The sequence below is a fragment of the Duganella hordei genome, from assembly GCF_040369125.1.
Classification (GTDB): domain Bacteria; phylum Pseudomonadota; class Gammaproteobacteria; order Burkholderiales; family Burkholderiaceae_D; genus Rugamonas; species Rugamonas hordei.
The window spans coordinates 278,424-507,640 of the sequence record NZ_BPWI01000002.1 but is presented as its reverse complement, the minus strand read 5'-3'; the positions used below and the strand labels follow the sequence as shown (position 1 = coordinate 507,640).

200 protein-coding genes, 1 tRNA gene and 1 other RNA gene (2 of these 202 cut by a window edge) are annotated in these 229,217 nt (G+C 63.9%); 75 read left to right on the top strand and 127 right to left on the bottom strand.

Translation table 11 applies throughout. The features are described from left to right. Positions 1 to 2,440, top strand: partial view of a TonB-dependent receptor plug domain-containing protein gene (locus ABWW33_RS06515; protein WP_176655549.1) — the 3' portion only. Its footprint begins 482 nt before the window's first position; only the last 2,440 of its 2,922 coding nucleotides appear in the window; the start codon falls outside the window, past its left edge; the stop codon is at positions 2,438 to 2,440. Between the two features lie 72 nt (positions 2,441 to 2,512). On the opposite strand, the gene gap is transcribed toward ABWW33_RS06515, so the two are convergent. Then, the gene (gap, locus tag ABWW33_RS06510; RefSeq protein WP_176655548.1) at positions 2,513 to 3,523 is read right to left on the bottom strand and encodes a type I glyceraldehyde-3-phosphate dehydrogenase; all 1,011 of its coding nucleotides are present in this window, start codon (positions 3,521 to 3,523) and stop codon (positions 2,513 to 2,515) included. Between the two features lie 42 nt (positions 3,524 to 3,565). Then, positions 3,566 to 5,560: a transketolase gene (gene tkt / locus ABWW33_RS06505; RefSeq protein ID WP_353400176.1), complete on the bottom strand. Its 1,995-nt coding sequence runs from the start codon at positions 5,558 to 5,560 to the stop codon at positions 3,566 to 3,568. Positions 5,561 to 5,680: 120 nt separating this feature from the next. Here tkt and ABWW33_RS06500 point away from each other — a divergent pair, with 120 nt between their 5' ends. Next, positions 5,681 to 6,406 (top strand): 16S rRNA (uracil(1498)-N(3))-methyltransferase, encoded by a 726-nt coding sequence (locus ABWW33_RS06500; protein ID WP_353400174.1) that lies wholly within the window; start codon positions 5,681 to 5,683, stop codon positions 6,404 to 6,406. Positions 6,407 to 6,480: 74 nt separating this feature from the next. Here the strand turns inward: ABWW33_RS06500 and ABWW33_RS06495 are convergent, their stop codons facing one another. Continuing rightward, entirely contained in the window at positions 6,481 to 9,408 is a 2,928-nt protein-coding gene (locus ABWW33_RS06495; protein ID WP_353400171.1) for a TonB-dependent receptor domain-containing protein, read from the bottom strand. Between the two features lie 872 nt (positions 9,409 to 10,280). On the opposite strand from ABWW33_RS06495, the gene ABWW33_RS06490 reads away from it, so the two are divergent. Together ABWW33_RS06490 and ABWW33_RS06485 are read left to right on the top strand one after the other, a co-directional pair. Further along, the gene (locus ABWW33_RS06490) at positions 10,281 to 11,930 is read left to right on the top strand and encodes an NAD(P)/FAD-dependent oxidoreductase (RefSeq protein WP_353400168.1); all 1,650 of its coding nucleotides are present in this window, start codon (positions 10,281 to 10,283) and stop codon (positions 11,928 to 11,930) included. A gap of 419 nt (positions 11,931 to 12,349) precedes the next feature. Next, complete coding sequence (locus tag ABWW33_RS06485; RefSeq protein WP_353400165.1) at positions 12,350 to 15,100, top strand: TonB-dependent receptor; 2,751 nt, start codon at positions 12,350 to 12,352, stop codon at positions 15,098 to 15,100. 63 nt (positions 15,101 to 15,163) lie between these two features. Here the strand turns inward: ABWW33_RS06485 and corA are convergent, their stop codons facing one another. Then, the gene (gene corA, locus ABWW33_RS06480) at positions 15,164 to 16,132 is read right to left on the bottom strand and encodes a magnesium/cobalt transporter CorA (RefSeq protein ID WP_176655542.1); all 969 of its coding nucleotides are present in this window, start codon (positions 16,130 to 16,132) and stop codon (positions 15,164 to 15,166) included. A 71-nt stretch (positions 16,133 to 16,203) separates the two neighbouring features. Next, positions 16,204 to 16,989, bottom strand: a complete 786-nt coding sequence (locus ABWW33_RS06475) for an SDR family NAD(P)-dependent oxidoreductase (protein WP_353400162.1) — start codon at positions 16,987 to 16,989, stop codon at positions 16,204 to 16,206. A gap of 89 nt (positions 16,990 to 17,078) precedes the next feature. Here ABWW33_RS06475 and ABWW33_RS06470 point away from each other — a divergent pair, with 89 nt between their 5' ends. Next, positions 17,079 to 18,023, top strand: a complete 945-nt coding sequence (locus ABWW33_RS06470) for a GlxA family transcriptional regulator (protein ID WP_176655540.1) — start codon at positions 17,079 to 17,081, stop codon at positions 18,021 to 18,023. Positions 18,024 to 18,128: 105 nt separating this feature from the next. Here ABWW33_RS06470 and ntrC read toward each other — a convergent pair whose 3' ends face one another. From ntrC to glnA, 4 genes are all read right to left on the bottom strand, one after another. Next, entirely contained in the window at positions 18,129 to 19,646 is a 1,518-nt protein-coding gene (gene ntrC, locus ABWW33_RS06465) for a nitrogen regulation protein NR(I) (protein ID WP_176655539.1), read from the bottom strand. Between the two features lie 69 nt (positions 19,647 to 19,715). Continuing rightward, a complete protein-coding gene (glnL, locus tag ABWW33_RS06460) occupies positions 19,716 to 20,828 on the bottom strand; it encodes a nitrogen regulation protein NR(II) (RefSeq protein ID WP_176655538.1) in 1,113 nt (370 codons plus the stop codon). A 24-nt stretch (positions 20,829 to 20,852) separates the two neighbouring features. Continuing rightward, positions 20,853 to 21,341 (bottom strand): DUF4124 domain-containing protein, encoded by a 489-nt coding sequence (locus ABWW33_RS06455; RefSeq protein WP_353400156.1) that lies wholly within the window; start codon positions 21,339 to 21,341, stop codon positions 20,853 to 20,855. 124 nt (positions 21,342 to 21,465) lie between these two features. Then, positions 21,466 to 22,881, bottom strand: a complete 1,416-nt coding sequence (gene glnA / locus ABWW33_RS06450; RefSeq protein ID WP_176655536.1) for a type I glutamate--ammonia ligase — start codon at positions 22,879 to 22,881, stop codon at positions 21,466 to 21,468. Between the two features lie 310 nt (positions 22,882 to 23,191). Here glnA and ABWW33_RS06445 point away from each other — a divergent pair, with 310 nt between their 5' ends. Next, the gene (locus tag ABWW33_RS06445; protein ID WP_176655535.1) at positions 23,192 to 23,650 is read left to right on the top strand and encodes a rhodanese-like domain-containing protein; all 459 of its coding nucleotides are present in this window, start codon (positions 23,192 to 23,194) and stop codon (positions 23,648 to 23,650) included. 100 nt (positions 23,651 to 23,750) lie between these two features. On the opposite strand, the gene ABWW33_RS06440 is transcribed toward ABWW33_RS06445, so the two are convergent. The 7 genes from ABWW33_RS06440 to ABWW33_RS06410 form a co-directional block, all read right to left on the bottom strand. Beyond that, entirely contained in the window at positions 23,751 to 25,115 is a 1,365-nt protein-coding gene (locus tag ABWW33_RS06440; protein WP_176655534.1) for a TAXI family TRAP transporter solute-binding subunit, read from the bottom strand. Between the two features lie 159 nt (positions 25,116 to 25,274). Continuing rightward, positions 25,275 to 28,391 carry a transglycosylase domain-containing protein gene (locus tag ABWW33_RS06435; protein WP_176655667.1) on the bottom strand — a complete coding sequence of 1,039 codons (3,117 nt, stop codon included), beginning with the start codon at positions 28,389 to 28,391 and terminating at the stop codon, positions 25,275 to 25,277. Between the two features lie 353 nt (positions 28,392 to 28,744). Continuing rightward, complete coding sequence (locus ABWW33_RS06430) at positions 28,745 to 29,530, bottom strand: competence/damage-inducible protein A (RefSeq protein ID WP_176655533.1); 786 nt, start codon at positions 29,528 to 29,530, stop codon at positions 28,745 to 28,747. Between the two features lie 9 nt (positions 29,531 to 29,539). After that, on the bottom strand, positions 29,540 to 30,361 hold the full coding sequence (locus tag ABWW33_RS06425; RefSeq protein WP_176655532.1) for an EI24 domain-containing protein: 822 nt from the start codon (positions 30,359 to 30,361) through the stop codon (positions 29,540 to 29,542). Next, positions 30,361 to 31,356 (bottom strand): sterol desaturase family protein, encoded by a 996-nt coding sequence (locus tag ABWW33_RS06420; protein ID WP_353400151.1) that lies wholly within the window; start codon positions 31,354 to 31,356, stop codon positions 30,361 to 30,363. The genes ABWW33_RS06425 and ABWW33_RS06420 overlap by 1 nt, the downstream gene beginning before the upstream one ends. Continuing rightward, on the bottom strand, positions 31,353 to 32,393 hold the full coding sequence (locus ABWW33_RS06415; RefSeq protein ID WP_353400148.1) for a polysaccharide deacetylase family protein: 1,041 nt from the start codon (positions 32,391 to 32,393) through the stop codon (positions 31,353 to 31,355). The genes ABWW33_RS06420 and ABWW33_RS06415 overlap by 4 nt, the downstream gene beginning before the upstream one ends. Continuing rightward, positions 32,393 to 33,364, bottom strand: a complete 972-nt coding sequence (locus tag ABWW33_RS06410; RefSeq protein WP_353400145.1) for a YVTN family beta-propeller repeat protein — start codon at positions 33,362 to 33,364, stop codon at positions 32,393 to 32,395. The genes ABWW33_RS06415 and ABWW33_RS06410 overlap by 1 nt, the downstream gene beginning before the upstream one ends. 151 nt (positions 33,365 to 33,515) lie before the next feature. On the opposite strand from ABWW33_RS06410, the gene ABWW33_RS06405 reads away from it, so the two are divergent. After that, the gene (locus tag ABWW33_RS06405) at positions 33,516 to 33,872 is read left to right on the top strand and encodes an FKBP-type peptidyl-prolyl cis-trans isomerase (RefSeq protein ID WP_176655529.1); all 357 of its coding nucleotides are present in this window, start codon (positions 33,516 to 33,518) and stop codon (positions 33,870 to 33,872) included. Between the two features lie 9 nt (positions 33,873 to 33,881). On the opposite strand, the gene ABWW33_RS06400 is transcribed toward ABWW33_RS06405, so the two are convergent. Next, positions 33,882 to 34,652, bottom strand: coding sequence for a hypothetical protein (locus ABWW33_RS06400; protein ID WP_176655528.1), 771 nt, complete (start codon positions 34,650 to 34,652; stop codon positions 33,882 to 33,884). A 203-nt stretch (positions 34,653 to 34,855) separates the two neighbouring features. On the opposite strand from ABWW33_RS06400, the gene ABWW33_RS06395 reads away from it, so the two are divergent. Both ABWW33_RS06395 and ABWW33_RS06390 read left to right on the top strand, forming a co-directional pair. After that, on the top strand, positions 34,856 to 35,143 hold the full coding sequence (locus ABWW33_RS06395) for an HU family DNA-binding protein (protein WP_090316135.1): 288 nt from the start codon (positions 34,856 to 34,858) through the stop codon (positions 35,141 to 35,143). Between the two features lie 189 nt (positions 35,144 to 35,332). Next, entirely contained in the window at positions 35,333 to 35,584 is a 252-nt protein-coding gene (locus tag ABWW33_RS06390) for an acyl-CoA-binding protein (protein WP_353400704.1), read from the top strand. A 95-nt stretch (positions 35,585 to 35,679) separates the two neighbouring features. Here the strand turns inward: ABWW33_RS06390 and ABWW33_RS06385 are convergent, their stop codons facing one another. Beyond that, entirely contained in the window at positions 35,680 to 35,955 is a 276-nt protein-coding gene (locus tag ABWW33_RS06385) for a polyhydroxyalkanoic acid system family protein (RefSeq protein WP_353400141.1), read from the bottom strand. A 49-nt stretch (positions 35,956 to 36,004) separates the two neighbouring features. After that, a complete protein-coding gene (locus tag ABWW33_RS06380) occupies positions 36,005 to 37,195 on the bottom strand; it encodes a citrate transporter (protein ID WP_353400138.1) in 1,191 nt (396 codons plus the stop codon). Between the two features lie 153 nt (positions 37,196 to 37,348). On the opposite strand from ABWW33_RS06380, the gene fdxA reads away from it, so the two are divergent. The 8 genes from fdxA to nth all read left to right on the top strand — a co-directional run bounded on the left by fdxA (position 37,349) and on the right by nth (position 46,031). Further along, the gene (gene fdxA, locus ABWW33_RS06375; RefSeq protein ID WP_008445669.1) at positions 37,349 to 37,672 is read left to right on the top strand and encodes a ferredoxin FdxA; all 324 of its coding nucleotides are present in this window, start codon (positions 37,349 to 37,351) and stop codon (positions 37,670 to 37,672) included. Between the two features lie 89 nt (positions 37,673 to 37,761). Continuing rightward, positions 37,762 to 38,829: an NAD(P)/FAD-dependent oxidoreductase gene (locus ABWW33_RS06370; protein ID WP_176654509.1), complete on the top strand. Its 1,068-nt coding sequence runs from the start codon at positions 37,762 to 37,764 to the stop codon at positions 38,827 to 38,829. A gap of 212 nt (positions 38,830 to 39,041) precedes the next feature. Further along, complete coding sequence (locus ABWW33_RS06365) at positions 39,042 to 40,277, top strand: polyhydroxyalkanoate depolymerase (protein WP_353400135.1); 1,236 nt, start codon at positions 39,042 to 39,044, stop codon at positions 40,275 to 40,277. Between the two features lie 180 nt (positions 40,278 to 40,457). Continuing rightward, positions 40,458 to 42,401 carry a phosphatase PAP2 family protein gene (locus ABWW33_RS06360; protein ID WP_353400133.1) on the top strand — a complete coding sequence of 648 codons (1,944 nt, stop codon included), beginning with the start codon at positions 40,458 to 40,460 and terminating at the stop codon, positions 42,399 to 42,401. Positions 42,402 to 42,459: 58 nt separating this feature from the next. Continuing rightward, positions 42,460 to 42,879 (top strand): MarR family winged helix-turn-helix transcriptional regulator, encoded by a 420-nt coding sequence (locus ABWW33_RS06355; RefSeq protein WP_176654512.1) that lies wholly within the window; start codon positions 42,460 to 42,462, stop codon positions 42,877 to 42,879. After that, on the top strand, positions 42,872 to 44,635 hold the full coding sequence (locus ABWW33_RS06350) for a chloride channel protein (protein ID WP_353400130.1): 1,764 nt from the start codon (positions 42,872 to 42,874) through the stop codon (positions 44,633 to 44,635). The genes ABWW33_RS06355 and ABWW33_RS06350 overlap by 8 nt, the downstream gene beginning before the upstream one ends. A gap of 77 nt (positions 44,636 to 44,712) precedes the next feature. Continuing rightward, positions 44,713 to 45,387, top strand: a complete 675-nt coding sequence (gene rsxB, locus ABWW33_RS06345; RefSeq protein WP_176654514.1) for an electron transport complex subunit RsxB — start codon at positions 44,713 to 44,715, stop codon at positions 45,385 to 45,387. After that, a complete protein-coding gene (nth, locus tag ABWW33_RS06340) occupies positions 45,384 to 46,031 on the top strand; it encodes an endonuclease III (RefSeq protein ID WP_353400127.1) in 648 nt (215 codons plus the stop codon). Before rsxB ends, nth begins: the two co-directional genes overlap by 4 nt. A 9-nt stretch (positions 46,032 to 46,040) precedes the next feature. On the opposite strand, the gene ABWW33_RS06335 is transcribed toward nth, so the two are convergent. The 7 genes from ABWW33_RS06335 to rplU all read right to left on the bottom strand — a co-directional run bounded on the left by ABWW33_RS06335 (position 46,041) and on the right by rplU (position 53,038). Further along, positions 46,041 to 47,462 (bottom strand): MBOAT family O-acyltransferase, encoded by a 1,422-nt coding sequence (locus ABWW33_RS06335; RefSeq protein ID WP_353400124.1) that lies wholly within the window; start codon positions 47,460 to 47,462, stop codon positions 46,041 to 46,043. 21 nt (positions 47,463 to 47,483) lie between these two features. Then, a complete protein-coding gene (locus tag ABWW33_RS06330; RefSeq protein ID WP_353400121.1) occupies positions 47,484 to 48,620 on the bottom strand; it encodes an alginate O-acetyltransferase AlgX-related protein in 1,137 nt (378 codons plus the stop codon). A 100-nt stretch (positions 48,621 to 48,720) separates the two neighbouring features. Further along, positions 48,721 to 49,866, bottom strand: a complete 1,146-nt coding sequence (locus ABWW33_RS06325; protein WP_353400119.1) for an alginate O-acetyltransferase AlgX-related protein — start codon at positions 49,864 to 49,866, stop codon at positions 48,721 to 48,723. Between the two features lie 13 nt (positions 49,867 to 49,879). Beyond that, entirely contained in the window at positions 49,880 to 50,998 is a 1,119-nt protein-coding gene (proB, locus tag ABWW33_RS06320; protein ID WP_353400116.1) for a glutamate 5-kinase, read from the bottom strand. A 191-nt stretch (positions 50,999 to 51,189) separates the two neighbouring features. Then, on the bottom strand, positions 51,190 to 52,299 hold the full coding sequence (gene obgE, locus ABWW33_RS06315; RefSeq protein ID WP_176654517.1) for a GTPase ObgE: 1,110 nt from the start codon (positions 52,297 to 52,299) through the stop codon (positions 51,190 to 51,192). Between the two features lie 130 nt (positions 52,300 to 52,429). Beyond that, positions 52,430 to 52,687, bottom strand: coding sequence for a 50S ribosomal protein L27 (gene rpmA / locus ABWW33_RS06310; RefSeq protein ID WP_008445659.1), 258 nt, complete (start codon positions 52,685 to 52,687; stop codon positions 52,430 to 52,432). Positions 52,688 to 52,726: 39 nt separating this feature from the next. After that, positions 52,727 to 53,038: a 50S ribosomal protein L21 gene (rplU, locus tag ABWW33_RS06305; protein WP_008445658.1), complete on the bottom strand. Its 312-nt coding sequence runs from the start codon at positions 53,036 to 53,038 to the stop codon at positions 52,727 to 52,729. Between the two features lie 272 nt (positions 53,039 to 53,310). Between rplU and ispB the strand changes: the two genes are divergently transcribed. Further along, on the top strand, positions 53,311 to 54,300 hold the full coding sequence (gene ispB / locus ABWW33_RS06300; protein ID WP_176654518.1) for an octaprenyl diphosphate synthase: 990 nt from the start codon (positions 53,311 to 53,313) through the stop codon (positions 54,298 to 54,300). 54 nt (positions 54,301 to 54,354) lie between these two features. Here ispB and ABWW33_RS06295 read toward each other — a convergent pair whose 3' ends face one another. From ABWW33_RS06295 to ABWW33_RS06285, 3 genes are read right to left on the bottom strand one after another with little or no spacing between them, the layout of a single operon-like run. Further along, entirely contained in the window at positions 54,355 to 55,092 is a 738-nt protein-coding gene (locus ABWW33_RS06295; RefSeq protein WP_353400110.1) for a DUF6445 family protein, read from the bottom strand. Beyond that, a complete protein-coding gene (arsC, locus tag ABWW33_RS06290; RefSeq protein WP_353400107.1) occupies positions 55,092 to 55,451 on the bottom strand; it encodes an arsenate reductase (glutaredoxin) in 360 nt (119 codons plus the stop codon). The genes ABWW33_RS06295 and arsC overlap by 1 nt, the downstream gene beginning before the upstream one ends. Positions 55,452 to 55,490: 39 nt before the next feature. Next, positions 55,491 to 57,833 carry a TonB-dependent receptor gene (locus ABWW33_RS06285; RefSeq protein ID WP_353400104.1) on the bottom strand — a complete coding sequence of 781 codons (2,343 nt, stop codon included), beginning with the start codon at positions 57,831 to 57,833 and terminating at the stop codon, positions 55,491 to 55,493. Between the two features lie 209 nt (positions 57,834 to 58,042). Between ABWW33_RS06285 and ABWW33_RS06280 the strand changes: the two genes are divergently transcribed. From ABWW33_RS06280 to ABWW33_RS06270, 3 genes are all read left to right on the top strand, one after another. Next, on the top strand, positions 58,043 to 59,197 hold the full coding sequence (locus ABWW33_RS06280; RefSeq protein WP_353400101.1) for a TonB family protein: 1,155 nt from the start codon (positions 58,043 to 58,045) through the stop codon (positions 59,195 to 59,197). A gap of 61 nt (positions 59,198 to 59,258) precedes the next feature. After that, positions 59,259 to 59,335, top strand: a tRNA-Pro gene (locus tag ABWW33_RS06275). Positions 59,336 to 59,429: 94 nt separating this feature from the next. Next, a complete protein-coding gene (locus ABWW33_RS06270) occupies positions 59,430 to 60,812 on the top strand; it encodes a sensor domain-containing protein (RefSeq protein ID WP_353400098.1) in 1,383 nt (460 codons plus the stop codon). Here the strand turns inward: ABWW33_RS06270 and ABWW33_RS06265 are convergent. The 5 genes from ABWW33_RS06265 to pal form a co-directional block, all read right to left on the bottom strand. Beyond that, positions 60,809 to 61,102: a hypothetical protein gene (locus tag ABWW33_RS06265; protein ID WP_353400095.1), complete on the bottom strand. Its 294-nt coding sequence runs from the start codon at positions 61,100 to 61,102 to the stop codon at positions 60,809 to 60,811. The genes ABWW33_RS06270 and ABWW33_RS06265 overlap by 4 nt on opposite strands. 7 nt (positions 61,103 to 61,109) lie before the next feature. Continuing rightward, on the bottom strand, positions 61,110 to 62,813 hold the full coding sequence (locus tag ABWW33_RS06260; RefSeq protein WP_353400092.1) for a ClcB-like voltage-gated chloride channel protein: 1,704 nt from the start codon (positions 62,811 to 62,813) through the stop codon (positions 61,110 to 61,112). Next, positions 62,810 to 64,117: an ATP-binding protein gene (locus ABWW33_RS06255; RefSeq protein WP_353400089.1), complete on the bottom strand. Its 1,308-nt coding sequence runs from the start codon at positions 64,115 to 64,117 to the stop codon at positions 62,810 to 62,812. Before ABWW33_RS06255 ends, ABWW33_RS06260 begins: the two co-directional genes overlap by 4 nt. Beyond that, the gene (locus ABWW33_RS06250) at positions 64,114 to 64,776 is read right to left on the bottom strand and encodes a response regulator (RefSeq protein WP_353400087.1); all 663 of its coding nucleotides are present in this window, start codon (positions 64,774 to 64,776) and stop codon (positions 64,114 to 64,116) included. The genes ABWW33_RS06255 and ABWW33_RS06250 overlap by 4 nt, the downstream gene beginning before the upstream one ends. Before the next feature lie 114 nt (positions 64,777 to 64,890). Next, a complete protein-coding gene (gene pal / locus ABWW33_RS06245; RefSeq protein WP_353400084.1) occupies positions 64,891 to 65,406 on the bottom strand; it encodes a peptidoglycan-associated lipoprotein Pal in 516 nt (171 codons plus the stop codon). Between the two features lie 220 nt (positions 65,407 to 65,626). Here pal and pstS point away from each other — a divergent pair, with 220 nt between their 5' ends. Continuing rightward, positions 65,627 to 66,667 (top strand): phosphate ABC transporter substrate-binding protein PstS, encoded by a 1,041-nt coding sequence (gene pstS, locus ABWW33_RS06240; protein ID WP_444550983.1) that lies wholly within the window; start codon positions 65,627 to 65,629, stop codon positions 66,665 to 66,667. On the opposite strand, the gene ABWW33_RS06235 is transcribed toward pstS, so the two are convergent. The 4 genes from ABWW33_RS06235 to ABWW33_RS06220 all read right to left on the bottom strand — a co-directional run bounded on the left by ABWW33_RS06235 (position 66,633) and on the right by ABWW33_RS06220 (position 69,265). Next, positions 66,633 to 67,091 (bottom strand): YeeE/YedE family protein, encoded by a 459-nt coding sequence (locus ABWW33_RS06235; protein ID WP_353400079.1) that lies wholly within the window; start codon positions 67,089 to 67,091, stop codon positions 66,633 to 66,635. The two genes, pstS and ABWW33_RS06235, sit on opposite strands and share 35 nt — an antisense overlap. 10 nt (positions 67,092 to 67,101) lie before the next feature. Further along, on the bottom strand, positions 67,102 to 67,533 hold the full coding sequence (locus ABWW33_RS06230) for a YeeE/YedE family protein (protein WP_353400076.1): 432 nt from the start codon (positions 67,531 to 67,533) through the stop codon (positions 67,102 to 67,104). Between the two features lie 24 nt (positions 67,534 to 67,557). Further along, a complete protein-coding gene (locus tag ABWW33_RS06225) occupies positions 67,558 to 67,749 on the bottom strand; it encodes a YgaP family membrane protein (RefSeq protein ID WP_353400073.1) in 192 nt (63 codons plus the stop codon). 196 nt (positions 67,750 to 67,945) lie between these two features. Next, the gene (locus ABWW33_RS06220) at positions 67,946 to 69,265 is read right to left on the bottom strand and encodes a sigma-54 interaction domain-containing protein (RefSeq protein ID WP_353400070.1); all 1,320 of its coding nucleotides are present in this window, start codon (positions 69,263 to 69,265) and stop codon (positions 67,946 to 67,948) included. A gap of 221 nt (positions 69,266 to 69,486) precedes the next feature. Between ABWW33_RS06220 and ABWW33_RS06215 the strand changes: the two genes are divergently transcribed. From ABWW33_RS06215 to ABWW33_RS06200, 4 genes are all read left to right on the top strand, one after another. Further along, on the top strand, positions 69,487 to 70,368 hold the full coding sequence (locus ABWW33_RS06215; RefSeq protein ID WP_353400067.1) for an MBL fold metallo-hydrolase: 882 nt from the start codon (positions 69,487 to 69,489) through the stop codon (positions 70,366 to 70,368). Positions 70,369 to 70,454: 86 nt separating this feature from the next. Further along, complete coding sequence (locus ABWW33_RS06210; protein ID WP_353400065.1) at positions 70,455 to 71,243, top strand: sulfite exporter TauE/SafE family protein; 789 nt, start codon at positions 70,455 to 70,457, stop codon at positions 71,241 to 71,243. A 25-nt stretch (positions 71,244 to 71,268) separates the two neighbouring features. Further along, positions 71,269 to 71,823, top strand: coding sequence for a cytochrome b (locus tag ABWW33_RS06205; RefSeq protein ID WP_353400062.1), 555 nt, complete (start codon positions 71,269 to 71,271; stop codon positions 71,821 to 71,823). Between the two features lie 85 nt (positions 71,824 to 71,908). Continuing rightward, the gene (locus ABWW33_RS06200) at positions 71,909 to 72,886 is read left to right on the top strand and encodes a GlxA family transcriptional regulator (RefSeq protein ID WP_353400059.1); all 978 of its coding nucleotides are present in this window, start codon (positions 71,909 to 71,911) and stop codon (positions 72,884 to 72,886) included. Here ABWW33_RS06200 and ABWW33_RS06195 read toward each other — a convergent pair. The 3 genes from ABWW33_RS06195 to ABWW33_RS06185 all read right to left on the bottom strand — a co-directional run bounded on the left by ABWW33_RS06195 (position 72,878) and on the right by ABWW33_RS06185 (position 75,304). Continuing rightward, complete coding sequence (locus ABWW33_RS06195; RefSeq protein ID WP_353400056.1) at positions 72,878 to 73,867, bottom strand: SLAC1 anion channel family protein; 990 nt, start codon at positions 73,865 to 73,867, stop codon at positions 72,878 to 72,880. The two genes, ABWW33_RS06200 and ABWW33_RS06195, sit on opposite strands and share 9 nt — an antisense overlap. A gap of 130 nt (positions 73,868 to 73,997) precedes the next feature. Then, entirely contained in the window at positions 73,998 to 74,297 is a 300-nt protein-coding gene (locus ABWW33_RS06190) for a hypothetical protein (protein ID WP_176654527.1), read from the bottom strand. A gap of 116 nt (positions 74,298 to 74,413) precedes the next feature. Continuing rightward, entirely contained in the window at positions 74,414 to 75,304 is an 891-nt protein-coding gene (locus ABWW33_RS06185) for a LysR family transcriptional regulator (protein ID WP_353400052.1), read from the bottom strand. 101 nt (positions 75,305 to 75,405) lie between these two features. Here ABWW33_RS06185 and ABWW33_RS06180 point away from each other — a divergent pair, with 101 nt between their 5' ends. Beyond that, positions 75,406 to 76,227, top strand: coding sequence for a pirin family protein (locus ABWW33_RS06180; protein WP_353400049.1), 822 nt, complete (start codon positions 75,406 to 75,408; stop codon positions 76,225 to 76,227). Positions 76,228 to 76,250: 23 nt separating this feature from the next. Then, entirely contained in the window at positions 76,251 to 76,667 is a 417-nt protein-coding gene (locus ABWW33_RS06175; protein ID WP_353400046.1) for a DoxX family protein, read from the top strand. 11 nt (positions 76,668 to 76,678) lie between these two features. Here ABWW33_RS06175 and ABWW33_RS06170 read toward each other — a convergent pair whose 3' ends face one another. Next, positions 76,679 to 77,587 (bottom strand): LysR family transcriptional regulator, encoded by a 909-nt coding sequence (locus ABWW33_RS06170; RefSeq protein WP_353400044.1) that lies wholly within the window; start codon positions 77,585 to 77,587, stop codon positions 76,679 to 76,681. A 101-nt stretch (positions 77,588 to 77,688) separates the two neighbouring features. On the opposite strand from ABWW33_RS06170, the gene ABWW33_RS06165 reads away from it, so the two are divergent. Both ABWW33_RS06165 and ABWW33_RS06160 read left to right on the top strand, forming a co-directional pair. Next, complete coding sequence (locus ABWW33_RS06165) at positions 77,689 to 78,903, top strand: MFS transporter (protein WP_353400041.1); 1,215 nt, start codon at positions 77,689 to 77,691, stop codon at positions 78,901 to 78,903. Then, positions 78,900 to 79,112, top strand: a complete 213-nt coding sequence (locus tag ABWW33_RS06160) for a DUF2783 domain-containing protein (RefSeq protein WP_353400038.1) — start codon at positions 78,900 to 78,902, stop codon at positions 79,110 to 79,112. Before ABWW33_RS06165 ends, ABWW33_RS06160 begins: the two co-directional genes overlap by 4 nt. A gap of 20 nt (positions 79,113 to 79,132) precedes the next feature. Here the strand turns inward: ABWW33_RS06160 and ABWW33_RS06155 are convergent, their stop codons facing one another. From ABWW33_RS06155 to ABWW33_RS06125, 7 genes are all read right to left on the bottom strand, one after another. Further along, the gene (locus ABWW33_RS06155) at positions 79,133 to 79,945 is read right to left on the bottom strand and encodes an isocitrate lyase/PEP mutase family protein (protein ID WP_176654534.1); all 813 of its coding nucleotides are present in this window, start codon (positions 79,943 to 79,945) and stop codon (positions 79,133 to 79,135) included. Positions 79,946 to 79,953: 8 nt separating this feature from the next. Continuing rightward, entirely contained in the window at positions 79,954 to 80,928 is a 975-nt protein-coding gene (locus ABWW33_RS06150; RefSeq protein WP_176654535.1) for a sensor domain-containing diguanylate cyclase, read from the bottom strand. 49 nt (positions 80,929 to 80,977) lie between these two features. Continuing rightward, a complete protein-coding gene (locus ABWW33_RS06145) occupies positions 80,978 to 83,350 on the bottom strand; it encodes a DNA polymerase II (protein WP_353400034.1) in 2,373 nt (790 codons plus the stop codon). A 106-nt stretch (positions 83,351 to 83,456) separates the two neighbouring features. Next, positions 83,457 to 85,919 carry a TonB-dependent receptor gene (locus tag ABWW33_RS06140; protein ID WP_353400031.1) on the bottom strand — a complete coding sequence of 821 codons (2,463 nt, stop codon included), beginning with the start codon at positions 85,917 to 85,919 and terminating at the stop codon, positions 83,457 to 83,459. A gap of 278 nt (positions 85,920 to 86,197) precedes the next feature. Further along, positions 86,198 to 87,271: a LacI family DNA-binding transcriptional regulator gene (locus tag ABWW33_RS06135; RefSeq protein WP_176654538.1), complete on the bottom strand. Its 1,074-nt coding sequence runs from the start codon at positions 87,269 to 87,271 to the stop codon at positions 86,198 to 86,200. Positions 87,272 to 87,302: 31 nt separating this feature from the next. Then, positions 87,303 to 88,529 (bottom strand): acyl-CoA dehydrogenase family protein, encoded by a 1,227-nt coding sequence (locus ABWW33_RS06130; protein ID WP_353400028.1) that lies wholly within the window; start codon positions 88,527 to 88,529, stop codon positions 87,303 to 87,305. Positions 88,530 to 88,539: 10 nt separating this feature from the next. Continuing rightward, a complete protein-coding gene (locus ABWW33_RS06125; protein ID WP_176654540.1) occupies positions 88,540 to 89,244 on the bottom strand; it encodes a histidine phosphatase family protein in 705 nt (234 codons plus the stop codon). 93 nt (positions 89,245 to 89,337) lie between these two features. On the opposite strand from ABWW33_RS06125, the gene ABWW33_RS06120 reads away from it, so the two are divergent. The 5 genes from ABWW33_RS06120 (at position 89,338) to ABWW33_RS06100 (ending at position 93,951) form a co-directional block, all read left to right on the top strand. Then, a complete protein-coding gene (locus ABWW33_RS06120) occupies positions 89,338 to 90,252 on the top strand; it encodes a LysR family transcriptional regulator (protein WP_353400025.1) in 915 nt (304 codons plus the stop codon). Positions 90,253 to 90,378: 126 nt separating this feature from the next. Beyond that, on the top strand, positions 90,379 to 90,834 hold the full coding sequence (locus ABWW33_RS06115) for an acyltransferase family protein (protein ID WP_353400023.1): 456 nt from the start codon (positions 90,379 to 90,381) through the stop codon (positions 90,832 to 90,834). After that, positions 90,810 to 92,426, top strand: a complete 1,617-nt coding sequence (locus ABWW33_RS06110; protein WP_353400020.1) for an acyltransferase family protein — start codon at positions 90,810 to 90,812, stop codon at positions 92,424 to 92,426. Before ABWW33_RS06115 ends, ABWW33_RS06110 begins: the two co-directional genes overlap by 25 nt. A gap of 263 nt (positions 92,427 to 92,689) precedes the next feature. Next, the gene (locus ABWW33_RS06105; protein ID WP_353400017.1) at positions 92,690 to 93,223 is read left to right on the top strand and encodes a hypothetical protein; all 534 of its coding nucleotides are present in this window, start codon (positions 92,690 to 92,692) and stop codon (positions 93,221 to 93,223) included. Next, entirely contained in the window at positions 93,172 to 93,951 is a 780-nt protein-coding gene (locus tag ABWW33_RS06100; protein WP_353400014.1) for a hypothetical protein, read from the top strand. The genes ABWW33_RS06105 and ABWW33_RS06100 overlap by 52 nt, the downstream gene beginning before the upstream one ends. A 6-nt stretch (positions 93,952 to 93,957) precedes the next feature. On the opposite strand, the gene ABWW33_RS06095 is transcribed toward ABWW33_RS06100, so the two are convergent. The 8 genes from ABWW33_RS06095 to ABWW33_RS06060 all read right to left on the bottom strand — a co-directional run bounded on the left by ABWW33_RS06095 (position 93,958) and on the right by ABWW33_RS06060 (position 102,943). After that, the gene (locus tag ABWW33_RS06095; RefSeq protein ID WP_353400011.1) at positions 93,958 to 94,515 is read right to left on the bottom strand and encodes a hypothetical protein; all 558 of its coding nucleotides are present in this window, start codon (positions 94,513 to 94,515) and stop codon (positions 93,958 to 93,960) included. A gap of 155 nt (positions 94,516 to 94,670) precedes the next feature. Beyond that, the gene (locus tag ABWW33_RS06090; RefSeq protein ID WP_353400008.1) at positions 94,671 to 96,464 is read right to left on the bottom strand and encodes an amidase; all 1,794 of its coding nucleotides are present in this window, start codon (positions 96,462 to 96,464) and stop codon (positions 94,671 to 94,673) included. Between the two features lie 19 nt (positions 96,465 to 96,483). Next, complete coding sequence (locus ABWW33_RS06085; RefSeq protein ID WP_353400005.1) at positions 96,484 to 97,086, bottom strand: PqiC family protein; 603 nt, start codon at positions 97,084 to 97,086, stop codon at positions 96,484 to 96,486. After that, positions 97,083 to 98,714 carry a PqiB family protein gene (locus ABWW33_RS06080; RefSeq protein ID WP_176654544.1) on the bottom strand — a complete coding sequence of 544 codons (1,632 nt, stop codon included), beginning with the start codon at positions 98,712 to 98,714 and terminating at the stop codon, positions 97,083 to 97,085. Before ABWW33_RS06080 ends, ABWW33_RS06085 begins: the two co-directional genes overlap by 4 nt. Beyond that, positions 98,707 to 99,969, bottom strand: a complete 1,263-nt coding sequence (locus ABWW33_RS06075; protein ID WP_353400002.1) for a paraquat-inducible protein A — start codon at positions 99,967 to 99,969, stop codon at positions 98,707 to 98,709. Before ABWW33_RS06075 ends, ABWW33_RS06080 begins: the two co-directional genes overlap by 8 nt. A gap of 67 nt (positions 99,970 to 100,036) precedes the next feature. Further along, entirely contained in the window at positions 100,037 to 100,480 is a 444-nt protein-coding gene (locus ABWW33_RS06070; protein WP_353399999.1) for a thioesterase family protein, read from the bottom strand. A 2-nt stretch (positions 100,481 to 100,482) separates the two neighbouring features. Further along, positions 100,483 to 101,715 (bottom strand): M20/M25/M40 family metallo-hydrolase, encoded by a 1,233-nt coding sequence (locus ABWW33_RS06065; protein WP_176654547.1) that lies wholly within the window; start codon positions 101,713 to 101,715, stop codon positions 100,483 to 100,485. 10 nt (positions 101,716 to 101,725) lie between these two features. Then, positions 101,726 to 102,943: a urate hydroxylase PuuD gene (locus tag ABWW33_RS06060; RefSeq protein ID WP_353399996.1), complete on the bottom strand. Its 1,218-nt coding sequence runs from the start codon at positions 102,941 to 102,943 to the stop codon at positions 101,726 to 101,728. Between the two features lie 126 nt (positions 102,944 to 103,069). On the opposite strand from ABWW33_RS06060, the gene ABWW33_RS06055 reads away from it, so the two are divergent. Together ABWW33_RS06055 and ABWW33_RS06050 are read left to right on the top strand one after the other, a co-directional pair. Then, positions 103,070 to 104,005, top strand: coding sequence for a LysR substrate-binding domain-containing protein (locus tag ABWW33_RS06055; RefSeq protein ID WP_176654549.1), 936 nt, complete (start codon positions 103,070 to 103,072; stop codon positions 104,003 to 104,005). Between the two features lie 36 nt (positions 104,006 to 104,041). Continuing rightward, positions 104,042 to 105,805, top strand: a complete 1,764-nt coding sequence (locus ABWW33_RS06050; protein ID WP_353399993.1) for an allantoate amidohydrolase — start codon at positions 104,042 to 104,044, stop codon at positions 105,803 to 105,805. On the opposite strand, the gene ABWW33_RS06045 is transcribed toward ABWW33_RS06050, so the two are convergent. The 11 genes from ABWW33_RS06045 to aptA all read right to left on the bottom strand — a co-directional run bounded on the left by ABWW33_RS06045 (position 105,796) and on the right by aptA (position 120,945). Then, the gene (locus ABWW33_RS06045) at positions 105,796 to 106,656 is read right to left on the bottom strand and encodes a PEP-CTERM sorting domain-containing protein (protein ID WP_353399991.1); all 861 of its coding nucleotides are present in this window, start codon (positions 106,654 to 106,656) and stop codon (positions 105,796 to 105,798) included. The genes ABWW33_RS06050 and ABWW33_RS06045 overlap by 10 nt on opposite strands. 88 nt (positions 106,657 to 106,744) lie before the next feature. Beyond that, complete coding sequence (locus tag ABWW33_RS06040) at positions 106,745 to 108,133, bottom strand: tetratricopeptide repeat-containing glycosyltransferase family protein (protein WP_353399988.1); 1,389 nt, start codon at positions 108,131 to 108,133, stop codon at positions 106,745 to 106,747. Further along, complete coding sequence (locus ABWW33_RS06035) at positions 108,133 to 109,812, bottom strand: putative bifunctional diguanylate cyclase/phosphodiesterase (protein WP_353399985.1); 1,680 nt, start codon at positions 109,810 to 109,812, stop codon at positions 108,133 to 108,135. The genes ABWW33_RS06040 and ABWW33_RS06035 overlap by 1 nt, the downstream gene beginning before the upstream one ends. Before the next feature lie 80 nt (positions 109,813 to 109,892). Then, positions 109,893 to 111,128: a Zn-dependent hydrolase gene (locus ABWW33_RS06030; protein ID WP_353399983.1), complete on the bottom strand. Its 1,236-nt coding sequence runs from the start codon at positions 111,126 to 111,128 to the stop codon at positions 109,893 to 109,895. A 110-nt stretch (positions 111,129 to 111,238) separates the two neighbouring features. Next, positions 111,239 to 112,633 (bottom strand): dihydropyrimidinase, encoded by a 1,395-nt coding sequence (gene hydA, locus ABWW33_RS06025; protein WP_176654554.1) that lies wholly within the window; start codon positions 112,631 to 112,633, stop codon positions 111,239 to 111,241. An 18-nt stretch (positions 112,634 to 112,651) separates the two neighbouring features. Then, on the bottom strand, positions 112,652 to 114,136 hold the full coding sequence (locus tag ABWW33_RS06020; RefSeq protein WP_176654555.1) for an NCS1 family nucleobase:cation symporter-1: 1,485 nt from the start codon (positions 114,134 to 114,136) through the stop codon (positions 112,652 to 112,654). Between the two features lie 60 nt (positions 114,137 to 114,196). Next, positions 114,197 to 115,492 carry an NAD-dependent dihydropyrimidine dehydrogenase subunit PreA gene (gene preA, locus ABWW33_RS06015; protein WP_353399979.1) on the bottom strand — a complete coding sequence of 432 codons (1,296 nt, stop codon included), beginning with the start codon at positions 115,490 to 115,492 and terminating at the stop codon, positions 114,197 to 114,199. Continuing rightward, on the bottom strand, positions 115,492 to 116,862 hold the full coding sequence (locus tag ABWW33_RS06010; RefSeq protein ID WP_353399976.1) for an NAD(P)-dependent oxidoreductase: 1,371 nt from the start codon (positions 116,860 to 116,862) through the stop codon (positions 115,492 to 115,494). The genes preA and ABWW33_RS06010 overlap by 1 nt, the downstream gene beginning before the upstream one ends. Positions 116,863 to 116,974: 112 nt before the next feature. After that, the gene (locus ABWW33_RS06005) at positions 116,975 to 118,477 is read right to left on the bottom strand and encodes a CoA-acylating methylmalonate-semialdehyde dehydrogenase (protein ID WP_353399973.1); all 1,503 of its coding nucleotides are present in this window, start codon (positions 118,475 to 118,477) and stop codon (positions 116,975 to 116,977) included. Between the two features lie 22 nt (positions 118,478 to 118,499). Beyond that, on the bottom strand, positions 118,500 to 119,615 hold the full coding sequence (gene ald / locus ABWW33_RS06000) for an alanine dehydrogenase (protein WP_353399970.1): 1,116 nt from the start codon (positions 119,613 to 119,615) through the stop codon (positions 118,500 to 118,502). 13 nt (positions 119,616 to 119,628) lie between these two features. Beyond that, on the bottom strand, positions 119,629 to 120,945 hold the full coding sequence (gene aptA / locus ABWW33_RS05995; RefSeq protein ID WP_353399967.1) for an omega-aminotransferase AptA: 1,317 nt from the start codon (positions 120,943 to 120,945) through the stop codon (positions 119,629 to 119,631). A gap of 219 nt (positions 120,946 to 121,164) precedes the next feature. On the opposite strand from aptA, the gene ABWW33_RS05990 reads away from it, so the two are divergent. Beyond that, positions 121,165 to 122,640 (top strand): aminotransferase-like domain-containing protein, encoded by a 1,476-nt coding sequence (locus tag ABWW33_RS05990; protein WP_353399964.1) that lies wholly within the window; start codon positions 121,165 to 121,167, stop codon positions 122,638 to 122,640. Beyond that, the gene (locus ABWW33_RS05985) at positions 122,622 to 123,302 is read left to right on the top strand and encodes a TetR family transcriptional regulator C-terminal domain-containing protein (RefSeq protein WP_353399962.1); all 681 of its coding nucleotides are present in this window, start codon (positions 122,622 to 122,624) and stop codon (positions 123,300 to 123,302) included. Before ABWW33_RS05990 ends, ABWW33_RS05985 begins: the two co-directional genes overlap by 19 nt. Here ABWW33_RS05985 and ABWW33_RS05980 read toward each other — a convergent pair. Both ABWW33_RS05980 and ABWW33_RS05975 read right to left on the bottom strand, forming a co-directional pair. Beyond that, positions 123,265 to 124,200: a choice-of-anchor A family protein gene (locus tag ABWW33_RS05980; protein ID WP_353399959.1), complete on the bottom strand. Its 936-nt coding sequence runs from the start codon at positions 124,198 to 124,200 to the stop codon at positions 123,265 to 123,267. The two genes, ABWW33_RS05985 and ABWW33_RS05980, sit on opposite strands and share 38 nt — an antisense overlap. 172 nt (positions 124,201 to 124,372) lie before the next feature. Next, positions 124,373 to 125,452 carry an FxDxF family PEP-CTERM protein gene (locus ABWW33_RS05975; RefSeq protein WP_353399956.1) on the bottom strand — a complete coding sequence of 360 codons (1,080 nt, stop codon included), beginning with the start codon at positions 125,450 to 125,452 and terminating at the stop codon, positions 124,373 to 124,375. A 172-nt stretch (positions 125,453 to 125,624) separates the two neighbouring features. Here ABWW33_RS05975 and ABWW33_RS05970 point away from each other — a divergent pair, with 172 nt between their 5' ends. From ABWW33_RS05970 to ABWW33_RS05945, 6 genes are all read left to right on the top strand, one after another. Next, positions 125,625 to 126,185, top strand: a complete 561-nt coding sequence (locus tag ABWW33_RS05970) for a GNAT family N-acetyltransferase (RefSeq protein WP_176654562.1) — start codon at positions 125,625 to 125,627, stop codon at positions 126,183 to 126,185. A 102-nt stretch (positions 126,186 to 126,287) separates the two neighbouring features. Further along, the gene (locus tag ABWW33_RS05965; RefSeq protein ID WP_353399953.1) at positions 126,288 to 126,554 is read left to right on the top strand and encodes a hypothetical protein; all 267 of its coding nucleotides are present in this window, start codon (positions 126,288 to 126,290) and stop codon (positions 126,552 to 126,554) included. Further along, positions 126,551 to 127,480 (top strand): sensor histidine kinase, encoded by a 930-nt coding sequence (locus ABWW33_RS05960; RefSeq protein ID WP_176654564.1) that lies wholly within the window; start codon positions 126,551 to 126,553, stop codon positions 127,478 to 127,480. Before ABWW33_RS05965 ends, ABWW33_RS05960 begins: the two co-directional genes overlap by 4 nt. After that, complete coding sequence (locus ABWW33_RS05955) at positions 127,477 to 128,262, top strand: LytR/AlgR family response regulator transcription factor (RefSeq protein ID WP_353399949.1); 786 nt, start codon at positions 127,477 to 127,479, stop codon at positions 128,260 to 128,262. The genes ABWW33_RS05960 and ABWW33_RS05955 overlap by 4 nt, the downstream gene beginning before the upstream one ends. A 120-nt stretch (positions 128,263 to 128,382) precedes the next feature. Beyond that, positions 128,383 to 128,808, top strand: a complete 426-nt coding sequence (locus ABWW33_RS05950) for a VOC family protein (RefSeq protein ID WP_176654566.1) — start codon at positions 128,383 to 128,385, stop codon at positions 128,806 to 128,808. 10 nt (positions 128,809 to 128,818) lie between these two features. Beyond that, positions 128,819 to 129,205, top strand: a complete 387-nt coding sequence (locus ABWW33_RS05945; RefSeq protein ID WP_353399945.1) for a VOC family protein — start codon at positions 128,819 to 128,821, stop codon at positions 129,203 to 129,205. On the opposite strand, the gene ABWW33_RS05940 is transcribed toward ABWW33_RS05945, so the two are convergent. The 3 genes from ABWW33_RS05940 to ABWW33_RS05930 are packed head-to-tail and all read right to left on the bottom strand — an operon-like array spanning position 129,202 to position 131,117. Next, on the bottom strand, positions 129,202 to 129,921 hold the full coding sequence (locus ABWW33_RS05940; protein ID WP_353399942.1) for a molybdopterin-dependent oxidoreductase: 720 nt from the start codon (positions 129,919 to 129,921) through the stop codon (positions 129,202 to 129,204). The genes ABWW33_RS05945 and ABWW33_RS05940 overlap by 4 nt on opposite strands. After that, positions 129,918 to 130,490, bottom strand: a complete 573-nt coding sequence (locus tag ABWW33_RS05935) for a cytochrome b/b6 domain-containing protein (protein WP_176654568.1) — start codon at positions 130,488 to 130,490, stop codon at positions 129,918 to 129,920. Before ABWW33_RS05935 ends, ABWW33_RS05940 begins: the two co-directional genes overlap by 4 nt. Before the next feature lie 24 nt (positions 130,491 to 130,514). Beyond that, positions 130,515 to 131,117, bottom strand: coding sequence for a hypothetical protein (locus ABWW33_RS05930; protein ID WP_176654569.1), 603 nt, complete (start codon positions 131,115 to 131,117; stop codon positions 130,515 to 130,517). A gap of 113 nt (positions 131,118 to 131,230) precedes the next feature. On the opposite strand from ABWW33_RS05930, the gene ABWW33_RS05925 reads away from it, so the two are divergent. Further along, positions 131,231 to 132,646: an HD domain-containing phosphohydrolase gene (locus ABWW33_RS05925; RefSeq protein WP_353399939.1), complete on the top strand. Its 1,416-nt coding sequence runs from the start codon at positions 131,231 to 131,233 to the stop codon at positions 132,644 to 132,646. Between the two features lies 1 nt (position 132,647). On the opposite strand, the gene ABWW33_RS05920 is transcribed toward ABWW33_RS05925, so the two are convergent. The 7 genes from ABWW33_RS05920 to xapA form a co-directional block, all read right to left on the bottom strand. Next, entirely contained in the window at positions 132,648 to 133,868 is a 1,221-nt protein-coding gene (locus ABWW33_RS05920; RefSeq protein WP_353399936.1) for a nucleoside deaminase, read from the bottom strand. A 6-nt stretch (positions 133,869 to 133,874) separates the two neighbouring features. Beyond that, positions 133,875 to 134,282 (bottom strand): cytidine deaminase, encoded by a 408-nt coding sequence (locus tag ABWW33_RS05915; RefSeq protein WP_353399933.1) that lies wholly within the window; start codon positions 134,280 to 134,282, stop codon positions 133,875 to 133,877. Positions 134,283 to 134,293: 11 nt separating this feature from the next. Then, positions 134,294 to 135,616: a thymidine phosphorylase gene (gene deoA, locus ABWW33_RS05910; protein WP_353399930.1), complete on the bottom strand. Its 1,323-nt coding sequence runs from the start codon at positions 135,614 to 135,616 to the stop codon at positions 134,294 to 134,296. Between the two features lie 80 nt (positions 135,617 to 135,696). Further along, on the bottom strand, positions 135,697 to 138,078 hold the full coding sequence (locus ABWW33_RS05905) for an aldehyde dehydrogenase family protein (RefSeq protein WP_444550982.1): 2,382 nt from the start codon (positions 138,076 to 138,078) through the stop codon (positions 135,697 to 135,699). A gap of 27 nt (positions 138,079 to 138,105) precedes the next feature. Further along, entirely contained in the window at positions 138,106 to 139,062 is a 957-nt protein-coding gene (gene deoC, locus ABWW33_RS05900; protein WP_176654574.1) for a deoxyribose-phosphate aldolase, read from the bottom strand. Then, positions 139,059 to 140,252: a phosphopentomutase gene (locus tag ABWW33_RS05895; RefSeq protein ID WP_176654575.1), complete on the bottom strand. Its 1,194-nt coding sequence runs from the start codon at positions 140,250 to 140,252 to the stop codon at positions 139,059 to 139,061. Before ABWW33_RS05895 ends, deoC begins: the two co-directional genes overlap by 4 nt. Before the next feature lie 96 nt (positions 140,253 to 140,348). Further along, complete coding sequence (xapA, locus tag ABWW33_RS05890) at positions 140,349 to 141,188, bottom strand: xanthosine phosphorylase (protein ID WP_176654576.1); 840 nt, start codon at positions 141,186 to 141,188, stop codon at positions 140,349 to 140,351. 223 nt (positions 141,189 to 141,411) lie between these two features. Here xapA and ABWW33_RS05885 point away from each other — a divergent pair, with 223 nt between their 5' ends. From ABWW33_RS05885 to ABWW33_RS05875, 3 genes are read left to right on the top strand one after another with little or no spacing between them, the layout of a single operon-like run. Then, a complete protein-coding gene (locus ABWW33_RS05885; RefSeq protein ID WP_353399926.1) occupies positions 141,412 to 142,542 on the top strand; it encodes a carbohydrate kinase in 1,131 nt (376 codons plus the stop codon). Positions 142,543 to 142,547: 5 nt separating this feature from the next. After that, the gene (locus tag ABWW33_RS05880; protein ID WP_353399923.1) at positions 142,548 to 143,459 is read left to right on the top strand and encodes a pseudouridine-5'-phosphate glycosidase; all 912 of its coding nucleotides are present in this window, start codon (positions 142,548 to 142,550) and stop codon (positions 143,457 to 143,459) included. Between the two features lie 29 nt (positions 143,460 to 143,488). Next, complete coding sequence (locus tag ABWW33_RS05875; protein WP_353399920.1) at positions 143,489 to 144,397, top strand: LysR family transcriptional regulator; 909 nt, start codon at positions 143,489 to 143,491, stop codon at positions 144,395 to 144,397. A 23-nt stretch (positions 144,398 to 144,420) separates the two neighbouring features. On the opposite strand, the gene pcp is transcribed toward ABWW33_RS05875, so the two are convergent. From pcp to ABWW33_RS05855, 4 genes are all read right to left on the bottom strand, one after another. After that, the gene (gene pcp / locus ABWW33_RS05870; RefSeq protein WP_176654580.1) at positions 144,421 to 145,071 is read right to left on the bottom strand and encodes a pyroglutamyl-peptidase I; all 651 of its coding nucleotides are present in this window, start codon (positions 145,069 to 145,071) and stop codon (positions 144,421 to 144,423) included. 58 nt (positions 145,072 to 145,129) lie between these two features. After that, positions 145,130 to 146,086 carry a DUF979 domain-containing protein gene (locus tag ABWW33_RS05865; protein ID WP_176654581.1) on the bottom strand — a complete coding sequence of 319 codons (957 nt, stop codon included), beginning with the start codon at positions 146,084 to 146,086 and terminating at the stop codon, positions 145,130 to 145,132. After that, positions 146,083 to 146,784: a DUF969 domain-containing protein gene (locus ABWW33_RS05860; protein ID WP_176654582.1), complete on the bottom strand. Its 702-nt coding sequence runs from the start codon at positions 146,782 to 146,784 to the stop codon at positions 146,083 to 146,085. Before ABWW33_RS05860 ends, ABWW33_RS05865 begins: the two co-directional genes overlap by 4 nt. Before the next feature lie 70 nt (positions 146,785 to 146,854). Continuing rightward, positions 146,855 to 149,203, bottom strand: a complete 2,349-nt coding sequence (locus ABWW33_RS05855; protein WP_176654583.1) for a TonB-dependent receptor — start codon at positions 149,201 to 149,203, stop codon at positions 146,855 to 146,857. 569 nt (positions 149,204 to 149,772) lie between these two features. On the opposite strand from ABWW33_RS05855, the gene tal reads away from it, so the two are divergent. The 5 genes from tal to ABWW33_RS05830 all read left to right on the top strand — a co-directional run bounded on the left by tal (position 149,773) and on the right by ABWW33_RS05830 (position 155,671). Further along, positions 149,773 to 150,861: a transaldolase gene (gene tal / locus ABWW33_RS05850; RefSeq protein ID WP_176654584.1), complete on the top strand. Its 1,089-nt coding sequence runs from the start codon at positions 149,773 to 149,775 to the stop codon at positions 150,859 to 150,861. A gap of 131 nt (positions 150,862 to 150,992) precedes the next feature. Next, the gene (locus tag ABWW33_RS05845; RefSeq protein WP_176654585.1) at positions 150,993 to 151,988 is read left to right on the top strand and encodes a BMP family lipoprotein; all 996 of its coding nucleotides are present in this window, start codon (positions 150,993 to 150,995) and stop codon (positions 151,986 to 151,988) included. Positions 151,989 to 152,086: 98 nt separating this feature from the next. Continuing rightward, a complete protein-coding gene (locus ABWW33_RS05840) occupies positions 152,087 to 153,616 on the top strand; it encodes an ABC transporter ATP-binding protein (RefSeq protein ID WP_353399913.1) in 1,530 nt (509 codons plus the stop codon). Then, positions 153,613 to 154,692: an ABC transporter permease gene (locus ABWW33_RS05835; RefSeq protein ID WP_353399911.1), complete on the top strand. Its 1,080-nt coding sequence runs from the start codon at positions 153,613 to 153,615 to the stop codon at positions 154,690 to 154,692. The genes ABWW33_RS05840 and ABWW33_RS05835 overlap by 4 nt, the downstream gene beginning before the upstream one ends. A 7-nt stretch (positions 154,693 to 154,699) precedes the next feature. Then, a complete protein-coding gene (locus ABWW33_RS05830; protein ID WP_353399908.1) occupies positions 154,700 to 155,671 on the top strand; it encodes an ABC transporter permease in 972 nt (323 codons plus the stop codon). Positions 155,672 to 155,684: 13 nt separating this feature from the next. Here ABWW33_RS05830 and ABWW33_RS05825 read toward each other — a convergent pair whose 3' ends face one another. The 3 genes from ABWW33_RS05825 to ABWW33_RS05815 all read right to left on the bottom strand — a co-directional run bounded on the left by ABWW33_RS05825 (position 155,685) and on the right by ABWW33_RS05815 (position 157,134). Beyond that, positions 155,685 to 156,044: a c-type cytochrome gene (locus ABWW33_RS05825; RefSeq protein ID WP_353399905.1), complete on the bottom strand. Its 360-nt coding sequence runs from the start codon at positions 156,042 to 156,044 to the stop codon at positions 155,685 to 155,687. A gap of 39 nt (positions 156,045 to 156,083) precedes the next feature. Continuing rightward, positions 156,084 to 156,323: a hypothetical protein gene (locus ABWW33_RS05820; protein WP_353399902.1), complete on the bottom strand. Its 240-nt coding sequence runs from the start codon at positions 156,321 to 156,323 to the stop codon at positions 156,084 to 156,086. 232 nt (positions 156,324 to 156,555) lie between these two features. After that, positions 156,556 to 157,134, bottom strand: a complete 579-nt coding sequence (locus ABWW33_RS05815; protein WP_353399899.1) for an NUDIX domain-containing protein — start codon at positions 157,132 to 157,134, stop codon at positions 156,556 to 156,558. Positions 157,135 to 157,207: 73 nt separating this feature from the next. Between ABWW33_RS05815 and ABWW33_RS05810 the strand changes: the two genes are divergently transcribed. The 3 genes from ABWW33_RS05810 to ABWW33_RS05800 all read left to right on the top strand — a co-directional run bounded on the left by ABWW33_RS05810 (position 157,208) and on the right by ABWW33_RS05800 (position 160,703). Then, positions 157,208 to 157,981 (top strand): DeoR/GlpR family DNA-binding transcription regulator, encoded by a 774-nt coding sequence (locus tag ABWW33_RS05810; protein ID WP_176654899.1) that lies wholly within the window; start codon positions 157,208 to 157,210, stop codon positions 157,979 to 157,981. A 42-nt stretch (positions 157,982 to 158,023) separates the two neighbouring features. Beyond that, positions 158,024 to 158,926, top strand: coding sequence for a substrate-binding periplasmic protein (locus ABWW33_RS05805; RefSeq protein ID WP_353399896.1), 903 nt, complete (start codon positions 158,024 to 158,026; stop codon positions 158,924 to 158,926). Between the two features lie 106 nt (positions 158,927 to 159,032). Next, on the top strand, positions 159,033 to 160,703 hold the full coding sequence (locus tag ABWW33_RS05800) for a GH39 family glycosyl hydrolase (protein WP_353399893.1): 1,671 nt from the start codon (positions 159,033 to 159,035) through the stop codon (positions 160,701 to 160,703). 7 nt (positions 160,704 to 160,710) lie between these two features. Here ABWW33_RS05800 and ABWW33_RS05795 read toward each other — a convergent pair whose 3' ends face one another. The 10 genes from ABWW33_RS05795 to puuE all read right to left on the bottom strand — a co-directional run bounded on the left by ABWW33_RS05795 (position 160,711) and on the right by puuE (position 176,488). Next, on the bottom strand, positions 160,711 to 161,796 hold the full coding sequence (locus ABWW33_RS05795) for a S1/P1 nuclease (RefSeq protein ID WP_353399891.1): 1,086 nt from the start codon (positions 161,794 to 161,796) through the stop codon (positions 160,711 to 160,713). Further along, positions 161,793 to 163,022 (bottom strand): phospholipase D-like domain-containing protein, encoded by a 1,230-nt coding sequence (locus tag ABWW33_RS05790; protein WP_353399888.1) that lies wholly within the window; start codon positions 163,020 to 163,022, stop codon positions 161,793 to 161,795. Before ABWW33_RS05790 ends, ABWW33_RS05795 begins: the two co-directional genes overlap by 4 nt. A gap of 8 nt (positions 163,023 to 163,030) precedes the next feature. Beyond that, positions 163,031 to 164,749 carry a bifunctional metallophosphatase/5'-nucleotidase gene (locus ABWW33_RS05785; RefSeq protein WP_353399885.1) on the bottom strand — a complete coding sequence of 573 codons (1,719 nt, stop codon included), beginning with the start codon at positions 164,747 to 164,749 and terminating at the stop codon, positions 163,031 to 163,033. A gap of 127 nt (positions 164,750 to 164,876) precedes the next feature. Beyond that, complete coding sequence (locus tag ABWW33_RS05780; RefSeq protein ID WP_353399882.1) at positions 164,877 to 167,258, bottom strand: TonB-dependent receptor; 2,382 nt, start codon at positions 167,256 to 167,258, stop codon at positions 164,877 to 164,879. 577 nt (positions 167,259 to 167,835) lie between these two features. Beyond that, on the bottom strand, positions 167,836 to 169,299 hold the full coding sequence (locus ABWW33_RS05775; protein WP_353399879.1) for an adenosine deaminase family protein: 1,464 nt from the start codon (positions 169,297 to 169,299) through the stop codon (positions 167,836 to 167,838). Between the two features lie 18 nt (positions 169,300 to 169,317). Continuing rightward, a complete protein-coding gene (gene guaD / locus ABWW33_RS05770) occupies positions 169,318 to 170,625 on the bottom strand; it encodes a guanine deaminase (RefSeq protein ID WP_353399877.1) in 1,308 nt (435 codons plus the stop codon). A gap of 30 nt (positions 170,626 to 170,655) precedes the next feature. After that, entirely contained in the window at positions 170,656 to 171,702 is a 1,047-nt protein-coding gene (gene xdhC, locus ABWW33_RS05765; protein WP_353399874.1) for a xanthine dehydrogenase accessory protein XdhC, read from the bottom strand. A 10-nt stretch (positions 171,703 to 171,712) separates the two neighbouring features. Next, entirely contained in the window at positions 171,713 to 174,046 is a 2,334-nt protein-coding gene (gene xdhB, locus ABWW33_RS05760; RefSeq protein WP_353399871.1) for a xanthine dehydrogenase molybdopterin binding subunit, read from the bottom strand. Positions 174,047 to 174,057: 11 nt separating this feature from the next. Continuing rightward, positions 174,058 to 175,527, bottom strand: a complete 1,470-nt coding sequence (xdhA, locus tag ABWW33_RS05755) for a xanthine dehydrogenase small subunit (RefSeq protein ID WP_353399868.1) — start codon at positions 175,525 to 175,527, stop codon at positions 174,058 to 174,060. Between the two features lie 7 nt (positions 175,528 to 175,534). Next, on the bottom strand, positions 175,535 to 176,488 hold the full coding sequence (gene puuE / locus ABWW33_RS05750) for an allantoinase PuuE (protein WP_353399865.1): 954 nt from the start codon (positions 176,486 to 176,488) through the stop codon (positions 175,535 to 175,537). 120 nt (positions 176,489 to 176,608) lie between these two features. Between puuE and uraH the strand changes: the two genes are divergently transcribed. Beyond that, positions 176,609 to 176,962, top strand: a complete 354-nt coding sequence (gene uraH, locus ABWW33_RS05745) for a hydroxyisourate hydrolase (protein WP_176654604.1) — start codon at positions 176,609 to 176,611, stop codon at positions 176,960 to 176,962. Here the strand turns inward: uraH and ABWW33_RS05740 are convergent, their stop codons facing one another. Next, a complete protein-coding gene (locus ABWW33_RS05740; protein WP_353399861.1) occupies positions 176,963 to 178,915 on the bottom strand; it encodes a S9 family peptidase in 1,953 nt (650 codons plus the stop codon). It abuts the gene before it with no gap. Between the two features lie 133 nt (positions 178,916 to 179,048). Here ABWW33_RS05740 and ABWW33_RS05735 point away from each other — a divergent pair, with 133 nt between their 5' ends. The 4 genes from ABWW33_RS05735 (at position 179,049) to ABWW33_RS05720 (ending at position 185,086) form a co-directional block, all read left to right on the top strand. Continuing rightward, a complete protein-coding gene (locus tag ABWW33_RS05735) occupies positions 179,049 to 180,557 on the top strand; it encodes a tetratricopeptide repeat protein (protein ID WP_353399858.1) in 1,509 nt (502 codons plus the stop codon). Between the two features lie 130 nt (positions 180,558 to 180,687). Beyond that, a complete protein-coding gene (locus tag ABWW33_RS05730; RefSeq protein ID WP_176654607.1) occupies positions 180,688 to 181,977 on the top strand; it encodes an HlyC/CorC family transporter in 1,290 nt (429 codons plus the stop codon). 134 nt (positions 181,978 to 182,111) lie between these two features. Beyond that, positions 182,112 to 183,851: a type IV-A pilus assembly ATPase PilB gene (pilB, locus tag ABWW33_RS05725; RefSeq protein WP_176654608.1), complete on the top strand. Its 1,740-nt coding sequence runs from the start codon at positions 182,112 to 182,114 to the stop codon at positions 183,849 to 183,851. 11 nt (positions 183,852 to 183,862) lie between these two features. Then, positions 183,863 to 185,086, top strand: a complete 1,224-nt coding sequence (locus ABWW33_RS05720; RefSeq protein ID WP_353399854.1) for a type II secretion system F family protein — start codon at positions 183,863 to 183,865, stop codon at positions 185,084 to 185,086. Here ABWW33_RS05720 and ABWW33_RS05715 read toward each other — a convergent pair. Next, on the bottom strand, positions 185,064 to 185,390 hold the full coding sequence (locus tag ABWW33_RS05715; protein ID WP_353399851.1) for a histidine kinase: 327 nt from the start codon (positions 185,388 to 185,390) through the stop codon (positions 185,064 to 185,066). The genes ABWW33_RS05720 and ABWW33_RS05715 overlap by 23 nt on opposite strands. A 125-nt stretch (positions 185,391 to 185,515) precedes the next feature. On the opposite strand from ABWW33_RS05715, the gene ABWW33_RS05710 reads away from it, so the two are divergent. The 5 genes from ABWW33_RS05710 (at position 185,516) to yacG (ending at position 188,719) form a co-directional block, all read left to right on the top strand. After that, positions 185,516 to 186,103, top strand: coding sequence for a TetR/AcrR family transcriptional regulator (locus ABWW33_RS05710; RefSeq protein WP_353399848.1), 588 nt, complete (start codon positions 185,516 to 185,518; stop codon positions 186,101 to 186,103). 75 nt (positions 186,104 to 186,178) lie between these two features. Then, positions 186,179 to 187,048: a prepilin peptidase gene (locus ABWW33_RS05705; RefSeq protein ID WP_353399845.1), complete on the top strand. Its 870-nt coding sequence runs from the start codon at positions 186,179 to 186,181 to the stop codon at positions 187,046 to 187,048. A 7-nt stretch (positions 187,049 to 187,055) separates the two neighbouring features. Beyond that, positions 187,056 to 187,691 carry a dephospho-CoA kinase gene (gene coaE, locus ABWW33_RS05700; protein WP_176654613.1) on the top strand — a complete coding sequence of 212 codons (636 nt, stop codon included), beginning with the start codon at positions 187,056 to 187,058 and terminating at the stop codon, positions 187,689 to 187,691. 89 nt (positions 187,692 to 187,780) lie between these two features. Then, positions 187,781 to 188,536 (top strand): cell division protein ZapD, encoded by a 756-nt coding sequence (zapD, locus tag ABWW33_RS05695; protein ID WP_176654614.1) that lies wholly within the window; start codon positions 187,781 to 187,783, stop codon positions 188,534 to 188,536. A 9-nt stretch (positions 188,537 to 188,545) separates the two neighbouring features. After that, complete coding sequence (gene yacG, locus ABWW33_RS05690; protein ID WP_176654615.1) at positions 188,546 to 188,719, top strand: DNA gyrase inhibitor YacG; 174 nt, start codon at positions 188,546 to 188,548, stop codon at positions 188,717 to 188,719. Between the two features lie 90 nt (positions 188,720 to 188,809). Here yacG and mutT read toward each other — a convergent pair whose 3' ends face one another. From mutT to argJ, 3 genes are read right to left on the bottom strand one after another with little or no spacing between them, the layout of a single operon-like run. Then, on the bottom strand, positions 188,810 to 189,223 hold the full coding sequence (mutT, locus tag ABWW33_RS05685) for an 8-oxo-dGTP diphosphatase MutT (protein WP_353399840.1): 414 nt from the start codon (positions 189,221 to 189,223) through the stop codon (positions 188,810 to 188,812). Next, positions 189,220 to 190,092, bottom strand: a complete 873-nt coding sequence (locus ABWW33_RS05680; RefSeq protein ID WP_353399837.1) for an ATP-binding protein — start codon at positions 190,090 to 190,092, stop codon at positions 189,220 to 189,222. Before ABWW33_RS05680 ends, mutT begins: the two co-directional genes overlap by 4 nt. A gap of 1 nt (position 190,093) precedes the next feature. Continuing rightward, positions 190,094 to 191,332, bottom strand: coding sequence for a bifunctional glutamate N-acetyltransferase/amino-acid acetyltransferase ArgJ (argJ, locus tag ABWW33_RS05675; RefSeq protein ID WP_176654618.1), 1,239 nt, complete (start codon positions 191,330 to 191,332; stop codon positions 190,094 to 190,096). Between the two features lie 326 nt (positions 191,333 to 191,658). On the opposite strand from argJ, the gene ABWW33_RS05670 reads away from it, so the two are divergent. The 3 genes from ABWW33_RS05670 (at position 191,659) to ABWW33_RS05660 (ending at position 195,357) form a co-directional block, all read left to right on the top strand. Beyond that, positions 191,659 to 192,876: a porin gene (locus tag ABWW33_RS05670; RefSeq protein ID WP_176654619.1), complete on the top strand. Its 1,218-nt coding sequence runs from the start codon at positions 191,659 to 191,661 to the stop codon at positions 192,874 to 192,876. Between the two features lie 13 nt (positions 192,877 to 192,889). Continuing rightward, the gene (locus ABWW33_RS05665) at positions 192,890 to 193,288 is read left to right on the top strand and encodes a type 2 periplasmic-binding domain-containing protein (protein ID WP_176654620.1); all 399 of its coding nucleotides are present in this window, start codon (positions 192,890 to 192,892) and stop codon (positions 193,286 to 193,288) included. 77 nt (positions 193,289 to 193,365) lie between these two features. Next, the gene (locus ABWW33_RS05660) at positions 193,366 to 195,357 is read left to right on the top strand and encodes an ATP-binding protein (RefSeq protein WP_176654621.1); all 1,992 of its coding nucleotides are present in this window, start codon (positions 193,366 to 193,368) and stop codon (positions 195,355 to 195,357) included. Between the two features lie 38 nt (positions 195,358 to 195,395). Here the strand turns inward: ABWW33_RS05660 and ABWW33_RS05655 are convergent, their stop codons facing one another. Further along, positions 195,396 to 198,011: a glycoside hydrolase family 3 C-terminal domain-containing protein gene (locus tag ABWW33_RS05655; RefSeq protein ID WP_353399832.1), complete on the bottom strand. Its 2,616-nt coding sequence runs from the start codon at positions 198,009 to 198,011 to the stop codon at positions 195,396 to 195,398. Between the two features lie 224 nt (positions 198,012 to 198,235). Further along, positions 198,236 to 201,019: a preprotein translocase subunit SecA gene (gene secA, locus ABWW33_RS05650; protein WP_176654623.1), complete on the bottom strand. Its 2,784-nt coding sequence runs from the start codon at positions 201,017 to 201,019 to the stop codon at positions 198,236 to 198,238. Between the two features lie 211 nt (positions 201,020 to 201,230). Here secA and ABWW33_RS05645 point away from each other — a divergent pair, with 211 nt between their 5' ends. After that, positions 201,231 to 201,725 carry a DciA family protein gene (locus ABWW33_RS05645; protein ID WP_353399828.1) on the top strand — a complete coding sequence of 165 codons (495 nt, stop codon included), beginning with the start codon at positions 201,231 to 201,233 and terminating at the stop codon, positions 201,723 to 201,725. On the opposite strand, the gene lpxC is transcribed toward ABWW33_RS05645, so the two are convergent. The 4 genes from lpxC to ABWW33_RS05625 all read right to left on the bottom strand — a co-directional run bounded on the left by lpxC (position 201,722) and on the right by ABWW33_RS05625 (position 205,119). Next, on the bottom strand, positions 201,722 to 202,657 hold the full coding sequence (lpxC, locus tag ABWW33_RS05640; RefSeq protein ID WP_176654625.1) for a UDP-3-O-acyl-N-acetylglucosamine deacetylase: 936 nt from the start codon (positions 202,655 to 202,657) through the stop codon (positions 201,722 to 201,724). The genes ABWW33_RS05645 and lpxC overlap by 4 nt on opposite strands. A 23-nt stretch (positions 202,658 to 202,680) precedes the next feature. Continuing rightward, the gene (locus ABWW33_RS05635; protein ID WP_176654626.1) at positions 202,681 to 203,523 is read right to left on the bottom strand and encodes a DMT family transporter; all 843 of its coding nucleotides are present in this window, start codon (positions 203,521 to 203,523) and stop codon (positions 202,681 to 202,683) included. A 204-nt stretch (positions 203,524 to 203,727) separates the two neighbouring features. Next, the gene (locus ABWW33_RS05630) at positions 203,728 to 204,273 is read right to left on the bottom strand and encodes a DUF2867 domain-containing protein (protein WP_176654627.1); all 546 of its coding nucleotides are present in this window, start codon (positions 204,271 to 204,273) and stop codon (positions 203,728 to 203,730) included. Between the two features lie 75 nt (positions 204,274 to 204,348). Then, on the bottom strand, positions 204,349 to 205,119 hold the full coding sequence (locus ABWW33_RS05625; protein WP_353399824.1) for a helix-turn-helix transcriptional regulator: 771 nt from the start codon (positions 205,117 to 205,119) through the stop codon (positions 204,349 to 204,351). A 91-nt stretch (positions 205,120 to 205,210) separates the two neighbouring features. Here ABWW33_RS05625 and ABWW33_RS05620 point away from each other — a divergent pair, with 91 nt between their 5' ends. Then, on the top strand, positions 205,211 to 205,987 hold the full coding sequence (locus ABWW33_RS05620) for a class I SAM-dependent methyltransferase (RefSeq protein ID WP_353399821.1): 777 nt from the start codon (positions 205,211 to 205,213) through the stop codon (positions 205,985 to 205,987). A 56-nt stretch (positions 205,988 to 206,043) separates the two neighbouring features. After that, the gene (locus ABWW33_RS05615) at positions 206,044 to 206,511 is read left to right on the top strand and encodes a DUF2244 domain-containing protein (protein WP_353399818.1); all 468 of its coding nucleotides are present in this window, start codon (positions 206,044 to 206,046) and stop codon (positions 206,509 to 206,511) included. Between the two features lie 50 nt (positions 206,512 to 206,561). On the opposite strand, the gene ABWW33_RS05610 is transcribed toward ABWW33_RS05615, so the two are convergent. From ABWW33_RS05610 to ABWW33_RS05530, 17 genes are all read right to left on the bottom strand, one after another. Continuing rightward, entirely contained in the window at positions 206,562 to 207,065 is a 504-nt protein-coding gene (locus ABWW33_RS05610; protein ID WP_176654631.1) for a peroxiredoxin, read from the bottom strand. A gap of 82 nt (positions 207,066 to 207,147) precedes the next feature. Beyond that, positions 207,148 to 208,374, bottom strand: coding sequence for a cell division protein FtsZ (ftsZ, locus tag ABWW33_RS05605; RefSeq protein ID WP_176654632.1), 1,227 nt, complete (start codon positions 208,372 to 208,374; stop codon positions 207,148 to 207,150). Positions 208,375 to 208,484: 110 nt separating this feature from the next. After that, positions 208,485 to 209,717 (bottom strand): cell division protein FtsA, encoded by a 1,233-nt coding sequence (gene ftsA, locus ABWW33_RS05600; RefSeq protein WP_008445439.1) that lies wholly within the window; start codon positions 209,715 to 209,717, stop codon positions 208,485 to 208,487. 10 nt (positions 209,718 to 209,727) lie between these two features. Then, the gene (locus tag ABWW33_RS05595; RefSeq protein WP_176654633.1) at positions 209,728 to 210,519 is read right to left on the bottom strand and encodes a cell division protein FtsQ/DivIB; all 792 of its coding nucleotides are present in this window, start codon (positions 210,517 to 210,519) and stop codon (positions 209,728 to 209,730) included. Between the two features lie 8 nt (positions 210,520 to 210,527). Continuing rightward, positions 210,528 to 211,487 (bottom strand): D-alanine--D-alanine ligase, encoded by a 960-nt coding sequence (locus ABWW33_RS05590; protein WP_176654634.1) that lies wholly within the window; start codon positions 211,485 to 211,487, stop codon positions 210,528 to 210,530. A 2-nt stretch (positions 211,488 to 211,489) separates the two neighbouring features. Beyond that, positions 211,490 to 212,881: a UDP-N-acetylmuramate--L-alanine ligase gene (gene murC / locus ABWW33_RS05585; protein ID WP_176654635.1), complete on the bottom strand. Its 1,392-nt coding sequence runs from the start codon at positions 212,879 to 212,881 to the stop codon at positions 211,490 to 211,492. A 10-nt stretch (positions 212,882 to 212,891) separates the two neighbouring features. Next, entirely contained in the window at positions 212,892 to 213,959 is a 1,068-nt protein-coding gene (murG, locus tag ABWW33_RS05580) for an undecaprenyldiphospho-muramoylpentapeptide beta-N-acetylglucosaminyltransferase (RefSeq protein WP_353399811.1), read from the bottom strand. Beyond that, on the bottom strand, positions 213,956 to 215,176 hold the full coding sequence (gene ftsW / locus ABWW33_RS05575) for a putative lipid II flippase FtsW (protein WP_176654636.1): 1,221 nt from the start codon (positions 215,174 to 215,176) through the stop codon (positions 213,956 to 213,958). Before ftsW ends, murG begins: the two co-directional genes overlap by 4 nt. Then, the gene (gene murD / locus ABWW33_RS05570) at positions 215,176 to 216,684 is read right to left on the bottom strand and encodes a UDP-N-acetylmuramoyl-L-alanine--D-glutamate ligase (RefSeq protein ID WP_353399808.1); all 1,509 of its coding nucleotides are present in this window, start codon (positions 216,682 to 216,684) and stop codon (positions 215,176 to 215,178) included. The genes ftsW and murD overlap by 1 nt, the downstream gene beginning before the upstream one ends. Next, positions 216,684 to 217,853 carry a phospho-N-acetylmuramoyl-pentapeptide-transferase gene (gene mraY, locus ABWW33_RS05565; protein WP_176654638.1) on the bottom strand — a complete coding sequence of 390 codons (1,170 nt, stop codon included), beginning with the start codon at positions 217,851 to 217,853 and terminating at the stop codon, positions 216,684 to 216,686. The genes murD and mraY overlap by 1 nt, the downstream gene beginning before the upstream one ends. Before the next feature lie 2 nt (positions 217,854 to 217,855). Then, positions 217,856 to 219,241, bottom strand: coding sequence for a UDP-N-acetylmuramoyl-tripeptide--D-alanyl-D-alanine ligase (locus ABWW33_RS05560; protein WP_353399805.1), 1,386 nt, complete (start codon positions 219,239 to 219,241; stop codon positions 217,856 to 217,858). Further along, positions 219,241 to 220,776 (bottom strand): UDP-N-acetylmuramoyl-L-alanyl-D-glutamate--2,6-diaminopimelate ligase, encoded by a 1,536-nt coding sequence (locus tag ABWW33_RS05555; RefSeq protein WP_353400698.1) that lies wholly within the window; start codon positions 220,774 to 220,776, stop codon positions 219,241 to 219,243. The genes ABWW33_RS05560 and ABWW33_RS05555 overlap by 1 nt, the downstream gene beginning before the upstream one ends. A 20-nt stretch (positions 220,777 to 220,796) precedes the next feature. Next, on the bottom strand, positions 220,797 to 222,572 hold the full coding sequence (locus ABWW33_RS05550) for a peptidoglycan D,D-transpeptidase FtsI family protein (protein WP_176654640.1): 1,776 nt from the start codon (positions 222,570 to 222,572) through the stop codon (positions 220,797 to 220,799). Continuing rightward, the gene (ftsL, locus tag ABWW33_RS05545) at positions 222,569 to 222,844 is read right to left on the bottom strand and encodes a cell division protein FtsL (protein WP_176654641.1); all 276 of its coding nucleotides are present in this window, start codon (positions 222,842 to 222,844) and stop codon (positions 222,569 to 222,571) included. Before ftsL ends, ABWW33_RS05550 begins: the two co-directional genes overlap by 4 nt. Continuing rightward, on the bottom strand, positions 222,841 to 223,815 hold the full coding sequence (gene rsmH / locus ABWW33_RS05540) for a 16S rRNA (cytosine(1402)-N(4))-methyltransferase RsmH (RefSeq protein WP_353399800.1): 975 nt from the start codon (positions 223,813 to 223,815) through the stop codon (positions 222,841 to 222,843). Before rsmH ends, ftsL begins: the two co-directional genes overlap by 4 nt. Before the next feature lie 9 nt (positions 223,816 to 223,824). Then, positions 223,825 to 224,253 carry a division/cell wall cluster transcriptional repressor MraZ gene (gene mraZ, locus ABWW33_RS05535; protein ID WP_176654643.1) on the bottom strand — a complete coding sequence of 143 codons (429 nt, stop codon included), beginning with the start codon at positions 224,251 to 224,253 and terminating at the stop codon, positions 223,825 to 223,827. Positions 224,254 to 224,972: 719 nt separating this feature from the next. Further along, positions 224,973 to 225,257: a type II toxin-antitoxin system prevent-host-death family antitoxin gene (locus ABWW33_RS05530; protein WP_353399797.1), complete on the bottom strand. Its 285-nt coding sequence runs from the start codon at positions 225,255 to 225,257 to the stop codon at positions 224,973 to 224,975. Positions 225,258 to 225,520: 263 nt separating this feature from the next. Here ABWW33_RS05530 and ABWW33_RS05525 point away from each other — a divergent pair, with 263 nt between their 5' ends. Beyond that, positions 225,521 to 226,135 (top strand): hypothetical protein, encoded by a 615-nt coding sequence (locus ABWW33_RS05525; protein WP_353399794.1) that lies wholly within the window; start codon positions 225,521 to 225,523, stop codon positions 226,133 to 226,135. A 5-nt stretch (positions 226,136 to 226,140) separates the two neighbouring features. Here the strand turns inward: ABWW33_RS05525 and glpK are convergent, their stop codons facing one another. Both glpK and rnpB read right to left on the bottom strand, forming a co-directional pair. Beyond that, positions 226,141 to 227,628 carry a glycerol kinase GlpK gene (gene glpK / locus ABWW33_RS05520; RefSeq protein WP_353399791.1) on the bottom strand — a complete coding sequence of 496 codons (1,488 nt, stop codon included), beginning with the start codon at positions 227,626 to 227,628 and terminating at the stop codon, positions 226,141 to 226,143. A gap of 63 nt (positions 227,629 to 227,691) precedes the next feature. Further along, an RNA gene (rnpB, locus tag ABWW33_RS05515) (RNase P RNA component class A) lies at positions 227,692 to 228,035 on the bottom strand. A 132-nt stretch (positions 228,036 to 228,167) separates the two neighbouring features. Here rnpB and ABWW33_RS05510 point away from each other — a divergent pair. Then, a protein-coding gene (locus ABWW33_RS05510) for a thiamine pyrophosphate-binding protein (protein WP_353399788.1) crosses the window boundary here: on the top strand, positions 228,168 to 229,217 show its 5' portion. 654 nt of this gene lie beyond the right edge of the window; only the first 1,050 of its 1,704 coding nucleotides appear in the window; the start codon lies at positions 228,168 to 228,170; the stop codon falls past the right edge of the window.

Below are 229,217 nucleotides of genomic sequence, written 5' to 3'. Positions count from 1 at the left end.
CATCTATGGCTCCGACGCGGTGGCCGGCGTGATCAACATCATCACCCGCAGCGACTTCCAGGGCGTGCAGGTGCGCGCCAACTACCAGCAATCGGTGGCCAACGAACAGTTCAACACCAAGACCGCCAGCATCACCGGCGGCTTCGGCGACTTCAACAAGGACGGCTACAACGTGCTGGCCAACGTCGAAGTGTTCAAGCGCGGCAGCGTGATCTGGCGCGACGTGCTCGACGATATCAATCCCGCCTACGGCGCCAAATTCTCCGCCGTGGCGCCCAAGAGCGGCCTGATGTTCGGCAACCGCGGCGCCCCGTCCACCTACTCCTACCCCGGCAACCTGATCGGCCAGGGCCCGGTCGACGGCTGCACCACCATCAGCGCGGCCGGCCTGTGCGTGTACGACCGCTTTGCCCGCTTCGAAGCCATACCGAAGGCCGACCGCGTCAACGCGCTGGTGTCCGGCAAGCTGAACCTGGGCAACGGCACCGAAGGCTATGCCGAGGTGCTGTACTCGAAAACCAAGACCGAGTACATCGGCGCCGCCGGCACTTATGGTTCGGCCAACCCGGACGTCATCTGGGGCAACCCCAGCAACGGTCAAGGCAAGCTGTTCGGCTACCGCTTCCTGTCGCCGGACTCGCCGCTCAACACCACCGGCGAGCCGCTGGAGCTGCGCTACCGCTGGGCCGACGCGCCGTCCAACAACCCCAACGACAGCGACCAGTACCGCGTGCTGGCCGGCCTGCGCGGCCAGCTGTGGAACAAGTACGACTGGGATACCGCGGTCGGCGTGATGGGCAGCAAGACCAAGTCGCGCAGCTACGGCTCGATCAGCGACAGCGGCTTCAAGGCCGTGGTCGGCGACTACACCAAGACGCTGGCCGGCAATCCCGATTGCGAAGCCAACTTCCCCGGCTATTGCGAATACACGGCCGCCGATCCGAACTTCTTCAACCACGGCTACAAGCTGGGCCAGAAGAACTCGGCCGAGGTGCTGCGCCAGCTGTTCCCGGAGCAAGGCTATGACGGCAAGATCACCCAGTACTTCATCGACGGCAAGATCACCGGCGAAGTGGGCAAGATCGGCGATCGCGCCATCGGCCTGGCGGTGGGCGGCGAAGTGCGTCACGAGAAATTCAAGATCACGCCGACCGACAACCTGCGCAATGGCGACATCATCGGCTACGGCGCGGCCATGGCGGACGCCAGCCGCTCCACCGAGGCGGTGTTCTCCGAGATCAACCTGCCGGTGACCAGCCAGCTGGAAGTGGTGGGCGCCGCCCGCGTCGACAAATTCCCCGGCTTCAAGACCCATGCGTCGCCGAAGATCGCGGCCCGCTTCGAAGCCACGCCGGCGCTGCTGTTCCGCGCCACCTATGAAGGCGGCTTCCGCGCGCCCAACCTGACCGAGAGCGCGCAGTCGAGCAAGTTCGCGTTCGACAACAGCGTCAACGATCCGAAGCGCTGCAGCCAGGCCCGCAGGCTGGCCGACGATCTGCGCGCGGCGGCCGCGGCGCTGCCGGACAGCGATCCGAACCAGGCGCTGCAACTGGCGCGCGCCGACACCGTGCAGTCGAACGAATGCTCCGGCGGCGTCGCCAGCATCGTGCGCAACAATCCGAACCTGAAGCCGGAAACCACGCACAGCGCCACCGTCGGCTTCGTGCTCGAGCCGGTCAAGGGCAGCAGCCTGTCGCTGGACTACTGGCGCATCGAGCGCAAGGATGAGATCGGCCTGAAATCGACCGCCGACCTGCTGGCGGCGGAAGCCGACCAGGCGCCGGGCGTGATCAACCGCCAGCCGCTGACGCAGGACAAGACCTTCACCGCCGCCGAGCAGGCCAAGTACGGCGTGACGGTCGGTCCGCTGGCCTCGACCTCGGGACAATTCGAAAACGTCTCGCGCACCAAGACCAGCGGCGTCGACCTGGGCGGCACGTCGCGCTTCAATACGCCATATGGCCGGCTGGACCTCGGCGCCAACGCGACCTACCTGCTGAGCCTGAAGAACTTCAGCTCGACGCTGAACAACTACGGCGACAACCTGGCGGGCCGCTACGGCTATTCGAAACTGGTGGCCAACATCAGCGCGACGCTGCAGACGGGCAAGCTCAGCAACAACCTGCGCCTGGTCTACAACAGCAAGACTTCGCTCAACACCGACTACTTCGACGACGTCTACACTTCGGCCGGCTGCACCGACCTGAAGTGGAGCGCCGACGAGTGCCAGGTGAAGGCCTACAAGCGCCTGGACTATAACGTGTCCTACAGCGGCATCAAGGACTTGACGCTGTCGCTGTACGTGCGCAACCTGACCAACCGCCGGCCGCCGCTGGATCTGCGCAACTTCGCCGACGTCGGCGGCGGCGTGATTCCGCAAAACACCGACGACGTCCAGGGCCGCATCGTGCGCGTGACGGCGGAATACAAGTTCCGTTAATCGTTAATCGTTAGCCCAAAAGAAAAGCCTCCCGGCGCAAACCGGGAGGCTTTTTTTATTGCAGCGCTTGAATTACTTGGCGGTCATCAGGGCCACGGTGGTGTCCAGCATGCGGTTCGAGAAGCCCCACTCGTTGTCGTACCACGACGACACCTTGACCAGGCGGCCCGACACTTTGGTCAGGGTCGAGTCGAAGTTCGACGACGCCGGGTTGTGGTTGAAGTCGATCGACACCAGCGGTTCGGTCTGGTAGGTCAGCACTTCCTTCAGCGCGCCTTCGGCGGCGGCCTTCATCAGCGCGTTGACTTCGTCCACCGTCGTGTCGCGCTTGGCGATGAACGACAGGTCGACCAGCGACACGTTGATGGTCGGCACGCGGATCGCGAAACCGTCCAGCTTGCCGTTCAGCTCAGGCAGCACCAGGCCGACCGCGGCGGCGGCGCCGGTCTTGGTCGGGATCATGCTCATGGTGGCCGAACGGGCGCGGCGCAGGTCTTCGTGCATCACGTCGCTCAGCACCTGGTCGTTGGTGTAGGCGTGGATGGTGGTCATCAGGCCGGTCTCGACGCCGATGGCGTCGTTCAGCGGCTTGACCAGCGGCGCCAGGCAGTTGGTGGTGCACGAGGCGTTCGAGATCACGGTGTCGCTGGCCTTCAGCACGTGCTGGTTGACGCCGTACACGATGGTGGCGTCGACGTCCTTGCCGCCCGGTGCCGAGATGATGACTTTCTTGGCGCCGCCCTTCAGGTGGGCCGACGCTTTTTCCTTGGTGGTGAAGAAGCCGGTGCATTCCAGCACGACGTCCACGCCCAGGTCGCCCCACGGGATTTCCGCAGGGTTGCGCTGTGCAAACACGCGGATCACGTCGCCGTTCACGATCATGTTGTCGCCGTCGACCGTGACGGTGCCGGGGAACTTGCCGTGGGCGGTGTCATAGCGGGTCAGGTGGGCGTTCGACTTGGCATCGCCCAGGTCGTTGATCGCAACGATCTGGATGTCTTGTTTCTTGCCGCCTTCGTAGAAAGCGCGCAGCACATTGCGGCCGATACGGCCGTAGCCGTTGATTGCAACTTTGATCGTCATACTTTGCTCCTAAATATAGTTAATGCAACAAGCAATTATAGATTATGCAATGACAGATTTGACTTTCGCCACGACGTTTTCCACCGTGAAGCCGAAGTGCTTGAACAGCACGCCTGCCGGGGCCGATTCACCGAAGGTATCGATGCCGACCACCGCGCCTTCCAGACCGACGTATTTGTACCAGAAATCGGTCACGCCGGCTTCGATTGCCACACGTGGCAAGCCTTTGGTCAATACGCTGGCCTTGTAGGCGGCGTCTTGACGGTCAAATACATCGGTCGACGGCATCGACACCACGCGCGCGGCGATGCCTTCGGCCGCCAGCGCGGACGCGGCGGCCTGGGCCAGTTCGATTTCCGAACCGGTGGCGATCAGCGTGACCTTGGCGTCGGCCGCGTCGGCCAGCACGTAGCCGCCGCGGGCGATGTCGGCGATCTGCTGGGCCGAACGCTCCTGGTAAGGCAGGTTCTGGCGCGAGAAGATCAAGGTCGACGGGCCGTTCTTGCGCTTGACCGCCTCGCCCCACGCCACCATCGATTCGGTGGTGTCGCATGGACGCCAGTTGTCCAGGTTGGGGATCAGGCGCATCGACGAGATGTGCTCGACCGATTGGTGGGTCGGGCCGTCTTCGCCCAGGCCGATCGAGTCGTGGGTGAACACGAAAATCGAGCGCAGCTTCATCAGCGCGGCCATGCGCAGCGCGTTGCGGCTGTAGTCGGAGAAGGTCAGGAAGGTGGCGCCGAACGGGATGTGGCCGCCGTGCAGCGTGATGCCGTTCATGATGGCCGACATGCCGAATTCGCGCACGCCGTAGTTGATGTGGTTGCCCGGCTTGCCGGAACGCAGCGCGACGCACTCTTTCCAGTTGGTCAGGTTGGAGCCGGTCAGGTCGGCCGAGCCGCCCAGGAATTCCGGCAGCACCGGGGCCAGCGCCTGGATCGCGTTCTGGCTGGCTTTGCGGGTGGCGATGTTTTCTTTTTTCTCGACGGTGGCGGCGATGCCGGCGGCCAGCGTGGCTTCAAACGAGGCCGGCAGGTCGCCTTGCATGCGGCGGGTCAGCTCGGCCGCTTCGGCCGGGAACTTGGCGCTGTATTCGGCGAACTTGGCGGCCCAGGCGGCTTCCTGCTTGGCGCCGGCGGCTTTCGCGTCCCACGCGCCGTACACGTCGGCAGGCACTTCGAACGGCGCGGCGCTCCAGCCGATGTATTCGCGCACGGCGGCGACTTCCTTGTCGCCCAGCGCGGCGCCGTGCACCTTGTCGCCACCCTGCAGGTTGGGCGAACCCTTGCCGATGACGGTCTTGCAGCAGATCAGCGTCGGCTTGGCCGAGGTCTTGGCGGCGGCGATGGCGGCCGAGACGGCGGCTACATCGTGGCCGTCGACGGCGCGGATCACGTTCCAGCCGTAGGCTTCGAAACGGGCCGGGGTGTCATCGGTGAACCAGCCTTCGACCTTGCCGTCGATCGAGATGCCGTTGTCGTCGTACAGCGCGATCAGCTTGTTCAGGCCCAGGGTGCCGGCCAGCGCGCACACTTCGTGCGAGATGCCTTCCATCAGGCAGCCGTCGCCGACGAAGGCGTAGGTGTAGTGGTTGACGACGTCAAAGCCCGGCTTGTTGAATTCGCTCGCCAGCAGGTACTCGGACAGCGCCATGCCGACCGCGTTGGCGATGCCCTGGCCCAACGGGCCGGTGGTCGTTTCCACGCCCGGCGTGACGTCCACTTCCGGGTGGCCCGGGGTCTTCGAATGCATCTGGCGGAAGGACTTGATGTCGTCCATCGTCACCGCGTAGCCGGACAGGTGCAGCAGCGCGTAGTGCAGCATCGAACCGTGGCCGTTGGACAGCAGGAAGCGGTCGCGGTTCACCCATTTCGGATTGGCCGGGTTGTGGCTGTAATGGCCGCTCCACAGCGCAACGGCGATCTCGGCCATGCCCATCGGCATGCCTGGGTGGCCGGAGTTGGCCTTCTGGACGGCGTCCATTGCCAGCGCGCGGATCGCGTTGGCCATTTGGGTGGTGGGAAGCGTAGAAGTCATCGTAGGTCTATCACGGAAGTATGGAAACTGGATGCAAGGGGGCCTGCTGAACCCATTATTTTACCAGACGGACGCGTGCACCATTTAAAATTGCGGAACTTAAACCGACCGGATCAGCGCATGCCCCGCTTTTACATACCCCAGCCCCTGGCCATCGGCCAGCTCGTCAACCTGCCGGAAGCGCTGGCCCACCATATCCAGGTGCTGCGGCTGGCCGAGGGCGACATCGTCACGCTGTTCAACGGCGACGGCGGCGAATACAGCGCCACGCTGGGCCGCGTGGAAAAGCGCAGCGCCGGCGTCGAGATCAAGGCCCACCACCCGCGCGAGGTCGAACTGCCGTTCGCCGTGACCCTGGCCCAGGCGTTGCCCGAAGGCACCAAAATGGACTGGATCATCGAGAAGGCGATCGAGCTGGGCGTGTCCGGCTTCCAGCCGCTGGCGGCGCAGCGCTGCGTGGTGCGGCTGTCGGCCGAGCGGGCGGAAAAGAAGATGGCGCACTGGCAGGGCATCATCGAATCGGCGTCCGAGCAGAGCGGGCGCAACCGCCTGGCCCAGTTGGCGCCGCTGCAGGAGTACAAGCAGTGGATCACGCAGCAGGACCTGCACCGGCGCATCATCCTGACGCCGCGCGCCGACCAGTCGCTGGCGGACTGGGCGCGCCACCAGGCGCCGCAGGCGGTGACCCTGGTGATCGGCCCCGAAGGCGGCCTCAGCGACGCAGAGGAAGAGGCGGCGATCCGCCACGGCGCGCTGCCTCTGGCGATGGGCCCGCGCATCCTGCGCACCGAGACGGCGGCGCTGGCGGCCGTCAGCGCCCTGAGCGCGGCCTGGGGCGGCATGTAAACGCCGCCGCGCCATAAAAAAAACCCCGCGCAGCCTTGCGGCCCGCGGGGTTTTTACCATCTGCAACTCAGCGATTAGAACTTCACGCTGGCGCCGAAGGTGATGTAACGACCGATCGCATCGTACGACTGCGGGAAGGTGTTACCGCTGTCCATCGCGGTGGTAGCGATGGTGCCGCCGACGATAGGTGGTTTCTTGTTAGCAGCATTGGTGATGCTGACGTTGAAACGCAGGTTCTTCGAGTAGTTGTACACACCCGACAGGTCGACATAGCTGTAGGCCGGGATGTGCGAGAACTGCGGCAGGAAGGTGCCGGCACCCGGTTCCACGTCCACAGCGCTGACATAGCGCCAGTTGTAGCCGACCGCGAAGTCACCCACGTTCCAGGTGCTACGCTGGCTGAACTTGCGCTTGTACACCGGCGCGTTGGCGACGTCGCCGCAAGCGACCGAGTAGTAGCCCAGGCAGTTACGGTTGATCGAAATCGGCGAAGGCTGGAACTCGAAGCTCTGCACCTGGGTGAAAGCGAAGCCCAGGTCGAAGTTACCATACTTCGGATCCAGGTTCATCTGCTTGGCCTGCAGCTTGTAGGCCACGTTCAGATCGAAACCGCTGGTTTTCTGCTTGCCCGAGTTGGTGCGCTCGGTGAACACGCCTTTCGAATCGACGCCGTTGAAGGTGCCGTTGGCTGGATTGCGGCCGATCAGCGCGCAATTGGCGTTCATCTCGAAGGTAGGATTGTTCTTGTAGCAAGCATCCAGGACGTCGGTGGTGCTAGGACGGGAGATCGCGTGATCGATGGTGATCTTGTAGTAATCCAGCGATACGGCCAGTTTCGGCAGCGGTTCCCAGACGAAGCCCAGGGTCTTGGTCTTGGCTTCCTCAGGTCCCAGGTTGGTGTTGCCGCCAGCCAAGTTGTTGATCTGGCCCGACGATGGCACCGGCAGCGAACCGATTTCGCTGACCGGCACGCCGGTCAGGCGGCACAGATTGGACAAGGTGCCGGCGGTGTTGGCCTGGGCCTTGTTGATCTTGGTGCCCTGGCATGGATCGACCGCCAGGTTCGACAGGCCGGTGACCAGCGGTGCGAACAGTTCGTTGACGTTAGGTGCGCGGGTAGCCTTCTGCACCATGCCGCGGAAGCGGATCGACTTGACCGGTTCCCACTCGCCGCCAACTTTCCAGCTGCTGTAGTTCTGGGAATCCTTGTCGCCCGACTTGAACTCGGTTTCGCGATAGCCGAGGTCGGCGTTCAGCGCGCGCATGAACGGCTTGTCCTTGACCAGCGGGATCTGCGATTCGATCGCCAGTTCGCGCAGGCGGAAGTGGCCCGAACGGTCAGGCGTCGGCGCGCCGGTGCCCAGCACCTCGCCCTGGATCTGCGATGCCGCGTCCGACTGCGTGCCGGCGACGACCTTGCGCTCTTCGCCGGTGATCGCCATCGAGATCGGCTGGCCAGCCAGCGGGCTGACGAACTTGTTGCCGAAGTCGCCCTGCAGCGAGATCGAGCCGACGTCCTGCTGCACGCTTTGCAGCAGGATCGCGCTTTCGTTGATGAAGCCCAGCATGGCCGGGGTGATGCTGCCGGCCGCGCCGAACACGTTCAGCGGTACGCAACCGTTGGCCTGGTTGGTGCAGGCGGTGGTGCTCAGCGCGTTCAGTGCCTGGCCCACTTTCGACAGCGAGCCCCAGTTGCCGCGCACCTGGGTCTGGTCGGCGTTGCCGCGGGTCCACGACGCGTCGTAGGTCCAGTCCATGATCGCATCGCCCTTCATGCCGATCGTGTACTGCAGCGTGCGGTTGCTGAAGTCGTTCAGGCGCGGACCCATTTCGACGAAGCGGCGGTTGACCGTCATCGGCACCAGCGTGGCGTTGCCGGCGACGCAATCGGTGGCGGCGATGCCGCGGCGTTCGCAAATCTGCTGGCGTGCCGCCGCAGGGATGAACGGGTTACCGATAGGCACCTGGAACACGTTGCCGAAAGTACCGGACTCGGCCAGCGTCGACGACACTTTGCTGCTGGTGTAGAACACCTCGGCATAGGCCTCGGCATGGTCGTTGATCTTGTAGTTGGCCAGCGAGGTCGCCTGGGTGCGATCCAGGCCGGTGGCATAGTAGTTCAGCGGGTTGGTGTTATAGGCCACCGAAGGCTGCACCAGCTTGCCGGTTGCGGGGTCGATCTGCCAGCTGCCCGACAGCGTGTCGGTGGCGGTCGGGCCGGTGCCCTTGCCGACGGCGAACGCGCTAGGAATGGTGGTGGCCGAGCCGCTCGGCAGGCCGGTGGTCGAGCTCAGGCTGGTGATGCCGTAGGAACGCGCGCCCTGGCGCAGCGGATCGGATACGGTTTTGCCGATGCTCAGCACAACGTTGCCGCGGCCGTCATCGAGGTTGGCGCCCATCGTGATGTCGGTGCGGCGGCGCTTGGCGTCGTGGTCGTTGGTGGTGCCGCCGTACGAGGTGGTGGCATCGAAACCGCTGAAGTTTTTCTTCAGGTTGAAGTTGATAACGCCGGCTACGGCGTCGGCGCCGTAGGCCACCGACGCGCCACCGGTCAGCAGGTCGACGCGGCTCAGCAGGGCGATAGGAATGGCGTTGGTGTCGACCGTGCCGTCCAGGCTGAACGGCACCATGCGGCGGCCGTTGATCAGCACCAGCGTGCGGTTGGCACCCAGGCCGCGCAGGTCGACCGTGGCGGCGCCCGAGGTGCCGTTATTGGTGCCCGGGCCGATCGACGGCACAGCGGCTGGCAAGCCTTTGATGAATTCTTCGACGGCGACCGGCTGGGAGGATTTGATCTCCTCGGCGGAAATCGACGAGATCGGGCTGGTCGAGGTCGTGCCTGGAGCGGTAATGCGGGTACCGGTGACCTGTACCGATTCGATCTTGCCGCCTTGCACAGCTTCCTGCGCCATGGCGTGGTGCATCATCGCACTCATGCCCACCAGCATGCTGCCGGCGAAGACGGTGCGCAGCGTGCGCGACATCATTTTTTCTTGAATCATTGTAAAACTCCCATTATTAGACTCCTGTAAAACAGGAGAAACCCAACCGCATCCTAGATATTCCAAAAAACAAATATCTATTCGAGGCCAGCCTGAAGGATTCTTATTACCTTTTTTGATTTTGCCTTGGAAACCTGGAGGTCTCCGGGTGCTTATCGGGTATTGAATCTCGCTATATACGCCTGTCAAATAGTGAATTGCAGGCGCACTGCATGAAACCACTTGCATGCCAAAACTGTCAACCGACGGTCTGAAATGTTTCGCAAAAACAACAACGCCCAAGGAAGCGAACAAAGCAAGCACTTTACGCAGGCATTTTTGCCGCACTGCAGCAATTTTCATTATGCATATGTTAATTTTCGATGTGACAACACTTTTGTTTTGTTATCGGATTGGATTATTGAATAAAATATCGATTGTAACGTCTTGTATCAGATAATATGCTGACATCAGCAGATTGATATTTCACCAATAATGCTGCAACGCAGCACGAAGAGTGTGTCTTTTTGTTCAATCCAGCTCACTTTTTGCAACTACTTGAGAGAAACCCACGCTACGGGGAAATATTGCCATTTTGAAATCACGTTGTTTTATCGCAACACCACCAATTGTTTCCATCTCGTCTATACAGGACTTTCACTCCGTCGTCATTATCTTTTGGACGCCTGTATTCAATCCTTTAAATCCGGGATTTAAATAAATGGAGAATAAGAAAAAGCATGGCGCATTAACCCGGGAATTAATCCGGCCGGAGGTCGCTCCAAGGTTGGCGCAGGACCGGGCGCTGCGGGTAAAATAGCGGCTGCGGCGGTCTGACGCCGCACCGCTCTCCGCTAGCTACGGAGCCCCGCAATTTTTTGGACACAGACATCATGCTGCGATTAAACGAAGTAAAACTGCCCCTCAACCACACCGAGGACCAGCTGCCGGCCGCCATCCTGGCGCGCCTCGACATCCCCGCCGCCGAGCTGCTCGGCTACACCGTCTTCAAGCGCAGCTACGATGCGCGCAAGAAGACCGCGATCGTGCTGATCTACGCGCTCGACGTGCAGGTCAGGGACGAGGCGGCGCTGCTCAAGCGCCTGTCGCACGATGTGCACCTGATGCCGTCGCCGGACACTTCGTATAAATTCGTCGCCAACGGCGAGCAGCTGCAGGGCCACGACCACAACCTGCGCCCGGTGGTCATCGGCACCGGCCCGTGCGGCCTGTTCGCGGCGCTGATCCTGGCGCAGATGGGCCTGCGCCCCATCATCCTCGAACGCGGCAAGCAGGTGCGCGAACGCACCGTCGACACCTTCGGCTTCTGGCGCAAGCGCGAGCTCAACCCGGAGTCGAACGTGCAATACGGCGAAGGCGGCGCCGGCACCTTCTCGGACGGCAAGCTGTACAGCCAGATCAAGGACCCGAAACACTACGGCCGCAAGGTGCTCACCGAGTTCGTCAAGGCCGGCGCGCCGGAGGAAATCATCTACGTCAGCAAGCCGCACATCGGCACCTTCCGCCTGGTCAAGATGGTCGAGCAGATGCGCGCCAACATCGAACAGATGGGCGGCGAATACCGTTTCGAGAGCAAGGTGGTCGACATCGAGATCGAACAGCTCAGTGGCAATAACGGCGACGGCGGCCAGGTGCGCGGCGTGACGCTGGCCAGCGGCGAGAAGATCGCCACCAACCATGTGGTGCTGGCGATCGGCCACAGCGCGCGCGACACCTTCCAGATGCTGTACGAGCGCGGCGTCTACATCGAGGCCAAGCCGTTCTCGGTCGGCTTCCGCGTCGAGCACCCGCAGTCGCTGATCGACGCCTGCCGCTTCGGCCCCAACGCCGGCCACCCCATCCTGGGCGCGGCCGACTACAAGCTGGTGCACCACGCCTCCAACGGCCGCGCCGTGTACAGCTTCTGCATGTGCCCGGGCGGCACGGTGGTGGCGGCGGCGTCCGAACCGGGCCGCGTGGTCACCAACGGCATGAGCCAGTATTCACGCAACGAGCGCAACGCCAACAGCGCCATCGTGGTCAGCATTTCGCCGGAAGTCGATTACCCGGGCCATCCGCTGGCCGGCATCGAATTCCAGCGCCGGCTGGAGGAAAAGGCGTTCGAGCTGGGCGGCGGCACCTACAACGCGCCGGGCCAGCTGATGGGCGATTTCGTCGCCGGCCGCGCCTCGACCGAATTCGGCAGCGTGGTCCCCTCGTACAAGCCCGGCGTGCACCTGACCGACCTGGCGCAGATCCTGCCGGAGTTCGCCGTCACCGCGCTGCGCGAAGCCTTCCCGGCGTTCGACAAGCAGATCAAGGGCTACTTCAAGCACGACGCCGTACTGACCGGGCTGGAGACGCGCACCTCGTCGCCGATCCGCATCAAGCGCCGCGACGACACGCTGCAAAGCCTGAACACGCGCGGCCTGTTCCCGGCCGGCGAAGGCGCCGGCTACGCGGGCGGCATCCTGTCTGCCGGCGTCGACGGCATCAAGGTGGCCGAAGCGGTGGCCCTGTCGATGGCCGCCGACAACGCGTAATCGCCCAAGCCCTCCTCCTCCCCGCAGCCGTACCCAGCCCCGTCATTTTGCCCTACCCGACCAGCAGCGCCTCGGCGCGCTGGGCGGCCCGCGCGCGGCCGTCCCTGCTCACAATACTAACTTTTCGTCACTCGCCGAGCCTCCCCAGCTCATATGAAAGTAGTGCAACGTTTAAATTGCGACTATCACAAATAAAGCATAAACGGCTAACAACTTTGTATTTTTGTGTAAAATAATCGTCTTTTTTTGAAAATACCGCCAAATGTGTTGTTTATTACACGCTTGTTACAGTCCAGCAATTGACCATGCCAGCCTCAGGTGGTCTGATGGCTGCCCTGAATAATCTATTGATGGATTATTCAAACTACGTGTCTTTAAATGACAAAGTAACAATTGGTACCCTCCTAGGAGTTCAAGCAATGATGATGGAAACTGTAATCTCGCGTTCGCTGCGCCTGATGTTTGCGGGCAGCGCCGCTCTGGTGCTGGCACAACCGGCATTTGCCCAAGACGCGCCTATCCAGCGCGTGGAAATCACCGGTTCGTCGGTCAAGCGCGTCGACGCTGAAACCTCGCTGCCAGTGCAAGTCGTAACCAAAGCTGACATCGCCCGTACCGGCGCCACCAGCACTGAAGAACTGCTGCAATCGATCTCGGCCTTCTCCTCGGCCGGCAGCACCAGCAACGCCACCGGCGCCGGCACCTCGACCGGCGGCCTGTCGTCGATCTCGCTGCGCGGCCTGGGCTCGACCCGCACCCTGGTGCTGGTCAACGGCCGCCGCCTGGCAGCCTTCGCCGGCAGCGACGGCGCCTCCGTCAACGTCAACGTCATTCCGCTGGCCGCCATCGAGCGCGTCGAAGTGCTGAAAGACGGCGCTTCCGGCGTCTACGGTAGCGATGCGGTGGCCGGCGTGGTCAACTTCATCCTGGCCAAGCAGACCGACGGCATCGAAATCACCGGCGGCTACGGTTCCCCATCGCAAAGCGGCGGCGGCCAGAACTCCAAGGCATCGATCACCGGCGGCTTCAACACCGACAAGCTGAATCTGGTTGTTTCGGGCTCCTACGAAAAAGAAAAAGCACTGTTCGGCCGCGACCGCGACTACGCGTCGACCTCGACCAAGCTGCCTTATTACAACGGCACCGCGACCGGCCTGGGCAATATCCAGGGTTCGTTCACGCCAGGCAAAGGCCCCGACGCTGGTTTCAGCTCGGGCGGCTCCGGCTACGGCAACCCGCTGGCCATCGGCGACAAGTGCAGCACCATCCGCATGGGCCTGCTGCCTAACGGCGCCAAAGGCGCACCGTACTGCTACTACGACAGCGGCCCGGACGTCGGTCTGACCCCTGATCGCGAGCTGTTCAACTTCACCAGTAACCTGACCTATCAGCTGAACGCGGATCACCAGCTGTTCGGCGACGTGCTGTACTCGCAGAGCAAAGTCACCCAGACCTACCAGGCTTCGCCGGCGCGCGCCAGCTTCTTCGAGACCGACGGCGAGTTCGCCAAGCAAGGCGTGGACGCGGCACTGCTGCTGTACCCAAGCAACCCTGCTTACCAGTCGATCGCCGTGCCTTACCTGCAAAGCCAGGGCTTCACCTCGCTGATCGGCAAGCCACTGTCGATCACCTCGCGCGTGTTTGACTTCGGCCCACGCCAGAACGTCGACACCGCCAAGCAGGCACGTGTTGTCGTCGGCGCCAAAGGCACCATCGGCGCGGTCGACTACGAAGTCGCCCTGACCCACAACGAGTCCAAGCTGAACAGCGCTGTGACCACCGGCTACTTCTCGCAAGTCGCGTACGCCAAGATCATCAACAGCAGCAACTGGAATCCATGGGCTGCAGGCGGCGTGCAAACCGGCGCCCTGGCCGACCAGCTGAAATCGGCAGCGTTCAGCGGCGACTTCCTGGCCGCCAAATCGACCAGCGATTCCTTCGACGCCAAGATCACCGGCGACTTCTGGACCATCGCCGGCATCACCCCGCAATACGCGGTGGGTACGCAATCGCGTAAAGAGAACTACACCACCAACCCTAGCGCAGCTTACCAGTCGGGCGACATCTCCGGCCTGGGCGGCTCGGTAGTGCCTATCGACCGCGACCGTACCGTGAACTCGGCCTTCGGCGAACTGAGTGTTCCGCTGACGAAGACCCTGGAAGCCAACCTGGCCGTGCGCGACGACCACTACGACGACGTCGGCAACTCGGCCAACTGGAAAGGCAATGTCCGTTGGCAGCCGACCAAGTCCTTCCTGCTGCGCGGATCGTACGGCACCGGCTTCCGCGCACCGTCGCTGGTTGACCTGTGGACGCCGCAGACCCTGGGCACCTCGGAAACCTTCAACGACCCAGCGACCAAGCAAACCGGCCTGCAGGTGAACTCGCTGACCGGCGGCAACCCTAACCTGAAGCCAGAGAAGTCGAAGCAGTACTCGTTCGGCGCCGTATGGCAGCCGGTTTCGACCGCGAGCATCGGTGTTGACTTCTTCAACATCAACATCCGCGACATCCTGGCCACCCCGTCGGCACAGGAAGTGGTATCGCGCTTCCGCGCCGGCGACCCAGCCTACGCTGGCCTGGTGACCCTGAACGGCAACGACATCGTCAGCATCAAGCAGACGCTGGCCAACACCGGCAACGCCAACGTGCAAGGCCTGGACCTGTTCGCCAACTGGAAGGACAACTTCAGCTTCGGTAAGCTGGACGTCAACCTGAACGGTACCTACATGGATACCTTCGACCAGACCAGCCCGGGCGGCGACATCTCGCACAAGGTCGGCACCATCGTTGACGCTGCTGGCAATCCAGTCATCGGCGCGCAAAACGGCGGCGTGGTCCTGCGCTGGAAGCACCAGCTGGCAGGTACCTGGAGCAAAGGCCCATGGTCGACCACCCTGGTCCAGAACTATCGCACCGGCTACCAGGTTGGCCACGATCTGAACGACAACAAAGTGTTCATTTCGTCGGAAGCAACCTACGATGCCAACGTCACGTTCCGCGGCATCAAGAACCTGACCCTGGCGCTGGGCGTGAAGAACCTGTTCGACAAGCAGCCTGACCCGATTGGCACCGCGGTGACCAACCAGTTCCAGTCCGGCTACGACATCAACCAGTACGATCCACGTGGCCGCTTCGTCTACGTGACCGCTGGCTACAAGTTCAAGTAATCAGTCGTTCATGAAAAAAGCCCGCACGGCTCAGGCCGCGCGGGCTTTTTTTTGTCCTTTTTTCTACAACCAACCGGCTTTCTTGAAGCGGTGGTGCAGGTACAGGCACACGCCCACCATCACGGATATCGCGAACGGATAGCCATACTTCCACTCCAGTTCCGGCATGAACTTGAAGTTCATCCCCCACACGCCGGCAAACGCGGTGCAGATCGCAAAGATCGCCGCCCAGGCCGCCAGCCGCTTGTTCACTTCGCTCTCCTCGATCGCCACCATCGACAGGTTGACCTGGATCGCCGTCGCGATCGTGTCGCGTATCGAATCCAGCGAGGCGCTGATCCGGTGCAAATGGTCGTGCACGTCGCGGAAGTATTCCTGCGTGTCCTGGCACATGGCCGGCACGCGGCCGCCGTGCAGCCGCCCCACCGCCTCCATCAACGGCGACACCACGTGGCGCACGATGGTCACCTTGCGCTTGAGTTCATACAGGCGCTGGATGTTGTCGCGCTGCTTGCCCTGGCTGAAGATCAGCTCCTCGATTTCCTCCAGCTCCGTTTCCAGCATGTCCAGCACCGGGAAGTAGCGGTCCACCACCGCGTCCATCAGCGCGTACAGCACGAAGGCCGGGCCCAGGCGCAGCATGTGCGGCTCCTTTTCCGCGCGCGCGCGCACGCCGAGGAAGCCCTGCTGGCTATGGCCGTCGCGCGCCGACAGCACGTAGTTGTCGCCGACGAAGATATCCACCTCGCCGACGGCCACCTCGCTGTCGCGGCATTCGATGGTCTTGACCACCACGAACAGCGAATCGCCGTATTCCTCGATCTTGGGACGCTGGTGCCCGCGCCGCGCGTCCTCCACCGCCAGCTCGTGCAGGCCGAACTCCTCCTGCATGATCGACAGTTCGTCCGGCTGCGCATCGCGCAAGGCCACCCAGACAAAGGTCTCCGGCTTTTCGACATAGTCGCTGATTTCCTCGACGGGGATGTCCGCCAGCTTTTGCCCGTCCTGATAGGCCACACAATTAATCAGCATACGCATTCCATAAAAAAAAAGCTCCTGGCTTCGTCAGCCAAGAGCTTACCTCAAACCGGTGCAGGGGCTGGTTAAGCCGCGGTTAAATACCGCGCGGCCGGCCTGGTGTGCGACAGGTTGGGCTTCAGCGCCTTGCGCGCCTCATCCATGCGCGCGAAGTCGGCGGCGTCCGGCAGCGAGGGCAAGGTCACCAGCTCGCCCTGGTCCAGGCCGGCCAGCGCGGCGTCGACCAGGTCTTCCGGCGTCATCACGATGTCGCTCGGCAGGTGGCCGATCGAGATGCCGGCGCGGTCCCAGAACGGCGTGCCGATGGCGCCCGGCAGCACCGCCTGCACCTGCACGCCCTTTTCGCCCAGTTCGTGATGCAGCGATTGCGTCAGCGCCAGCACGAAGGCCTTGCTGCCGCCGTAGGTGCCGTTCAGCAGTTCCGGCGCCAGCGCGGCGATCGACGAGATATTGACAATGGTGCCGCCGCCGCGCGCCACCAGGCCGGGCGCCACGGCGCGGGTCAGGCGGGTCAGCGCGGTGATGTTCAGGCTGATCAAGCCATCCAGCTCTTCCGGCGTGGAATCGATCAGCGGCTTGACGGCGCCGATGCCGGCGTTGTTGACCAGCATGGCGATGCTGCTGTCGGTGGCCAGGCGCTGTTCGACGGCGCGCAGGTCGGCCGTCACGTTGAGGTCGGCGCGCAGCACGTCGACCTTGCGGCTGGTGGATGCCTCCAGCCGGGCCGCCAGCGCGGACAACTTGGCGGCGTCGCGCGCCACCAGGATCAGGTCGTAGCCGCGGCGGGCCAGGCGGTCTGCGTAGACGGCGCCGATGCCGGTGGATGCGCCTGTGATCAATGCGGTTTTCATGTTGGGTCCTTTAGAGTTGAGTTGACAGGGCACAGTGTAGGGGCGCAAACTAAGGCCCATGTGACGTAGATACCTCTTTTTGGGACATCATGAAAAAATCCATAGGTTTGCTGCTGTTCCCCGGTTTCCAGATCGTCGACATGGTGGCGGTCACCGTGTTCGAAGTCGCCAACCTGATGCCGGGCGGCCCGTTCTACGAGATGACCATGCTGTCCGAGCACGGCGGGCCGGTGCTCAGTTCGGCCGGCGTGCCGGTCGGCACCGAGCGCTTCGGCGATCCCGGCTACGACACCGTCATGGTGGCCGGCACGCTGGAGCCGGCCGCGGCGTCGTCGCCGGCGCTGATCGCCTTCCTGCAGGCGGCCAGCAAGGCGTCGCGCCGCACGGCCAGCATCTGCACCGGCGCCTTCATCCTGGGCGAGGCGGGGCTGCTGGAAGGGCGGCGCGTGACCACGCACTGGGCCGGCGCGCGCGAGCTGCAGCGGCGCTACCCCAAGGCCAAGGTCGACGAGGACCGCATCTACATCGAGCACGACCACGTGTGGAGTTCGGCCGGCATGACGGCCTGCATCGACCTGGCGCTGGCGCTGGTCGAGCAGGACCTGGGCGTCGAGGTGGCGCGCGCGGTGGCGCGCAAGATGGTGGTGTATCACCGGCGCACCGGCGGGCAGTCGCAGTTCTCGGCCCTGCTGGAACTGGAGCCGAAGTCGGACCGCATCCAGAACGCGCTGACCTATGCCAAGCGCAATCTGCGCAAGGCCTTGTCGGTGGACGAGCTGGCCGATGCGGCCAACCTGAGCCGCCGCCAGTTCAGCCGCGCGTTCCGGCTGGAGACCGGGCAATCGCCGGCCAAGGCGGTCGAGACACTAAGAGTGGAAGCGGCGCGGGCGATGATAGAGGACGGCAATCACGCGCTGGACGTGGTGGCGAGGGAGAGCGGCTTCGACGACCCCGAGCGGATGCGCCGGGCGTTCATCAGGACTTACGGCGTGCCGCCGCAGGCGATCAAAAGGGCATCGCGCGCGGCGGCGTAATTTTGAAGTTGCGTCAAAATGAGCGCAGCTAGGCGCGGGTGGCGAAGACAGTGCGTTAGCACGGCGAGACGCCCGCAACGACGCTGCGGTCTTTTTGACGCGACTTCAGTCGTCCTTGGCGCCGTCGATGCCCAGTTCCGCGATCTTGCGGGTGATGGTGTTGCGGCCTATGCCCAGCCGCACCGCTGCGTCGTTCTTGCGGCCATGCGTGTGCTTGAGCGCGGTGCGTATCAGCGCCGATTCGAACTGCCGACCCAGCACCGCCATCACCTCCTGCTGACCGCCGCTGAGCATGGTGGCGGCCTGCACTTCCAGCAGACCCAGCCATGCATCAGGCGAACCGGACAGCGCATGCATGCTGCCCATGTCCGGCGCCGGGATCGCCGTCACCGTGCCGTGGTGCTGGATCGTGCTGTAGGTTTCCGCCGGCGCCGACGCCAGTGCCGGCAAGGCGTGTCCGCCGCCGCCCTGCTCCTGCGTCAACTCCAGCGGCAAGTCCTTGACCTCGACCGTCTGCCCCGGCGCCATCACCGTGATCCAGTTGCACAGGTTTTCCAGCTGCCGCACATTGCCAGGCAAGTCCAGGCCGCTGAGGAACTGCAAGGTGGCGTCGCTCATGCGCTTGGCTTCCACACCCAGCTGCTTGGCGCTTTGCACCAGGAAGTGGCGCACCAAAATAGGGATGTCCTCGCGGCGCTCCCTCAAACTGGGCAGGCGCAAGCGGATGACGTTGAGGCGGTGGTACAAGTCCTCGCGGAACAAGCCTTCGCGCACGCGCTGCTCGAGGTTCTGGTGCGTCGCCGTGATCACGCGCACATTGGCTTTCAGCGGCTGATGGCCGCCGACGCGGTAGAAGTGGCCGTCCGACAGCACGCGCAGCAAGCGCGTCTGCAAGTCGAAGGGCATGTCGCCGATTTCGTCGAGGAACAGCGTGCCGTTCTCGGCCTGCTCGAAGCGGCCGCGGCGTGTGGTCTGCGCGCCGGTGAAGGCGCCGCGCTCGTGGCCGAACAGTTCGGACTCCAGCAGGTCCTTCGGGATCGCCGCCGTGTTCAGCGCGATGAACGGCTGCGCCGCGCGCGGGCTGTGCTTGTGCAGCGCGCGCGCCACCAGCTCCTTGCCCGAGCCCGATTCGCCGGTGATCAGCACCGTCACATTCGATTGCGACAGGCGGCCGATGGCGCGGAACACTTCCTGCATCGCCGGCGCCTGGCCGAGGATTTCCGGCGTTTCCGACGGTCCCGATTCAACGCTGGTTTCGCGCAGGCTCTCGTCCAGCGCGCGGCGGATCAGCTCGACAGCCTTGTCGATGTCGAACGGTTTCGCCAGGTATTCAAAGGCGCCGCCCTGGAAGGCCGCAACGGCCGAGTCCAGGTCGGAGAAGGCGGTGATGATGATGACCGGCAGGCCCGGGAAGCGCGACTTCACCAGTTGCAGCAGGTCGAGGCCGGAGTCGCCCGGCATGCGGATGTCGGACACCAGCACTTGCGGCGTCTCGAACTCCAGTGCGGCGATCGCGTCGCGCGCATTGGCAAAACTCTTGGTGGCCAGGTTCTCCCGTGCCAGCGCTTTTTCCAGTACCCAGCGAATCGATTCGTCGTCGTCTACTATCCAGATTGGCTTCATGTGTTGTGTGTATCCCGCAATATGGATCGTCAATCAAGGGACTCGGCACCCGCCCCTGTATGCCACGGCTTATGGCAACGGCAACAGGATGCGGAAATCCGTGTATCCAGGCCGGCTCTCGCACTCGATCACCCCCATGTGCTGTTGCACGAAGGTTTGCGCAAGGGTCAATCCCAAGCCGCTGCCGCCTTCCCTGCCCGACACCAGCGGGTAGAAAATCCGGTCGCGGATCTGGGGTGCGATACCCGGTCCATTGTCAATGATATGCAAGTCTAATGCCAGCCCGTAACGGACCTTGGCCAAGGTGACTTGGCGCGCCACGCGCGTCTTAAAAACGATCTCCGCGTCGCCCGCCTCGATGCGCGCGGCCAGCGCCTGGGCCGCGTTATGCGCGATGTTGAGCACGGTCTGGATCAGCTGTTCCTTGTCGCCTCTGAACTCGGGGATCGAGGCGTCGTAGTCGCGCAGTATCGTCAGGCCGGACGGGAACTCGGCCAGCATCAGGCTGCGCACGCGCTCCAGCACTTCGTGGATGTTGACGTCGCCGACGATGTGCGGCCGGCGGTGCGGCGCCAGCAGGCGGTCGACCAGCGTTTGCAGCCGGTCCGCTTCCTTGATGATGACCTGGGTGTACTCGCGCAGCTGGCCGGCGTGCAGCGCGGGCAGCTCCATCTCCAGCAGCTGCGCCGCGCCGCGGATGCCGCCCAGCGGGTTCTTGATCTCGTGCGCCAGGTTGCGGATCAGCTCCTTGTTGACCTGGCTCTGGTCGAGGATGCGCTCCTCGCGGTCCAGCTTCAGGTGCTGCAGGTGTTCGCGCAGCTCGATCAGGATGTGGTCGGCCGGCTCGTCCAGCGCCGACACGATGCTGTGCACGTGCAGCGGATCGCGCCCCGCCCGCTCCAGCGCCAGGTCTTGCCGCAGGTCGGCAAACTTGTGCTCGCGCGCCTGCGCGCAGATGTGCTCCAGCTCGTCAGGGTTGAGGAACTGCGCGCTGAGCTTTTGCCGCGACAGCGCCTTGAGCGAGCTCTCCAGCAGATTCTCGGCCGCCGCATTGGCGTAGGCGATCTGGCCTTCGCCATCGAGCAGCACCACGGCGGACGCCAGCAGTTCCAGGCCGGCCAGCGCGGGCGGGCGGTTCATGGCTGCCACCGCGCGGGCGGCGATATTACTGACCAGGCTCATAATGGACTCACGGTAAATTCGCCTTCAACGGATATTCGCGATCTCACGTTTCAAGGCATCGACATTTTTTTCCGAGCGGCTGATGCTGTCGCGCAGCGCGGCCACCCGCTCCTGGTACTTGGCGTAGTTGCGCTCGTCGCCACGGCGTTCCGGCTCGCCGTTGTTGAACTCCTTGCGCAACTCCGCCAGCTTCTGCGATTCGTTTTTCAGCTCATCCTCGAGGATGCCGCGCCGGTCCGCGTCGCGCGCGCGCTGCTCGGCGCCATCGACGCGCGGAAAGTCGCCCGGCGCGATCGTCGGCAGCGACGGGCGCATGACAGGCACCTGGCGGCGCGCCGGCGCCGGCACCACGGTGCCCGGCAAGTCCATCGACTTGCAATAGCTGCCGCGATTGACGTCGGTGTATTCGATGCTGCCGTTCGGTAGCGTGCACTTGTAAATCACGCCTTGCGCGTGGACCCAGCCGCAGCCCATCAGCGCCAGCAAAATGCATCGTTTCAAACTAGTTATCATTCGTTATCCGTGGGTGGAACATTCCATCCCGAATATACAACATCCAATGAAAAACGCGGGGAAAGCTGCTGCTCGCCCCGCGTTTTTTACCGGCTACAAGCGCCTGCAACAGAGGCGCGTTGTATTACAGCGAGTAGTACATGTCGAACTCGGCAGGGTGAGTCGTCATGCGCATGCGCTGGACGTCCTGCATTTTCAGTTCGATGTAGGCATCGATCATGGAATCGCTGAACACGCCGCCACGGGTCAGGAACTCGCGGTCTTTGTTCAGGTGATCCAGTGCCTCTTCCAGCGACGAGCACACGGTTGGGATCAGCGCGTCTTCTTCCGGCGGCAGGTGGTACAGATCCTTCGATGCTGCCTCGCCCGGGTGGATCTTGTTGGCGATACCGTCCAGACCAGCCATCAGCAGTGCTGCGAAGCACAGGTAGACGTTGGCCAGTGGATCCGGGAAGCGGGTTTCGATACGGCGGCCTTTTGGATTGGCGACGTGTGGAATACGGATCGAAGCCGAACGGTTACGGGCCGAGTACGCCAGTTTGACTGGCGCTTCGAAGCCTGGGACCAGACGCTTGTACGAGTTGGTGCCTGGGTTGGTGATCGCGTTCAGCGCCTTGGCGTGCTTGATGATGCCGCCGATGTAGTACAGCGCGGTTTCCGACAGGCCGGCATAGCCGTCGCCGGCGAACAGGTTGACGCCGTCTTTCCAGATCGACTGGTGCACGTGCATGCCCGAACCGTTGTCGCCAACGATAGGCTTAGGCATGAAGGTGGCGGTCTTGCCATAGCTGTGGGCCACGTTCCAGACCACGTATTTCAGGTTCTGGGTCCAGTCGGCGCGCTCGACCAGGGTCGAGAACTTGGTGCCGATTTCGTTCTGGCCGGCGCCGGCCACTTCGTGGTGGTGCACTTCGACCGGGATGCCCAGCGATTCCAGGATCAGGCACATTTCCGAACGCATGTCCTGGAAGCTGTCGACTGGTGGCACTGGGAAGTAGCCGCCCTTGACGGTAGGACGATGGCCGCTGTTGCCGCCTTCGATTTCCTTGTCGGTCGACCACGACGCTTCGTCGGAATCGATCTTGACGAAGCAGCCGGACATGTCGATCTTCCAGCGCACGCTGTCGAAGATGAAGAACTCAGGCTCAGGGCCGAAGTAGGCGGTGTCGCCCATGCCGGACGATTTCAGGTAGGCTTCAGCGCGCTTGGCGATGGAGCGTGGATCGCGGTCGTAACCCTTGCCGTCCGACGGTTCGATCACGTCGCACTGCATGAACAGGGTGGTTTCTTCCATGAACGGGTCGATGTTCGCGGTGTTTGGATCTGGCAGCAGTATCATGTCCGATGCTTCGATGCCCTTCCAGCCGGCGATCGAGGAACCGTCGAATGCGTGACCCGATTCGAACTTGTCGATGTCGAAGTGCGACACAGGCACGGTTACGTGCTGTTCTTTACCACGGGTGTCGGCGAAACGGAAATCAACGAATTTGACTTCGTTTTCCTGGACCATTTTCAGAACTTCTGCGGCTGTCATTGCCATGCGTATCTCCTAAAGGAATGTGGGACTCGTGCGCTCTAATAAGCAGTATCCGTGCCAGCCTGAAACTCATATTAATATGCCGATAGCATCTTTGAACTTGCTGGTAAATGAATCTAAAATCGGCCAGCAGATCGAAATGCCTATATTTGCGGCAGATCAACATAGCACCAATTCAGTGCATTTCTCAAATATTGCACCTATTTTGTGCGCATTGGGAATTTTTCTAAAAACTGCACGACTTTGGTGCGTGCGTGTATCGGGCTTGAACAGGAAGCCTATAATAAACTTAATCTTATTTCTGGAACATGACATGAGCACGATAGACGATATTCTCGCGCTGGCGCGCAGCCGCAGCAGGGACTGGCCCTATGCCGGCGCGGTCACGCCGCAGGAGGCGTATGAGCTGGTCAGTGCCGACAACGCCGTCAAGCTGGTCGACGTGCGCACCAATGCCGAGCGTGACTGGGTCGGACGGGTCACCATACCGGAAGCCCAACATGGTGCGGTGCAGTGGAGCACCTATCCGGGCGGGAACGCCAACCACGAGTTCATCGAGCAGCTGAACTCGGTGGCCCGCAAGGACCAGGTGCTGCTGTTCCTGTGCCGCTCCGGCGTGCGTTCGCGCAACGCCGCCAAGCTGGCCACCGAGCACGGCTACCAGCACTGCTACGATATCCTGGAAGGCTTCGAGGGCGACAAGGACGAGCACGGCCACCGCAAGAACGTCAACGGCTGGTGCAAGGCCGGCCTGCCATGGACCGGAGCATAACCTTCGCCGTCATTCCCGCGCAAGCGGGAATCCATGCTGAGGCACACACGGATGCGTTCTATGGATTCCCGCCTGCGCGGGAATGACAGCGGGGTGCGGATTAGACCGGCACCGCCTCGTCGGCGGCCGGCGACATTTCGCCCATCAGGAACTGGATGCGCTTGCGCACGAACTGTATGTGGCTGCGCAAGCCATACAAGCCATCGGCAAAGGACAGCGGGATCGATACCTGGTTGACCAGCTCCTCGATCTCGTTGAGGCGCTTGAGCTGCTCCTCGTAGACCTGCATGCGCGTCTCCTCCTGCGCCTCCTCCACCCTTTGCTCCACCGCGCGCAGCTGGCCGTACCAGCGGTACACGCGCGAGCGGATGCGCCACACGTACAGCGGCGGCACCACCTTGGACAGCGGCAGTATCAGCGCGCCCAGCGCCACCACCACGACCCACATGCGGTCGAAGAAATTGGCCAGCCAGAAGGTCATGTAGCGCTGCAGCAGCGGCGGACCGCTCTTGTAGAACTTGGCCGCCTCCGAATCGACCGGAATCTCGGTGTACTTGGCCGACGGGAACTGCCCCTGCTGCGAGAACCAGCCGGCGCCGCCGTGGATGCTGCTGGCCGCCTGCACGAACAAATCCACCAGCGCCGGATGCAGGTCGTCGCGCGCGACCAGCGTGGCGGTCGGCGCGATCAGGTTGTAGTCCTCGGACGGGATATCGCGGCCCAGGTCGACGATCCCCTGCGGCAGCACCACGTGGCTCAGGAACGGCAGCTTGCGCGCGTAGGCCTCGGCCTGGGTGAAATTGAACAGCTTGATGCCCGGCGTTTGCAGCAGCATCTGGATCAGCGGCGCCTCCGGCGCGGAGGTGAACACCAGGCCGTCGATGCGGCCTTCCAGCAGCTCCACCGTGGCCGGCGTGTTGGCCAGCGAGAAGCGCTCGACTTCGCCCTTCTCGACGCCGTTCAGCTCCAGCACCTGGCGCAGCAGGCGCGGCGAGCCGGCGCCCTTCGGGCCGTAGTTGATCTTCATGCCCCTCAGCTGGCTCAACTGGGTGATGGGCTTCTTGCCCTTGGTTTCGCGCAGGAACAGCCACAGCGGCTCGACAAACAGGCTGCCCAGCGAGGTCAGGCCTTCGCGCTCGGCGGCCTCCTCGTTGGTGGAGCCGCTCTGGACGAAGGCGATGTCGACCTGGCCGGCCTTGAGCAGCTTGAGGTTTTCGCTGGAGCCGGCGGACGGCATCAGCGTCACCTTGACGCCATGCTTGGCCAGCGCGGCCGCGTATTTCTTGCCGAATTCCTCGTAGGCGCTGTTTTCCTGGCCGGTGGCCAGGCGCACCGTGCGCGGCGGCGCCGGGTCAACCAGCCAGTAGGCCAGCAGGCAGACGCCGGCGATCAGCGCAATGGTGGGGGCGGCGGCGACAAACAAGTCCCGCATCGAGAATTGCGTGAACTTGAGGATTTTGGACATGTGATGGCGCATAGGTTTCATGGGCTGATACATTGCCAACAAATGAGCAACTATGCAAGGGAATCCGGGGTCAGATCCGACATTTGGACACGAGCTCTGCCGTAACGGCCGTTACGGCAGAGCTCGTGTCCAAATGTCGGATCTGACCCCGGATTTAGATCAGCCGCCGCAGGCCTGCAGCGGCGGTTTCACGACTGCGGGCACTTCTCCCCCGGCTTTCGCGACCAACGCCACGGTGGCGGGCTTCGCCACGGGATTGGGTTCGATCAGCGGCATCAGGCTCGGCGCCAGCACCACCAGCAGCTGCACCGGCAGCGCGCTGGTGAAGTCGTAGTGCTTCGACTCCGGCCCGTGCACGTAGGCCGTCATCGAACCGAAGAAGCGCTCGCCGATATTGAACACGAACGTGGCCGACCGGTTCACATAGCGCGACTCGATCAGCCGCCCGCCGCCGCCGTACACGTCGAAGCGCTGGTCGCCGGTGCCGGTCTTGCCGCCGACCGGAATCACCTTGCCGTCCGATCCGACGAAGGCCATGCGCGCCCGCTTGGCCGTGCCGTCCGACACCACGCCGCGGATCGCATCGGCCACCACCCGCGCCACCTCGGGCGACAGCACCTGCTCATTGGCGGTCGGCTTGCCCTTGGTGACCACCGTTTCATACGGCGTGTCCTTGGCGAAGTGCAGCGAGCTGATGCGCTGGCTGCTCTTGCGCACGCCGCCGTTGACGATGATCCCCATCAGCTCGGCCAGCGCGGCCGGACGGTCGGCCGACGCGCCCAAGGTGGTCGCATACGAGGGCACCAGCGATTCGAACGGATAGCCCATTTTCTTCCACTGCTTGTGGATTTCCATGAAGCCCTCGACCTCGAGCAGCCCGGCGATGCGCTTGTCCTGCGCGTGCTTGTGATGGGTCTTGAACAGCCACTGGTAAACCTCCTGCCGCTCCTTCTCGCTGGCCGCCGTCATCTCCGACAAGGTCGCGCCCTGGTGCAGGCGCATATAGGCCGCCATCCACAGTTCCAGCGGGTGCACGCTGGCCAGGTACCCGCGATCGGCCAGCGACCATTTGTCGATCGAATACTGGTCGTACAGCTTGGCCACGCGCTCTTCCGGCACTTCGTTCTGCGACGGCAGGTTGTCCTTCAGGAAGGCCGCGAACTGCTCCTGGCTGGCCTGCGGATACACGGTGCGGTGGATCACCGCCAGCCGCACCGGCGTGCTGCGGATGTTGGCCAGCAGGATCTTGTCCAGTTCGCCTTCCGGCTTGCCCTTGTACTTGGCGTAGAAGCGGCCGAGGAATTCCTTGCCTTCCTTGTCGGCGAAGCGGGCCAGGTACTGCGCGCGGCGCGGATCGTCCGAGTCGGCCAGCAGCGAGGCCGACGAGCCCGGCGTCTGGAACATGTAGAACTTGGCCACGTCGCGCATCAGGCGCACGAACACCAGGTTGGTCGAATGGCGCAGCGCCTCGGTCACCGTCAGGATCTTGCCGTTGTCTTCCTTGGAAAAGTTGCCGAAGTGGTGCAGGCCGCCGCCGGTGAAGAAGCCTTCGCCGGGATTGCCCGAATACTTGCGCTCCATGGCCGCGTTCAGCATCGGCGTCAGCTCGCGCCCGCCCTTCTCGATCGGCAGCGCCTTGAAGTAGTCCAGCGCCCACAGCGACAGCTTGTCCTGCGGATCGACCGTCACCTTGCCCAGCGCGGCCGCGTCCATGCCGGCGTACTTCTTGTGCATCTGGTCCATGATGTCCAGGTAGGTCACCAGCGTGCGCAGCTTGGCGGTCGAGCCCAGGTCCAGCTTGGCGCCTTCGTTGATGTCCAGCGGCTGGTCGAAGTTGTCGGTCTGCAGGCGCAGCAGGTTGTTCTGCTCGCCCTTTTCCAGCAAGGTGAAGCTGTACACCACGTTGGCCGGATCGCCGTTGCCCAGCATGCCCTTGCCGGTCAGGCCGGCGGCCTTGGCCTTCTCCGGATCGCGCAGATCGCGCAGCACCTGCGTGACGGCGGTCTGCGCCTGCGCGTCGAGCGTGCTGACCACGCTCAGGTCGAGGCGGTCCAGGTTGTACATGCGGTTGTCGCCCAGCAGGTTGGCCAGGTGGTTGCGGATCGCGTTCGACGCCTTGCGGCTGACGAAGGTCATCGCCGGCGCCGACTGCAGGCCGTTGCCGGTGGCCGGATGCAGCTTCTGCTGCAAGGCCATGTCGCGCATCGCCGGCGTGATCACGCCGTCGGTGGCGAGGATGCGCAGGTGGCTGTTGGCCAGGATTTCCAGGTCCTCGGCGCCGTCGCCCAGGTAGTAGCTGGGGCGGCGCTGCGCGATCATCAGGCTCAGCGCTTCCTTGAAGGTCAGCGCGGTTTCGGCGTCCGGGTTGTCGAGCTTGCCGGCCAGCAGGCGGTTGACGTCGGCGAACTGGCGGCCGTACCACACCCACATGCCGTCGCCGATGCCGTTCACTTCGCCGTAGCCGGGCTTGGCCGACAGCGGCACCGTGTTCAGGTAGTCGAGCACGATGCGGCGGCGCGCCTTGGTCGTGTCCGGACCGTCCTGGTAGGAGCGCAGGCTGGCCGAGACCATCTGCTGCAGCTTGTCCTTCATCGAGCCGGTGCGGCCTTCCGGCGAGTGGCGGTATTTTTCGATCTGCGTGGCCAGCGTGCTGCCGCCCGCCGCGCGATGGCCGCCGGCCACCGAGCTGACGCTCTTCTCGATCACCGCCTTGCCCAGGCGGTCCCATTCGACGGCCGGATTACGCGTCGGATACTTGGTGTCCAGCAGCTCGCGGTTCTCGATGAACAACAGGCTGTTAATCAGGGCCATCGGCGCCTGCTCGAACCTGGTGTAGATGCGTTCCGGATAGCTGGCGGCAAACAGTTCCTGCGCGCGGCAGTCGACGATGGTCAGGCCGGTCTTGGTCTTTTCGCGATAGGTGGCGAACACGCCCATGTCGGCCAGCTCGGCCATCTTCGGCGAGATGCGGACCTGCGCGCTGACCTGGTAGTCGCGCTGGCTGAGCTTGCCCAGATAGTCCGGCAGGCCGGCGTAGCCGAGGCGCTCGTCGTACGGGCTGTCTTTCGGGAAGCGGATCGACTTGCTGGCGCCCGGCTCCATCTTGTACGTCATCTTGCCGACCAGGTCGGTGAACACGCGCGCCTGCATGCTGGAGGTACGGGTTTCCTGTACCCCCCAGTAGACGGCAAACGATACGCCGATCAGCAGCACCAGCAGGAAGGCGTTGCGCGAACGCTTGCTCTTCGGTGCCGACGGCGGTGGCGGCGCGTCCATCTGGGCATGGGCCAGATGCGCTTCGGTTTGTTCGGGAGTGGGCGCAGGCACGACATGCAGATGCCGCTTGTTGCGATAGCCAAAAGCCGCGGCGCCTGCGCGCAATTTGCGCACTGCGCGGACTACGATACGGGGCCGGCGGAAACGACGATTGCTTAACATATGATTCAAACCGGTCAGCTGTTTCAGTAAAACGTACTTGGATGCTTCCACTCCATTGCACCACATCGGAGCCGTGCCAGCGGGCGAAGACGCACAATAATTTTACTGCGCCGTTTGTTTTTCGCAAAAAAACAACGGCGTTCTCTCCGAGGGAGGAACGCCGTCTACGCCCGATTGATAACAACCAAGCACTAACTGTTGCTGAACTCTACATTGAGTTTCTTCAGTTCCGCGCACAGGTACTCGAACGCCTCGGCCGTCTGCACCGGTTCGCCCTTGACGCCCAGCTCGATATGGCGGCGCCGCTTGGCGTCGCCCACGCTCGGCAGGCTGAACACCTTCACCCGCGCGAACCGCGCTTCGATCGCCACCATCAGCGGCGTCAGCGCCGACTCGGCCGCCTCGTACACGAACACCGATTGCTCGCTGTGCGGCTCGCGGTTGAACAGGTCGGCGTAATGGTGGTCCAGCACCCACTCGATCATCGGCCACGCCATGACCGGGAAGCCCGGTACGAAATAGTGCTTGTGCAGCGCGAAGCCGGCGATGTTGTTGTACGGATTGGGGATCAGCGCCGCGCCTTCGGCAAACTCGGCCATCTTGAGGCGGTGCAGGTTCTCGGCCGAGTTCAGGTCCGCCGGCTGGCCGGCCTCCTGACCCATCTGCAGGATGCGCTGCTGGATGTTGATCTTGCCCTGCTCGTGCATCACCAACGGCAGGCCCAGCGCGTCGGCGGCGGCCTGGCGCGTGTGGTCGTCCGGCGTGGCGCCGATGCCGCCGCAGCAGAACACGATGTCGTCGCTGGCGAAGGTGCGCTTCAAGGTGGCGGTGATGCGCTGCGGATCGTCGGCCAGGATTTCAGCCCAGCCCAGTTGCAGGCCGCGCGCCGCCAGCAGTTGCAAGACCTTGGGGAAGTGTTGATCGACGCGCCTGCCGGACAGGATTTCGTCGCCGATGATGATGAGTCCGATCGCCATGGTTTCCTTTCAGATGGTGATTTCTTTGACCTCGACCGCGTCGGCGCGCAGGCGCGCCAGCGCATCGAGGCAATAATACGCAAACCACAGGCCGGTGAAGATAAAGATCAGCACATACAGCCAGATCGAGATCGCCGCCAGGAACGGGAACAGCACCACCGCCATCACGCCGCCCAGCCAGATCGCGCCCGGCAAGGCGCCGGCCGCGCCGGAGACGATGCCGATGACCAGCAGCCGCCAGCGGTGCTCGGCCAGGATCTGGCGGCGCTCGTCGGCGCTGGCGTAGTCGGCCAGCGCATCGTAGACCATCACCCGCGTCGTCAGCCAGCCCCACAGGCAGGCCTGCACCGCCACCGCCAGCGGCGGGAAGGCGTACAGCGGCAAGGTCACGATCCACAGGCCGATGAAGATCGCCATGCCGCCCAGCGCCACGCCGGCGCTGCCCAGCAGGGTGCCGCCCTTGCGCTGCTCCAGCTGCGGATAGTGGCGGCGGCCGACGTGGCGGCCGATCAGCGGCATCGCCACCACGCCGATGAAGACCAGCGCCGTCAGTATCATCAGCGGCAGCAGCAACAGCATCGCGATCAGCGGCACGACGACGGTTTTCAAGGCGCCCAGCCCAAGCGAGCTGAGCAGACTACCGCTGCGGGCGAAGCCGTCGTGCTCGGTGAACAGCAGGTGCAGCCAGTCGACCAGCGGCTGCAGGCCCAGGTACAGCAGCACCGCCCACACGCCGACCGCCAGCAGGAACGGAACCACACTCATCGCCAGCATCCTGCCGTGCCATTGCGACAGGAAGGCGCGGCCCCAGGAGCGTAATACATTTGTCATCAGACCACATCCTTGCGTGCGTATTCAACCATGCGCTTGAGCGCCAGCCAGTGCTGCGACCAGAAGCCCCTGCCGTAGTCGCGGCCAGGCGCGACCACGCCGTCGGCGCCGGTCCGCGGCAGTTGGTCGCGGATGCCGGTGGCTTCGAACCGCGGCGTGAAATTAGCGGTGCGGAAGATGATATCCCATACCGGCAGCAGCACGGCGAAATTGCAGCCGCCCAAGGTGCCCTTGCCATGCGATTCGTGGCCGACGCCGATCGCGTGGTGCAGGCGGTGGTAGCGCGGCGACACCAGCAGCCATTCGCCGACGCGGCCGAAATGGATGCGCACGTTGGCGTGCTGCAGGCTTTGCAGGATGCGCGACACCGACACCAGCATCACGTACTGCGACGGCTCGACGCCGATGCACAGCGCGATGACGCCCATGTAGACGTCGCGCAGCAGGTCGTCGAGCAGGTGGTTGCGGTTGTCGCTCCACAAATTCATGTTCTGCTGGCTGTGGTGCAGGCCGTGCAGCGCCCACCACCAGTTGAACTGGTGCGAGGCGCGGTGGTACCAGTAATCGAAGAAGTCCAGCACGACGAAATACACCAGGAAGCTGCCCAGGGGACTGATGCCTGGCCACAGCGATTCGAGGTTGAACGGCTGGAAGCTCTCGAAGCGCAGCGCGGCGGCCACGCTGTCCATCAGCGGGTCGAGCGTGAAGAAGATCAGCACAGAGAACAGGCCGACGCGGTGCAGCACCGTGTAGATGAAGTCGTTCCAGCGCGCGCGCGGGTCGTTGAACTTGTGCACCGGGATCATCGCCTCCAGCGGGCGCAGCACCAGGAACAGCAGCAACAGCTCCAGCACGCCGATCAGCAGCCACTCGGTGCCTTCGAACGCCTCCTCGATAAATTCGCCGAAGCCGAGCTGGAACACCAGCGGCTGTATCGCCGTCTCGAACAACCAGCCTTGGGCGGCGCCCAGCCAGTCGGAAAATAATTGCATCATTGGTGCTTGGAATTCGTCTTGAATGAGGCGCGGTAGCCCGGGTGCTCGCGCAGCGTGGCGAAGCAATAGCCTTTTTGCTCCAGGCCGCTGATCAACGGTTCCAGGTTGGCCGGCGCCCACGCATCCTTGCGCGACCAGATGCCCATGTGGGCAAGGAAGATGTCGCCGTCCCGCAAGTCGCGCAGGGACTTTTGCAGCAATACCGCATTCGGGTAGGCGGTGCTGGAAAACTCGTCGCCGGAGAGGCCGGCCGGCGCCCAGCCGACGTGGGCGTAGCCGCAGGACTTGGCCACCTCCAGCGCATGGGGCGTGGTGCGGCCGGCCGGAGCGCGCCAGATCGGGTCCAGATGCCGGCCGGTCAGCTCGGCGAAGCGCAGGTCGACGCGCTTGATTTCCTCGCAATACTGGTCCGGCGTGAAGGTACGGACCTTGCCGGCCTGCGCGCCAAAGCCCGGCTTGGCCAGGATGGCGCCGCCGGCGCCGTCCTTGACCAGCACGTCGTGGTCGAAGGTGTGCGAGCCGAACACATGGCCTTCGGCGACGCGGGCCTTCCAGTAGGCCGACCACGACGGGTCCAGCGAATAATCGCCCTTGACGGTTTTTTCGTTGGCCAGGAAGAAGGTGGCCTTGATCTTGTGGCGGTTCAGCGTGTCGGCGATCAGCTCGGCCTGGGACTGGCTGCCGGTGTCGAAGGTCAGGTAGATCGTGCCCTTGCAGGCCGCGCGCGGCGCGGCCGACTCGGTCTTCGCGGCGGCGATGGCGGACGCCGTCGCCAGCGCCGGCTGGGCGCTGGCCGGCGACACGGTGCTTGCCGCGCCGGTGCTTGCAGCGGCGGCGGCGGCCATGCCGGCCGCCTTGGCCTCCGCCGCGCGCCGCGCCGGACCGTTGAGGTTGCGGGCATGGGCGTTGGCGGCGCGGGCCGCGTCGTTCAATTCGCGCGCGTCGCTGTTGGCGGCCTTGGCCGGGTCGGCCGCCATGGCCGCCGGCGAAACAGCGAGCGCCAGCGCCAGCAGGGTCGGGGCGGCAGCGCTGTTCATCACATGCGCTGGGCCGAGTTGAAGAAGAACACGCCGTGCGGCGAACGCCCCACCGGTATCAGCTTGGTGACCTTGCGGGTGGCCAGGTCGATCACGGCCACTTTCTTGATCCAGCGCAGGGTGACCCACATGGTCTTGCCGTCGGCGGTGATTTCCATGCAGTCCGGGCCGCCCGGCACGTTGATCTGGCCGACGTTTTCCAGCGTCTTCTGGTCGATGATGTTGATCGAATTGGAGACCCGGTTCGACACATAGGTCAGGCGGCCGTCGCCGGCGGCGCGGAAGTTGTGCGCGCCCTGGCCGGTCTTGATGCGCTTGACGGTCTTCTGGGCTTTCCAGTCGATCACCTCGACGTAGTCGCTGCCCATGATGCCGACCAGCAGGTATTTGTCGTCCGGCGTCATGGCGATGCCGGCCGGCAGCTTACCGACCGACATGGTCCACTTGACGGCCTGCGTGCCCAGGTCGATGGCGCTGATCTGGTCGCTGCCCTGCTGGGTGATGAACACCATGTTGCTGGCGGCGTTGAACGCCATGTGACTGGGCAGCTTGGCCAGCGGGATGCGCTTGGCCAGGGTCAGGTTGGCGCCGTCGTACTTGTACAGGTCGACGCGGTCCAGCCGCAGCGAGTTCGACACGAACCATTTCTGGTCCGGGGAAAAGCCGATCTGGTAGGGGTCGAGGATATCCTTGATGCTGCGCTGGACCTGGCCGCTTTTCGGATCGAGGAAAATCAGTTCGTTGCCGACCGAGCTGGCGACGATCAGGGACTTGTTGTCCGGCGTGGCCATCAGGTGGTGCGGCTCCTTCCCGACCGGGAAGGTGGAGAGGTCTTTGTAGGTGTCCTGGTCCAGCAACTGCACGGTGGCGTCACGCGAATTAAGGACCACCACCACGTTGGCCTGCGCGCTGCCGATCGCGGAGATGGCGCAGACACAGGAAAGGACGATACGGCGGAAACTGCAGAGCATGAAAAATCGCTTGAAAGAGCAAAACGTTTATTTTACGTGCAAACCGAACCGTTACGAGACAAAAGCGGACAATTATTCCCGTGCCGGGGGCCCAGCTGCGCGCCCTGCTACAATTCAGGGCTGTCTTTAACGTATCCATAGAAGGAAAATCATGACCACCATCACCACCGAATCCGGCCTGCAGTACATCGAACTGACCGTGGGCGAAGGCGCCGAAGCCAAAGCCGGTCAAAACGTCACCGTGCACTACACCGGCTGGCTGCGCAACGACGACGGCACCAAGGGCCCGAAATTTGACTCCAGCAAGGACCGCAACGATCCGTTCGAATTCGCGCTGGGCGCCGGCATGGTCATCCAGGGCTGGGACCAGGGCGTGCAAGGCATGAAGATCGGCGGCGTGCGCCAGCTGATCATCCCGGCCGAGCTGGGCTACGGCTCGCGCGGCGCCGGCGGCGTGATTCCGCCGAATGCGACGCTGATTTTTGATGTAGAACTGCTGGGCGTCTAAACGCCAGACTTAGCGCTGCCAATTACGGCGCAGCGCTTCCAGCTCGGCCCTGGTGTCGAGCATGCCGCCGACGATGCGCTGGTCGATCGCTTCCAGCAGCGCCGTCGGCATCTCGGTGCCGGCCGCGCGGTAGGCGCCCATGGCCGGCAGCGGCCGCGCGCTCTGCACCAGCACCGGTATCCGCCACTCGTCATTGGCGCGGCAGGCGATCCCCACCAGATCCTGGCTCAGGCCGACCAGCGTGAAGCTGCGGCAGTAGCCGCCCTCGTTCGACAAAAAACTCAGACCGACCCGCACATCGCCTTCGGACGGCACGGCGCCGCCCATCTGCTGGCTCAAGCTCGTGGCCAGCTTGCCCTGCGCGACCAGCATGCCGTTGCGGCTGGCCACCGCGGTCGGCGCCATCGCCGGCTCGCTGAACCAGCCCGGCTGCCAATGCGCCAGGCCGAACTTGCCGGCCGCCAGGCCCAGCACCATCACCAGCGCCAGCGCGCCCCATTCCGGCCAGCCCCAATGGCGCCGCGCCGCCTTGCGCGCCGCTTGCTGCGCCGCGGCGCGGCTGGCCCGCACGTCGGCCAGCTGCACCACGTTGGGCGCGCGCCGCGAGCGCAGGCCGGACGGCGCCTGGTCGGCAAACACCTCGTCGCGCGCGGCCCGCAGGCGCGCCACCCGCCGCGCGATGCTGCCGTCGCCGCGCATGGCGGCTTCGACGGCGAGGCGGGTCGCGTCGTCCAGGTCGCCGTCGGCGTAGGCTATCAAGGTCTCGTCTGAAAAGGTCATGGTCCTGTCCTCAGTCGTCCCATCATAAACCTTTTTCAGCGCGGACGCGGGTTCGGAAAAACCGGGTATCGCCTGTAAATACAGGGGTTTTATTGCGGTGCAGCGTGGCGCGGCAGCTACTGTAAGGGCTACTTCGAACAGAAACCATTACATTTGACAATATTTATGCTAATCTGCGCGCTCTAATAACCAAGGAGGTAGTAATGAAAAAAGGCGAATTGATTGCAGAATTTGCGAAACGCACCGAGATGTCAGCTGCTGCCGCCAACGGTGCAGTGAACACTCTGATCGCCATCGTGACTGAGCGTCTGAAAAAAGGCGACACGGTCGGCATCACCGGCTTCGGCACCTTCTCCGTTGCCAAGCGTGCTGCACGCAAAGGCCGCAATCCTGCAACCGGCGAAGCGATCAAGATCGCTGCGTCGAAAACTCCTAAATTCTCGGCTGGCGCGACCCTGAAGTCGGCAGTCAACCCGACGAAAAAGAAGTAATCGCAGGAACTCCCGGCACGCGGCGTTCGCGCCGCAGTGCCAGTGCCCGCGAGGGCACCGGAAACGGCGGCGCATGCCAGGTCCACGACCTGACATGTCCGCCGTTCTGTTTTTGAGTAAGCCCTCTAGCGGTTTTTCCTGCGGCCGGGGTTATGATGGCGCATCCCCATTCCGCCCCTAGGAGAAATGATGAGTTTAGAAGAGCAATTCGCGCAGGCCCAGCTCGATTCCAAGAACCTGCCAGAGCGTCCGGACAACATGACGCTGCTGAAGATTTACGCGCTGTTCAAGCAAGCCTCGGCCGGCGACGCCACCGGCGACCGTCCAGGCATGACCGACTTCGTCGGCCGCGCCAAGTTCGACGCCTGGGCCGCGCTCAAAGGCACGTCGCTGGACGAAGCCAGGCAGCAGTACATCGACCTGATCGAAGACCTGAAGTAAAAACCCGGGGTCAGATCTGAAAATTGGACACGACCTCTGCCGTAGCAGCTGCTACGGCAGAGGTCGTGTCCAATTTTCAGATCTGACCCCGGATTTCAGGCGAAGACCTTGCGCATTTTCTCGGCCACCTTGGCCTCGATCTGCGACGAGAACGCGCCGTACAGGAAACCCAGCGCGATCTGCAGCTGCGCTTCGCTCGGGCGCAGCGCCAGCGAGCCGTTGACGCCGCTGCGCTCGAAGCGCAGCACGTCGCCGTCCCAACGGCATTCCAGTTCGAATTGTTCGGCCAGCTTGTCGACCACCTGCTGCGCGGCCGCGCGGGCCTGCTCCGGCGCCAGGCTGTGCGCCTGGACGATGTTGATGTCGGCCATCCGGCTTCCTCTGTGAATTAAGCGAAGGCGACATGATGCCAGTTGCGCCTCAGGCGCGCCAGCCCAGCAGCGCCAGCATGGCGAAAAATCCGGCCACGTAGGCCAGCGGCACATGCCAGCCCTGGCGCAGCCAGCGCCCGACCGAGCGCGATTCCGGGTACATGCCGCTCAGCGCCACCCCGGCCGACGAGCCGAACCAGATCATCGAACCGCCGAAGCCCACCGCGTAGGCGACAAAACCCCAGTCGAAACCGCCCTGCCGCAGCGCCAGCGCCGTCAGCGGGATGTTGTCGAACACGGCCGAGACGAAACCGATGCCCAGCGCGATCGGCCACGACGCCGGCGGCAGCGCCTCGACCGGCATCATCGACGCCGACCACACCAGCGCCAGCAGGAACACGGCGCCGCGCAGCGCGCCCGGCAGCTCGCTCCAGTCGGGCCGGCGCAGCGCGGCGCTCAGCAGCAGCGCCAGCCACACCGCCGCGCCGACCAGCGGAAAGGACGCGCCCAGCGCCGGCCAGTACAAACTCGACAACAAATTGGCGGCGATCGCCGCCAGCAGCACCAGCGCCACGATGCCCAGCCGGATCCAGTCGACGCGGACGCCCGGCGGCGCATCCTTGACGATCGGCGACCAGGCCTGCTGCTGCAGCGCGGCCGGCACCGCGCACACGGCCAGCGCCACCACCGCCGCCACGTAGGCGTGCAGCACCTGGCCCGGCGCCACGCCGGCCAGCCACATCATGGTGGTGGTGGTGTCGCCGACCACGCTGCCGGAGCCGCCGGCGTTGGAGGCGGCGACGATGGCCGCCAGGTAGCCCACGTGCACGCGGCCGCGGAACACGCCGCGCGCCACGGTGCCGCCGATGATGGCGGCGGCGATATTGTCGAGGAAGCTGGAGGTGAGGAACACCAGCACCAGCAGCATCAGCGGCCCCTTCCAGTCGTCCGGCATGTAGTGCGGCAGGACGGCGGGCACCTGGCTCCTTTCAAAATGCCTGGCCAGCAGCGCAAAACCCAGCAGCAGGCCCAGCAGGTTGGCCAGCCCCACCCACTCGCGCCCCGCGTGCGCCAGCAGGCCCGCCATGCCGACGCCTTCGGCAAACGGCGAGAACAACACTTTATAGACGCTGATCACCAAGGCCCCGGCCAGCGCGCTCACCATGGTGCTCACGCGGCCGAACGCCACCATGCCCAGGACGGCGGCGAACAGGAAAAATTCCAGCGGCATGGCGCTCATGCACTCTCCATTACGAATTTGCTTATACGTATTGTATATAAGCGCAATTTGTGAGAAATAGCGAATTACCTTAAAATACAGTGCTTTGCTGAGGTTAGCCGGGCCATCCCACCGCCGCCGACGCTGCAGCACACCAACATTGATAGGACTGTTATGACCCACGTTGTCACCGAATCTTGCATCAGCTGCCGTTACACGGATTGCGTCGATGTTTGCCCGGTAGATTGTTTCCGCCAAGGCCCGAACTTCCTCGCCATCGATCCCGACGAGTGCATCGACTGCGCCGTCTGCGTGGCCGAATGCCCGGTCAATGCGATTTTCGCCGAGGAAGATGTGCCGGGCGACCAGCAGCAATTCATCAAAATCAACGTCGACCTGGCGCGCAACTGGCCTTCGATCACCAAGACGATCCCGCCTCTGCCGGAAGCGGATCAGTTCAAGGACGTCAAAGAAAAACTGCACCTGCTGGTACGCTAAGACCCTCCCGTCTGGCAGGCGGCACCGGGCAGCGCGTCGAGCGAGCACCAGTGTTGCCTAACCACTATTGAAATAACAGGAATCCAAGTATGAATAGCACTGTCACCCCAACTGGCGTCATCGAAGCCGATGCCGTCATCATCGGCGCCGGCCCGGTCGGCCTGTTCCAGGTCTTCGAACTGGGCCTGCTGGAAATCAAAGCCCACGTGATCGATTCGCTGGGCGCCGTGGGCGGACAGTGCGTGGAACTGTATCCGGACAAGCCGATCTACGACATCCCTGCCGTGCCGTCGTGCACCGGCCAGGAATTGACCGACAACCTGCTCAAGCAGATCGAGCCGTTCGAGCCGACCTTCCACCTGGGCCAGGAAGTGACCAAGGTCGAGCGCCGCGACGACGGCCGCTTCGACGTGGAAACCAGCGCCGGCACCCGCTTCATCACCAAGACCATCTTCATCGCCGCCGGCGTCGGCTCGTTCCAGGCGCGCACGCTGAAGGTCGACGGCATCGACGTGTTCGAAGGCTCGCAGCTCCACTACAAGGTCAAGGATCCGGCCCAGTTCGAAGGCAAGAACCTGGTCATCTGCGGCGGCGGCGACTCCGCGCTGGACTGGGCGCTGAACTTCGTCGGCAAGGCCGAGTCGGTGGTGCTGCTGCACCGCCGCGAAGACTTCCGCGCCGCGCCGGCCTCGGTGGCCAAGATGAAAGCGCTGTGCGACGACTACGAAATGCAGCTGATCATCGGCCAGGCCACCGGCCATGAAGTCGACGCCGACGGCAAGCTGTCGCAGCTGAAGGTCACCGGCGCCGACGGCGTCACCCGCCGCGTGCCGCTGGACATGCTGCTGGTGTTCTTCGGCCTGTCGCCGAAGCTGGGTCCGATCGCCGAATGGGGCCTGGACATCGAGCGCCGCCAGCTGAAGGTGCAAAACACCGAGAAGTTCGAGACCAACGTGCCGGGCATCTTCGCCGTGGGCGACATCAATACCTATCCGGGCAAGAAAAAACTGATCCTGTCGGGCTTCCACGAAGCCGCGCTGGCGGCCTTCGGCGCGGCGCCCTACATCTTCCCGGACAAGAAGATCCACATGCAATACACCACCACCTCGCCCAAGCTGCACAAGGTGCTCGGCGTGGAAACCCCTGTGTTCGATTAAGCACATAAGCAACTGTCCTACACAAAAGCAGCGGAAACGCTGCTTTTTTTATTGGTTCGGCAGTATTATTGTTTGACACGCAGCGCGTTGTGGATAACACGTACGCTTGCTCAGCGGTATTTTGGAATGCTTTACGTCACCAACAAATATTCTATAATTGGCTTATGATGTAAACATTGGTGCACCGCACCAAGTCTCGACCGGGAATACATATGCTCTACCAACTGCACGAAATGCAACGCTCATTCCTGACGCCCCTGATGCAATGGGCTGACGCGTCCTCCAAACTGTTCACCAACCCCGTCTCGCCGCTGGCCCACACGCCGTTCGCGCAACGGATCGCCGCCGGCTACGAACTGATGTACCGGCTGGGCAAGGATTACGAAAAACCGGCGTTTGAAATCGACAGTACCGACGTCAAGGGCGAGACTGTCGGCATCATCGAGCAGGTGGTTGTCAACAAGCCGTTCTGCCGCCTGATCCATTTCAAGAAGGACCTGGACGCCAAACAGACCAAGGCGCTGAACCAGCCTACCGTGCTGCTGGTGGCGCCGCTGTCCGGCCACCACTCGACGCTGCTGCGCGACACCGTGCGCGGCCTGCTGCACGAGCATGACGTCTTCATCACCGACTGGACCGACGCGCGCATGGTGCCGCTGTCGGAGGGCGCGTTCCACCTGGACGACTACGTCTTCTACGTGCAGGACTTCATCCGCGCGCTCGGCCCCGACGTGCACGTGATCTCCGTCTGCCAGCCCACCGTGCCGGTGCTGGCGGCGATCTCGCTGATGGCGACGGAAAAAGACCCCAAGCTGCCGAAGACCATGACCATGATGGGCGGCCCGATCGACCCGCGCCGCTCGCCGACGCAGGTCAACAACCTGGCCACCGAAAAGAAATTCTCGTGGTTTGAAAACACCGTGATCTACGCCGTGCCGCCGAACTACCCGGCCTTTGGCCGCAAGGTCTACCCCGGTTTCCTGCAGCACGCCGGCTTCATCGCGATGAACCCTGGCCGCCATGCGCAGAGCCACCGCGAGTTCTACATGCACCTGGTCGAAGGCGACGAGGAAACGGCGGAAAGCCACCGCAGGTTCTACGACGAATACAACGCCGTGCTGGACATGCCGGCCGAGTACTACCTGGACACCATCAAGACCGTGTTCCAGGACTTCGCTCTGCCCAAGGGCACGTGGAAGATCGGCGGCAAGCTGGTGCGTCCGCAGGACATCACCACGGTGGCGCTGTTCACCGTCGAAGGCGAGCTGGACGACATCTCCGGCGCCGGCCAGACCCAGGCCGCGCATGACCTGTGCAGCGGCATTCCGGCCGACATGCAGCAGGACTTCGTGGCGCCAGGCGCCGGCCACTACGGCATCTTCTCCGGCCGCCGCTGGCGCGAAATGGTGTGCCCGAAGATCACCGAGTTCATCAAGAAACACGGCTGAGTCCAGCCCCTCCTCCCCGCCTCATCCTAAAGGGCCCATGTGTTGCATGGGCTCTTTATGTTTTTCACCAAGCGCATAATAATTTTTCGCAGATAGCGCTTCCAGCGGCATCGCGTAATCGGCGCGTCACACGGCATCCCTAGTCTGTAACGCTTTCTCACTGACTACGGATTTTTCGCCATGCATTTCGCCCCTACGCGCCCGCTCGTGCTGGCCTTCAGCGTCGCCCTCGCCCTGAGCGCCTGCGGTTCAAATTCCGAAGACCAGCCGCTGCTCATTCCGGCCGCGCCGGCCGACCAGGGCGCGGCGGAAGTGGTCGCCGTGCCGGCCGCCACCGCCTTTGTCGACACCGCCGCCACCAACCAGCGCGGCGACGCCCGCTACGCCACGCTGGCCACCAACGCCGGCGTGCGCGTGCTGGGCGGCTTCCTCGCGGTATGGAAGCCGCTGACCGAGATCGTCGACGCCGGCGTGACCGCGCCGGCGGTGGACGGCTTCCCGGCCGTGACCGCCTCGACCTGGAGCGGCGTGCCCAACGACGGCAACCCGGACGGCACCATCGTCAACGCCGCCGTGCACGCGGCCAACATCGCCTACGTGGTCAACGCCACCGCCAACCGCAGCGCCGCGCAGGCCACGCAAGCCTACCTGGACGACCGCCGCGGCAAGGGCTACAGCGTCACCGACGGCCTGGGCCCGCTGACCGCCGCCTGGCGCGCGGCCGCGCAGCAGACCACCACCATCACCGCGGTCGCGGCCGACGCCACCAGCGTGCTGTACAACGACGGCGGCAACAACACCGGCGTGGGCGGCAGCGCCAACGCCGGCTTCGGCAGCGTGGTCGACCTGGTCAACCTGGTCGGCAACAACGCCTCGACCGAGCCGGCCAAGCGCTTCTACAAATACGCCCGCCCCTACCGCTGGAGCAGCGCCGTGCAAGTGCTGCCGGCGCTGGTGCCGGCCAAGAGCGCCACCCCGACCACCGACGGCGGCTTCACCAGCGGCCACTCGGCCGAGGCGACGCGCGACGCGGTGGCGATGGCCTACGCGCTGCCGGAGCGCTACCAGGAACTCATCAGCCGCGGCCTGGAGCTGGGCGAATCGCGCATCCTGGCCGGCATGCACTCGCCGCTGGACGTGCTGAGCGGCCGCATCCTCGGCCAGGCCAGCGCCGCCGCCAACCTGGCCGACGCCGCCAACGCGGCCAAGAAAGCCGCCGCCGTCGCGCAGGCCCACGCCACGCTGATGGCCGCCACCTCGACCACGGCCGACACCTTCGCCGCCTACGCGCAATCGGGCACCGTCGCCAGCGACCGCTTTGCCGACTATGCCGCCAACAAGGCCAACTACCTGCGCCGCAGCACCTACGGTTTCGCGCCGATCGGCGCCACCACCGCCGCAGCCACCGTGCCGAAGGGCGCGGAAGTGCTGCTGGAAACCCGCCAGCCCTACCTGAGCGACGCCCAGCGCCGCGTGGTGCTGAAGACCACGGCGCTGCCGTCCGGCTATCCGGTGATGGACGATCCCGAAGGCTGGGGCCGGTTGAACCTGTTCGCGGCGGCCGACGGCTACGGCGCCTTCAGCGGCAACGTGGTGCTGAGCATGGACGCGGCCAAGGGCGGCTTCAACGCGGCCGACCGCTGGCGCAACGACATCGGCGGTACCGGCAAGCTGGTCAAGCAAGGCAGCGGCACGCTCAAGCTGGCCGGCAACAACAGCTGGACCGGCGGCACCGAACTGACGGCCGGCGCGCTGCAGGGCGACTCGGCCACCGCCTTCGGCAGCGGCGACGTCTATGTCAGCGGCGGCACGCTGATCGCCAACGCGCCGGCGGCCCTGAAGCTGGCCGGCAAATACACGCAGCTGAGCGGCAGTACCACGCTGGAGCTGGACATCGGCGGCGGCGCGCAAGGCAGCATGACGGTGGCCGGCACCGCCACCATCGCCGGCGGCACGCTGCGCGTGAAGTTCGCCAACGGCTACAAGTCCAAGGCCGGCGACAGCCTGACCGTGCTGACGGCGGGCAGCCTCAAGGGCAAGTTCACCACCGTCACGGTGGACGGCTACGCCAACGTCACCCCGGTCTACAGCACCACCACGCTGTCGCTGACCATCGGCGGTTAAGCCTGGCAGAGCCCGGCAAGATATCCCCAAATATATCACGACGTGATATATTTGGGTCATGACAGCCAAATCCCCTCCCGCGCTGAGCAAGTCCGACTTCGCCGCGCTCTCCGAATTCCGTTTCCAGATGCGCCGTTTCGAGCGCTTTTCCGAAGACGTGGTGCAAGCCCACGGCATCACGCCGCTGCAGTACCTGCTGCTGCTGCACATCAAGGGCTACCCGGGCCGCGACTGGGCCACCGTGGGCGAGCTGGCCGAGCGCCTGCAGGCCAAGCACCACGGCGTGGTGGCGCTGGTCTCGCGCTGCGAGGCGATGGGCCTGGTCGAGCGCCGCAACAGCGCCATCGACCGCCGCCGCGTGGAAATCCACCTGCTGCGCGAAGGCGAAACCATCCTCGCCCAGCTGGCCGAACAACACCGCATCGAACTGCTGTCGCTGGACGGCGTCTTCACCATCCCACGACTGCGCCATGAATAAACCCTACGACTCCCGCCGCGACTTCGACGGCAACTCCCGGCTGATCCTGATCGCCAGCATCGCCGCCGTGGTCGGCGCGCTCAGCACCGTGACCGCCGACCTGCTGCTGCACGCGATCCGCTTCTTCACCAACCTGTTTTTCTTCCAGAAGCTGTCGACCAGCTTCACCTCGCCCGCCACCAACACGCTGGGGCTGTGGGTGATCGTGGTGCCGGTGATCGGCGGCCTGGTCATCGGCCTGATCGCACGCTACGGCTCCGAGGCGATACGCGGCCACGGCATTCCGGAAGCGATCGAGGCGATCCTGTTCAAGAGCAGCACGATGTCGCCCAAGGTGGCCGTGCTCAAGCCGCTGGCCTCGGGCATCGCCATCGGCAGCGGCGGCCCGTTCGGCGCCGAAGGCCCGATCATCATGACCGGCGGCGCGGTCGGCTCGCTGATCGCCCAGCACTTCCACCTGAGCGGCGCCGAGCGCAAGGCGCTGCTGGTGGCCGGCGCCGTGGCCGGCATGACGGCGGTGTTCGGCACGCCGATCGCCGCGCTGCTGCTGGCGGTGGAGCTGCTGCTGTTCGAACTGCGCCCGCGCAGCTTGGCGCCGGTGGCCGTGGCCTGCGCGGTGGCCGGCTTCCTGCGTCCGCTGCTGATCGAGAGCGGCCCGCTGTTCCCGCTGCATACGGCGGTGCTGCCGCCGTCGGCGCTGCTGTCCTGCCTGGTCGGCGGCCTGCTGTGCGGCGCGCTGGCCTGGGTGCTGTCGACCGCGCTGTACCGGGTCGAGGACGGCTTCCACAAGCTGCCGGTGCACTGGATGTGGTGGCCGGCCATCGGCGGGCTGGCGGTCGGCATCGGCGGCTACCTGCAGCCGCGCGCGCTGGGCGTGGGCTACGACGTGATCGCCGACCTGCTCAACAACCATCTGGCGGCCGGCGTCATCGCCAGCGTGCTGGTGGTCAAGGCCGTGATCTGGCTGCTGGCGCTGGGCTCGGGCACGTCCGGCGGCGTGCTGGCGCCGCTGCTGATGCTGGGCGCCGGCCTGGGCGCCCTGGTCGGCCCCTACCTGCCCGGCGGCGAGCCGGCCGTGTGGCCGCTGGTGTTCATGGCCGCCACCCTGGGCGGCATGATGCGCGCGCCGGTGATGGCGGTGGTGTTCGCGTTCGAGCTGACGCACGACGTCAACACGCTGCTGCCGGTGCTGGCCACGTCGACCGTGGCCTACGCCTTCACCGTCATCACCATGCACCGCTCCATCCTGACCGAGAAGATCGCCCGCCGCGGCCACCACATCTACCGCGAATACGGCATCGATCCGATGGAGCGCCACAGCGTGGCCGAGGTGATGACGGCGACGGCAACCAGCATCGACGCGCAGGCGCTGATCGCCGACGTGCTGGCCAGCCACTTCGGCGCGGACCAGCGCCACCGCGCCTTCCCGGTGGTGCGCGACGGTGCGCTGGTGGGCATGCTGGACCGCGCCGGCATCGAAAGCAGCGCGCGCGCCGCCGGCGCCGCGCGCGTGGGCGAGCTGTTCGGCGTCAACGTGCCGATCTTCGCGCTGGCCGACGAAACCTGCCGCGCGCTGGCCACGCGGCTGGCCGTGCACCAGCTGGAGCGGCTGCCGGTGGTCAGCGACGCCCGGTCGCGCCGGCTGATCGGCATCGTCAGCCGCAGCGACTTGATCAAGCCGGCGCTGAGCCTGCACGCGGAGGAACTGGAGCGGCAGACCGTGCGCCGCGTGTGGCCGGCGAAACCGCGCTCCTGACAAGGTTTTTCGGCCCGGCCGGCGCAGATATCGGATAATGACGCTTTATTGCCAGACTTATCGTCATCCATTCCGCCGTGCCGACTTCCAACACACTTGCCGACCGCATCGAAGACGTCCTGCCGCAGACGCAGTGCACCAAGTGCGGCTATGACGGCTGCCGTCCGTACGCCGAGGCGATCGCCGCCGGCGCGGCCGCGATCAACCAGTGCCCGCCGGGCGGCGCCGAAGGCATCGCGCGGCTGTCGTCGGTCACCGGCCACAAGGTCATTCCGCTCAATCCCGTCAACGGCCTGGAGCGCCCGCGCGCGGTGGCCTACATCGACGAATCGCTGTGCATAGGCTGCACGCTGTGCATCCAGGCCTGTCCGGTGGACGCCATCGTCGGCGCCGCCAAGCTGATGCACACCGTCGTGCCCGACCTGTGCACCGGCTGCGACCTGTGCGTCCATCCCTGCCCGGTCGACTGCATCGTCATGTACCCGGTCACCGAGACCACCGGCTGGGCCGCCTGGAGCCAGCCCGACGCCGACGCCGCCCGCGAACGCCACGACTTCCGCGCCTTCCGCCTGAAGCGCGAGAAGGACGAGAACGATGCCCGCCTGGCCGCCAAGGCCGAAGCCAAGATGAAGGCGGTGCAGGCGCTCGATCCGGCCGATGCCGCCGGTGAAGCCGAGAAGGAACGCAAGCGCGCCATCATCGCCGCCGCGATGGAACGCGCGCGACTCAAGAGAGAACAAGACGCTCAATGAATCCAGCCAAACGCTACGAAATGTTCGTGCGCTTCCGCGCCGCCAATCCCAAGCCTGAAACCGAACTTGAATACACCTCGCCGTTTGAATTGCTGATCGCCGTGCTGCTGTCGGCGCAGGCGACCGACGTCGGCGTCAACAAGGCCACGCGCAAGCTGTATCCGGTGGCGAACACGCCGCAGGCGATACTGGACCTGGGCGAAGAGGAACTGAAGGCCTACATCCAGACCATAGGCCTGTACAAGACCAAGGCGAAGAACGTCATGGCGACGTGCCGGATGCTGGTGGAGCTGCACGGCGGCGAAGTGCCGCGCGACCGCGAGTCGCTGGAGGCGCTGCCCGGCGTGGGCCGCAAGACCGCCAACGTGGTGATGAACACGGCCTTCGGCGAACCGACGATGGCGGTGGATACGCACATCTTCCGCGTCTCCAACCGCACCGGCCTGGCGCCGGGGAAGAATGTGGAGATCGTCGAGCAGAAGCTGCTCAAGTTCGTGCCGAAGGAATTCCTGCACGACGCCCACCACTGGCTGATCCTGCACGGCCGCTACACCTGCAAGGCGCGCAAGCCCGAGTGCTGGAACTGCATGCAGCTCGACCTGTGCGACTACCGCTCGAAGACGCCGGCGCCGGACGGCGTGTGACTCCGGCGGCTAGAACTGGAAATAAATAAACGGATTGAAGCCGCCCTCCACCACCGACAGACAAGAGAGCACATACAGCACGAGGCTGTAGGCGCCAACCAGCAGCGGGCGGCGGAAGCTCATGCTGCGGAAGCGATAGAACGCCCTGTCGCCCACCAGGCAGATCGCGGTCGACAACAACAGCAGGAAGATCACCTTGGGATCGGCCAGCATCACGTTGGTGTGCGTCCACAGCGGCGCCGACGGCTCGCGGCCGAACATCACGCGCAGCAGCTTGCCGGTCTGCGCCATGCTGTCGGCGCGGAACGGCACCCACAGCACCGTCGCGCACAGGAACACGGGAAGACTGCCCAACCGCCATTTCGCCGTATTCAGCACGCCCATGCGCTCCAGCGCGATCAGCACGCCGTGGCCTATGCCCCAGGCCAGGAAGGTATAGGCGGCGCCGTGCCACAGCGCGCACAGGCCGAACACTATGAACAGGTTGCGGTAGGTCTTGAAGGTCGACGTGCGGTTGCCGCCCAGCGGAATGTAGACGTAGTCGCGGAAGAAGCGCGACAGCGTCATGTGCCAGCGCTGCCAGAATTCGGTGACGCTGGTCGCCGCATAGGGACGGTTGAAATTGCGCGGGAAGCGGAACCCCATCACGCGCGCCATGCCGATCGCCATGTCGGTGTAGCCGGAAAAGTCGAAGTATATCTGGAACGAATAGCACAACGCCCCCAGCCACGCCGAATAGGTGGTCAGCGCGACGTCGGGCCGGTGCATGATGTCGACCACGGCGCCCAGCGGATCGGCGATCAGCAGTTTTTTGGACAGGCCGATAATGAACAGGTTCAGTCCCCAGAACACGTCGCTGCCCACCAGTTCGCGGCGCTTGATGTCGAGCTGCTCCTTGACTTCGGCAAAGCGCACAACCGGTCCGGCGATCAGATGGGGGAACAGGAAAATGTAGATCGCGAACTTGTGCAGGCTGCGCTCCGGCTGGATGCGGCGCGCGTACACGTCCGCCTGGTAGGACAGGAAGTGGAACACGTAGAACGAGATCCCCAGCGGCAGCACCAGTCCGAGCTTGGCCACGCTGCCCAGCAGTTGCACACCGCCGGCATCGGCCAGCAATTGCGCCAGGAAGCCGAGATATTTATAGGCGATCAACGGCGCCAGGTTGGCCACCAGCGCCAGCGCCATGGCCAACCGCGCCTGCGGGAGCCGCGACTCATCCCGGCGCAGCTTGCCGATCAGGCCGGCGAGCAGCCAGTTCACCAGCACCAGCACCAGCGCGACGATGGTCAGCGCCCCTGCGCCCAGCACGTAAAAGCCCAAGCTGGCCAGCAGGATGAAACCGTTACGCCAGGTCTTGGGCAACAGGAAGTACAGCGCGTAGAAACAGGGGAAGAACAGGAATAAAAATCCCGGCGACGAAAATACCATGAAAAATCCAGTGTAAAACGATTATTGGGTCAGCGACAGCCAGATGCCCGCCGAGTTGTCCAGCACTTGCACGATCAGGTATTTGCAGCGGCCGCGTATCAGCGCCGGCGCGTCCTGGGGCGGCAAGGCGCGGTTAAGTTTGGTGAACTGTTCGAAGTGATCGGTCAGGCCGGCGCGCAGCATGCCGTCGCTGAAGCTGTTGCCGTACATGCAGGTTGGCGGCAGCAAGCCGCGGCCGGTCACCTTGTCGGTGACGAATTCGATGCCGGTTTTTCCCGCATCCATCTCGGTGATGCGATGCACGTCCTGCCAGGTCTTGGTCAGCTTCGGCTCCAGTACCACTTCGTCGGCGTCCAGCCGCGCGGCGAAGCGGGCTTCCGAGCCGACAAACGGCTCGTCGTGATGCGTCATCTCGTGACGCCACGCCGGCGGCAGGTTTTCCATGCGCGCGATGCGATTGGTGGCCTCGGCAGCCACCTGCATCGCCGTCAGGTCGGTCCAGTGGAAGTCCTGGCGGTAGAAGATGGGGAACTTGCCCTGCGACGCGGTCAGGATGCCATAGACGTCGACAAAGTTGAAATCGGGCGTGCCTTCGAGACGCCGGTACAACTTCATGAAATTCGACGGCTGCTCCACGCGCGGCAGGAAGAACGGTATCCGGTCCTGCGTGAAGTACTGCTTGGACACAGGGGTCATCAGCACCATCGTCACGCCCTGCGCCTTCAATCGCGCCGACAGCTTGGTCATGCCCTGGTAAACCGCTTCGGCCGCGACCGGGTTGGCGAGGAAACCTTCCACCGCCGGCAGCTCGATGTCGGAAATGCTGCGCCCGTACAGTTCACCCTTTTTGCCGAAATATACGCGGCGGGACGAATCGAACAGACGGAAATCGATCTCGTTCTTGGTCCGCACCATCAGGTTGCGCAGGCCCAGGTGGTCGGAAAAACCTTTTTCGAAATTGCGATAGTTCTTGTCGAAGTTAAACCAGCGGCCTTCCCAGTGGGTCGGCAACTGTGCCAGCGGCCGCATTTCAATCAGTTCGGGATAGACGGGAATGTACTGGTCCGGCACCGCGCCAAAGGTGACGATGGCGGGAACCAGGCTAATGGCAAAAATCAGCAGGACGAAGGCAGCGCGGGAAATTCGGGATAAACTCATTGGTAAATATGCTGTGTAGACCAAGCCTTACATATCGGTGCCGCATGGTAGCAGATATGCAACGCCCCATCAACCGAACCGCCCCCGCTGCCGCAACCGGTCATTGGGACATCGAGCGCCAGGTCTCCACCGTGTTGTCGAGCACTTGCACGATCAGGTATTTGCAGCGGCCATTGATCAGCGCCGGCGCGTCCGGCAACCTCATGGCGCGATCGAGCCTGGTGAATTGTTCGAAATGATCGCCCAGGCCTGCGCGCATCATGCCGTCGCTGAAGCTGTTGCCGAACAGGCAGGCGGCCGGCAGCAGGCCGCGGTCGCTCACGGTATCGGTGACGGATTCAAATCCGCTTTTCCCCGGGTCCATCTGGATAACCTGATGCACGTCCTGCCAGGTCTTGGTCAGTTGCGGCTCCGTCGGCAGCGTGGTGATGAGCCGCGCGGCGAAGCGGGTTTCGGAACCGGCGTAGGGTTCGTCGTGGTAGGCCAGCTCGTGGCGCCATGCCGGCGGCAGTCCTTCAAGGCGGGCGATACGGTTGGTGACCTCCGCCGCCACCGTCATGGCCGACAGGTCGGTCCAGTGGAAATCCTGGCGGTAGTAGATAGGGAACCTGGCTTGCGAGGCCGCGAGAATGCCGTAGACATCGACAAACTGGAGGCCGGGCGCTTGTTGGAAGCGGTGATAGAGCTGCATGAAATGCGACGACTGCGGCATGCGCGGCATGAAGAGCGGAATCCGGTCCTGCGTGAAATACTGCTTGTCCATCGGCGCCAATAGCACCAGCGTGACGCCTTGCGCCTTCAATCGCTCCGAAAAATTCATCATGCCCTGGTACACCGCCGCCGCGACGGCCGGATCGGACAGCATCTTCTCCGTGTTCGGCAATTCGAGATCGGCCAGGCTGCGCCCATACAGTTCGCCCTTTCGGCCGAAATACACGCGGCGCGAGGTCTTGAACAAACGGAAGTCGATCTCGTTCTTGGTGCGCACCATCAAATTGCGCAAGCCCAGGTGATCGGCAAACCCCTTTTCGAAGTTGCGGTAGTTCTTGTCGATGTCGAGCCAGCGGCCTTCCCAGTGTGTGGGTAACGGCGCCAGCGGTCGCATTTCGATCAACTCGGGCAAGCCTGGAGTGAGTCGGTCCGCCACGGGTTGCAAGGTGGCGACGGCGGGCAGGATACTGACGGCAAAGACGAACAGGACGAAGACCGCGCGCGCCGCAGCCCGCGGAAGTGGGAAGAAATGCATTACGGGACGTTCCTCAGACCAGCACGAGGTTGTCGCGGTGGATCAGTTCCTTGCCTTCGACGAAGCCGAGGATGGCTTCGATCTCGCTTGACGGCTTGCGCATGATGCGGCGCGTCTCGGCGCTGGTGTAGTTCGACAGTCCGCGCGCCACCGGCTCGCCGTTCTCGCCGACGCAGGTGATGACGGCGCCGCGGCCAAATTCCCCTTTGACTTCCACCACGCCGATCGGCAGCAGCGACTTGCCGTCCTTGGTCAGCTTCTGCACCGCGCCCGCGTCCAGCACTACCCGGCCGGCCGTGTGCAGGTGGTCGGCCATCCACTGCTTGCGCGCCGTCAGGTGGCCGGTCTGCGCCGCTAGTTCGGTGCCGATGGATTCGCCGCTGGCCAGGCGCTCCAGCACATTGTCTTCGCGGCCGTAGGCGATCACCGTATGCGCGCCCGACTTGGCGGCGCGCTTGGCCGCCAGGATCTTGGTCAGCATGCCGCCCCGTCCCAGGCTGCTGCCGGCGCCGCCGGCCATCGCCTCCAGCGCCAGGTCGCCCGCGCGGCCCTGCTGGATCAGGGTCGCCGTTGGATCCTTGCGCGGATCGGCGCTGTACAGGCCATGCTGGTCGGTCAGGATGATCAGCGCGTCGGCCTCGATCAGGTTGGCGACCAGCGCGCCCAGGGTGTCGTTGTCGCCGAACTTGATCTCGTCGGTGACGACGGTGTCGTTCTCGTTGATGATCGGTACCACGCCCAGTCGCAGCAAGGTGGTCAAGGTCGAGCGGGCGTTCAGGTAGCGTTCGCGGTCGGCCAGGTCGGCGTGCGTCAGCAGCACCTGCGCGGTACCCAGCTGGTGCGCGCGGAAGCTGGTCTCGTAAATTTGCGCCAACCCCATCTGGCCGACGGCGGCGCAGGCCTGCAGTTCGTGGATGTCGGTCGGACGCTGCTCGAAGCCGAGGCGCAGCATGCCCTCGGCGATGGCGCCGGACGACACCAGCACCACTTCCTTGCCCAAGGCCCGCAGGCCGGCGATCTGCGCGGCCCAGCGCGCGATGGCGGCGTGATCGAGGCCGCGGCCGTCGTTGGTGACCAGCGACGAACCGACCTTGATGATGATGCGGGTGGCTTTTTGTATGACGGAATTCATAGAGACGACAATTCTCAAAACAAGCGGATGAAAGGGCTCAGTGCTGTGATTTGGCGGGCGGTTTGCCCTGCTTTGCCGCTATCGACCGCCTGCCCCGCGGTGGCGGGACGGGTGCCGACATGGAAAGGCATAATCAGCTGATAACTGATTATGCCGGTGATACGGGGGAGACGTCGAGTATTAGTCGAGTATTAATCCAGGATTTTGAAGCGCGGATCGTCCGGATCGATGGACGAGATGCCGCGCGCCTCTTCCGTCATCTGGGTTTCTTCCGCGCGCTGTTCGCTGTGGCGCTTCTCTTCCAGGTGTTTCTGGATGGCGTTGACCAGTTCCTGCGTGCCGTCGTGGCTCAGCGCGGAGATCTCGAACACCGGGCCCTTGAAGCCGAACTTCTTGACGAAGTCCTTGACGCGCTTGACGCGCTCTTCTGCCGGCACCATGTCCAGCTTGTTCAACACCAGCCAGCGCGGCTTGTCGACCAGCGCCTCATCGTACTTTTTGAGTTCGTTGACCAGCGCCTTGGCTTCCTTGACCGGATCGACGTTGGTCTCGAACGGCGCCAGGTCGACGATGTGCAGCAGCAGGCCGGTGCGCTGCAGGTGGCGCAGGAACTGGTGGCCCAGGCCGGCGCCTTCGGAAGCGCCTTCGATCAAGCCGGGAATGTCGGCGATCACAAAGCTCTTCTCGTGCGACACGCGGACCACGCCCAGGTTCGGGTGCAAGGTGGTGAACGGGTAGTCGGCAATCTTAGGGCGCGCGTTCGACACGGCCGAAATAAAGGTCGACTTGCCGGCGTTCGGCATGCCCAACAGGCCGACGTCGGCCAGCACCTTCAGTTCCAGGCGGATTTCGCGGCGTTCGCCTTCCTTGCCTTCGGTCTTTTGACGCGGGGCGCGGTTGGTCGAGGTCTTGAAGTGGATGTTGCCCCAGCCGCCCTCGCCGCCCTTGGCCAGCAGTTCCATCTGGCCGTGCTCGGTCAGGTCGGCCAGGATTTCGCCGGAGGCGTCGTCGATGATCAGGGTGCCGACCGGCATGCGCAGGTGGATGTCGTCCGCGCCCTTGCCGTAGCAATCGGCGCCGCGGCCAGGTTCGCCGTCTTTGCCGCGGTGCATCTTGGAGAAGCGGAAATCGACCAAGGTGTTGATGTTACGGTCCGCTACGGCCCAGATCGAGCCACCCTTGCCGCCGTCGCCGCCGTCAGGGCCGCCGAACGGGCGGAATTTTTCACGGCAAAACGAGGCGCAACCATTGCCGCCGTCACCACCGATCACTTCAATTTTTGCTTCGTCGATAAACTTCATGATGTACCGCCATAAAACTAAAAAGGCTCTACCGTGGGCAGAGCCTTTCGATTGAAGGCTTGCGCCTTACAGACTTGGCTCGCAGCGCGAGCCAAGTCGACCCGCATCACTACGAGCCGGGTAGCGCTATTTACGCTGGAACAACGGTAACGAATTGCTTCGAACCTTCGCCCTTGACTACGAACTTGACCTTGCCGTCCACCAGAGCGAACAGGGTGTGGTCTTTGCCCATGCCAACACCTTCGCCGGCGCGCACTGGCGTGCCGCGTTGACGAATGATGATGCCACCAGCATTGATCGATTGACCGCCATAAACCTTAACGCCCAGGCGTTTTGATTCTGAGTCACGACCATTTCGCGTTGTGCCGCCGCCTTTTTTGTGTGCCATTTAAGACTCCTTGGATACTAATTCTCGGGCAAACGGCGATTAGCCGTTGATCGATACGATTTGGATTTCGGTGTAATTTTGGCGATGGCCTTGATGCTTCTGGTAGTGCTTACGACGACGCATCTTGAAAATCTTCACTTTATCGTGACGACCGTGTGCCACAACAGTAACCAGTACCTTTGCACCCTCAACCAGGGGAGCACCAAATTTGATGCTTTCGCCTTCGCCAACGGCGAGGACCTGATCGATGGTGAGTTCGGAACCAATGTCTGCCGGTATCTGTTCTACTTTAAGTTTTTCGCCAGCGACAACTTTGTATTGTTTGCCACCGGTTTTTATGACCGCGTACATGATTTGAAACCTCATCAAATGTTAAGAAATTTTCCTCTCGGCGCCAGCGGAACTGCATGCATGGAAACCGGGGAACCGCTGATTATACATGGGATGGGATTTCACGTCAAAAACTATTCACAAATGGCCGATGGCGTGGTATGTCGGCCGGCTTGCAAGGCTGCGGTGTTAATTTTCAGGCAAACTTGTTGCTCGGAACCGGGGAGGATGCCCCTGCGGGCAAGGGCATGACGTATAATCTCGGCACCAATAGTCTACCGCACAGGTTCGCCTTGTCTGCCGCTACCCAAAACGCCACCCAAAACAACATCGCCCACACGATCGCCGCCGACATGGACGCGGTCAACACGGTGATCCGCCAGAAACTGCATTCCGAGGTCAGTCTCGTCAATCAGATCGCTGAATACATCATCAGCGCCGGCGGCAAACGCATCCGCCCGGTCCTGGTGCTGCTGGTGGCGAACGCCTATGCGTACAAGGGCACGGCGCATCACGAGCTGGCGGCCGTGGTCGAATTCATCCACACCGCCACCTTGCTGCACGACGACGTGGTCGACGAATCATCGCTGCGCCGCGGCCGCGCCACGGCCAACGCGCTGTTCGGCAACGCCGCCTCGGTGCTGGTGGGCGACTTCCTGTACTCGCGCGCCTTCCAGATGATGGTCGGCCTGAACAATATGCGCGTGATGCAGATCCTGTCGGACGCCACCAACGTCATCGCCGAAGGCGAAGTGCTGCAGTTGCTGAACATGCACGACCCGGACGTCAGCCAGGAGCGCTACCTGCAGGTGATCCGCTCCAAGACGGCCAAGCTGTTTGAAGCGGCGGCCGAGCTGGGCGCGCTGATCTCCGGCTGCAACGACGCGCAGATCGAAGCGGCCGGCGAATACGGCCGTTCGCTGGGCACGGCCTTCCAGCTGATCGACGACGTGCTCGACTACGCCGGCGACGCCAGCGAAATCGGCAAGAACGTCGGTGACGACCTGCGCGAAGGAAAGCCGACGCTGCCGCTGATCTACCTGATGGAAAACGGCAGCGCCGAGCAGCGCCAGCTGGTGCGCAGCTGCATCGAGCAGGGCGACGAACAACACTTCGACACCATCCTGGCCGCCATCACCAGCAGCGGCGCGCTCGACTACACGCGCCAGCAGGCCGAGACGGCCGCCAAGCGCGCCGCCGAAGCGATCGCCGACCTGCCCGACAGCATCTACAAGGAATCGCTGCTGCAGCTGGCCCACTTCTCGGTCAACCGCAACCACTAAAATCAATCCGGGGTCAGATCCGACATTTGGACACGAACTCTGCTGTAGCGGCCGCTACGGCAGAGTTCGTGTCCGAATGTCGGATCTGACCCCGGGCTTCCGGTAGCGGATGAAGGCGTTGACCGTCAGGCGCCCGCGCGCCGGATCGGCATCGAGCAGCTCCGGCGCATCGATCTGCCCCGTGTGAAAAATCGTGGCGTCGTAAAAGATCGCGCGGTTCCATGCCGCCGGCACGGTGCATATCTTCTCGAAGTAGGCGTTGCTGCCGCCAAGATAAGCCGGCTCCGCGCCGATCACCTTGCTGAACGCGCCGTTCTCCATCACCCGCGCCTGGTGCAGCAGGAAGTCGATCTCCTCCGGATGACGGCGCGGCCGGTAGAAACTGGTGCCGCCCATGCGCGTATCCCCGAACAGATACAGCACCGACGCGGCGGCGCCCTCGCCCGGCGCGCAGCTGCGGGCGTCGCGGTGACAGATGCGCTGCTGCGGCAGCAGCTGCTCCGGCGGCAAGGTCACGATCGACATGCGCGTCGCCATGCCCATGGTCTCGCTGCCGCCGAATGCGCCCAGCAGGTGTTCGGAAAAGTAAGCGCCGAGCTGCGCATCGAAATCCGCCGTCATCGGTTGCTCGATACCGGGATAGCAGTTGACCGGCGCGACGGCAAACGCGGCGCGCCTGGCCACGGCGGCCTCCACCAGCTTGTGCGGCTCACTGAGAAAATCGTCGACGACCAGGCATACGCCGCCATCGCCAAGCGAGACTTGCTGTATGACCGGGCGCGGATTGAACATTACAGCAGTTCCAGCACCAGTTCGGACGGACGGCACAGGCGCACGCCCTTGTCCGTCACCACGAACGGCCGGTTGATCAGGATGGGATGGGCGATCATCGCGTCCAGCAGCGCGTCGTCGGACAGCGACGCATCGGCCAGCCCCAGTTCCTCATACAGGTCGCCCTTGTCGCGCATCGCCGCGCGCGCGGTCAGGCCGGCCTTGGCGATCATCGCCTTCAACCCGGCGCGCGACGGCGGATTCTTCACGTAGTCGATGATCTCCGGCTCGACGCCGCTGGCGCGTATCGCCTCCAGCGCCTTGCGCGAGGTGCCGCAGGCGTTGTTGTGATAAATAGTGATAAGGCGGGTGATTGCCATGATGCTGCCCTTGAACGTATCCAAAGGCAGCATTATCGCTTAAAACTTCGCCGCCAGACTGACGCCGATGCTGCGCGGCGCCAGGCGGTAGCCCTGCACGATGGACGCCACCTGCGGGTGCTGGATCACCGTGTCCGTGTCGAAGGCGTTCTTGACGAACAGGCTGACGTTGTAGCGGTCGAACGACATGCCGGTGCTGAAGTCCGTGGTGTGGTAAGCCGGACGCTCGTAGTCGGTCTGCTCCGGATTCAACGAGCCCTTGCTGGCGCCCACCCACTGCATGCCGCCCATGACGAACGCGCTCTTGTCGCCGAACACCGCGAAGTTGTAAACCGCGTTGAACGCCGCGTTATATTTCGGCACGCCCTGGATCTGCGCCCCGGCCACCGCGCCGACGATGCCGTTCTCGATGCCCTTGTCGTTCGACAGCTCGGCCTTCACGTAGCCGGCCGACGCGGTCAGGGTCAGGCCGGGCAGCGGCTTGGCCTTGATGTCGAACTCGAAGCCCTTGCTGGTGGCGTCGCCCGCGTTGGCGTTGTAGGTGTAGGCGCAGGTCGGCAGATACACGCCCTGCTGGATGTTCTTCCACTTCACGTAGAACACGTCCGCGTTCACCGACACGCGGTTGCTCAGGAAGCGCGACTTGCTGCCGACCTCATAACTCCACAGGCTGTCCGACGCGTAGGTCTCCGGCCCCTTGCTGATGCCGTTCGCTTCCAGGTCCTGGCCGCACGTGGTCGGCGGCACGTAGATGTTGTTGCCGCCCAGGCGGAAGCCCTTGGCCACGCTGGTGTAGACCGTGTTGGCCGGATCGACTTCCCACGTCAGCGCATATTTCGGCGTGAACGCCTTCGACGACGTGGCGAAGCTGCTGTTGTTGCCGGCGCCGGCCAGGTAGTTGCCGTTGCGCTGGTCCAGCGTGGTGTCGGCCTTCAGGTAGCGCGCGCCGACCGTGGCGTGCACCGCCGGCGTGAAGTAGTAATTGAGCTCGCCGAAGATCGAGGTCTGCTTTTCGCGGAAATGGAAGGCGCCGGCAAACGAGTTATCGTTCGGGAACTGGCCGGGACGGGCGTCCGGCAGCAAGTCCGGATCGGCGATATCGAAGCCGAAGCTCTTGAAGGTATCGGTCACGCCGAAGATCGGATCGTTCTCGATGATGTTGGTGTGCTGGTTGGAGAAGTAGGTGCCGGCCAGCCAGGTCCACGGCGACACCGCCGCGTCGTACGGATGCGAGGCCAGGCGGAATTCCTGCGACACCTGGCGCACCTGGTTGTTCAGGTAAACGGCCGACGGCAGGCCGGCGATCGCGTCGATCAACTCGGGCGGCGCCTTGCCGCCGTCGACGGTCGACGTCAGGAAGGTCGACAGCGAATAGCTGTTGTAGGCCGAGCCGTTTTGCGTGCGGTCGAACTTGCGCTCGAAGTAGCTGGTGGCCGAGGTCAGGTCGAACGGACCCAGGTCCCAGTTGACGGTCACGCTGGGCGTCAACAGCGTGTCCTTGGACGGCTCGCGCACCTGCTTTTGCGCCTGGTAGTTCGGCAGCTCCAGGTTGAAGGCCGCGATGTCTTTCGCGTCGACTTTCTGATAGTACAGCGACGGCGTGATCGTCAGCGAGCGGATCGGCTTCCACTTCAGCGCGATGCGCGCCTCCTGGTCGCCGATCTTGTTGATGTCGTTGGCCAGCACGTTGCCGTCGCCGTCGACCTGCTTGATATAGCCGCCGGTATGCTGCGCCTGCACGCCGATGCGCAGCGCCAGTTCATCCGGGATCAACGGGAAGTTGGCGACCATGTTGGCCGCGTAGTTCGGGCTGCCGCCCTTGGTGTTGGACAGCTCGCCGTAGGTGGTGAACTCGCGCTCCTTCAAATCCGGCTCGTTCGGCACGAACTTGATGGTGCCGCCCATCGAGCTGGCGCCGTACAGGGTCGCCTGCGGGCCGCGCAGCACTTCGACGCGGTCGATATCGAAGAACTTCGGCTCGACCGTGCCCATGGTGTAGACGTTGCCGACCGTGATGGAAACGTCGCCCAGGTAGATGCCGACCGTGGCCGCGCCCGCCGTCGAGCTGATGCCGCGGATCTCGATGTTCTCCGTGCCCGGCCCGGCGCCGCCGTTGCCGCTGGCGGCGGTGAAGGAAATGTTCGGCACCACGCGGGTCAGGTCGGTGAAGTCCTTCACGTGCTCGGCCTGCAGCTGGTTGCCGGTGACGGCGGAAATGCTCATCGCCACCTTGGCCGGATCTTCCTTGCGCTTTTGCGCCGTGACCTTGACCACCTCGATCTCGTCCGACTGCGGCCTGGTTTGCGCCCGGGCCGCCTGGCCTGCCATCGTCGCCAACGCCGCAGCCACAGTGCCGCACAGTACCTTCTGCCGTATTTTCATATCCTGGGATTCTCCGAATCGGTGGGCGAATCTTGATATTTTAGCAAAAATGAATGCCGACTAGTGTCATTTTTGTTGTTTTTAGGTCATTCTTTCCCAACAACAGTTCGGAATGCGTTCTGATGTCATGAATTCAATATAGCATCTTGTACCGCTGACAAGTTTTCACCTTCCGGGTCATTCGCGGTCCATAACATTCGCTATATCTGATGACAAAATTTCACAACCACTACGAAAGTCTCAACGTCACACGAGACGCTCCCGCCGAGGTCATCCGCGCGGCCTATCGTTCGCTATCGCAAAAGCATCATCCAGATAAAAACCGCGGAGACCATGATGCCGCGCAGATGATGATACGTTTGAACACCGCGTACAGCGTGCTGTCGGATCCGGACCAGCGGGAACTCTACGACTTACAGATGCTTGACCAGCAGCTCGGTCATGGATCGCACTTCGGCATGCCCGATGGCTGGGTCCAGCATCTGCGCAACTACGCGAAGGGCCGCGATCTGCGAATTGCCGCCATGCTGCTCGGGAGCTTGTCTATCGCACTGGCAATAGTCATGAACATGGTCTGGAAGGAAAACCAATCGGCGCTGCGCCTCGAACGAGCGGCCGTTTACGCCGTCACCGCCGACCGGGGATCGCTGGCCGAGGCCGGCGCCCCGCCCGGACTTCAAGCGCCGGTTGGTGCCTCCAACACCAAGGTCACGGAGGAACGGCCAAAACCTGCTGCGGCGCCGAAGGCAACTGTCGTGCCAGCCGCTGCCACCAAGGCTACGGAATATGAACGCCTGACCGCCATGTTAAAAAGCATGGGGTTCGGCCTGCACAAGCTGGACGTGCCGGCCCCTCCACCGGCGAAGGCGGCCGACGCGACAAGAGAGAGTGCCGCGCCGGTGCCACCGCCTCCCGTGCAAGCCGCCAAAGCAGCCGCACCGCCCGAAACGGTCCGTGTGCGCGAGGAGATCGCCAGCCCTGCGGCGGCTGATCCTGCGCGCAGCGACGCCAAGCCCCTCGCAGTCGCGAGCCTGGCCAGCGCGCCGGCGGCCGCCAGCGCGAACACGGCCAGCGCCAGCCATCCGCTGCGCACCGCAGTGTTCGCCGACGCGCGCGCTTGCACCCCGCCTCCGTATCCGATCAATGCCTACCGCAACGGCGAGAGCGGCTCGGTGCTGCTGGCCCTGCTGGTAGCCAGCGATGGCCGGGTCCTCGAATCGAAAGTGCAGAAATCGAGCGGTTCCGCTGAACTCGACAAGGCTGCGCGCAAGGCGCTCGCGCTGTGCAAGTTCAAGCCGGCAAGCAGCGACGCCCAGGCCGAGCCGGTGTGGACCAATTTGAACTATGTGTGGACCATCGACTGACCGGGCCCGGACGCACCTGGTTGAAAAATCACCGTAAATCTGCTGTAATTACTCCAACAGTCGGGGTGTGGCTCAGCCCGGTAGAGCGCTGCGTTCGGGACGCAGAGGCCGGAGGTTCGAATCCTCTCACCCCGACCAAGCATGCACATCTCGCGCCCAAAGTTGGTAACATTTCGTGGCATCGACGCGCATTGCCCCTCGTCCTGGACAATTGGGGCTAAAATCATCCCATATGAAAAAGCCCTTCACTTCCACGATCGCGCATTTCGCCGACTTGCTGATGGATGCGGTCTGCATGGTTGATGCCCAGGGCCGCTTTGTGTTTGTCAGCGCCGCCGGCGAGCGCATCTTCGGCTACACCCAGCAGGAAATGATCGGCATGGAGATGATCGACCTGGTGGCGCCGGCCGATCGGGAGCGCACGCTTGCCGCGGCGCGCTCCATCATGGACGGCCATCCCAATTCCCGCTTTGAAAACCGCTACATCCGCAAGGATGGCCAAATCGTCCACATCATGTGGTCGGCGCGCTGGTCCGAGGCCGACCAGCTGCGCGTCGCCGTGGCGCGCGACATCACGGCCAACAAGCGGACCGAGGCCATGCAAGCCGCGCTGTATGCGATCTCCGAGGCAGCCCACGCCAGCGACGACCTGCCTGCCCTGTTCCAGCGCATCCACCAGATCATCGGCGCGCTGCTGCCGGCCCCCGTGTTTGGCGTCGCGCTACGCGGTGAACACGGCCAGTCCTTGCAGTTCGCCTATCACGCCAGCGCCAGCGGCGCCGTGCCCCCGCAACCGCTGGCGCAGCTGCTGGGAGAAGAAGTGTTGCGCAGCGGCTTGCCGGTGCTGGTGACGCCGGCCACGCTGCCGTCGCTGTCGCCGGCATTGCAAGCGGCGGCCGGCCTGGCGACCGACTGCTGGATCGGTGCGCCGCTGGCCACCAGCCACGACCTGATCGGCGTGCTGCTGCTGCAAAGTGGCGGCGAACAAGGCAGGACCGGCTATACCGACCAGGACGAGGACTTGTTGATGTTCGTCTCCAATCAGGTGGCCACGGCGATCCACCGCAAGCAGCTGCATACCAGGCTGCGCCACATGGCGCAACACGACGAACTGACCCAGCTGCCCAACCGCCGCCTGTTTCACGACCGGCTGGTCATGGCCCTGGCGCGGGCGCAGCGCCACAAGGACCAGCTGTCTCTGCTGTTCATCGACCTGAACAAGTTCAAGCAGGTCAACGACTACTATGGCCACGCCTGCGGCGACCTGCTGCTGCGCGAAGTGGCGCAACGCCTGAAGCGCTGCGTGCGGGAAGCCGACACCGTGGCCCGGCTTGGCGGCGACGAATTCGTCATCATTCTGGAAGAAGTGCTGGTGTCCGGGGACGCACTGCAAATCAAGGAAAAGATCCATCAGGCGCTGGCGGCGCCGGTGCTGCTGGCCGACGGCCGCAGCCTGGCCATCACGGCGAGCATCGGCGTTGCCCACTATCCGGAGCATGGCGCCGACATGCAACAGCTGGTGCGCCATGCCGATCAGTCCATGTACAAAAACAAGTTGCAGAAGGAACAGACGGACCAGGCCATGGCCGGGTTCAACGGGCTTAAGGCTGTTTAGTCGTTCCGGGCACGGCCTCCATTTTTTGGTGACCGCGATTCGAATACCAGCGCCAGCCGGCGGATGATGCTGTTCGCCAGCGAAATAGTGCTCACGACAGCGAGGGGCACTAAAATAAATTCAACCACCGATCCCGGCTCGCCGCGCGTCGAGGCCCCGTAGATGGCGGAATACACCGCCACGTTCAGCAGGCTCAACTTCAGTACCGACCGGTTCAGCGCCAGGCGCCGTGCCTTTCGAATCGCGCCAGCCTCGGCCCCTGCCGGGATATCTTGCTGTACCAGGTGCATGGGCTCGTCACTCTCCGGTCAACTGTCTGAATATCAGCACCAGATCGGTCTTGGTGACGTAGCCGGCAAGCCTCCCATCGGCCGTCAGCACCGGCAGGCGTTCGCCGGGATGGCTGGCAAAGGTCTCCAGCACTTGCCACAACGGCGCCGTCTCGCGCACCCGGGGATAGTCCGCGCGCAACAAGTGCGGCGGCCAAGGCAGCGCGGCGTCGGGCGTGCTGCCCAGCATCGGCGCGAAGTCATGCAGGGACACCGCGCCGGTGAATTTTTCCGACTCGTCAAGCACATACACATGCTGCCACCGGCGCCGCAGGAAAACCTGCTCCAGTTGCGCCAGCGTTTGTCCGGTGCGGATGACCGGCGGATCGTCGCGCAGCAGATCGGACGCCATGGTCAGCACCGGCGCATGCAGCGCCTGGCTGTTGGCCGAGGCGTAGATCGAGCGCTCGCGCAGCAGGCGCGACACGGAATATCCCAGCACGCAGGCAGCCATCAGCGGCACCACCATGCTGTAGCTTTCCGTCATTTCAAACAGCATCAGGATGGACATCAACGGCGCGTGCGTGCAGGCGGCCAGAAAGGCCCCCATGCCGACCACGACTGCGGAGGGTATAGGAATCGCGCCGGGCCAGAGCGCCTCGGCGGCCATGCCGAACAAGGCGCCGATGACCGCTCCGGCAAACAGGGTCGGGGTGAAGATCCCGCCGACCGCGCCCGAGCCGGCCGTGGCCGCGACGGCCAGCAGCTTGAGCAGGAGTATCGTCAGCAGGGCTTGCCACATCCACGGTCCCTGCAGCACTGCGCTCACCACGCTGTAGCCATTGCCCCAGACGCCGGGATGCAGCACCGACAGCGCGCCGGCCAGCAGCCCGCCGGCGGCCAGCTTTTGCCACGCCGGCCCCTGCCAGCGCTCGAACAGGCGGCGGCCCAGGTCCAGCAGCGACAGATAGCACGGCGCCAGAAAGCCGGCGATCAATCCCAGCGAGGCCAGGATCAGCGTCGGCTCGCCGTGCCCCAGCCGGATCGCCGGCATATGGTAGACCGGCGCATAGTCGGTCCATGCGCCGACCACGATATTGGCCGCCACCGCGGCCACGATCAGCGGCCCCAGGCTTTCCATGGCCAGCGAGCGCAGCACGATCTCCGCCACGAACATCGCCCCGGCGATCGGCGCGTTGTAGGCCGTGGCGATGCCCGCCGCCGCGCCGCAGGCGACGTACAGGCGCCGGCGCGGCACCGGCACCTTCTGCCAGCGCCCCAGCAGCGAGCCGCACAGCGCGGCCAGCTGCACCATGGGGCCCTCGCGTCCGATGGCGCCGCCGCTGGCCACGGTGGCGGTGGCCGACAGGGCGCGCAACAGCGACGCGCGCGCGCCCAGGTCGCCGGTCCCGAGCGCCACCGCCTCCATGTAGTCGCCGCCCTTCTCCTGCTCGGGCTGGCGGCGCGCCCACGCCAGCAGCAGGCCGGCCAGCACGCCGCCGACGGCAGGCGCCAGCATGCGCTGCCACCAGCTCAGGCCGCGCGCGATGCCGACCAGGCTGCCGCTGGTGCCATAGGCGCACCGTTCGACGAACAGGATGAATTCACGAAAACCGATGGTGCTCAGGGCGCCGAGCACGCCGATCAGCGCGGACAGGGCAAGCGTGCGCTGCCACGCCAGCGGACGCAGGCGCCGCACCATGTCCAGCCGCAGCTGCGCCCAGGACATCATGCGGCGTCCCGCCGAAACAACACCTTCACCACCAGGCCGCCATGCGGCGAGTTGCGCAGCTGCAGCTGCGCGCCCAGGCGCTGGACCACGGCGGCGACGATCGACAAACCCAGTCCGCTGCCGTTTTCACTCGAACCCGGCACCCGGTAGAAGCGCGCCGTGACGCGCTCCAGTTCGGCCTCAGGAATGCCGGGGCCGGAATCGGCGACGGTCAAGATGCCTTGCGCGCCGTTTTCCGCGACGCCGATGGTGACCGCGCCATATGCCGGCGTGTAGCGCACCGCGTTGTCGAGCAGATTGCGCAGCAATATCATCAGGCTGTCCGCATCGGCCAGGATGGTGACCGTGGCCGCGTCGAGGAAACTCAGGTCGACCCGCTTGTGGGCGGCGAAGTCGGCGACCTCGGCGATGGCCGCGATCGCATACTGGTTCAAATCCATCGGGCCCGCGACGGCGCTGGCCTGTGCCATCGCGTCCTGGCGGGCCAGGCCCAGCAATTGTTCGACCATGCGGCTGCTGCGGGCGATCGCCGTGCCCAGGGCATCGAGCGAAGCCTGGCGCGCGGGCTCGGGCTGCCGCCTGCCCAGCAGCTGTATCTGCACTTGCAGGACGGTGAGCGGGGAGCGCAGTTCGTGCGCCGCGTCGGCGACGAACTGGCGCTGCGATTCAATCACCTGGCGCACTTTGATGAGCAGGCTGTTGATGGCGGCGATCAGCGGCACGATTTCGCGCGGCGCCCGCGACGCGTCGACCTGGTCCAGCGTTTGCGCGTCGCGCTGGGCTATCTGTTTTTGTATCGTGTCGAGCGGGCGCAGCGCCAGCGTCACGGTCCACCACATGGCCGCCAGCAGCAACAGCGAGGTGAGCAGAACAGGCCACAGGGTGTTGATGGCCAGGCTGACGGCCTCCGCGCGGCGCGCCGCCAATTTCTGCGCGACCTGGACCACGCCGCCGTCGAACCGCGCCGCGTATATACGCCACTCGCCATTTTCCAGCAGGACGTTGGTATATCCCAGCGCGGCCCGCACCGGCAGCATGCGGTGCGGCCGGCGCTGGTACACCGTCACCTGCCCGGCGCGCCACATCTGGATCACCAGATCGAATTCGAGCGGAAAGTCGCTCTCGGCATCGAGCACCACGCCATGGGTCTGGCGCAGCGACTGGGCGATTTGCTGCATCTGCGCGTCGAACAGGCGGTTGGTCTGGCTCATGGCCGCGCTGAACGACGCGGCGAACTGGATACCGCTGGCGATCACGATCAACCCGCCGAGCAGCAGCAACAGCCGGCGACGGATGCCGTTCATTTGCTCTTGACTACCATGTAGCCGAGCCCGCGCACGTTGACGATGGCGTGCTGCCCCAGTTTGCGGCGCAGGCTGTGGATATGGACTTCGACCACGTTGCTGTCGACATCGGCGACATTGCCGTACAGCCGTTCCTCCAATTTTGCCCGGGAAAAGATCATTCCGGGCCGCGCCACCAGCAGATCGACGATGGCCCACTCCTTGCCCGACAGCGTCACCGGCACGCCATCGACCGTGGCGACGCGCGAGTCGGTGTCCAGCACCAGGTTGTCGGACAGGTAGGTCAGTTGCCGGCGGCCGCGGGCGCGCCGCACCAGCGCGCGCACGCGCGCGAGCAGCTCGTCGAAATCGAATGGTTTGACCAGGTAGTCGTCGGCGCCGCAGTCGAGGCCGCGCACGCGATCGGCGACCGTGTCGCGCGCGGTCAGGATCAGCACCGGCACATCGTGACCGGCGCCGCGCAGGATCCTCAGCACCTCCAGGCCGTCCAGGCACGGCAACGCCAGGTCCAGCAGGATGGCGTCATAACAAACCTCTTGCAGTGCGGCTTCGATGCCGGCGCCATTGCGGCGCCAGCTGACCTGCATGTCCTCCGTTGCCAGGGCCTGCCTGATGCTATCGCCGATTAACGCATCATCTTCAATCAGCAGAAGATTCATGGCCGGCAGTCCTCCAGATGTAGATTCCAGCCACGCCAGCAACGCGGCCAAGACTATGGTTTCCGCCCCGCGACATCCGCGGCGTGCCGGACGGCGGCACCATAGTTTAGCCGATCAGGGGTAGACGATGCCGGCGCGGCGATTTTGCGACCATGCCGCCTCGTCGTGACCTGCCGCCAGGGGTTTTTCCTTGCCGTAGCTGATCGCTTCGATCTGCGCTTCCTTGGCGCCCTGCACCACCAGCGCCTTCTTCAGCGCCTCGGCGCGCTTCTGGCCCAGCGCCAGGTTGTACTCGGCGCCGCCGCGTTCATCGGTATTGCCTTCGACTCGAATCTTGATCGACGGCGCACTGCCCAGGAACTTGCCGTGAGCGGCCAGCGCCGTATTGTAGACCGGCTTGACCGTGTAGCTGTCGAAGTCGAAATACACCGTGCGCTCTTTGTAGAGTATGTTCGTCGGATCTTTATACGGTGGCAGTTGCGCGGCGGGCAGCGCGGCGGTGGCGACCGGTTTGGACGGCGCGGCCAGAGGCGCCTGGGCAGACGGCGCCACCGAAGCGGGTGGCGCGGACGGGGCGGCGCATGCACCCAGCAACAATGCGGCGGAGACGCAGGCAAGAGTATTTTTCATGGCTTTTCTTTATTGGAAGTGTAATGTCCATTCGGCCCGGCTGAACGCGCGGACGATATGCTGAAACGCCTTATTATCTCGTTGCCGGCTTAATTTCAACTTAATTTTTTACCACTTATTTTAAATAGCGCCTTGACGCCGGCTTGTCACGGCTTTGTCATAATCGCCTCCTACAATTCGCGGCGGATTAACTCCTTTCAACCGAGGCCACGATATGAAAATGAATTCTTCGATAAAAACCTTAGCCGCCATTCTCGGCGCAGCAATCACCTTTTCATCGGCCGTCGCTGCGGACATGACCGGCGCCGGCTCCACCTTCGTCTATCCAATCGCCGCAAAATGGGCGGAAGCCTATAAAAAGAATACCGGCAACGGACTCAATTACCAGTCCATCGGTTCCGGCGCCGGAATTAAACAAATTAAAGCCAAGACCGTCGACTTCGGCGCTTCCGATATGCCGTTGAGCACTGAAGAACTGGATAAGGAAGGATTAATTCAATTCCCGGTCATCATGGGCGGCGTGGTTGCCGTTATTAATCTGGAAGGCTTTTCGCCAGGTCAATTGAAATTGAATGGCCCGGTATTGGCCGATATTTACCTGGGCAAGATCACCAAATGGAATGACGCGCAGATTCTGGCGCTCAATCCGGGCGCAAAACTGCCGGCGGAAGATATTACCGTTGTGCACCGCGCGGATGGCTCCGGCACCTCCTTCCTGTTCACGGATTATCTGTCCAAGGTGAACGCGGAATTCAAAAGCACAGTGGGCGCCGGGACTGCCGTCAAATGGCCGGTCGGCGTGGGCGGCAAGGGCAACGAAGGCGTGGCGGCAAACGTGCAGCGCCTGAAAGGATCGGTAGGCTACGTCGAATTCGCCTATGCCAAGAAAAACAAGATGGCCTATACGCAGCTGAAAAACAAGGATGGCCAGTTTGTCCAGCCAACCGACGACAGCTTCAAGTCCGCCGCGGCGGGCGCCGGCTGGGCCAGGACCCCGGGCTTCGGCGTGGTTGTCACCGACCAGCCCGGCAAGGCAAGCTGGCCCATCACCGGCGCCACCTTCGTCCTGATGCACAAGACCCAAGCCGACGCGGCCAAAGGCAAGGAAGTGCTGCAGTTCCTCGATTGGGCCTACAAAAACGGCGGAGCGATGGCGTCCGAGCTGGACTACATCCCGATGCCGCCGGCCGTGGTCGCGCTGATCGAGGGTGCATGGAAGGCCCAGATCAAGGACGCCTCGTCCAAGGCGCTCTGGCAATAAAAGAAAGGATGGCCGGGCGACGCCCGGCCAGCGTGTAGATGCCCATGCCGGCCAGCATCGCGGCGAAAAACACCAGCGGTTTTGCCCCCCCGCCGGCCAGCGAGGCCAGCGCGGGCCCGGGGCAAAAGCCCGCCAGGCCCCAGCCGGCGCCAAACGCCAGGCCGCCCAGTACCAGACGCCTGTCGATCAGTGTCGCCGTCGGCAAGCGCATCGCCTCGCCCAGCAGCGAGCGGGTGCGGCGCGCCGCAAAGCGGAACGCCACCAGGCCGACCAGGATGGCGCCGCCCATGACGAAGCCCAGCGACGGATCCCAGCGCCCCGCCAGATCGAGAAAGCCGAGCACCTTGGACGGATTGGTCATGCCCGATACGATCAGCCCCACGCCGAACAGCAGGCCCGCTATCAGTGCCAGTACGGTTTGCATGACGAACTCCCTAAGCGAGCACGTGGCGCACCACGAACACGGTGACAAATCCGGCGATCATGAACGATAGCGTGGCCGCCAGCGAACGCGGCGACAGTCGCGACAGGCCGCACACGCCGTGTCCGCTGGTGCAGCCCGAGCCATAACGCGTGCCCACGCCGACCAGCAGGCCGGCGACGATCAAGGTGGGGAAATCGGCTTCGATCCGCACCGCCGGCAACGCCGCCACCAGTCCGTATGCGAGCGGTGCCGCGATCAGGCCTGCCAGGAACGCGATCCGCCACGAAATGTCGCCGCGTGGCCAATCCAGCAGCCCGCCGAGGATGCCGCTGATGCCGGCGATGTGCCCGTTAAACAAGACAAACGCCGCAGCCGCCAGGCCGATCAGCACCCCGCCCGCCAGCGAGGCCCATGGTGTGAAATGAGTCCAATCAATCAGCACTGCTGTTCCCTCCGCTGTGTTGGATTATTTTTTTGCCGGACAGGTGCGGATGCCGAACGGCAGGTACGCCGGGCAAAATCCCAGGATGCCGGTCGCCAGCGGGATGGCGCCCAGCCAGCCCCAGGCGCCGATCAGCCCCGACAGCGTTGCCGCGATCAGGCCCAGCCCCGCCGATATGCGAATGGCACGGTCGATGTTTCCTACGTTGGCGTTCATGGTCTTCCTCCTCAATGGACAAGCTGCAATCATGCAGGGACTACGCAGTTTCCATGCCAGCTGAATGAAAGACGAGAAATCCAAAAAAACAAGGACTTATGACAAAGAAGGCAGGCAGCGCCGCCCTCGCTGGCAGCGTGCCGCACTGCCACGCTGCCAGCTTGGCAGTATCAGGATGGCAGCGCGCGGCCGAGGGTTAGGCCAGTCCCTGTTCTTTGAGACGACGGTACAAGGTGCGCTCGCTGATGCCCAGGTGGGCCGCCAGTTCCTTGCGGGTGCCGCCGAAGCCGGCAAGCGCGTCGGCCAGCGTGGCGCCGGCGCCATGCGGCGGCGCTTCCGTCGCCGCGCTCCGTCCCGCCGGCATGGCGGGCAGGTGCTCGACGCGTATCACGCCGTCGTCGGCAAACAGGCTCGCTCTTTCCAGCACATTGCGCAGTTCGCGCACATTGCCGGGCCAGGGGTGCTGTTGCAACAACGCCAGCGCCGCATCGTCGATCGTCAGCTGGCGCTTGCCCGCGCCTGCGCGCCGCAGGAACGAATGCACCAGCAGCGCGATGTCTTCCGCCCGCCCGCGCAGCGGCGGCAGCACGATGGGAAACGCGCTGATGCGGTAGTACAGGTCCTGCCGGAACTCGCCCTGTGCCATCATCCTCTCCAGCGGCTTGTGGGTCGCTGCAACCAGGCGGAAGCTCGCATGCTGGGTTTCAACACTGCCGACGCGCCGGTAGGTGCCCGATTCAATCAGGCGCAGCAGCTTCACCTGCATGGCGAGCGGCACGTCGCCTATCTCGTCGAGAAACAGCGTGCCCCCCTGCGCCGTCTCGACCAGCCCCGGCTTGCGCGACGTGGCGCCGGTAAAGGCGCCCTTTTCATGTCCGAACAATTCGCTTTCAAACAGCGTTTCGGTCAATCCCGAGCAATCGACCACCACGAACGGACCGCCCGAGCGCTCGCTGGTCTCGTGCACGGCGCGCGCGAACAATTCCTTGCCGGTGCCGGATTCGCCCAGCAGCAGCACCGGCAGCATCGACGGCGCCACCCGCCGCAACGCCGTCAGCACTTGATTGAATGGCGCCGAGCGGCCCACCAGGCCTTCGTCGCTGGGGCGCGCCGACGCACTGCGCACCACCTCGAGCCGTTCGACATAGGCGGTGATCGCACCGTCCGCGTCGAAAATGGGGCGCAACTCGACGGCCACATGCTCGGGGCCGCGCGGCGTATGGTGGATATGCAGGATGCGGTCCGGTCCGCGCAGCTCCTGCGCCTTCTTCATCGGGCAATGCTCGCCCGCCTGGTCGCAGGGCACGTCGTAGTGATGTGAAATCCGATAGCACTTGTGACCGATAAACGGCTGCTCGCTGCTGCCGAACTGCCGCCGGTAAGCGGTGTTCGCCGCCAGGATGCTGTAATCCGGATCAAGCACGATCATCGGGTGGACTTCGTGTTCAAGAAACGAGATCAATGACTGCACCGTCGGAGGGGGCGCAGATCGCTCATGGGCAGGCTGGGTGGGCATGATGGCTCCTGGTCAAGGCGCCATACTGTCGCAGGACTGCCACTGCGTCAAGTGGCACTGCCATTGACAGTCCGGATGTCGGCATCAATCCGAATCACGGCGCCACAAAAGGAAGGAAACGGAATAGAATCAACGAGTTACCTCCATCCGGCGCGCGCAGGGCGACTGGCACATGTCTTGCGTTACTGGATAAAGTTCAGCAACGAGGAGAACGACAGATCATGACCATCACGCCGCTTCATGTCGAGGGTTTTTTCGACCCCGCCACCAGCACCGTCAGCTACCTGGTGCTGGATCCTGCCAGCCGCCGTTGCGCCTTGATAGACAGCGTGCTCGACTACGACGCCAAAGCGGGCCGCACCAGCACCGCGTCGGCCGACCGTTTGATCGCCCGGGTCGCGGCACTGGACGCCAGCGTCGAATGGATACTGGAGACCCATGTCCACGCCGATCACATGACCGCCGCGCCCTACCTGAAGGACAAGCTCGGCGGCAAAACAGGCATCGGCCGGCAGATCACCATCGTCCAGCAGGTGTTCGGCACGCTGTTCAACACCGGCGCCGAGATGGCGCGCGACGGCAGCCAGTTCGACCACCTGTTTGCCGACGACGAGCAGTTCTCCATCGGCGCGCTGCAATGCCGGGCGCTGCATACGCCGGGCCACACGCCGGCCTGCATGACCTATGTCGTCAGCAACGGCAGCCAGCGCGCGGCCTTTGTCGGCGACACCTTGTTCATGCCCGACTACGGCACCGCACGCTGCGACTTTCCCGGCGGCGATGCACGCACCCTCTTCCACTCCATCAACAAGGTGCTCAGCCTGCCCGAGGACACCGTGCTGTACATGTGCCACGACTATCAGCCGGAGGGCCGCGAGCTGCGTTATGTCAGCACGGTGGCCGAGGAGCGCGCCAGCAATGTCCACTTGCGCAACGGCATCAGCGAAGAGGAGTTTGTTGCCATGCGCACCAGGCGCGACGCCTCGCTGGAAATGCCCACGCTGATACTGCCGTCGGTCCAGGTCAACATGCGCGCCGGGCATTTTCCGGAGCCTGAAGCGAACGGTAGGCGCTACCTGAAAATTCCGCTCAACGCGGTCTGATGCGCGCGGCACAGATCGCAGGAGACATCTATGGAAATGTATCAACTCGCCTTGGCCTATGGCGCTCACCGTATCTGCTGCGGGCAATGACCATCTTGCTGCTCGGTTTCACGGTAGGCATTATCCTCGCGCTCACCGGCGCCGGCGGAGGCATACTTGCTGTGCCCCTGCTTGTCTTCGGCGCCGGACTGAGCATGGCGCAAGCCGGACCCGTGGGATTGCTGGCCGTGGGCATGGCGGCGACCCTGGGCGCGGCAATGGGTCTGAAGAGCGGCACCGTGCGCTACAAGGCCGCCATGCTCATCGCCGGCTCGGGCATCCTTTGTTCCCCGTTCGGTTTATGGCTGGCGCAGCGCAGCCCCAACCGCCCGCTGACGATGGTGTTTTCACTGGTCCTGCTCTACGTCGCGTTCCGCGTCTATCGGCGCTCGGCCTCCGCCGGCGCCATGGCCGATGGCCCGATGCCGCCCTGTCGGATGGACGCCCAGCGCGGCAAGTTAAATTGGACCGCGCCATGCGCCAGAGCGCTGGCCCTTTCAGGTATTGTGGCGGGAGCCTTGTCAGGTTTGCTGGGCGTTGGCGGCGGTTTCGTGATGGTGCCCGCGCTCCAGCGCTATACTGACATGACGGCGCAGGCGGTGGTTGCGACCTCGCTCGCGGTGATCGCCCTGGTGTCCATTTCTGGCGTTGCCGCCAGTGCCGCCACCGGACACCTGCAATGGGCGATTGCCGCGCCGTTTTCGGGTGGCGCCCTGGCGGGCATGATCAGCGGCCGCCTGCTGGCATCGAAGCTGCCGGGCCAACATCTGCAAAAGGCATTTGCGGCGGTGTCGGCGCTGGTGGCGGTGGCGCTCTTCGTCAAGGCAGCACTTTAGTATCATGACATTCCGGGAAAACAAGATGACCAGACCTACCGACCTCGCCGGCTCGCCGGCCCCATGGAAATATCACCGGCCCGCGATCTGGCTGCACTGGCTCTGCGCCCTGTTGATTATCGGTTTGTTGTGCCTGGGCTGGTACATGATGGCGATCGAGGATGATCCCGGCAGCGGCTGGTACTTCGATCAGCACAAATCATTCGGCCTGCTGCTGTTCGCTCTGGTGCTGATACGTGTTGTCTGGCGATCCACGCACAAGCCGCAGCCTTTGCCGGCCACCGTCCCCGCGTGGCAAAAGACTTTGGCTGGCCTGACGCAGTGGCTGCTCTACGGCTGCATGCTGGCGATGCCCATCATTGGATTCGTCGGCGCGTCGTACACCAAGCGCGGCGTGGCGCTGTTCGGCGTCAGGTTCCCGGCCTGGCTGACACCCGATCATGACGTCGCCGAACAATTCTTCGCCTTGCATTCAATCCTGGCGTTTGTCCTGACGGCCCTGATCGTCCTGCATGTGGCCGCCGGCCTCAAGCACCTGTGGATGGATAAGGACCGCGTCTTTCACAGAATGTGGTTCTGAGCGGCAGCGGATACTTTCAAAAGAAGGCGTGGCAGGAGGCTATAATCGCCCCTCCTATGATCCGTTACCCGAGCTGGATGACTGAATGAAGCTGACCCTGGTGGTTTTTGACGACGTGCAGGCCCTGGATGTGGCCGGCCCGCTGGACGTCTTCGCCGAGGCGAACCTGCTGCTGCCGAAAAAAGACCATTACGTGGTCACGCTGGTCGGCGAGCGTCCGGGCAGCGTCAGGTGTTCAAGCGGATTGGAATTCAAGGTCCACTGCGCGTATCCGGATTTTCACGCCGAGAGCGACCTGCTGCTGGTGGCCGGCGGCCCGAGACTGCCGGAATACCGCCCCGCCCCAGCCTTCCTGAACTGGCTGAACCAGCGCGCGCAAGGCGCCAGCAGGTTCGGCGCCGTGTGCAACGGCGTGTTCCTGCTGGCGCACGCCGGGCTGCTGGCGGGCCGCGAGATCACCACCCATTGGGATCACGCGGAGCGGCTGTCAAAGCAGTTCCCCGATTCGACCGTCCGGCCCGACAAGATATTCGTCCGCGACGGCAATCTGTTCACTTGCGGCGGCGTCACCGCCGGCATCGACCTGTGCCTGTCGCTGGTGGCCGAGGACTGGGGCCACGAGCTCGCCGTCAAGGTGGCCAAGCGACTGATCGTCTACATCCGCCGCGACGGCGGCCAGTCGCAGTACAGCCCTTACCTGGCGGTCGGCCCCGACGAAAACTCGCTGGTCGCCAAGGTCCTGAAGTATGTCACCGACCACATCAGCGATGCGCTGACCATCGAGGACATCGCCGACGCCGTGGGCGTCAGCCGGCGCACGTTCTCGCGCGCGTTCGCCAAGCATGCCCATGTGACGCCGTCGGTGTTTGTCGAGCAGCTGCGCATCGACTTCGCCCGCAAGCTGCTGGAGGAAACCGATGTGCCACTGAAGACGGTGGCGTTCCGCTGCGGCTTTCACACCGCGACGCAGATGCGGATGATTTTCTCGCGCCAGCTGAGCACCACGCCCAAGCAGTACCGGGAACGCCACCGCGCCAACGATGCCGCGCCCACACTAGGCTGACAGCAGGTGCCCCCTGGCCAGCGCATGCAACGTGCGCAAGGCCAGGATGATGATGACCACCGTCAGCAAGGCCAGCAACAGCATGGCGATCAATGCCAGCCCCCTGCCGCCGACGGCGCCGGAGTACACCAGGGCGGCGTTGGACAGCGCGGCCATCGGGAAGCCTATCCCCCACCACGACGGCGAAAACGGCGCTGGCTTGGTGAGCAAGCGATAAAAGACAATCGAGAACAGGAACAGGCCGAAGTAGAACAGCAGCGCCGCGAACATGTCCACTTTGTGCACCAGATGGACATACGCCAGGAAGCCGACCGAAAACGGCGCCACCAGGATCATCTTGGAGGGACGCATGCCGGCGGCCATCGGCTCGTGGTGCACCAGCCTGGAGAAAATCAGGATGAAGAAAACCAGCGCGCTCACGCTGCCGATGCCGGCCGCCAGCAAATTGACTTCATGTGTCCATTCCGCCGTCAGCGCGCCGCCCGTCACCACGATATCGAGGCTGCCGACGCCGGCGATCAGCCAGGCCGGCATCACGCTCTTGGGATCGGCGTTGCCATTGAGCAGACGCGAAATCATGATCACGCTCAGCGCCAGCACGACCATCGTTCCGATGCTCCACACCAGCAGCTGGGCAAAATCGCTGTAGCTGCTGAGCACACTCGACAGCAACAGGATGCTGATGCCGATGGTGCCGAAGAAGCTGCCGACGACCGGATGCGCAAACTCCTTCCGGACGACATCGGGATGCTTGAACAGCTTGCGCAGATACGATCCGGCCAGCACGATGAACACCGCCACCGCCACAAGGCCGATCGCGTTCGACACGGCGACATCGGTGCCATAGGCTTTGCTGGCAAGGCGCCAGGCCAGTGCGAGGCCGGCCAGGCTCATCACCGAGCCGAACAGGCTAACGGGTAAATATTGAACAGACAGCGGTGTGCGCGGCGCAATAGCGCGGCTTGATTGGGCAGATTCCATGACGGCTCCAGTGGGTTATGCAAACTAGTGCGTTGCATTCTGCCGGAGCAATGGCGGTCTGTGAGCGGGTCGGCGCCTGCCTGACCCAAAAGCGGCTTGTGTTGTCCCGAAAAGCGCTCATCCCGGATCGCTAGGCGAGATGCTTTTGCCCGAAGCGCTTCAGTACGCCACTCCATCCATCGCGTTGCCACCACTCGGCCTTGAACTCCTGGGCCAGGCTCTCCAGCCGGTATCCGCCGGCGATCAGATCCAGCAGCCGCTGGGATTGCGTCAAACTGAGCAGGTTGTTGTCCGTTACCTCGCCGAGACGGATCAGCGCGGCATGCGCACCCGCAGTCGCCAGGCAAGCCCTGATTTCATCGGCAACAGCCAGAGAGGTCGGGGTCTCGACTTCAAAAAAGGCGTGGTTGCTTTCATTTTGCTTGGTCATGTTTTCGAGGAGTGATATGAAATATCCAACTATACGTGAGCAAAGCACCCGAAATGTACACGGATTATCACGCGTCGAAATGACAACCCGTTTTTTTACGTTAATTTAACTTACGGTTAAGCCAGCTTGAGCCGGTTGACGAACCACCTGCCGGCCGGACCGGGCGGATGATCCTTCATGTGAATCGCATGCATGGAGAAGCCCGGCGCCTGTCCGGCGTGCATCTGCACTTCGATGCGCACCAGCTTGCCGGTGCGCAGATCCTCCTCCACCATATGCAGCGGCATGTAGCCCCAGCCCAGGCCGGCGCGCAGGAAGGCGTGCTTGGCGCCCAGGTCGGCCAGCCGCCATGTCTGCGATGACATCACGCCGAAGTTGCGGCCGGCCGTCAAGGTCGAGCGGTCGGTCAGCACCAGCTGCACATGCCGCGCGGTCTCGGCTTGCGCTATCGGTTGCCGCGCCAGCGTCAGCGCATGGCCGGGCGCCACCACCGCCACCGCCGCCACACTGAGCAGGAATTCGGAGGCGCAGCCGGCAGGAATTTCCGGCAGCGAACCGATGATCGCCACCCGGCAGTTGCCATCCAGCAGAGGCTGCACCACGGCGCCCAGCGCCTCGACATACAGCCGCAGCGGCGTCGCCGGGAACGCCTGGTGAAACGCCTGCACGGCGGCCGTCAGCGTCTCGATCGGGAACATCACGTCGACGGCGACCGCCAGTTCCGGTTCCAGCCCTTCGGCCAGCGTGCGCGCCTTGGCCTTGAAGGCGTCCATGCTGTTGGCGGCTTCCCTGGCCTGTTCCAGCAGTGCCCTGCCCGCCTCCGTCAGCTGTGGATAGCGCCCTGTGCGCTCGAACAACGCAAACCCCACTTGCTGCTCCAGGTTCGCCAGCGTGGTGCTGACCACCGACTGCGCCCGGCGCAGCTTGCGCCCTGCGGCGGAAAAGCTTCCTTCGTCAGCGGCGGCGATAAAGGTGCGCAGCTGGTCCATCGACATGGCGTCAAGCATGTATCTACTCCTTGGATGCTATATATCTAATTATATAGGCTTCCGAGATACATAGGCCCAGCCTAACATAGCACCATGCACTGACAAACAAGGAGCAAGCAATGAACCAAGGACAACGACAACTGGCCCACCGCACCGCCGGCAACCGGCGCGGCGGCATCACCCGGCTGGTCAGCCCCGGCGACGTCGGCCAGCTGATCAAGCCTTTCGTCTTCCTCGACCGCTTCCAGATGGAGGCCGGCCGCGGCGGCAAGATGGGCATGCATCCGCATTCGGGTATCGCCACGGTCACCGTCATCATGGACGGCGCCATCGAGTACAGCGAAACCACCGGCAGCGAAGGCGTGCTGCAGACAGGCGGCGTCGAGTGGATGGCGGCGGGCAACGGCGTCTGGCACGACGGCGGCCCGGTCGAAGGCCAGGGCGTGCATGGGTTCCAGCTGTGGCTGGCCCTGCCGGCCGAGGATGAAAACGGTCCGTCGCACAGCCAGTACCTGGCGGCGGCACAGGTACCGCAAGACGGCCCGGTGCGCGTGATCATCGGCCGCTACGGCGATGCAGTCAGCCCGATCAAGCCGCGCGCTTCGATCAACTACCTGCACGTGAAGCTGGAAGACGGCCAGCGCTGGACCTACACGCCACCCGCCGGCCATGACGTGGCCTGGGTATCGGTCGGCAACGGCGCGCTGCATGCCGCCGGCACAGTGATCGGCCGCGAAGTGGCGGTGTTTGAAGAGGGCGAGGCGGCGATAAGCTTCGTCGCGGAAGGCGCGACGGAATTCGTGCTCGGATCGGCAGTCAAGCATCCCTACGATCTGGTCACAGGCTATTACTCGGTACACACCAGCGTAGCCGCGCTGGCGCAGGGCGAAAACGAAATTCAGCGCATCGGCAAGCAACTGCGCTCAGCAAATTTAATTTAATCCATCCATTGAAAGGAAATGCCATGAACACCACCAACACCACCGTCATCCCGGTTATCGGCCGTATCCTGCTGGCCACCATCTTCGTGCTCAGCGGCTTCGGCAAGCTGATGGCGCCGGCGGCAACGATAGGCTACATCGAATCGTCCGGCCTGCCGTTCGCCACGCTGGGTCTGGCCATCGCCATCGCCGTGGAACTGGGCGGTGGCCTGCTGCTGGCAGTCGGCTACAAAACCCGCCTGGTGGCCGCCGTGCTGGCCGGCTTCTCCATCGTCACCGGCCTGGCCTTCCACCACGCGATCGGCGATCAGAACCAGATGATCCACCTGCTGAAAAACTTCGCGATGGCAGGCGGCCTGCTGCAAGTGGTGGCCTTCGGCGCCGGCGCCTACAGCATCGACAACCGCGGCGTCGCCAGCACCGGCCGCAAACTGGCCTAAGCCAGGCAAGCTCACGCAGCCGTGAAAAGCTGCGCGCGGCTGCGCAGGCGCGGCGCGACGAAATCCAGGAAGGCGCGCAATTTCAATGGCAGCGGCGCCTGTCCTTTGTGCACCAGATTGATGGGTAACGGCGCCGACTCGAACCCGTCAAGCACAACGCGCAGCGCACCGTCGCGCAGGGCGTCCGCCACCTGATAGGACAGCACGCGCACCAGTCCGACGCCCAGCATCGACGCCGCGATCGCCGCCTCCGCCGTATTGACGGCAAGCCGCGAATGCACGGGCACAGCCAACTCCGACTTGCCCGCCCCGAACACCCAGGCGCGCTTGGATGCGAGCACTTCGAAGGTGATGCACTCATGGCCGGCAAGGTCGCGCGGCTTGGCCGGCACGCCATGCGCCGCCAGATAGGCCGGGCTGGCGCAGACAACCCGGCGCACCGCGCCCACACCCGTCGCGACGAAGGTGCTGTCGGGCAGTTCGCCGATGCGGACCGCGACGTCGGCCGCTTCGTCCATCAGATGCACCACACGGTCCGTCAGCACCAGATTGACGTCGATCTCCGGATACTGCGCGAGAAACTCCGCCACCACCGGCACCACGTGCAGACGTCCGAACACCACGGGCGCCGTGACCACCAGCTCGCCTTTGGGCACGGCATATTCCCCCGTCGCGGCGCGCTCGGCCTCGCCGATTTCCTCGAGTATGCGCCGGCACGCGGCCACATAGGAGGCGCCGGCTTCCGTCAGCGACAGCTGCCGCGTCGTGCGGTGAAGCAAACGCGTCTTCAAATGGGATTCCAGTTCCGCCACCTTGCGGCTGACCGTCGCCAGCGGCATGCCGAGGCTACGCGCCGCGGCAGACAGACTGCCCGCGTCAACGACGGCGACCAGGACAGACATGGATTCAAGACGGCTCATCTGACTCTATCAAATTATGGAAGGATGATTCCCGATCTTATGGGATTCTCTTTGTGTATGCAAGCACGTAAGCTGCGGCCATACATTGAAAGGAAAGCGTCATGAGCAGCCAGTCCCAGTCTATCCCCTCCGCCAGTCCGGAGACTCCCGCGATGGCGTCGCGCGGCAAGATCGTCATGATGGCGGTCATCGCCGGCGCGGTGATCACCAACGTCTATTGCACGCAGCCGATCCTGCCGCTGATCAGGGCCAGCCTGGGCGTCGACCTGGCGACGGTCGATCTGGTCGCCGGCGCGGCGCTGCTGGGCTTCGCCACCGGGCTGGCGCTGCTGCTGCCGCTGGGCGACCGCTTCGACCGGCGCAAGCTCGTGCTGGGCCAGATTGCGGTTGCTTGCGGCTTCGGTGTCGCGGCGGCGGTCTCGCCGGGCATCTGGTCGCTGGTCGCGGCGTCGTTTGGGCTGGGCATGGTCAGCTGCGTGCCGCAGCAACTGGTGCCCTTCGCCGCCGTCATGTCGCTGCCCGCCGAGCGCGGGCGTTCGGTCGGCACGGTGGTCAGCGGCATCATGGTCGGCATCCTGCTGGGCCGCACGATCAGCGGCGCGGTGGGTGCGGCCTACGGCTGGCGCGCCGTCTACGGGCTGGAAGCGGCGTTCATGGTCCCGGTCTGGATCGCCGCCGCGCTGCTGTTGCCGCGCGGCGTGCCAAGCACCGACCTGTCCTACGGCCGCCTGCTTGCCTCGCTGTGGCCGCTGGCGCGCGACCATCGTCCGATACGCGAATCGATGATGGTGCAGGCGCTGCTGTGGGCGTGCTTCAACGCTTTCTGGGTCAACCTGGCGGCGCTGCTGGCGAATGGCCCCTGGCACCTCGGCAGCGCCTGGGCCGGCGGCTTCGGCATCATCGGCGCGGCCGGCGCGTTGGCAGCCTCATTCGGCGGCCGCGCCGCCGACCGGCTGGGATCGCGCAGCGTCATCGGCGCCAGCATCGGCATCGTCACGCTGGCTTACGTGCTGCTGGCCGGGGCGGATACGTCGCTGGCCCTGCTGGTGATCGGCGTCATCGTGCTCGACATCGGCGTGCAGTCCGGCCTGGTGTCGAACCAGACGCGCGCCTTCGCGGTCGATCCCAAGGCGCAGGGACGCATCAACAGCCTGTATATGACCGCGACGTTTTCCGGCGGCGCGCTAGGCGTCATCGCCAGCGGCTGGCTGATGACGCGCTTCGGCTGGCACGGCATCGTCGCGCTGGGCATCGCGCTCGGACTGGCCGCGGCGGCCATCCACCGGTTCGGCACTCCTTCGGGGAGCAAGGCATGAACATCACCACTCTCGGCCAGAACCTGGACGACTACGACGCCTTCTACGACATGCTGACCGACAGCCATCAGAACCTCAGCGACGACCAGAGCAAGATACTGAACGCCCAGCTGATCCTGCTGCTGTCGAGCCATATAGGCGACATGGCCGTGCTGCGCCAGGCATTCGCGCTGGCGCGTGTTCACGCTGAAATGACGGAAGCGCACTGAGGCTTTGCGCCACCAGGCCCCTACTTCGCCGGCTTGACGAACAAGGCCTGCAGATCGCCGTAAGGCATCGCCTTGTCGATCAGCGGGCCGGCGCTGCCGGTGGCCAGGAAACCCTTGGCCATCTCGGCGGCGACGGCCCACAGTGCCTGCGGGATGCCGGAGCCCGCGCTCAGACGGCGCACGCCCAGCTTGTGCAATTCGTCCGCCGACGGCACACCCGGCCAGTCCATCACGTTCACCGGCAGGCCGGCGCCCGCCACCACGGCCTTGATGTCGGCGACCTTGCAGATGCCCGGCACGAACAGGCTGTTGGCCCCGGCGGCCTTGTAGATGGCGGCGCGCTTCAGCACCTCGGCAACGCGCTCCCCTTCCGGCGCCAGGCCTTTCAGATACACATCGGTGCGGGTGTTGATGAAGATATCCTGGCCAGACTGCGATGCCAGCTTCTTGATGGCGGCGACCTTGGCGGCCAGCGCCTGCGGCGTGCCGTTGCCGTCCTCCAGGTTGATGCCGGCGACGCCGGCCTCGATCAGCCGCAGCGCATGACGGGCGACCACTTCCGGATCTTCCGAGTAGCCGTTTTCCAGGTCCACCGTCAACGGCACCGTCAGCACGCGCGCGATGTTGGCGGCCACGCCGAGGGCGACATCGGCCGGCATGTTGTCGCCGTCGGCGTAGCCGGCGGCCCAGGCCACGCCGGCGCTGGTGGTGGCGATGGCCGGTGCGCCCAGGCTCTCGAACAGGCGCGCGCTGCCGGCGTCCCAGGCGTTGGGCAGGTGTAGCAGCTTGCTGCCGTCGTGCAGTTTTTCAAATGCGGTAAAGCTTGGATTCATGTCATCTCCTAATGGTTGGTGGTGGTTCTTGTCGCTTGCTTGTTCTTGTACATCTCGGCGTCGCCCCGCGCCAGCAGGTCGGCGATGGCGCCGCGCGCATCGGGCGGCAGTTCTACCTGGCCGACGCTGAAGCGGATGTCGTAGCCGCGCCGGTCCACCTCGTTGCGTTCGTTGATCGCGGTGCGCAGGCGCTCGACCACCAGCGCCGTTTCGTCGCGGTTGGAGTCGATCAGCAGCGCGACGAATTCGTCGCCGCCCAAGCGCGCCGGCAGGTCGCTGCTGCGCAGGACCTTGCGCAGCGTTTCTGCGAACACCTTCAGCGCCCGGTCGCCCTCGGCGTGGCCGAAGGTGTCGTTGATTTGCTTGAAGTGGTTCAGGTCGAAGAACAGCAGCGACGCCGGCTTGCTCATGCGCGTGCACAGCTGCAGCGCCTGCGGCGCCGACGCCTCGAAGCCGCGCCGGTTCAGCAGCAGCGTCAGTTCGTCGACGGTCGCCATCTGCACGGCCGCCACTTCCTGCTCCACCATCGTGGCCAGGTCGCGCAGCAGCGCCACGTCTTCGTCGCCGAAGTTGCGCGGGTCGAAGTCCACCAGGCACAAGGCCCCCAGCCGCGACCCGCCCGGCACCGCCAGCGGATAGCCGGCGTAAAAACGGATATAGGGCGCGGAAGTCACGTAGGGATTGTCGCAAAAGCGCGGGTCGGTCCGCGTGTCCGGCACCACCAGCATGCCGTCATTGACGATGGTGTGGGAACAGAACGACAGTTCGCGCGGCACCGGCGCCGAGGACTGGCCGGCGCAGGACAAGGCATACACGGCGTCCGTGTCGACCAGCGTGACCTTGGCCACCGGGACGTTGAACAGGCGCTTGGCCAGCCGCGTGAGCCGGTCGAAGCGCTCGTCCGGCGCGCTGTGAAGCAAGCCCAGCGAATGCAGGACATGGATACGCTGGGTTTCATTGGCAGGCATCTGCGGTGCTGACATGATGTTCCCTCCGGGCTGTACGTGAAATAAGCGGTCAGAAGATAAGCTGTCAAAAAAGGCTGGCTTGCGCCGTCGTCAGGCTGGTAAAACTGTCGTGCATCGGCAGCAGGATCGAATCGGCGATCGGCTGCAGCTGCTTGGTCAAATAGTGTTCGTAGTCGATGTTCGAGCGCATGACCTCCAGCGGCTCGGGGCCGCCGGTCGTCATCACGTAGCTGATCCAGCCGCCATTCTGGTAGCGCAACGGCCGGTGCTGCGCTTGATTGTACTCGTCGGCCAGGCGCGCGGCACGCACTTGTGGCGGCACGTTGACCTTGTATTCATCGAGCCGCTGGCGCAGGCGCTTACGATACACCAGCAGCTCGTCGTAGTCGCCGGACAGCGTCTTTTGCGCATATTCGCGCACGAAGTCCTGGTAAGGCTCATCCTTGAAGATGCGCTTGAACAGCCCCTGCTGGAACTGCTGCGCCAGCGGCGTCCAGTCGCTGCGCGCCACCTCGAGGCCGCGGTAGATCACTTCCTCTTCGCCCTTGCCGTTGATGGTCAGGCCGGCGTAGCGCTTCTTGCTGCCCATCTCGGTGCCGCGTATGGTCGGCATGAAGAATTTCTGATAGTGCGTGTCGAACTCGATCTCGAGGTGGCATTCCAGGCCGTGCTTTTGCTTCAGCATGGTGCGCCACCAGGTGTTGATCTTGTCGGCCAGTCCCTGCCCTATCGCCAGCGCCTCGCCGTTCTCGTACTCCTTCTTCAGCCAGATGAAGATCGAATCGGTGTCGCCGTAGATGACGTCGTAGCCTTCCGCCTCCACCAGCTCGCGGGTCTGCTTCATCATCTGGTGGCCGCGCAGCGTGACCGAGGACACCAGGCGCGGATTGAAGAAGCGGCACTCGGTCGCGCCCAGCACGCCGCAGAAGGAATTCATCAGCAGCTTCAGGGCCTGCGACAGCGGCTCGTTTTTGGCACGCTTGGCGGCGTCGCGCTGCTTCCAGATTTGCGTGGTGATCTCGGGCAGGCAGTGCCGGGTGCGCGAGAACACGGTGCCGTTGACGCCCTCCACCACGGCGGCCGGATTGTCGGCGTGCTCGCCCTCGATCAGCCCGACCGGATCGACCAGGAAGGTGCGGATGATGGACGGGTACAGGCTCTTGTAGTCGAGCACCACCACCGAATCGTACAGGCCCGGCTTGGAGTCCATGACGAAGCCGCCGGGCGAGGCGCCGCCCGAGATGTCGCCGACATTCGGCGCGACATAGCCTTCGCGATGCATGCGCGGCAGGTAGTGGTGGCCGAAGGCGGCGATCGAGCCGCCCAGGTGGTCGGCCTGCAGCCCGGTCACGGTGGCGCGCTCGATCATGAAGGCCAGCAGGTTGGCCTTGTCGAAGATGCGCGTGACCAGCTCGCAGTCCTTCAGGTTGTAGTGGGCCAGCGCCGGCTTGTCCTCGTGGAAGCGGCGCTCAATCTCCGCCATCTTGTCGTAGACGTCGCCGATGTCCTTGCCCTCGCCCAGCATCGCCTGCGACACGTTTTCCAGGCTGAAGGACGGGAACATCCACGACGCCGCCTTCAGCGCGTCGATGCCGTCCAGCACGATGCGGCCGACCACCGGCGCGAACATATAGCCTTGTTTGCCTGGATGCTCGCGCCATTCGATGGTCTTGCCTTCGCGCCCCAGCGTCAGCGGGATCTTGTGCTTGTCGGCGTTTTTCTGCAGCACGCGCAAATCGAACTGCACCACGTTCCAGCCGACCAGCACGTCGGGGTCGTGGCTGGCGATCCAGGCGTTGAGCTTTTCGATCAGCTGGCGCGGCGTGGCACAGTATTCGAGATCGAAATCGATCTGCTGCGACGACTGCTGCGGCTCGCCCAGCATGTAGACCTGCCGCTGGCCGCAGCCTTCCAGCGCGATCGAATACAAGTCCTCGTAGGCGCTGGTCTCGATATCCAGCGACACCATTTTCAGCCTGGGCCGGTAATCCGGGGCGGGCTTGAGCTTGCAGTTGTGGATGGAATGCGCGCCTTCCGGGCGGCCGCCTTCGATCTGCACGCCGGCGGTGATGAAGCGCTCCATCAGATAGCGCTCGGGCGGGCGGATGTCGGCCTCGTACATCTTGATGCCGTGCTCGCGCAAGGTGCGCTCGAGCGCCGTCAGCTGCTTGTAGCGCGAGGAGTAGACGCCGATCACCGGTTGCTGCTCAAACGTCTTGAGCTCCAGCTCGCGCAGTTCGATGCCGGCGTTGGCGTCGATCAGGGCGGCGATGGCGTCACGCTGCCCGGCCTCGGCAAAGGCCACCGAGGTTTGCGCGGTCAGGCGGATTTTCTTCGGGCCGTCGTCGGTCGCCAGCCAGAATTCGAGCTCCGTCCCCTGGGCGGTGTCGCGCCAGTGGCGGGTCAGGATGAATCCTTGTTGGGGTGCGTGCGTCATGCCAGAATTATACTGTATGCGCATACAGGCCGCCCATCCTCAAAAAAAATCGCATGCCCGGGACTGCGGCATGCGATTTCAGGTACGGCTAAAGCCTGGCTGATGCTTAGTAACGCACGTCCAGCTTGACGCTGAAGAAGCGGAACACGTCGCGCGGCGGCACCCAGCTGTTGACCGTGAGCGACGGCGAGGTCGAGGTCGGGCCTTCGCGGAACGACGGGCCGCTGGCATTCGCGTTAGGAATGTAGAAGCGGTCGAACAGGTTGTTGACGCGGAAGCTCAACTGGTAGCGGCCCGCCGGCTCCTTGATGCCGAAGCCCAGGTCGGTGATGCTGTAGCCGGCGTTGACCGAACGCGGATCGTTGTTGATGTTGGTCTGGTAGTCGTTCTGGTAGCGCGTGTTGAAGTTGATGAAGCCCTTGAACGGCATGCTCGGAACCAGGAACTCGTAGTTGGCGCCGATGTTCAGCTTGATCTTCGGCGTACCCGGGAACACGCTGTTGTCCAGGTTTTGCACACCGGTGGTCGAGCCGGGAGCGATCGGGAAGCAGGCCGTATTCTGGCCGGCGATCGAACCGTTGGCGGCCAGCTTGGTGGTGCCGACGGCGACGTTGGTGGCGTCGGCGTAGCACGGACCGTTGGCCCACTTCTCGATGGTCGGCAGCGTGAACGCCAGCGCCGCGTTGAAGGTCAGGTCCTTGGCCACCAGCAGATGGCTGTCGACTTCGAAGCCGTGGGTGCGGATGCGCGGGATCGAATTGAGCTGGCTGTAGATGGTCGGATCGTTCGGCAGCACGTAGGTGACGTTTTGCTGGTAGTTGAAGAATTCCGAGTTGTACACCGTCGCGGCAACCGACATGCGGTTGTTGAACAGGTTGGCCTTGGTACCGATCTCGAAGGTCTGGCTGGTCTCCGGACGCACAGGGAATGCCGCCGCCGCCTTCAGGCCGGAGGTCACGTCGTAGGCCTTGCCCTTGTAACCGGTGGCGCCCATCACGTAGACCATCAGCTCAGGCGTGACTTGCTTCTGCAGGCTGACCTTGCCGGTGTAGGCGCGGTCGGCGTTGCCGGTGCTCTGGAACTGGTCCACGCCCACGGCGCCCGGCACGAAGCTGGCGCGGTCGACCTGGTTGGTGTAGTAGTTGCGCGCATAGTGGAAGCCCGAGGTTTCCAGGTTGTCGCGCAGGCCCGCTTCCAGGGTCCAGGTCGGCACGAACTCCCACGACGCCTGGCCGAACACCGCCTTGTTGGTGTTGTAGATGTCGGTGTAGTAGTTGGTCGGGCTGGACGGCGAGGTGCCGCTGCAATTGGTCGGCGCCACGCAGTAGCCGCGGATGAAGTGGCGGTAGATTTCGTTATGCGCCGCCCACAGGCCGGCCACGTACTTGAAGTTGCCCTTGTCCGGCGAAACGTAGCGGATCTCCTGCGTCTTGGTGCGGATGTCGTAGGTGCCGAACTGGTTGTTGCCTTGCGTCAGGGCGGTCTTGCCGGCTTCGGCGATGGTCGGCACGTCGGTGAAGTCCTGGTCGCGGAAGTCGTTGGCCAGGTACTGGTCCACCGAGCTGATCGACATCAGCGTGGCGTCGTTCGGCAGCGTGTACGACACTTTCAGGCCGGTGCCGCGGTCGCTGGAGACCAGGCCGGTCGGGAAGTCGCGGCGCACGTTGCGGTTGTTCGGATCGTTGACGTTGATGCCCGCCAGTACCTTGGTGGCCGGCAGCAGCGCGTTGCCGTTGAAGTAGGCGCCGTCCAGGCCGACCGGCACGCCCTTCAGGAAGAAGCCGTTGATGGCGGTCACGCCCTTGGTGTTTTCCGAATAGTTGTAGTGCGGCGTCAGGTCGACCGACAGGTTGTCGAGCGGCGTCCACTGCAGCTTGGCCAGGAAGGTCTTGCCGCCCGAGCCGTTGACGTCGCGGCCGTCGGTCAGGTTGTGGAAGGTGCCGGCCAGGCGGGTGTTGCTGGCGGCGATGCGCATGGCGAATTGGTCGTTGATGCGGCCGCCCATCGACGCGTTCAGGCGCCATTCATTGTCGTTGGTCAGGTAGGCGCTGCCGCGGTAGGTCATCGGGCCCGACAGCGGCTTGGTGACGATGTTGATCGCGCCGGCCACGGCCGACTTGCCGAACAGCGTGCTCTGCGGGCCCTTCAGCACCTCGATGCGCGATACGTCGGCCAAGTCCTTGAAGGCCTGGAACTGGGTGGCGATGGGGATGTCGTCGATGATGACGGCCACGTCGGATTCGACGCCGATGCCGACCGAGACGGTACCGATGCCGCGCATGAAGATGGCGTTATTGGCGGCCGTGGTGCCGGAACTGATGGTCAGCGACGGCATCATGTTGACCACGTCTTCGATTTCGCGGATGTTGGTGCGCTGGATTTCCTGCTCGCTCATGACCGAAATCGCCATTGGAACGCTTTCCAGTTTTTCGACGCGTTTGTTGGCGGTCACCACCACGGTTTCCAGCTCGCCCGGCTTGGCGGTGGCCTGGTCCTGCGCTTGCGCGGTCATAGCAAACAGCGCCAGTGCCAACGCGGACGCCATCGGCGTCATCTTGATGGGTTTCATGGTCGATTGTTGCTTGTAGTTGTTGTTAAACACTATTGTCCCCTAATTAACAGATAAAAACTGAGGTGCAGCTGCTTTACGGTGATGCGGCTGGAAGTTAGGTAACCGTTTATTGGTACCGGTACCAGTTGTACGATGACTTAGGTTAATGCATTCCATTTTGTACGTCAATCACTTTTGGGAATGACCGCCATTCGGTTTGAAAATGACGACGGGATGCAACAGATCATAGAAAAAAACCAACTCAGGGAGCGGGCTTCGGAGACGGCGGCGGGCGCTCAGGCGCTCTCGCGCTCCATGATGGAAAAGCCGATGTCGAGGATGGAATCCTGCACCACGCGCTCCTCCGAGCGCTCGAAGATGAAGCGTGCCGCAGTGCTGCCGATCCGGGCGCCGTCGATGCGCACCGTGGTCAGCGCCGGATGCAGGTCGCGCGAAAAACTCAGGTCACCCAGGCCGACCACGGCCAACTGGCCCGGCACGGCGATGCCCATCGCCTGCGCCTCGGTCAGCACGCCCAACGCCACCATGTCCGAGCTGCAGAACAGCGCGTCGACGTCCGGATGGCGGGCCAGCAGCTCGCGCAGGCCGGCGCGGCCCATGCCGACGTTGGTCGGCGCCGACACCACCCAGCCCGGCACCGTGGTTTCGCCCGGCATAGCCATGCCGAGCGCGACAGCGGTGTCGGAAAAGGCTTTCATGCGGCGCATGGCGCGCTGGTCGTTGGCGCTCAGCGTGGCGACCCGGCGGCGGCCCCGTCCATACAGGTAGCGCGCCACGGCCTCGCCCACTTTTTCGTGGGAAAAGCCGATCAGCATGTCGATGGGATTGGGCGTCAGGTCCCAGGTTTCCACCACCGGGATGCCGGAGGTCAGCAGGCGCTGGCGGCCCTGCGGCGAGCGCATGATACCGGTCAGCACCACGCCGTCCGGCCGGCGGCCGATGATGGTTTCCAGCAGTTCGTCCTCGCGCGAATCCTCGTAGCCGGACTGGCCCAGCATCAGCTGGTAGCCGTATCCTGCCAGCGCCGACGTCAGCGACTGCACCATCTCCAGGAACACGTTGCCGGAGATGGTGGGGATCACCGCCGCCACCAGCCGGCTCTTGCGCGAGGCCAGGCCGCCGGCCAGCATATTGGGCACGTAGCCGGTCTGCTCGACCGCCTGCCGGACCCGCAGCAGGATGGCCTCGGACACCGCGTTCGGCGTGTTGAGCGCGCGCGATGCAGTGATCGGCGCCACGCCGGCCAGCTTGGCGACATCGCGCAGCGTGGTGCCGCCGCTCTTGCGGCGGCTGCGGCGCGCCAGCGGCGGTTCCAGAGGATTGGGGTTGTTGGTATCAGTATCATCCATGAAATGATTCTAACACCGCAACATCAGTTGACTAGTGTGCTTTAGTTTTATAGCGCGCCAGTTCCATCTTGCCGATCTGGCTGCGGTGCACCTCGTCCGGACCGTCGGCCAGCCGCAGCGAACGCGCGCCCGCATAGGCCGAGGCCAGGAAGGGATCGGCCATGCCGCCGCCGCCCTGCACCTGGATCGCCCAGTCGATCACCTTGCAGGCCATCGCCGGCGCCGCCACCTTGATCATGGCGATCTCCTTGGCCGCCACCTTGTTGCCGACGGTGTCCATCATGTGGGCGGCGTTCAGCACCAGCAGGCGCGCCTGGTCGATCATGATGCGCGCTTCGGCGATGCGCTCCAGCGTCACGCCCTGCTCCGCCACCGGCTTGCCGAAGGCGACGCGGCCCAGGCTGCGCCTGCACATCTGCTCCAGCGCGCGCTCGGCCAGGCCGATCAGGCGCATGCAGTGGTGAATGCGGCCAGGCCCCAGACGGCCCTGGGCGATCTCGAAGCCGCGGCCCTCGCCCAGCAGCAGGTTGGAAGCCGGCACGCGCACGTTGTCGAAGACGATTTCGGCGTGGCCGTGCGGCGCGTCGTCGAAGCCGAACACCGGCAGGTGGCGCAGCACGTTGACGCCGGGCGTGTCGCGCGGGACCAGTATCATCGACTGCTGCAGGTGGCGGTTCGGATTGTCCGGATCGCTCTTGCCCATGAAGATGAAGATCTTGCAGCGCGGGTCGTTGCCGCCGGACGACCACCATTTGCGGCCGTTGATCACGTATTCGTCGCCGTCGAGCACGATGGAGCTGGCGATGTTGGTCGCGTCCGACGACGCCACGTCCGGCTCGGTCATGCCGAAGCAGGAGCGGATGCGGCCGTCCAGCAAGGGCTCCAGCCATTCGCGCTGCTGCGCCTCGGTGCCGTAGCGGGTCAGCACTTCCATGTTGCCGGTATCCGGCGCCGAGCAGTTGAACACTTCCGGCGCCCACACCGCGCGGCCCATGATCTCGCACAGCGGCGCATATTCCAGGTTGGTCAGGCCGGCGCCATGCTGGGAGTCGGGCAGGAACAGGTTCCACAGGCCAGCCTCGCGCGCCTTCAGCTTCAACTCTTCCATCACCCTGGTCGGTATCCAGGCATTGCCGGCGGCGCGGTTGGCGTCGATCTCGGCGTGGAAGCGCGCCTCGTTCGGGTAGATGTGCTGCTCCATGAAGGCGGTCAGCCTGGTCTGGAGTTGCTTTACTTTCGGGCTGTAGTCGAAATCCATGAAGTGCTCCTTAGCGGTACGTGACGGCGCCGGGTTGTCCCAACCATTCGAGGTGCGCGTAGTTGTTCAGGTAACTGAGCGTGATCTGGCCGGGGCGCTGCAGCAGTTTGGTGACGGCGCAATTGGCCAGCGTCCAGGTCATCTCCATCACCTGGTAGTCCTGCAATCCCAGCAGGTGTTGCATCAGCGTGGAGATCACGCCGCCGGAGGTGAACACGATGGTCGACTGGCCGCGGCTGCCGGTGTCGAGGCGCTCCAGCGCGGCCACGCAGCGGCGGCGGAATTCCGGCCAGGTTTCGCCGTAGTCGCTGTCATGCCAGCCGCTCATCCAGCGCTGCATGGCGGCGCGGAACAGATGCTCGAGCGCGCGCTGTGGCTCCACATGGCGCGCCATCATCTCCTTGAAAGCGACGGCGTCGCCGAATTCCGGGCAATGGCGCAGCAGCACCTGGTGATGGTCGAATTCGGCGAAGCCTTCGTCGGTAATCCATTCGGTATCGGCCAGCTGCGGCTTCGGCAACTCGGCCAGGCAGGTATCGGCGGTCTGGCGGTGGCGCGCCATGCCGCCGACCACCACGCGCTGGAACGACTGGCGGCCGTTGGCATACCACTGCCCCAGCAGGCGCGCCTGCTCGTAGCCCAGCGTCGACAGCTGATCGTAATTGGCGCTGCCGAACGAGGCCTGCCCGTGGCGCACCAGATAAATTTGTCCCATTTCGCTTCCGCCGTCAGATCAAAACAGCCCCCAGCTTACCGCCCGGCCTATAATTCATCAAATGAATAGTTTTAATTTAGCCCGATAAATATCATGCATATATCCAAGGTGGACCTCAACCTGTTCATCGTCTTCGAGGCTATCTACGCCGAAGGCAGCATCACGCGCGCCAGTTTGAAGATGAATCTGACGCAGCCGGCCATCAGCCATGCGCTGAACCGCTTGCGCCAGCTGTTCGACGATCCGCTGTTCGAGCGCCAGGGCCACGTGATGGTGCCGACGCCGCTGGCGCGCTCCATCATCGATCCGGTGCGGCAGTCGCTGCGCGGCTTCGAAGTGACGCTGAACGGCGCCGAGCGTTTCGACGCCGCCACCAGCGGGCGCAGCTTCTCGCTGGCGCTGCGCGACGTGCTGGAAGCGAGCGTGCTGCCGCCGCTGATGGCGCGCATGGCGCAGGATGCGCCGACGGTGGGCCTGAACACGCTGCAGGTCGGGCGCCGCGAACTGGAAAGCGAACTGGCGGCCGGCACGCTGGACGCCGCCATCGACGTCATGCTGCCGCTGTCGAACGAGATCCGCCGCACCTTGCTGGCGGCCGACCAGACGGTGGTGCTGGTGCGGCGGGGCCATCCGCTGGTGCAGGATGGGCAGGGAATGGATCTCGACGGCTACCTGGCGCTGGAACACATCCAGACCAGTTCGCGCCGGCGCGGACCGGGGCTGGAGGATTTTGAACTGAGCCGGCTGGGATTGCAGCGCCGCGTGCGGCTGCGCTGCCAGCACTACTTCGCGGCCTGCCGAGTGGTCAGCCAGACCGACCTGGCGCTGACGATGCCGGAGCGGCTGGCGCGCGTGGTCAACCAGCAGTTCGGCAACCAGATCCTGCCCTTCCCGCTGCAGATGCCGTCGCTCGACATCTACCTCTACTGGCACGCCAACATCGACACCGATCCCGCCGGCCTGTGGCTGCGCGAGCAGATCATCGAGGCCATGCGAGCGGTGGACTGATGGCAAATAGCCTATCTTCAGGCCGCGCACCGGTGAAGGTAAGCAGCTGAGTGGTGGGCGCCATTCGACGGGCAAACAAGCAGATCAAGCTTGTGCAATAATCTCGCACCCTCTACCTCATAGCCTATGAATTCCTCTTTTACACCTAAAAATCAATACCCAACCGAGAGAAAATATGTCCCAGAGATTGATGGTCTGCGGGCGTTGGCGGTTCTATTGGTGGTGTTCTGCCACGCCCGATTCAACATTCTCGCGGGGGGATTTATTGGCGTAGACGTCTTTTTCGTCATCTCGGGATACGTCGTTTGCCGCGCCATCCAATATTCGCAAAATCAAGGCACTTTCACACTGAAAGATTTTTATCTCCGTCGTTTGAAGCGTCTCGCGCCCTCTCTGTACGTGGTTATGGCGGCGACCCTGTCTTTTTGCCTGATTTACTGCTTCCCCGACAACAACCTCGCTTTGGTAAAAAATATCGGCTTTGTCACACTCTTTTATTCCAATATTTACCTGGCCAAGCAAACGGGATATTTTGATCTCGAAGCAAGCACCCGCTGTTGCACACCTGGTCGCTTTCCGTAGAGGAACAGTTTTATCTCATTATTCCGCTTTTGCTGATACTGGTACGCCGCCGAAGCAAGGCGTCCAAATTGGCATGCTTCGCCGTACTGGGGATTACGGGTTTTCTTTATTCTGTTTACACCGTTTCGCATTCCAGCGTTGGAGCCTATTACTACTTGCAGGGACGGTTTTATGAATTCATTCTCGGAATTTTTCTAGCGATCCTGTTCGAAGGACGCCCCGTTCGAGCTCGGCACTTCTTATTCGATGTCCTGATAATCTTGGGGTTGACACTAATCGTATGGTGCGGTCTCGCGTACGACAGCCATACTCCGATGCCGGGCGTTGCGGCATTGTGGCCCTGCTTGGGCGCACTGCTCGTGATCGCAGGCATGCAGGGCGCCAAGTGGATTAAGCCGATATTGTCGAATGGGCCGGTAGCATTTATCGGCAAGATTTCCTACGTCCTGTACCTTTGGCACTGGCCCGTGATTTTTGCCATGACCCGGCTTGAGCTAACGACCCCCGCGTGGATGCTGGTCGCCATTGGCGTTTCCTTTGTGCTGTCAGTCGCCACGCACTTTCTTATCGAACAACCGCTTCGCTATGTCAACTGGAGTCCGAAGCGCACTGCTACGGCACTTTTTTTGTTACCGTTCCTGCTCACCGCCTGCTCACTGGGGCTGGCTCGGTACACAGACAATTTTGTCGCGTTCTATCCGAAGAAATTTCAGCAGGACTATCGTGATTCCGGCCAAACAGTATTCAACGACAAACGAGCGAGTTTCTGCTGGAGCAAGGACGGCGTAACGCCGCCTACGCTATGCACGGTAGGCGACACAAAGTCGCAGCGCAAGGCCGTATTGCTGGGGGACAGCCATGCCTACCATCTGATTTCTTTCATCGACAAATTGGGGCAAAACAATCGGCTGGCGATTCACGACATGACTTTCACCATGTGTGCGCCGATTGAAAATAGCCCGCCTAAATCCGGCGATCCAGGCTTTCAAAAGCACGCGGAAGCCTGCATGGCGCATGGCAAGGCCGTGATGGAGTATGTACTGTCCCAGGATGACATCAGTGTCGTCTTAATGGCGGCCGTTTGGGATCTGTATGAAAATCCCGAATCAGGCCCAAACGTCAAACCCACGGGCCACGGTTACATGCCGGGACAGATCAACAAAGAACTGGCGGACACTGTGAGAAAGCTGGAAAGCGCCGGCAAGCAGGTCGTCTTTATCGATGACATCCCCGGACTGCCAGGCAACATGGAGGACTGTGTTTCAAATCGCCTGTACTTGCCTGGCCATCATCTGGATAGTTGCACCTATCCGAGCGAGATCGCAATGAATCGCTATCAGCACATTGACCTCATTCTGTCCGACATGAAGCGGCAGTTTCCCAAGACGGCCGTCATCCATACCTTCGATGTGCCTTGCGATGCCTTGGTCTGCCGCGCCGAACTCTCTGAAACGGGACTCTACAGCCACAACGACCGGGGACACTTGGGACGCGGGGGGAGCGCTATCTACTATGGAGAATACCTGAAACGCCACCCAACGGAGTTAGATGAGATTTTTACGCAAAGAAACAACAACCTGAGCAAAGAATGATGATTTGGGAATATTTTAAAAATGTTACTTTTGGATAGAATACATCGGCTACGGTTATTGCATAATAACTAAAATTGTGCGCCATGGATCCGTCGCAACCCAACTCCCAACGCTCATGAAATTATTATTAAAATAATGTTGACTTTATTTTTATTTTTACATAATGTAAACACTCACCATCAGCCGGTGGTTAAATAAGTCAACTTAAGGAAATATATGATCAAGAGTGGAATTGCGATTTTGGCATTTGGACTGAGTGCGGCTTGTTCCGCACAAGCATCGAACGTATTGAATTCCGATGGCAGTTTTTAGCTAAGGGACAATACATTAGCAACACAAACTACTCGCTGATTCTGCAAAGTGACGGAAATTTGACGCAATATTTTAATGCCCCAAATGGTACTCGCGCCGCGGCATTCACGACACGCACCACTAATGGCGAAAAGCTGTTTATGCAAAACGACGGCAATCTGGCGCTATACACAGGAGGTATGACGTGGGCTTGGACCTCGCAATCGGGCGGCCAACCTATAGGGAATTTCAAACTCGTCATGTATGAAACTGGCCGTATTGCCATATTGGATGGCAATGGTGGTGTATTAAAAGTTCTGAATGAAATTGATAAAGTTCAATCTTGGCAAACCGCCGTTTTCCCATTTCGCAAAGTTCAAAGCGGCCCAAATGGTGTCGTAGCTTGCGTCGATGGTTTTACGCCACAGAAAATTAACGGAGCAGAAGCAAATACTTGGGCCATCAGCAATGGCGGCTCCATTGGTTATTGCAATTCACCTTATTAATGTCTCTTGCACAGGTTCTATCGCAGAACCTGTGCAACAACATCGGTATTCCTATGCGTGGCTTACTTCTTTCCTCTCTGCTTACTGTTAGCTTAATTGGCGGCTATTTCTGCCTCCGCAATGAGGAAGCTCAGGAAAAACTTTCCATAGCAACGACTCCTCTGCCGGCGCAAGCCCCCAAATTGCCTAGAGCAGTCTCTCCTTGGTCAAATTCCCCTTTTAGCAAAGGAGCATCGTTACCACCTGACCAAACGGAAATTACTAAGAAACGCCGAGCCAGAATGGCTGCGGACGGAATTTTGACGCCCGAGAAATATTTTTCGATGAGCTTAAAGGAGTTGAACGCATTGGGAAAGGCGGGCGATACCTTGGCGTCACTTCAGCTCGCAGAACGTTACTGGAATGATCCAGCCGTGCTGGTGTACGATCCCGAAATGGATACTTCTAAGAATCCAAGAGAAATCGCGCTTGAATTCTATATCCGTGCCGTGCGTGGCGGAGCGGGAAAAATAACCGCTGTCATCGCCAAGCGCATGGTTGACGATGGCAATTTGGTAGAGGGAGCGGCTTGGGACATGTTAGCTCAGCGCTTTGGGCAAGACAAGAATGAGGAAACTTTCACACGAAATCTTACTTTCTCTAAATTGACATATGCTCAACTTGGAGAGGCACAAAAAAGAGCCGCAGAAATTGCCTCAAATATTGGATTTCCAATAGTTACAGAGTAATTTAAATTAAAATTTATAATCAACACCGGCAGTGATGCCATTAGTTATTTGCTTTTTGTCGCCGGTGACTTGAATCGGCATGTAGTTGATGTCGCTACGCACTGTCCATTTTCGATCAACTGCATATGCTACTCCAGCTCCGGCAACACCAGCAACACTATCCCATTTTTGCGCGTCACCATAAACCGACCAAATTTTGGCATGGGTAAAACTAACACCGAGTCTGCTATTAGCAGTCACTTTCTCGGCAATCTTGGTTGCCACTGTCCAATTTATTGCGAAGCCGGAAGCCCGAACATACTCTCTGCGAACGTCTCCGCTACGCAAAAAATATGGTTCTCCATATATGCCAAAGGAGTAGCCCATCAACTCCAGCCCTTGGAGCGTATCTTTCCCTAGCACTTCAACGGTACCCAGTTCATAGCCACCATATATTCGCCCCCCCTTATCAGCGATGCCATAATCGATACCCACGTAGTGAGGTACTAAATCGCTCGCGTAACCATAATTGGCGGTGGGGATTAGCAGGACTGCACATAAAGACTTCAGCGAAGCTTTCATCATTTCCTCATTTTTCTGGAATGGCACACGCACATAGTATGAAGCTGCTTTATCGCGTATGCCAGAAATTTGTGTTTAGTATTGTCTTGAGATACCTGAGGTTGCATGGCGTGATATCGCACGCAGAGGTAACTAGGTCAATCGAAATTGATGCGGCCTCAGAACCCAGACGGGCGCTGGGCCGCCACGCCGGCGGCTTTTTCCAGCGCCATGCCGGCACGGGCGATGGTGCCTTCGTCGAACAGGCGGCCGATCAGCGTGACGCCATGCGGCACCCGGCGCGGCGGCGACAGCTTGACCGTGGGATGCGATGGATCAGGCGTCCAGTCGCTGCGCGTCTCGCCGACTTCAACGAAGCCGGTGCGCAGCGTCAGCGACGGATGGCCGGTGTTGTTGGAGATGGTCAGCATCTCATCGCGCAGAGATGGCACCAGCAGCAGGTCCACCTGCGAGAAGATGCGCGCCATCTCCTGCGCCACCTTGCGCCGCAGCCGGTCCGACTGCACGAAATCCACCGCCGACAGGAAGCGCGCCTCGCGGAACAGATTGGGCCAGGCATCGGGCGTCTGCTCACGCAGCTGGTCGATGCGGCCGTCCGCCACGATCTCCTCGAACGCCGCCGCGCCTTCCGCGAACAGGATCACGTTCAGCGACTGATACGGCCAGTCGGGCAGCGTTACCGGCGTCGGGATCATGCCCAGCTTCCTGGCCGATTCCAGCGCCTGCCGATCGATATCGGTGGCCGGCGCCTCGTTCATCCATGATGGGAAATAGCCTATCTTCAGGCCGCGCACCGGTGCGCCGCTGTCGAAGTCCAGCTTGGCGGGCACGCTGGCGACGTCGGACGCATCCGGTCCCGATATCGCCTGCAGCACCAGCATCGCATCCTCGACGCAGCGTGTCATCGGGCCGAGCTTGTCGAGCGACCAGCACAAGGTCATCGCGCCGCCGCGCGGCACGCGGCCATAGGTGGGACGCAACCCCGTCACGCCGCAGCGCATGCTGGGACTGACGATGCTGCCGCCGGTCTCGCTGCCGATCGAAAAGCCCACCAACCCGGCCGCCGTCGCCGCGCCGGGACCGGCGCTGGAGCCGGACGCGCCCTCTTCCAGCAGCCACGGATTCATGGTCTGGCCGCCGAACCAAATGTCGTTCAGGGCCAGCGCGCCGAGACTGAGCTTGGCGATCAGCACCGCGCCGGCAGCCGTCAGGCGCGCAACCACGGTGGAGTCGGCAGCCGGCACGCGGTTGCGGAACGGTTCCGCGCCCCATGTGGTGGCGATGCCGGCGGTGTCCAGCAAATCCTTGACGCCGTATGGTATGCCGTGCAGCGGGCCGCGGTATTTTCCGGCGGCGATTTCCTTGTCGGCCTGGCGCGCCTGCGCCAGCGCATGCTCGCGCGTCACGGTGATGACGCAGCGCAGCTTCGGATCGAGACGCTGGATGCGGTCCAGGTAAATCGTCGTCAGGCGCTCGGAGCTCAGCTTGCGGCTCTCGATCCAGCGCGACAGCTGGGTCACGGTGGCGAAAGCGATATCATCGCCGCTGGCGGGCAGCGCGCCGGCATCGGCCCGGGTCCGCACAAAGCGTGCGCGCGACGGGCCTGGCGAAGCGGCGCCCAAGGCGGGATCCCACACGGTGGCGGGAGCCAGTCCGTCGGCCAGCGCGACCTTGCGCGGACCGGTACGACGTTCCAGCATCGACGCCATCGACGTGCGCCAGCTGGCGGCTGCCATCGCGCGCTGGGCCGGCGTCATCGAGGTCTGCATCAGCTTTTCCGCCTCGGAGAAGGTGGCGGACGATACTTCCGGGCCGACGGCGGGCAAGGTGCCGAAGGTCGGCGGCGAGCCCGCAGGCGCCTCGTTTGCCACCTGCGCCTGCGCGCCGCGCGTGGCGGCCAGCGCGGCCAGAGTGGTGGATGCGTTGATCAGGAATTGTCTGCGGAATTTCATGAGCCCTCTCTATGTCGAATTATTGGCAGCCTGCGCTGCCGCCGGCAGCCAGTCCGCGTATGGCCTTGGACATCTCGACGGCGATGCGGGCGACAGCGCGGCGGTGGCCCGCGACCAGCGCATCGTAGCCGGCGCCGACGGGTTCATTGGCGACGCTGCGGCAGGTCAGCACCTTCGTACTGCCGACCAGCCGAACGCTCCACACGGCGTCGATCAGCGCATACCGGCCAGGCGCGGATTCGAAACGCTGCACGTTGGTGCTGATGCGGTAGACCGGCGCGCCGTCGGTGGTCGGCGTGCGGAACACGTCCACCGTTCCCAGCTCACCGGTAATCGCCAGCGACAGCGACTGGCTGATTTCCGCCGCGGGCATCGCCGACCAGCGCTCGTGTTCCAGCAGATCGACGCGCCCGGCCTCGGTGCTGACCACCATCTGGTAACGCGCCACCTGCTGCGGCACCGTCACCGTGGGCAGTTCGATGTAAAAGCCGGGCGACGCGGCCGGCTGCGCCGGCACGCCCATGCCGTTACTCAGGCTGTAAAAGTGCTCGGGCGGACTGGCGGCGCAAGCGGCCAGCAGCAGCGAGCCCGCCATGGCCAGCGCGGTTCGATAGCGCATCATTTAGGTTCTCCCTTGGTGTCTTGCTTGCTCTGCTTGCCGCGTATCAGCGACTCCGGATGCCGCTCCAGATAGTCCGTCAGCGCGTTCAGCGATTGCATCGTTTGCGTCAACTGCTGCAAGGCCTCGCGCAGGTCGGACTGCACCGGCGAATCCTTCTGCAGCAGCTGGTCGGCCGCGCCGAAAGTCTTGCGCGCCGCGCCCAGCGTATCCTTCATCTCCGGCACCACCTGCGCGTCGAGCTGCTTGAACAGCACGTTGGCGCTCTTCAGCGTATCGCGCAGGTTGTTGCCGATCTCGCCGAACGGCACCTGGTCCAGCTTGCGCGCGATGCTGGCGATCTGGGTCTGCAGCTCGTCCAGGCTGTTCGGCACCGTCGGCACCTCCAGCGGATACTGCGCCATATCGAGCTTGACCGCCGGTGCGTTGGGGAAGAAGTCCAGCGCCACGTAGAGCTGGCCGGTCAGCAGGTTGCCGGTGCGTAGCTGGCCGCGCAGGCCGCGCGAGACCATCCGCTCCAGCACCAGCGGCCCGGCGCTGCGTTCCTGCTCGCTGGCGACGCTTTCCTGGAAGCTGCGTCCCAGCCGCGCCGGATACATGTCCACCGTCACCGGCATGCGGAACGATTTCTTGACCGGATCGAACTCCACGCCGACGGAACGCACCTCGCCCAGCACGATGCCGCGGAAGTCCACCGGCGCCCCCGGCGACAAGCCGCGCAGCGACTGGTCGAAATACAGCACGGTGGTGATCGGCACGCCGTCCGGTTCGCGCAGGGCGCTGGCCTGATCGGCCGCCAGCGGGAAATCGGTGCCGGCGGGCGCCAACGCATCGGGCTTCTGGCCGCTGATGGTCTCAAAGGCGATGCCGCCAACCAGCAGCGCCGCAAGCGACTGCGTGTTGACCTTGAAACCGTTGGAGTCGAGCCGCACGTCGATGCCGCTGGCATGCCACCAGCGCGTGCTCTTGCCGACATACTGGTCATATGGTGCGCTGACAAACACGCCCATCTTGACGCCACGGCCTTTCTCGTCCAGATCGAAAGAGGTCACCTGTCCGACCTGGATGCGGCGATAGAAAATCGGCGAACCGACATCGATCGAACCGAGGCTTTCGCCGTGCAGTGTATAGCGCGTACCCTTCTCGTCCAGTGCCACCTGCGGCGGTTTTTCGAGGCCGACGAATTCGTCCTTCTTCTCCTGCGACTTGCCGGCATCGACACCGATGTAGGCGCCGGACAGCAAGGTGCTCAGGCCGGAAACGCCGCTGGCCCCCACGCGCGGCCTGACCACCCAGAAGCGCGTGTCGGCGGCGGTGAAGCGCTTGGCCTCCTTGCTCATGTCGATCGTCACCAGCACCTTGGACAAATCCTGCGCCAGCGTGATCGAGCGCACCAGGCCGATATCGACATCCTTGAACTTGACCTTGGTCTTGCCCGGTTCCAGCCCGTCGCCGCTGCGGAAACTCACCGTCACCGTCGGCCCCTGGTCCATCACCGACTTGGCCACCAGCGCCAGGCCGATCAGCGCAGCCAGCAAGGGAATCAGCCAGACCAGCGAAGGCAGCCAGCGGCTGGCTTTCTCCACTTTCGGTTCGGGCAACGGCGGCGGGCCGCCTTCGTTTTCAGGCATGGTTCTCTCCATTTGAATCGATCGGGTCCCAGATCAGGCGCGGATCAAACTGCATCGAGGCCAGCATGGTCAGCACCACCACGGCGCAAAACGCCATTGCGCCGGGACCGGCGGTAATCACGGCCAGCGACTGGAAGCGCACCAGCGCCACCGTCAGCGTGATGACGAAAATATCGAGCATCGACCAGCGGCCGACAAACTCCACGATCCGGTACAGCGTCGTGCGCTGCAAGGGCCGCCAGCGCGAGCGCCGCTGCGCCGTCAACGCCAGCAGCGACAGCGCGGCCAGTTTCAGCACCGGCACCACGATGCTGGCGATGAAGATGATCGCCGCCAGCGCCGGCGAGCCGCTGGTCCAGAAGTAGACCACGCCGCTGATGATGGTGTCGTCCTCCTTGCCGAACAGCGAATGGGTGTACATCACCGGCAGCAGGTTGGCGGGAATATAGAGGATGGTGGCGGCCAGCAGGAAAGCCCAGGTGCGGCCCACGCTGTCCGGACGACGGCGGTGCAGCACGGCGCCGCAGCGGGCGCAATGCTGTCTCTTCTGATTGGACTGATTCAGTTGCGCCACCAGACCGCAGCTGTGGCACGCGGCCAGCCGCGCGTGCGGCTTGTATTGAAAATCGGCTTGGGCAGGCCGTCCCGGCCCGGGCAGGTGCTCGCCGATATTCCACAGCATTTGCGGATCGAAGGACGTGACGACGGCCAGCATCAGCGTCAGCGCGCCGAACGCGAACAGGCCCGGTTGCACCATCACCTGCGCCAGGCTGGTCATCTTGACGATGGTGATCAGGATGCCGATCATCAGCACCTCGGTCATGCCCCAGCGCCGTGCCGCGCCGACCGCCCGCAGCAGCCGGTCGAAGCCGCGCGGCCGCACGCCGCTGCGCAGCGCCAGCGTCACGTACAGCAGCGCACCCAGCTCCACCGCGGGCAGCAGCACCGTGAACAGGGTCACGGCCACCGCCACCATCTGCATCTGCTCCGTCCACAGCACGCGGATCGCGCCCAGCAAGGTGGCGCTGGACGTGTAGCCGTTGACATCCAGTTCGACAATGGGACAGGCCTGGGCGATCAGGAAAGTGAAGATGGCGCCCAGCGTGATGGCCGCCATGCGGTTGACATCCGAATGGATGCCACGGTACAGGATCGAACGACAGCGCACACAGCGCGCCTTCTCGCGAGGGCGCACCGGGCCTCGGCGGTGCAGGACGCCGCAGTCATGGCAACTGATCAAATCGTATCGATGCACTGGCTGGCCGTTTGGTCAATAATGACCATATCATACGACAATCAGCCTATATCCAAACGAAACCGGCTTACTTGATGCTGGTGGCCAGTTCCTGGAAATTCTCCGTCCTGCCCAAGGCCTGCCAGGTGGCCAGCAGGTTGGCCGGTGGCGCGATCAACTTGCGGGCCGCCAGGTCGAGCCAACCGCCGGTGCTGGTGACCCGCGCCGCCAGCTTGCCGTCGGCGCGGATGATGTCGGTGCTGAGCGACCAGCGGCTGCCGTCGGCGGACAAACCCGCGACGCCCAGCGTCACGGTAATCTCTTCCAGCAGCATGACTTCCTTGAAGTAGGCGATTTCGTCCTTCATCACCACCGGGCCGATGTTCAGGCGCATGAACTCACTCATCGGAAAGCCGTTCTCCGACAGGAACAGCATGCGCACGTCGCCCGCCTTGTCCAGGAAGGCGGTGTTGCGCATATGGCTGTTGAAGTCCATATCGCCCCAGCCGGCCATCATCTTTTTCTCAAACATCTCTACTCTCCAAGGAAATCCAATAGCGTGCATGCTACCACCTTGGTCGCCTTGCGCAGGTCTTCCAGCAGCAAGCGCTCGTCGGCCTTCTTGGCGTTCGATTCCGGCACCGAGCGCGGACCGGCGCCATACAGCACGGCCGGGATGCCCTGCTCGCCGTACAGGCGCGCGTCCGCGTACAGCGGCGTGCCTTGCGCCGGGATCTTCTCGCCGATCCAGGCCTGGGCGTTCTGCTGCAGGCTGGCCACCAGCTTGTCGGTACCCGGCTGCTCGCGCAACGCGTGCGACAGCAGCAGGCGCTTGATCTCCAGCGTGATGCCCGGCAGGCCCTTCACCGAATCTTCGATCAACTTGCGCACCTGCGCCTCCACCGCCACCGGATCTTCTTCCGGAATCATGCGGCGGTCCATCTTCAGCACCACCTTGCCGGGCACCACGTTGGTGTTGGTGCCGCCGTCGATGCGGCCCACCAGCATGGTCGGCGAGTCGATACCAGGGATGTTCGATTTGATTTTTTTCAGCTCCGGCAGCTGGCCATAGATGGCGTTCAATATGTGCGTGGCCGCCTGCAGCGCATCGTGGCCGGTTTCCGGCATCGCGCCGTGGCCGGACTTGCCGTGCACCGTGATCTCCAGCTGGAGACAGGCGTTATGCGCGGTGACGATGTTGTAGCTGAAGCCCGCGGCGATGACGAAATCGGGCTTGGTCAGCTTTTGCTCCAGCAGCCAGCCCGGCCCGAGCAGGCCACCGAATTCCTCGTCGTAGGTGAAGTGCAGCTCGACGCCGCCCTTCAGCGGTACACCGAGCGCCTCCAGCGCGCGCGTGGCGAAGATGTAGGTGGCGAAGTCGCACTTGGAGACGGCGGCGGCACGGCCGTAGATGTAGCCGTTCTCCACCACGCCTCCGTACGGCGGATAGGTCCAGTTATCGCCCGGAGGCACCACGTCGCCGTGGGCGTTCAGCGCCACGGTCGGGCCGCCGGCCGCATAGGGACGGCGCACGATCAGGTTGGTGATGGTCTCCATGCCGTAATCGCGCACCACCTGTTCCGGTACCGCGTGCTTCTCCGCGCTCCAGCCGTAGCCCTTGACCAGGTCGGCCACCATGTCCGCATGCGGCGCGTTGTTGCCGGGCGGCGTATCGGTCGGCACGCCCAGCAACTGCTGCAGCACGCGGACTTCCTCGTCGAAATGCGCGTCGATCCACTGCGCCAGTTGTTCTTTTTGAGTGCTCATTGTTTTTCTCTCACTTTGCGCCGGCGTCGAACCAGGCGCCAAGCTGCGCCCGTTCCGCGTCGGTGATGTTGGTCAGGTTCGCCAGCGGCATGGCTTTCAGCTGGACCGCCTGCTTGTAGATTTTTTCCGCGTTCTGGTGGATCTGCTCCGGCGTCTCCAGCATCACGCCGGACGGCGCGGTCGCAAAGCCCGGCTGCGTTGGATGCGCTGCGTGGCATGCCACGCAGCGCTGGTCGATGATGGTCTTCACCTTGGCGAATTGCGCCGCCGGATCGGCGGCCGGCGCGACAGCCACCGGGCGCGCCGGCGCGATCGCCACGGCCACGCCGGCCAGCAGCGCCACGCCGATGGCCGGGTAACGCCATTCCACGCGGCCCTTGTGGCGCAGGTTGAAGAAGTGGCGGATGAAGACGCCGGCCGCCATGATAAAGGCCAGCACCAGCCACGCGCGGTCGTTCCGGTAGGTCATCGCGTAGTGGTTGCTGATCATGATGAACAATACCGGCAGCGTGAAGTAGTTATTGTGGACGCTGCGCTGCTTGGCTTTCTGGCCATGGATAGGATCGGGCATGCGGCCGGCCGACATGGCCTCGACCATCTTGCGCTGACCGGGAATGATCAGCATCAGCACATTGCCGACCATGATGGTGCCGATCAGCGCGCCGACGTGGATATAGGCCGCGCGGCCGCTCAGCACATGGGTCAGGCCGTAGGCCGCGCCGACGATCAGCGCGAACACCACCACGCCGAACCACAGGTCGCGCTGTCCCAGCGGCGAGCGGCACAGCAGGTCGTACACGGTCCAGCCGACGACCAGCGTGCCGACGCCGATGCCGATCGCCTGCCAGCTGCCGATGTCGGCCACCGACTTGTCGATCATCATCGCCTGCGCGTTGAAGTAGTAGGCGATGGTCAGCAGCGCGATGCCGGACAGCCAGGTGGAATATGCCTCCCACTTGAACCAGTGCAGCTCCTTCGGCAGTTCCGCCGGCGCCACCAGGTATTTTTGCGGGTTGTAGAAGCCGCCGCCGTGCACCGCCCACAGTTCGCCGGACACGCCCTTCTTCGCCAGCTCCGAGCCGGGTGCCGGCGGGCGGATCGAATTATCCAGCCAGACGAAGTAGAACGAGGCGCCTATCCAGGCGATGCCGGTGATGATGTGCAGCCAGCGCACGATCAGATTGAGCCACTCAAGGCCGTACGGGATCAGATAGGCGAATGATTCCATGGATACTTTCAGGTAAAGGCTGTGGCTAATTTACAGAAGATAAACGGATTTGATTCCGGCTACATGAACATTGGAGTATATTAAACATATCCGATCCCGTATAACAAAGTACAGAAATACACGCATATGGCCGCCCTGCCGCAACACCTGGACCTGCACCTGATCCGCATTCTCTATCTGCTGCTGGTAGAGAAGAACGTCTCGCGCGTCGCCCTCAAGCTGAATCAGCCGCAGCCCTCGATTTCCGCGTCGCTGCGCAAGCTGCGCGAACTGACCGGCGATCCGCTGCTGGTGCGCGGCGCGCGCGGCATGGTGCCGACCCAGCACGGCGAGAGCCTGCTGATTCCCGCCAAGCGCATCCTCGACGACACCGAGAACCTGTTCCTGAAAAAATCGCCATTCGTGCCGCAGGAAGAAGCGCGCACCTTCCACATCGCCGCGCCGGATTACCTGGACAGCCAGTTCCTGCCCAACCTGGTGGCGCTGCTGCGGCGCGGTTCGCCCAACAGCCGCGTGAAGATCCACGGCCTCGGACCCGGAGTTGACTACGTGCGCCTGCTGTCGGACGGCGAGATGGACCTGGTCATCGCCAACTGGGACGAACCGCCCGAGCACCTGCACATGTCCAAGCTGTTCGAGGACCCGATCATCTGCGTGATGCGCTCCGACTGCCCGTATGCGCTGCGCACCGGCAGCGAGGACATGACGCTCAACGACTACCTGTCGCTGCCACACGTGGCGCCGACGCAGATACTGCCCGGCTACCACGGCGTCATCGACGATTTCCTCGAACGCCAGGGCCTGCAGCGCAACGTCGCGGTGGAATCGGCCTACTTCGGCCTGATCCCCTACATGCTGACGCAAACGGACCTGGTGCTGACCACCGGCCGCCAGTTCGTCCGCTACTACGAACGCAACATGCCGCTCAAGACATTCACTGTGCCGGTCAAGTTTCCGCCGATGCGCTTCTACCAGCTGTGGCATGAACGCGTGCATCAGGCGCCGGAACACAAGTGGCTGCGCGAGCAGGTGTCCACCGCGGCCAAGGCGCTGGGGAAGTAGGCCGCCCATATAAACCGCAACGGATACCACCTATCCATGACGACACTTTCAGAATTAAACAGTTGTGACGCAGCCACCTTCATCGAGCGCCTTCGAGGTATCTACGAGCATTCGCCATGGATACCGGAACGGGCGGCGGCGCAGCGGCCGTTCGTCAATATCACGGCGCTCAAGCTGGCCTTGCAGGGCGTGGTCAGCGCCGCGTCGCTGGATGAGCAACTGGGCCTGATCCGCGCGCACCCCGAGCTGGCGGGCAAGGCCGCCGTGGCCGGACAGCTGACGGCGGAATCGACCAGCGAGCAGGCCAGGTCCGGCCTGCATCTGTGCAGCGCCGAGGAATTCGCCACGCTGCATCGGCTCAACCAAGACTACAACGACAAATTCGGATTTCCCTTCATCCTCGCCGTCAAAGGTCCGGATGGACAGGGGCTGACGCGCCGCGCGATCATCGCCACTTTCACGCGCCGCCTGAAGAACCAGCGCGCCGACGAAATCGCCGAATGCCTCCGCCAGATCAAGCGCATCGCCGAGCTGCGGTTGAACGATCTGCTCGGCGTCGCGCTGGACTTCGGCCCGGCCATCATGCAGTGGTGCGAAACCCTAGGCGCATGGAGCGACGTGGACAACAGCGACGGCGCGGACTTCGACCTGACCTGCGCCTACATGACGCCCGCGCACCGCAGGACCGCCACGCAGCTGACGGACTGGATGCGCGAAGCCGGCATGGACGCGCACATCGACGCCGTCGGCAACGTGGTCGGCGTCTACCGCTCGGACGCGCCGGGAGCGAAGACGTTGATGACCGGTTCCCACTACGACACCGTGCGCAACGGCGGCAAGTACGACGGCCGCCTCGGCATTCTGCTGCCGATCGCCATCGTGCGCCATCTGCACCAGCGCGGCGAGAAGCTGCCTTTCCACTTCGAGATCGTCGGTTTCGCGGAGGAAGAAGGCGTGCGCTTCAAGAGCACTTTCCTCGGCAGTAACGCGGTAACAGGCCGCTTCGACCTGTCGCTGCTGGACCAGACCGACGCCGACGGCATCACCATGCGCGACGCCCTGCTGGCCGCCGGCCATGATGTGACGCGCATTCCGGCCATCGCCCGCGATCCGGCCGAACTGCTCGGCTTTGTCGAAGTCCACATCGAACAAGGGCCGGTGCTGCTGGAGCGCGATCTGGCGCTGGGTGTGGTGACGGCGATCGCCGGCAGCTCGCGCTACCTGGTCGAGCTGACCGGCCTGGCCAGCCATGCCGGCACCACGCCGATGACGATGCGCAAGGACGCCGCGGCGGCGGCAGCGGAGATCGTGCTGCTGGTCGAACGGCGCTGTGGGCAAGGGGCATCGCTGGTCGGCACGGTGGGCCAATTGCAGGTACCCGGCGGCTCGGTCAACGTGATACCCGGCGCGTGCAAGCTGTCGCTGGATATCCGCGCCGCCGACGATGCGGTGCGGCTGGCGGCGGTGAAGGATGTACTGGACGGCATCGCCGCCATCTGCGCGCGGCGCCAGGTGGATTTCAGCCTGCAGCAAATCGTCGATGCCTCGGCCGCGCCCTGCGCGCCGCGTTTGATGGGGCAGTTCGGCGCCGCCATCGAACGCGCCGGCCTGCCTCGCTTCGACCTGCTGTCCGGCGCCGGCCATGACGCGATGGCGATGGCCGCCATCACCGACGTGGCGATGCTGTTCACCCGCTGCGGCAACGGCGGCATCAGCCACAATCCGCTGGAGACGATGACAGCCGACGACGCCGACATCGCCGCAAGAGTACTGCTCGATTTCCTGCGCAATTACGCCTGAGCCGCGGCGCGCCGGCGCCGCACCAGCGCCAACGGCAGCACGCCGGCCAGCAGCAGCGCGATGCTGCCCGGTTCGGGCACCTCGCCGATCAGCGCGAACGAATTGTTGAAGGTGCCAGCGCCGACGATGTCCGTTCCCACCCGCAGCCAGTCAGGGGCCAGCGGCTCGTTGCGTATCCAGCTTTGCAGATCCGGGGCGAACGGCCCGGAACCACCCGCGATGGGACGCGGCGCGGACAGCCAGTAGAACTCCCCGCCAGTCACTTCCACCTGCGGCACGAAGAAGTAGTGGTCCGCCGGCAGATCGAATGGCGTGCCGAAGTTGACGGTGATAGTGACTTCGGTGCCGGTGACCGCACCGTCGCCGCCGGTGGTCTGGTTGGGTATCGGGTTGATGCCATTGAGTACGCTGTTGGCGGCGGTGAAGGTGCCCAGCGTGGTGATGTTGAAGGTCAGGCCGCCGCCAGCGCTGTCGCGACTGTCGAAGGCCACGTCGGAAGGCGAATTGACGCGGGTCGGCACCCGGCCCGAGGGGGGATTGGCCGAATCCTTGGGAAACACCCGGTAGATTTCCGCCACCACCTGGCCGATATTGGCGGCGCTGGCGCCGCCGGTCAGCAAGCCGGTGAAGATGGCGGTGTTGATCCGCGTTTCCGAGGGCAAGATGAAATCGTCCGCCGCTTCGATTTCTATTTTTCCGCCGGCACCGGGCCGTGTCGCGCTGGCCATCAGGCCGTCCGGCGTGCCGGTGCTGAAAAAGAACGGCGCGGCCGATGCCGGCAACGCCGCCGCCATCGCGGCAAGCAGTGCGCCAAGCGCACAGCCGCGCCGGATGTTGGAATGGATGTTCATGTCGCGTCTCCCTGGTCAATGGCCAGCGGGATTGCCGGCCATTCAGGCGCGATGCACAAACTGTGCCCCGGAATACGGCCCAATGAAATCAGGGGCTTGCACTACCAGATGCCGCCGCCACGGCACCGCTTGTCAGGAAAGCCGACAGTTCCCGCCCGACGGCGTCGATCACCGGCGTCCAATCGCCAGCGCAGGATTGGCGGAACAGGCGCATCGACGGATACCACGGCGTATCGCTACGCTCCGTCATCCAGCGCCAGTCGCAGCGGTAGTCGGGCAGCAGTAGCCAGCAAGGCTTGCCCAGCGCGCCGGCCAGGTGAGCGACCGCCGTATCGACGCTGATCACCAGGTCCAGATTGGCGATGACAGCCGCCGTGTCGGCAAAATCGCGCAGTTGCGGACCGATGGCGTGCAGCGTCATGCCGGCGGGCGGCGCCTCCTCTTCTCCCGGTCCTTTTTGCAGACTGACGAAATGCGCCGGCACGCCGCCCAGCGGCGCCAGGGTCAGCAACGAGGGCAGCGAGCGATCCGCGTCGTTCTCGAAGTCCGGATTGCCTTTCCATGCCAGGCCAACGCGCAAGCCCTGCCGCGGCAAAAGACCGTGCCAATGCTTCACCAGTTCCGGCTCCGCCGCGAGATAGGGCACCGACGACGGGATGCTGGCAAGACCGGTGCTGAACAATGCCGGCAAACGCATGGGATGCGTCCAGTAGTCCCAGCCCTCGACGGGCACGGTGCCATCGAAAGCATACACCTCATCGACGCCCGCCAGCGTCGTGAACAATCGCCGCAACGCCGGATGGCAGACCACGGCGATCCGTGCAGCGCCGCGCGCCTTCAGCAGCGCGGCGTAACGGCAAAACTGGATCATGTCGCCCTGTCCCGCTTCCAGCGCGATCACCAGCGATTTTCCTTGCAGCGGCTCGCCGTCCCAGCGCGGACAATGGAAGGCATGGGCCAGGTCATCGAATTGCCAGCGCGCCTCCAGCAACGGCCAGCCTTCGGCAAAGCGTCCCTGGCGCAGCAGCACATAGGCCAGATTGAAGCGCGCCCGTGCATGGCCCGGGTCCAGCGACAGCGCCCGCAGATAACACTGCTCCGCCTCCCGTTCTCGCTTCACGCAAGCCAGCAGAACGCCCAACTGGCTCCACGCGGACGGCGACTCCGGCTCCAACTCGACAGCCGTGCGCATCGCCGCCTCAGAATCGCCGAAACGCCTGGTCTTCAGCAGCAGCACGCCAAGATTCTGATACAGCTGCGCGTGATCGGGCATCAGCGCTATCGCCTGCAGATAGTGGAACTCCGCTTCCGCCAGCGCGCCCTGCCGCTCCTTCAGGTAGCCAAGATTGGCGCGGGCCGCGCCGTGCAACGGCTCCAGCAGCAAGGCCTGCATGAAGCTGTCCTCCGCTCCGGCCAGGTCGCCGGCGGCCATGCGGTGATTGCCATCGAGGTAGGCTTGCTGGGGGTCTGAAAACATCAATCCGGCAGATGCGAGATGAGTGTCGCCAGCTCCGCCGCCGGCAGCGGCTTGCTGAACAAATAGCCCTGGTAGTACTGGCATCCTTCGGCGGCCACGAAGGCCAGTTGCTCCTGCGTCTCCACGCCCTCGGCCAGCACCGACATATTCAACGCCTTGCCCAGCGCGACGATGATGCGCACGATCTCCGCGCCGCTGCCTTCCTTGAAAGCGCCCCAGATGAAGGAACGGTCTATCTTCAACTGATCCAGCGGCAGCCGGTGCAGATAGGAGAGCGATGAGTAGCCGGTGCCAAAATCGTCCAGCGCGAAGCTGACGCCCGCATCGCGCAGCCGCTGCATCTTCGACACCGTGCCCTCCACGTCCTTGAGCAGCAGGCTCTCGGTGAGCTCCAGCCGCAGGTGCGACGGGTTCGCGCCCGTCTCGGCCAGCGCCGCCAGCACCTGCTCGACAAAATCGGGGCGGTGAAACTGCGTTGCGCTGACATTGACAGCCATCTCCAGCGTCGAAGAATGCGGGTCTCGACTCCAGAGCGCCAGCTGGCGGCAGGCTTCCCGCATGACCCAGCGGCCCAGCGGCAAGATCAGGTTGGACTCCTCCGCCACCGGAATGAACTCGCACGGCGGCACCAGTCCGCGCTGCGGATGCTTCCAGCGCACCAGCGCCTCGGCGCCGACCATGCGTCCATCGACACCCATCAGCGGCTGATAGTGCAGCATGAATTCATCATTCTGCACGGCGCGCCGCATGTCGGCTTCCAGCGTTGCGCGCGAGTTGACGCGGATTTGCATGGCGGGGTCGAACAGGGACACGGTATTGCGGCCGGCGGCCTTGGCCTGGTACATGGCCAGGTCGGCACGCTGGAGCAGGTCGTCCACACCGTTGGCTTCATGGTCGAAGACCGTGACGCCGATGCTCGGAGTGCTGTAGTGCTCTACGCCGGCGATATCGAACGGGTCGCAAAAGGCGCGGACAACATTGGCGGCAAGGCCATACGCCGCAGTCGCGACATCTTCCGGCGTATCGCCCAGGTCCTCCAGCAGCACGACAAATTCATCGCCGCCAAAGCGGGCCACCGTGTCATCGCTGCGCACCGCCGTGCCGATACGCTCACCAGCGAGCCGCAGTAATATGTCGCCCTTGTCGTGGCCCCGGGTATCGTTGATGGTCTTGAAGTTATCCAGGTCGATGAACAGGATCGCGCCGGGCCGGGACAGCGACAGCGCATGGCCGATCCGCTCCAGCAGCAGCTGGCGATTCGGCAGTCCCGTGAGTTTGTCGTAAAAGGCCAGGTTGTGAATCTCGGCCTCGATGGCCTTGCGCTCGCTGATGTCACGGAAGTAGATCGTCACGCCCTCCTCCGACGGATAGGCGCGTATTTCGGTCCACAGGTTGAGCGGCGCGTAGTGCTCCTCGAACGACACGACGCTGTTGGTTTCCACCGCACGGTGATAGGCAAGGTAATAAGGCCCGCCAACCGCCTCGGGGAACACCGACCAAACGTTCTTCCCCATCACGTCGGCACGCTGCACCTGCAGCAAACGCTCGGCGTTGCCGTTCATGTAGCGGATATTCCAGCTGCCGTCTAGCATCAGCACCGCATCGGTGATACTTTCGAGGGTCGCTGTCAGGCAGGCCGTCTCCAGTGCCGCCGCGTGCGATTTTGGTGGTCCTTGCATGTTGGTAGCCGGTGCCGCGTGATGTATAGGTTGTTAGCCTATCACATTCAGGCGCCACACCGGCTGGCCGAGGCAGCAAATCAGACGATGCGCGCGCGCTCCAGCATGGCGTGCAACAGGACGTTGCAGCCGGCTTCCAGATGCTCGGATTTGGCATCCTCGATTTCATTGTGGCTGATGCCGTCCTTGCAGGGCACGAAGATCATTCCCGCCGGCGCCAGGCGGGCGGCGTAGATCGCGTCGTGACCTGCGCCGGAGACCACGTCCATCGTCGAATATCCCAGCTTGGCGGTGGCGTTGCGCACCGCGTCCACGCAATCAGGATGGAACGGGCACGGCGGATAGTAGGACACGCGCTCGATCGAAATCTTCAGGCCGGTTTCGACGCGGGTTTTGTCGATAAAGGCCAGCATCTCTTCGTGCATGGTGTTGAGCAGCTCGTCGTTCACGTTGCGCAGGTCGATGCTGAATTTGACTTCGCCCGGGATCACGTTGCGGCTGTTCGGGAATACCTGCACCATGCCTACCGTGCCGCGTCCATACGGCGGGTAGCGGTTGGCGATGGCCACCACTTCCTGCATGATCCTGGTCGACACCTGCAGCGCATCCTTGCGCAGGCCCATCGGCGTCGGGCCAGCGTGCGCCTCCATGCCGGTGACCACGCAATCGTACCAGGACAGGCCCATCACCGCCGGCACCACGCCGATCACCTTGTCGGCGTCTTCAAGCACGGGGCCTTGCTCGATATGGGTTTCGAAGTAGGCGCCGATAGGATGGTCGCCCGGAACCTGGTCTCCCTTGTAGCCGATGCGCGCCAGTTCCTCGCCGACGGACTTGCCCTCGGTGTCCTTGGCGGCGTAGGCCGTCTCCAGGCTGAAGGCGCCGCAAAATACGCCGGACCCCATCATCACCGGCACGAAACGCGAGCCTTCCTCGTTGGTCCAGAAGGCCACTTCAATCGGCGCCTCGGTCTTGATCTTCAGATCGTTCAGCGTGCGCACGACTTCCAGGCCCGCCAGCACGCCGTAGTTGCCGTCGAATTTTCCGCCGGTGGGCTGGGTGTCGATATGGCTGCCGGTCATCACCGGCGGCAGCGCGTTGTTGGTGCCGTCGCGGCGCATGAACACGTTGCCGATCTGATCGATGGTGACCGACATGCCGGCGTCCTTCGCCCAGCCGACCACCAGGTCGCGGCCCTGCTTGTCCAGGTCCGTCAGCGCCAATCGCTTGACGCCGCCCTTGGGCGTTGCGCCGATCCGGGCCAGTTCCATCAACGCCGCCCACAGGCGGTCGCCATTAATACGCATGTCGCTCATAATCAAATCTCCGTTAAATCCGTCATTCCTGCGCAGGCGGGAATCCATACTTCGCCGCCCTGGTGATGGCCTATGGATTCCCGCTTTCGCGGGAATGACGGTTGGTATGGTTAGCGCGCCGACGTCGGCTTGAATGCCGGGCGGTCGATGTGGCGGCCCGCGCCCTCCACCGCCATCAGCACGCCGCGATGGAACACGACGTTGCCGGCGGCCAGCGTGGTGCTCGGGATGCCGCGCACGGTGCGGCCTTCGAAAACGTTGAAGCCGCCCTTGGCGAACTGCGTCAGCGACGAGATGGTGCGGGTTCCTTCCGGATCCCAGACGACGATGTCGGCATCGGCGCCCACGGCGATCACGCCCTTGCGTGGATACATGTTGAAAATCTGCGCGGTGTTGGTCGATGTGACCTTGACGAACTCCGACGGCGTCAGCAGACCGGTGTTGACGCCCGCGTCCCACACCACCGACATGCGATCCTCCACCCCGCCGCAACCGTTGGGGATCCTGGTGAAATCATCCTTGCCGGCGGCCTTTTGCTCGGCGCAGAAGGTACAGTGATCGGTGGCCGTGGTATGCAGGTTGCCCCCCACCAGCCCTTGCCACAACGCGGCCTGATGATGCTTGCTGCGGAACGGTGGACTCATCACATGGGCGGCCGCATATTCGAGATCGTCGCTGTGATACACGCTGTCGTCGATGACCAGGTGGCCGGCCAATGCTTCGCCGTACACGCGCTGCCCATGGGCACGCGCGCGGGTGATGGCCTCCAGCGATTCGGCGCAGGAGACGTGGACGATATAGACCGGCGTGTTCATCACATTGGCAATCGCGATGGCGCGGTTTGCGGCCTCCGCCTCCACTTCCGGCGGCCGTGACAGCGGATGCGAGCTCGGTCCCGTCAAGCCGCGCTTGAGCAGATCCTGCTGCAGCTGAAATACCAGCTCGCCGTTTTCCGCATGCACGGTCGGCATCGCGCCCAGTTCCAGGCAGCGGCGGAAGCTCTTCACCAGCGTTTCATCGTCGGCCATGATGGCGTTCTTGTACGCCATGAAGTGCTTGAAGCTGTTGACGCCGTGATCCCGCACCAGGATCTCCATGTCGCGGTGCACGGTCTCGTCCCACCACGTGATCGCCACGTGGAAGCTGTAATCGCCGGCGGCCTTCTTGGCCCAGCCGCGCCACTGGTGGTAGGCCTCGATCAGGTTCTGCTTCGGCGCGGGGATGACGAAGTCGATGATGGTGGTGGTGCCGCCGGCCAGCCCTGCGGCGGTGCCGGTGTAGAAATCATCCTGGGTGACGGTGCCCATGAACGGCAAATTCATGTGCGTATGCGGGTCTATCCCGCCAGGCATCACGTACTGCCCGCTGGCGTCGATCACCTTGGCCGAAGGCGGGGCGTCCAGACCTTCGCCCACGGCGATGATCTTGTCGCCGTAGCACAGCACATCGGCCTTGAAGGCGCGGTCGGCGTTGACGACGGTACCGCCGCGAATGATAGTTGACATGGACATCTCCTGAATCTTTTAGGGGTGGGCCGGCGCCCGTATCGCGGGCACGGCTTTACCCTTCATCATAACCCCATACACCAATGCCGAAATAGCGATTCCGACAAACCAGGCGTAGGTATAAATCGTCTTGAACCCGGCCCCCACGTCGGGGAAGGAAGCCGGGAATGCGGCATTGAGGAAGCCGGGTATGTTGGGCAGCACGCCGATCACGAACGCCACCAGCGCGGCCATGTTCCAGCCCTTGCCGTACGAGTACTGGCCGTCTTCGCGATACAGCTCGCCGACGTTCAACTCGGTCTTGCGCACCAGGTAGTAGTCGACAATCAGGATGCCGGCGATGGGGCCCAGCAGCGCGGAATAGCCGATCAGCCAGGTGAAGATGTAGCCCTGCGTGGATTCCAGTATCTTCCAGGGCATCATCAGGATCGCGATGCCGGCCGTGATGTAGCCGCCGACCTTATACGAAATATGCTTGGGCGCCAGCGACGAGAAATCGTAGGCCGGGCCGACCAGGTTGGCGGCCAGGTTGACGGAGACGGTGTCGATCAACAGGATCACCAATGCGATCAGCACGGCGGCGCCGGTCATGCGGCTGGACAGGTCGACTGGATCCCAGATCGCCTTGCCGTACAAGACCACCGTTGCCGAAGTGACGATCACCGCCATCATCGCCAGCAGGCCCATAGGCACCGGCAAGCCGACCGACTGGCCGATGACCTGGTCGCGCTGCGATTTGGCGAAGCGGGTGAAGTCGGGAATATTCAGCGCCAGCGTGGCCCAGAAGCCCACCATCGCCGTCAGCGAAGGCCAGAACACGGACCAGAACTGGCCTGCCTTCTTGCCACCCTCGACGAACTGCGAAGGCGCCGACAGCAGGTCGCCGAAACCGCCGGCTTTGTTGTAGACCCATCCCAGCAGCACAAAGCAGATCAATATCTTCAGCGGCGCGGTGTAGGTTTCCAGCTTGCGGATCGCGTCCATGCCGTGCACGATGTACCAGAACTGGATGCCCCAGAAGGCCAGGAAGCACAGCAGCTGTCCGCCGTTGATGCCCAGGCCTGCGATTTTCTCGCCGCCGATTTCACCGCCCATCAGAACGCCCAGCAGCGTGTAGATCATCTGGCCGCCGAACCAGGTCTGGATGCCGTACCAGCCGCAAGCGACGATGGCGCGCATCAACGCGGGCAAGCGCGCGCCCGATGTACCGAACGAGGAACGGGCCAACACCGCGTATGGAATGCCGTACTTGGTGCCGGCGTGGCCGATCAGCAGCATCGGCAGCAGCACGATCGCGTTCGCGAGGAACACCGTGAGCACCGCCTGGTAGCCGGACATGCCGCCCTCGATCAAGCTGGCGGACAGCGTGTAGGCCGGAATGCACATCACCATGCCGACCCACAGCGCGGCGAAGTGATACCAGCGCCAAGTACGCTGCGCCGCCGTGGTCGGGGCCAGGTCTTCGTTCCAGAGTTGCGTGCTGCCAGAGAGTTCTTTGCTCACGGGGCTTTCTCCAAAGGTTGATGTATCCTTCTATCGCTGCAAGTTCCGTACCCGAGATGTCTATGCCGTTTCGGTCGCCTTCACGTTTTCCGCGCGCGGGTTGCGCGGGTCCTGCGTCCAGTTCATGTATGGCTTGCCCGTATCCTGCGGCACCATCGTGATGCAGCCCTGCACCGGACAAGTGATCTCGCACAGGTTACACCCGACGCATTCTTCCTTGATGACTTCATACGTGCGCGTGCCGGTGGCGGCATCGATCAGCTGCGCGATCGACTGGTGCGAGGTATCTTCGCATGCCACGTAGCAGCGGCCGCACTTGATGCAGTCGTCCTGGTTGATCTGCGCGATCACCTGGTAGTTCATGTTCAGGTATTTCCAGTCCGTCGTATTCGGCACAGCCTTGCCGACGAATTCGCTGATGCTCTTGTAGCCCTTCTCGTCCATCCAGCGCGACAGGCCGTCCTTCATCTCTTCGACGATGCGGAAGCCGTGCAGCATGGCGGCGGTGCACACCTGCACGCAGCCCGAACCCAGCGCCATGAACTCCGCCGCGTCGCGCCAGTTGCCGATGCCACCGATGCCGGAAATCGGCAGGCCCTTGGTTTGCGGATCGCGTGCGATCTCGGCCACCATGTTCAGCGCGATCGGCTTGACCGCCGAACCGCAATAGCCGCCGTGGGTGCTGGCGCCGCCGACGATGGGGAAGGCCACCATCTGGTCCAGGTCCAGGTGCGTGATCGAGTTGATGGTGTTGATCAGCGAAACCGCGTCCGCACCGCCGGCCTTGGCGGCGCGCGCCGGGGCGCGCACGTCGGTGATGTTCGGCGTCAGCTTGACGATGACCGGCAGCTTCGAGTGCGTCTTGCACCAGCGCGTGACCATCTCCACGTATTCGGGAACCTGGCCCACGGCGGCGCCCATGCCGCGCTCCGGCATGCCGTGCGGGCAGCCGAAATTGAGTTCGATGCCGTCGGCGCCGGTCGCTTCCACCAGCGGCAGGATATCGGCCCACAGTTTTTCTTCGCACGGCAGCATCAGCGAGACGATGATGACGCGGTCCGGCCAGTCCTTCTTGACCTGCGTGATCTCTTCAAGGTTGATCGCCAGCGAACGGTCGGTAATCAGCTCGATGTTGTTGAAGCCGAGGACTTCGCGGTTCTTGCCGTAGTGCGCCGAGTAGCGCGACGACACATTGACGGCGGCAGGATCCTCGCCCAGCGTTTTCCACACCACGCCACCCCATCCCGCTTCGAATGCGCGCACCACGTTGTAGGCCTTGTCGGTCGGCGGCGCGGACGCCAGCCAGAACGGATTGATGGACTTGATGCCGCAGAATTCTATGCTCAGGTCAGCCATTATGCAGCCTCCTTCATACCGTTGATGTCTTGATGGATGGCGTGTGCCGCCAATTTCCCGTGCTGTACCGCCTGCACGGTCAGGTCCTGTCCGGGCGCCACACAATCGCCGCCGGCGTAGATACGCGGCAGGACTGTGCGGAACTGATCATCGACATGGATTTTGTCGCCGTCGCGTTTCAGCGTTTTCGCCAGTGGATCACTGATGCTCGTTTCGTCCATGCTCTGGCCGATGGCTTTGAAGATCGCGTCGGCCGCGATCTCGAAAGTCTCACCGGTGCCAGCCAGACGGCCGTTGGTGATTGCGGTTTTCTCGAAGCGCATGCCGCGCACGCGGCCCGCTTCGTCCAGCAGCACTTGCTGCGGCTGGGCCCAGGTGCGCATGCGGACCTGGTTTTCCTTCGCAATATGTTGTTCGTGTTCGGTGGCGCTCATCGCGTCGAAGCCGCGGCGGTACACCAGCGTGACTTCTTCCGCGCCCAGGCGCTGGATCTGTACCGCCATGTCGATGGCGGTATTGCCGGCGCCGATGACGATGGCGCGCGCGGGCAGCGGCAGCTTGCTCAGGTCATCTGCCTGGCGCAGCGCGGCGATGTAGTCGACGGCCGCCAGCAGGCCGGGCGCGTCCTCACCGGTCAGGCCCAGCTGCTTGCTGGCGCCAAGGCCCAGGCCGAGGAACACGGCGTCGTACTGCGCGTGCAAATCCTTCAGCTGCACATTGCCGCCGAGTGCCTGGCCGTGCTTGATCTCGATGCCGCCGATTTGCAGCAGGAAGTCCACTTCCTTCTGCGCGAAGTTGTCGGTCAGCTTGTACTTGGCGATGCCGTATTCATTGAGGCCGCCGGATTTCTCCTTGGCCTCGTAGATCACCACGTCGTTGCCCAGCATCGCCAGGCGGTGCGCGCACGACAGGCCCGCAGGCCCGGCGCCGACGACGGCGATCTTCTTGCCGGTCGATGCGGCGCGCTTGAACGGGTGCTCGCTGATCGTCATGTTGTCGATGGCGTAGCGCTGCAGCAGGCCGATCTTCACCGGCTGGCCTTCCGCATCGTGATTGCGCACGCAGGCGTCCTCGCACAGGATCTCGGTTGGACAGACGCGCGAGCAGCTGCCGCCCAGGATGTTCTGCTTCAGGATGCCGACGGCCGCGCCGTTGACGTTGCCGTCGTGGATATTGCGGACGAAACTGGCGACGTCGATATCCGATGGGCAGATGCGCGTGCATGGCGCGTCGTAGCAATACAGGCAGCGCGAGCTTTCAATCGCGGCCTGGCGCGCATTGAGCGCCGGCGCCAGGTCTGTGAAGTGTTCCGCCAGTGTGGCGTTGGCTTCCTTCGGCTGGGGCATGTATTTGAGAGATTCGATCATCATACGATTTCCTGGCTAATGCTTGGAGAACGTCGTCCCCGCGAAAGCGGGGATCCATACTTCGCGTGACGCCATGCTGTGTATGGATTCCCGCCTGCGCGGGAATGACGGGAGCTTACTTCATCTGAGGGAATGCAAATTCTGCGCCAGCGCTTGCGGTGTTCGGCCAGCGCTGCATCACCGCCTTGTGGCGCGTGTAGAAACGCACGCCCTCGGGACCATATGCGTGATGGTCGCCGAACAGGCTGCGCTTCCAGCCGCCGAAACTGTTGAAGGCCATCGGCACCGGCAACGGCACGTTGACACCGACCATGCCCACCTGGATCTGCCGCACGAACTCGCGCGCCACGCCGCCGTCGCGGGTGTAGATCGCCACGCCGTTGCCGTACTCGTTGCGGTTGATAAGTTCCACCGCACTGCCAACGTCCGGCGAGCGCAGCATGCACAGCACGGGGCCGAAAATCTCTTCCTTGTAAATCGTCATATCCGGCGTGACATGATCGAACAAAGTGCCGCCGATGAAGAAGCCGTTCTCGCGTCCTGCTACGACATGGTTGCGTCCATCGACCACCAGTTTCGCGCCCTGCTCCACGCCTTCGCCGATCAAGCGCTCTATGCGCTGCTTGGCCGCGCTTGAAACGACAGGCCCCATTTCGGCGTCGGACGCCATGCCGTCGCGCACTTTCAGTGCGGCGGTGCGCTTTGCCAGTGCATCGACAATCTTGTCGCCGGCATCGCCGACGGCCACCACCACCGAGATCGCCATGCAGCGTTCGCCGGCGGAACCGTAGGCCGCGCCCATCAGCGCATCGACAGTCATTTCCATGTCCGCATCCGGCATCACGACCATGTGGTTCTTGGCGCCGCCCAGCGCCTGCACGCGCTTGCCCGCGGCGCAACCGCGCGAGTAGATGTATTCCGCGATCGGCGTCGAACCGACAAAGCTCACCGCCTGCACCACAGGATGATCGAGCAGCGCATCGACAGTCACCTTGTCGCCCTGAATGACGTTGAACACACCGTCCGGCAACCCCGCTTCCTTCAACAGCCGCGCATGCAGCAGCGACGGCGACGGATCGCGCTCGGAAGGCTTGAGGATGAAGGTGTTACCGCACGCCAGCGCCACCGGGAACATCCACATCGGCACCATCACCGGGAAGTTGAACGGCGTGATGCCGGCCACCACGCCCAGAGCCTGGCGCATCGACCAGGCGTCGATGCCGCGCGAGATCTGGTCGGTGAATTCTCCCTTCAGCATCTGCGGGATGCCGACCGCGAATTCCACCATCTCGATGCCGCGCGCCACTTCGCCCTGCGCATCGGCGAAGGTCTTGCCGTGTTCGCGCGTCAGCATCGCCGCGAATTCGTCGGTGTGCTGCTGGCACAGCTGCAGGTACTTGAACAGGACGCGCGCGCGCGTCAGCGGCGGCGTGGCGGACCATGCGGGGAAAGCCTTCTCCGCCGCGCACGCGGCGGCGTCGACTTCTTCCGTCGTACCCAGCGCGACCCTGGCCACCGGCTCGCCCAGCGCCGGATTGAACACGTCCGCGTAGCGGCCGCTTTGCGTATCGACTTTGACGCCGTTGATGTAATGGGTGATGGTGTCCAGGTTGCTCATAACGTTCTCTCTAAAATTCGGATCAGCCCAGCAGGGTGTCCGCGTCCACATACGTATAGCCAAGGCCATGCGCCACCGCTTCATAGGTGACGTGGCCGAGACAGACATTCAAACCGTTCTTCAGGTGCGGATTGGCCTTCAGGGCCTTCTGCCAGCCCTTGTCGGCCAGCGCCACCGCGTGGCCTATCGTTGCGTTGTTCAGTGCGAAGGTCGACGTGCGGGCGACGGCGCCCGGCATGTTGGCCACGCAGTAGTGCACCACGCCGTCGACCACGTAGGTCGGCTTCTCGTGCGTGGTGGCGTGCGACGTTTCAAAGCAGCCGCCCTGGTCGATCGCCACGTCGACCACCACCGCGCCCGGCTTCATGCGCGCAATCATGGCCTTGGTCACCAGCTTGGGCGCGGCGGCGCCGGGCACCAGCACGCCGCCGATGACCAGGTCCGCATCAAGCACCGCTTCCTCGATCGAGTGCGCGTTCGAGAACATCGTCGAGATGCGGTTGCCGTACACCAGGTCGAGCTGGCGCAGGCGGTCGATATTCTTGTCCAAAATCGTCACGCGGGCGCCGATGCCGACCGCCATCTGCAAGGCGTTGGTGCCGACCACGCCGGCGCCGATGATGGCGATATGGCCGGGCGCCACGCCGGGCACGCCGCCCAGCAGCAGGCCCATGCCGCCCTTGGATTTTTCCAGGTGCGCGGCGCCTGCCTGGATCGACATGCGCCCCGCCACCTCGCTCATCGGCGCCAGCAGCGGCAGGCCGCCGTTCGCGCCGGTGATGGTTTCGTAGGCGATGCAAACCGCGCCGGATTCCACCAGGGCCTTGGTCTGCCCGGGGTCCGGCGCCAGGTGCAGATAGGTGTACAGGATCTGCCCTTTCCGCAGCATGGCGCATTCTTCCGGCTGCGGTTCCTTCACTTTGACGATCATCTCGGCACGGGCGAAAATCTCGCTCGCCTCCTCGACGATGGTCGCGCCGGCGCCTTCATACATCGCATCGCTCAGGCCGATGGCGACGCCGGCGTTTTTCTGCACTACCACTTGATGACCACGCAATACGAGTTCCTTGACGCTGGCCGGGGTAAGGCCGACGCGGGACTCCTGGTTTTTGATCTCTTTTGGGACGCCTACCAGCATGGTGTTCTCCTTGTCAGTCGAGGTTTTTCAGTACAGTCGTCAGCTTTCCAAAAAGTTCGTCGATATGTTTTTTCTCCAGCACCAGCGGCGGCGACAGCGCGATGATGTCGCCCGTCGTGCGTATCAGGACGCCGTCGGCAAAGGCCTGCTTGAACGCGGCGAAGGCGCGGGCGCCCGGCTTGCCGGCGATGGGCGCCAGCTCGATGCCGGCGATCAGGCCGATGGTGCGGATGTCGATCACGTGCGGCAGTCCCTTGAGCGAGTGCACCGCGTCGGCCCAGTATTCGGCCATGCCGGCGGCGTGTTCGAGGATCTTCTGTTCCTTGAACACATCCAAGGTCGCCAGCGAGGCGGCGCAGGCGACCGGGTGGCCCGAGTAGGTGTAGCCGTGGAACAGTTCGATGCCGGCCGGCGCTTCCATGAAGGCGTCGTGGATGAATTTTTTACTGAACACCGCGCCCATCGGGATCACGCCGTTGGTCAGGCCCTTGGCGGTGGTCATCATGTCCGGTTCGACGTCGAAGTAGTCGGCCGCGAACGGCGTCGTCAGGCGGCCGAAGCCGGTGATCACTTCATCGAAGATCAGCAGAATGCCGTGCTTGGTGCACAGCTCGCGCAGGCGCTTCAGGTAGCCCTTGGGCGGAATCAGCACGCCGGTCGAACCAGCCACCGGCTCGACGATGACGGCGGCGATGGTCGACGCGTCATGCAGCGCGACGATGCGTTCCAGTTCGTCGGCCAGCTCGGTGCCGTATTCCGGTTCGCCGCGGGTGTAGGCGTTCTTCTCGAGGTTGTGCGTGTGCGGCAGGTGATCGACGCCGGGCAGCATGACGCCATACGGCTTGCGGTTGCCGGCGATGCCGCCGACCGAGATGCCGCCGAAGCCGACGCCGTGGTAGCCGCGCTCGCGGCCGATCAGGCGGGTGCGGCTCGCCTCGCCGCGCGCCTTGTGGTAGGCCAGCGCGATCTTCAGCGCCGTGTCCACCGCTTCGGAGCCGGAGTTGGTGTAGAACACGTGGCCGAATTTGTGATTGGTGTACTCCATCAGCTTTTCGGCCAGGTCGAAGGCGGCCGGGTGGCCCATCTGGAAGGTCGGCGCGAAATCCAGCTGGCCGACCATCTCGCGCACGGCGGCGACGATCTTCGGCTGCGCGTGGCCGCAGGGCACGCACCACAGGCCGGCGGTGCCGTCGAGGATGGAGTTGCCGTCGACATCCTTGTAGTACATCCCTTCGGCCGATACCAGCAGGCGCGGATGCGCCTTGAAGTCGCGGTTGTTGGTAAACGGCATCCAGAAGGACGCCATCGATTCAGGTCTGGACTCGTTCATGCTCATCTCCTGTGATACAGCTCAATTCAGCTTCGAGTTTGCTCGCAAACGTAAGGATTTTTTTGACGAACCGTAAAAAAATTTACCAGTTGGCAAAATGATGATGCAATAATAGACAGCGCAACAACTATGGCACAGATACACAAATATCAAAACTGTCCAACCGTACTGGCAACAAAAACACTACAGTTTTGCTTTACGCAGCAATTGGAGTCAAGGATGGACCTAGCGAATCCTGTGATCGATCAAGCCGACTGTCCGCCCGGAGCGGCCGGCTGGCCCGTGCTCGCCATAGAGCGCAGCAAGAAAGGCAGCCTGGTCGACCAGATCGTCGCCGCCATCAGCGCCATGGTGGGACGCCGGGAGTTGCGCATCGGAACCAAAATGCCCTCCGTACGGCAATTTGCGAAGTGTAATGGCATCAGCACCTTTACAGTTGTCGAATCCTATGACCGTCTGGTGACCCTGGGACTGTTGTCATCGCGCCGCGGTTCCGGCTATTTCGTGGCCCGCCAGGACGTTCCCGCAACACTGCTGCCTTCCACGCTGCAAGCCACGCCGACCGCCATCGACGCCCTCACTCCCGACCTGTATTCCGGCACCTCCGAGGCGCTGGCCGTGGGGGCCGGCTGGTTGCCGCCCGAGTGGTATGGCGAGGACACCATCCTCGACGCCGTGCGCCACGCGATGCGCATCCCGGCCAACCGCCTGCGCGGCTACGGCCACCCGCTGGGCTTCCCGTCGCTGCGCCAGCAGCTGTCGTCGACGCTGAGCGACGAGCTGTTCCCGGTCGAGCCGGAGCAGGTGCTGCTGACCCACGGCGCCACCCACGCCTTCGACCTGATCCTGCGCACGCTGACCAAGCCGGGCGACACCGTGTTTGTCGAGGATCCCGGCTACAGCAACCTGCTGTCGCTGATACGCCACCACGGCTGCGTGCCGGTCGGCATTCCGCGCGGCGAGAACGGCCTGGATTTCGACACGCTGGCCAGACAGGCGGCGCAGACCCAGCCCAAGCTCATGTTCGTCAACACGGTGCTGCAAAACCCGCTGGGCACCTCGCTCAGCGCGGCGCAGGCGCACCGCCTGCTCGGCCTGGCCGAGCAGTTCGACTTCTGGCTGGTGGAGGACGACATCTACCGCGAGCTGGCGCCGCGCGGCGAAGCCTCGCTGGCGGCGATGGACGGCCTGCGGCGCGTGATCCGCGTCGGCAGCTTCTCCAAGACCTTGTCGCCGGTGCTGCGCGTGGGCTCGATCTGCGCGTCGGCCTCGCTGATCCCCGAGCTGCTGCGGGTGAAGATGCTGGCCGGGCTGACCACCTCCGAGATCAACGAGCGCGCCGTCTACCACGCGATCACCGCGCGGCCCTATAAGCGCATGGTGGACAAGCTGGCCGCGCAGCTGGAGGCCGGTCGCGAACGCACCATCGACAGCCTGCGCAGCGCCGGCATGGAACCGCTGGCGCGGCCGCGCGGCGGCATGTTCGTCAGTGCCGGCTGGAGCGACGCGCCCACCGCCGACTGGAACGGCAAGATCATCGCCGACCAGGCGCTCAAGTCCGGCATCCTGCTGTCGCCGTGCGACTTCTTCATGCTGCGCGCACCGGAATCGATCTGGTTCCGGTTCAACGTGGCCTACACCGACCAACCACAACTCCTGACCTTCCTGAGACTCATATGCCGACAGCAAAACTGAATGCAGAGCCAGCGCCGAAGATCAAGCGGCGCGTTCTCAACCGCGACAAGCTCGAAGCCGACATCGCCGCCGAGGCGGTGCGCGTGTTTGCCGAATGCGGCTACGAGGGCACGTCGATCGCCACCGTGGCGGAAAACGCCGGGCTGTCGAAGCAGAACCTGATGTACTACTTCCCGACCAAGCAGGCGCTGTACCAGCGCGTGCTGGACGAGGTGCTGGACGAATGGCTGGAACGCATGGAAAACCTGGCCGCCGAGGACCAGGATCCGCGCGAGGTGCTGCGCACCTACGTGCAGGCCAAGCTGAAGTTCTCGCGCGAGCAGCCGTGGGCGTCGCGCGTGTATGCGATGGAAGTGATCAGCGGCGCGCAGCTGTACGGCGAGCAGATACAGAGCCGCGTGGTGCCGCTGGTGCGCAAGGATATCGAGGTGTTCGAGAAGTGGATCAGCGAGGGCAAGATCGCGCCGATCAACGCGACCCACCTGCTGTTTGCGATCTGGGCGATGACCCAGTCCTATGCCGATTTCTCGGCGCAGATGGCGCTGGTGTTGAACCGCAAACAGCTGACGAAAAAGGACTTCGACGATGCCGAGAAGGTCATCGTCGACATGGTGCTGGCGGCGATCAGCGTGCCGCAGCCTGCTTGCGGCGGCGGGCAATAAAGCCCATCAAACCCAGGCCGGCCAGCAGCATCGCGTAGGTTTCCGGTTCCGGCACGGCACTGACGCTGCCGAAGCCTTGCACGTTGATGGACTTGAAGAAGTGGTTGGCGTTGATCTGCACCGACGAGCTCCATGAATCGACGATCACATTCCCGTTGATTACACCGCTGCCGCCGGTTACGCTGGCCTTCGGTGCCAGGATGTTGGCGGTCAGGCCGGTGTGCACGCCCAGATCGGTCGCCTGGTAGAAGTTGAACAGCACGTTGTAATTCTCGAAGCCCTGGTAGCCGCCGTTGAAGCTGGCCTTGTCGCCGCTGACGTTGAAGATCAGCGTGGAGCCGGCGTTCAGGTTGCTGAAGTTGAAATAGGTGACGGAGGACAGCGACTTGGCGTCGATATCGATCACTTCGACAGCCTTCTTGCTGCCGGTGATGTTCAAGCCGCCCCACTGGACCGCCGCGCTGCCGGTGGTCGCCAGCTTCGACAGCGAGGACGAGGTGCTCTTCAACTGGGTGCTCAGCGCACCCAGGTTGATCGGCGCGGTACCGGTCTTGACAGGCGAGTACATGTCGACCTGCTTGGTGACGCTGGTCGTGCCGCCGACATAGGTGTCGCCGTTCTTGATCGAGCCGCTGGTGAATTTCAGGTTGCCGCCGGCGATCAGCGAATAGCTGCCTATCGCATCAACGTTGTTGTAGTTGACCGAGTAATTGTTCAGCTGGACATCGCGGCCGGCCATGATCGCGCCTTCGACGTCGGCGCTTTGCGCCTTGAAGTCGGTGAACGAAAATACGTTGGCGCCATGCAGGCCCAAGTCCAGCACGGCCGCCTGCGCGCCGCCCAGCGAGGCGATGGCAAGTACAACGGCGGAAACAGCACTTTTCGCGGCAGCAGTCATGATGAAATTCCTATAAAGCAATTTAAGTTACTTCAAGGATATCACAACTTCATATTTCATTTCTGAATCACAAGTAAAAATACACCGGCTGCGCTTCAAATGCGACGAAAAAAAATCAACGATGACCAAATGGCCATCGTTGATCCGGGTGTTTGTTGCGGTAAGGCAGGGCTTACTGTTTGCGGCGGCGGGCGATGGCGCCCATCAGGCCGAGGCCGGCCAGCAGCATGGCGTACGTTTCCGGTTCCGGCACCGGCGCGGTCGGCACGGTGCCGCTGAAGCTTTGCAAGTGGACCTCGCCGTACTGATTCAGCGTCTTGGCGAACACGCCGCCTTCGACGTTGGCGCCGCCCGTATTGCTGAAACTGCCGTCCGCGACCAGCACCTGGCCACCGAAGGTGCGGCCGACGCTGACGCTGGTGTCGTGGCCGGCGAAGTTCCAGATCAGCTTGCTGCCCAGGCTTTGCGCCTGGTTGAAGTTGGCCATCAGGTTCAGCGTGGAGTCGTTGGTGTTGAAGATCACCGTGCTGGCGTTGCTCAGGTTGAACGAAATATCCGTGGTCGTGGACGAGAAGATCTTCGTGTCGAGCGCGGTCAGGTCGAACACCAGCACGCCGTTGACGCCGCTGCCGTTCAGCGTCACCTGGTGGTCGTTGTTGCTGAAGACCACCGAGGTGCCGGCGGTCGCCTGCAGCGACGACAACTGGCTCGACAGCCCGGTCATCACCGACGAGAAGTTGGTCGACGTCGATGCGGCCAGGGTGCTGTTCATGATGCCGGTCGGGGCGTTGAGTACGTTGTTGTTATTGGTGCCGCTATAGCTGGCAGCATGGCCCTTGCCGTTGAAGTTGACGCTGGAGGCGCTGCCGGCGATCCAGGCGTCGCCGTTGAAGCTCGAATTGCTGGCCGAGCCGCCGACATAGGTGCTGCCGCTATTGACGTTGACGCCGCTGGCGTTGCCGCCGACCACAGCACCCAGGCCGTTCACATGCGTATTGCCGCTGTAATTGCCGCCCACGGTCAGGCCGGCGTAAGCCGAGGCCGGCGTGTCGTTGACGTGCTGTACATAATCGCCGCCGACGGCGTCGCCGCCCACGTAAGTGCGGCCGTCGACGTGCGAGGTCGAGTTCAGGTTGCCGCTGACCACCACATTGAACTGGCGCAGCATCTCGGTCGCGCTCAACGGGGCGGCCTGGGCCGCGCTGGAAACCATGGCGACGACGGCCAGGGCAAGACGGGTACGGGTGATCATCAATCTGTCCTCAAGAAAAAGAAGGAGCGGCCTTGCGGCCACTCAACAATTACCAAATATTAATAACAATTGCAATTAGCATATCATAATTTCCTGTCGGCAGTCCATCGTAAAAGCACATTTTGATAATAATTACGCTAAGCTAGAGGGCTGTTACCTCTTGAGTATCGCCATGCCCAGCTTTGAACCATTCCAGCTGCACACTCCGCGCCTGACCCTGCGCTTTGTGGAAACCGCCGACGCCGCCGCCATGTTCCGCCTGTTCTCCGATCCGGAAGCGCTGCGCCACTGGAGCAGCGCCCCCTGGCTGGACATTTCCCAGGCTGTCGACAATATCGAACAGACGCAGCGCGCCTACCTGGACGGCAGCGCGCTGCGCCTGGCCATGGCGCTGCCGGACGGCGAGGTGATCGGCACCGCCACGCTGTACGCCTTCGACCGCCGCAACCACCGCTGCGAAATCGGCTACATGCTGGCGCGGCCGCACTGGGGCCGGCGCTACATGCAGGAGGCGCTGGCGGCGCTGATCAGCCACGGCTTCGGCCCGCTGGAGCTGCATCGCATCGAAGCCGATATCCATCCCGATAACATTGCCTCCGCCCGCCTGCTGGAAAGCCTGCATTTCCAGGTCGAGGGGCATCTGCGCGAGCGCTGGTTCGTCGGCGGCGAAATCTCGGGCAGCACCATCTACGGCCTGCTGCGCAGCGACTGGACCACTCATCGCGTGGAATAACCGGTTCATTCCGCCGAAACCGCCGTTGGTCGGAATCCTCTGTTGGCCATGGGAAGGCTTTGTTACAGTGATTCCATCGCAACGATTTGATGGAGACACGACATGAGCAAATTCAACAGCCAGGCGGTGGTCGATCTGCTGGAAGAAATCTTCCACGCCTTCGCGCAAACGATACGGTACGGCGTGCGCCTGGTGCAGCGCATGTCGCCGCCGGCGCTGCTGGGTGCGGCGCTGATCCTGGCCTTCATCCTGACCATCCTGCCGCTGGCGATGGTGCTGTTCGCCTTCTTCCTGCTGCTGAAGATCGCGGTCGGCGCGTGCGTGGTCGGCAGCCGCCGCCAGCGCCGCCACCAGGAGCACAAGCAATGAAGAAATCCCGGCTGGCCAAGGCCGGCTACGACAACGCCAAGAGCCTGCTCGACATCGTCCGCGAGATAGGCGAAACCGCGGTCAGCCTGTGGTGGCGTTTCTTCGACTGGCTGGCCCAGGTCGAGTGGCGCAAGCTGATGATGATCTGGCTGCTGTTGCTGATCTTCGGCCTGACGCCGTTCGGCCTGCCGAAGCAGACCGGCGCCTTCATCCTGCTGTCGTTCGGCCTGAAGGTGCTGGCCGGCGGCAAGCGCAAGGCCGAGATCGAGGCGCGCCACGCCACCAGCCACGCCGACGAGGAAGGCATGGAACGGCGCGTGGTCGAGGCGCGCATGGCCGCGCTGCAGGCCCAGGTCGAACCGCACTTCCTGTTCAACACGCTGGCCCTGATCGGCCAGCTGATCGAAACCGATCCGCCGCAGGCGGCGCGCATCCACCAGAACCTGATCGACTACCTGCGCGCCACCTTGCCGCAGATGCGCGCCAAGGGCGCCGGCACGCTGGGCCGGCAGATCGAAATGTCGCGCGCCTACCTGGCCATCATGCAGGCGCGCATGGGCGCGCGGCTGGCGGTGTCGATCGACGTGCCGGCCGAAATGCTGAGCGCCACCTTCCCGGTGATGATGTTGCAGATCCTGATCGAGAACGCCATCAAGCACGGCCTGGAACCCAAGATACAAGGCGGCCGCATCGACATCCGCGCCAGCGTCGACGGCCAGATGCTGCAGGTCGACGTGCTCGACGACGGCATCGGTTTCAACATCCACGCCGGCGACGGCATCGGCCTGGCCAATGTGCGCGAACGCCTGCGCATCCTGTACGGCAACCGCGCACAGCTGGTGATCGAGGCACCGCTGACGGGCGGCACCCGGGCCAGCGTGCGCATTCCGTATGCGCCGGATATTTTTGCCGGGAGCAGCAAATGAATTTCACCGCAAGCAGCGGCCAGCGCCGTGCCACCGCGCTGATCGCCGACGACGAGCAACCGATGCGCCAGCAACTGCGCGCGCGCCTGCTGGACGCCTGGCCGGGACTGGAGATCGTGGCCGAGGCGGCCAACGGCATCGAGGCCGTGGCGCTGGCCGGCCAGCACCAGCCGGACATCGTGTTTTTGGATATCCGCATGCCCGGCCTGTCCGGCATCGAGGCGGCGCGCATGTTGTTCAACCGCTGCCACCTGGTGTTCGTCACCGCCTACGACCAGTACGCGATCGAGGCGTTCGAGCAGGGCGCGCTGGATTATCTGCTCAAGCCGGTCGGCGGCGACCGGCTGAAGACCACCTGCGCGCGGCTGCAGACCTTGATCGGCCAGCAGCCGTCGAACATCGAACGGCAGCTGAGCCAGTTGCTGTCACACCACAGCAAGCCGGAGACCAAGCCGGAGTACCTGCGCTGGATCCAGGCGGTGGTGGGCAGCAACCTGCGCATGATCAGCACGCGCGAAGTGCTGTTCTTCCGCGCCGATGAAAAATACACGCGGGTGCAGACCGAGGGCTCGGAAGTGTTGATACGCAAGACGCTGAAGGAGCTGGCCGACGAGCTGGACCCGGACGAGTTCTGGCGCATCCACCGCTCGACCTTGGTGCGCGTGGATGCCATCGAAGAAGTCACGCGCGACCTGCGCGGACGGCAGATGGTAAAGATACGCAATTTCGCCGAGCAACTGGAAGTCAGCCGTGGCAACGCGCATTTATTTCAGCAAATGTAAGCCCTGTCTGATCGTTATCAATATATACTTTTATTTCTCATCCGCTCGCCCCAGCCCGGCGAACGGCAGGGTGTCAAACGCGATCGAATCTGTTCCACTACCCAGGATAGGGAGAGAACAATGTCCAGCATACCCAAGCAGACTCTCTGCAACGTCATCCCCTGCATGCGCTATCGCGATGCGCCCGCCGCCATCGACTGGCTGTGCACCACCCTCGGCTTCGAAGCGACGCTGGTGGTGCCCAACGAGGACGGCACCATCGCCCACGCACAGCTCAGTTTCGGCAACAGCATGATCATGCTGGGTTCGGTGTTCGACACTGAATACGGCCGCCTGATGAAGCAGCCCGGCGAGGTCGGCGGCTTCAACACGCAAAGCACCTACCTGGTCGTCAACAACGCCGACCTGGTGTACGGCCGCGTGCTTGAATCGGGCGCGAAAATCCTGCTCGACATCAAGGATGAGGACTACGGCGGACGCGGCTTCACCTGCCGCGATCCCGAAGGCCATATCTGGAGCATCGGCACCTACGATCCGGAAGACTAAGGAGCAAACCATGGGACGTCCAGTACATTTTGAAATCCAGGCCAGCCAGCCGCAGGCGCTGATCGATTTTTACGGCTCGCTGTTCGGCTGGAATTTTCACCGCTGGGAAGGCGGCGAATACTGGCTGATCGACACCGGCGACGGCAGCAAGCCCGGCATCAACGGCGGCCTGCTGCCACGGCGCGGTGCGGTGCCCGAGCCGATGCAAAGCGTGAACGCCTTTGTCTGCACGGTCGACGTCGAACAGCTGGACGACACGCTGGCGCAAGTCGACCAGCTGAAGGCGGAGGTGGTGGTGCCGAAGATGGCGGTGCCCGGCGTCGGCTGGCTGGCCTACGCCAAGGACCCCGACGGCAACATCTTCGGCATGATGCAGGCCGATACGTCCGCGGCCTAGAGGCCGGCGAACCAGTTGTAGCCGTGCAGGTCTTCCCAGTAGCCGCTGGTGAATTGATCGGTCACGGTGATCCCGGTCAGGTGCTTGGGGTTCTTGAACCCCAGCTTGGTCGGGATACGCAGCCGCAATGGAAAGCCGAATTCGTCCGGCAGGCTGGCCGAGCCGTTGAAGCTGAAGGCCAGCATGGTTTGCGGGTGCAGCGCGCTGGCCATGTCGATGCTGGTGTAGTAGCCGTCGGCGCAGCGGAAGGCGACATATTTCGCGCGCGTGTTGGCGCCGACCAGGCCGAGGAAATAATGCAGCGGCACACCGGTCCACTGGCCGATCGCGCTCCAGCCTTCGATGCAGATCAGGCGGGTGATTTCCGTCAGCGGCGGCAATGATTTCAGCTGCGCCAGCGTCCAGTCGCCGGGGCTGAGCACCATGCCATCCACCGCCAGGCGCCAGCCGGCCTCGTCGATTTCCGGCACCGACGCTTCCGAATAAAACGCATTGAAGCGGAACGGCAGCGTCAGTTCGCTGCGCGGGTACAACGGCGCCAGCGTTTGCGGCGAGAACAGCGCGGCCTGCGCCGCGTCGTTGAAGCGCGATACGCCGCGCAGCGCGGCGGCAACAGTGTCGTTGTCGGTGCCCGCGCAGCCTTGCAGCAGCGCGGCGGCACCGCCGCCCAGCGCCAGCCGCAGGAAGCCGCGCCGTCCGGGATCCGGTTCTTTCACGTCGTTCTCCTTCTTAATCCCAGCATCGCCAGCAGCAGGCGCGGCGACGACAGCGCCAGCACCACATGGCCGGCAACAAACATGCCCAGCAGGGCCATGCAGATGAAATGCACTTCGCGGGCGCGCTGGAAGCCGCCGGCCAGCTGCGTCAGCGCCTGCAGCTGCACCGGCTTCCAGATCGCCAGGCCGGACAGGATTTCCAGCGTCAGCAGCACCAGCACGCCGAGGTAGGCGATCTTCTGCACCCGGCTGCGTTCGCCGCCGGGCTTGTGGCTTCGGCCCAGCGACAGGTACAAGTGCCGCAAGCGGCCGCTGGCGGCCAGCAGCGTCAGCGCGACGATGCCGTTGGCCGCCAGCACCCACATGCCGGCGAAATGCCACAGCAAGGCGCCGGGCAGGCTGCCGCCCAGCGTCAGCGCCGTGGGAAAATGGTCGATCCAGAACGGCGAGGCGTTGAACACCTGCCAGCCGCTGGTCAGCATCAGCAGGAACACCACGGCATTGGTCCAGTGGCACAGGCGTACCCAGAGCGGCGGGCCGCCGCCGATGTCGGTCGATGCGGTCGTCATGCGGCGGCCTCCTCTCTATGCGGCTCAGATTGGCGGCAGGAAGCCGTCGCGGCCCACCATCACAGCGTTGGCGGCGGTGGCGCCATCGGCGGCCGATGCGCCGATCACCAACACCTTGGCGCCGACGACGATCAACTCGCGCTTGCCTGGAACGAACTGGCCGTAGACGGTGTCCTTGTCCAGCACCACCTGCTGCGCCTTGCCGCCGAAGCGCATTTCCAGCTCGGTGGCGCTGGCCTTCTTGACCACCTTGGCGACGGTGGCGTTGGTCATCGTGCCGCGATCGCCGAGATCCCATGGGAAATGGCCTTCGTTCAAGCCGCGCGCCGCCTCGGGGAACACCATCACGCCCATGGCGCGCACCTTGCCCTGCGGCGCCGGCGCGGCGGCGATACCCAGGTAGCTGTTTTCCTGGATGGCCGCCTGGCTGCTGCGCGAGACGTCCAGCACTTGCGCCTGCTCCGGCAGCTTGATGGTGGTCTTGGTGCCCTTGCGGTCGGTGACGACGAAATCGCCCGTGCCGACGGCGGTGACTTCGCCGCGCAGGTGCACCGGGCGGTCGGCGGCAAAACTGGATCCGGCCAGCGCCAGCGTGGCGACGGCGATCAGGGTGGAGATGCGTTTCATGGTGCTTCCTCGTATGGTTGAAGTGAAGCCGCACTATGCTCCACCCGGGAGCGCCGGGGAATCGGTCGAATGTCCGATGCCGGCGATGCCGCGCCGCTCGCTATAATCAGTCCATGAACCTTGATACCCCCGCCTCCGTCACCGACACCATGCACGCGCTGGCCTATATCGGCGACCTGACCATGGGCCAGCCCACCGACCACTCGCTGCGGACCGCGTGGCTGGCCTCGCGCATCGCCGAAGCGGCCGGCTGCGGTGATGCGGACTGTGCGGCCGTCCCGCAAGTCGCGTTGCTGCGCTGGTCGGGCTGCACCGCCAACGCCCCCGAATTCAGCGAGCTGCTGGGCGACGACGTCGAAGGCAGGGCGCTGATGCTGTCGCAGAAGCTGGACGATCCCGCCTATGCACTGATGGGCCAACGGCTGCACGGCGACATGCAGCGGCTGGCCGAGATCCATTGCGAGGTATCCGGCGACGTCGCCCGCATGCTGAATGTATCGGACGACGTCGAACTGGCGCTGCGCTCGATCTTCTCCACGGCCGACGGCGCCAGCCCGAGCGTCTTCATCGTTGCCCTGGCCAGCGATGTGGAAGTGCTCAGCCGCGTACAGGGGCTGGAGCGGGCCTTGTCCATCATCGTCCACAAAAGCGGGCATGCCTACCCGGCTGCGCTGGCCGCGGTGGCGGTGCGTCATGCCTCGCAGTGGCTGGAGGTGCTGGACCGCGACGAGAGCTGGCACGCCGACCTGGCGTTCGGGGCCGCCACCGGGGGCGTGGTGCCGCTGGAGTTGCTGGCCGACGTGATCGATCTCAAGCTGCCCTGGATGACGGGCTATTCGCGCCGGGTGGCGGAAGCGGCCCGTTGCGGCGCGCTGGCCATGGGTCTTGAAGCGGAGACCGCGCAGCGCTGCTACCGGGCCGGCCTGCTGCATGGCATCGGCCGCGCGGCGGTGCCGAACACGGTGTGGAATACCGTCGGCCGGCTGTCGGCGGCGGCGCGGGAGCAACTGCGGCTGGCGCCATACTGGACCAGTCGCGCCACGGCGCGCCTGGGCACCCTGTCGGACGCCGCCCATATCGGCTCATATGCCGCCGAGCGGCTCGACGGCAGCGGCGCGTTCAGGGCCTGCGCCGGCGCCGCCATCCCGCTCGAGGGCCTCATCGTCGCCGCTGCCGCCGCATGGGTGGCGCTGCAATCGGCGCGGCCATGGCGGGCCGCGATGACTCTGGAACAGGCCCGCGCGGTGCTGGAATCGGAAGCAGCAGGCGGCCGCTTCGACGCCGGCGCCGTGCGCGCGGTGGCCGGCGGCACGATGCCGGCGGCGGTTCACAACAACATCGTGCTGACGGAGCGGGAGATTGAAGTTTTCCGGGGCATCAGCCTCGGACAGACCAACAAGGAAGTGGCGCGCGCATTGGCCATCAGCCCGAGCACCGTGCGCACCCACGTTGAGAATGTGTTCCGCAAGCTGGGATGCACCACCCGCGCAGCCGCCACGCTGAAGGCGTCGACGCTACGGCTGTTGTAGCTCAGGACAAGGCCGCGACCAGGTCCTGGTCGGCGACCTGGGTGGGGCGGATGCGGATGACGCTGCGGTACAGCGGCGGCATGGCGGCGCACAGCGCGGCCAGTTCCGCTTCGGGCATGGCCGGCAGCACGTACTGGAACTGCGTCGGATTCTTCAGCGGCAGCGGGCCTTCCATGGTCGAGCCGTAGGCGCCCAGGTTCATGAAGCTGACCGCGCCGGCATCCGGCCCCCTGGCGAAGACGAAAGTGCCGTCCTTCGGGTGGCCCAGGTAGCGGCGCACCTCGTCCTGCTGCGCCACCGTGGCGCCGGCCATCAGCTTGTAGCGCAGCTGCGCGTAGGCGCGCGTGGTTTCCATGAAGGCGCTGCGGATGCCCGACTGCGTCATCCGCCCCGGCATGCACAGCAGCAGGTTGCCGAACGAATCCAGCAAGGCCACCGCATCCCCTGTCCCGCCATGTTCGCGGTCGCGCGCCATCGCCTGCTTCAGGAACGGCGCCAGGCCCACGTCCGGCTGGTGCGGCGTGCAGCGGTAGGCCAGCGCGTCGGGATACAGCTGCTTCAAGGCGTGCACGATGGCGTGGTCGGGCGGCAGAGTCAGTGGGCACTTCAATTGCTGCTGCGGCAGATCGGTATTGAACAGTTCCATCACCTCGCCGGAGGTGGCCTCGAACACCAGTGCACATAAGGCTTGCGTCGGTTCGGAGATGGTTTTGCCGATGAAGAAGGACTTCGGCGTGGCGCCCGAACCGGCGCGCGCGTACAGCGACGATCCGAGGATGGCCGGGTAGCTGAAGCTTGCCGCCGCCTGCTGGCGCAGCGCTTCCGGCAGCGCGTTGAAGCCGGCGCTTTCGTCGAAGTTGACGCCGGCGTTGCGGTCCGGCGCCGCCACCACCACATTGAAGCCGCCCGCCAGGATCGCGCCGCTGCACATGCAGCAGGGATCGAGCGAGGTGACGATGGTGATGTCTTCCGGCGCGGGCAGTTCGCGGCCCTTGGCGCGTTCGGCGTAGTACCAGTCGATCAACTGGCGTTCGCCGTGCGCGGTCGGATCGAAGATCAGGCCTTGCTTGATGACGTTGTTGTGCAGCGACTGCAGCACGTTGCCGTGCTGGTCGAGCATCAGGCCGCCGACGCCGAAGGTGCCCTGGGTTTTCGCGGCAATGGCTTCAGCCGCCGCGATCGCGACGGCCGCCTGCACATCGATAGTCTTCTTGAAGGCCAAGGTGGCTTACTTCCTTTTCAGGTCGGCGCCGCCGAACGCGTTCGGCAGTTGCCCGGCAGCGGTGGTCTCGAAGATGTCGCCTTTGAGATTGGTCAGCAGCACCGGCAGCTCGTTGCCGCCCAATTCCAGGATCACCTGGCGGCAGGCGCCGCACGGCGCGATAGGACCGTCGGTCTCGCCGATGACCACCAACTGGTTGAAATCGCCCGGCTTGTAACCGTGTGCGAAAGCGCTGAAGAAGGCGGTACGCTCGGCGCAGTTGCACAGGCCGTAGGAAGCATTCTCCACGTTACAGCCGTGGAAGACCTTACCGTCGTTGGTCAGCAGCGCGGCGCCGACCTTGAAGTTCGAGTACGGCGTGTAAGCCTTCAGGCGCGCGGCGGCGGCTTCGGCGATCAGTTCTTGTTTGTTCATGACCGGCTCTCTTATGGACGGATCGTGCGGTAGATGACCGGATTCGCGGCCGGTGCGGCGTCGGCGATCTGGTAGGCCGCCTGGATTTCACGAATGGCCTGCTCGGCGGCTTCCTGCGTGCGCGCATGCACCATCGCCAGCGGCTGGCCAGCTTCGATCTTGTCGCCCAGGCCGGCCAGATCGGTCAGGCCGACGGCGAAGTCGATCGGATCGGCGGCGCGGCGGCGGCCGCCGCCCAGCGACACCACGGCCAGGCCGATGTCGCGGCAGTTGGCGGTGGCGGCATAGCCGGAGACCAGCGCAGGCGCCGGCACGATGATAGGCGAGCGCTCCAGGTACTTGTCCGGATTGTCCATCAGATCGGCCGGGCCGCCCAGCGCCACCACCATGCGCGAGAAGCGTTCGGCCGCTTCGCCGCTGTCCAGCGACGCCTGCAGCTTGGCGCGCGCTTCTTCTTCGCTGGCGGCCAGCTTGCCCAGCACCAGCATCTCGGCGCACAGCGCCATCGTCACTTCGTGCAGGCGCGCAGGACGCGATTTTCCAGTCAGGTAGTCCATCGCTCCGCGCACTTCCAGCGCGTTGCCGGCGTATGGCGCCAGCGATTCGTTCATGTCGGTCAGGATGGCCGAGGTCATCATGCCGGCGCCGTTGCCGACCTTGACGATGCTGTCGGCCAGTTCCACCGATTTGTCGTAGGTCGGCATGAAGGCGCCGCTGCCCACCTTGACGTCCATGGCCAGCGCATCCAGGCCCGCCGACAGCTTCTTCGACAGGATGGAGCCGGTGATCATGGCGACCGATTCCACGGTGGCGGTCACATCGCGCACGCCGTAGAAGATCTTGTCCGACGGCGCCAGTGACGAGGTCTGACCGATGATGGCGACGCCGACTTCCTTGACTACTTTGCGGAACTGCTCATTGGTCGGCACGGTGGTGTAGCCGGGGATGGAATCGAACTTGTCCAGCGTGCCGCCGGTGTGGCCCAGGCCGCGGCCGGAGATCATCGGCACGAAGCCGCCGCAGGCTGCGACCATGGGGCCGAGCAGCAGCGAGACCACGTCGCCGACGCCGCCGGTGGAGTGCTTGTCGACCACCGGGCCTGGCAGGTCCAGCGAGCGCCAGTCCAGCACTTCGCCGGAATCGCGCATGGCCAGTGTGAAGGCGACGCGTTCGTCCATGGTCATGTCGTTGAAGAAGACGGCCATCGCCAGCGCGGCGATCTGGCCTTCGGTGACGCGGTTCGAGGTGATGCCTCCGACGAAGAACTGAATCTCCTCGGCGCTCAGGACGCCGCCGTCACGCTTCTTGCGAATGATCTCTTGGGGTAAAAACATGGAATTCTCCACTTCAAATTATTGGGTATTGAAAGCACAAGGGCGGGTCCGCGGACCCGCCCGTATTACTGAGCTATTACTTAGACGCCGTAAGGAATCCAGACGTTCTTGACTTGCGACGCATGCGCCAGCACCGCGCGGCCGCCGGCTTGCGCCGTGCTGTACCAGTCGCGGCCCTTGGCCCCGCCAACCCAGGTACGCTTCAGCGATGCGGCCGACAGGCGCTCCACTTCCGCGCAACCTTCGGCCGAACCGTCGTGACGCCATACCGCGTCGATATCCGAGTGCGAAGCCAGCGTACGCGCCAGCTCGTCCGCCGAACCGGTGACGATATTGACCACGCCGTCCGGCAGGTCCGACGTGTCGAGCACCTGGTACAAATCGGTCGCCGACAGCGGATGCGCTTCCGATGGCACCACCACCACGCGGTTACCCAGCGCGATCGCAGGCGCCACCAGCGAGATGAAGCCCAGCAGCGGCGACTCGTTCGGGCAGACGATGCCGATCACGCCGACCGGCTCGTTCAGCGCAACGGTAATGCCGTGCATCGGCGGCTGGTGCGCCAGGCCGTCGTACTTGTCGGCCCACGCGGCGTAGTAGAACAGGCGCTCGATCGAAGCTTGCACTTCTTTTTCAGCGTTCCTGGTGCCGGTCATGGCGGCGATGCGGGCGGCGAACTCCTCGCCGCGCGCGGCCAGGTTTTCGGCGATGTAGTACAGCACCTGCGCGCGGTTGTGCGACGTGGCTTTCGCCCAGCCGCCGGCCTTGTGCGCCGCTTCCACCGCGTTGCGGATGTCTTTACGGTTGCCTTCGCCGACTTCGCCGATGAAGGAACCGTCGGCGCCGTGGATGGCGCGGCTGTAGGCGCCGTCAGGGCGGGCCTGTTTGCCGCCGATATACAGCTTGGCGGTGCGGTCGATGGCGAACGCGCCACCAGATACAGGAGCGGCTTTGGCCTTGGCCTTCGCCTCAACCACCGGCGCCGCAGGGCGCGCATCTTCCGACAGCGCGGTCATGTACTCGTACATGCCTTCGCGGCCGCCTTCACGACCGAAGCCGGATTCGCGGTAGCCGCCGAAGCCGCAGGCGGCGTCGAACTGGTTGGCTGTGTTAATCCACACCACACCGGATTTGATCTGCGGCGCGACATCCAGCGCCAGCGAGATGTTCTCGGTCCACACGCAGGCGGCCAGGCCGTAGACGGTGTTGTTCGCCAGCTGCACGGCTTCCGGCGGGGTGCGGAAGCTCATCGCCACCAGCACAGGGCCGAAGATCTCGGCCTGCGCCACGGCGGCGGAAGTCGATGCGCCGGTGATCAGCGTCGGCGGGAACCACGAGCCGTTGGCAGGGATTTCGCACTTCGGCTGGTACACATCGCAGCCTTCGGCGCGGGCCGACTCCACCAGGCCGGCGATGCGCTGCTGCTGCACCGGATCGACCAGCGCGCCGATATCCATCGACTTGTCCAGCGGCGAACCGAGAGTCAGCTTGTCCATGCGGGCGCGCAGCTTGGCCAGGAATTTATCCTGCACCGATTCCTGCACAAGCAGGCGCGAACCGGCGCAGCAGACCTGGCCCTGATTAAACCAGATCGAATCGACCAGGCCTTCGACGGCGGCATCCAGGTCGGCGTCGTCAAATACGATGAACGGCGACTTGCCGCCCAGTTCCAGCGACAGCTTCTTGCCGCTGCCCGCCGTGGCGATGCGGATCAGGCGGCCCACTTCGGTCGAACCGGTAAAGGCCAGCTTGTCGATGCCGGGATGGTTGACGATCGCTTCGCCCACGCGGCCGTCGCCGGTGACGATGTTGATCACGCCGGCCGGCACGCCGGCTTGCACGCAGATCTCGGCGAACAGCATCGCGGTCAGCGACGTGAATTCGGCTGGCTTGAAGACGATGGTGTTACCGGCGGCCATGGCCGGAGCGATTTTCCACGACAGCATCAGCAGCGGGAAATTCCACGGCACGATCTGACCGACCACGCCGACGGCGCGGTAGTCGCTGAATTCTTCGGCTTGCAGTTGTGCCCAGCCGGCGTGGTAGTAGAAGTGGCGCGCGACCAGCGGCAGGTCGATGTCGCGGGTTTCGCGGATGGTCTTGCCATTGTCCAGCGTTTCCAGCACCGCGAACAGACGCGCATGCTTTTGCATCAGGCGCGCCAGCGAGTACATGACCTTGGCGCGGCCGTGACCGCCCAGCGCCTGCCAGCCCGGCTGCGCGGCGCGCGCGGCTGCGACGGCGCGATCGACGTCGCTGCCGGTGGCTTGCGTCAGGTCGGCCAGCTTGGCGGCATCGGCCGGGTTGGTCGAGGCGAACAGTTCGCCCGGCTCGCTCCACTGATTGTCGATGAACAGGCCGAAGGTGCGGCCGTGCTGCTCCAGCCACGCTTGCGCTTCTTTTTGGCTTTCGGGTGCTGGGCCGTATTCCATAGTGTTCAGGATCTCTTTAATTGATGGCATGACGTGTCCGTAGTCTTGTAAGCTGCGTTATGGTTGCGCGTGGCGGTGAGCGGCGGAGTAGTTGCCGGTCACATAGTGCTCAAGCTGGCGTTCGATGTCGGTCAGCAGGCTTGATGCGCCGATGCGGAACAGGTGCGGCTCGAGCCACTCGTTGCCCAGTTCTTCCTTCATCAGGGTCAGGTACTGCAGCGCGGCCTTGGCCGTGCCGACGCCGCCCGCAGGCTTGTAGCCGATCTTGAAGCCGGTCTGCTCGTGGTACTCGCGGATCGCGCGCACCATCGTCAGCGACACGGGGATCGTCGCGTTCACCGGCTCCTTGCCGGTCGATGTCTTGATGAAGTCCGCGCCGGCCATCATGCACACCCACGACGCCTTGGCGACGTTTTCCAGCGTGACCAGTTCACCGGTCGCCAGGATGGCCTTGACGTGCGCTTCGCCGCAAGCCTTGCGGTAGGCGACCATCTCGTCGTACAGCGCCTGCCAGTTACCCGTCAAGACGTGCTGACGGGTGATGACGATATCGATCTCGGTCGCGCCCGCGGCCACCGACAGCTCGATCTCGCGCACCTTGGTTTCCATGCTGGTCAAACCGGCGGGGAAGCCGGTCGACACGGCGGCGATCGGCAAACGGCCTTGCAGCACCTGCACCGCCGGCTTGATCATCTCGTGGTAGACGCAGACGGCGCCGGTGGTCAGCTTGACGTCCTGCAGGCCCAGCGCCTCGACCAGGTCCGAACGCAGCGGACGCATGGCTTTCATGCACAGGCGCTCGACGCGGCCCGGGGTGTCGTCGCCGGACAGCGTGGTGAGGTCGATCAGGCCGATGGCCTTGACCAGCCACGCGGCCTGGAACTCCTTCTTCACCGTGCGGCGGTTCGCCAGGCTGGCGGCGCGGCGGTCGGCCGCGCTCTTGTTGATGTGGATGTGGTTGATCCAGCCCAGGTCCAGTGGGACCGCCTCGTTGCGCTTGAAATCAATGCTCATAACAGGTTGCTTCCGTGGGAAAGTGGTTTGACGCCGAGGTGATGGGCCAGGGTCTGGCCGATGTCGGAGAAGGTTTCGGAGATCGGCAGCTGGCGCGCTTTCACGCCCGGACCGAAGAAGATCATCGGGATGTGCTCGCGCGTGTGGTCGGAGCCCGGCCAGGTCGGATCGCAGCCATGGTCGGCGGTGATGACGACCAGGTCGCCCTCTTTCAGCTTGCCGATGAACTCGGGCAGGCGCGCATCCATCTCGTGCAGCGCGTTCGAATAGCCGGTCACGTCGCGGCGGTGGCCGAAGGCCTGGTCGAAGTCGACGAAGTTCACGAACGTCAGCGACTTGTCGCCGGCTTCTTCTTCCACCTTCAGCAGCGCGTCGAACAGCGCCATGTTGTCCTTGCCCTTGACCAGGCGCGATACGCCCTGGGTCGCGAAGATGTCGCTGATCTTGCCGAGGGCGATCACTTCGCCGCCGTCGTTCTTCACGTGGTCGAGCAGCGTAGGCGCCGGTGGCGCGACCGCGTAGTCGTGACGGTTGGTGGTGCGGGTGTAGTTGCCGTTGGCGCCGGTGAAAGGACGCGCGATCACGCGGCCGATGTTGTACGGCTCGACCAGCTTGAAGGCGATCTCGCACACTTCATACAAGCGCTCCAGGCCGAACGATTCCTCGTGCGCCGCGATCTGCAGCACCGAGTCGGCGGAAGTGTAGATGATCGGTTTGCCGCTGGCGACGTGCTCGTCGCCGTGCTTGTTGATGATCTCCGTGCCCGATGCGTGGCAGTCGCCGAGGAAGCCCGGCACGCCGGTCAGTTCCTGCAGCTTCTGGGTCAGCTCGGCCGGGAACGACGGCACCGTTTTCGGGAAGTAGCCCCAGTCGAATTCCACCGGCACGCCGGCGATTTCCCAATGGCCGGACTGGGTGTCCTTGCCGGTCGAGCGTTCGCGCGCGGCGCCGTAGGCGGCGGTGAATCCTTCGCGTTGTTCGAAGCCGGCGGCCCACTGGCCGCTGGCGGTATGGGCGGCGGCGGCCAGTCCGAGTTTTTCCATGGTCGGCAGCGACATCGGCTTGCCGCTCTTGGCGGCCCACTCGGCGATGTGGCCGAAGGTGTTGGCGCCGACGTCGTTGTACTTCGCGGCATCGGGCGTGGCGCCCAGACCGAACGAGTCAAGCAGCAGAATAAATGCGCGTTTCATTGTGTACTCCCATCCGCTGACGCTCCGTCATTCCCGCGAAAGCGGGGATGACGAGCTAACAATGCAAAAGGGGCGGACCAGCCGCCCCTCGTTATCTTACGCCTGCGGCGTTTTGGCCACGTTGGCCAGGAAGCCCAGGATCACTTCAATCAGCGACTTCGCCGCGACGGCTGCGTACTTCAGCGTCTGTTCGTGCGACAGCGGGAACGGCGACAGGCCTTCTGCCAGGTTGGTGATGGCGGACACGCCGACCACCTTCAGGCCGCAATGACGGGCCGACACCACTTCAGGCACCACCGACATGCCGACGACATCGGCCCCCAGCGTCTTGAAGGCGCGAATTTCCGCAGGCGTTTCGAAGTTCGGACCGGCGTAGGCGATGTACACGCCTTCGTGCATCGGGACGTTCTTCTCGGCGGCCGAGGATTTCAGCAGCGCGCGCAGGTCGGCATCGTAGGCGTTGGCCATGCTGAAGAAACGCGGGCCGAAGCGCTCGTCGTTCGGGCCCATCATCGGCGTGCCAGGCAGGAAGTTGATGTGGTCGGTCAGCGCCACCAGCGAACCGGCGTCGACTTCGGTGCGCAGCGAACCGGCGGCATTGGTCACGAACAGCATCTCGCAACCCAGCAGCTTCATGGTGCGCACGGCGCTGGTCATCACGCCCAGGCCGTAGCCTTCGTAGACGTGGCCGCGGCCCTTCATGCACACCACCTGCACGCCCGACAGCGTGCCGACCACCAGTTCGCCGGCGTGGCCATGCACGGTGGAGATCGGGAAGCCCGGCAGTTCGTTGAAGCTGATGGTGACCGCGTCGGTCATTTGTTCGGCCAGCACACCGAGGCCCGAACCAAGGATCATCGCCACGCGCGGCTTGAAGCCGGCTGGGATACGGGCGCGAATAATGTCAGCTGCCTGGAATGGGGAATTGTTAGACATGTATATCCTCTGTTTTTCTGTTGTGGCTGGGGAAGCTGACACTATGCATCATCGTCCATATGTATGGCAAATACCATTTTTCTTCATCATTTATATAAAAACCATATAAATAAGGGGTATTATAAATCAATGAAAACTGAGCCGCAGAGCGCGTTTGACTCGGGGTTTGACTCAGCATGAACAAATGTTTATCATGACGGACAATTGTTTAAAAGATGCTGCCGTGACCGATTCTTCTAAAAAGGAACAGCTGTACCAGCTGATCCGCTCCAACCCCTTCATCTCCCAGCAGGACCTGGCGGTCGAACTGCGCCTGTCGCGTTCCGCCGTGGCCGGCCACATCGCCGGCCTGATACGCGAGCGTCGCCTGCTGGGCCGCGCCTACGTGCTGCCGGACCAGCGCCCCGTCATGTGCATAGGCGCCGCCAACCTGGACCGCAAGCTGCGCACCATCGCACCGATGCAGCTGGGCACCTCCAATCCCGCCACCGCCGAGGAAGTCTATGGCGGCGTGGCCCGCAACATCGCCGAGAACCTGGCGCGCCTGAACCTGCCGACCTCGCTGCTGACGGCGCTGGGCGACGACAGCGCCGGCCGCACGCTGCAGGACCACGCCGAGAGCGCCGGCATCGACACGCGCGGCAGCCTGAAGCTGCCGGAAACGGCCACAGGCACCTACACCGCCATCCTCGACGACCGCGGCGAGCTGGTGGTGGCGCTGGCAGACATGGCGCTGTACGACCGCATCACGCCCGCCTTCCTCGACAGCCGCCAGCCGCAGCGCGCCGCCGCCGCGATGACAGTGGTCGACCTGAACCTGCCGGCCGACAGCATCGCCACGCTGCTGGCCGGCGCCCGCGCCGACAAGGTGCCGCTGGTGATCGTCGCCGTGTCGCAGCCGAAGATGGCGCGCCTGCCGGCCAGCCTGGACGGCCTGCGCCTGCTGATCCTCAATCGCGGCGAACTGGAAACCCGCGCCGGACGCGCGCTGCCGACGGAGGCCGACGTGCGCGCCGCCTGCCGCGACGTGCAGGCGCAGGGCGCGCGGGATGTCATCGTCACCTGTGGCAGCCAGGGCGTGTTCCACACCAAGGGCGGCGAGCTGGTATGGCTGGCCGCGCACCAGGTCGAGGTGGTCGACGTCACCGGCGCCGGCGACGCCTTCTCGGCCGCCGTCTGCTGGTCGCTGTACCAGGGCAGCGACGACCTGACGCTGGCCTGCCGGCGCGGCCTGAAAGTCGCCGCGATGACGCTGGAAAGCCCGGACACCGTTTCCCCCCTGCTCGCCGCCGACGTACTCGACGAGATCCACGATTTCGATATGAGCGCTCCGCTCTTCCCTCTCCAAGGCTGAACACCATGCACCAATTCCTACTCTTCTCGCCGGAAGTGGCCGCCGCCCGCGCCGCCGGCAAAGCCATCGTCGCGCTGGAATCGACCATCATTTCGCACGGCATGCCGTATCCGCAAAACGTGCGGATGGCGCGCGAGGTCGAGCAGATCATCCGCGACGGCGGCGCCGTGCCGGCCACCATCGCCGTCATCGGCGGCAAGATCTGCATCGGCCTGTCGGACGAGCAGCTGGAACTGCTGGGCACCTCGCCCGACGCGATGAAGGTCAGCCGCCGCGACCTGCCCTACGTGCTGTCGCAAAACAAACTGGGCGCGACCACCGTCGCCGCCACGATGATCTGCGCCGAGCTGGCCGGCATCACCGTGTTCGTCACCGGCGGCATCGGCGGCGTGCACCGCGGCGCCGAGACCAGCTTCGACATCTCGGCCGACCTGCAGGAACTGGCGCACACCTCGGTGGCTGTGGTCTGCGCCGGCGTCAAGTCCATCCTCGACATCGGCCTGACCCTGGAATACCTGGAGACGCACGGCGTGCCGGTGATCAGCGTTGGCCAGCGCGGCTTCCCCGCCTTCTTCACGCGCGAGAGCGGCTTCAACGCCGACTTCCAGCTCGATACGCCGGCCGAGCAGGCGGCCTTCATCCACACCAAGTGGCAGCTGGGTTTGAAGGGCGGCGTGGTGGTCAGCAATCCGGTGCCGGCGGCAGAGGCGATGCCGAAGGCGGAGATCGACGCCATCACCGCGCAGGCCTTGCAGGAAGCCGCTGCGCAAGGCGTCACCGGCAAGAACGTCACGCCGTTCCTGCTGGGCCGCATCAAGCAGCTGACGGAAGGCCGCAGCCTTGCCACCAACATCGCGCTGGTGAAGAACAACGCCCGCTGCGGTGCGGCGCTGGCCGTCGCCATGCAATCGAACTAAACTCGAACCCACATCGCCCAAGACCCGCCATGTCCATCGACCTGAAACAACTAAAGTACTTTCTCGCTGTGGCCGAAGAAAAGAGTTTCAGCCGCGCGGCCGAACGACTGCATATTTCGCAGCCGCCACTGAGCCAGCAGATCATGAAGTTGGAGAACGAGCTTGGCGTCAAGCTGTTCGCGCGCACCACCCGCACCTTCGAGCTGACGGTGGCCGGCAAGGCGCTGATGAACGAGGCGTCCGACCTGCTGGCCAAGATGCGCATGACGATCGACACCATCCGCCAGATCGACCGCGGCGAAGTGGGCCGACTGCGCGTGGGCATCGTCGGCTCGGCGATGTGGGGACCGATCCCCAGTTTGCTGGAAGAGTTCCAGACCAAGTTCCCGCGCGTGACGTGGACGCTGCACGAGCTGGGACCGACGCTGCAGTACGAGGCGCTGCGCGCCAAGCAGGTCGACGTCGGTTTCTGGCGCGAGCCCAAGCTCGACGAGGACGACCTGAAGCAGGACAACCTGCGCCAGGAACTGTGCTTCCGCGAAGACGTGTGCGTGGCCATCAACGAGCATCACCCGCTGGCCAAGCATGAATCGATAGAGCTGATGGATATCGCCGACGAGCCGATGCTGACGCTGGCGCTCGACAAGTCGTCGTTCCCGCGCTACCTGATCCAGTGCTGCGTGAAGGCCGGCTTCCAGCCGACGATCTTCCAGGAGGCGTCCGAACCGCAAACGCTGCTGGCGATGGTCGGTGCGGGCTTGGGAGTGGCGCTGCTGCCGGAGACCACCAGCCGCATCGGCTGGCCGGGCGTGGTGTTCCTGCCGATCCGTACCAATCCGCCGTCGGCGAATTTGTACATCACCTACACCACGCTGGACGATGCGCCGGTGGTGCGGGCCTTCCTGAACATCCTGAATCCGCCGGCGCGCGCCGATTGACTTAGTGCCAGCTTAATCGGTAACTAATGGGTAACGCCGCCCGCCTCGCGCATGTCGACGTCGTGGGCGAGCGTGGTGCGGATGGCGATGCGCAGGCCTTCCACCATGTCCTCCAGCTTCATGCTGGCCGAACCCGGATGCGCGGCCGCCTGCTGCGGCAGGTACGGGATATGGATAAAACCGGCGCGCATCGTCGTGCCCCACTCGTGGGCCTGGTGCATCAAGCCGTAGAACACGTGATTGCAGACAAAGGTGCCGGCCGACTGCGATACCGACGACGGCAGGCCCGCTTCACGCAACGCATGCACGATGGCCTTGATCGGCAGCGTGGAAAAATAAGCCGCCGGACCGCCGTTGACGATGGGCTGGTCGACGACCTGCCGCATCTGGTTGTCGGCGATCGGCGCGTCGTCGATATTGATCGCCACCCGCTCGATGGATAAATCCACGCGGCCGCCGGCCTGGCCCACCGCGATCACAATACTCGGCTGCAGCTCTTCCACCGCCTGGTGCATCACCTTGTTGGCACGCCCGAACACGCATGGCAGCTGTCGCGCGTGGACGATGAAATCGCCTTCACGCCAGCCTTGCAGGGATCTCACCGCTTCCCACGAGGGATTGATGGTCTCCTGGTTGAAGGGCTCGAAGCCCGTCAACAATATTATCTTTTCCATCTACGTTTGCTCCGATTGCATCCTGCCAGAGCATTACTCTACTCCAACTTCTTGCTTTTCACATGTTCATCAAGAAATAGAGCAGTGCAATATTAGCAAGCAGCAAAGGCAACGCGGTCGGCACCTGTATCTTCACCACGGCGTTCTTGTCGGGCAGCTCCAGCAAGGCCGCGGGCACGATGTTGAAGTTCGCGGCCATCGGCGTCATCAGCGTTCCGCAGTAGGCGCTGAACATGCCGATGGCCGCCATCACCGCCGGATTGGCGTGATACACACCGACCAGCACCGGGATGCCGACGCCGCCCGCCATCACCGGAAAAGCCGCGAAGCCGTTGCCCATGATGACGGTGAACAGCGCCATGCCGACGCAGTAGACCGCCACCGCCACCAGCCGCACATCCATGTTGATGTACGAGGTGACGACGTGCGCCACCGCCTTGCCCATGCCGGCCTCGGTGAACAGCAGGCCAAGCACCGCCAGCATATGCGGCAGCACCACGGCCCAGCCAAGATGGTCGATCAGCCGGCGCGATTCGCGCATCGCCTGCAGCGGCGTCGAGCGGGTCAGCCAGCACGCGGTGGCGACGGCGAACAGCGAACCGCAACCGAGGCTGACCAGCGTGGCGTTCTTCGGATCGAGCAGTAACAAATCGCCGAGGTGCACGTCCTTCAGCAAGGTCGAGCCGATCACCGTGGTGAAGGGAATGATCAGCGCAGGTATCAGCAGGCGGTGGCCGAGGCGCTGCGCGCTGCTCTTGCGTTCCTGCGGCGTGCGGTCGCCGTAGCGGCCCAGCGCGACGCCGCCGAAGCCGGCGATCAGCGCCATCACCACCATCAGCACGCCCGCCGCCACCGGAGGCAGATAGTCGCCGGCCAGGTAGACCACCGCATACAGCGCCCAGAACAGCGCGCTGGAATAGCGCTTGGGATTGTGCGGATCGCGCAGCGCCATCAACGCGACCACCAGCAGCATCACGCCGAGGACGTCGTAGAAGTACTCCAATTTGAGGATCATGCGCCCTCCTTCAGCATCGCGCGCGCGATGTGCGCGTCGAGCCGGTGCAGGCGCCACGAGTGGATGATGAACGCGGTCACCGCCGTCGGTATGCCCCACATCGCCATGTGCAGCGGATCGACTTCCAGGCCCTCGCCGCGCAGGATGGTCTGCATCAGCAGGATGGCGCCGAAGGCGACGAACACGTCCTCGCCGAAGAACAGGCCGACGTTGTCGGTGGCGGCGGACATGGCACGGATGCGGTGCCGCAGTTCCTGCGTCAGCGCCGGATAGCGCACCTCGGCGGCGCCCTCCGCCATCGGCGCGATCAGCGGACGCACCATGTTCGGATGGCCGCCGATGCTGGTCAGGCCGAAGGCCGCGCTCAACTCGCGGATCGCCAGGTAGACGATCAGCAGACGGCCGGTGGTGGCGGACTTGATGCGCGCGATCGAGGTCTGCGCATGCTCCTTCAGGCCGTAGCGCTCCAGCAGGCCGATGGCCGCCAGCGGCAGCAGCAGGATCAGCGGCAGGTTGCGGGTCTTGATGAACGCCGCGCCCAGGGTGGCCAGCAGCTTTTCGACCGGCATGGCGGCGGCGATGCCGGTGACGGCGCAGGCGGCGATCACCACCAGCACCGGATGCGCGCGCAGGGCAAAGCCGAGAATGATGACGGCCACGCCCAGCAGCGGCCACAGGTTGACGACGGTGTGATTCAAGAGAGGCTCCCCAATGTAAAAATCCCCGCACGCCTTGCGGCAGTGCGGGGATTTTAGCGGTTATCCTGGATTAGAAGTTAACCTTGAAGGTGCCGCCCCAGGTGCGCGGCTCGTTCAACATGCCGGTCAGGTTGTCGAAGTCGATGGCGCCGATCAGGACTTGCTTGTCGGTGATGTTGCGGCCGAACAGCGCCACTTCATACTTGCCGTTGCCCCACTTGTAGCCTGCGCGTACGCCGCCTTCGGTCAGAGGCTTGGCCTTGTACTCAGGCGCCTCGTACAGGAAGAAGTTGTAGCTGCTGCGGTAGGTCCAGTCGGTGTAGGCGTAAAACTCGCCGTTGCCGATGTCCTTGCTGTACTTCAGCGTGAAGTTCAGCTGGGTCTTCGGTGCGCGTGGCAGCGGGTTGCCGTCGATCTTGGAGGTGCCGGCGAACGGGCCTGGCGCATTGGTCGGGGTGCAACCGCTGCTTGGGTTGTTGTTCACGTTACCGCAGTACTGGACGAACAGGTTCTTGTCCTTGATCTCGGTATCGTTGTAGCTGCCGCCCAGGGTCATGCTGAACTCGTCGCTCAGGTTGGCCTGGAAGTCCACCTCGACACCCTGGCCGGTCACTTTCTCAGCGTTGATCAGCTGATTCATGTTGACCGCGCCGCTACCTGCCGTCAGCTGCTTGTCCTTGACGCGGTACTGGAACACCGAGGCGCTCAGGCGCGCGCGCTTGTCGAACAGGTCCTGCTTGATACCGGCTTCATACGACAGCGCTTTCTCGGCGCCGGCGAACGATGGCTTGTCGGTCAGGCCGTTCAGGCGGCCCTGCATCGACGGTGCGCGGTAGCCGGTGGCGACGCGGGCGAACAGGTTGGTGGTCTTGTCCAGCTCATAGGTGCCGCTCAGGTCCCAGCTCACGTTGTGCGAGGTGTTGTTGATGTTGAACGGGCCCGAGCTTGCAGGCGGTTCATAGCGCGAGGCCGAGAATTCCTTCTTGTCGCTGGTGTAGCGGATACCGCCGCGCATCTTGAACTTGTCGGTCACCGTGTAGTTCAGCGAGCCGAAGGCGGCCCACGACTTGGCGTTCTGGAACTGCTGCGCATAGGCCGCGTTCTGTGGATTGCCAGGGGTGAAGGAGTCGAAGCTGATGCTGTCGATCTGGATGCTCTCGTCGAAGAAGAACAGGCCGCCGATCCACTGCAGCGGACCCTTGTAGTTCGACTCGGCGCGGAACTCCTGCGAGAACTGCTTGTGGTTAGGCAGCACGTCGGCCGTCTCGACCGGGAACGGGATTACGCCGGGACCGCTGCCCTTGGCCGCTTGCACAGGACCGCAGAACAGCGTGCAGCCGTAGCCGCCATCGACGTCGCCGCGGCTGTAGAACTTCAGCTTTTCGTAGCCGGTGATCGAGTGCAGCGTGATGTCGTCCATGTTGTACTTCAGGCGGATGCTGCCGCCCTTGGTGCTCAGGCTCTGGTAGTTCTGGCCGTCGGTCGGGTAGGAACCGTAGTCGAAGCCGTCGACCAGGTCGTTGGTACCCTTCTTGATGATATTGGCGCGGAACAGCGTGGCGCTGCCGTGGTAGTCGCGCTCATGGTAGTTGAACAGCACGTCCAGGTCCTTGTTCGGCTTGACCAGGGCTTGCAGGCGGAAGGCGTTGTCGCCGTAGCCTTCGAAATCCTTGGTGCCGGTGTTGGCGACCGGATTGGTGTTGTGCACGCGGTTGTCGCGGTGCTGGGTGGTGCCGGAGAAGCGCAGCGCCACGGTGTCGCTGACCGGGATGTTGAACATGCCTTCGGCGGTCTTGGACGAGTAGTTGCCCACGCCCAGGGTGACATAGCCTTCCTGCTTGAACACCGGCTTGGCGGAGTCGAACTTGATCACGCCGGCCGGGGAGTTGCGGCCGAACAGCGTGCCTTGCGGGCCGCGCAGCACTTCAACCTGGTCGACGTCGAACACAGGGAAGCCCTTCAGCATCGCGTTTTCCTGGACGATATCGTCCATCACCAGACCTACGGGCTGGGAAGCGTTCAGGTCGAAGTCGGTGTTGCCCAGGCCGCGAATGTAGAAGCGCGGGAAGGTACGGCCGTAGTCCGATTCCACGTTGACGGATGGCGAGCGGCCGGCCAGGAAGCGGATGTCGGCGGCGCCGGAAGTCAGCACGTCCAGCTTGTCGCCCTTCAGCGTGGCGATCGACATCGGCACGTCCTTGATGTTTTCCGCGCGGCGCTGCGCGGTCACGATCACGGTTTCCAGTTGGCCCTTGGTGGCGGTGTCCGGGGCGCTGGCCGCTGCGGCCTGGCCTTCGGCGGCTTCCGTTGCTGCTGCGGCGGCGGCGTCGGCCGCCATTGCTGCGTGCAGCGGGAAGGCGCTTGCGACAGCCAGGGCGATCAGCGATCGCGCTGCGTAACCACTACTTTTTTTGCTCATGAGTGCTGCTCCCTATTTATTGTGTAGGCAAGTTGTAAATACCATCCGTAATCCCGTCCTCCCCCGCGCTTGGCAGCGGGACGATGTCTTTTTATTGGCAAAACTTATTGCTAAAACAGTACTAAAACTACTAACTTCCGCATAACAATATGCAGATTGCCAACCATGCTAGCATGGAAAAAAATGACAGAAACTCACTTTTTGAGTGTTTCGATTCATATATATTTTATATAAATAGCTAAGTAAAATCGAATTTGTCGTACATATCGCCGCTGATGCATAGTAGTGGATCGCCTGAAAAAGCCGGCCTCCGAGGGCGAAAACACCCTGGCTTGCAATGAAAAAGCCGTTTTTCGGCAGGCTTGGGAGGCCGCTGCAGATTTATCCAATCAGCAGGAAATTTTTCCAAACGGACAAAAAAGCAACAATATAAAAATATTTAATTTGGCGTCGACTGTTGCGGCGGTGCGACATGCGCGGACTCTGCGGGCCCCGAGGGGCCGGCGCGGAGGCCGGCTGACGCAAACACCGCCGTCATGATGCGCTGCGTCACATACTTGGAACGGTAGATGAACAACATGCTTGAACACAGCCGCCTGCGCGCGGTGGGCGACCTGGGACAACAAATCTGGCTCGATAACCTGAGCCGCCACCTGCTCGCCTCCGGCCAGCTGGCCGAACTGATCGCCGCCGACGGCATCCAGGGCCTGACCTCGAACCCGGCCATCTTCTACAACGCCATCCGCACCGACGCCGCCTACCAGGCCGCCCTGCCGCTGCTGCGCACCGCGCTGGCGACGCCGGAAGCGCGCTTCGAGGCGCTGGTGCTGCCGGACGTGCAGCGCGCCTGCGATTTGTTCGCGCCGCTGTACCAAAACTCCGACGGCAAGGCCGGCTTTGTCAGCTTCGAAGTGGCGCCGCGGCTGGCCCACGACACCGCCGGCACCGTGGCCGACGCCAAGCGCCTGTGGGCCGTCATCGGCCGCCCCAACGCCATGATCAAGATTCCGGCCACGCCGGCCGGCATCGCCGCGCTGGAGGAAGTGATCTACGCCGGCATCAACGTCAACATGACGCTGATCTTCACCGCCAGCCAGACCCAGGCCGTGCGCGCCGCGCACCGCCGCGGCCTGGCCCGCCGCCTGCAGGACAAGCTGTCGGTGCAGCGCATCGCCAGCGTGGCCAGCGTGTTCATCAGCCGCATCGACGTTGCCGTCGACGCCCTGCTGGAGAACGCCGCCGACAGCACCGCCGTCGCAGTGCGCGGCCGCGCCGCCATGGCCGCCGCCCGCCTCGCCTATCACGACTGGAAGAACGACAGCGGGTTCGCCGTGTTCGCCGCCTTCGGCGCCACACCGCAATGGCTGCTGTGGGCCAGCACCGCGACCAAGACCCCGTCCGAGCGCGACGTGCGCTACGTCGAGGGCCTGATCGGCGCCGGCACCATCAACACCGTGCCGGACGCCACGCTGGACGCCTTCCGCGACCACGGCGTGGCCGAGCCGACGCTGGACGGCGACGTGGAGGCCGAGCGCGCCGTGCTGGCGCAGCTGGCACACCACGGCATCGATCTGGAAACCGTGGGCAGCGAGCTGCTGGCCGCCGGTTTGCTGCAATTTGAACAAGCTTTTGACAAACTGCTGGCGCTGACCGCGTGATACGCCGATGATTAGCTGCGTATCCCCGAGGCAAACCTCTAAAAATCAGGGGTTTGCGGCGATAAAGCGGCGCCGGATTACATGTTTCGTTCAATAAAAATATACAATATCGTTCTTCCAGGAGCCTATTCATGAAACTTTCACAACTTAGTTTGACGCTTGCAGCACTCTTCATCGCTGGCAGCGCGTCCGCGGCTGACCCTAAGCTGGGCATTGTGTATGACGCAGGCGGCAAGTTCGACAAGTCGTTCAACCAGTCCGCTTTTGAAGGCGCCTCGCGCTTCAAGAAGGAAACCAACATCAATTTCATCGAGGTGCAAGCCTCCAGCGACACCCAGGCCGAACAGGTGCTGCGCGGCCTGGCTCGCAAGAACCTGGACCTGATCGCCTCGATCGGCTTCGCCCAGCAGGCGGCCGTGCAGAAGGTGGCCAAGGAATTCCCGAAAGTCCACTTCGTGCTGATCGACGGCGTGGCGCAGGGCGCCAACATCAACTCCATCACCTTCAAGGAAGAAGAAGGCTCGTACCTGGTGGGCGTGGCCGCGGCCATGGCATCCAAATCCAAGAAGCTGGGCTTCATCGGCGGCGTCGACATCCCGCTGATCCGCACCTTCGCCTGCGGCTACGCCCAGGGCGCCAAGTCGGTCAACCCTAAAGTCGAAGTGAGCTCCAACATGGTCGGCACCACCTCCGATTCGTGGAACAACCCGGCCAAGGGCGGCGAACTGGCGCGCTCGCAATTCGACCGCGGCGTCGACGTGGTGTTCGCCGTCGCCGGCGGCTCGGGCCTGGGCACGCTGCAAACGGCCAAGGAAAAAGGCAAGCTGGGGATCGGCGTCGACTCCAACCAGAACAGCCTGTACCCGGGCACCATCCTGACCTCGATGGTCAAGCGCGTGGACAACGCCGTGTACGACTCCTTCATGCAGATGAAGGCCGGCACCTGGAAGGCCGGCGTCACCGCCAAGGGTCTGAAGGAAGGCGGCGTCGATTGGGCGCTGGACGAGAACAACCGCAAGCTGATCACGCCGGAAATCGAGAAGCGCGTCACCGGTGCCCGCAAGGACATCATCGACGGCAAGGTCAAAGTGATCGACATCCGTTCGGGCGCAGCCTGCCCGGCCTGACCCCTGTTTGAACATGAGAGCGCGCCGGCGGAGTCATGCTCCGTGCGGCGCGTTTAACGTTCCAGGCATTTACTTAACTCCGCACCGAAAACGATCCTATGCAGCCAGCAGTAGAATTTCGCGGCATCTCCAAGCATTTCGGAGCCGTCAAAGCGAACACGGACGTCAGCTTCGCCATCGCCAAGGGCTCGATCCACGGCCTGGTGGGCGAGAACGGCGCCGGCAAATCGACCCTGATGAGCATCCTGTACGGATACTACCGCGCCGACGGCGGGGAGATCCTGCTCGATGGCCAGGCGCGCCGCATCCACAACAGCCAGGAAGCCATTGCGCTCGGCATCGGCATGGTGCACCAGCACTTCATGCTGGTCGAGAACATGACCGTGCTCGATAACGTGATGCTGGGCAGCGAAGGCGGCTTCAAGCTGAAGCCGAAACGCGCCGCCGTCGAAGCGCAGCTGCGCGAGATCTGCACCCGCTACCGCCTGGACGTCGATCCGCTGGCCACCATCCACGACCTGTCGGTGGGCGCGCAGCAGCGCGTGGAGATCCTCAAGCAGATCTACCGCAGCGCCAACATCCTGATCCTCGACGAGCCGACCGCCGTCCTGACCGCGCAGGAGACCGAATCGCTGTTCGAGATCCTGCGGCTGTTCAAGGAACAGGGCAAGACCATCATCCTGATCACGCACAAGCTGCAGGAGATCCTCGACATCACCGACACCGTGACCGTGATGCGCGGCGGCCGCGTGATCGGCGCCGTGCCGACCGCCGGCACCACCAAGGAAGACCTGGCCAACATGATGGTCGGGCGTCCCATCGAGAACAACCTGCCGCGCAAACCGTACAACCCGGGCGCGCCTGTGCTGCACATCGAGAACCTGCTGCTGCAGGACGAACAGCAGGTCAAGCTGCTGGCCGACATCGGCTTCACGCTGCGCGCCGGCGAGATCGTCGCGATTGCCGGCGTGTCCGGCAACGGCCAGAGCGAGTTGATGGAAATCCTGTCGGGCATGCGCCTGCCGACTTCCGGCCAGATCGACTTCCAGGGCAAGGCGCTGCCGTTCGCCGGCCGCTCCGACGCAGACGGCCTGCCGCGCACCTTCCGTGAACTGGGCATCGCCCACATTCCGGAAGACCGCCTGCGCGACGGCGTGATCAAGGCCTTCTCGGTCATGCACAACACCATCCTCGGCTACCAGGACAAGCTGAAAAACCGCTGGGGCCTGTTCGACTTCAAGGCCATCGCCGCGCGCTGCGCGGAGCTGATGAAGAACTTCGACGTCCGCCCGAACAACCATGATTTGCGTATCGGCCTGCTCTCCGGCGGCAACCAGCAGAAGGTGGTGATCGCGCGCGAAGTGCTGGCGCAGCCCAAGCTGATGCTGGTCGGCCAGCCGACGCGCGGCGTCGACATCGGCACCATCGAAAGCATCCACACCCAGCTGCTCGCCCTGCGCGACGCCGGTGTGGCGATCCTGCTGGTGTCCGTGGAGCTGGAGGAAGTGCGCGCGCTGGCGGACCGTATCCTGGTCATGTGCGGCGGCCGCATCACCGGCGAACTAAAAATTGAAGAATTCGACACGACCCGTATCGGCTTGCTGATGGGCGGGATGCACAAATCATGAACAACCAAGACCTGCCACGCTGGGCAACCGGCTTTGTAATGCCCGTACTGAACCTGTTGTCGGCCCTGCTGGTGGCCGCGCTGGTGATCTATCTGCTGGGCGAAAGCCCGGTCGAATCGATGGGCATCCTGATCAACAGCGCCGTGGTCAATCCGGAAGGCTTGAGCTACACGCTGTTCTACGCCTCGACCTTCATCTTCACCGGCCTGGCGGTATCGATCGCCATGCAGGCCGGCCTGTTCAACATCGGCGCCGAAGGCCAGATGTACTTCGCCGGCCTCGGCCTGACCTTGGCCATGCTGGCCTTCGACAGTTCGCTGCCGATGTGGATACTGATCCCGGTCGGCATGATAGGCGCGGCGCTGTTCGGCGCGCTGTGGGCCTTCCTGCCCGGCTACCTGCAGGCGAAACGCGGCAGCCACGTGGTGGTGACCACCATCATGTTCAACTACATCGCCGGCGCGCTGATGAACACCGTGATCGTCAAATACCTGGTGCCGGCGGGCGAGCAGAATCCGGCCAGCCGCGCCTTCAGCGCCGCCGCCGAAATGCCGCGCCTGAACCAGTGGTTCCCCATCCTCGGCGAGACGCCGCTCAATATCAGCTTCTTCCTGGCGATCATCGCGCTGGTGATTTACGGCGTGATGGTGTCGCGCTCCTCGTGGGGCTTCAAGCTGCGCGCCACCGGTTTGAACAAGCATGCGGCGCACTATGCGGGCGTCCGCATCAGCAAGATGATCATCACCGTGATGCTGATCTCCGGCGCGCTGGCCGGCCTCGGTTCGGTCAACTCCATCATGGGTTCGACCCACTACCTGTCGCTCAACTTCGTCGGCGGCGCGGGCTTCGTCGGCATCGCGATCGCGCTGATGGGACGCCAGCATCCGGTAGGGATTTTCCTGTCGGCGGTGCTGTTCGGCGCGCTGATCCAGGGCGGCTTCGACCTGTCGCTGGAAAAGCAGAACATTCCGCCCGAGACCTTCATCTTCATCCAGGGCTTGATCATCCTGTTCTGCGGCGCGATGGAAAACTTCTACGCCCCCGCCATCGCCGCCCTGCTCAAACGGAAAAAGTGAGACTGTCATGACTTTTGAAGACCTCCATATCGGCAGCATCCTGGTGTCGACCGTGCGCAATGCGCCGGTGCTGATTTTCGCCGGCATGGCCGGCTTGTTCGCCGAACGTTCGGGCGTGATCGACATCGGCCTCGAAGGCAAGATCCTGGCTTCGGCGTTCGTCTCGGCCGCCGTGGCTTTCGCCACGCAGAATCCGTGGTACGGCATGGCCGCGGGCATGCTGGTGTCGGTGCTGCTGGCGACCTTGCAGGGCTATGTCGCCATCTCGCAGAAAGGCAACCAGCTGGTGGCCGGCATCGCGATCAACATCGCCATGAGCGGGCTGACCTTCGTGGTCGCGCAATTCTTCTTCCAGCAGGGCGGACGCACGCCGGACCTGGGCCAGGCGCGCCTGTTCGACGTGGTGCTGCCGGGCAGCGCCGCGGTTGAGGACATACCGTTCGTCGGCTGGCTGTACGCGCACCTGATCGGCGGCCACTCGGTGCTGGTGTACCTGGCGTTCGCGCTGGTGCCGCTGGTTCACTGGGTGCTGTACCACACCAGTTTCGGCCTGCGCCTGCGCGCCTGCGGCGAGAACCCGCATGCGGCCGACGCGGCCGGCGTCAGCGTCGAGCGCCAGCGCTACATCGCGATGCTGATCGCCGGCGTACTGTGCTCGTTCTCGGGCGCCTACCTGGCGATCGTGCAGAGCGGCTTCTTCCTGCGCGACATGTCGGCCGGCGCCGGCTACCTGGCGCTGACGGCGATGGTGTTCGGTAACTGGCGTCCGCTGTACACCTTCCTCGGCTGCCTGATGTTCGGCTTCTTCGGCGCGGTGCAGATCCAGATTGAGGGCGTGGACCTGCCGCTGGTCGGCCGCCTGCCAGGCTCGCTGATCCAGATGGTGCCTTACGTGGTGACGGTGATCGTGCTGGCCGGCCTGATGGCCAAGTCGGTGGCGCCAAAAGCGCTGGGTACGCCGTTCGTCAAGTCCCGTTAATCGCTCCCGCCGATCACTTCAGCGTGCGCATATAGGACAGCAGGTCGGCGACCTGCTGTTCATCCTTGACTCCCCAAAAACGCATGCTGGTCCCCGGCACCACGTCGTGCGGCGCGCGCAGGAATGCGGCCAGCGTTTTCTCGTCCCACACCAATCCCGACTTCCTCATCGCTTCCGAATACTTGTAGTCCGTGGTCGACGCCGCGTGGCGGCCGATGATGGCGTTCAGCTGCGGCCCGAAGCCGCCTTGTGCGTAAGGGCCGACCTGATGGCAGGAGGCGCAGTGCTTGAACAGCAACTCGCCGGCCTTCGGATCTCCCGTCGCACCGGCTTGGACTCCTATCAGCAACGCAAGTAAAAGATATGCTCTCATGCGCCGATGCAACTGCTTTTCGGCATAGCCTGCTCGAAGTCAATCAATCGCGTAGTGGACATTGTCGTAGGAGTTGACCATGACCGCCAAAAGTTCAAGCAGTCCGGCCAAAGGATGCTGCTCACTCTCTCCCATGATGTCCAACACACGATTCATCAAGGCCACAGTGTGATCGTATTCCTCATCATTGGTAATAGCTCGAAGCTTGGCTATACGATCAAACTCGGTCCAAGCGGACTCCAAAGCCGCCCCATCAATATTGTCAGCGATGACATTCATGTCCTAATCTTTCCTTGATGATAACTCTTGGTCCATTTATCATATTCTGAGCTACGAGGTGAGCCTGCAGCCATTCTTTGCTTCCATTGGCGAACCCCGCTTGCGGCGTCCGGATAGCGGACGCAAAACTCTTTCAACACTTTTAAAGAAACGAGGCGCATGCGCCACTGTAGGACTCTACTACTTTTGACGTTTGACGACACGCAAAGTCGATAGTCGAGCCCGCGAATTTCTAGCAAAGCAAGTGCAGCGCCGCGTATTGCAGCAGCATGATGGTCTTGCCGTCGGCGATGCGGCCATCGGCCATCATCCGCATGGCGTCGGCCATCGCCAGTTCCAGCACTTCGATGTCCTCGCCCTCTTCCGCCAAGCCGCCGCCGTTGCCGGCGCGCGATGCGGGGTCGTATTCGGCGACGAAGAAATACAGCCGCTCCGTGACCGAGCCGGGACTCATGAAGGCTTCGAACACTTTGTTCACTGCGCCGACGCGGTAGCCGGTTTCCTCTTCGACCTCGGCGCGGATGCGTTCCTCGGGACTGGCCTGGTCCAGCAGGCCGGCGGCGGTTTCGATCAGGAAGCCGTCGTGGCCGTTGCCGTAGGTCGGAAAGCGGAACTGCCGCACCAGCACCACCGTGCGCCGCTCGCGGTTGTACAGCAGGATCGTGGCGCCGTGGCCGCGATCGTAGGTCTCGCGCGTCTGGCGCTGCCAGCTGCCGTCGTTGCGGCGATAGTCGAAGGTGGTCTTCTGCAGCAGGAACCAGTCGTCGGAAAGGGTTTCCACTTTGTGGATGCGGATGCGGTCTTCAAGCATGGCGATACACTCCTTGGTTGCGTTTTTTTACGATATCATGCAATATCGTGCAACATCAAGATATTTCATGCATATGCTGACACGCCAACGCAAAGAACTGCTGCTCGCCCGCCTCCGGCAGGATGGGCAGATCGTCGCCAAATCCCTCAGCGAGGAACTGGGCCTGTCCGAGGACACCATCCGCCGCGACCTGCGCGAGCTGGCGGCAGAAGGACTGCTGCAGCGCGTGCACGGCGGCGCCCTGCCCCTGGCTCCGCCCCTGCCAACTTCGCCGGCCATGGGCGACTTCGCCCAGCGCCAGCAGATTTCCAGCGACGCCAAGCCCGCCATCGCCCGCGCCGCCGCCGCGATGATCGCGGACGGACAAGTCGTCTTCATCGACGGCGGCACCACCGCCGTGCAGCTGGCGCGCGCCCTGCCGCGCGAGCTGCGCTGCACGGTCGTCACGCATAGTCCCAGCGTGGCGGTCGAACTGGTTGCACATCCGCTGGTCGAGGTGATCCTGATCGGCGGCCGCCTGTTCAAGCACTCGGTGGTCGCGATGGGCCCGTCGGCGCTGGAAGCCATTACACAAATCCGCACCGACATCTACTTCATGGGCGTCTGCAGCCTGCATCCTGAAGCCGGCATCACCACCGGCGATTTCGACGAAGCCGGCATCAAGCGCGCGATCAGCGCCATGGCCCAGCGCACCGTGGTGCTGGCCTCGCCCGAAAAACTGAACACCGCCTCGCCCTACCAGATCGCACCGCTGGCGCAGGTCAGCGCCATCGTCGTCAACAGCTCCGTGCCCGAAGCCCTGCTTGCCCCTTATCGCAACATGGACATAGCCATCATCCGCGCCTAGCGCTACTTGATGGATCGCGGCAGGCCGTGACATACTCGCAGGATGAAACAGTCCTGGGGCTATCGAAAGCGCGTCTGGTTGGGAGTACTGCTGGCGGCATTGTGCCTGCACGCGAGCGCGGGGACGCATGTCGTCTATCCGCTCACCAGCGCCGACGACAGCGACAGCCGCTACGACTACGATTGGGCCGTGCTGCGCACCGCGCTCGACAAGACCGTGCCACGCTTCGGTCCTTACGAACTGCAGCAATCGACCCATGTGATGTCGCCGCCGCGCGTGGCGCAGGAAGCGCTGCTGCCGGGTGGCCGCATCAACATCTTCGCCCGCGCCACCTCGCCCGAGCTGGAGCGGCAATTCATCCCGGTGCGCCTGCCTATCGATCGCGGCCTGCTGGGCTACCGCATGTTCCTGGTGCGCGACGCCGACCTGCCGCGCTTCGCCGCCGTGCGCACGCTGGACGATCTGCGCAAGCTGCGCGTCGGCCAGGGCAAGGACTGGATCGATGTGCCCATCCTGCGCGCGGCGGGCTTCGAAGTGGAGGAAGGCACCACCTACCGGGGCTTGTTCGCGATGCTCGACGCCGGACGTTTCGATTTTTTCTCCCGCGGCATCGACGAGGCGCGACGCGAGTTCCAGGAACGCCGCGCCAGCCATCCGCACATGGCGGTCGAACCGACGCTGCTGATGTACTACCCGCTTCCCTTGTACTTCTTCCTGCGGCGCGACGCCGAGGGCAAGCTGCTGGCGCGGCGCATCGAAGCCGGCATGGAGATGATGATCAAGGACGGCTCGCTGAACGCGATCTTCCAGAAGTACAAAGGCGAAAGCCTCAAGAACGCGGGGCTGGGCAGACGCCGCGTGCTGACACTGCCCAATCCGACGCTGACGCCGGAGACGCCGCTGTCGCGCAGCGAACTCTGGTTCAATCCCCTGACCGGCAAGTAAAGGCCACAGCCATACCCATTCCGGTATCGCAGATCGCGAAGATGTTATTGGAGACGCAAGGACAATCGGCATAAGATCGTCTCAAACAATAGATCAAGAGACAATCATGAAACGCCATCTGCTTGCGCTCGTCCTCTGCGGCGCGGCCGCCCTGTGCCACGCGCAATCCGCGCCCGTCGCCATCCATGTCGACGCCAACGCCGCCACCGGGCCGATGAAGCCCGTCTGGGCGTGGTTCGGCTACGATGAGCCCAACTACACCACCGCGCCCAACGGCCGCAAGCTGCTGGGCGATATCGCCGCGCTGTCGCCGGTGCCGGTCTACGTGCGGGCCCACAACCTGATGAGTTCCGGCGACGGTAGCTACGCGCTGAAATGGGGCTCGACCAATATGTACACCGAAGACAAGGACGGCAACCCGGTCTACGACTGGCGCATCGTCGACGCCATCTTCGATACTTACATCCAGCGCAAAATGAAGCCGCTGGCGCAGATCGGCTTCATGCCGGAGGCGCTGTCCGAACACCCGCAGCCCTACCAGCACCACTGGAAGCCGGGCACGCCGTACCAGGAGATCATGACTGGCTGGGCGTATCCGCCGAAGGACTACGCCAAATGGTCGGAACTGATCTACCAGTGGGTCAGGCACAGCGTGGCGCGCTACGGCCAGGCCGAGGTGGAGAGCTGGTACTGGGAAGTGTGGAATGAGCCGGACGGCTGGTACCTGATCGCGCCGGACGTCAAGCGCACCTATTTCAAGATGTACGATTATGCGGCCGACGCGGTCAAGCGCGCCCTGCCGACCGCCCGCATCGGCGGCCCGCACACCGCAGCCGCCGGCCAGTTCCTCGACGACTTCATCGTCCACTGTCTGCACGAGACCAACTACGCCACCGGAAAAACCGGCAGTCCGCTGGACTTCGTGGCCTTCCACGCCAAGGGCAGCCCGACCGTGAAGGACGGCGTCGTACAGATGGGCATGGGCATCCACCTGAAACGCATACAGGACGGCTTCAACATCGTCGCCAGCCATCCGGAAACCAGGCATCTGCCGATCATCATCGGCGAATCCGACCCGGAAGGCTGCGCCGCCTGCGGCATGCAGACCAACCCGGAAAACGCCTACCGCAACGGCACGCTCTATGCCAGCTACACCGCCGCCTCCATCGCGCGCGAGTACGACATGGCCGCGCAGACTGGCGTCAATCTGCTCGGCGCGGTCAACTGGTCGTTCGAGTTCGAAGACCAGCCGTGGTTCGCGGGCTTCCGCGACCTGGCCACGAACGGCGTCAACAAGCCGGTGCTCAACGTGTTCCGCATGCTGGGCATGATGGGCGGCCAGCGCCTGAAGGTGGAAGGCGACCTGGCCTACGACGCCGCGAACATCATCGCCGGCGGCGTGCGCGGAGAGCGCACGGACATCAACGCCCTGGCCAGCAGGGACCGGCACCGGATCGCCGTGATGGTATGGAATTATCACGACGACGACCGCATCGACGACGGCACGCCGGTGGCTGTGACCATCACCGGCATACCCGGCAAGCGCGCGGTGCTGCGGCACTACCGGATCGACCAGCAGCACGGCAACTCGTATGCGTTGTGGAAGAAGATGGGGGCGCCGGCGCAGCCAAGCGGCGAGCAGATCGCCCAGCTGGTCAAGGCCAGCGAACTGGCGCAGCTGGACAAGCCAAGAACGGTGGCGCTGCGCGATCACAGCACCACCGTCACGATGCAGCTGCCGCGCCAGGCAGTCTCGCTGCTGACGCTGAGCTACTAGACCGCCGTTACTGTGGGAAGATCGCTTTCAGGATCGCGGCCAGGTGATAGCCGCCCTGGATCAGCTGCGTCTTGGCGGCGGCAGAACTGGGGACCGGATAATTGTCCGGCACCGTCAGCGACCACACGTTGTAGACCTCACCGTTCTTGCTCGTCTGCTGGGTGGCCACGCCCGGCACCACGTCGGCGTAGGCCAACTTGGACACGGCCAGCGACTGGTCGGCCCACTCGTACGGCCAGCTGATCGGATCGCCGCTGTTCGGCCCCACCGCGGGATTGCCGGCGATGACCATCTGCGCGAACTGCTCCGGCGTGCGGGCGCCAATGCGGCGGAAGGCGTAGTTCACCACCGTGGTGTCCCAATACGAATGAAACGGACGCGTGGTCTGCGGCGCGCGCGGCGGGGTGGCCGGGGCAGCCGGTGCGGCCGGCTTGGCCTCCGCATCCGCCGGAGCCACCGGAATCAGCTGCGCGCTGTTGGCGCTCAGTTTGACATCGTCCAGCAGCAGGTTGTTGCCGCCGCGCGAATCGAACATCTCCACCGCATCGATCTGGCCTTTCTTCTGCGGCACGACGAAGCCGCCGTTCTTGCCGACGTAGGCGGCGCCCACGTGCAGCGGCTGCGCGATGTCGCCGGTCAGGTGGGTCAAAATCAGCAGCGCCTGGCGCGGCGTGAAGTTGTGCGGGTTGCTGATCTTGTCGCCCTTGCCCTGCAAGGTGGCGATGCACTGCTTCAGCGTCTGCACGATATCGTCATCGGCGGTGCCGACGTCGTGGTCGTGGTAGTGCTGGTTCTGGAACGGCACGTCGGTGTAGTGATACTCGCTGTGCTTGGGGTTGGCGGCCACGTAGGCCACCATCTCTTCGCTCTGCGGTCCGCAATAGGTGCCCTTGACGCAGTCGGCCCAGTTGGCGACCTTCTCCAGGCTCTCACCCGGCAGCAGCAAGGCCTGCACGCGCTTCTCGGCGGGCGTGCCCTTGATCAGCTGGTCGGCGATCGCGCCGACGGCACGGTGTCCGTCATTGCCCCAGGCATGGGCATTGAAGGAGACGAAGGCGCCGCTCAGCGCCACAAACAATGCAAGCTTTTTCATTCCGGGCTGCCTTTCGCGGGTTTCGCATACTTCTTGTTGATGTCCAGCGGCTGCGCGTATTGCGAAGCCCAGGTCTGTTCGTGCAGCGCGGCCAGGCGCAGCGCCATTTTCTCGTTGCGCATCACCACCTCCAGGTTGCGCGACAAGTCCATGTAGCCGCCGCTCCAGTTGCTGGTGCCCACCCACGCGATCTGGTTGTCGATCACCATGGTCTTGCTGTGGATGACGCGAGCGAACGGAATGAAACCGGTGGAGGCCACCGGCAGCGTGACCACGCGGATCTCCACGTTCGGCAGCACCGCCAGGCTTTTCAGGTAGGCCTGCGCCGGCTCTTCGAGGTTCCAGTTCGACACCATCAGCTTGATCTTGACGCCGCGGTTGGCGGCGGCGCGCACCGCGTTGTCGATCACGGCGTAATAAGGGCGCGTGCCTTTCGGGCCGTAGCTCAGCGGCGCATAGTCCAGCAGTTGCACGCGCACTTCGCTTTTGGCTTCGGCCAGCAGTTGCGGCAGTCCGGCTTCGGAATCGCCGACGCCGGCCGGATTGAACTGATTGGGGCTGGACAGCAGGAAGACGTCCTGGTGGATGTTGGCCGCTTCCTTCTTCACGTTCAGCGCCGGCGCCACCAGGCCCTGCGTGCTGAGCGCCTGCGCGCGCCAGTCCTGGTTAAACACCGCCATGATCTGGCCGACGATCTTCGCGTCGCTGATGCGCAGGCCGGTCTCGTGGATATGCTCGAACGAGCGCCAGTCGAAGTTCTGGCTGCCGACATAGGCCGTCGCTCCGTCGACCACCATGTACTTGGCGTGCAGGATGCCGTTGCCGGTCAGCTTGTTGACATCGATGATGCGCAGTTCCAGGTTGGGGATAGCCTTCAGCTGCTCGATGGTGCTTTTCTCCGACAGGCCGACGCCCTTGGCGTCGAGCAGGAAGCGGATCTTGACGCCGCGCTTGCCGGCGGCCGTCAGGTGCTCGACCACCTTGCTGAATACGCTGCCCTCCTTGTTCACCGCGTAGAACTGACCCAGCACGATTTCGCTTTTGGCGTTGTCGAACAATTCGGTCCATACGGTGGCCGGGTCGCGCAGGTCGGCGCTGTGCAGCGGCGTTTCGACCGGCGCGGTCTGCACCAGCTCAAAGCCCGGGATGGAGAAGTCGGCGCGCGCCGGCGCCGCCAGCGACACCAGCAGCGCGGGCACTACAACAGAAAGCAAAACTCGACGCATGATCATCCTTAAAGTGGTTGCCGCCGCTTGATGCGGCCCTGTACTTCCGCCCTGCCGGCGGGCTTGCCGTTCTGTTCGCGCTTGACCAGGTAGTCGGTCAGCGCATCGATGTCGCGGATGCTGGTCTCGGCGCGGTTGCTGCCGGAGACGAACATCGGGAAGGCGTCGCCGCCTTCGGCCAGGAAGTTGTTGACGACGATACGGTACGAGGTGTTGTCGTCCAGCGGCACGCGGTTGAGCATGACGCTGTCCCGCACCACCTTGTTGCCTTCGCCGCGCCGCGGATCCCATTCGTAGCTGAAGCCTTCCGACACCTGCAGCAGGCCGCGCGTGATATCCCGGCCGCCGGTCCATTGCTGCTCCAGCAGTTCGCGGATTTGCGCGCCGCGCAGGTTCATCACCACCAGCGAATTCGTGTACGGCAGCGACGACAGCAGCTGGCCCACGCTGACGCGGTTGTCGGCGCCGGTGTCGAGGTCATGGCGCAGCGAGCCGTTATTGACGAAGGCGATCTGTGCGCCGTAGGCCCGGCCCGCCGCCAGGGTGGCGTCGGTCACCAGGTCGCCCAGCGCCGATTCGCCGTCATCCTGCTTTTCGCGCGGCACGCTGGGCACGGCCAGCCTGGCGATCGGGCGAGCCAGCGCGGTGGCGCTGCGCTCGCGGATTTTTTTCAGATAGGCGTCCAACGCCGGATTCGCCGGCCAGGTGCCGGGAATCATCACTTCCTGCCTGGCGCTGACGTCGCGCAGCGTGTTGGTGCCGGTATCGACCGTCAGCTTGATGCGCGACATGACGTGGCCGCCCATGTCCGATTGCGTCACCAGGCGGCCGTCCACGCGGCACAGGTAGCCGCGGTGCGAGTGGCCGCTGATCACCAGCCGGATCGCCGGATCGAGGCGCTTGACCACGTCGACGATCGGTCCGCCCAGATGGGTGCAATCCTGCTGGTCGAATTTGTCGGTGGTGCGGCCGCCCTGGTGGATCAGCACCACGAACACGCCCACGCCCTGCTTGCGCAGTTCCGGCAGCTGGCGGTTGATAGCGTCGGCCTCGTCGGCGAAGTCCAGGCCGGCGATGCCGGAAGCCGGCGCCTTCTCGACGGCGTCGCGCAGCACGGCGCCGATGAAGCCGATCTTGACGCCATGCGCCTGCTCGATTTTGTAGGCCGGCAGGATGGGCTTTTTGGTCACCATGTCGATGACGTTGGCGGCCAGGTATTGGAATTTGGCGCCGCCGTAGGAGGTTTCGAATTTGCAGGCCTTGTCGGCGCGCGGCGAATTGCAGCCGCCTTTTTGCTGGCGCAGCAGTTCCAGCCGGCCGGTGTCGAATTCGTGGTTGCCCACCGAGCTGATGCGCAAGCCCAGCAGGTCCATCGCGCCGATGGTCGGCTCGTCGGCCCACATCGACGACATCGCCGGACTGGCGCCGATCAGGTCGCCGGCGCCGACCAGCAGCAGTTCCGGGTCTTGCTTGCGCCATGCCTGCAGCGCGGCGCCCAGCGTATCGATGCCGCCGGCGACGACGGTGCGCGGCGCGGCCGCATAGGCGCTGTCGATCACATACTTGGTGGCTTCGATATTGCCGTGGAAATCATTCAGCGTCACCAGCTGGACTTCCGCCATGCCGGGCGGCGCATGCCGGAACAGGCCGCAGGAAGACAGGACCAGCGCGGCGCCGCAAGCCAGCAAGGGGCCCAGCGCGCGCGCCGGCTTGGAAAACTTGTTCATGTAACCGCGTTCCAAAAATGAAAAACAGGCCCGAAGGCCTGCGAAACGACGCTAATCCGCGCCAGATCCAGCCGGCGCCGCAGCGCCAGACCGGTATATTAACGTAGAACTCAGCGTAGAACTCAGCTTAGAAGTCGACGCGCAGCGTTGCCGACAGGAAGCGTGGAGCGCCCAGGTAGTAGAACACGGACTTCGCGGTAACGCCTGGGTAGGCGGTAGCGTTGGTCACGGACTGCGACGATGGGTTGCGGTACTGGCGGTCCAGCAGGTTCGACACGTTCAGGGTCAGCTTGGGATTCTTGAACATGCCGGCGCTGGCGAACTGGTAGCCTGCGTCGAAATCAACCGTGGTGTAGCCTGGAACCAGTTCGTCGTTGGCCAGCGTAGCTTGCTGGTTGCTGGTGACTTTGGCTTTCAGACGGGTGTACCAGTTGTTGGTCTCGTACGAAGCGGACAGGCCGCCTTTCCATTTCGGGGTCAGTGGGAACTGGTTGCCCTTGGTCGGCAGGTACACGCCCTTGGCTGCCTGCAGATCGGCCTGGATCTCGCTGCTGCTGTAACCCAGCGAAGCGTAGAACGACCAGCCGTTCACAGGGGTGTTACCCGCTTCCAGTTCGAAGCCCTTGTTGCGCACTTTGCCGACGTTGGTCAGCGTCGAGGTCTGCGAGCTAGGATCGAAGGCGGTAGCCTGGCGGTCCTTGAAGTCGCTGAAGAAGACGGTGGCCTGGGTGGTGATGGCGGTCGTCTGGTGACGGTAGCCCATGTCCAGGTTCATCGAAGTTTCGGCTTTGACATCGCCCAGCAGCGTCGGGATGTTGTTGACGATCTGCAGGTTGCCGTTGGTGGTCGAGAACACGAAGTTAGGTGGCGCCTTCATGTTCTTGGCCAGGCTGGCGAACAGCTGGTCGTCGTTGGTGATGCGATAGCGCAGGCCCAGTTGCGGCAGGACCGTCGAGTAGGTCTTGTTGTACTGGTAGGTCACGCCCGAGTTCGGCGTGGACTGGCTGTTGCCTTCGTTGGCGTAGTTGGTGAAGTCGCGCTTGATGTGCGGGGTACGCAGGCCAACGTTGACGGTCAGCTTGTCGTCGACGAAGGTGGCGGTGTCCTGGATGAAGCCCTGGAACGCGGTCGAGATCGATTTCCAGTTACGCGATTCGTACAGCGAACCGTCCGGACGGGTCACCAGGTTATCGCGCAGCCAGATGTCGGTAGGCTCGCCGTTGTTGTCGAGCTTTTCCATCGGACCGGTTTGCTGGTGCTTGGCGCGCTCGTACCAGAAGCCCGCCAGGATCTGGTGGTTGCCCCAGTTCTGGGTCAGCGATACGGAACCGCCCGGACGCTGGGTACGGGTGATCGAGCCGCTATACACCCAGACCTTGTCCAGGGTGTCGCCGTCGCCGTTCAGGTCGACGCCGGTGAATTTGCCGGTGGCCGGATTCAGGAAGGCATTTTCCTGTTGCAGTTTCTGCTGCACGCCGCCGGTGCCGTAGCCGTACCAGTAGTAAGGCACGATCTTGATGTCGGTGTTCTCGCCCAGGCGGAACTTGGCCGTTGCCGAGGCAATGACGTTCTCGAACGGGTTCAGCGACAACTTGTAGTAGGAGTCGGCGTTGTTCTGTGCCGGATCGCTGACTGCCTTGCCTGGGCTCGCTGGTGCGTGGCCGATGAAGGTGGTCGAGTAATCGTAGTAGTAGCCGTGCGACTTCAGGTCAGCCAGGTTGAAACTGCTGAAGTTGTTGTTCTTGGCGTTGTTGTACAACACGGTGCCGTGGATGAAGTTGAAACGGTCCCAGTCGTAGTTGAAGCCGATGTCGACGTGCTTACGGTTAGCTTCGCCGGCGCCTTTCCATTTGTCCGACTTGGCCTGCGATACCGAGACGAAGACCTTGGCCTTGTCGTTCAGGAAGCGGCCGCTGTCGTAGCGCAGATAGGTTTTGAACATGCTCAGCTGACCCAGGGTCTGGGCCACGCGGAAGCGCTGCTTGTCTTCTGGATCGCAGGTGGTGATGCCGAAGTTACCGCCGGTGGCGCCAACTTGTGGCGAGTCGACGTCGGTCGAACCCTGGGTCACGAAGGTGGTGCAGGTGTTTTCCTGGTCGACGTATTCCTGTGGGAACACAGCGAAGTTACCCGAATCGTTCACTGGAACGCCGTTGATGGTCGCGCCGATCTGGTCGGAGTTGAAGCCGCGCAGGGTCAGGCCGCCGCCGAACAGGCCGGTCGAGTCGTAGCTGTAGGTGTTCACTGCCGGCAGCAGGGCCAGAGCGTCGTAGGCGTTACCGGTAGGACGCTGTTTGGCCAGTTCCTCGGCGGTAACGGTCGAGCGTGCCTTTGGTACGTCTTCCTGCACCATCAGGCCCATACCGACTTTGCGGCCGGTAATGGTCACGGTTTCAGTGGCCGGCTTGGCGGCGTCGGCGGTTGCGTCTTGCGCAAACGCGGCGCCCATGCAGACCATCTGGCATGCCAGAGCGACCAGGCTCAGACGCAGCTTCGGATTGTGTTTCACGGCGGATTGCATTAAGGGAACTCCCAGTTTATGTAAAAAAATTTATTGTGTTTTACGATGCCTGGACCTGGCCGGGCTTGTGGCCCGCGGTCACATTCTTGACACAAAGTGCCCATGACATCACAAAATTGTAATCAGTAAATATTTCACCACCATGACAAGAAAGTCAGGTCGATCAGACTGCCACTGCTTGCCGGACTGAATGTGGTATCAACACCTTCGAAACCACAACAAAGTTGACGGTTTGGAAGCATCTTCAACAACTATGCATCAGCAAAAAATGTGTGACAAATACGATTTACTTTAGGAATTTATATGAAAGCCATATAAATGAGGCGCTGAACCGCGCTGGTTTCCACTCTATGAGCAGACAGGCATCTTTAAGGGGAGAATTATAGTAGACGGATAAAGGCTTGAAATTAATTCATGCGTAAAACGCACTAAGACGGTGCAGGCAAGTCTGTTTATGTCGCAATGTTGCCACACTCACTCTGGAGTGTGGCAAACATGGCAAGCCGCGTAAAGAACGAATTTAGATGTGTAACACCAGCGATTACGTCGTGCCAGCGCAACAGGATCAGCGCTTGGCGCCGGCGATGGCCGCCTCGAACCGGGCGAACCTGCCGTCCAAAGCTTTCAGCAAGCGCTGTTTATCGGCGTCCGCCAGGAAGGAATAGCGGATGCTGTCATATGACAGCTTTTTGACTTCGGCGTAATCGGGCTGGTAGCGCGCGGCGTACAGCACGTATTCGCCGGACAGGTTGTTGCGCGACACGCCGGCATCGTCGGTCGCCAGCACGAACGGCACGCCGTATTTGCGGTACAGCGTGACAGGGTGGGCGGCGCCCTTGATGCCGAGGATGAAGTCGTTGCTGCTGAGGTTGACCTCGACGGCGATCTGCTTGTCATGCATTTTTTTCATGATGCCCAGCGGATCGGTCTCATGGGCGATATCCATGCCGTGGCCGATGCGGCTGGCGCCGGCCACGTCGATCGCGTCCTTGATGTGGAAGGTCAGGCCCTCCGGCGGCACCATGCCCAGCGCCAGCTCGCCCGCATGCAGCGCCAGTTTCACGGATGGATACTTCGCTTTCAGGAATTTATACATCTGCATGTGCATCGCGTAATCGCGCATCGACACGTTGACGCTTTCCTGGCCGACGATGTTGACGCCGACGATCATCGGGCTGGCCAGCGCCAGCTTGAAGCTCGACACCATCTGCGAGAACACCTGCGACGGCGACAGGAAGCGCAGCGCGAACGGCTGGTAGCGTAGCGTGAAGTTGGCGTCGTCGATGCCGGCGCCGTTGGTCTGCACGCCCTCCAGGTAGCCGGCGATCCAGCCCTGGAAGGCGGCGTCATGGTCCAGTTTGGCCGCCCAGGCCTCCAGGTCGGCGTCGGTGACGCCGCCGCCGGTGGCCTTGCGGTCGAACTCCAGGTCCTGCGCGATCGGCGCGATCTCGTAGATGGTCTCGATGTAGCTCAGGTTTTCCTGGATCGCACGCTGCTTCAGGCGCTGCAGGCCGTCGGCGCCGTTGGTCGACGACACCGGATTGAAGTAGGCGAAGGTGTCGAAGAACTGGCGGTCCGGCGGCGACTGCAGGCCGCTGTGGTTGTAGAAGTCCTTGTCCGACCAGCGCTGCAGCAGGTTGGCCAGCACGGTATTGTTGTTCATGACGTCCTGGCCGGACAGGCAGGCGCGCTCGGCCAGCGGCTTGGCGGCTTCGGCGGCCGCCACGTCCGGCTTGATGTCGATGGTGTAGCTGGTCTTGTTGACGCAATAGCCCTGCTTGTCCACCCATTCCAGGTACTGCTCGGCGTACAGAGCGCCCGAATAGTGGTGATGCAGGTCGCCCCCCTTGGGCATCATGGTGAAGAACATCGTCAACTCGGCCAGCTTGGGCTCCTTGCCCGAGACCAGCGCGGCGAAGTGGCGCTTGGTGATCTCTTCATTGCTGGCGGCCTGCGCGCCGTGCGGCATGGCGCAGAACACGGCGGCGGCAATGGCGGCGGCCTTCAGGACGGCGATTTTTTTCTTCATGTGTGATCCCAATGTGAATTAATTCGTTTCGCGGGTATGGACTTTGCGGCCGGCCGAATAAGTAGCCGCCACGGCGCGGTCGTCGCCCAGCAACGCCAGCGCAAACAGCAGCTCTTCCAGGCTCTCGCCGCGCGCGGTCCGCCGTTGCAGCAGCGGCGTCGCCTGCGGATCGAGGACGATGAAGTCGGCCTCGGCGCCGGCGGCGAAATTGCCGATCGTGCCTTCGAGCTGCATGCTGCGGGCCGCGCCCAGCGTGGCCAGGTAGAACATCCGCAAAGCCGGCAAATAACTGCCGCTCAAGCGCGCTACTTTATAGGCTTCATTCATCGTTTGCAACATCGAGAACGAGGTGCCGCCGCCCACGTCGGTGGCCAGCGACAGCGGCACGCCGGCCTGGTCGGCGCGCTCGAAGTCGAACAGGCCGCTGCCGAGGAACAGGTTGGAGGTCGGGCAGATGGCGGCGGCCGAGCGGGTTTCCGCCATGCGCAGGCGGTCCTGCTCGTTGAGCCAGATGCAGTGGCCGTACATGGCGCGCGGGCGCAGCATGCCGTAGCTGTCGTAGACGTCGATGTAGCTGCGCGACTTGGGAAACAGCTGGCGCACCCACGCGCATTCAGCTTCGTTTTCCGATACGTGGGTCTGGATGAAGGTGTCCGGATACGCGCGCGCCAGCTCGCCAGCCAGTTGCAGCTGTTCCTCGGTGGAGGTGGGCGCGAAGCGCGGTGTGATCGCGTACAGCGAGCGGCCGCGCTGGTGCCAGCGCTGGATCAGCGCTTCGGTATCGCGGGCGCTGGATTCGGCGGTGTCTCGCAGGAACTCGGGGCAGTTCCGGTCCATCATCACCTTGCCGGCCACCATGCGCAGGCCGCGTGCCTCGCTCGCGGTGAAGAAGGCGTCCACCGATTGGGGATGCACGGTGCAGTAGACCATGGCGGTGGTGGTGCCGCAACGTAGCAGCTCGTCGAGGAAGAACTCGGCCACGCCGGTCGCATGAACGGGGTCCTCGAACTGGCGTTCGGTCGGGAAGGTATAGGTTTCCAGCCAAGGCAGCAGGCCCTCCGACGGCGAGGCGATCATGTCGGTCTGCGGATAGTGCACATGGGTGTCGATAAATCCGGGCAGCAGCAGCTTGCCGCTGTAGTCGTGCAGCTCGGTGCCCGGCGGCAGCGCGGCGTGCAGCGTGGCATAGTCGCCGGCCGCCTGCACCTTGCCGTCGGCGACAACCAGCAGGCCATCTTCATGCCATGCATATGACTGGTCGCTGAAGGCGGGATCGGCAAGAAAGTGCAGCAAGCTGCCACGGTAGGCTTGCAGGGTGTTTGGCATGAAAGGCCTTCCTGGTTGGGAATGCTCAGTTTAACGCGAAGCGACCAGACGCACGGGCGCGCCTTGCACGGCAGCCTGCTGCGCCTCCCACACCATCAGCAGTTGGGCGCACACGGACGTGGCGATGGCGGCGGGCAGTTTATTGGTGATGCCGGCCACGCCGATGGGGCAGACCATGGCGGCGATGCGGTCCTGCGGCAGGCCGCGCGCGGCCATGCGGCGCTCGAACTGGACGCGCTTGGTCTTCGAACCGATCAGGCCAAACCAGCCGACGTCGGCGCGGCGGAGGATGGCTTCGCTCAGGCGCTGATCGAGTGCGTGGCTATGGGTCATGACGAGGTAGCTGGCGTTTGCCGGTGCGACGGCGACCAACGCTTCCGGCGCGTCGGTAGCTTCGACGGTGACGTTGGCGGGGATGGACTGCGGGAACATGTCATCGCGCTCGTCGATCCAGGTAACGGTGCACGGCAGCTCGCCCAGCATGCGGATGATGGCAGCGCCCACGTGGCCGGCGCCGAACAACAGCAGATGCGCGCGCGGTGCCAGGCATGGATCGGCCAGCCAGCGGCGGCCGGCGGTGTCGCGCAGGACGTGCGTGCCGCGCTGGTGGTCGATGGGCGGGAAGGCAGGTCCAAACGCGGCGGGTTCGTCCGCGCCGGCGACCACCGCGCCATCGGCATCGAGCAGCAGCGAGACCGGCGTGCCGTCGATGGCGCTATGGCGCCAACTGTCCTCCCGCCGGCGTTTGCGCAGACTGGACATCACCCTGGCCAGCGCGGGGTCGATCAATTCAAAGGCCAGGTGCACGACGCCGCCGCAGCACTGGCCCAGCGTCGGACCGAGCGCGTACCGCTCCAGCCGGGCGTGGACATCCTCTCCCCTGGCGGCGCCTTTCAACATGCTGCGTCCGACATCCACCGCGCACATTTCCAGATGTCCACCGCCGATGGTGTCGACCTGGCCATCGGCCGTCACCAGCATGCGGGCGCCGGGTTCGCGCGGGCCGGAGCCCTCGACGATGGCCACCGTCACCAGCACCGCCGGTTCCGTGATCGCAGCTGTCAGCCATTCGTTCATGATGACGTCCTCAGGCCGCGGCTTCCACCGCCGACACCGCGCGCAAGATCTCTTCGCTGGTCGCCGGTGCGTTCAGCGGCGGATTGACCCGATGTCCGCCGACAGCGGAAATCGCATCGCGTATCGCGAAGAACACCGAGAACGGCAGCAGCAGCGGCGGCTCGCCGACCGCCTTGGAACGGTGGATGCTGTCCTCCACGTTGCCGTTGTCGAACAGCCGCACGCGGAAGTCTTCCGGGCAGTCCGACACGCCGGGAATCTTGTAGGTCGACGGCGCATGCGTCATCAGCTTGCCGGCCGGATTCCACCACAATTGCTCGGTCGTCAGCCAGCCCATGCCCTGTATGAACGCGCCCTCCACCTGCCCCAGGTCGATGGCGGGATTGAGCGAACGGCCGGCATCGTACAAGGCGTCCGCGCGCAGCAGCTTCCATTCGCCGGTCAGCGTATCGACCACCACTTCCGAAACGGCGGCACCGTAGGCATAGTAGGAGAACGGGTGGCCGTTCATCGTCTTCGGATCCCAATGCAGGCCCGGCGTCGCGTAGAAGCCGTCGGACCACAGCTGCACGCGCGCCAGATAGGCTTTCTGCACCAGCTCGGGGAACGGAATCGAGTGGCCGTTGGCGTGCACCGCGTTGTCGAAGAACTGCACCGGCACGCCGTCGTCATCACCATACAGCCTGACCGCGAAGGCGGCCAGGCGTTCGCGGATCTGGCGCGCCGCGTCCTGCGCAGCCTTGCCGTTCAAGTCCGCGCCGGTGGAGGCCGCCGTCGCCGAAGTGTTGGCGACCTTGCTGGTGTCGGTCGCCGTGGCGCGCACATGCTCCGCATCCAGGCCCAGTTCGTGCGCCACCACCTGCAACACCTTGGTGTTGATGCCCTGCCCCATCTCGGTGCCGCCGTGATTGACCAGCACCGAGCCGTCCACATACACGTGGACCAGCGCGCCGGCCTGGTTCAGGTGCGTGACATTGAAGGCGATGCCGAACTTGAGCGGCGTCAGCGCCAGCCCTTTCTTCAGCACGGGACTGGTCTTGTTGTACGCCTCGACAGCGGCGCGGCGCGCGCGGTAGTCGCTGCTTTGCTCCAGCTCCGCCGTCAGCGCCTCGATGACGTTGTCGACGATCTCCTGGCCATATGGCGTGATGTTGCGCTCGGTCTTGCCGTAGAAATTCAGGCGGCGGATATCGAGCGCGTCGCGGCCCAGGTTGCGGGCGATTTCGTCGACGATGTATTCGATCGCAATCGCACCCTGTGGGCCGCCGAAGCCACGGAAGGCGGTATTCGACTGCGTGTTGGTCTTGCCACAGCCGGCACGGATGTCGACGTCCGACAGGTAGTAAGTGTTATCGAAGTGACAGACCGCGCGCGTGGCGACGGGGCCGGACAGGTCAGCCGAGAAGCCGGCGCGCAAGGTCATGTCCACCTTGGCGGCGAGGATCTTGCCGTTGTCGTCGTAGCCGACTTCGTATTCATAGAAGAAGCAGTGGCGCTTGCCGGTGACGAGCATGTCGTCGTCGCGGTCCGCGCGCAGCTTGACCGGCCGGCGCAGCTTGGCCGCGGAGATAGCCGCGGACGCGGCCCACAGCGCCGATTGCGATTCCTTGCCGCCGAAACCGCCGCCCATGCGGCGGCATTCCACCAGTATTTTGTGCGAATGCACGCCCAACGCATGCGCGACCACGTGCTGCATCTCGCTCGGGTGCTGCGTCGAACACTGCACCAGCATGCCGCTGTCTTCCTTCGGGATCGCGTAGGCTATCTGGCCCTCCAGGTAGAACTGCTCCTGGCCGCCGACGAACAACTGGCCCTTGACCACGTGCGGCGCCATGTCGAAAGCGGCTTGATAGTCGCCGCGCTTGAGGTGCATCGGCGGCAGCACATAGGAATTGGCCGCCTTGGCTTCCTGTGGCGTGAAGATCGCCGGCAGCTCGTCGTAGCCGATCACGGCGCGGCGCGCGGCGCGGCGGGCGTTGTCGTGGGTGTCGGCGACGACGATGAATATCGGCTGGCCGACATACTGCACCTCGCCCGCGCACAGGATGGGATCGTCGTGGATGATCGGACCGCAGTCGTTGGTGCCGACGATATCCTCGGCCGTGTAGACCGCCACCACACCCGGCGAATTGCGTACCGGCGCCAGGTCCATCGCGGCGATGCGCGCGTGCGCCTTGGACGACAAGCCCAGCGCCGCATGCAGCGTGCCTTGCAGCTCGGGGATGTCGTCGGTGTAGGTGGCCTGGCCCAGCACGTGCAGCTCGGCCGATTCATGCGGACGGGCGACGCCGACCGCCTTCCATGCCTGGGCGGCGAGCAGCGCGGGAGCGACTGGTTGATTCATGATGGCTCCTTTCAGGCGCGGCAGGCGAAAGCGTTGACGGCGTCGGCCGCCAGCGGCGCCTCGGCGCGGGTTTCGAACCAGAAGCGGCGCAGCAGGTTCTGCGCCGTCTGCATGCGGTAGGTGCTCGATGCGCGCATGTCCGACAGCGGCGCGAAATCCTGCGCCAGCATGTCCATCGCCACGCGCAGGTTGGCTTCGTTCCAGCGCAGGCCGGTCAGCGCCGCCTCGGCGCGGGCGGCGCGGCGCGGCGTGGCCGCCATGCCGCCGAAGGCGATGCGCGCGTCGACGATGTGGTCGCCATCGAGCTTGAACGCGAACGCGGCGCAGACGGCCGAGATATCCTGGTCGAAGCGCTTGGCCAGCTTGTAGGTGCGGAACTGCACGCCCGCGCGCGGCAGCGGCACGCGCACGGCGGCCACGAACTCGCCCGGCTGCATGTCCTTTTTCTGATAGTCGAGATAGAAGGCTTCCAGCGGCAATATGCGCTGGCCATTGGCGCCCTGCAGCACCACTTCGCTGCCGACGGCGATCATCCACGGCATCGAATCGCCGATCGGCGAACCGTTGGCGACGTTGCCGCCCAGGGTGCCGGCGTTACGAATCGGCAGCGAGGCGAAGCGCTGCCACATTTCGCTCAATTGCGACGGATACAGGCGGCACAAGGCTTCGTACGCGTCGTTGAGCGAGACGCCGGCGCCGATTTCCAGCATGCCGTCCGCCTCGCGCACCGACTGCAGCGCGGCGACGTGGCCCAGGTAGATGATGTCGCCCAGCTCGCGCATCTGCTTGGTGACCCACAGGCCGATGTCGGTGGAGCCGGCCAGCAGCGTGGCTTTCGGATGTTCGTTGCGCAGCGCGACCAGCTCGTCCAGCGTGCGCGGCGCGTGGAAGGACTGGCCTTGCGCCGTGTAGGTGGTGCCGGCGCCTCGCTGCAAGGCGCGCAGCTGTTCGGCCAGCGCGGCGCGGTCGAAGCCGACCTTCGGCAACTCGGTCATGCGCTGCGCGGCATCGATGATCGGGCGGTAGCCGGTGCAGCGACACAGGTTGCCGGACAGGCAATCGTCGATCTCCTTGCGCTGGGCGGGCTGGCCGTCTTTGTCGAGGTACATGCCCCACAGCGACATGACGAAGCCCGGCGTGCAGAAACCGCACTGCGAGCCGTGGCATTCCACCATCGCCTGCTGCACCGGATGCAGCGCGCCGTCCGGCTGCTGCAGGTCTTCCACGGTGAACAGCGCCTTGCCGTCCAGCGTGGGCGCGAACTGGATGCAGGAATTGACCGCCTTCATTTCCAGTTCGCCGGCGGCGTTCAGGCTGCCGACCACCACGGTGCAGGCGCCGCAATCGCCCTCGGCGCAGCCTTCCTTGGTGCCGGTGCAGTGCAGGTCCTCGCGCAGGTGCTGCAGCACGGTGCGGGTTGGCGCGGCGGCGGAGATTTCCTGAACCGCGCCACGGTAGTAAAAACGAATCGGTTCGGACATCGTGGCCTCAAGCTGCGTATGGATGTGTTTTGCGCCAGTGTTCGGCGATATCGATGCGGCGCGTGATCCAGACATTATCGTGCTTTTGCACGTAGTCGAGGAAGCGCGCCAGCGCGGCGGCGCGCGCCGGGCGGCCGACGATGCGGCAGTGCAGGCCGATCGACAGCATCTTCGGCTGATTCAGTCCGTTGGGGTCGCCCTCGGCGTACAGCACGTCGAAGGCGTCCTTCAGGTAGTCGAAGAACTGGGTGCCGGAGTTGAAGCCCTGGGCGGCGGCGAAGCGCATGTCGTTGGTGTCCAGCGTGTACGGCACGATCAGCTGCGGCGCGACGGCGGCGCGGCCTTCGGCGTCGGTGTAGTCGACCTTCTGCCAGAACGGCAGGTCGTCGCTGTAGTTGTCGGCGTCGTAACGGAAGCCGCCGTGTTCGACCACCAGGCGCTTGGTCTGCGGCGAGTCGCGGCCGGTGTACCAGCCCTGCGGCGCGCTGCCGGTCAGGTCGCGGATGATCTCGACCGCTTCCTTCATGTGGGCGCGCTCGGTGGCCTCGTCCATGTTCTGGTAGGTGATCCAGCGCAGGCCGTGGCAGGCGATTTCGTGGCCCAGGTCCTTGAACGCGGCCACCGCGTCGGGATGGCGCTTGAGCGCCATCGCCACGCCGAAGATCGTCAGCGGCAGCTTGCGCTCCTCGAACATGCGCAGCAAACGCCACAAGCCGGCGCGCGAGCCGTACTCGTAGATCGATTCCATGCTCATGTGGCGGTTGCTGAACGAGGCCGCGCCGATGATCTCGGACAGGAAGGTCTCGGAACCGGCGTCGCCGTGCAACACGTTGTTTTCGCCGCCTTCTTCGTAGTTCAGCACGAACTGCAGGGCCACGCGGGCCTGGTCGGGCCACTGGGCGTGGGGTGGTTTCGGGCCGTAACCGATCAGGTCGCGCGGGTAGTTGTCGTAAGTGGTCATTGGCGCAAGCGAGTCTATGAGGAATATATCTGCAATCATATATGCGTCGAACCATGCCGGTATATGATTTGTGCAATAGCTACTTATCACTTAAACATATAGGACTAACGGGGACTAATCATGGGCAAGCTCAGCACACACGTTTTGGATATCACAGTCGGCAAGCCTGGCGCAGGCGTCAAGGTGGCGCTGTATGCGGTGACGGCGCAAGGCCGCGAGCTGCTGAAGACCGACGTCACCAACGCCGACGGCCGCTGCGCGGTGCCGCTGCTGGAAGGCGAGACGATGAAACCGGGGAAGTATGAGCTGGTGTTCGGTGCGGGGGAATACTTCGCGGCGCGCGGCGTCGACCTGCCGGAGCCGCGCTTTATCGACGAGGTGACGCTGGCGTTCGGTATCGCCAGCGCCGACCAGAACTACCACGTGCCGCTGGTCGTCTCGCCGTGGGCGTATTCGACCTATCGCGGCAGCTGATTACTTCGGCTTGCCCAGATATTTGGCGAAGAAGGCTTCCAGCCGCTTGTAGACCTCGGTCTGGTTTTCGGTGTCGTAGAAGCCGTGGCCTTCGTAGTCCACGTAGTACCACTCCGGCGCATGGCCGGCCTTCTCCAGCGCCTCCTTCATCAGGAACGCGTGCTCCTTGGGGGCGGTTTCATCGTGTCCGCCATGGATCAGCAGCACGCCGGCCTTGATGCTGGCCGCGTGCTGCGCCGGCGAATAACGCGCCAGTTCGGCCGCATCCTCGCCGATGTAGCGGACAAAAGTACTGGACATGCGTGAGTTGCCCTTCACCTGGTCTTCCTTGTGCAGCAGCGGCAACTCGTAGATGCCGGCATAGCCTACCGCGCACTTGAACATATCCGGCTCGCGCGAGGCCAGCATCAGGGCGGCGTAGGCGCCGAAACTGCCGCCGTAGGCGCACATCCGCGTGCCGTCCACCTCTCCCTGGGCCACGGTCCATTTCACGCCATCGACCAGGTCGTCGAGTATCTTGCCGCCCCACTCGCGGTAGCCCAGCGTCTTGAAGTGCTCGCCGCGCCCGCCGGAACCGCGATAATTCACCTGCAGCACGGCATAGCCGCGGCTGGCCAGGAACTGCGCGTCGGTGTCGAAGTACCAGGTATCGAACAGGCCGTGCGGGCCACCGTGCGGCAGCAGGATCAGCGGCGGCTTGGCGCCGCTGGCCAGCTTGGGCAGGGTCAGGTAGCCCTCAAGCAGCAAACCGTCGCGCGCCTTGAATTTGATTGGACGGCGCGGCGCCATCTGGTCCGGGTCGATGCCGCCCATAGACACATACAGCTGGTCGGCCTTGTTGGCTTTGCGGTCGTACAGATAAACCACGCCCGGATCGCGGTCGCTGTGGACAAACGCCAGCAGCTTGGAGCCGTCGTCCGTGGCGCTGACCAGATTGACGGTCGCATCGGGGAACTGGGCACTCAACGCCTGGTGCAGCGCCACGTCAGGATGCGACGGCTCCAGGTAGATCACGCGCGGACGGCCCGTGTGCGTGAACGCGGCGACCGGCAAGGCATGGCTCGATGCGTGCATCACCCGGTCGATGCTGCCGATTTCGTCTTCGGCCACCACACGGCGCTCGTCGCTGTCCAGTTTCTGGCGCACCAGCTTGGACGGACCGCCATGTTCCGAGTACCAAGCCAGGAACTCCTTGTTGTCCGCGCTGAAATCATTCGGCGACAGGCGCGAGCCAGGCTTCTCCTCGACCATCGCCCATTTGCCGGTGGCGTCGCTATAGCGCCACAGCTTGAGGTAATTCTGTTCGTCGGTGGCGATGACGAAACGGGGCTTGCCGTCGTTCTGTACGACGAAGGTGGCGTTGGCGACCGGAATGGTCGTGAGTTCCTTGCGGATGGCCGAGCGGGTATCGACGTCGTACAGCGAGCTGGCCTCGTTGCGCCAGAGGTAGGTCCCCAGCTGCACATGGTCGTTGCGGGTATCGGGGAAGTAGGCTGGAGAGGCGTAGCCCCAGTCGTTGCCGTAGCGTCCGCCCTGTTTGGAATAGGTGGTCATTTCATGGCCGTACAGATAGGCCTGGTTGGTGCCGTCGAAGTCCATCGCCAGCACCTCCCCTGTCGCGCGCGGCGCTTCGCGCGAGCCAACCTCTATGCCCTTTTCCACCACCAGGCGCGTGTTGCTGACCCACTGGTAACTCACCGGCACCGAGAACAGCGGCATGCGTATCGTGCTTTCCAGCTTCAGGTCCGGCAGGCTGTAGAAAGTCACCATCGGTATCGTGCGCTTGCCCACGGGCGTGCGCACCGTTACCGCCAGATGCTTGCCGTCGGGCGACATCTTCGGATTGAAGTACTGGTCTTCGCGCACGAAGCTCTCGATCGGTATCAGCCCGGGCGCGGCCTGGGCGTGGGCCAATGCAGGCGATATCGCGCTGATGGCTAAGGCTAACGGCAATTTCAAGCGCATGATCGACTGGCTCCGGGAAATGATATTGCCTGAAATGCTATCACGCCATACAATGTTTTCATATTGCAATATTTGGAGAGAATTCAGGCATGCGGATGCGCCATCGGCTAAGATGCGCACTATGAATGGATCCCACTCGGCGCTGACCGCGTCTTTTCTGCAACAAGCCGTGGCGCTGCATCAGCAGGGCCTGCTGGAACCGGCGCAAGCGCTGTACCGCCAGGTACTGGAACTCGACCCCGCGCAATTCGACGCCCTGCACCTGCTGGGCGTGATCGCGCGCCAGTCCGGCGATGCGCAAACGGCCATCGCACTCATCTCGCAGGCCATCGCCGTCGACGCATCGCAGGCCAAGGCCCATTGCAACCTCGGCGTCGCGCTGCTCGACTCCGGCCGTGCCGACGAAGCCTTGGCCAGCCACGACCGTGCGATAGCCCTGCAGGCAGACTACGCGATGGCGTGGAGCAATCGCGGCAACGCCCTGCGCAAGCTGGGACGGCCGGACGAGGCGCTGCTCAGCTACCAGCGCGCGCTGGACATCCAGCCGAAGTACGCCGAAGCGCACTGCAACCGCGCCATCGTGCTGCAGGACCTGGGCCGCTACCTGGACGCGCTGGGCGCGGCGGAAAACGCGCTGCACATCCACGACCGCAACGCCGACGCCTGGTTCGCGCGCGGCAACGCGCTGCACTGCCTGCGCCTGCTGCCTGAGGCGGTGGAGAGCTTCGACCGCGCCATCCATCTGCGGCCGCGCTGGGCCGAAGCGTACAGCGGGCAAGGCGCGGCCTTGCAGCGGCTGGGCGAATTCGGCGCCGCGCTGGACAGCTACGACCGCGCGCTGGAACTCAAGCCGGATTACGCGCTGGCGCACTACCACCGCGGCAACACGCTGCGCTCGATGGGCCGCAACGACGACGCCGTCGCCGCCTACCGCGCCGCGCTGGCGCATGGCGACAATCCGGAAACCATCGCCTTCGCGCTGGCCTCGGTGGGCGTGGGCGACACGCCGGCGGCGCTGCCGGCCGAATACGTGCGTTCGCTGTTCGACCAGTACGCCAACCACTTCGACCAGCACCTGGTGGAAGTGCTGGACTACCAGACGCCGGCCTACCTGGACGGCCTGATACGCCGCACCGTGGGCACCGCCGGCCTCGATACGCTGGACCTCGGCTGCGGCACCGGCCTCTGCGGCTCCTACTTGAAGGCCTACTCGCGCAGCTTGGCCGGCGTCGACCTGTCGCAGCAGATGCTGGACAAGGCGGCCGCGCGCGGCCTGTACGACCAGCTGGCCTGCGACGACGTCGCGACCTGGCTGGACGGCCAGCGGCAGGCCTGGGACCTGGCGGTGGCGGCCGACGTGTTCGTCTACATCGGCGACCTGGCGCCGGTATTCAACGGCGTGCGGGGCGCGCTGCGGCCCGGCGGCCACTTCTGCTTCACGGTAGAGGCCGGCGACGGCGCGGATTACGTCTTGCGTCCCTCCAACCGCTACGCCCACATGCTGCCATATATAAAGCGCCTGGCCGCCGCCCACGGCTTCGACATCCTCGCCGCGGAACCGCTGTCGGCCCGCCAGGAAAACGGCGCCCCCATCGCCGCCCTCGCCTTGATGCTGAGGAAAGCAACATAGGCAAACTTGCATGTCAGCCGGGCTTGCCTTAGAATCCGTAGCTCTGTGGCCGCGTTTTGGGCCATGCCGTCTGGGCCGGCGCCGTGATCAGGCCGACCAGTTTCCCATGCAAGATTCTTTACGGTGACCCTTGGATACCGTGCCGTTTTGGGTGCAATTTCTTGCGCTCGCCCTCCTGATATTGTGCTCGGCCTTCTTCGCCATGGCCGAAACCGCCCTGATGGCGGCCAACCGCTATCGTTTGCGCCACATGGCCAAACGCGGCAGCCGCCGCGCCATCACCACGCTGTGGCTGCTCGACCGCACCGATAAGCTGCTGTCGCTGGTGCTGATCGCCAATACGCTGATCAACGCCATGGCCACCGCGCTGGTCACCGCCATCGCCATCCAGACCTTCGGCCACGACGACAACGTCATCACCATCTCCACCGGCGTGGTGGCCTTCCTGCTGATCGTGTTCGCCGAGATCTCGCCGAAAGTGCTGGGCGCCACCTTCCCGGAAAAAATCGCGCTGCCGACCAGCATGGTGCTGAAACCGCTGATGACCCTGGCCAAGCCGGTGATCTGGTTCGTCAACCTGTTCGTCTCCATCGTGCTCAAGGCTTTCCGCATCAAGGCCGGCGCACACGCGCACGAGGCCCGCCTGTCGCCGGAAGAGCTGCGCTCGATCGTGCTCGAGGGCGGCAACTTCATCCCGCAAAAGCACAAGAGCATCCTGCTCAACCTGTTCGACCTGGAAACCATCTCGGTCGAGGACATCATGACGCCGCGCTCGCAGATCGAGGCGCTGAACCTGGAACTGACCGTCGACGAAATCAAGCGCGAGCTGACCACCTGCTACCACAACAAGCTGCCCGTCTATGAAGGCGAGATCAACCGCATCATCGGCATCCTGCACGTGCGCAAGGCGGTGGCGCTGCTGAACCAGGAGGACGAGCTGACCGTCGAGCATTTCCGCGAACTGCTGACCACGCCCTACTTCATCCCGCAGGACACCGGCGTGTTCACCCAGTTGCAGTACTTCCAGGAGAACAAGGAACGCCTGGGCATCATCGTCGACGAGTACGGCGAGGTGCAGGGCCTGGTCACGCTGGACGATATCATCGAGGAAATGATCGGTGAATTTACGACATCGATGCCGGGCGCCGCGCGCGCCGACACCTTCGGCTGGAACGAGCAGGGAGAATGCCTGCTGGAAGGCTCGACGGCGCTGCGCGACGTCAACAAACGCCTGGGCCTGAACTTCCCGCTGGACGGCCCGAAGACGCTGAACGGCATGCTGCTCGAGCTGTTGCAGGAAATCCCGGACGCGCCGATCAGCATCAAAATCGACCAGTGCATCATCGAAGTGGTGCAAGTCCACGACCAGGCCATCAAAGTCGTCAAATTGATACGTCCGGGTAGCAAACGCAGTCACTAATCCGCATCAATCGCGTGGGCTTAAGCAACATTGCGGAGTACAATCGTTTCTTGGGAGCGACAAACGGCTTTACAAATATGATGCCTGAGAGCATCATTCCGTGATCCGCCCTCCTCCATCCGACGAACGCTTCTATGGCAGCAGTCCTACCCAACGCCGCGCCAGGCGCCCCGATGCCGGGGTTGGCACGCGCATTGCTGCAAGCGGGACGCCTTTCCGCCGTCCAGGCCGAGGCGCTGCAAAAAAAAGCCGTGGGCGAGAAACTGGCGTTTATCGACGTGCTGCTGGCCAGCGGCGCGATCGACTCGCGCGCGCTGGCCACCTTCTGTTCCGAAACCTTCGCCTATCCGATGATGGACGTGCAGGCGCTGAACGTCGAGGCGCTGCCGGCCAAGATCATCGACAACAAGCTGATGCAGGCGCAGCGCGTGATCGCGCTGGCCAAGCGCGGCAACAAGATGTCGGTGGCGATTTCCGATCCGACCAATATACAAGCGCTGGACCAGATCAAATTCCAGACCGAGTCGACGGTCGAACCCGTCATCGTCCCGCATGACGCGCTGCTGCAGCTGCTGGCCAGGCTGAACAAGACCAGCGAGCAAAGCATCAGCGACCTGGCCGGCGACGAGGCCGACATCCAGTTCGCCGAAGAGGAAGACGCCGCCGCGGCGGCCTCGGCGGCGGCCGACGCCGGCGCCAACGACGTCGAGGACGCGCCGGTGGTGCGCTTCCTCAACAAGATGCTGATGGACGCCGTCAACATGGGCGCCTCGGACTTGCACTTCGAACCGTTCGAAAAATTCTACCGCGTGCGCTTCCGCGTCGACGGCGTGCTGATGGAGCACGCCCAGCCGCCGATCTCGATCAAGGAAAAGCTGGTGTCGCGCATCAAGGTGCTGGCCAAGCTGGACATCTCGGAAAAGCGCATCCCGCAGGACGGCCGCATGCGCCTGATCGTGTCGCCGACCAAGACCATCGACCTGCGCATCTCGACCCTGCCGACGCTGTTCGGCGAGAAGACCGTCATGCGCATCCTGGACGCGACCCAGGCCCAGATGGGCATCGACGCGCTCGGCTACGATCCGGACCAGAAGGAATTGCTGCTCGACGCCATCCAGCGCCCGTACGGCATGGTGCTGGTGACGGGCCCGACCGGCTCGGGCAAGACCGTGTCGCTGTACACCTGCCTGAACGTCATCAACAAGCCCGGCATCAACATTTCCACCGCCGAGGATCCGGCCGAGATCAACCTGCCGGGCGTGAACCAGGTCAACGTCAACGACAAGGCCGGCCTGACCTTCCCGGTGGCGCTGAAGTCCTTCCTGCGCCAGGATCCGGACATCATCATGGTCGGCGAGATCCGCGACCTGGAAACGGCCGACATCGCCATCAAGGCCGCCCAGACCGGCCACATGGTGTTCTCCACGCTGCACACCAACGACGCGCCGTCGACCCTGACGCGGCTGATGAACATGGGCGTGGCGCCGTTCAACATCGCCTCGTCGGTGATCTTGATCACCGCCCAGCGGCTGGCGCGCCGGCTGTGCACCTGCAAGCAGCCGGTGGAGATTTCGCACGACCTGCTGCTCAAGGCCGGCTTCAAGGAACACGAGCTCGACGGCAGCTGGAAGCCGTACGGCCCGGTCGGCTGCGAACGCTGCAACGGCGGCGGCTACAAGGGCCGCGTCGGCATCTACCAGATCATGCCGATCTCGCCGGCGATCGAGGCGATCATCCTGGCGCATGGCAACTCGATGGAAATCGCCGCCAAGTCGGAAGAGGAAGGCGTGAAGTCGCTGCGCCAGTCCGGCCTGGTGAAAGTGCGTAACGGTCTGACCAGCCTCGAAGAAGTGCTCGGCTGTACCAACGAATAGGAAACATACCCATGGCGACATCCGGCAACGCAGGCCACCAGGTCAAGGAATCGATTTTCGCCTGGGAGGGCAAGGACAAGAGCGGCAAGACCGTGCGCGGCGAGCTGCGCGCCGGCGGCGAGGCGGTGGTCAACGTCACCCTGCGCCGCCAGGGCATCATGGTCACCAAGGTCAAGAAAAAGGCCTACCGCAGCGGCAAGAAAATCACCGACAAGGATATCTCGCTGTTCACGCGCCAGCTGGCGACGATGATGAAGGCCGGCGTGCCGCTGCTGCAATCGTTCGACATCGTCGGCAAGGGCCACGCCAATCCGTCGGTGTCCAAGCTGGTGATGGACTTGCGCGCCGATATCGAGACCGGCACCAGCCTGAACCAGGCGTTCCGCAAGTTCCCGCTGTATTTCGATCCGCTGTTCTGCAACCTGGTCGGCGCCGGCGAACAGGCCGGCATCCTGGAAGACCTGCTGACGCGGCTGGCGATCTACAAGGAAAAGACGCTGGCCATGAAGGCCAAGATCAAGTCGGCGCTGATGTATCCGGTGTCGATCCTGGCGGTGGCCTTCATCGTCACGGCCGTGATCATGATCTGGGTGGTGCCGGCGTTCAAGGAAGTGTTCAAAAGCTTCGGCGCCAACCTGCCGGCGCCCACGCTGTTCGTGATGGCGCTGTCGGAATTCTTCGTCACCTGGTGGTACCTGATTTTCGGCGGGCTGTTCGCGGGGATCTACTTCTTCTTCCGCGCCTGGCAGCGCTCCTTGCAGATGCAGCGCTTCATGGACAAGCTGCTGCTCAAGCTGCCGGTGTTCGGCGACGTGATCCGCAAGGCCACCATCGCCCGCTGGACCCGCACGCTGGCCACCATGTTCGCCGCCGGCGTGCCGCTGGTGGAGTCGCTCGATTCGGTCGGCGGAGCTGCCGGCAACGCCGTGTACCTGGACGCCACGCGCAAGATCCAGAACGAAGTCAGCACCGGCACCAGCCTGACGGTGGCGATGCAGAACGCCGACGTGTTCCCCAACATGGTGACGCAGATGGTCGCCATCGGCGAGGAGTCCGGTTCGCTGGACGCCATGCTGGGCAAGGTGGCCGACTTCTACGAGGAAGAAGTGGACGAGGCAGTGGCCTCGCTGTCGAGCCTGATGGAGCCGGCCATCATGGTCATCCTGGGCGTGCTGATCGGCGGCCTGGTGATCGCGATGTACCTGCCGATCTTCAAGCTCGGTTCGGTGGTGTAGCCGGTGCCGGCTCCGGCCGGCGCAGCGCCACGATCTGGTGGCGCGCCTCGGCCAGCACCTCGTCGGCCTGGTCGAGGATGGTTTCTATGGTCTCCCGCTCGGCGCTGCCGGGCGGCAGGCGGTGCGCGACGCTCTGGAAGCGCAGGATCATGCCCTGTATGCTTTGCAGCAGCGTATCGTGCAGCGCGGCCGCCGCGCGCGCGCGGTGCTCCAGCCGCCGCCGCATCCGCCGCATGCACACCAGCAGCAGCGCCGAAGGCACTGCGCAGGCCAGCAACAATAGCGGTATCAAGTAGGAAGGCAAGAGCGGCTCCGGGCCGGATGGGGCAGTTCATCACAGTGCCATAACTCGCTGGCGCGGCCCATATCTCCAACGAGGGAAGACGCGTATTGATTGCGATGGTAATCAATTTGACCTACAATCTGCCCATGCGCATCACCAAAGAAAAAGCCGAGGAAAACCGTAACGCACTGGTGCAGGCGGCCGGCCGCCTGTTCCGCGAGCGCGGCATCGACGGCGTCGGCGTGGCTGAAATCAGCAAGGAAGCGGGCCTGACGCACGGCGCGCTGTATGCGCACTTCCCGTCCAAGGAGGCGCTGGCGGCCGAAGCGCTGGGCTACGGCGTGCAGCGAGCGGCCGCGCGGCTGGGCAAGCACGCCAAGGACGGCATCCCCGACCTGGCCGAGTTCCTCGACTATTACCTGGCCCCCGCCACCCGCGACGACATGTCCGGCGGCTGCGCATTGGCGGCCTCGGCCAGCGAGATCGGCCGCCAGGACGCGGCCCTCAGCGCCCACTTCGCCGAAGGCTTCCTGCGCACCGCGACCGCGTTCGAGCGGCAGGTCGCCAAGGCCAGGCCGGAAGCCGACGCGCGCCAGACCGGACTGACGATCGCCGCCGCGATGATAGGCGGCGTGGCGGCGGCGCGCGCGGTCGCCAAGGCCGATCCGGCGCTGTCGGACGAGGTGCTGGCGGCGGTGCGCAACATCCTGGGCGAACTGGGTGGATTGCCTTGAAAAACGGCGCCGCAATGTTGCCGTAATGCTTTATTATGGGCTGGTGATTATCCTGCGGCCCTGAGCTTCTTTCCTATGCCTGAATCGACCCTGCTGTTCGCCCCCGCCGGCAACCTGGCCATCAGCCTCATCGCCGGCCTGTTCGGCCTGCTGTTCGGCAGCTTCCTCAACGTCGTGATCCACCGCCTGCCGAAGATGATGCAGCGCGAATCGGACAATTACGTCGCCTCCGAATCGGGCAAGCAATTGCCGCACACCGACCGCTACAACCTGATGGTGCCGCGCTCGGCCTGCCCGCACTGCAAGCACCAGATCACGGCGCTGGAAAACATCCCGGTGGTCAGCTACCTGGTGCTGCGCGGCCGCTGCAGCAACTGCAAGGCGCCGATCTCGGCCCGCTATCCGGCCGTCGAGGCGCTGACGGGCGCGCTGAGCGCCGTGATGATCTGGCACTTCGGCAGCGGCTGGGCCGGCCTGTCGACCCTGCTGTTCCTGTATGCGCTGATCGCCATGACCTTCATTGACTTCGATACCCAGCTGCTGCCGGACGACCTGACCTACCCGTTGCTGTGGGCCGGCCTGATCATGAACATCAACGGCACCTTCGTGCCGCTGCGCGACGCCGTCATCGGCGCGGCCGCCGGCTACCTGGTGCTATGGTCGATCTACTGGCTGTTCAAGCTGGCGACAGGCAAGGAAGGCATGGGCTATGGTGACTTCAAGCTGCTGGCCGCGCTGGGCGCGTGGATGGGCTGGACCATGCTGCCGACCATCATCCTGCTGTCGTCGGTGGTGGGCGCCATCGTCGGCATCGCGCTGATCGTGTTCGCCAAGCACGGCCGCAACAACCCGATCCCGTTCGGCCCCTACCTGGCGGCGGCCGGACTGGTCGCCATGCTGTACGGCGCGCCGATCGCCGCCTTCACGATGAGCTTTGTACCCTGACCCCGCCATGAACACGCTGCCCACGCTGCCCTTCTCCATCGGCCTGACCGGCGGCATCGGCAGCGGCAAGAGCACCGTGGCCGACATGTTCGCCGCGCGCGGCGCCAGCATCGTCGACACCGACCAGATCGCCCACAGCCTGACGGCGCCGCACGGCGCGGCGATGCCGGCCATCGTCGCCGAGTTCGGCCCCGGGTTTGCCGACGCCTCCGGCGCGCTCGACCGCGCGCGCATGCGCAGCCTGGTGTTTGCCGACGCCGGCGCCAAAGCCAGGCTGGAAGCCATCCTCCATCCCCGCATCCGCGACGCCGCGCTGGCCGCGGCCGCAGCGGCCACCGGCAGCTACGTGATCTTCGCCGTGCCGCTGCTGGTCGAATCCGGTTCCTGGCGTGAGCGCGTCACGCGCATCCTTGCGGTAGACTGCCCGGAAGAAGTGCAAATTGCGCGCGTGATGGCGCGAAACAATTTGCCCGAAGCGCAGGTTCGCGCCATCATGGCGGCGCAAGCCAGCCGCCAGCAAAGGCTGGACGCGGCGGACGACGTGATTGAAAACGGCGGCGGAATCGAGGCGCTGGAGCCCCAAATCGACCGCCTGCACCATTTATATTTGGAAATGAGCTGGCATTTTCAAAAAGAACGGTAACAATACCTTCGCAACGTTTGTAATTTTGCTTCGCTTGCTTCAAAATCACGAGAATTCATCGCAAGTCCACCACACAGAGGGATGTTATTTTGATTGTCTACGAATATCCTTTCAACGAGCGCATCCGCACGTTGTTGCGACTGGAGGATCTGTACGAGAAATTCAAGTTCTTTGTGCATCAAGAACATCCCATGCAGCACCACGTCGCGCTGGCGACCATCTTCGATATGCTGGAAGTGGCCGGCCGCGCCGACCTGAAGTCCGACCTGCTGCAGGAACTGGAGCGCCAGCGCCAGAGCCTGCTGGGCTACCGCATGAATCCCAATGTACAAGCCGAAACGCTGGACGCCATCCTGGCCGAGCTGGACGGCGTCAGCAGCGCGCTGGTCGCCGCCCAGGGCAAGACCGGGCAGAACGTGCGCGACAATGAATGGCTGATGAGCATACGCGGCCGCACCATCATTCCGGGCGGCGCCTGCGAATTCGACCTGCCGTCCTACTACGCGTGGCAAAAGCGTCCGGCCGAGCAGCGCTTCAACGACATCGTCAACTGGTTCGCGCCGCTGGCGCCGCTGTTCGACGCGCTGGGCCTGGTGCTGCGCCTGCTGCGCGATTCCGGCGGCCCGGTCAAGATGATCGCCGTCGCCGGCAGCTACCAGCAGATGTTGCAGGGCAAGGTGTACCAGATGCTGCGGCTGACGCTGGACGAATCGCTGGGCGCGATCCCGGAAATTTCCGCCAACAAGTACATGTTGTGGGTGCGCTTTACCAGCCAGGGCGGCGACCTGAAACCCAAGCCGCTGGAAGATGATGTACCATTCGAGCTCACCCTCTGTAACTTCTGAAGATTGATCATGGCCACCGTAGTTGACTGCCCTACCTGCTCCGCCAAAGTGGAGTGGAAGGAAGAGAATAAGTATCGCCCGTTCTGCTCGGAACGCTGCAAACAGATAGACCTCGGCGCCTGGGCCGAGGAAAAATACACCATACCCGCCGAGCCGCCGAAGGATCCCTTCGACGAGGAATAAAACAGCGGGGTCAGTTCCGGCAATCGGACACGAGCTCGACGGCGTCGCTGTCGAGCTCGTGTCCGATTGCCGGAACTGACCCCGCTTTTCTTAGCTGTAGCGCACCTGCTCCAGCCACTCCAGCAACGGAATCGTGGCCGGCAGCAGCGGTTCGACGCCCACCGTTCCCTGCCATGCAAACGCCTGCCCTTCCAGGCTTTGCGGTTCGCCATGCCAGTCGCGGCTGATGTAGAAATGCAGCCGCACGTGCGCGTGCGGGTACACGTACTCGACGCCGCACCACGCCTCGGCGCTGTTGATGGTCAGCCCCAGCTCCTCGACAAACTCGCGCTTGAGCGCCTGCAGTATCGTCTCGCCCGGATCGACTTTCCCGCCGGGGAACTCCCAGTAGCCGTCGTACGGTTTGCCCGCCGGGCGCTGGCCCAGCAGCACGTCGCCGTTCGGCTTGACCAGGATGCCCACCGCCACGTCGACCGGCTTGACCTTCACCTCCGCGCCGCTCATGCCTGCTTTCCGGCGTAGTCCTTGGCGAACTGCCACGCCACGCGCCCCGAGCGCGAGCCGCGCTGCAGGGCCCAGCGCAGGGCGTCCGCGCGCGCCGCCTCGATCTGCGCCTCGCTGCAGCCCAGCGACGACAGCCAGTGGCCGACGATGGCCAGATAGTCGTCCTGCTTGAACGGGTAGAAGGTCAGCCACAGGCCGAAGCGCTCGGACAGCGAAATCTTCTCTTCCACCGTCTCGCCCGGATGCAGGTCGCCGTCCTCGTCGTGCTTGTATGTCATGTTATCCGACATCCGCTCCGGCATCAGGTGACGGCGGTTGGAGGTGGCGTAGATCAGCACGTTGTCCGACTGCGCCGAGATGCTGCCGTCCAGCGCCACCTTCAACGCCTTGTAGCCGCTCTCGCCTTCCTCGAACGACAGGTCGTCGCAGAAGACGATGAAGCGCTCCGGCCGCCCGGCGACGATGTCGACGATGTCCGGCAGCTCGGCCAGGTCGGCCTTGTCCACCTCGATCAGGCGCAGGCCGTCCTTGGCGAACTGGTTCAGGCAGGCCTTGATCAGCGAGGACTTGCCGGTGCCGCGCGCGCCCGTCAGCAGCACGTTGTTGGCCGGCTTGCCCTGCACGAACTGGCGGGTGTTCTGTTCGATCTGCTCTTTCTGCGGGCCGATATGCTGCAGGTCGTCCAGCGCGATCGGCGACACGTGGGCCACCGCCTGCAGGTAGCTGGCGCCGCCGCCGTTGCGCTTGCGCCAGCGGAAAGCGAAGCCCAGCTTCCAGTCCGGCTCGCGCGGCGCCTGCGGCAGCACCGCCTCCACGCGCGCCAGCAAGGCCTCGGCGCGCACCAGGAATTGTTCGAGAGGCGTCGCCATCTTAGGAACGGTAGTCGGCGTTGATGCTGACGTAGTCGTGCGACAGGTCGCAGGTGTAGACCGTGGCCGCCGCCGCGCCGCGCGCCAGCTTGACGCGCACCAGGATCTCGCTCTGCTTCATCACGCGCTGGCCGTCCTCCTCCTTGTAGTCCGGATTGCGGCCGCCGTTCTTGGCCACCCACACGTCGTCCAGGTACATATTCAGCTTGCTGACATCGAGGTCGTCGACGCCGGCGTAGCCGATGGCGGCCAGGATGCGGCCCAGGTTGGGGTCGGAGGCGAAGAAGGCGGTCTTGACCAGCGGCGAATGGCCGATCGAATAGGCGATCTTGCGGCACTCTTCGACGCTCGCGCCCTCTTCCACGGTGATGGTGATGAACTTGGTGGCGCCTTCGCCGTCGCGCACGATGGCCTGCGCCAGGAACAGCGACAGCTCGGTGACGGCGGCCGCCAGCTCGGCGTATGCCGGCGAGTCCACCGAATCGATCACCAGCGAGCCGGCGCCGGTGGCGATCAGCATGAAGGAATCGTTGGTCGAGGTGTCGCCGTCGATGGTGATGCAGTTGAACGACTTGTCGGCCACCTGCTTGACCAGCACGTCGAGCACCGGCTGCGCGACCTTGGCGTCGAACGCCAGGTAGCCCAGCATGGTCGCCATGTTCGGCTTGATCATGCCGGCGCCCTTGCTGATGCCGCTCATGGTGACGCTGTGGCCGCCGATGGTGACGCTGCGCGAACCGGCTTTCGGCTGCGTGTCGGTGGTCATGATGGCTTCGGCGGCGTTGTACCAGTTGTCGGCCTTCAGGCCGGCGACCGCTTGCGGCAGGCCGGCGATGACCTTGGCGGCCGGCAGCGGCTCGAGGATCACGCCGGTGGAAAACGGCAGGATCTGCGACGCGTCGCAGCCCAGTTGCGCGGCCAGCGCGGCGCAGGTTTCATTGGCCAGCGACAGCCCCAGTTCGCCGGTGCCGGCGTTGGCGTTGCCGGTGTTGATCAGCAGCGCGGCGATCGGCTTGCCGCTTTCCTTGGCCGCCGCCAGGTGGGCCTTGGCGATCTGCACCGGCGCGGCGCAGAAGCGGTTCAGCGTGAACACGCCGGCCACGGTGGCTGTCGGCGCCACCTTCATCACCAGCACGTCCTTGCGGTTCGGCTTCTTGATGCCGGCTTCGGCAAAGCCGATTTCGATGCCGGCTACAGGCTTCAGGGCGGAGGCGACGGGCAGAGGGGAATTGACGGCCATATAAGTGATCTCGTGGGTGGAAAGTGGGAGCCGCTATTGTAATACCTGACGACGCAAACTGCGCAGGGGCATAGTGGACGCCGCATGGCGGCCATCATGGATGTCGTACAACCCCATGATTTCGTTGAGAAAATATTCATTTTTCAACGCAAAAACCACAGAAAATTAGAACACTCGTTCGGTTTTTAATAAATGCGGTTCGTGCCGTACGGAAATTCGTTTATCGTGAGCCCCGAAATGCCCACCCCCGCATGTCACGAGACAAAAAGACGACACGATCGTCTGCCGCAGACCACACGGACAATAAATCAAAGGATACAGACCACATGAAAAAGCAAGTTTTAGCAGCTGCCGTCTTCGCCGCCACCGCCGCTCTGCAAGCGCAGGCCGGCACCCTGGATGACGGCAACCTGAGCATCAGCGGCTTCGGCACGCTGGGCGTCGCCAAGAGCAATACCGATCAAGCGCAGTTTGCCCGCTACAACCAGGCCGAAGGCGTGGCCGACAAGGCCAAGATCGGCCTGGACTCCAACCTGGGCCTGCAGGCGACCTACAAGCTCAACGACTGGCTGTCGGGCACCGCGCAGATCCTGACCCGCAAGAACACCAGCCCGAGCTTCACCACCGACCTGACCTGGGCCTTCCTCAAGGCCCGCGTCAACGATGAAGTCAGCGTGCGCGTCGGCCGCGTCGTGCCGGCCATCTTCCTGATCTCCGACTACCAGAACGTCGGCTACGCCAATACCATGATGCGTCCGCCGATCGAGATGTACGGCCAGGCCCCGATTGAAAACGTCGACGGCGCCGACGTCAACTTCCAGCGCGCCTTCGGCGATTTCAACTTCACCACCCAGGCGTTCGCCGGCGTCAGCCGCGGCAAGCTGTTCATCCCGACCGCCGGCGGCGTCGTCGCCACCTACCGCGCGCCGGCCGTCGGCATCAGCTTCACCGGCGAATACGGCCCGTTCCTGGTGCGCGTCGGCCACGCGCAAGCTGACCTGAAGAGCAACGACCTGACCCCGATCAACAGCCTGACCGCGACGCTGACCAAGGTCGGCTTCGGCCAGCTGGCCAACGACATCGGCCTGACCGACGGCAAGAAGATCGCCTTCACCTCGCTGGGCGCGACCATGGACTGGAACAGCATCCTGGTGCAGACCGAGTACGCGCAGCGCCGCGCCAAGGAAGCCGTCTACATCCCGGACACCAACGCCTGGTACGTGCTGGCCGGCTACCGCGTCGGCAAGGTGCTGCCGTACTACGCGCACGCCGCCTACACCGACGCGGGCAGCTCGGTGACTCCGCCGGCCACCTTCCCGAAAACCGGCCCGCTGGGTTCGACCGTGTACGGCCTGCTGAAATCGGCCGAGCAATCGTCCGACCTGATCGGCGTGCGTTGGGACTTCGCCAAATCGATCGCGCTGAAGGTGCAGGTCGACCGCGTCAAGCCCAAGACCAAATCGGGTTCGCTGATCTACGTACCGGCAGCCGGCATCACCAACAACGTTACCGTCGTCGGCGCCGCGCTCGACTTCGTATTCTGATCGGGAGGCACACATGAAAAAATTGATTATCGCCGCGCTGCTGTCGTCGCTGGCCGCCGCCGCCTCGGCGGAAACCGTCGTCATCGTCAGCCAGAAGAATCCGGCGACCCGCATGTTCTCGGAACAGGCGTCGCAGTTCTTCCTCGGTAAATCCAACTTGTTCACCCCGATCGACCAGGCCGAAGGCTCCCACATCCGCGCCGAGTTCTACCAGAAAGTCGCGGAAAAGGATCCGGCACAGGTCAAGGCCCTGTGGTCCAAGCTGGTCTTCACCGGCAAGGCCACGCCGCCGAAGGAATATCCGAACAATGCCGAGGTGAAGAAAGCAGTTGCTGCCGATCCGAAGGCGATCGGTTATATTGACAAGTCGGCAGTGGACGATACCGTCAAGGTGATCCTTACCCTGCCTTAACCCCAGGCAGCCGCTTCATCCCGCCGTCCCACAGGGCGGCGGGCGCGCTCCTGGCATACCCACCGGGAGTGCATGTTTTGAGACTATCGCTGCGCGCGAAATTCCTGCTGCTGAGCGCCGTCATCCAGGCGCTGGTGGTCGGCCTGCTGATCTGGAACAGCCTGCGCCTGATGAACCACGCCGTCAGCACCAACGCCGAGCGGGTCGCGCAAGAATACGCGGTAACGCTCAACCTCTCCCTCAGTCCCTACGCCACGCGCGGCCGCCTGCCGGAACTGGCCGGCTACCTGGCCGAGATGCTGTCCGACCCGGACGACAGCTTCCTGCGCTACCTCGTCATCCTCGACCAGGACGAACAACCTATCATCGAAGTGGGCAAGCGCGCCATGCCGCTGCCCGAAATCCTCAGGCAAGGCGGAGGCACCAGCTTCAAAGGCGTGCGCACCCTCATCAGCGGCGCCACGCTGCACGCGCGCTCGCCGCTGCTGCTGCAGGATAACCGCATCGGCTCGGTCAACTTCGGCCTCACCACCAAGGACCTGAAACAGGCGCGCGACGAGGTGATGGTCCAGGGTGGACTGATTTCGCTGGTCGGCCTGGCGCTCGGGCTGGTGCTGTTCTACGCCTTCACCCACGGCATCGGACGCCGGCTGGACGCGCTGACGGGCCAGTCGGAACAGATGGCGCTGGGCGACTACAGCAAGGCGCTGCCGGTCGAGGGCGGCGACGAGATCACCGTCTTCACCCGCGCGCTCAACACCATGAGCGCGACGCTGCGCGAACGCATCGCCCAGCTGGAGCAGTCGCAATTGCGGCTGTCGGAATCGGAGGCGCGCTTCAAGACCCTGTTCGACATGGCGCCGCTGCCGCTGACGGTATCGGACCGCGACGGCCGCATCGTCGCCGCCAACCGTGCGCTGACGCATACCTTCGGCGCGGCCGCCACCAACCTGATCGGCAAGCGCAGCGACGAAGTGCCGTTCTGGGCCAGCGCCATCGAGCGCGAACGCATCTGGGATATGTACCGGACCGAAGGCGCCGTGCATGGCGCGGTGGCCGGCGTACTGCTGCCCGACGGCAGCGTGGGCAGCGTGGCGATCTGGTCGTCGTCGCTGACCTTGGACGGCAACCCGTCCATCATCTGGGCGCTGCTGGACCTGACCGAGGAACTCAACGCCAAGCGCGAGCTGAAGGACTTGAACGTGTCGCTGGAGAGCCGCGTGAGCGAACGCTCGGCCGCGCTGGAGCGCGCCAACGCCGACCTGAGCGCGGCGCTCGAGACCCTGCAGCGCACCCAGGACGAGCTGCTGGCGGCGGAGAAGATGGCGTCGCTGGGATCGCTGGTGGCCGGCATCGCGCACGAACTGAACACGCCGATCGGCAACAGCCTGCTGGCGTCGACCGCGCTGCGCGACCGCGTGGTGGAATTCGACCGCCACGTGGCGGCGGGCGCGCTGCGGCGCTCCGAACTGACGGCGCACCTGGACGAGGTGCGCATGGCCAGCCAGTTGATTTCCGGTTCGCTGCACAAGGCGGCGGAACTGATCTCGTCGTTCAAGCAGATCGCGGTCGACCAGACCAACGACCAGCGGCGCACGTTCGACCTGCAGGCGGCGGTGCACGACACGCTGGCCACCTACCTGCCGCGCCTGCGCCGCAGCGGCTGCGAGGCGGTGATGCAGATCGAGGAAGGGCTGGTGTTCGACTCCTATCCGGGCGCGCTGTACCAGGTCTTGAACAACCTGATCAACAACGCGCTCAACCACGCCTTCGAGGGCCGCCACGGCGGCACCATCACCGTGCGCGGCGAGACGGTCGACGAAGGCATCGTCGAGCTGATGTTCAGCGACGACGGCGCCGGCATGCCGGAGGACGTGCTGCGCAAGGTGTTCGATCCGTTCTTCACCACCAAGATGGGCCAGGGCGGCACCGGGCTGGGGATGAATATCGTTTATAACATCGTGACCGGCGTGCTGGGCGGACGCATCACCATCGATTCGGCGCCGGGCGTGGGCACGGCGGTGCGCATGTTGCTGCCGCGCGTCGCACCGCAGCGCGAGACGAAGTAAAACGCCGCCGTGTTCGCGATCCCTTTCTGTTCTCCAGCCTACTTTGCCAGCAGCACGGTGCGGTTCAATACCAGTGTTGTCTGCTGTCCCGCCCCCGCCCCGGGCTGGCCCGAGCCGACGCTCAGCTTGTACTGGCCGGGCATCAACTGCCGCGTGCCATCGCGCGTAACAAAGCTCAGGTCGCGCGGCGACAGACGGAAGCTGATCTGGCGGCGCTCGCCCGCCTTCAGCGTCACGCGCTGGAAACCGCGCAGCGCCAGCCGCGGCGCGCCCTCGAATGCCGGCGGCGTCAGGTACAGCTGGGCGACCTCGTCGCCGGCGCGGGCGCCGGTGTTGGCGATCTCGGTGGTGACCACCACGCCGTTTTCCGGCGCGCCGCCCACCGGCGCTATCCGCAGCGGCGTATAGCTGAAGGTGGTGTAGCTCAAGCCGTCGCCGAACGAATAGACCGGCGTGCCGGCGTAATAGCGGTAGGTACGCCCCTGCATCGCGTAGTCGTCGAAGGGCGGCAGGTCGGCCAGGCCGCGGTAGAAGGTCAGCGGCAGGCGTCCGCCGGGATCGGCGCGGCCCGCCAGCACGTTGGCGACCGCCAGGCCGCCGGCCTGGCCCGGATACCAGGCTTCCAGGATGGCGGCGGCGTTGTCCTTCGCCCACGACAGGTCGAGCGCGCTGCCGTTCATCAGGACCACGACCAGGGGTTTGCCCAGCGCCTTGGCGCGCTCCAGCAAACGGCGCTGTTCCGCCGGCAGGTCCAGCGAGGTCTTGTCGCCGCCGGCAAAGCCGTCGATCTTCAGCGCCATCTCTTCGCCTTCCAGATCCGAAGTCAGGCCGACCACGGCGACGATGACGTCGGCGTCGGCGGTGCCGGCCTTCAGGTCGGCATCGACGTCGGTCGAGACCCGTTTCCAGTACAGGCCGGGCACGCCGCTGCCGCCCGCCTCCGCATGGAAGCGCAGCGGGTAGCGCTGGCCCTGCTCCAGCCGGACCTCATGCAGTTGCAACGGTTCCGCCCATTGCGAATAGGCCAGGGCTTCGACCGCCGGCCGGCCACCCACCGTCAGCGTCCCCTTCACGCCGGTCACGCCGAGGCGGTAGGTGCCGCTCTCCGGCGCGACCAGGTCGCCGCTCCAGACCACCATGTGGTGTTCGTCGACCTGCTTCAGCTCGAGCGCATGCGATTCCAGCCCCGGTTCGATGCGGGTGGCGGCCGGCGTGCCGTCGTACTTGCCGTCGTTGCGGTTGAAGTAGTCCGCGCGCAGGCCGGGCTGGCCGTCGGGCGTGCGCAGCGCGGCCGCCGGAACCGGATCGCCGTCGGTGACCGAGGCGCCGGCGGGCACCAGCGTCACCCGCGCCTGCGGCAGCACGCGGCGCAAGCCGTCGACCACCGACACCGGCGGCGCCGACAGCGTCGAGGAGTAATTGCCGCGCAGGACGCGGGTGGCGTCGGCCAGCGGACCGATCACCGCCAGCTTCAGGCCGGGCTTGAGCGGCAGCACGCCATCGTTCTTCAGCAGCACCAGGCTCTTGGTCGCGGCCTGCAGCGCCAGCTCCTGATGCGCCGCCGTGCCGATGGCGCTGACCGGGACGGCGCTGCCGCCGCGCGGTGCGAATCCCGCGAGGTCGCCGTTGCGATAGCGCGCCGAGAACAGGCGCACCAGCGCGCGGTCGATATCGGCGCCGCCGATCAGGCCGCGCTGCCACGCTTCGCGGTAACGCGCGCTCAAGCCCGGCACGTCGCCCAGCGTCTTGGTGTTGCACTCGTTGTCGGTGCCGGCCTTCAAGGCCACGGCCACCGCGGCGGCCGGATCCGGCGCATATTTGTGCTGCTCCGAGATATCGGTCACGGCATCGCAATCGGACACCACATAGCCCTTGAAGCCCCAGGCGCCGCGCAGGGTTTGCTTGAGCAGCAGTTCGCTGCCGCAGGCCGGCTGGCCGTCGATGCGGTTGTAGGCGCACATGATCGATCCGGCCTTGCCGTCCACGATGGCGGCGCGGAACGCGGGCAGATAGGTGTCTTCCAGGTCATGCGCGGAGACGAAGACGTCCGCGAGGTGGCGGGTCGATTCCGGCCCGCTGTGCACGGCGAAATGCTTGGGCGTGGCGATCACCTGCGGCAGGTCCGGGTTCGGGCCCTGCATGCCCTGGATGAAGGCGACACCCAGCGCCGCCGTCAGCTGCGGGTCTTCGCCATACGTCTCCTGCCCGCGCCCCCAGCGCGGATCGCGGAAGATATTGATATTCGGCGACCACGTGTCGAGGCCGGTGCCGATGCGTCCCAGGTGCCCGGTCGCGCGGCCCAGCGTGTGCAGCGCGCGGACCTCGACGCTGATCGCCGAGGCGACCTGCTGGACGAGGGGGGCGTCGAAACTGGCGGCGAGCCCGATGGGTTCCGGGAAGTTGGTGGTCGGCACCGGTCCCAGCGCGCCGTGCAGCGACTCGGTCCACCAGTTGTAGGCGGGGATACCGAGGCGCGGCAGGGCCGGCGCCACGTTCAGCAACTGGTCTATCTTTTCGTCCAGCGTCATCTGCGCCACCAGGGCGCGGGCCTGCGTTTCCGCCTGGGTCCGCACATCGGCGCCCTGGGCGGCGGCCGGAATGGCCAACGCCAGGAGCAGCGCGCAGTAGGTGGATGTCCCCGTATTTTTTTTCATGTTAGTTCCAATGTTATAGAAGTCAAAAATGGTTGCGGTACCATTTTTGCTCGTGATCCTGTCGTCCAAAGTGCAGCCATGGAAATGTAATGCGGGGATTACTGAATAACCAATAACTTTTTAACGAACACCGATATCACTATGGATATCGCAGCCGTTTGCATGCGCAAAAAAAACCCGTAAAGCCTGGACTTTACGGGTTTGTTTGCTTCACGCCAGGCTGTTCAAGCCAGCTTGCCGTGGCAGGCCTTGTACTTCTTGCCGCTGCCGCAAGGGCATGGATCGTTGCGGCCGACCTTCAGGCCCAGCTCCATCAGCTGTTCGCCGCTCAGGCCTTGCAGTTCCGGCGGCAGGCCGCTTACCTGCGCGGGCGCCAGCAGTTCCTCCGGCGCGGCGTTCGGGTTGAAGTCGGCGTGCTGGTAGTGCACGTTTTCCACGTGCGACTGTTGCATGGCCGCTTCCGCAGCGTCGATCTCTTCGCGCGACTGGATGCGTACCGTCATGATCAGCTTGACCACTTCGTTCTTGATCATGTCCAGCATCTGGCCGAACAGTTCGAACGCCTCGCGCTTGTATTCCTGTTTCGGATTCTTTTGCGCATAGCCGCGCAGGTGGATCCCCTGGCGCAGGTGGTCCAGCGCGGCCAGGTGCTCGCGCCAGTGGCTGTCGACGCTCTGCAGCATGACGTTGCGCTCGAAGCCGCCGAACGATTCCTTGCCGACGATATCGATCTTCGACTGGTACAGCGCGTCGGCCGCGGCCAGCACGCGTTCCAGGATGTCGTCGTCGTTCAGGTTCTGTTCCGTTTCCAGCATGGAGCGCAGCGGCAGGTCAATCTGCCACTCCGACGCCAGCGCCGCTTCCAGGCCCTTGATGTTCCACTGCTCCTCGACCGATTCCGCCGGCACGTATTCGCGTACCAGGTCGGTGAAGGCGCCGTGGCGCAGGGACTCGATCAGCTCCGAAATGTCGGTGGTTTCCAGCAGCTCGTTACGCTGCTGGTAGATCACTTTGCGCTGGTCGTTGGCGACGTCGTCGTATTCCAGCAACTGCTTGCGGATGTCGAAGTTGCGTGCCTCGACCTTGCGCTGCGCCGATTCGATCGAACGCGAAACGATGCCCGCTTCGATCGGTTCGCCTTCCGGCATCTTCAGGCGGTCCATGATGGCGCGCACGCGGTCGCCCGCGAAGATGCGCAGCAGCTGGTCGTCCAGCGACAGGAAGAAGCGCGACATGCCCGGGTCGCCCTGGCGCGCCGCGCGGCCGCGCAGCTGGTTGTCCACCCGGCGCGATTCGTGACGCTCGGTGCCGACGATGTGCAGGCCGCCGGCGGCAACCACCTGCTCGTGCAGCGCCTGCCAGCCGTCGCGCAGCGCCTTGGCCTGCGCGGCCTTGTCGGCGTCGCTCAGTTCAGGATTGGCTTCGACGAACTGGATCTGCTTTTCGACGTTACCGCCCAACACGATGTCGGTACCGCGACCGGCCATGTTGGTGGCGATGGTGATCGCTTTCGGGCTGCCCGCCTGGGCGATGATTTCCGCTTCGCGGGCGTGCTGCTTGGCGTTCAGCACGTTGTGCGGCAGGCCGCCCTTGGTCAGGATGCCCGACAGCAGTTCCGAGTTTTCAATCGAGGTGGTACCGACCAGCACCGGTTGGCCGCGGTCGTAGCACTCGCGGATTTCCAGCATCATGGCGTTGTACTTCTCGGCCGAGGTCTTGTAGACCTGGTCCTGGCGGTCCTTGCGCTGCGAAGGACGGTTAGGCGGGATCACCACGGTCTCGAGGCCGTAGATCTCCTGGAATTCGTAGGCTTCGGTATCGGCGGTACCGGTCATGCCGGCCAGCTTCGCATACATGCGGAAGTAGTTCTGGAAGGTGATCGAGGCCAGCGTCTGGTTCTCGTTCTGGATCTTCACGCCCTCTTTCGCTTCGACTGCCTGGTGCAGGCCGTCGGACCAGCGGCGGCCCGTCATCAGGCGGCCGGTGAATTCGTCGACGATCACCACTTCATTGTTCTGCACCACGTAGTGCTGATCCTTGAAGTACAGCGCGTGCGCGCGCAGCGCCGCGTACAGGTGGTGCACCAGCGTGATGTTGGCCGAGTCGTACAGCGAGGCGCCTTCCGGCAGCAGGCCCATCTTGGTCAGGATCGCTTCGGCCTTTTCGTGGCCGGCTTCGGTCAGCAGCACCTGGTGGGCTTTTTCGTCCTTGGTGTAGTCGCCCGGGACTTCGATCTTGCCCTTGCCGTCCGGGGTTTCCTCGCCAATCTGCTGGGTCAGCAGGCGCGGCAGTTCATTGATCTTGTAGTACAGGTCGGTGTGGTTCTCGGCCTGGCCGGAGATGATCAGCGGGGTGCGGGCTTCGTCGATCAGGATCGAGTCGACTTCATCGACGATGCCGAAGTTCAGCGCGCGCTGCACGCGGTCGCGGGCCTCGAACACCATGTTGTCGCGCAGGTAGTCGAAGCCGAATTCGTTGTTGGTGCCGTAGGTGATGTCGGACGCGTAGGCCGCCTGCTTGGTGGCGTGCTCCATCTGCGACAGGTTGATGCCGGTGGTCAGGCCCAGCCAGCTGTACAGCTTGCCCATGGTTTCCGCGTCGCGCTGCGCCAGATAGTCGTTGACGGTGACGATGTGCACGCCCTTGCCCGACAGCGCGTTCAGATAGGCCGGCAGGGTCGCGGTCAGGGTCTTGCCCTCGCCGGTGCCCATTTCGGCGATCTTGCCGTAGTGCAGAACCATGCCGCCGATCAGCTGCACGTCGAAGTGGCGCATCTTGAAGACGCGCTTGCTCGCTTCGCGGCAGACGGCAAACGCTTCGGGCAGGAGCGTATCGAGCTCCTCGCCATTGGCGATGCGTTCCTTGAATGCAGGCGTTTTCGCTTGCAGCTCGGCGTCCGACAGTTTTTCCATCGCCGGCTCGAGCGCATTGATCTCGCGTACCGTTTTTTGGTATTGCTTGAGCAGCCGCTGGTTGCGGCTACCGAAAATCTGGGTCAGTAATGACATGCTTGAATTCTTGAAAAAACGCCGTTAAAAAAAGCTCTGTAGGTGAAAAACGCCTTACCGCACGGAGTTCGACTATGGCAAAAGACGGTGATTTTATCATGCGTCCGCGCCTACATTGGGTTATTGGCTTATATAACAATAGCCCAACAGTGAACAATGTCACAAAATCAAGGCATTTTAACCGGTGGTGACGTTTTTTTGCCGCTGTGATATGTTGCTGCGCATGCGCTTCAACTCCTCCAACCTGTCCATCAAACGCCGCACCGCCGTCGAGGCGACCGATTTCCTGCGCCGCGATGACAAAATGGCAGCATTGCTGCCCGCCATAGAACGCATGGCCTCGCTGCAAAAGGACTGCGCGGCGGCCCTGCCGGCCATGTTCAAGTATTGCGAAATCCTGGCGTTCGAGGATGGGCAGCTGATCTTGTCGCTGCCGAACGCGTCGCTGGCGGCCAAGCTCAAGCAGCAACTGCCCAAGCTGCAGGAGACGCTGGCGCGCCGCGGCTGGCAGGTGCACGGCGTGAAATTAAAGGTGCAGATGACCAAGCCGGCCGAGATCAAGGAGCAGATGCGCTCGCTATCGCTGTCGGATGCGGCCGTGACGGCCTTCGACGAGCTGGGCGATACGCTGGAGGCCACGCCGCAGAACGCCACCTTGATCGCGGCGCTGAAGGCCATGGTGGCGCGCCGCCGGCAAACTTCTTAAGTTAGTGCCCACTCGCGCGCCATCTGGCGCAGATAGGAGGGTGGAGCCACCTCGTTAGTCTCGAACGAGACGATTTCATACGCCTCCGGATGCTTCAGCAGCTCCAGCAGCAGCTGGTTGTTGAGCGCGTGGCCGGACTTGTGCGCCTCGTAGCTGGCCAGCAGCGGATGGCCGACCAGGTACAGGTCGCCGATCGCGTCGAGGATCTTGTGGCGCACGAATTCATCGTCGTAGCGCAGGCCGTCGGTATTGAGGATGCGGTACTCGTCCATCACGATGGCGTTTTCCAGCGAGCCGCCGCGCGCCAGGCCTATGCCGCGCAGCATTTCCACGTCCTGCATGAAACCGAAGGTGCGGGCGCGCGCCACGTCGTGCACATAGGAGACGTCGCCGAAGTCCACGTGGGCGCGCTGCTGGGTGCCGTCGACCGCCGGATGGTTGAATTCGATGAAGAAGTCCAGCTTGAAGCCGTTGTACGGGGTCAGCCGGGCCCATTTTTCCTTGTCGCCCGTGCCTTCGCGGATTTCCACCGGTTTCAGCACGCGGATGAATTTCTTGGCCGACGGCTGTTCCAGCACGCCAGCCTGTTGCAATAAAAACACGAAAGACGAGGCCGAGCCGTCCATGATGGGGATTTCCTCGGCGCTCACTTCGATGTACAGGTTGTCGATGCCCAGGCCGGCGCAGGCCGACATCAGGTGCTCGACGGTCGACACGCGGGCGCCGTCCTTGACCAGCACGGACGCCATGCGGGTGTCGCCCACCGCCATGGCGCTGGCCGGGAATTCCACGATGGGCGTCAGGTCGACGCGGCGGAACACGATGCCGGTGTCGGGCGCGGCCGGGCGCAGGGTCAGCTCGACCTTGGTGCCGGAGTGCAGGCCGACACCCGTGGTGCGGACCAGTTCTTTGATGGTGCGTTGTTTTAACATCCGGCGATTATAGCGAACTGTAGTTAAGGATGCTCAGCTTCGACATGCACCGCTTCGCGCCGCACCAGGTAGATGCCGCTGCCGATGATGATGGCGGCGCCCAGCAGCGTGTAGCCATCTGGCAGCGTCTGCCACAACAGCCAGTCGATCGCCACGCCCCAGGCCAGCGCCGAGTACTCGAACGGCGCCACCACCGAGGCCTTGCCGGAACTGAAGGCGCGGGTGATCGCCAACTGGCCGAGGAAGCCGCTCAGCGCCAGCGCCAGCAGCACCCAGCCGTCCTCGGCGCGCACCGGCACCCAGTGCTGGACCGACATCGCCAGGCCACCGGCCGCCATCAGCAGCAAATACCAGAACATCATCGACTCGTTGCTGTCGGTGCGCGCCAGCATGCGGCTGACGACGGCCGACAGCGCGTAGCACGCTGCCGAGCCCAGCAGCGCCAGCCCGCCCAGCGACAGGAAGCCCGTCCCCTCGGGACGCAGCACCACCAGCACGCCGAGCAGGCCGACCGCGATGGCCACCCACTGGCCGATGCCGACCTTCTCTTTCAATATGAACACGGACAGCGCGGTGATCAGCGACGGCGCGATGAAGAAGATCGAATACGCCTCGGCCAGCGACAGCGCCTTCAGGCCAAAGGCAAACGAGGTCAACATCGCGATGCCGAGCAGGCTGCGGAAAATATGCATGCCCCAGCGCACGCGGAAGATGCCGCGGAAGGCGCCGCGATACAGCATGTAGCCGCACAGCAGCGGCAGCGAACTGAGGGCGCGCATGGCGGTCACTTGCGTGGCGGGATAGTGGGCGGACAGCAGCTTCATGGTGGTGTCCATGAACGAGAACATGGCGACCGCGGCCAGCATCGCGTAGATGCTGCGCAGGTTTTCTGAGCGGGTGACGGAGGACAGGGGAAGCTCCTTGCAACAGGTCCGGGGAGGACCACTGGAAACGTCATCATGGCGACGTCCGGAGCCAGGACCGGCAGGCTGTGCCCGGTCGTTTCGATTATAGCAAGGGGCTACTTTCCTTGCTATTCCCGTGCTCCTCTCAGTAAAGTTTCCGGCAGCTCACTCTAAAGCCGTGACCGGCCAGCCGATATGCGCAGCGCGGCGCAGGCTGGCTTTGACGACCATGCGGTGCATGGGCGCGATGCAAAACAGGTAGACCCGCCCCAGCAGATTGTGACAATGGACCACCGTCGAGACGGTCAGCTCGCGCCCGCCGTCGGCCTCCGGCCTGCCGCTGCACAGTACCGACACGCGGAAATCGAGATGCATATCGTCCTCGCCCATCACAATCTCAGTTTCGCTGGTACGGTAGACCTTGAAGATGCCAAGCCGCTCAGCCCTCGCATCATGGGCTAGGGTTGCCAGATGCCTGGCGGTCTTCAGACCAAAGCCGGCAACGATCACATCGCGAAGAGTGGTGAGTTTCCCTATCCATGAAGGCTGATGCGCAAAGATGAACCGGGCCAGCAGATCCGGATCACCGGAGGCGCCGGACGGCAGCCGTATGGCAAATGCGTCGGCCAGGTTGACCGACTGGTAGAGGTCGGTGATGCTGGACTGCGCGGGAAGCGCAACCGGCGTTGCAAAGCTGAGTTCGATCGGCATGTGTCAACCATAAATGGAACGTCAGAACGATGCAGAAACTATAACATCAAATTCCTATCGTCGTTGCCAGGCCAATCAAGTCTGCGGCAGCAGCATCACCAACTTCAGATCGTGCCGCTTGGCCGGGTGCAGCGTCACTTGATTGAGGGCCAGCTCGCCACGCAGCGGATGGCGGAAACGGCGCAGGCCACCTTCCCGGCCGACCACGTCCTGCAAGGTCCACAGTTCGGCGAAGAATGCGCTGGCCTCTGACAGTTCGGCGATCAGCCCGGCCAGCGGCGGCTCACCGGCATGGCGGCCGATGTCCGCGCGGAATTCGGCCACCAGCCGCCGGGCGCGCTCCGGCCAGTCGACGATGAGCTCGCGTGCCGCCGCATTGCCGAACATGTAGCGCAACAGATTGGGCCGGGACTGCTGCGGCTGCGACGGCAGCCAGCCGGCAAACAACCGCGCCGCCTGCGGATTCCACGCCAACGCATCCCATTGCCGGTCGAGGATGTAGGCCGGGGCGCCGATGGCCATGACGATCGCGTCCAGCGCTTCGGCCGTGCCGCCGCCGTCGTCGTGATGCGGATCGAGCCGGTCGGCCAGGCCGAACAGGTAGGCGCGCTCGGCGGGCGACAGTTGCAGCACTTCCGCCAGCCGCGCCAGCATCTTGCTGGACGCCTGCACCGCCCTGCCCTGCTCCAGCCAGGTCAGCCAGGTCGGGCTGACCTCACACAGCTGCGCCAGCTCTTCGCGCCGCAGCCCAGGCGTGCGGCGCCGGCCGCCGCCGGGCAGGCCCACACTGCCCGGAGTGGTGCGCTCCCGGTGTGCACGGATGAATTCGCCGAGTTTGTTGTGCATGGTAGTCCTTATACCAGGATAAGTACTTGTCTTGTTACAGGATAAAAACACGCCTATTCTGCCCTGACTCGCACAACTTTTGGAGAAAACCATGCAACAGCAAGCCGTCGTCGCCCAGCAGTTCGGCAATACCGCCAGCGCCTACCTGACCAGCACAGTCCACTCGCAAGGGGCCGACCTGGCCGCGCTGCGCGAGCTCGCCGCCGCACTGCCGCGCCCGCCGATCGTGCTGGACCTGGGCTGCGGCGCCGGCCACGCCGGCTTCGCGGTGGCGCCGGTGGCGGAATCGGTGACGGCGTTCGACCTGTCGGCGCAAATGCTGGAAGTGGTGGCCGGCGCGGCGCGCGAGCGTGGACTGACCAACATCGCCACGCGGCAAGGCAACGTCAGCCAGTTGCCGTTTGCCGACGCCTCGTTCTGCATGGTCGTCACGCGCTTTTCCGCGCACCACTGGTTCGACGTGCCGGCCGCGCTGCGCGAGGTCAAGCGCGTGCTCAAGCCACGCGGCCTGTTCGTCGTCATCGACATCACCGCGCCGGAAAATCCGCTGCACGACACCACCTTGCAAGCGGTCGAACTGCTGCGCGACGGCTCGCACGTGCGCGACTACCGGCCGTCCGAATGGTGCGCGATGCTGGCCGAAGCGGGCTTCAAATGCGAGCGCGTCAGCGACTGGAAGCTGGAAATGAAATTCGACGAATGGACCGCCCGCATGCGCACGCCGGCCGAGCGGGTGGCGGCGATCCGCAGCCTGTTCGGCACCGCGCCGGAAGAGACGCTGCAATACTTCGCCGTGCAGCCCGACTGCTCGTTCTCGATCGACTCGACCTTGTTCAAGGCCAAACACGACTTCGGCGACATCTACTGAGGCGGCCCCGCGCGGGCGAACAACGCTATACTTCTCCTACGTTCAGGGAGAATGCAATGCCGCGCGATGTGCCATCGGAACCGCGCAGCTGGCTGCTGGAGCGCCGCTGCACACTGACCCAGCGTCAACTGGCGCTGGTGTTCGTGACGCTGTGCGTGCCGTCGGGGCTGGTGGCGCTGGCGTTCCTGTGGCAAGGCTATTGGTATGTACTGGTCTATGCGGTGCTGGAGCAGGCGGCGCTGGCGGCCTGCCTCGGCTACTGCGCCCGCCATCGCGGCGACTACGACCGCATCGACATTTCCCCCGCCGCCATCATGGTCGAGCAGCGCCGGGGCAGCAAGCGCAGCGAACGGCGCCTGCATCCCCCTACCACCCGCCTGCTGCCGCCAAGGGGCGACAGCGATCCCATCCATCTCGAAGACCGTGGCGAGCAGATCGAAGTGGGCCGCTTCCTGAGTTCAGCCCAGCGGCGCAAGCTGGCCGACGAGCTGGCGACATGCTTGAGCAGTCACGGCCGGCAATAAAAAACGGCGCCGCAGCGCCGTTTTGCTACCGCATCAAACCGGACCGGCGATTAGGCCTGGGCCAGCAGGGTTTCCGCGTTCGACACTTCGAACTTGCCGCCTTGCTCGATGTTCAGCTGGGTCACGACACCGTTGTCGACCAGCATCGAGTAGCGCTGCGAGCGGGTGCCCATGCCGAACTTGCTGAAGTCGGCGTCCAGGCCCAGGGCCTTGGAGTAGGCGGCGTTGCCGTCGGCCATCATGCGGACGATGCCGGTGGCTTTCTGGTCGCGGCCCCAGGCGCCCATGACGAAGGCGTCGTTGACCGAGATGCACCAGATTTCATCGACGCCCTTGGCTTTCAGGTCGGCGGCGTGCTTGACGTAGCCTGGCACGTGCTGTGCCGAGCAGGTCGGGGTGTAGGCGCCTGGCAGGCCGAAGATCGCGATCTTCTTGCCCTTGACCAGGTCTTGTACGTTGAACGTGTTCGGGCCGAGCGAGCAGCCTTCGGTTTCGGTTTCGATGAATTCGGACAGGGTGCCTTCTGGCAGGGTGTCGCCAATCTTGATGGTCATGTATGACTCCTTTTATGAATGTTGAACGTAAAAAAGCCGCGCCTAAGCGCGGCTTTCACCGGCATAGAACGAGCAGTATGCCTTAATCGGCCTGTTTGCGCAGGAAGGCTGGAATGTCGTAGGTCTCCATGCCATTCTTCTCCATCGCGCGCACCTGTTCGGAAGCCGATTCGCGACGCCATACCGCCGGCGCCTTCATGCCGTCGAAGGCCGGCGATGCGCCGCCGCCCATGCCGCCGGTCGCGCCCATCGACACGCCCGCCGAGGCGGCGCCGCCGCCCAGTGCAGCCGATGGCATCATCGGGCTGTTGTGGGTGCCGGTGCGCAGCATCTGCTGAGGAACCAGCTGCACGTGCTTCTTGGCCTTGCCCAGGCCGGTCGCCACCACGGTGACGCGGATGTTGTCGCCCATGTCGTCGTCGTAGGCGATGCCCTGGGCGATCGACGCGTCCGGCGCCGCAAACGCGCGCACGGCGGCCATGACTTCCTTGATCTCCTTGCCTTTCAGGCCGCGCGAGGCGGTCACGTTGACCAGCACGCCGCGCGCGCCCGACAGGTCGACGCCGTCCAGCAGCGGCGAGGCCACGGCCTGCTCGGCGGCGATGCGCGCGCGGTCGACGCCGGACGCGGTCGCGGTGCCCATCATGGCCTTGCCCTGCTCGCCCATGATGGTCTTGACGTCGTTGAAGTCGACGTTGATGTGGCCCGGAACGTTGATGATCTCGGCGATACCGGCAACGGCGTTGTTGAGCACATCGTCGGCGTGCTGCAGCCATTCGATCAGCGATTCGTCTTCGTAGATCTCTTCCAGCTTCTCGTTCAGGATCACGATCAGCGAGTCGACGTTGGCCGACAGGGCTTCCAGGCCTTCGTCGGCGATGTCCATGCACTTCTGGCCTTCGTGCGAGAACGGCTTCGACACCACGGCCACGGTCAGCGCGCCCAGCGATTTGGCGATTTCCGCCACGATCGGCGCGGCGCCGGTGCCGGTGCCGCCGCCCATGCCGGCGGCGATGAACACCATGTGCGCGCCGCGCAGCGAGTCTTCGATGCGCTGGCGCGATTCCTCGGCCAGCTTGCGGCCGACGTCAGGCTTCATGCCGGCGCCCAGACCGGTCTCGCCGATCTGGATGATGTTGTCGGCCTTGGAGGTCGACAGCGCCTGGGCGTCGGTGTTCGCGGCGATGAATTCCACGCCGGACATGCCCTTGTTGATCATGTGTTGAACTGCGTTGCCACCTGCTCCGCCGACTCCGACGACCTTGATGACGGTACCCAAAGCTGCGTTATCGACCATATCAAACTCCATGATGTACTCCCTATCAGAATGCGGTTTTCAAGCGCCAGTCCTCATATTTTTTAGAAGAACTGGGGATTGAAAACTGCGGTTTCAATATTAAAAAAACGTCGCGTTTTACTTCAAAAATTACCGAGGAACCATTCCTTCATGCGCTGCCATACTGCCTTTACCGATCCATCCTGCCGCGTGACGATATGGCCACGCAGGTACTGCTTTTTCGCTTCCAACAACAGGCCCAGCACCGTCGCGTAGCGCGGGCTGCGCACCACGTCGGCCAGCTGGCCGCGGTAGTCCGGCGTGCCTAGGCGCGCCGGCTTGAGGAAAATGTCTTCCGCCATCTCGACCATGCCCGGCATGATCGCGGTGCCGCCGGTCAGCACGATGCCCGACGAGAGCACGCCTTCGTAGCCGGATTCGCGCACCACCTGGTGCACCATCGCGAACAGCTCCTCGACGCGCGGCTCGATCACGGCGGCCAGCGCCTGGCGCGACAGGTTGCGCGGACCGCGGTCGCCCAGGCCCGGCACTTCCAGCGTCTCGCCCGGATCGGCCAGCACCTGCTTGGCCACGCCGTAGCGGATCTTGATCTCTTCCGCTTCCGAGGTCGGCGTGCGCAGCGCCATCGCGATGTCGTTGGTGATCTGGTCGCCGGCGATGGGGATCACGGCGGTGTGGCGGATCGCGCCGTCCGAGAACACGGCGACGTCGGTGGTGCCGCCGCCGATGTCGATCAGCACCACGCCCAGTTCCTTCTCGTCCGGCGTCAGCACCGCGTCGGCCGAAGCCATCGGCTGCAAAATCAGGTCCGACACTTCCAGTCCGCAGCGGCGCACGCACTTGACGATGTTCTGCACCGCGGACACGGCGCCGGTCACGATATGGACTTTGACTTCCAGCCGGATGCCGCTCATGCCGATCGGTTCGCGCACGTCTTCCTGGCTGTCGACGATGAATTCCTGCGGTACCGTATGCAGCAGCTGCTGGTCGGTCGGAATGTTAACCGCCTTTGCCGTTTCGATGACGCGCGCCACGTCGGTCGCCGTCACTTCCTTGTCCTTGATCGCCACCATGCCGCTGGAATTGAAGCTGCGGATATGACTGCCCGCGATGCCGGCATAGACATTGCGGATCTTGCAGTCGGCCATCAGCTCCGCCTCTTCCAGCGCGCGCTGGATCGATTCGACGGTCGCTTCGATGTTGACCACCACGCCTTTCTTCAGGCCCTTGGACTCGTGCTGGCCCAGGCCTATCACTTCGTGGCGTCCATCGCCCATCACCTCGGCCACCACGGCCACCACTTTCGAGGTGCCGATGTCGAGGCCAACGATCAGGTTTTTAGCGTCTTTAGTCATTTATCTCTGCCTACTGAATTTTTTTCTTCACTATCGGTTTTGGCTTGGTTCCCTCTGTCGGAATCTTCAATCCCGTCGCGCTCAGGGCCAGCCCGTTCTGGTACCGCATATCGATCGTGTCGATGTTCTGCAAGTGCTCCACCAGCTGCGGATAAATCCCGGTCAGGCGGTCCACCCTTTCCTTCAACGTGGTGCTGGTCTGTTCGCGCCCCAGCGCCACGCTCATGCCGTTACTCAGTTTCACCGTCCACGCATACCGGCCCGACAGCGACAGCGACTCCGGCACCAGCTTGAGCGGCGCGAACCACGCGCGCAGCTCATCGTAACGCGACAGCACTTCCTTCTCGCTGCCGTCCGGTCCATCGAACTCCGGCAGCGTGTGGTCCTCTTCCGCCTCGGCCAGGTTGGCGGTGAACACATCGCCCTTGGTCGACAGCAGCTTGCCGTCCTCGCCCCACGTTCCCAACGCCTCATGCTCTTCCAGCGCCACGATCAACTGGTCCGGCCATTCGCGGCGTACCGTTGCGCGGCGCACCCAGGGCACCGATTCAAACGCCTGGCGCACCGCATCCAGGTTGGTCGTGAAGAAGTTGCCCTTGATGCGGCCCAGCGCGTTGCTGCGCAGCGTCAGGTGATTCACATGCTTTAACTCGTCCTGCCCTATCGTCTCGATGCGGATGGTGCGCAGGTTGAACATCGGACGCTGCGCCACCCACCACACGCCGGCCCCGATGCACGACAACAGCGCCAGCACGAAAATGGCACTGGCGGTCGCATTCAAGGCTTTTGCGTCTTGCCACATCCTGCCGCTTATCCCTTCATCTTCAAGCGCGCCGTGCGCAGGATTTCCACGCACAGGTCCTCATAGCTGATGCCTTCCGCGCGCGCGGCCATCGGCACCAGCGAATGGCTGGTCATGCCAGGGGAAGTGTTCACCTCCAGCAGGAACGGCTTCTGATCGCGCTCGCGCAGCAGCACGTCGACCCGGCCCCACCCCTCGCAACCCAGCGCCAGATAGGCTTGCAGGGCGATGCGGCGCATCTCTTCGCTCAGCGCTTCCGGCAGCGCGGCGGGGCAGAAATACTTGGTGTCGTCGGTGAAGTACTTGTTCTGGTAGTCGTAATTGCCTTCCGGGGCGACGATCTCCACCACCGGCAGCGCGCGCGCGGCAGCGCCCGAGCCGAGGATGGCGACCGTGAATTCGCGGCCGGTGACGAATTCCTCGGCCAGCACCGAATCGTCCAGCGCGGCGGCGATGTCGTAGGCGGCTTTCAGTTCATCGGCGGCGTTGACCTTGGTGATGCCGATGGTCGAGCCTTCATGCGGCGGCTTGACGATCAGCGGCAGGCCCAGGTCGGCGGCCACGGCATCCAGGTCGGAGCCGGCGTTGAGCACCGCGTAGCGCGGCGTCGGCACGCCGGCGGCCAGCCAGACGATCTTGGTGGTGATCTTGTCCATGCCCACCGAGCTGGCCATCACGCCGCTGCCGGTGTAGGGTATGCCCAGCAGTTCCAGCGCGCCCTGCAGGCTGCCGTCTTCGCCGTAGCGGCCGTGCAGCGCGATGAAAACGCGGTCGAATTTTTCAGCGGCCAGTTCGGCCAGCGAGCGCTCGCCGGTGTCGAACAGATGGGCGTCCACGCCCTTGCTTTGCAGCGCCTTCGCAACGCCGGTGCCGGACATGATCGAGACTTCGCGTTCGGCGGAACGGCCGCCGAACAGCACGCCGACCTTGCCGTATGCTTTTGCGTCAGTAGAAGTAAGGTGATTCACTTTCAGACCTTAGTGTAATTAGTCAGTTTTGCCGGGACGCCGCTGATCGAGCCTGCGCCCATGGTCATCACGACGTCGCCGTCGCGCACTACGCTCATGATGGTTTCCGGCATATCGCCGATCGCCTCCACGAAAATCGGTTCCGTCTTGCCGCGTGCGCGCAATGCGTGCGCCAGCGCGCGGCCGTCGGCGGCCACCACCGGCGCTTCGCCGGCGGCGTAGACTTCGGCCAGCACCAGCACGTCCGGCGCGCCCAGTACCTTGACGAAGTCCTCGAACAGGTCCCGCGTACGGCTGTAGCGGTGCGGCTGGAAAGCCAGCAGCAGGCGGCGGCCCGGATAGGCGGCGCGCGCGGCGGCCATCGTCACTTCCATTTCCAGCGGGTGGTGGCCGAAGTCGTCGACCAGCGTAAAGGTGCCGCCGCCTGGAATGGCGACGTCGCCGTACTTGGTGAAACGGCGGCCGACGCCGGCAAAGCCGGCCAGGCCGGCCTGGGTGGCGCTGTCCTCGATGCCGATTTCACGCGCGATGGCGATCGCCGAGCAGGCGTTCTGCACGTTGTGCAGGCCGGGCTGGTTCAGCACCACGTCCAGGTCCGGATAGCCTTCCTGGATCACGGTGAAGTGCATCTCGACGCCGACTGCGCGCGCGTTCACGGCACGCACTTCCGCATCCTCGGCAAAGCCGTAGGTGGTCACCGGCTTGGTCACCTGCGGGATGATGGCCCGCACATGCGGATCGTCGATGCACAGCATCGCGCGGCCGTAGAATGGCAGGCGGTGCGTGAAGTTCACAAAGGCCTGCTTGAGCTTCTCGAAGTCGTGCTCGTAGGTTTCCATGTGATCGGCATCGATGTTGGTGATGACTTCGATCATCGGCGTCAGGTTCAGGAACGATGCATCCGATTCGTCGGCTTCCGCGACCAGGTAGTCGCCGGTACCCAGCTTGGCGTTGGCGCCGGCGGAGGTCAGGCGGCCGCCGATGACGAAGGTCGGATCCAGCCCGCCCTGCGCCAGCACCGACGCCACCAGGCTGGTGGTGGTGGTCTTGCCGTGCGTGCCGGCGATGGCGATGCCGCGCTTCAGGCGCATCAATTCGCCCAGCATCACCGCGCGTGGAACGATAGGGATCTTGCGGCTGCGCGCGGCCACCACTTCAGGATTGTCCTGCTGGACGGCGGTCGAGGTGACGACGGCGTCGGCCTTGCCGATGTTTTCCGCCGCATGGCCCTGGAACACCTGCGCGCCCATGTCGGCCAGGCGTTGCGTGACGGCGTTGCTGCCCAGGTCCGAGCCGGACACGGTATAGCCCAGCGTCAGCAGTACCTCGGCGATGCCGCTCATACCGCTGCCGCCGATGCCGACGAAGTGAATGTTTTGTACTTTATGTTTCACAGCTTAGTTCTCATGCCAGTTGTTCCAATACGGTGGCGATAGCGTCGTTGGAGTCGCGCTTGCCAACGCCCAGGGCCGCGTTGGCCATGGTCAGACAAGCGCCGCGGGTCAGCGTTTCCAGCAGCGTCGCCACACTTTGCGCGCTCATTTCCGTCTGCGGCATATGAATCGCCGCGTTTTGTTTCGCCATCCACTTCGCGTTTTCGCGCTGGTGGCTGGTGGTCGATGCGACCAGCGGAACCAGCACGCTGGCCACGCCGGCCGCCGTCAGTTCCGACAGCGTGATCGCGCCGGCGCGGCAGATCACCACGTCGGCGGCGCTGTAGGCAGCCGCCATGTCGTCGATGAAGTCCACCACGTTCGCTTCCACGCCCGCCTGCGCATACGCCGCACGCAGGGCATCGATATTCTTCTTGCCCGACTGGTGCGTCACCACCGGACGCCGCGCGGCCGGGATCAACGCCAGCGCGGCCGGCAGGTTGTCGTTCAGCGCTTTCGCCCCCAGGCTGCCGCCCACCACCAGGATGCGCAGCGGGCCTTCGCGGCCGGCGAAGCGCAGCGCAGGCATCGGCATGTCCAAAATCTCCTTGCGCACCGGGTTGCCGGTGACGACAGCCTTGCTGGCGGCCTTGCCGAAATTGGCGGGGAAGCCGAAGCACACGCGGTCCGCGAACGGCACCAGCGTCTTATTCGACAGCAGCAGCGCCGCATCCGCATTCACCAGCACCAGCGGCACGCCGCGCATGCGCGACATCAAGCCTCCCGGTACCGTCACGTAACCGCCCATGCCCATCACCACATCCGGCTTGCGCTTGCCGATGAAGCCGAAGCAGTCGACGAACGCCTTGACCATCTTCAGCGCGCCGGCAAGGGAATGCTTGATGCCCTTGCCGCGCATGCCGGTGAAGTCGATGCTGTCCATCGCGATGCCGTGCTTCGGCACCAGGTCCTGCTCCATGCCGGCGGAAGTGCCCAGCCAGCTCACTTCCCAGCCGCGCGCGCGCATGGTTTGCGCGATCGCCAGGCCGGGGAAAATATGACCGCCCGTACCGGCCGCCATAATCATTAATCGTTTCATAATCTGCCACCACGCATCAGGACCCGGTTCTCGTAGTCGATCCGGAGCAGGATCGCGAGCCCGACGCAGTTAATCACAACACCCGTGCCGCCATAGCTCATCAGCGGCAAGGTCAAGCCCTTGGTCGGCAGCAGGCCAAGGTTGACACCCATATTAATAAACGTCTGCACACCGATCCAGATGCCGATGCCCTTGGCCGTCAGGCCGGCAAAGGTCTGGTCGATGGCGATGGCCTGGCGGCCGATGTCGAAGGCGCGCTTGACGATCCAGTAGAACAGCGCGATCACCACCAGCACGCCGGCCAGGCCGAGTTCCTCGCCGATCACCGCCATGATGAAGTCGGTGTGCGCTTCCGGCAGGTAGTGCAGCTTTTCCACGCTGCCGCCCAGGCCGACGCCAAACAACTCGCCGCGCCCAAAAGCGATCAGCGAGTGCGTCAGCTGGTAAGCCTTGTTCAATGCGTTGTCCTCTTCCCACGGATTGAGGTAGGCGAAATAGCGCTCGCGGCGGAACTTCGACAGCGCGATGATCGACCCGAAGATCGCCACCAGCACCAGGCCGATGCCGCCGAACCAGACGGCGTTGATCCCGCCCAGGAACAGGATGCCCATCGCGATGCAGACGATCACGCCGAAGGCGCCCAGGTCCGGCTCCAGCAGCAGCAGCAGGCCGACCACGCCGACCGCCGCGGCCATCGGCATGAAGCCCTTGGTCAGCTTGTGCATGTATTCCTGCTTGCGCACGGTGTAGTCGGCGGCGTACAGCACGGCGACCACCTTCATCAGCTCAGACGGCTGGATCTTGATCACCACCAGCGACAGCCAGCGGCGCGAGCCGTTGACCACCGAGCCCAGGCCGGGCACCAGCACCAGGAACAGCATCACCAGCGTACCGGCGAACAGATAAGGCGCGGCCTTCTGCAAATCGGCGATGCGGATGCGGAACACGAACAGGCCGACGACCAGCGAAACCACGATGAACATCGCCTGCCGCTGCAGGAAGTAGGTGTTCTGCCAACGGACGTAGTTGACGTATTTCGGCGAGTCCGGCAGCGAGATCGAGGCCGAATACACCATCACCATCCCGAACAGCATCAGCAACAGCGTGACCCAGACCAGCGGCTGGTCGTATTCCATCATCTTCGACTGACGCGCGCGGCTGTCCATCGACATGCCTGTCGACTTTTCAGCGAAGCGGAACGGCAGCTGGAAGGCCATCAGATCTCCTGTCCTGCGTCGAGTGCGATATCGCGCACGGCGTCGATGAACACCTGGGCGCGATGCGCGTAGTTCTTGAACATGTCCATGCTGGCGCAGGCCGGCGACAGCAGCACGGCGTCGCCGGCCTGCGCCAGTTCGCTCGCGCGCCTGACAGCCAGCGGCAGGTCGGTGCCGCAGTCTTCCAGCTCGACGCCGGATGGCTCCAGCGCGGTGCGCAGCAGCGGCGCGTCGCGGCCGATCAGCAGCACGGCGCGCACATAGCGCGATACCGGCTCGGCCAGCGGCGTGAAGTCCTGGCCCTTGCCGTCGCCGCCCATGATGACCACCAGGCGCTGTTCCGCGCCGGCGAAGGCCTTGCCCAGGCCGTTCAATGCGGCCACCGTGGCGCCGACGTTGGTGCCCTTGCTGTCGTCGTAGTACTCGACTTCGCTGATGGCGCCGACCAGCTCCACGCGGTGCGGCTGGCCGCGATACTCGCGCAGGCCGTGCAGCAATGGCGCCAGCGGCAGGTCGATGGCGCGGCACAGCGCCAGCGCGGCCAGCGCGTTGGATGCGTTGTGCACGCCGCGGATCTGCAGCGCGTCGGCCGGCATCAGGTTCTTGACCGTGCACTCGACCGGCGGTGGCGGCGGATCGTTCTTCTTGCGTTTCTTCGGTTCGCCCTCTTCCTCGGCCGGAACGGCGGTGGCCAGCCACAGCACGCCGCGCTCGTTGTTCAGGCCAAGGTCGTCGCGCAGCGTCGGCGCGTCGGTGCCGAAGGTGACATTGACGCCGGTGGCGCTGGCCATGCGCATGACGGTGGCGTCGTCGCGGTTCAGGACGCGTACCGTGTCGGCGGCGAAGATGCGGTGCTTGGCGGCGGCGTAGGACGGCATGTCGCCGTGCCAGTCCAGGTGGTCCTGGGTCACGTTCAGCACCGTGGCGGCATCCGCCTCCAGCGTGTAGGTGGTCTGCAGCTGGAAGGAGGACAATTCCAGCACCCACACTTGGGGCAACGCTTCGTTGTCCATCACTTCGCGCAGCACGTCCAGCGCTGCAGGGCTGATGTTGCCGGCCACGCGCACCGTCTTGCCGGCGCGTTCGCACAGTTGGCCGACCAGCGTGGTGACCGTGGTCTTGCCGTTGGTGCCGGTGATGGCGATGACCTTGGGCGTGTAGGCGCGTTCATTTTCCAGCGCTTCCAGCGCCTGCGCGAACAATTCGATCTCGCCCCATACCGGGATGTTCGCCGCGGCGGCGGCCGGTGCGATCTCTTTCAGTTCGCGGCCGGGCGCCAGGCCGGGGCTGACGGTGACAAAGTCCACGCCATCCAGCAGCGTAGCGCCGAACGGACCGGCGATGAATTCCACGTCGGAGATCGCTTCGCGCAACGCAGGCAAACGGTCCGGCGACTCACGGGTATCGGCAACGCGCACGCGCGCGCCGCTGCGGGCGAGCCACAGCGCCATCGCCAGACCGGATTCACCCAGTCCCAATACCAGTGCGTTTTTGCCTTCGTAAATCATCAGCGCAGCTTCAGCGTAGACAAACCAATCAGTACCAGCATCATCGTGATAATCCAGAAACGCACGACGACCTGGGTCTCTTTCCAGCCTTTTTGTTCAAAGTGGTGATGCAAGGGCGCCATCAGGAACACGCGGCGGCCGACGCCGAAGCGCTTCTTGGTGATCTTGAACCAGCCCACCTGGATAATCACGGACAGCGTTTCAGCGACGAAGATGCCGCCCATGATGAACAAGACGATTTCCTGGCGCACGATCACGGCGATGGTGCCCAGCGCGCCGCCCAGCGCCAACGCGCCGACGTCGCCCATGAACACTTGCGCAGGGTGCGTGTTAAACCACAGAAAAGCCAAACCCGCGCCGGCCAGTGCGCCGCAGAAGATAATCAGTTCGCCCGCGCCGGGAATATGCGGAATGAACAGGTACTTCGAATACGTCGCGCTGCCGGTCAGGTAGGCGAACAGGCCCAGTGCCGAGCCGACCATAATCGTCGGCATGATCGCCAGGCCGTCCAGCCCATCGGTGAAGTTAACGGCGTTGCTGGTGCCGACGATGACACAGTAGGTCAGCGCGATGAAACCCCACACGCCCAGCGGATAGCTGATGGTCTTGAAGAACGGGACGATCAGGTCGGCTTTCGGCGGCAGGTCCATCGAGAAGCCGGACTGCACCCAGGCGAAGAACAGCTCGAACACCTTGCCCGCGTTCGGCGCGGACACCGAGAACGCCAGGTACAACGCCGCTGCCACGCCGACCAGCGACTGCCAGAAGTATTTTTCCGCCGAACGCATGCCTTCGGGATCCTGGCGCACCACCTTGCGGTAGTCGTCGACCCAGCCGACCGCGCCGAAGCCCAGCGTGACCACCAGCACAGGCCAGATCAGGCGGTTCGACAGGTCGCACCACAGCAGCGTCGAGACGCCGATGGCGATCAGCAGCAGCACGCCGCCCATGGTCGGGGTACCGTGTTTTTTCAGGTGCGTTTGCGGACCGTCGGTGCGCACGGCCTGGCCGTACTTCATGGCCGTCAGTTTGCGGATCACGGCCGGGCCGGCGCCCAGGCCGATGACCAGCGCCGTGATCGTCGCGAAGACGGCGCGGAAGGTGATGAAGTTGAAGACGCGGAGTGGTCCGAGGTCCTGCTGGAAATATTGTGCGAGCCAGAGCAGCATGATTAGTGACTTTCCTTGTTAGCTTGTTGCGATCCAATCAAATGCTGCACGACCCGTTCCATCTTCATGAAGCGGGAGCCCTTGATTAATACGGTTGCATCCGGCGTTACCGCTGCATCGACAGCAGCCAGCAGATCGCCGAAGTTTTCAAAATGACGAATGGACGCGCCTTTCATGTGCGTGGCCAGTTCGCCCGTTACCAGCACCTGTTCGATGCCTTTGGTCTGCGCATATGCGCCGATTTCTTCATGAAACTCCGGACCCTGCGTGCCGACTTCGCCCATGTCGCCCAGCACCAGCACGCGCGGCGCGGCGGACTTGGACAATACGTCGATGGCGGCGCGCACCGAATCCGGGTTCGCGTTGTAGCTGTCGTCGATGACCACGGCGCCGTTGGCGGCGGCCTTCTTCTGCAGGCGGCCGCTGACGGGCGCGAAGGTGTCGAGGCCCAGCTTGATCTTGTCCAGTGCGATGCCGGCGGCGTAGGTGCAGGCGACGGCGGCCAGCGCGTTGCGCACGTTGTGCTCACCGGCTGCCTGCAGGTTGACGAAGAACTGTTCAGGCTCGCCCTCGCCTTCGCGGATGGTGACGAACATCTCGTTGCCGAAATCTCCGGCGCGGAAGGTGCAGCTCACTTCCGCGTCCTTGGTCAGGCCGAAGCGCAGCACGCGGCGGCCTGCCGACAGCTCTTCCCAGATCGGCGTGAATTCGTCGCCGTGCGGGAACACGGCCACGCCGTCCGCAGGCAGCCTGGCCAGCACGGCGCCGTTTTCGCGGGCGACCGCTTCGACGGTGTGCATGAATTCCTGGTGCTCGCGCTGGGCGTTGTTGACCATGGCGACGGTCGGCTCGGCGATGGCGCTGAGGCGGCCGATTTCGCCGGGATGGTTCATGCCCAGCTCGACGACGGCCGACTGCTGTTTCGCTTCCATGCGGAACAGCGTCAGCGGCACGCCGATTTCGTTATTCAGGTTGCCGCGCGTGGCCAGGCGGCCTTCTTCGCCATGTGCCGCCGCGAGGATGGTCGCGATCATTTCCTTGACCGTGGTCTTGCCGTTGCTGCCCGTGACGCCGATGACCGGCATCGCGAACTGGCGGCGCCAGTAGTTGGCGATCTGGCCCAGCGCGGTCAGCGTGTCCGGCACGACGATGGCCGGAAGGTTCCAGCCTTCAGGCAGTTCTTCGACGACGACAGCGGCGACGCCCTGCTCCGCCACCTGCGCGAGGAACTTGTGGGCATCGAACACTTCGCCGCGCAATGCGACAAACAAATTGCCGGCCATGACGCTGCGGCTGTCCGTGGAGACCCCGTTAAACACCACTTCGCCGGCGCCAATCAGCCTGGCGCCCGCGATCGAAGGCAGAATCTGTGCGAGTGCTGCGCGCATCAATTCGTCCTCATCATGGTTAAACGTGCCGACAGCGCCAGCTGCGCGTGCTCGGCATCCGAGAATGGCAGTTTCTTGCCCTTGATTTCCTGGTAGGGCTCGTGGCCTTTACCGGCCAGCAGGATCACGTCCGGCTTGCCGGCATGCTTGATCGCCGACAGGATGGCGGCGGCGCGGTCGTCCAGCGCCTGCACCGTCGATGCCGGATTGTTCTGGTCCATGCCGGCCAGGATCTGCTCGATGATCGAATGCGGATCTTCGCTGCGCGGATTGTCGCTGGTGACCAGCACGTGGTCGGCGATCTGCGCGATCTTGCCCATCTGCGGGCGCTTGCCCGGATCGCGGTCGCCGCCGCAGCCGAACACGCACCACAACTGGCCGCCGCGATCGCTGGCCACCGGACGCAGCGCGGCCAGGGTCTTCTCCAGCGCGTCCGGCGTGTGGGCGTAGTCGATGACGATCATCGGCGCATCCAGGCCGCCGACCTGCTGCATGCGCCCGGGCGCGGGCTGCAGCGCCTCGGCCGCCTCGATGGCGGCGCGCAGGCCGGCGCCCTTGGCCAGTATCGCGCCCATCACACCCAGCGCGTTGCTGATGTTGAAGTTGCCGACCAAATGCGTTTTGACCAGCGCCACGCCCAGCGGGCAATCCAGATGGAATTCGGTGCCGAGGCTGCGGCTGCTGCGCATCTGGCTGGCGCGCAGCATCAGCACGCCGTCGATGTCCGGCCGCGTGGTCGTGTCGTGCAGCGTGTAGCCGATCAGCGGGATGTTGCCGGCCAAAGGAGCCGGCTTGGCCTTCAGGTGATCGATAATGCGCACGCCGGCGGGATCGTCCAGGTTGACGACCGCCGTTTTCAGGCCGGGCCAGTCAAACAGCTTGACCTTGGCGGCCTCGTAGGCCTCCATCGTGCCGTGGTAGTCCAGATGGTCGCGGGTCAGGTTGGTGAACAGCGCGACGTCGAAGTGCATGCCGGCCACGCGGCCTTGCTCCAGGCCGATGGACGATACTTCGATCGCCAGCGATGCCGCGCCCTGCCCGCGCAGGTCGGCCAGCGTACGCGCCAGCAGCACCGCGTCCGGCGTGGTGTAGCCGGTGACGTCGTATTCGACTTCGCCGCGCGCGCGGAACAGGCCCACGCCCAGCGTGCCGACCACGGCGGCCGGTTCGGCGCCGCGCGACAGGGCCTGGCCCAGCCATACGGCGCTGGAGGTCTTGCCGTTGGTGCCGGTCACGCCGACGGTGAACATCGCCGCATCGGGCTGCTGGTAGAAGGCGTGCGCGATCGGACCGGCGTTCTGCTTCAGGTTATCCACGGCCAGGTGGGGCACGGTCCAGCTGTCGTTCCAGGTGAAACCGGCGGGGTCCAGCACGATCAGCGACGCGCCCTGCTCGATGGCGTTGTCGATAAAGCTGCGCCCATCGCCGGCGTCGCCGGGATAAGCGAAAAACACATCGCCCAGCTTGATGCGGCGCGAATCCGACGCCAGCTGCGCGCTCGGCGCCAGCTTGCGGATCGCGGCTGCAATAGCCATCGGGTCGAAGTCAGAAGTGGTCACATGTTCTCCTGTGCTGCATTATCAGGAATGATGATATGGGTAAGGGTTGAATCCGGCGTGATGTTCTTGGCGCGCAGCGCATTGGCGGCCAGCGCGGAAAACACGGGACCGGCGACGTCACCGCCGACGTGCACCGGGCCGCCCGGTTCGTCGATCATGACGGCGATGATGAAGCGCGGGTTCGACATCGGCGCCATGCCGACGAAGTTGCCGATGTATTTGGTCTGCGAATAGTGCCCGTTGAGGAACTTCTGCGCCGTGCCGGTCTTGCCGCCGACGCGGTAGCCCGGCACCTGCGCCTTGACGGCCGAGCCGCCCGGCTGGGTCACCATCTCCAGCATCTCGCGCATCTCGGCGGCGGTCTTGGCGCTCACCACCTGCGTGCCGTGCGGCGCCTCGCTGACCTTCTGGAACGACAGCGGAATGATGTCGCCGTCGCGGGCGTAGATCATGTAGGCGCGGGCCAGCTGGATCAGCGACACCGAGATGCCCTGGCCGAAGCTCATGTTGGCCTGCTCGATGGGGCGCCAGGATTTATAAGGACGCACGCGGCCGGCCACGGCGCCGGGGAAGCCCCACTTGGGCTGCTGACCGAAGCCGACCTTGGTGAACATCTCCCACATCTCCTGCGGCGGCATGGCCAGCGCGATCTTGGAGGTGCCGATGTTGGACGATTTCTGGATGATGCCCTGCACGTCGATCATGTAGTGCGGATGGGTGTCGTGGATGACGTGGTCGGCGATCACCATCGAGCCGGCGCCGGTGTCGAACATGGTGTGCGGCGTGATGCGTTTTTCATCCAGCGCCAGGCCGACGGTGAATGGCTTGAGCGACGAACCCGGCTCGAAGGTGTCGGTCATGACGCGGTTGCGCAGCTGCTCGCCGGTCAGCTTGGAGCGGTCGTTCGGGTTGTAGGTGGGCCAGTTGGCCAGCGCCAGCACCTCGCCGGTGTGCACGTCCAGCACCACGGCGGCGCCGGCCTTGGCGTGGAACTTCTCGACCGACTCCTTCACCTGCGTGAAGGCGATGTACTGGATCTTGCTGTCGATCGACAGCGTCAGGTCCTTGCCGTCGTGCGGTTCGCGCACCGATTCGATGTCCTCGACGATGTGGCCCAGGCGGTCCTTGATCACGCGGCGGCTGCCCGGCTGGCCGACCAGGGTTTTCTGCTGCGCCAGCTCCATCGATTCCTGGCCCACGTCCTCGACGTTGGTGAAGCCCACCACGTGGGTGGTCACTTCGCCCTGCGGGTAGAAGCGCTTGTATTCCTTGCGGGTCTGGATGCCGTCGATGCCCAGCTTGGTGATCTGGTCGGCCACGTCCTGCTCGACCTGGCGCTTCAGGTAGACGAAGCCGCGATCGGAGTCGAGCTTCTTCTGCAGGTCGGCGTTGCTCATGTCGAGCAGCCTGGCCAGCTCTTTCAATTTGGCCGGCGGCGCGTCCTGCACATCGTCCGGGATCGCCCAGATGGCCTTGACGGGAATCGACGAGGCCAGCACCTGGCCTTCGCGGTCGGTGATCTTGCCGCGCGTGGCCGGCAGGTCCAGCGTGCGGGCGTAGCGGATCTCGCCCTGCTTCTGCAAGAACTGGGTCGACAGGCCTTGCAGCCACAGGGCGCGGCCGGCCAGGCCGGCGAAGGCGGCAAACAAGACGAACAGCACGACGCGCGAACGCCATACCGACAGGCGCACCGCCAGCACAGGGTTCTTCGAGAACGGCACGCCCCTGGAGGCGGCTACGCGCGAGGTGTTCGCATTGCTGCCGCGGCTCATTTCGATCCTTCCGGCGTCAGGTACTGCGTACGGGCCGCGGTCAGCGGGGTCATGTTCAGGTCGCGGCGGGCGATTTCCTCGATGCGCGCGTGCTTGCCCAGCGTCGACTGGTCCAGCTGCAGCTGCGCCCATTCGATGTCCAGCTGGCGCGCCTGCGACTGCGCCCGTTCCAGCTCGATGAACAGGTGGCGCGCCTGGTATTGCGCGTTAACCAGCGACAGGCCGCAAGCGACCAGCATCGCCGCCAGCACCAGGTTGATCTTGCCGCTCATGCCGCACCTTCCGCGATTGAAGGAATCGGCAGCCGGCGCGCCACGCGCATCACGGCGGAGCGGGCGCGCGGGTTGGCGTCGACCTCGGCGTCGGACGGCTTCATCTTGGCCAGCAGCTTCAGCTGCGGCTGCGGCAGGTCGACCGCGCGGATCGGCAGGCGGCGGTCCGGCTGCTCGACGTTGGCCTTGGACGCGAAGAAGCGCTTGACCATGCGGTCTTCCAGCGAGTGGAAGCTGATGATGGCGATGATGCCGCCCGGCGCCAGGCTGTCGTAGGCCTGGTTCAGACCGATCTCGAGATCTTCAAGCTCTTTATTGATGAAAATCCGGATAGCCTGAAATGTGCGGGTTGCCGGATCCTTGCCCTTTTCCCGAGTCTTGACCGCGCCTGCCACGATGCCGGCAAGCTGTCGTGTGGTTGAAATTGGCTCGACTGCCCGGCGAGCAACAATCGCCTTTGCAATCTGAAAAGCAAACCGTTCTTCCCCATATTCTTTTATCACCTTTTCCAGTGTCTGTTCGGTTTCAGTGGCGATCCACTGCGCCGCCGACATGCCGCGCGTGGTGTCCATGCGCATGTCGAGCGGGCCATCGTTGCGGAAGCTGAAGCCGCGCGCGGCGTCGTCCACTTGCGGCGAGGAGATGCCCAGGTCGAGCAGGATGCCGTCCGCCTTGGGCGCGCCGCGTTCGGCCAGCGCGCCGCTCATGGTGGCGAAGCTGTCATGGACGATGGTGAAGCGCGGGTCGGCGATCTGTTCGGCGGTGGCGATGGCCTGCGGGTCCTTGTCGAAGGCGATCAGGCGCGCGTTGGCGCCCAGCCTGGACAGGATCAGGCGCGAGTGGCCGCCGCGGCCGAAGGTGCCGTCGACGTAGACGCCGTCGGCGCGCGCGCCGTCCAGCGCCAGCGCGTCGACCGCTTCGTCTAGCAGCACCGTCCGATGCTGAAATTCCGGCACCGATGTCATGGTCATCACGGAGCCTTAGAAGGAGAAATTGGCGAGTACATCGGGGGTGCCGGCATCCATCGCCTGCTGCTCTTTTTCCGCCATTTTCGCGGCATCCCAGATTTCGAAATGGGAGCCCATGCCCATCATCATGACTTCGCGGTCGAGGCCGACGGCGCTGCGCAGTTCCGGCGAGATCAGGATGCGGCCGGCCGTGTCCATTTCGACGTCGACGGCGTAACCGAGGAAAATACGCTGCCAGGCGCGGGCCTGCATGGGCCAGCTGGCGATCTGTTGACGGTGTTGTTCCCACACGGGGCGGGGGAACAGCATGACGCAGCCATCGGGATGGCGGGTCAGCGTGAGGCGGCCTTCGCACTGGATCGACAGCGCGTCACGGTGCTTGGCAGGAATAGACATCCTGCCTTTGGCATCGAGATTGATTGCGGACGCGCCTTGAAACACGGGATTACCTTTTGACCTCAATATGGTTAGCGGAGCATGAACAGCACTTTCCTTGTTTCATCTCCCCCGCCGCTAAGTCGGGTGAAATTTCCCACAAAAAGACACTTTTTCACACAGATGCCCACTTTAGAGGAAGCAAGAATAGTGGTCAAGCGCTTTCAGGCAAACGAAACAGCGATTTTATTAATGAAATTAAGGACTTAGCGCGATTCCTTGAAGCCGCATAGAAATAAAATAGTTAGCCAAATTAAGCACTTATGAAAGAGTGTGAATGTGCTACCTCATCTGTGCACATGTGTTTGGGCGCACTAAAAAGGGGAAAATGGCTTTAATAAAATAGTGAAATAAATGCATATAGTTGCAGTTCGCCAACATTGCAGTATCAAATCGACAATGTGGCGATTCGGCGCTGGGTCGGCGGAAAACAGGGTGATTTAAGGGAGGAATTGCGGGTATGTCGCGCCAGGAGCGCCGTTACGCGGAATGGGAAACCTTCAAAAAGCAGCTACAGCGATTTCTAATACTATTACCAAGGCCAATGACGTTTGCAAACTTGTCTATACAAATTTTGCAGTGCAGCACGTCGACTCACCTGCCATTATACGCCCGGGCCGAGGACACTCGATACGGAATTCAGGTCGAAAGACAGCTGACGGTGATGATCGAGCGGCCCGCGCGGGCGAGAAAAGGTGTCCCCATGGCGGCTTTATTGCTCAAGGCTAACGGCGCCTTTTCAGTGCCGCAACGGCCGACCTGGCATCCCTGGTACGGCCGGCGGCGACATCATCCAAACCTTTGGAAGCCTCGTCGATCAACAGCAGATGCACCCGCCCGCGTTCGAGCTGATGATGATAATCCAGCCGCGCCGCGTCTATCAACGCAACGTAGCTCACTCCGCTCTTGGTAATAATCTTCTCAGCGCCGGCCTTGACCTCGTCCGCCAATTCAGAAAGATTGGCGCGTGCTTGCGAAAGCGGCACGATATCAGCAGCAGAAATCGCCATAACACCTCCGGATAGTACAAAATTTTGTACATGATACGCCAGTGACGGCAGCCGCTCGGCTGCTGCGTGAGCGGCCGGATGGCAACCATCGCCGCACTGAAACCTTGCTGCCTGAATACATACACTGGGTGTCTCCCCGATGTCCCTCCAGCAAATCTACTGAAATTTTTACTGAAATCTGCTGAATTGAACTTTGCCTTACTGAGCTGGTCTAACTCAGTAGGACTCAGAGAATTTCAGTAGACCTCAGTAAGGAGAACAGCATGTTTGCTACAGTAAGCGTGAATGTCGCACCCGCCACCCTGCTCGCCCTGATGGATCGGCTGCGCGAAACCGGTTCGCCCGCCGATCCGGCCGAAGCGGTTGATGCCGCGATCCGCCACTGGCTCGCGACCTCGGCAAGCGTGCCGCCGGCCGAACCGCGCGGCTACCAATGGAAAACGCTGTTCCTGCCCGAGGGCACGTGGTTGCGCATGGCTTATCGCAACGACCATGAATATGCAATCGTCGAAGGCGACCACATCATGTACAAAGGCCGCGCCGTCTCGCCCAACCAGTTTGCCAGCGCTTTCGCCGACAGCGTGCGCAACGCCTGGCAAGATATCTCGATTCGCATGCCCGGAGAAAAGAACTGGAAAAGGGCCAGCCTGCGCCGCAGGGAACTGGCCCGCGCCGCAGCCGATGCTCCCCCCTGCTCCGTTGCAAGCCCACCAGCGACGCCAGCCGCTCCTGCCGCGCGCGCTGATCTCACAAAATCAACGGCCACGATCCAGCCATTGACGCCCTCTGTGCCTCGCAACACCAGCCCCGGCCAGGGCTGGACCGAACCGGAACGCCGCAAATACCGCTTCCGGCTTGAAGATGTGGCCTTCGAGTGAGCCCTCTATGTAGCAATCCAGGCTTTTGAGCGCTCCACCGCGCGCCCCCACTGCCCCAGCAACTCAGCGCGGCGGCCGGCCGGCATGGCCGGCTCGAAGCGGCGCTCGCACGACCACTGCGCGGCGATTTCTTCCTGCGTGTCCCAGAAGCCCACCGCCAGCCCGGCCAGATAGGCCGCGCCCAGCGCGGTGGTCTCCGTCACCGCCGGCCGCACCACCGGCACGCCCAGCAAATCGGCCTGGAACTGCATCAGCAGGTCGTTGCGGGCGGCGCCGCCGTCGGCGCGCACCTCGGCCAGCGGAATCGCTGCATCCTTCTGCATCGCCGCCATCAGCTCGGCGCTTTGATAGGCGATCGCCTCCAGCGCGGCGCGGGCGATGTGGGCGCGGTTGCTGCCGCGGCTCATGCCGACCAGCGTGCCGCGCGCGTACGGATCCCAGTGCGGCGCACCCAGCCCGACAAAGGCCGGCACCATGAACACGCCGCCGCTGTCGGGCACGCTGGCGGCCAGCGCCTCGACGTCGCTGGATTTCTCGATGATGCCCAGGCCGTCGCGCAGCCACTGCACCGTGGCGCCGCCCATGAACACGCTGCCTTCCAACAGGTAGTCGGTGGCGCCGTCGATCCGCCAGCCCACCGTGGTCAGCAGGCGGTTGTGCGAGGCCACCGGATGCCGGCCCAGGTGCATCAGCATGAAGCAGCCGGTGCCGTAGGTATTCTTGACCATGCCCGGCAGGTGGCAGGCCTGGCCGAACGTGGCCGCCTGCTGGTCGCCGGCGATGCCGGCCACCGGGATCTCCGCGCCGAACAGCGCGGCCCTGGTATTGCCCACCTCCTCGCTCGACGACACCACCTGCGGCAGCATCTCTTCCGGAATGTCGAACAGCTGCAGCAGGTCGTGGTCCCAGCGCATCAGGTGTATGTTGAACAGCATCGTGCGGGCGGCATTGCCGACGTCCGTCACGTGGCGCCCGGTCAGCTTGTAGACCAGCCAGCTGTCGATGGTGCCGAACGCCAGCGCGCCGTTGCGGGCCCGCTCGCGCGCGCCCGGCACGTGGTCGAGCAGCCATTTGAGCTTGGTGGCGGAGAAATAGGCGTCCAGCTCGAGGCCGGTGATCGAGGTAATCTTTTTAGCCTTGCCGTCGGCGCGCAGCGCTTCGCAGACGTCGGCCGTGCGGCGGTCCTGCCAGACGATGGCCGGCGCGATCGGCTCGCCGCTCTTGCGGTCCCACACCACGGTGGTCTCGCGCTGGTTGGCGATGCCGATGGCGAGGATCTGGTGGCTGTCGACGTGATGGTCGTGCAGCACCTTGCGGGCCACGGTGAGCTGGCTGTTCCAGATCTCGTTCGGGTCGTGCTCGACCCAGCCGGGCTGCGGAAAATGCTGGGGAAACTCTTGCGCCGCGCTGCCGCAGATCTGTCCCTGATGGTCGAACAGGATGGCGCGCGAACTGGTGGTGCCTTGATCCAAGGCCAGTATGTATTTTTTCATCGGCAATGTCCCCGGTCGTCGCAGCGTGCGCTTCGATCCGGCGGCCGCCGCGAAATCATTGTTAGTTGAAGCAAGCCGATAGGCCGGATTTTGTTACGGCGCAGGCGAACCTGCGCTATGACAGCCATTCCTCTAGGCGCTGGATTACTCCAGCGCTCAAGCTTCCTACCCGCACGCTCCGCGAGCAGCATCATCGCGTGCCTATTTGGAATTGCACCAGGTGGAGGTTACCGCGTTTCACCGTAACTTAATACGCTCGTCTCTGTGGCCCTATTCCTCGCCTTATACCCTGGGCTTGCGCTTGCGGCTTTCAGCGGACGGCCGTTAACCGTCACCCCGCTCTGTGGAGTCCGGACCTTCCTCCCGCCAGGCATTACGCGCTGGCCAGCGGCTGTCTGGCTTGCTTCAGGCGGTATTGTACCAGTCCGGCCATCCAAATCTGAAATTTGGTGTCGCCATTAGAAAAGCCGCTGCCCCGCCCCGGTCGTAGAATGAGGCACACCGTGATGTACACCTATAATATCGATAAGGCCCGCACAATGACGCAACCATCCCGCACCGGCGGCCAGATCCTGGTCGACGCCCTGAAGATCCACGGCGTGGACACCGCTTTCGGCGTACCCGGCGAAAGCTATCTGGACGTGCTCGACGCGCTGCACGATTCCGACATCCGCTTCATCATCAACCGCCAGGAGGGTGGCGCCGCCTTCATGGCCGACGCCTACGGCAAGATGACCGGCAAGCCCGGCATCTGCTTCGTCACCCGCGGACCGGGCGCGACCAACGCCTCGATCGGCGTGCACACCGCGTTCCAGGATTCGACGCCGATGATCCTGTTCATCGGCCAGGTCGGCAACGACTTCGTCGACCGCGAAGCGTTCCAGGAAATCGACTACCGCCGCATGTACGGCCAGATGGCCAAGTGGGTGGCGCAGATCGACCGCGCCGACCGCGTGCCCGAATACATCGCCCGCGCCTTCCAGATCGCCACCAGCGGCCGTCCGGGCCCGGTGGTGCTGGCGCTGCCGGAAGACATGCTGACCACGATGGCCACCGTGGCCGACACGCGCGCCTACCAGCCGGTGCAAGCCTCGCCCGCCGCGTCGCAGATCGCGCAAGTGCGCAGCATGCTGGCCGGCGCGAAGAAGCCGCTGGTCCTGCTGGGCGGCGGCGGCTGGAACGCGCAAGCCTGCGCCGACCTGCAGGCCTTCGCCGAAGCCAACCACCTGCCGGTGGCCTGCGCCTTCCGCTTCCAGGACCTGCTCGACAACGCCCACCCGAACTACATCGGCGACGTCGGCATCGGCATCAATCCGAAACTGGCCGCGCGCGTGCGCGAAGCCGACGTGATCCTGGCCATCGGCCCGCGCCTGGGCGAGATGACCACCGGCGGCTACGCGCTGATCGCCGCGCCGGTGCCGGCCCAGCGCCTGATCCACGTCCACGCGGACGCCGAGGAACTGGGCAGCGTCTACCAGGCCGAGTTGATGATCAACAGCGGCATGCCGCAAATGACGGCGATGCTGGCCGCGATGGCGCCGCTCGACAGCGGCGCGTGGCAAGCCAGCGTGGCCGAAGCGCGCGCCGAC

Coding starts and splice junctions, on each gene's coding strand:
- rsmH (WP_353399800.1), bottom strand. CDS start 223,815: ATGACCATGACATCGGTGCCGGAATTTCAGCATCGGACGGTGCTGCTA.
- ABWW33_RS05835 (WP_353399911.1), top strand. CDS start 153,613: ATGAACAACCAAGACCTGCCACGCTGGGCAACCGGCTTTGTAATGCCC.
- ABWW33_RS06005 (WP_353399973.1), bottom strand. CDS start 118,477: ATGAGCAACCTGGACACCATCACCCATTACATCAACGGCGTCAAAGTC.
- ABWW33_RS06175 (WP_353400046.1), top strand. CDS start 76,251: ATGAACACCACCAACACCACCGTCATCCCGGTTATCGGCCGTATCCTG.
- ABWW33_RS06350 (WP_353400130.1), top strand. CDS start 42,872: ATGAATAAACCCTACGACTCCCGCCGCGACTTCGACGGCAACTCCCGG.
- pilB (WP_176654608.1), top strand. CDS start 182,112: ATGGCAGCAGTCCTACCCAACGCCGCGCCAGGCGCCCCGATGCCGGGG.
- ABWW33_RS06405 (WP_176655529.1), top strand. CDS start 33,516: ATGACCACCATCACCACCGAATCCGGCCTGCAGTACATCGAACTGACC.
- ABWW33_RS05930 (WP_176654569.1), bottom strand. CDS start 131,117: ATGAAACGCATCTCCACCCTGATCGCCGTCGCCACGCTGGCGCTGGCC.
- ABWW33_RS06070 (WP_353399999.1), bottom strand. CDS start 100,480: ATGTTTGAGAAAAAGATGATGGCCGGCTGGGGCGATATGGACTTCAAC.
- ABWW33_RS06090 (WP_353400008.1), bottom strand. CDS start 96,464: ATGAAATTCCGCAGACAATTCCTGATCAACGCATCCACCACTCTGGCC.
- ABWW33_RS06440 (WP_176655534.1), bottom strand. CDS start 25,115: ATGTCCAAAATCCTCAAGTTCACGCAATTCTCGATGCGGGACTTGTTT.
- ABWW33_RS06415 (WP_353400148.1), bottom strand. CDS start 32,393: ATGAACAGCGCTGCCGCCCCGACCCTGCTGGCGCTGGCGCTCGCTGTT.
- ABWW33_RS06475 (WP_353400162.1), bottom strand. CDS start 16,989: ATGAAAACCGCATTGATCACAGGCGCATCCACCGGCATCGGCGCCGTC.
- xdhA (WP_353399868.1), bottom strand. CDS start 175,527: ATGTCCGAACCGATTCGTTTTTACTACCGTGGCGCGGTTCAGGAAATC.
- ABWW33_RS06280 (WP_353400101.1), top strand. CDS start 58,043: ATGACAAAATTTCACAACCACTACGAAAGTCTCAACGTCACACGAGAC.
- ABWW33_RS06365 (WP_353400135.1), top strand. CDS start 39,042: ATGCTCTACCAACTGCACGAAATGCAACGCTCATTCCTGACGCCCCTG.
- ABWW33_RS06035 (WP_353399985.1), bottom strand. CDS start 109,812: ATGCAAGGACCACCAAAATCGCACGCGGCGGCACTGGAGACGGCCTGC.
- ABWW33_RS05710 (WP_353399848.1), top strand. CDS start 185,516: ATGCGCATCACCAAAGAAAAAGCCGAGGAAAACCGTAACGCACTGGTG.
- ABWW33_RS06485 (WP_353400165.1), top strand. CDS start 12,350: ATGATGATGGAAACTGTAATCTCGCGTTCGCTGCGCCTGATGTTTGCG.
- ABWW33_RS05825 (WP_353399905.1), bottom strand. CDS start 156,044: ATGAGAGCATATCTTTTACTTGCGTTGCTGATAGGAGTCCAAGCCGGT.
- ABWW33_RS06120 (WP_353400025.1), top strand. CDS start 89,338: ATGCATATATCCAAGGTGGACCTCAACCTGTTCATCGTCTTCGAGGCT.
- fdxA (WP_008445669.1), top strand. CDS start 37,349: ATGACCCACGTTGTCACCGAATCTTGCATCAGCTGCCGTTACACGGAT.
- ABWW33_RS06420 (WP_353400151.1), bottom strand. CDS start 31,356: ATGATGCAATTATTTTCCGACTGGCTGGGCGCCGCCCAAGGCTGGTTG.
- ABWW33_RS06500 (WP_353400174.1), top strand. CDS start 5,681: ATGCCCCGCTTTTACATACCCCAGCCCCTGGCCATCGGCCAGCTCGTC.
- ABWW33_RS06195 (WP_353400056.1), bottom strand. CDS start 73,867: ATGGAATCTGCCCAATCAAGCCGCGCTATTGCGCCGCGCACACCGCTG.
- ABWW33_RS05795 (WP_353399891.1), bottom strand. CDS start 161,796: ATGAAAAAGCTTGCATTGTTTGTGGCGCTGAGCGGCGCCTTCGTCTCC.
- ABWW33_RS06380 (WP_353400138.1), bottom strand. CDS start 37,195: ATGAGCGCCATGCCGCTGGAATTTTTCCTGTTCGCCGCCGTCCTGGGC.
- ABWW33_RS05820 (WP_353399902.1), bottom strand. CDS start 156,323: ATGAATGTCATCGCTGACAATATTGATGGGGCGGCTTTGGAGTCCGCT.
- glnA (WP_176655536.1), bottom strand. CDS start 22,881: ATGGCAATGACAGCCGCAGAAGTTCTGAAAATGGTCCAGGAAAACGAA.
- ABWW33_RS06390 (WP_353400704.1), top strand. CDS start 35,333: ATGAGTTTAGAAGAGCAATTCGCGCAGGCCCAGCTCGATTCCAAGAAC.
- ABWW33_RS06335 (WP_353400124.1), bottom strand. CDS start 47,462: ATGGTATTTTCGTCGCCGGGATTTTTATTCCTGTTCTTCCCCTGTTTC.
- ABWW33_RS06295 (WP_353400110.1), bottom strand. CDS start 55,092: ATGTTCAATCCGCGCCCGGTCATACAGCAAGTCTCGCTTGGCGATGGC.
- ABWW33_RS06140 (WP_353400031.1), bottom strand. CDS start 85,919: ATGAAACCCATCAAGATGACGCCGATGGCGTCCGCGTTGGCACTGGCG.
- ABWW33_RS05620 (WP_353399821.1), top strand. CDS start 205,211: ATGCAACAGCAAGCCGTCGTCGCCCAGCAGTTCGGCAATACCGCCAGC.
- pal (WP_353400084.1), bottom strand. CDS start 65,406: ATGAAAAATACTCTTGCCTGCGTCTCCGCCGCATTGTTGCTGGGTGCA.
- obgE (WP_176654517.1), bottom strand. CDS start 52,299: ATGAAGTTTATCGACGAAGCAAAAATTGAAGTGATCGGTGGTGACGGC.
- pstS (WP_444550983.1), top strand. CDS start 65,627: ATGAATTCTTCGATAAAAACCTTAGCCGCCATTCTCGGCGCAGCAATC.
- ABWW33_RS06270 (WP_353400098.1), top strand. CDS start 59,430: ATGAAAAAGCCCTTCACTTCCACGATCGCGCATTTCGCCGACTTGCTG.
- ABWW33_RS06180 (WP_353400049.1), top strand. CDS start 75,406: ATGAACCAAGGACAACGACAACTGGCCCACCGCACCGCCGGCAACCGG.
- ald (WP_353399970.1), bottom strand. CDS start 119,615: ATGCTGGTAGGCGTCCCAAAAGAGATCAAAAACCAGGAGTCCCGCGTC.
- ABWW33_RS05845 (WP_176654585.1), top strand. CDS start 150,993: ATGAAACTTTCACAACTTAGTTTGACGCTTGCAGCACTCTTCATCGCT.
- ABWW33_RS05865 (WP_176654581.1), bottom strand. CDS start 146,086: ATGATCCTCAAATTGGAGTACTTCTACGACGTCCTCGGCGTGATGCTG.
- ABWW33_RS05875 (WP_353399920.1), top strand. CDS start 143,489: ATGTCCATCGACCTGAAACAACTAAAGTACTTTCTCGCTGTGGCCGAA.
- ABWW33_RS05950 (WP_176654566.1), top strand. CDS start 128,383: ATGTCCAGCATACCCAAGCAGACTCTCTGCAACGTCATCCCCTGCATG.
- ABWW33_RS05855 (WP_176654583.1), bottom strand. CDS start 149,203: ATGAGCAAAAAAAGTAGTGGTTACGCAGCGCGATCGCTGATCGCCCTG.
- ABWW33_RS06085 (WP_353400005.1), bottom strand. CDS start 97,086: ATGATGCGCTATCGAACCGCGCTGGCCATGGCGGGCTCGCTGCTGCTG.
- ABWW33_RS06165 (WP_353400041.1), top strand. CDS start 77,689: ATGAGCAGCCAGTCCCAGTCTATCCCCTCCGCCAGTCCGGAGACTCCC.
- ABWW33_RS06225 (WP_353400073.1), bottom strand. CDS start 67,749: ATGAACGCCAACGTAGGAAACATCGACCGTGCCATTCGCATATCGGCG.
- ABWW33_RS05815 (WP_353399899.1), bottom strand. CDS start 157,134: ATGCTTGAAGACCGCATCCGCATCCACAAAGTGGAAACCCTTTCCGAC.
- ABWW33_RS05720 (WP_353399854.1), top strand. CDS start 183,863: ATGGCGACATCCGGCAACGCAGGCCACCAGGTCAAGGAATCGATTTTC.
- ABWW33_RS06325 (WP_353400119.1), bottom strand. CDS start 49,866: ATGCATTTCTTCCCACTTCCGCGGGCTGCGGCGCGCGCGGTCTTCGTC.
- xdhC (WP_353399874.1), bottom strand. CDS start 171,702: ATGAACGAATGGCTGACAGCTGCGATCACGGAACCGGCGGTGCTGGTG.
- ABWW33_RS06430 (WP_176655533.1), bottom strand. CDS start 29,530: ATGGCGATCGGACTCATCATCATCGGCGACGAAATCCTGTCCGGCAGG.
- aptA (WP_353399967.1), bottom strand. CDS start 120,945: ATGAACGAGTCCAGACCTGAATCGATGGCGTCCTTCTGGATGCCGTTT.
- ABWW33_RS05915 (WP_353399933.1), bottom strand. CDS start 134,282: ATGAACAAACAAGAACTGATCGCCGAAGCCGCCGCCGCGCGCCTGAAG.
- tal (WP_176654584.1), top strand. CDS start 149,773: ATGAACAACATGCTTGAACACAGCCGCCTGCGCGCGGTGGGCGACCTG.
- ABWW33_RS06370 (WP_176654509.1), top strand. CDS start 37,762: ATGAATAGCACTGTCACCCCAACTGGCGTCATCGAAGCCGATGCCGTC.
- ABWW33_RS05785 (WP_353399885.1), bottom strand. CDS start 164,749: ATGAACAAGTTTTCCAAGCCGGCGCGCGCGCTGGGCCCCTTGCTGGCT.
- ABWW33_RS06260 (WP_353400092.1), bottom strand. CDS start 62,813: ATGATGTCCTGGGCGCAGCTGCGGCTGGACATGGTGCGGCGCCTGCGT.
- rpmA (WP_008445659.1), bottom strand. CDS start 52,687: ATGGCACACAAAAAAGGCGGCGGCACAACGCGAAATGGTCGTGACTCA.
- ABWW33_RS05615 (WP_353399818.1), top strand. CDS start 206,044: ATGCCGCGCGATGTGCCATCGGAACCGCGCAGCTGGCTGCTGGAGCGC.
- hydA (WP_176654554.1), bottom strand. CDS start 112,633: ATGTCAACTATCATTCGCGGCGGTACCGTCGTCAACGCCGACCGCGCC.
- deoC (WP_176654574.1), bottom strand. CDS start 139,062: ATGAGCATTGATTTCAAGCGCAACGAGGCGGTCCCACTGGACCTGGGC.
- ABWW33_RS06145 (WP_353400034.1), bottom strand. CDS start 83,350: ATGACGCACGCACCCCAACAAGGATTCATCCTGACCCGCCACTGGCGC.
- ABWW33_RS05705 (WP_353399845.1), top strand. CDS start 186,179: ATGCCTGAATCGACCCTGCTGTTCGCCCCCGCCGGCAACCTGGCCATC.
- glnL (WP_176655538.1), bottom strand. CDS start 20,828: ATGAGCCTGGTCAGTAATATCGCCGCCCGCGCGGTGGCAGCCATGAAC.
- ABWW33_RS05530 (WP_353399797.1), bottom strand. CDS start 225,257: ATGGCGATTTCTGCTGCTGATATCGTGCCGCTTTCGCAAGCACGCGCC.
- glpK (WP_353399791.1), bottom strand. CDS start 227,628: ATGAAAAAATACATACTGGCCTTGGATCAAGGCACCACCAGTTCGCGC.
- ABWW33_RS05880 (WP_353399923.1), top strand. CDS start 142,548: ATGCACCAATTCCTACTCTTCTCGCCGGAAGTGGCCGCCGCCCGCGCC.
- ABWW33_RS06330 (WP_353400121.1), bottom strand. CDS start 48,620: ATGAGTTTATCCCGAATTTCCCGCGCTGCCTTCGTCCTGCTGATTTTT.
- ABWW33_RS05960 (WP_176654564.1), top strand. CDS start 126,551: ATGAAGAAATCCCGGCTGGCCAAGGCCGGCTACGACAACGCCAAGAGC.
- ABWW33_RS06050 (WP_353399993.1), top strand. CDS start 104,042: ATGACGACACTTTCAGAATTAAACAGTTGTGACGCAGCCACCTTCATC.
- xapA (WP_176654576.1), bottom strand. CDS start 141,188: ATGTCTAACAATTCCCCATTCCAGGCAGCTGACATTATTCGCGCCCGT.
- ABWW33_RS06040 (WP_353399988.1), bottom strand. CDS start 108,133: ATGTTTTCAGACCCCCAGCAAGCCTACCTCGATGGCAATCACCGCATG.
- ABWW33_RS05550 (WP_176654640.1), bottom strand. CDS start 222,572: ATGAGCCGCGGCAGCAATGCGAACACCTCGCGCGTAGCCGCCTCCAGG.
- uraH (WP_176654604.1), top strand. CDS start 176,609: ATGGGCAAGCTCAGCACACACGTTTTGGATATCACAGTCGGCAAGCCT.
- ABWW33_RS06285 (WP_353400104.1), bottom strand. CDS start 57,833: ATGAAAATACGGCAGAAGGTACTGTGCGGCACTGTGGCTGCGGCGTTG.
- ABWW33_RS05665 (WP_176654620.1), top strand. CDS start 192,890: ATGAAAAAATTGATTATCGCCGCGCTGCTGTCGTCGCTGGCCGCCGCC.
- ABWW33_RS06185 (WP_353400052.1), bottom strand. CDS start 75,304: ATGCTTGACGCCATGTCGATGGACCAGCTGCGCACCTTTATCGCCGCC.
- ABWW33_RS06215 (WP_353400067.1), top strand. CDS start 69,487: ATGACCATCACGCCGCTTCATGTCGAGGGTTTTTTCGACCCCGCCACC.
- ABWW33_RS05945 (WP_353399945.1), top strand. CDS start 128,819: ATGGGACGTCCAGTACATTTTGAAATCCAGGCCAGCCAGCCGCAGGCG.
- ABWW33_RS05670 (WP_176654619.1), top strand. CDS start 191,659: ATGAAAAAGCAAGTTTTAGCAGCTGCCGTCTTCGCCGCCACCGCCGCT.
- ABWW33_RS06095 (WP_353400011.1), bottom strand. CDS start 94,515: ATGATGAAAGCTTCGCTGAAGTCTTTATGTGCAGTCCTGCTAATCCCC.
- ABWW33_RS06435 (WP_176655667.1), bottom strand. CDS start 28,391: ATGGACGCGCCGCCACCGCCGTCGGCACCGAAGAGCAAGCGTTCGCGC.
- ABWW33_RS06400 (WP_176655528.1), bottom strand. CDS start 34,652: ATGACCTTTTCAGACGAGACCTTGATAGCCTACGCCGACGGCGACCTG.
- rplU (WP_008445658.1), bottom strand. CDS start 53,038: ATGTACGCGGTCATAAAAACCGGTGGCAAACAATACAAAGTTGTCGCT.
- ABWW33_RS05775 (WP_353399879.1), bottom strand. CDS start 169,299: ATGAAGAAAAAAATCGCCGTCCTGAAGGCCGCCGCCATTGCCGCCGCC.
- ABWW33_RS06265 (WP_353400095.1), bottom strand. CDS start 61,102: ATGCACCTGGTACAGCAAGATATCCCGGCAGGGGCCGAGGCTGGCGCG.
- arsC (WP_353400107.1), bottom strand. CDS start 55,451: ATGGCAATCACCCGCCTTATCACTATTTATCACAACAACGCCTGCGGC.
- ABWW33_RS05965 (WP_353399953.1), top strand. CDS start 126,288: ATGAGCAAATTCAACAGCCAGGCGGTGGTCGATCTGCTGGAAGAAATC.
- ABWW33_RS05905 (WP_444550982.1), bottom strand. CDS start 138,078: ATGCCATCAATTAAAGAGATCCTGAACACTATGGAATACGGCCCAGCA.
- ABWW33_RS05840 (WP_353399913.1), top strand. CDS start 152,087: ATGCAGCCAGCAGTAGAATTTCGCGGCATCTCCAAGCATTTCGGAGCC.
- ABWW33_RS06355 (WP_176654512.1), top strand. CDS start 42,460: ATGACAGCCAAATCCCCTCCCGCGCTGAGCAAGTCCGACTTCGCCGCG.
- ABWW33_RS05975 (WP_353399956.1), bottom strand. CDS start 125,452: ATGATCACCCGTACCCGTCTTGCCCTGGCCGTCGTCGCCATGGTTTCC.
- ABWW33_RS05895 (WP_176654575.1), bottom strand. CDS start 140,252: ATGAAACGCGCATTTATTCTGCTGCTTGACTCGTTCGGTCTGGGCGCC.
- ABWW33_RS06115 (WP_353400023.1), top strand. CDS start 90,379: ATGAATTCCTCTTTTACACCTAAAAATCAATACCCAACCGAGAGAAAA.
- ABWW33_RS05955 (WP_353399949.1), top strand. CDS start 127,477: ATGAATTTCACCGCAAGCAGCGGCCAGCGCCGTGCCACCGCGCTGATC.
- ftsW (WP_176654636.1), bottom strand. CDS start 215,176: ATGGCCTTCCAGCTGCCGTTCCGCTTCGCTGAAAAGTCGACAGGCATG.
- ABWW33_RS06190 (WP_176654527.1), bottom strand. CDS start 74,297: ATGACCAAGCAAAATGAAAGCAACCACGCCTTTTTTGAAGTCGAGACC.
- ABWW33_RS05625 (WP_353399824.1), bottom strand. CDS start 205,119: ATGCACAACAAACTCGGCGAATTCATCCGTGCACACCGGGAGCGCACC.
- ABWW33_RS06385 (WP_353400141.1), bottom strand. CDS start 35,955: ATGGCCGACATCAACATCGTCCAGGCGCACAGCCTGGCGCCGGAGCAG.
- preA (WP_353399979.1), bottom strand. CDS start 115,492: ATGGCTGACCTGAGCATAGAATTCTGCGGCATCAAGTCCATCAATCCG.
- ABWW33_RS06060 (WP_353399996.1), bottom strand. CDS start 102,943: ATGGAATCATTCGCCTATCTGATCCCGTACGGCCTTGAGTGGCTCAAT.
- ABWW33_RS06045 (WP_353399991.1), bottom strand. CDS start 106,656: ATGAACATCCATTCCAACATCCGGCGCGGCTGTGCGCTTGGCGCACTG.
- ABWW33_RS05830 (WP_353399908.1), top strand. CDS start 154,700: ATGACTTTTGAAGACCTCCATATCGGCAGCATCCTGGTGTCGACCGTG.
- ABWW33_RS05645 (WP_353399828.1), top strand. CDS start 201,231: ATGTTGCTGCGCATGCGCTTCAACTCCTCCAACCTGTCCATCAAACGC.
- ABWW33_RS06235 (WP_353400079.1), bottom strand. CDS start 67,091: ATGCAAACCGTACTGGCACTGATAGCGGGCCTGCTGTTCGGCGTGGGG.
- ABWW33_RS05555 (WP_353400698.1), bottom strand. CDS start 220,776: ATGGCTATTGCAGCCGCGATCCGCAAGCTGGCGCCGAGCGCGCAGCTG.
- ftsA (WP_008445439.1), bottom strand. CDS start 209,717: ATGACTAAAGACGCTAAAAACCTGATCGTTGGCCTCGACATCGGCACC.
- corA (WP_176655542.1), bottom strand. CDS start 16,132: ATGCTGATTAATTGTGTGGCCTATCAGGACGGGCAAAAGCTGGCGGAC.
- guaD (WP_353399877.1), bottom strand. CDS start 170,625: ATGCCAAACACCCTGCAAGCCTACCGTGGCAGCTTGCTGCACTTTCTT.
- ABWW33_RS06080 (WP_176654544.1), bottom strand. CDS start 98,714: ATGCCTGAAAACGAAGGCGGCCCGCCGCCGTTGCCCGAACCGAAAGTG.
- mraY (WP_176654638.1), bottom strand. CDS start 217,853: ATGCTGCTCTGGCTCGCACAATATTTCCAGCAGGACCTCGGACCACTC.
- ABWW33_RS06410 (WP_353400145.1), bottom strand. CDS start 33,364: ATGCTCTGCAGTTTCCGCCGTATCGTCCTTTCCTGTGTCTGCGCCATC.
- ABWW33_RS05990 (WP_353399964.1), top strand. CDS start 121,165: ATGGACCTAGCGAATCCTGTGATCGATCAAGCCGACTGTCCGCCCGGA.
- ABWW33_RS06200 (WP_353400059.1), top strand. CDS start 71,909: ATGAAGCTGACCCTGGTGGTTTTTGACGACGTGCAGGCCCTGGATGTG.
- ABWW33_RS05935 (WP_176654568.1), bottom strand. CDS start 130,490: ATGACGACCGCATCGACCGACATCGGCGGCGGCCCGCCGCTCTGGGTA.
- tkt (WP_353400176.1), bottom strand. CDS start 5,560: ATGACTTCTACGCTTCCCACCACCCAAATGGCCAACGCGATCCGCGCG.
- ABWW33_RS05560 (WP_353399805.1), bottom strand. CDS start 219,241: ATGCGCGCAGCACTCGCACAGATTCTGCCTTCGATCGCGGGCGCCAGG.
- xdhB (WP_353399871.1), bottom strand. CDS start 174,046: ATGAATCAACCAGTCGCTCCCGCGCTGCTCGCCGCCCAGGCATGGAAG.
- ABWW33_RS06445 (WP_176655535.1), top strand. CDS start 23,192: ATGAGCACGATAGACGATATTCTCGCGCTGGCGCGCAGCCGCAGCAGG.
- mutT (WP_353399840.1), bottom strand. CDS start 189,223: ATGAGCGGCGCGGAGGTGAAGGTCAAGCCGGTCGACGTGGCGGTGGGC.
- ABWW33_RS06360 (WP_353400133.1), top strand. CDS start 40,458: ATGCATTTCGCCCCTACGCGCCCGCTCGTGCTGGCCTTCAGCGTCGCC.
- ABWW33_RS05680 (WP_353399837.1), bottom strand. CDS start 190,092: ATGGCGACGCCTCTCGAACAATTCCTGGTGCGCGCCGAGGCCTTGCTG.
- ftsL (WP_176654641.1), bottom strand. CDS start 222,844: ATGAGCGGCAAGATCAACCTGGTGCTGGCGGCGATGCTGGTCGCTTGC.
- ABWW33_RS06010 (WP_353399976.1), bottom strand. CDS start 116,862: ATGATGATCGAATCTCTCAAATACATGCCCCAGCCGAAGGAAGCCAAC.
- ABWW33_RS05985 (WP_353399962.1), top strand. CDS start 122,622: ATGCCGACAGCAAAACTGAATGCAGAGCCAGCGCCGAAGATCAAGCGG.
- ABWW33_RS05525 (WP_353399794.1), top strand. CDS start 225,521: ATGTTTGCTACAGTAAGCGTGAATGTCGCACCCGCCACCCTGCTCGCC.
- ABWW33_RS05655 (WP_353399832.1), bottom strand. CDS start 198,011: ATGAAAAAAAATACGGGGACATCCACCTACTGCGCGCTGCTCCTGGCG.
- lpxC (WP_176654625.1), bottom strand. CDS start 202,657: ATGTTAAAACAACGCACCATCAAAGAACTGGTCCGCACCACGGGTGTC.
- ABWW33_RS06250 (WP_353400087.1), bottom strand. CDS start 64,776: ATGAATCTTCTGCTGATTGAAGATGATGCGTTAATCGGCGATAGCATC.
- ABWW33_RS06395 (WP_090316135.1), top strand. CDS start 34,856: ATGAAAAAAGGCGAATTGATTGCAGAATTTGCGAAACGCACCGAGATG.
- ABWW33_RS06030 (WP_353399983.1), bottom strand. CDS start 111,128: ATGAGCGACATGCGTATTAATGGCGACCGCCTGTGGGCGGCGTTGATG.
- ABWW33_RS06130 (WP_353400028.1), bottom strand. CDS start 88,529: ATGGATTTCGACTACAGCCCGAAAGTAAAGCAACTCCAGACCAGGCTG.
- ABWW33_RS05630 (WP_176654627.1), bottom strand. CDS start 204,273: ATGCCGATCGAACTCAGCTTTGCAACGCCGGTTGCGCTTCCCGCGCAG.
- ABWW33_RS06135 (WP_176654538.1), bottom strand. CDS start 87,271: ATGGATGATACTGATACCAACAACCCCAATCCTCTGGAACCGCCGCTG.
- ABWW33_RS05610 (WP_176654631.1), bottom strand. CDS start 207,065: ATGACCATCAAGATTGGCGACACCCTGCCAGAAGGCACCCTGTCCGAA.
- deoA (WP_353399930.1), bottom strand. CDS start 135,616: ATGTTTTTACCCCAAGAGATCATTCGCAAGAAGCGTGACGGCGGCGTC.
- murD (WP_353399808.1), bottom strand. CDS start 216,684: ATGATTTACGAAGGCAAAAACGCACTGGTATTGGGACTGGGTGAATCC.
- ABWW33_RS06210 (WP_353400065.1), top strand. CDS start 70,455: ATGACCATCTTGCTGCTCGGTTTCACGGTAGGCATTATCCTCGCGCTC.
- proB (WP_353400116.1), bottom strand. CDS start 50,998: ATGAATTCCGTCATACAAAAAGCCACCCGCATCATCATCAAGGTCGGT.
- ABWW33_RS06490 (WP_353400168.1), top strand. CDS start 10,281: ATGCTGCGATTAAACGAAGTAAAACTGCCCCTCAACCACACCGAGGAC.
- ftsZ (WP_176654632.1), bottom strand. CDS start 208,374: ATGGAGTTTGATATGGTCGATAACGCAGCTTTGGGTACCGTCATCAAG.
- ABWW33_RS06220 (WP_353400070.1), bottom strand. CDS start 69,265: ATGCCCACCCAGCCTGCCCATGAGCGATCTGCGCCCCCTCCGACGGTG.
- ABWW33_RS06205 (WP_353400062.1), top strand. CDS start 71,269: ATGACCAGACCTACCGACCTCGCCGGCTCGCCGGCCCCATGGAAATAT.
- ntrC (WP_176655539.1), bottom strand. CDS start 19,646: ATGAAGCCAATCTGGATAGTAGACGACGACGAATCGATTCGCTGGGTA.
- ABWW33_RS06065 (WP_176654547.1), bottom strand. CDS start 101,715: ATGAGCACTCAAAAAGAACAACTGGCGCAGTGGATCGACGCGCATTTC.
- puuE (WP_353399865.1), bottom strand. CDS start 176,488: ATGACCACTTACGACAACTACCCGCGCGACCTGATCGGTTACGGCCCG.
- ABWW33_RS06470 (WP_176655540.1), top strand. CDS start 17,079: ATGAAAAAATCCATAGGTTTGCTGCTGTTCCCCGGTTTCCAGATCGTC.
- ABWW33_RS05810 (WP_176654899.1), top strand. CDS start 157,208: ATGCTGACACGCCAACGCAAAGAACTGCTGCTCGCCCGCCTCCGGCAG.
- ABWW33_RS05925 (WP_353399939.1), top strand. CDS start 131,231: ATGAACCTTGATACCCCCGCCTCCGTCACCGACACCATGCACGCGCTG.
- ABWW33_RS06455 (WP_353400156.1), bottom strand. CDS start 21,341: ATGATAACTAGTTTGAAACGATGCATTTTGCTGGCGCTGATGGGCTGC.
- gap (WP_176655548.1), bottom strand. CDS start 3,523: ATGACGATCAAAGTTGCAATCAACGGCTACGGCCGTATCGGCCGCAAT.
- ABWW33_RS05595 (WP_176654633.1), bottom strand. CDS start 210,519: ATGTGGCAAGACGCAAAAGCCTTGAATGCGACCGCCAGTGCCATTTTC.
- ABWW33_RS05805 (WP_353399896.1), top strand. CDS start 158,024: ATGAAACAGTCCTGGGGCTATCGAAAGCGCGTCTGGTTGGGAGTACTG.
- murG (WP_353399811.1), bottom strand. CDS start 213,959: ATGAAACGATTAATGATTATGGCGGCCGGTACGGGCGGTCATATTTTC.
- ABWW33_RS06155 (WP_176654534.1), bottom strand. CDS start 79,945: ATGAATCCAAGCTTTACCGCATTTGAAAAACTGCACGACGGCAGCAAG.
- coaE (WP_176654613.1), top strand. CDS start 187,056: ATGAACACGCTGCCCACGCTGCCCTTCTCCATCGGCCTGACCGGCGGC.
- ABWW33_RS05790 (WP_353399888.1), bottom strand. CDS start 163,022: ATGCGTCGAGTTTTGCTTTCTGTTGTAGTGCCCGCGCTGCTGGTGTCG.
- ABWW33_RS05735 (WP_353399858.1), top strand. CDS start 179,049: ATGAATGGATCCCACTCGGCGCTGACCGCGTCTTTTCTGCAACAAGCC.
- ABWW33_RS06125 (WP_176654540.1), bottom strand. CDS start 89,244: ATGGGACAAATTTATCTGGTGCGCCACGGGCAGGCCTCGTTCGGCAGC.
- ABWW33_RS06150 (WP_176654535.1), bottom strand. CDS start 80,928: ATGTCAGCACCGCAGATGCCTGCCAATGAAACCCAGCGTATCCATGTC.
- ABWW33_RS05980 (WP_353399959.1), bottom strand. CDS start 124,200: ATGACTGCTGCCGCGAAAAGTGCTGTTTCCGCCGTTGTACTTGCCATC.
- ABWW33_RS06425 (WP_176655532.1), bottom strand. CDS start 30,361: ATGACAAATGTATTACGCTCCTGGGGCCGCGCCTTCCTGTCGCAATGG.
- ABWW33_RS05800 (WP_353399893.1), top strand. CDS start 159,033: ATGAAACGCCATCTGCTTGCGCTCGTCCTCTGCGGCGCGGCCGCCCTG.
- yacG (WP_176654615.1), top strand. CDS start 188,546: ATGGCCACCGTAGTTGACTGCCCTACCTGCTCCGCCAAAGTGGAGTGG.
- ABWW33_RS06160 (WP_353400038.1), top strand. CDS start 78,900: ATGAACATCACCACTCTCGGCCAGAACCTGGACGACTACGACGCCTTC.
- ABWW33_RS06170 (WP_353400044.1), bottom strand. CDS start 77,587: ATGAGCCGTCTTGAATCCATGTCTGTCCTGGTCGCCGTCGTTGACGCG.
- ABWW33_RS06055 (WP_176654549.1), top strand. CDS start 103,070: ATGGCCGCCCTGCCGCAACACCTGGACCTGCACCTGATCCGCATTCTC.
- secA (WP_176654623.1), bottom strand. CDS start 201,019: ATGTCATTACTGACCCAGATTTTCGGTAGCCGCAACCAGCGGCTGCTC.
- ABWW33_RS06495 (WP_353400171.1), bottom strand. CDS start 9,408: ATGATTCAAGAAAAAATGATGTCGCGCACGCTGCGCACCGTCTTCGCC.
- ABWW33_RS05970 (WP_176654562.1), top strand. CDS start 125,625: ATGCCCAGCTTTGAACCATTCCAGCTGCACACTCCGCGCCTGACCCTG.
- pcp (WP_176654580.1), bottom strand. CDS start 145,071: ATGGAAAAGATAATATTGTTGACGGGCTTCGAGCCCTTCAACCAGGAG.
- ABWW33_RS05635 (WP_176654626.1), bottom strand. CDS start 203,523: ATGCTGGCCGCGGTCGCCATGTTCTCGTTCATGGACACCACCATGAAG.
- argJ (WP_176654618.1), bottom strand. CDS start 191,332: ATGGCCGTCAATTCCCCTCTGCCCGTCGCCTCCGCCCTGAAGCCTGTA.
- ABWW33_RS06255 (WP_353400089.1), bottom strand. CDS start 64,117: ATGAACGGCATCCGTCGCCGGCTGTTGCTGCTGCTCGGCGGGTTGATC.
- nth (WP_353400127.1), top strand. CDS start 45,384: ATGAATCCAGCCAAACGCTACGAAATGTTCGTGCGCTTCCGCGCCGCC.